This is a genomic window from Mycobacterium sp. P2_H7 (assembly GCF_056403275.1).
Genome location: NZ_JBFUFU010000009.1, coordinates 345086 through 574772 on the forward strand (window position 1 = coordinate 345086; position 229687 = coordinate 574772).

Sequence of the window (229687 nt, forward strand, 5' to 3'; positions counted from 1 at the left end):
CATGCGGCCATGCCTCAGTGCAGCGTCATGGACGTCACCGCTGACCAGATCGAGTCGGTCGGGCTGCGGGTAGCCGACGATGACGGTGGCGGGCGCGGTGGCATCCCAGTTCAGGGCGGCGGCCTGGGACTGCAGCGCCGGGCCGGCGTCCCCGCGGACCACCGCGTCCACGATGTTGGCTTCCATCCGGCTGTCCCAGGCGCCGCGCGCCTCGGCCTGGTCGGCGTAGGCGGTCGCGGCCGCGAAGGCCAGGTCGCGGCTGTAGCGCAGGATGCCCGTGGTCAGGGCGGTCAGCTGTTCGTCGGTGCGGGCCAGCAGGGGCACTACTTCCTCGAAGAACTCCATGGTGACGCGCACCATCTCGACGGATTGCCGCAGTGCCACGCGCCGGCGCAGGTCCTGGGGTACGACGTCGAAGGCCTGTGCGGTGTAGCTGACGTCGCTGCTGGGATCGCGCATCCACTCGACGAAGTTGATGACCGCGGTCTGCACCACCAGCTGGACGCTGGCGCGCTGGGAGGCTTCCAGATCCGAGAATCCCGGCAGCCGCTGTTCGAGCGCGTGCACGGCCTCGGTGGCCAGCCGCCCCGAATACTGCTTGAGCCGGCGTAGTGCCGACTCCGGCACGTTCTGCAGCACGTCGAGCGTCGACGCGGGCGGAATGGTCCGTTTGTCGGGCATGAATAAAATCTACGCCCCAGGTTTGTGGGATTTGTGGAGCGTCAGCCGTAATGAGTGGCCAGGGCTTCGAGCACCGCGACCACCACCGACTCCGCGTCGGTGTTGAAGTACCGCCGCGCCGCCGGGCGGGTGTCGGAGAACCCGAATCCGTCGGTGCCCAGCGTGACGTAGGTGCCGGGCACCCACGGCCGGATCTGCTCGGGCACGGCGCGCATCCAGTCCGAGAAGGCCACCACCGGTCCGGCGGAATCGGCCAGCACCTTGGTGACGTAGGCGGTCGGTGCGGGCTGGTCCGGGTGGCGGAGCCGTTGCTTCTCAACCGCGACACCATCGCGGTTGAGCTCGCCCCAGCTGGTCACCGACCAGACGTCGGCGGCCACGTCCCACAACTCGGCGAGCATGTCGGCGGCCTTGACCGCTTCGGGCATCGACACACCGGAGGCCAGGATCTGCGCGGTGCTGCTGCGCTTCTCCGGGGCGGCCCGGAACCGGTACATCCCGCGCAGCACACCTTCGGGATCGAAGTTCTCCGGTTCGGCGGGGTGCAGGTAGGGCTCGTTGTAGATGGTGATGTAGAAGAAGACGTTCTCCGGGTTCTCCCCGTACATCCGCTTCAGGCCACTCTCGACGATGTGCGCGATCTCGTAGGCGAACGCCGGGTCGTAGGTGACCGCTGCCGGGTTGGTCGAGGCGAGCAGCAACGAGTGCCCGTCGGCATGCTGCAGTCCCTCACCGGTCAGCGTCGTGCGCCCGGCGGTGGCGCCGAGCACGAAACCGCGGGCCATCTGGTCGGCCGCCGCCCAGAAACCGTCGCCGGTGCGCTGGAACCCGAACATCGAATAGAAGATGTAGATCGGGATCATCGGCTCGTTGTGCGTGGCATAGGACGTGGCGACCGCGGTGAACGACGCGGTGGAGCCGGCCTCGTTGATGCCCTCGTGCAGAATCTGGCCGATCTCGGATTCCTTGTAGGCCAGCATCAGCTCGGAGTCCACCGCGGTGTAGAGCTGCCCGTTGCGGTTGTAGATCTTCAGGCTCGGGAACCAGGAGTCCATCCCGAACGTGCGTGCCTCATCCGGGATGATCGGCACGATCCGCGGCCCGATGTTCTTGTCCCGCAACAGTTCCTTGAACGTGCGGACGGTGGCCATGGTGGTGGCCACCGGCTGCTTGCCGGACCCCTTCTTGAGCGCCTTGTAGGTATCGGTGCCCGGCAGCTGCAGTGCCTTGCTCTTGGTGCGGCGTTCGGGCAGGAACCCGCCGAGGGTCCGGCGCCGGTCCAGCAGGTACCGGATTTCGGGCGAATTCGGCCCCGGGTGGTAGTAGGGCGGCAGGTAGGGGTTCTCTTCGAGCTCGGCATCGGTGACCGGGACCCGGGTGACATCCCGGAAGTCCTTGAGGTCTTGTAGCGCAAGCTTTTTCATCTGGTGCGTGGCGTTGCGGCCCTCGAAGTGATGCCCCAGCGTGTAGCCCTTGATGGTCTTGGCCAGGATGATCGTCGGCTGGCCCTTGTGCTCCATCGCGGCGCGGTAGGCGGCATACACCTTGCGGTAGTCATGACCGCCGCGCTTGAGGTTCCAGATCTCGTTGTCGGTCATCGGTTCCACCAGCGCCTTGGTGCGCGGGTCGCGGCCGAAGAAGTGATCACGCACATAGGCGCCGTCGTTGGCCTTGTAGGTCTGGTAGTCACCGTCGGGCGTGGTGTTCATCAGGTTCACCAGGGCGCCGTCGCGATCGGCGTGCAGCAGGGCATCCCATTCGCGGCCCCACACCACCTTGATGACGTTCCAGCCGGCGCCGCGGAAGAACGACTCCAGCTCCTGGATGATCTTGCCGTTGCCACGGACCGGGCCGTCGAGGCGCTGCAGGTTGCAGTTGACCACGAAGGTCAGGTTGTCCAGCGCTTCGTTGGCGGCCACCTGGATCAGGCCGCGGCTTTCCGGCTCGTCCATCTCGCCGTCGCCGAGGTACGCCCACACGTGCTGATCGGAGGTGTCCTTGATGCCCCGGTCGTGCAGGTAGTGGTTGTAGCGCGCCTGGTAGATGGCGTTCATCGGGCCCAGGCCCATCGACACCGTCGGGAACTCCCAGAAGTCCGGCATCAGCCGGGGGTGCGGGTAGGACGGCAGGCCGCCACCCGGATGGCTGTGCTCCTGGCGGAAGCCGTCCAACTGGTTGGCTGTCAGGCGGCCTTCGAGGAAGGCGCGGGCGTAGACGCCGGGGGAGGCGTGGCCCTGGATGAACACCTGGTCGCCACCGCCGGGATGGGCCTTGCCCCGGAAGAAGTGGTTGAAGCCGACCTCGTACAGCGCCGCCGACGACGCATACGTCGAAATGTGGCCGCCCACACCGACTCCCGGCCGCTGGGCCCGGTGCACCATGATGGCTGCATTCCAGCGGATCCAGGCCCGGTAGCGCCGTTCGACATCCTCGTCACCGGGGAACCAGGGCTCCAGTTCGGTGGGGATGGTGTTGACGTAGTCGGTGGAGGTCAGTGCGGGAATCGAGACGCGCTTCTCGCGGGACCGTTCCAGCAGGCGCAACATCAGGTAGCGCGCGCGGGCGGAACCGTGCCGTTCGAGCATGGCGTCGAACGATTCGAGCCATTCGGTGGTCTCATCAGGATCGATGTCAGGTAGATAGGAGGCGACTCCTTCCCGGATCACTCGGACCCGGTCGGGTTCGCCTGCGTTACCGGAGTTTTGGGCCAGGTCTTGGCGCGCGAACTCGGTGGTCAACTGGAGCTCCTCGGTTGGCGGTGCTTGGCAGTGCTGGGTTGCTTGTGGCCTCACTATCGTGCCTCTATCGTGCCGCAGATCACCGGGCAGGGTGGCCTACCGCTCGGTAACCAAATGATCCGGCGATCGGTGGTCCGAACCGGTAACGTCTGGCAACAATGCTCAAAAGTTGGCGGGGGTCCTCGGTGCTGGTCCGACTGCGAATCGGCGCCCTGGTGGTGGGTTGTTCGGCCGTGCTGGCAATGATCGCCGTCGGGTGCACCAGCGTGACCGAGGGAAGCGCCTCGGTGGACAAGGCCGATGCGCCCGTCTACCGGGCCTCGGTGTCGGCGTCGGCGGCCGAATCGGCCGAGAGTTCGAGCTCGAAGGAATCCGAGCGGCAGGAGTCGGTCACCACCGGTGCGATTCACGCCTCGTGTGAGGCGCTCAGCTCCAGCAGCGTGGACGCCATCTCCGCGGTGAACGACTACGTGGGCGCCTACAACGAGAACGGTGACGTCAGCGGCGCCGCGCGCCCGGCCATCGAGGCGCTCAACCACAGCGCCGACACGGTGGAGCGAAGTCTTTCCGACCCGCTGGCGCCCGATCTGCGTGGCGCTTTGATGGAGTGGGTGACCGCGGCGCGGGCGGTGGCGTCGGCGATCGCGGGCGATGTGGGGCCCGATGCATTCAACGACGGGGTCGGCCGGCTCAACGACGCAAAGGACGCCGCATTGAACATGTGCGACGCGGCATATCGATAAACCTTGCCCTCAAGTCTCGGTTGGGGACCCCCGGCGTGCGAATATAGGCCGAGCGCACTCAATACAGGCTTGAAGGAGGACAGACGGTGGTCGCGGGGACGGACTCTGACCCGAATTACGCCCGAAAGTTGGGCATCGAGAAGAATCAGGTCGTCCAGGAGTTGGGGTGGGACGAAGACACGGACGACGACATCCGGGTCGATATCGAGGACGCCGCCGGTGGCGAGCTTCTCGATGAGGATGCCGACGAGGTGGTCGACGTCGTGTTGCTGTGGTGGCGCGACGACGACGGGGACCTGGTGGATCGTCTGATGGACGCCATCACGCCGCTGGCTGAGGACGGCGTCATCTGGGTGGTCACGCCGAAGACGGGCAAGCCTGGCCACGTGCAGCCCGCCGAGATCGCCGAGTCGGCGCCGACCGCCGGGTTGATGCAGACGTCGTCGGCGAACCTGGGTGACTGGATCGCCAGCCGGCTGGTGCAGCCGAAGTCCAAGGCGAAGAGCAGATAGCTCGGTTGTGAGTCGATGCTGACGGTCGGCACCCCGGCACCCGACTTCACGCTCAAGAACCAGCACGGTCAGCCGGTGACGCTGTCCGGCCTGCGTGGCCGCAATGTGCTGCTGGTGTTCTTCCCGCTCGCCTTCACCCCGACCTGCGCCGGCGAGTTGGGCGAGATCCAAGATCATCCCGAGGTGTACGACACTGCCGATACCGTCACCCTGGCGGTCTCGGTGGGCCCGCCGCCGACGCACAAGGTGTGGGCAGCCCAGAGCGGTTTCACGTTCGGTCTGCTGGCCGATTTCTGGCCGCACGGGTTCGTTGCGGAGCAGTACGGGGTCTTCAACACCGAATCGGGTTTCGCCAACCGTGGCACCTTCGCGATCGACCGGGAGGGGATCGTCCGGTTCGCCGAATGCAAGCAGCCCGGTGAGGTGCGCGATGCGGCCGTGTGGCGTGACGCCCTGGGCGCTTTACGGATTTAGTACTCGACATTGCGGGCGTGTAGCGTGCCTGCGACGGGGCGCGTAGCTCAGTGGTAGAGCTCTGGTTTTACACACCAGCGGTCGGCGGTTCGATACCGTCCGCGCCCACCCTTGAATCCCTGGTGAGGTAGGGACCTCCCACGGGGATCATTCGCCTTTCACATACGTGACGACCGGTGTCCCATTCCTGGCGAATTCCCATGAGCCGCGTCGGCGCGTGCTTAAGATGCCACCAGCCGACCGATTGGTCGCCGTTCCCAAGAGGAAGTGAGGCGGTCATGCGTTCTGTGCGGCGCTATCTGATCTTGGGCATGGTGACTGCGGCAGCCCCGTTCACGGCGGTCGTCGCGGCACCTGTGGCCCTGGCCGACTGTACGTACAACAACGGAGTCACCATCTGCGCGCAGGGTGACGCCCGCGGGGCGGACGGGGTGCCGAGGCAGGCGACGGCGGGCGTGCCGTACCCGTGTGAGTACGACTATTACTGCGGCGACGACGACTGGGATATCGACGTCGACTGGAACCCGGGCAGGCCGGGCATCGGGGGCCCGGGCGGACCGGGTGGTCCCGGCGGACCGATCATCGGCGGTGGCCGCGGCGGCGGTCGCGGTCGCTGAGCAGCGTTGAGCAGCATGGTGAGCAGCCACCCCGTGACCCCGTCAAACCTCGAAAAAGGAGCCCCTATGTCGCACTCCACACTCTCCGTCCGTCGCGTGGTCGCGGCGGCGCTCGGCGCCGGAGCCCTTTCCGGCGCAATGCTTTTCGGCGGCGCCGCCCTCGCGAGCGCCGACCCGGACGCGCCTGTTCCGCCGCCGTGCTCGGCCGCCGAATTGGCGCGGGTGATGTCGGGCATCAGCTTCGACACCTCGAATTACCTGATCGCCCACCCCGACGTGAACGATTTCTTCACCGGCCTCAAAGGCCAGCCGAAAGCCGACATCGGACGCCAGGTCGAGACGTACTACGCCGCGAACCCGACCGTGGAGCAGGAGCTCAAGGGTCTGCGCCAACCGGCGATCGATTTCCGTGCGCGCTGCGGACTGCCGCTCAACCCGACACCCTGACACGCACCGTCGATCTCCGAGTGCGTGAGGGCGGCGTCATGGTGTCGAGGCCGTAGCGATCGGCAGCGCGCGGTCGACAATTGTGGTGTCGACCAGCTCGGCAAAGGTGGGCGCACGACGAACCATATTCTCGTCCTGCAGGATTCGCGTCCATCGTTCGGTCGCTGCCGGGTCGATGCGCACGGTGTCCCAGGTCAGCGAGCCCAGCATCCGCGCGCAGGCCCGACGCAGGGGTCCTGCCGGCGTCGCGGGCCAACGCTGCGTCAGCAATGGGTCCAGGTCGGCCAGTTCGATCGACTTCATCAGTTGCATGGATTCCTGCAGACTTGAGGCGAAGGCAACCAGCTGATCGGACAGCTCGTCGAAACGGTCTGTGCGGCAGTAGTACACGCTGTTGGGCCCCAACCCGCCGGTCTGGGTGTACTCCCGAGCGATGAAACCGGAGCCGCGCTCGGCGACGATCTCCGCATTCACCAGGTCCAGGACGATCGCGTCCCCCACACCGGCTTCGAAGAGTTCGACGTACATCGAGCTGGACAGGTCGCGCAAGAACGTGATCGATTCGGGGTCGACCCCGGCTTCCCGGATGAGGCCGGCAGTGAACGCATACGGTGCGCTGCCGCCGATTCCCGGCGCCAGGACGGTCTTGCCGATCAGATCGGACCATTCGAAGTCCGGGTCCGGGGCCCGGGTCACCAGCGCCTTCGGGAACTGGTGATTCACCTGGGCGAAGACCGTGAGTCGGCGCGGAGTACCCCAATACATGGCCGGTACCCACAGCCCGCCGAGGGCGACATCGGCGGCGCCGCTGTCCAGATCGTCCAGCACTCCGGTCCAGGGATCGCGGGCGGTGGCGGTGACCGTCAAGCCGCGTTCGCCGAACAGGCCAAGACTGTCTGCATAGTACTGGGGCAGGTAGTTGGCGGCATCAGCGGTGGCAGAGATGTTGAGGTTCAACATGTTCGGGCTCCTTGTTTGTTGAGGATCAGGCTGCGGCGGCGAGCGCCGCGGGCGTCTCGGTAACCGCTTCCAGCGGCTTACCGAAGGTTTCCGGCCCGAAGCGCGCGGCGACGACCAGCAGGACGTACATGACGGCGATCATGATGAAGACCCCCGCGACACCGGCTCGGTCGAAGAAGAACAGCGCGGCAAAGGGCATGACGGCGCCCGCCACGTTGCCGATCCCGTTGACCACCGATGTTCCCATCGCGCGCACAGAGGTGGGGAACAGTTCCGGCGACCAGACCGAGAGCATGGTGTTGAGCATCATCGTGAAGAACTGGAAGATCATGCCCAGCACGAGAATCAGCGCGGTGGAGTTGGCGAACGACGCGAAGCAGATGGCCGAGATGCAGCCGAGGACGGCGGCGACACTCACGGTCAGTCGTCGCGGTGCCTTGCCGGCCAGATAGGAGGCAGCGCAGGCGCCGAACAACGAACCGATGTTCATGATCATGGTGAATGCCAACGAATCGGACAGCGAGTAGCCGCGGGAGACCAACAAGATCGGCATCAGGAACAGCAGTGTGACCTGGGCGCCGAACGACATCCACGACGCGGCGCCGATCGCGGCGGTGCGCTTGAGGTTCTGGCCCTTGAACACTTCGGCGTAGCTGGACTTGACCTTCGCGGGAATGTCTGCGGCAGTGACGAATTCGCGGGTGGGACCGGGCTTGCGCAGTCCGCTGATCCGTCCGGCCGACAGCCGGGTGAGGCTTTCGTTGGCTTCGTCGACGCGGCCCTTGGAGAGCAGGAAGCGTGGTGACTCCGGAAGGTAGCGGCGGAAGAAGACGACGAGCACGGCGGGGACGGCGAGGATCACGTATGTCCACCGCCATGAGGTGTCATTGCCGCCGAGCATTCCGTTCAGCGGACCCAGAACGAGCCAGAAGAATCCGAAGGACGCGATATTGCCGACGCCGCCCGAGGAGATGTTCAGGGTGGCCAGCAGCGAACCGCGATGGCGGGTGGCGACGATCTCCGCGAGAATGGCCAGACCGACGGTGAATTCGCCGCCCAGTCCGATGCCGACGATGAACCGGCTGGCCAGCAGCATCTCGTAGTTGACGGCGGCGGCGCTGATGAGGCCTCCGAGGGTGTAGACCAACAGGTTCAGGCTCAACGCGGCACGGCGACCCCAGCGGTCGGCGATGTAACCGCCGATGATGCGCCCGGCCAGGCCACCGAGCACGGTGGCGGTGTTGATCATGGTCAGTTCGGCATTTCCGATCCCGAAGGATTCTTTGAGTAGGGGACCCATCGCCCCGGTCGAGTTCTGCTCCAGCGAATCGAAGAACAATCCGGCCATCAGCAGGAGGATCAGAGCGGCTTGCACGCGGCCGAAGCCGATGCGGTCCAGTGCGGCGGTCAGACCCGGCGACGCGGCGTCGTCCGCCGTCGAGTGAGGGTCGTCGATCAGGGTGGTATCAGGGGGGATGGCAACTGTCGGGCGGATGAGGGACATGGCGTGCTCCAGGTGTGATCGGTGAAATCATGCTGGAACAATTTGTATACGAAATCTGTTACGTCACGATTTCTCACCAGGAGTTTTACGTTACGAATACGATAACTCAGCTTAGATTGTAAAACAATCTGAGCTGCAGTCAGGCTTCGCCGAATTTTTCGGTGAAGTACTGTTCGTCGCGTCGCAGGTGCTCGTCCATGAGGTATCCCGCCTGGACCACCGACCCATTGAGGATCGCCACCGCGAGCACCCGATGGTCGCTGATCGATACGTTCGGGTTGTGGCCCAGGCCCCACTGCACCCGGCGATTCACGCCCGCCAGCATCTCTTCCAGCTGCCGGTTGCCTGAAGCTGCGGCGACCAATTCGTGGAACGCACGCGCGGGTGCGCATTCGACGTCGACGTGGTCCTCGGCAGCGGCCGCCAACTGCTCGGCGACGGCGCCGCCCCGATTCTGGGCGGCCAGTTGCGCGGCCAGAATTTCCAGCCCGCGCCGGATTTGCAGCAGCTCCCTGCTGTCCTGGACCAACGTCTCCGACACCGTCGCCCCCTTATAGCGGACGATCGTGACGAAGCCCTCGGACTGAAGTCGGTTCAGCGCCTCACGGACGGGAATCCGGGACACCCCATACTGTTTGGCGATCGACTCTTCGACCAGGCGTTCGCCCGGGGACAGCCGACCGGCCAAGATGTCCTCGCGCAGGGCATGGGCAACCGAATCGCCGGTGGACTCCACCTGGGGCGGTGCGCTCATGGGCATGAACCTACCGCGCCCGTGCTCGTCACATTGTTGACCGATGTCTATACGCCGGCGACCGCCTCGACCACAGCCGAGCAAAACGCCGGCAGATCGTCGGGCGACCTGCTGGAGATCAGATTGCCGTCGACGACGACCTCTTGATCGACCACGGTGGCGCCGGCATTGCGCAAATCGGTACGCAGGCTCGGATACGACGTCAGGGTGCGGCCCTTCGCCACACCCGCGTCGACGAGAGTCCAGGGAGCGTGGCAGATCACGGCGACCGGTTTACCGGATTCGACGAAGTCGCGGACGAAGGCCACCGCGGCGTCGTCATTGCGCAGCTTGTCGGCGTTCACCGTGCCGCCGGGAATCAACAGCGCGTCGAAATCGTCGACGTTTGCCACCGCGACGAGGCTGTCGACGGGCGCGTCACCGGCGGGCGTCAGATCATGATCGCGGAGGTCGATCGAACCGTCCTGCAACGACAGCAGTTCGGTCGACGCACCCGCGCCGCGTACCGCCTCCCGCGGTTCCTCCAGCTCACGGCGTTCGACTCCGTCGGTCGCAAGGATCGCCACCCTCTTGCCCTGCAGTCTGCTCACGGCTTCGTCCAGATTCTGCTGGGTCTGCTCGGCGTCGTCCGCGAGCTCCGCGACGGTCTCGTCGCCTTCCTCGGCACGCATGATGGTCTCCGTTCGTCGCTGTACTCACCGGCGGATGCCCGACAGGTGGAGCGGCCAAACGTGACGTGGGTGGCGGTTTACCCCGGCGGCGCGAAGAACTCCAACGCGATGCCGTCGGGGTCACGAAAGCTCAGCCCCGACCCGTAGTGGGCGTCCACCACGCCGCCGTGCGCGATACCCAGCTCATCCAGACGAGTAGCCCAGGTCTCCAGGTCTGCCCGTGAGTCGCAGCCGAAGCCGACGTGGTCCAGGCCCGCACGGAATTCGGTGAACTGACCGGATTCGATCCCGCGGTCGTGCTGATGGATGCCGAAAAGCGTGCCGCCTTCCAACGCCCACACCAGGTGCCGGAATCCGGCATCGGTGTTCTCGTCGAGCACGGGGTCGAACCCGATGAGCGCGCGGTACCAGGGCCCGCTCACGCCGATGTCACTCACCGTGACCGCCACATGGTTCAGTGCCCCAAATGACATGACATCCCCTTTCAGATCACACGTATGCCCAAGCGGGCCCGCGTCCGCATGTCCCACAGGTAGAGCTGGTAGCCGAACTGCCAGAGCTCCCGCGGCACGACACGGTCGGCGAACCGAAGCCCCATCAGCAGCAGCGCGAACCGGCGCTGGTCGTCCGGACTCCAATCCAGGTTCATCATCGTCCGAAATCTGGACGAAAGGAATCCCTTGGTGGCGAACAGGATCGACGGCCCCGCCAGTTGCCGCAGCGGCTTCGGGAGGAACGCCACCGACGCCACGCCATACAGGTGCTCCCGCACGGGTTCGTCGATACGCAGATCGTCGAGGGTGAGCTTCCAGTATTCGTCGAACGCCGCACGGTCGGCCGGCCACATCTCTTCGCGCACTTGCAGGGTGGTGCCCAGGGTGCGGGCGTCCTGGTAGATCGCGTCGGCCGATTCGTCATCGAGTGGCCCGTACAGATACTCGTGCTGATCGATGTAATAGCGGTACAGGCAGGCGGCCACCCAGAGCTGCAGCGTCGGATCGAAAGCGTTGTAGCGCACCGGACTTGACGGCCGGGACCGGACCTGGGCGTGCGCGCGGTCCACCTCGGCCCGGATCAGGGCGCGGTCGGCGTCCGAGCCGCAGGTGGCCGCGGCCAGATAGGTGCCCGTGGTGCGGGCACGCTTGAACGGATGCAGGTACACATTGCCGCTGTCGACCGGACTCTCCAGCACCCCGTAACCCACTCCAGGCAACGACAGCTGCATGATGACGTTGGCGGCGGGCGCCAGCGCTGCTGCCGGATTGAGCAGGTCGATGACGCGTCGCGGATGGCGCGGTGGTCCCAGCCTCATGTATCCGAGTAGAGCACCTTGTGAGACGCTGCCCGTCGTGTTTGAACACACTGCCCGTGCTGCCGGGCTGGCGACCGGCTATCTCGCCGACCTGCGCTGGGCGGATCCGCGCCGCGGACACCCGGTCGCGGCCTTCGGAACCGCCGCGGCCGCCCTGGAGAAGCGCAGCTACGCCGACCGCAGGTCCGCCGGGGTGCTGCACACCGCCGCGCTGCTCGGCGCCCTCGGCGCGCTGGGTGTCGCCGCTGAACGCGCCGCGGCCCGGCGCGGGCCGCTGTGCACCTTTGCGGTCACCGCGGTGAGCACCTGGGCGGTGCTCGGTGGCACGTCGCTGGCCCGGACCGGCGCGCAGATGGCCGACCGACTCGACGCCGACGACCTCGACGGGGCCCGGGCCCTGCTGCCGTCGTTGTGTGGCCGGGATCCGTCCGCGCTGGACCCCGACGGACTCGCGCGTGCCGCGTTGGAATCGGTCGCGGAGAACACCTCCGACGCCCAGGTGGCGCCGATCCTGTGGGGCGCTGTGGCGGGCGTGCCCGGCCTGCTGGTGTATCGGGGTGCCAACACCCTCGACGCGATGATCGGCCACCACTCGCCGCGCTACGAGCGGTTCGGCTGGGCCGCAGCGCGTTTCGATGACGTGGTGAATTACGTCGGGGCGCGCGCGACGGGACTGTGCGCGGTCGTGGTGTCCGGCGCACCGGCCGGGGCGTGGCGGGCGTGGCGGCGTGACGCCGCACGCCACCCCAGCCCGAATGCGGGCGTGGCCGAGGCATCCTTCGCGGGCGCACTCGGCGTCAGTCTGGGTGGGCCCACCCAATACGCCCACCGTCTCGAGATGCGCCCCACACTGGGCGACGGTCCGTCACCCAGAGCGGCCGACCTGCGCCGCGGAGTGCGGCTGTCGCGCGCCGTGCAGACGCTGGCCACCGTGGCGGCCGTCAGCGTCGCCGCCCGTACCGGTCGGCGAGCTTCTCCTCGGCGGTCTGCGGCGTGATGTCCGCCTCTTCGGCCGCCGCGGCGGCCTTTTCTCGACGGCGGGCCTTCACCTCGGCGACGATGAAATAACCCAGCCCGATCGGGGCGATGATGCCGAACGCGATCCATTGGATGCCATAGGACAGGAACGGCCCGGAATCCAGATGAGGCAGGGGGATGACCCCGAGTCCGCCGGGTTGCTTGTCCACCAGTTGCAGGTAGGAGCCGGCCAGCGGGGTCCCGGTCACCTGCGAGACCTGGCCCGGGTTGATCGAATACACCTGCTGCGCACCGTCGGCGCGGAACGGCTCCTTGCCGGTCAGGACGGGCTCGGCGTCGCGCAGCCGAGCCTCGATGGTCACCGTGCCCGACGGCGGGGCGGCGAACGCCGGCAGCGCGGTGCCCTGCTCGGGCTTGACGTAACCACGGTCCACCAGCACCGTCGGCCCGTGATCCACGGCGAACGGGGTCAGCACCTCGTAGGCGGGATCGCCGTCGGCCGACCGCAGCCGGGCCACCACCTGCGCCTCGGGTAGATAGTGCCCGGTGGCGCTCACGCGGTGCCACTGCTGATCCGGTGCCGACGAATCCTGGTGCGGCAGAACATTGGTCAGCGGCACGGGGTCAGCCGACAGGGAGCTGGAGATCTGCGAGTTCTCCCGTGATGTCTTGGTGTTCTTGCCCAACTGCCAGGGGGCCAGCACCGTGAAACACAGCCAGGCGAACGCCAGCACGACGACGAACAGCGCCAGCCACTGGGGCCGGAACAGGAACGTCCACCGCTTCATCGTGATGCCAGCTGCTTGTCGACCCACTCGTGCAGCCCGGGCAGCGAGACATCGATGACGTCGAACACGTCTTGAAAGTCGGTGAGGGAGCCGTAGTAAGGATCCTCGACATCGAGGGCGAAAGCGCCCGACCGCGGATCGAAGGATCGCATCATCCTTAGCCGCTCGGGCGGCACACCCATCTCCTTGAGGAACCGGGCGTGGTTGCGGCCCATGGCGATCACCATGTCGGCGGCCAGATGATGGTCGTCGATCTGCGCGGCGTGATGGGTGGTCGGGTAACCGTGCCGGCGCAGAACCTCATTGGTGCGGTGGTCGGCGGGCTCACCCGAATGCCAGCCCCCGGTGCCGGCGCTCGACACCCGCACCACGTCGGCCAGGCCGCGCTCGGAGATCTGACGGGCGAACATCTTCTCTGCCATCGGCGACCGGCAGATGTTGCCCGAGCAGACGAAGGTCACGTGGAGGTCAGACACCCAGCACCTCCCGCAGATCGGCGATGGTGTCGACCTTGTGCAGCGGTGACGGCGCGTCGGGGCCGTCGAAATCGGTGGCGCCGTAGCCCCAGCCGACGACGACCGTGCTGATGCCGTGCTCGCCGGCGCCCTCCACGTCGTGGGAGCGGTCACCGATCATCAGGATCCGTTCGGGCAGCGGAGCCAGCTGCGCCAGGGCGTGCGCGACGACGTCCGATTTGGCGGCCCGGGTGCCATCCGAACTGGCACCGGCGATCACCTCGAAATACCCGTCCAGGCCGAAGTGGGCCAGGATGCGCTGCGCGGTGGTCTCGGCCTTCGACGTGGCGACGGCCAGCCGCACACCCGCGGCGCGCAGATCCTCCAGCAGCGCCGGTATCCCGTCGAACAGGCTGTTCATCGACCAGCCGCGGGTGGTGTAGTCGGCGCGGTAGGCGGTGATCGCGTCCTCGACACGATCGCCGAGCCCCATCGCGCGCAGTGTGTGGTGCATTGGCGGCCCGACGATCCGCCCCGCCAGGTCGCCCTCGGGGACCTGCACGCCCACGGTGTCCAAGGCGTGCCGGAAGCTGGCGACGATGCCCACCGCGGAATCGGTGAGGGTTCCGTCGAGGTCGAAGAGCACCAGCTGCGGGAGGCGTGTCACGAACACATTCTCTCCGATGTACCTGTGCCGCCGAGCGGCGCACTACTGTCGTGCTGTGGTTCACACGGTTCGGCAGGCGGCGCGCTATCACGGCGATCAGGCCGTCACGCCCGGCATGCTGGACTTCGCGGTCAACGTGCGTGCCGCGGGCCCGCCGTCGTGGCTGGTGGACCGGCTGAGCGCACGGCTGGGTGATCTGGGCCACTACCCCTGCGCGGCAGACACCGAGCGGGCGGTGCGCGCCGTCGCCGAGCGGCACGGCCGGGCGGTCGACGAGGTCGCGCTGCTGGCGGGGGGCGCCGAGGGATTCGCGCTGCTGCCCAACCTGGCGCCGGTGCTCGCGGCGCTCATCGCCCCGTCGTTCACCGAACCCGAGGCCGCACTGAGCGCCGCGAACATTCCGATCGCCCACGTCGTGCTGCCGCCACCCTTCACGTTGGCCGACGCCGCGGTGCCCGACGAGGCCGACCTGGTGGTCGTCGGCAACCCGACCAACCCCACCTCCGTGCTGCACACGCGCGAGCAGATCCTCGCGCTGCGGCGGCCGGGTCGCATCGTGGTGGTGGACGAGGCCTTCGCCGACGCCGTACCGGGGGAGCCGGAATCGGTGGCGGCGCTGACACTGCCCGACGTGGTCGTGCTGCGCAGCCTGACCAAGACATGGTCGCTGGCTGGGCTGCGCATCGGCTACGCACTGGGGGCGCCCGACGTGCTGGAGCGGCTCACCGCGCGGCGTGCACACTGGCCGCTGGGCACCCTGCAACTGGAAGCGGTGACCGCCTGCTGCGCGCCGGAGGCGGTGGCCGAGGCCGAGGCAGGCGCCCGTCGGCTGGCGGTGCTGCGCGCCGAGATGGTGGCCGGGCTTCAGGGAGCGGGCTTCGACGTGGTCGACGGCCGTGCGCCGTTCGTGCTGCTGCGTGTCGCCGACGCCGAATTGGCCCGTAAACAACTGGACAGCATGGGGATTGCGGTGCGCCGCTGCGACACCTTCGTCGGCCTGGACGGCGAGTATCTGCGCGCGGCGGTACGCCCCGAATGGCCGTTGCTGGTGGAGGGCCTGCGTTGACCGTACGACTGGCCGATGTGATCGAGGTGCTCGACGCCGCGTATCCGCCTGCACTGGCCCATGATTGGGACTCGGTGGGGCTGGTGTGTGGCGACCCGTCCGAGCCGGTGTCCTCGGTGACCGTCGCAGTGGACGCCACCGCCGCGGTGGTGGACGAGGTGCCCGACGGCGGTCTGCTGCTGGCGCACCACCCACTGCTGCTGCGCGGGGTGGACACGGTGGCGGCGAGTACCGCCAAGGGAGCGTTGATCCACCGGCTGATCCGTTCGGGGCGGTCGCTGTTCACCGCGCACACCAACGCCGACGCGGCGCTGCCCGGGGTGTCCGACGCCCTTGCCGAGGCGCTGGGTCTGGTGGTGCAGGACGTGCTGGCCCCGGCGGAGTCCCGCGCCGATCTGGACAAGTGGGTCGTCTTCGTTCCCGTCGAAGATGCTGAGCGGGTGCGGGTTTCGCTGTTCGCCGCCGGTGCCGGCCAGATCGGCGACTACTCGTGCTGCAGTTGGAGCGCCGGCGGGACTGGGCAGTTCCTTCCGCTGGAAGGTGCCGATCCGGCCGTCGGCCGCGTCGGCACCGTGGAACATGTGGCCGAGGACCGCATCGAGGTGATCGCGCCCGCCGGGTTACGCCCGGCGGTGTTGGCGGCACTGCGCGCGTCGCACCCGTACGAAGAACCCGCTTTCGATGTGTTCGCGCTGGCGCCTCTGCCGTCGGGAGTGGGCATCGGCCGGATCTGCGCCCTGCCCGAACCGGAATCGTTGTCGGCGTTCGTATCCCGGGTGCGCGACCGGCTCCCGGCGACCTCGTGGGGCGTACGGGCTGCCGGCGACCCCGAATCGCTGGTCTCACGGGTGGCGGTCTGCGGGGGAGCGGGGGATTCGCTGCTGGACACTGTCGCCCGGACGAATGCGCAGGTGTACGTCACCGCCGATCTGCGGCATCACCCCGCCGACGAACATCGACGAAAGTTCGGCACCGCCCTGGTGGACGTGGCGCACTGGGCCAGTGAATACCCCTGGTGCAGCCAGGCGGCCGCCCTGCTCACGAGCCGTTTCGGCCCCGAGCTTCCGGTGCGCGTGAGCACGGTGCGCACCGACCCATGGAATATCGAAGAAGGACATCATTGATGAAAGCTGCACTCACCCAACAGCGTTCGCTGCTGACGCTGGTCGAGCTCGATGCCGAGCTGGGGCGGGTCGAGCACCGGGCCCGCAACCTCGCCGAGCAGCAGCGCTTCGACGATGCGCAGGCCGAGCACCGGGCCGCCAATGATCAGCTGGCCGTCCTCGAGATCACCCTGGAGGATCTGGAGGGTCAGGTCACCAAGCTGGACAGCGAGATCGACGGCGTCCGGCAGCGTGAGGACAAGGACAAGGCGCTGCTGGACAGCGGCGAGGTGAACCCCAAGCAGCTCGCCGAACTGCAGCATGAGCTGGAGACCCTGCAGCGCAGACAGTCTGCTCTGGAGGACGCGCAGCTGGAGGTCATGGAGCGCCGGGAAGCGTTGCAGGCCCAGCAGTCCGAGGAGCTGGCCCGCATCGATGCGCTCCACAATGAGATGTCCGCTGCGCAGCTGGCCCGGGATGAGGCGCTGGTCGTCATCGACCAGGCGCGCCACGTCGGTGGCCTGCGCCGCACTGAGCTGACGTCCGGTCTGGACGCCGCCCTGGTGGCGCTCTACGAAAAGCAACGGGCCAACGGTGGACCGGGCGCGGGACTGTTGCAGGGCAAGCGATGTGGGGCCTGTCGCATCGAGATCGACCGCGGCGAGATGGCCCGGATCTCGGCCGCCGATGAGGACGAGGTGCTGCGCTGCCCTGAGTGCGGCGCCATCCTGTTGCGGTTGCGGCCGTGAAGGTCGTCGTCGAGGCCGACGGTGGTTCGCGGGGTAATCCGGGACCGGCGGGCTACGGGGCGGTGGTCTTCAGCGCGGACCGGTCCGCAGTGCTGGCCGAACGCCGCAAGTCCATCGGCACGGCCACCAACAACGTCGCCGAATATCGCGGACTGATCGCGGGTTTGGAGGCGGCCGCTGAGGTCGGCGCCACCGACGTGGCCGTTTCGATGGACTCCAAACTCGTGGTGGAGCAGATGTCGGGCCGCTGGCGGGTCAAGCATCCGGACCTACTGGAACTGCACCGTGAAGCCGGGCAGGTGGCCCGGCAGTTCGGCGCCGTCAGCTATCAATGGATTCCGCGGGAACGCAATTCGCACGCGGACCGGCTCGCCAACGAGGCCATGGACGCCGCGCAGGAGCCGGTGTCCGACAAGGCGGCGGCGCCCGGCTGGACCGGTGCGCGGGGTGAACCCACCCGGCTGCTGCTGCTGCGTCACGGCCAGACCGAGCTTTCGGTGGACCGGCGCTATTCGGGCCGCGGCAATCCGCCGCTGACCGAACTCGGCCGCGCCCAGGCCGAGGCGGCGGCCCGCTACCTCGGCGAGCAGGGCGGTGTCTCCGCCGTCATCGCGTCACCGCTGCAACGCGCCCGGGAGACGGCGGCCGCCGCCGCGAAAGCCCTGGGCCTGGACGTCAGCGTCGACGACGACCTCATCGAGACCGACTTCGGGGCGTGGGAAGGTCTGACGTTCGGCGAAGCGGTGCAACGGGATCCGGAACGGCACGGGCAGTGGCTGCGCGATACCAGCATCACACCCCCGGACGGCGAGAGTTTCGACGCCGTCGCGCAGCGGGTGCGCCGGGCTCGCGACCGGATTGTCGCCGAACACAGCGGGTCCACGGTGTTGGTGGTGTCACACGTGACGCCGATCAAAACGCTGCTGCGCCTTGCCCTGGACGCCGGCGCCGGCATCCTCTACCGACTGCACCTGGACCTGGCGTCGCTGAGCATCGCGGAGTTCTATCCGGACGGGCTGGCTTCGGTGCGATTGGTCAACCAGACGGCCTACCTGTAACTAGCTGTGCAGGTGCATCCGTTCGCCGTGCACGTCGAAGATCATGATCGCTTCGACCGGGCCGTCGACGGTGCCGAACCAGTGCGGCGTCCATGTCGAGAACTCCACGGCCTCACCGGGTTCGATGGTGAAGTCCCGCTCGCCGAGGATCAGCCGGAGCTTGCCGGACAGCACGTACATCCAGTCTTGGCCCTCGTGTGTGGGTAGTTCGGCGGGCGGTTTGTTGCGCCGTGCGCTGACCCGCACCTTGTAGGTGTGCCTACCGCCGGTGGGGCCATTGCGGGTCAGCGGCCAGTACGTCACACCGTGGCGGGTCTGCGAACCGCCGCGCACCCGGGGGTCCTCGGACTCGGGTTCCCGGAGCAATTCGTCGGTGCTGACGGCCAAGGCCGAGGCCAGCCGAGGCAGGTGATCCAGCGCCAGTCGGCGCTTTCCCGACTCCAGCCTGCTCAACGTCGACACGTCGATGGCGGCGCGGGCGGCCACATCCTGCAGGGTCAGCCCCTGCTGGATCCGCAGTTCCCGCAGTCGTCTGCGGACGGTCTCGTCCACCGAGTTTGCCTGCATGGCAAATCAGCTTGGCATTCTCGGCGGCCGTCGGCAAGCTCGAGGGCATGGACATCACATGGGACTGCATCATCGTCGGCGGCGGGGCCGCAGGTCTGAGCGCCGCCCTGGTACTGGGGCGGGCATGCCGTCGCACCCTCGTTCTGGATGCCGGCGCACAGAGCAATCTGGCCGCGCACGGCATCGGCGGGCTGCTGGGCCACGACGGCCGCCCACCGGCGGAGCTCTACGAGATGGGACGGACAGAGCTGGGTGCCTACCCCAGTGTCGAGGTGCGGTCGGCAACGGTGGTGACCGCTCGCCGTGAGGGCGACAATTTCGTGCTGACCACGGCCGACGGGCACCGCGTCGTGACCCGGCGGGTGCTGCTGGCGGCCGGTATGCACTACGAGATGCCGGAGATCCCCGGCATTGCCGAGCTTTGGGGACGGTCGGTCTTCCACTGCCCGTTCTGCCACGGCTGGGAGGTTCGCGATCAGCCTCTCGCGGTGCTGGCGCAGGGCGACCGCGCGGCACACATCGCGCTGTTGCTCCGGGGCTGGAGCGATGACATCGTCGTACTGTCGAACGGACCTGCCGGCCTGGATACCCACCAGCTCGACCTGCTGGCGGGTGCCGGTGTCACGGTGGATGAGCGCCCTGTTGCCGAATTACGCTCCCAGGACGGTGAATTGGCGGCGGTGGTGTTCGCCGACGGCGGGCAGTTGGCGCGTCGCGGGCTGCTGGCCTCGGTCGGGTTGCGGCAGCGCGGCGACCTGGTGGCGCAACTCGGGCTCGCACTCGCGCCGCCGTCACCGGTGGCCGTCGACGCGGTGGCCGTGGATCCCATGTACCGCACCTCGGTACCCGGGGTGTTCGCGGCCGGCGATGTGTGTCCCGGCATGCCTCAGGTGGCGGCAGCGGTGGCCGCGGGATCGATGGCGGGTGCCGCGGTGATGCAGAGCCTGATGTCCGACGACGTCGGGCTGCCCGGTCCGCCGTGGCCGGTGTTCGAGTCGACCGCAGCGCAGCACTGGGACCGGCACTACGGTGAGCGCGAACGGATCTGGAGTGGGCGGGTGAACAAGCACCTGGCCGATACCGCCGGGGCGCTATCTCCGGGGCGCGCTCTGGACCTGGGGTGCGGCGAAGGCGGCGACGCGATCTGGCTGGCCCGTAACGGCTGGCAGGTGGTCGCCACCGACATCTCCGGTGTCGCGCTGCAACGGGCCGTCGAGGACGCCGGTGAAGTGCGTGAGCGCATCGATTTTCAGCGGCACGACTTTGCCGAGAGCTTCCCGGCCGGCGAGTTCGATCTGGTGTCCGCACAGTTTCTGCACTCGATGGTGCCGCTGGACCGCACCGCGGTGCTGCGCCGTGCGGTCGGTGCCGTCGCCCCCGGTGGGCGACTGGTGATCGTCGACCACGGTGCCGCCCCGCCCTGGTCCAAGCACAAGGACTACCCGTTCCCCACGGTGGACGAGGTGCTGGCTTCGCTCGAGCTCGGCGACGGCTGGGACCGCCTTCGTGCCGAACCGGTCGAGCGGGACGCGACCGGCCCGGACGGGGAACACGGCCATCTGATCGACAATGTGATGGTGCTGCAGCGCCGTTCGTAGATACCCTCAGGCGTGTTCGGCGAACTGTTCCGTGTCCTCGACCTGGCCGGTGTCTTCACCAACGCCATCCTGGGCGGCATGGTGGCCCGCGACAAGCGTTTGGACCCAGTGGGTTTCGCGGCGCTGGCGCTGGTGTCGGGGCTCGGTGGCGGGATCATCCGCGACACGCTGCTCCAGCACGGGCCGCCGGTGGCGCTCACCGATTCGCGGTATGCCGTCACGGCGATCGCGGGGGCGGTGGTCGCCTTCCTGCTTCCGGTGCGCGGTCGGCTGTGGAGTGTGTCGTTCCTGTTGATCGATGCCCTCGCGTTGGGCTGCTGGGCGACGGTGGGCACGCAGAAGACACTGTCGTTGGGGCTGGGTGGTTTGGCGGCGCTGCTGCTCGGCACCATCACCGCCGTGGGCGGGGGCGCGTTGCGCGACCTGTTCGTGCAACGGATCCCCGAGATATTCGGCCGCAACACTTTGCACGCGACCTGCGCGGTGGTGGCCAGCGGTGTGGTGATCGCATTCTGGTACGCCGGACTGCCGACCGCGGGGGCGTTGGCCGGCACCGGGGTGGGTGCCGCGATGTGCCTGCTGGCGCGTTGGCGGGGTTGGCAGCTGGGCGAGGGGTTGGCTTGGGATTATGCGGTGACGCGGCCGCCCGGACGGCGGTTGCCGCGGATGTCGGTGCGGGTCGTACGGAGACGCGGGGACGTGTCGTAGGGATGATTTAGAATCGAACACATATTCGAATCGTCCCGATATCTCGACTCCGCCCGGCAGGAGCTGCGGGCGGAGCGTGCGGCGACGGCGCGGCGGTTGATCGCGCTGGGACATTACGCGACCGATCGGATGGCTGAGCTGGGAAACAGCCGCCAGGACTGGGTGGTCGACGACTGGGAACTGGTCGCGGTGGAGGTGGGTACCGATCTGGGGATCGGCCGGCACCGGGCGTCGACGGAGATGGTGCACGGGCAGACCCTGATCGAGCGGTTGCCACGGCTGGCCGAGGTGTTTCTGGCCGGCAATCTGGACTACGGACATTTCACGGCCATCACATCGCGCACGGCTCTGATCACCGACCCCGACCTGCTCGCGATCGTCGATGAGCGGGTGGCTGCCAGGGCGCCGGGATGGTCGGCGCGCTCGCGGGACAAGGTCGCCCAGTTGGTGGACTGGCTGGTGCTGGAAATCGACCCGGACGCGATTCGGGTCGCCAAGCAGCGCCGCGCCCAGCGTCATATCGGCATCGGGCCCGCCGGCGACGGGATGGCCGAGATCTACGGGATTGTCGATGCGGAGGACGGGGCGGTGGTCGACAAACGCCTCGATGAACTGGCGGCGACGGTCTGCCGGGACGACCCGCGCCCCCACGCCGCTCGGCGGTCGGATGCGATGCGGGCCATGGCCGACGGGGCCACCAAGCTCGCCTGCCTGTGCGGGTCGGCCGACTGCCCCGCCGGTGCGGCCGAGGCCCCTGCGGGCACCATCGTCATCCATGTGCTGGCCGAGCAGGCCACCCTCGACGGAGACAGTGAGACACCGGGATTGCTGCCCGGATACGGCGCGATCCCGGCCGAGCAGGTGCGTGAGATGGCGCCGCGGGCGAAGTGCCGGCCGCTGCCGCTGCCTCAGGAGTTGATCTCGGAGTCGGTCTACCGCCCCTCGGTGCGGCTGGCCGACTTCGTCCGCGCCCGTGATCTGACCTGCCGCTGGTATGGCTGCAATGCACCCGCCGAGCGCTGCGATATCGACCACACGACGCCATGGCCTTACGGGCCGACCCACCCGACGAACAACAAACTATATTGCCGCACAAATCATTTGGTGAAGACCTTCTGCCCGGACTGGGTCGACACCCAGGCGGCCGACGGCCGAGTCATCCTCATCTCACCGTCCGGCCGGATCTACACCACCAAACCCGACGGGGCGCTGTTCTTCCCCCAATTGGCGTCACCCACCGGTGAACTCGCACCCACCCAGGCGCCGCCCCTGACGGCGGCGCGCGGCACGGCCATGCCGACCCGCACCCGACGTCGCGCCCGTGACCGGGCTTACCGCATTGCGCACGAACGCGCCCTCAATCGCGCACGCGCCGAAGCGAATCCGCCGCCGTTCTAGCCGGCGAACGCACTCATGTCGGCCACCTGGGTCAGTCGCACACTGTTGCCCGACGGGTCGCGGAACCCGCAGTCGATCCCGTAGGGCTGCTGGTGCGGTTCCTCGGTGAACTCGACTCCGCGGGCCTTGAGCTCCTCATAACTCGCCTGGCAGTCCTCGGTGGTGAGAAAAACGGTGCCGGCAAAGCCTTTGGCGGTCAGTTCGCGAACCTGTTGCTGGGTCGCGGAATCCATCACGGGCGGCCCGGGGACTGCCATCAGCACGATCGACACGTCGTCCTGGCCGGGCGGCCCGACGGTGAGCCACCGGAACGCATGTTCCAGATCGGGTAGTGAAACATCCTGTCGCACTTCGAAGCCGACCTTCTCGGTCCAGTATGCGAGGGCGACTTCCTGGTCATGTACCCACAGGTGGGCGCTTGCAATTTTGATCATGCCCCGACGCTACGAGGCGGCACCGGTATCCGTCTTCTCCGTTTGTGCTGTCTTTCGGGTATCGCGTTTGAGGATGCAGCTCGGCACCCGGGCGTAGATGCTGGCCGGCGGCAGCGCGGCCCGGTAGGCGGCCGGTGGCTTGCCGTAGACGCGAGCGAAGTTTGTGGTGAAGGAGCCGACACTGGTCAGTCCGACCATGGCGCAGATATCGGCCACCGACCGGTCCGTGTAGCGCAGCAGCGAGGCGGCCCGCTCCAGGCGCCGGGTCTGCAGATAGGCACGTGGCGATTCACCGAACGTCCGGGTGAACATCCGGCTGAAGTGCGCCCGGGACAGGCCGGCGGCCGCCGCCAGATCGTCGACCGTCAGCGGATCGGAGTACCGCGCGTCGGCCAGGTCTTTGGCCCGCAACAAATAGCGGGCTGGAGGTACCTGCGCCATGTTGCTAAGGTAGCGCGCGCGGACGAGTTGGCCGGGCGACCGCGGAGAAATTCGAGGAAAGTCCGGACTTCACAGAGCAGGGTGATTGCTAACGGCAATCCGAGGAAACTCGCGGGAAAGTGCCACAGAAAACAGACCGCCGGAGACGGTAAGGGTGAAACGGTGCGGTAAGAGCGCACCAGCACCCCGGGTGACCGGGGTGGCTAGGCAAACCCCACCCGAAGCAAGGCCAAGAAGGCCGCGACCTGGTCGCGGCTGCGCAAGCGTTCGAGGGCTGCTCGCCCGAGCTTGCGGGTAGGCCGCTTGAGGCACCCGGCGACGGTGTGTCCAGATGGATGGTCGCCACCTCACCATGTGAGGGACAGAATCCGGCTTAGAGGCCAGCTCGTCCGCCCTCGCCCTGCGCCCGGTTACCTTCCGATGGCCTTGCGCAGCGACTTCAGCGCGGCCCCGATCTCCTCTTCTGCGTAGAGGGCGATCTCGGCCTCGATCTGGAACAGCAGGCCGTAGGTGAAGGTGTCTTCACCTGCCGCGTGTGCCGCGTCGGCCTGGGTCAGCAGATGCGCGCGGCTGACGGTGCTGTCCTGGTGGTCGCCGAGCAGTGTCTGGATGGACTTGGCACTCTCGGCCACCGCGGCATCTCCGTGAGCGGACGCGGTGTAGCGGAGTTGCTTGGCGCGCTTGCGGATTCGGTGCAGCGCCTCATCGGTGCCGGCAATCTTGGCGGCCTTCGCGGCCTTGGCCACCTTGCGGTAGGCGCCCTCGACGGTCACCTGGGATGCTTCGCCCTCGGCGCCGGCGGCGGGCGCGGCCACCACGTTCTCCAGTGCGTCGAGCAGCCGGAAGTACCGCTCCGAGCGCATCGCGGTCACCGACCGGCGCCAGCCGGCCTTGTACTTGGCCTTCGCCCCGTCGACCAGTCGCTCCCGCACCGGGCCGCGGACCAGGTGGTCGGGTAGGTCGGCGAGTGACTTCTCGTACTTCTCGGCGAGCACCTCGGCGTCGCGGGCGGTGCCCAGCACCGCGGCCAGTTGCTTGAGCTCCTCAAGAACCCACGCGTTGTCGGTGCCCGACTCCTCGGCCAGCAGGCTGCGGATCTTGCGGGTGGTGACCCGCATCTGGTGCACCGAATCCCACACGTCGGCGCGCACCGCGCGGTCCCACTCGAGCAACGCGTCGACGTTCTCGGCCACGGCGCGGTGCACCGGGTCGGTCGGGGCCGGCGCCTTCTCGGGCGCCGACACGTCGAGCACCCGGGCCAGCTTCGAGCCATGCCCGGCGGGTGCCGCGCCGGCGTCCAGCAGACGATTGGACAGCCGCTCCAGTACCTCGGTGGGGCCGTCGCCGACCAGTTCCAGTTCCCATTCCCGCCAGGTCTGCGGCTCGCTGTCTGGGCGCAGCGCCGAGGCGGTCACACTGTCGTCGCAGAACTCCGCGACCGCGGTTCCTTCGGCACCGAACAGCAGCGACACCGAGCGCTGCGTCGAGATGCGGGCCACTGCCCCCAGGGGGCGATCGCGCACGATCGCCGCGACGACATCACGGATCTCGTCGGGCAGGGCATCCTCCAGAGGGGCCCGCACCTCGGTGCGGGTGTCCTGGCCGGCGGGCAGCTTGATGTGCCAGCCGGCGTCCGTGCCCCCGGTGCGACGGCGCAGGGTGATCTTGCGCGTGGCGAGGTCGTAGTCCGGGGTGTCGTAGTAGACGGCCTCCAGCACCTGGGTGGGTGAATGCTGCACCCGCGTCACGACGGCCAGCCCTTCGAATGAGGGTGACACCGTGGTTTCGAGCACGTCGAACTTGCGCTCCACCTCGGTGTGGCGGGAGGTCTTGGACTTGGCGGCAGGCATTTTCACCTTCGGTCGGGCGTGAGTCTGAACAGGGTGCCACATCGAGGTGAATAAATGTCTCAGCCCGCCCGGCGAAACTCCCCGGCGAGATCCCAGGCATGCCGTTCGGCCGCGAAGGCCGTCGCCTGCTGGGCGCGGAACTCGGCGATCGAGTCGGCGTGCACGGCCAGGAAATCACGGTACCCGGCGAGATCGAACTGCCCATCGGTGATCTGCACCTGCCCGCGGCCGGCTGCCATGTCTGCCCGCAGATCCAGCAGCTCGTCCGCGCTGACGGGGTAGAAGCTGATCCGGTCGAAGTAGCGGAGCAGCCAGGGCGTGCCCGGTTCGAAGACCGCCGAGTCGGACGGATGCCGGTGATTCCACACCTGCGTGGTGCGCCCGACGAACTGGTAGCCGCCCGGGCCCTCCATGCCGTAGATGCACATATACGCGCCGCCGATGCCGACGGCGTTCTCCGGGGTCCACGTGCGGGCCGGGTTGTACTTCGTGGTGACCAGGCGGTGCCGGGGATCCAGGGGAGTGGCCACCGGTGCACCCAGGTACACGTCACCGAGGCCCAGCACCAGGTAGTCGGCGTCGAAGACGGTGTCGTAGACCTGCTCGACATCGGCCAGGCCGTTCACCCGCCGGATGAACTCGATGTTCCACGGGCACCAGGGCGCGTCGGCGCGGACGCCGTTCATGTAGCGCTCGATGGCCTCCCGGGTGGACGGGTCGTCCCAGGACAGCGGGAGTCGCACGGTGCGGCTGGGCACCACGAGTTCCGTCGTCGCGGGCAGGCTTTCGTCGGCGCGGGCGACCAGGTCCACCACCTCGGCCATGGCCAGTGCCGCCGGGTCGAACTGCACCTGCAGGGAGCGCACCCCGGGCGTGAGCTCGGTGATGCCCGCGATCTGCCGTGCCACGAGGTGTTCGTAGAGGACGTGCACCCGCGCCCGCAGCGCGAGATCGAGCACCATGTCGCCGTATTCGACGAGCACCCCACCATCGCCGGCGCGGCGCATGGTCACCTTGGTGCCGTCGGCGGCGGTGAATCGGCCGAGCACACCGTCGTCGCCGTCGCCGCCCGTGGACACCACCAGTGGCAGCGACGCGCGCCGGTCGATGTCGATGGTGCGCAGGGACGGCGCCCGATCGGCGCGCACCGGGACGAACCGCACGGTGTCACCGGGCGCCAGTTGGCCGAGCTTCCAGCGGTCACCGCCGACCACGGTGACGGGGCAGACGAATCCGCCGAGGCTCGGTCCGTCAGGTCCCAGCAGAATCGGGGTGTCGCCGGTGAAGTCGAGCGCGCCGACGCAGTAGGCGTTGTCGTGGATGTTGGACGGATGCAGACCCGCCTCACCGCCGTCGGTACGGGCCCAGTGCGGTTTGGGTCCTTCCAGTCGCACGCCGGTGCGGTCGGAGTTGAAGTGCACCGTGTAGTCGGTGCCGACGATGGTGTCGATGTCCTCGCGGGTGAAGAACTCCGGTGCGCCGTGCGGCCCCTCGGTGACCGCGAGCTGCCAGTGGTGCCCGATGCTGGGCTGTTCCTCGATGGCGGCCCGGGCATCGCGACCGGGCCAATCCTGGTGCGGACCGGGATCGGTTCCGGCCGCCAGGGTATCGTGTTCGCGCAGTGGCCTGCCGTCATGGCCGCCGAAGGTCCCCAACGTGAACGTGGCTGTGCTGCCCAGGTATTCGGGCTCCGTCAGGCCGCCAGCGATCAATATGTAGCAGCGCATCCCGGGGCCGGAGAGCATGCCGACGTCGAGTACCCCACCGGCGGGCACGGTGACCGACTGCCACTGTGCCACGGGCACGCCGTCCAGCGTCACCGGCACCGGTGCGCCCGTCACACAGACCCGTCCGCCGTCGGGGAAGCGCAGCGCGGGGCCGCCGCGGGTGCACTCCAGACCGGCGGCGCCCTCGTCGTTGCCGAGCACCCGGTTGCCGATCCGGAAGGACAGATCATCCATGGGACCCGACGGCGGAACGCCGATGTGCCAGTATCCGACTCGGCCCGGCCAGTCCTGCACGGTGGTGAGCATGCCGGGGCGCAGCACCTCGATCATGACAACACCATCTGGACCGGCGTCGGGTTGAAGCCGTTGCACGGGTTGTTGATCTGCGGGCAGTTGGACACCAGCACCAGGGTGTCGATCTCGGCGCGCAGCGTCAGTGTCTTCCCGGGAGCAGACAAGCCGTCGACGATGCCGAGGGTGCCGTCGTCGTCCACGGGGACGTTCATGTAGAAGTTGACGTTGGAGACGATGTCGCGCTTACCCATTCCCCACCTGGTGGCCTCGGCGAGGAAGTTCTCCGCGCAGGCGTGCTGGTGCACGGTGTGGTGCCCGTAGCGCAGCGTGTTGGATTCCTTCGAGCACGCGCCGGCGATGGTGTCGTGGTTGCCGACCTCGTCCTCGATGAGCGTCATCAGCGCGGTGCCGTCGGACGCGCGCAGCACCGAGCCGGTGGACAGGAAGATATTGCGTTGTGCGGCAACGGTTGTCTGCGCGTTGTAGCGCAGCGCCGGGTCGGGCCGGCCCGCGGTGACACCGTAGAACAGGGTGTCCACCGCCTGGTTGCCGAACAGGTCGATGATCTGAAGTGTCTTGCCGGCGGGCACGATGGCCGACCAGGGTGCGCAGGCTGCGACCTCGAACGTCGTCATCAGATGAACTCCTTGGTGTTCTGTGCTGCGGCCCAGGCGCTTTCGGTGTTGAACAGGGCGCGCAGGTATTCGGGGTCGGTGCTGAGCGGGGTGCGCAGTTCGTCATCGGCCCGCCAGGCCAGCACGTCGAGGTCGGTGATCCCGGGATCGGGGTCCAGTGGATGCGCCGTGTTGACCAGGACCACGACGACGGGCAGGTGGATCAGCAGGTCGACGGAGCCGCCGGGGCCGGCGCTGCCGGTGAAGTGCAGGCCGCCGTCGGCGTGCACGCGCGCGCCCTTGAAGAACGACACCGAGGGCGCCACGTCGCGGATGTCCAACCCGTGTTTGTGCACACCGAGCAGCATCTGGGCCTGCCCGGCCGGGGTGAGGCCGCACAAGGTGTCGTGGTGCGCGGAGGTGTCGGCGGCGACGGTGGCCAGCACCCGGCCCTGGTCGGACAGCAGGGGATGGCCGGCGCCCAGGTAGGCCTGCCACGGCACCTTCACCGTGTCGGCGACGTTGAGGCGCTCCCATGGGGCGTCGGCCCGGAACAGCAACAGGTGCGCGCAGGCGCCGCCGCCCGGATCGGCCAGCCGCAGCCGGGTGCCCCGGCCCAGCACCTTGGTGGCGTAGGAACCACTCGGGACGACCTCGGCCCAGCGCACGTCGGTCACGCCGGGGGGAGCCGTCGGCACCCGGAACTGCGCCTCCGCGGCCTGTGCCCGGGCGTGCGACCGCGCCCCCTCTGTCGAACTGGTACCTGCCATGTCCGGCCTCCTTAACTGTCACTTGAAAGTTTTAATTGCCCGCATTTTCTGCTGGTGACGGACCTGTTACGGGTGCGTGACTTATTTCTATCAAATGATAGGAAATATGGCACCTCGAACGGCGGATGCCACAATGGCCCCATGAGCAGCGATGGCCGGGGACGTCCGAGGCTCGAAAAACCTCGCCGCCCGGGGCGTACCCCGCGGGATGAGATTCTCGATGCCGCCGCCGAACTGTTCACCGAACACGGGTACGCCAACACCTCGACCCGGCGGATCGCCGATGCCGTGGGCATGCGCCAGGCGTCGCTGTACCACCACTTCGCCACCAAGGACGACATCCTGGATGCGCTGCTGGCAGGCACGGTGGAGGCACCTCTGCAGCTGGCCGCCGAGTTGGCTGCCGAGGGCGGCCCGGTGGTGCAGCAGCTCTATACGTTGATCGTGTCCGACGTCGCCCAGCTGTGCCGGGGCGCCTGGAACCTGGGCGCCCTGTACCTGCTCCCCGAACTGCGGGTGGACAGGTTCGCGCAGTTCCGCCGCAGGCGCGCCGAGCTGCGTGAACGCTACCGGGCGCTGGCGGCGGCCGTGATCGCCGACTGCGGCGGACCGGCCGATGCCGTCGATCTGCCCTTCCGGCTGGTGGAGTCGGCGATCAACCGCCGTTCCGACGACGGCGCCTGCCCGCCCGAGCAGCCGTGGATCAGCGCCGACGGCGCGCTGCGGGCGCTGGGTTGGGGTGGTGACTTCGCGACGGTGCGGACCGCCGCCGAAACCCGACTCGCGTTACACACCGCCGCGGTGACGTAATACCGTGTGCCCCATGACCGAATTCGAAACGCTGAAGTTCACTCAGTCGGGGCCCGTCACCAGCATCGTGCTGAACCGACCGGACGCGGCCAACGGCATGAACGACGCGATGACCCGCGACCTGGCCGTCGCGGCCGCGTTGTGTGACACCGAGGCGACGAAGGTGGTCACCCTGACCGGTGCGGGGCGGTTCTTCTGCGCCGGCGGTGATCTCAAGTCGATGGCCGCCGCCCCCGATCCCGGCGTCTTCGTCAAGGGCATAGCCAACGATCTGCACCGGGCGATGTCGACGTTCGCCCGGATGGATGCGGTGCTGATCACCGCGGTCAACGGCACGGCGGCCGGTGCCGGCTTCTCCTTGGGTGTGTCCGGTGATCTGGTGCTGGCCGGTGAGTCGGCGGCGTTCACGATGGCCTACACCAAGGCCGGGCTGAGCCCCGACGGTGGCGCGTCCTACGTGCTGCCGCGCCTGGTCGGCCTGCGTCGCGCGCAGGACCTGATGATCACCAACCGGGTGCTCAAGGCTCCCGAAGCGCTGGCCTGGGGCCTGGTCACCGAGGTGGTCGCCGACGCAGCGCTACCCGAGCGGCTCGAGCAGTTGGCCGGTCAGATCGCCGCCGGTGCCCGCGGCTCCAACTCCTCGGTCAAGAAGCTGCTGCTGAGCACCTACGCCAACGGGTACGAGGCGCAGTTGGAGCACGAGGCACGCCATATCGCCGGCAATGCCTCCTCTCCCGACGGGAAAGAAGGCATCGCGGCGTTCCTGGGCAAGCGGGCGCCCGACTTCAGCTAGTAGGAGTGTTCCTCGGCCGGGAACACTCCGCTGGCCACCTCGTCGGCGTATTGCGTTGCAGCGCTGCGCAATACGTCGCCGACCTGGGCGAACTTCTTGACGAATTTGGCGGTCTTGCCCGACGTCATCCCGGCCATGTCCTGCCACACCAGCACCTGCGCGTCGCAGTTGACGCCCGCGCCGATCCCGACGGTGGGGATGGTCAGCTTGCCGGTGATCTGGGTGGCCAGTTCGGCGGGCACCATCTCCAGCACCACCGCGACCGCACCGGCCTCGGCCACCGCGATGGCGTCGTGGATGGTCTGGTCACCGGCGTCGCCGCGACCCTGGACGCGGTAGCCGCCCAGGCTGTTCACGCTCTGCGGGGTGAAACCGATGTGGGCGACGACCGGGATGCCGGCCGCCGTCAACGTCGCGATCTGCTCGGCGACACGTTCGCCGCCTTCGAGCTTGACCGCGTGGGCGCCGGTCTCCTTCATGAAGCGGGTCGCGGTCGCCAGAGCCTGGGCGGGGCTGGACTCGTAACTGCCGAACGGCAGGTCGGCGATCACCAGGGCATGCGTCGCACCGCGGACGACGGCGCTGACCAGGGGGATGAGTTCATCGACGGTGACGCGGACCGTCGTGTCGTAGCCGTAGACGACGTTGGCGGCCGAGTCGCCGACCAGCAGGACCGGAATGCCGGCGTCGTCGAAGATGCGGGCGGTGGAGAAGTCGTAGGCGGTGAGCATTGCCCACTTGTGGCCTTCGTTCTTCCACTTCTGCAGGTGATGGGTGCGGACCTTTACGGGGGTATTGGTGGCACCATAAACGGACTGCTCAGACATCTTTGTCCCTCGGTGTGTGGTTGTCGGGTTGATCCTCGAGGCCGTTGCTCGGTCCCCGGGTCTTCTGACAGCGACAAGTCTGCCACTCCTGACCTCGAAGTTGAACGTCAGGTTAAGTGGATTTCCTCACACCGCCGCGGTGACATGGACCTAACATCGGCGTCATGCAACGGCGTGCGCTTCAAAGACTCAGTGGACTGGACGCCAGCTTCCTCTATCTCGAAACCGCGGCCCAGCCCTTGCACGTCTGCTCGATCCTGGAGTTGGACACCGCCACGGTGCCCGGCGGCTACACCTTCGACCGGCTGCGCGACGAGCTGGCGATGCGGATCAAGGCGATGCCGGAGTTCCGCGAGAAGCTCGCAGACAGCAGGTTCAACCCCGATCACCCGGTCTGGGTGGAGGACAACGATTTCGACGTCCAGCGGCACCTGCACCGGATCGGGCTGCCCTCGCCCGGTGGGCGTGCCGAGCTGGCCGAGATCTGCGGGCACATCGCATCGCTGCCGCTGGACCGCACGCGGCCGCTGTGGGAGATGTGGGTCATCGAGAACGTCGCGGGCACCGACGCGCACGCCGGCGGCAAGCTGGCTCTGATGACAAAGGTGCACCACGCCGCCGTCGACGGCGTCACCGGCGCCAACCTGATGTCCACGTTGTGCAGCACCGAACCCGACGCCCCGCCGCCGGACCCGGTCGACGGGGCGGGCAACGCGACCGAACTGGAGATCGCCGTCAACGGCGCCATCAAGTTCGCCACCCGGCCGCTGAAGCTGGTCAACATGCTGCCCTCCACGGTGGCGACGGTCATCGACACCGCGCGCCGGGCCACCAAGGGGCTGACCATGGCGGCGCCCTTCGCCGCACCCAAGACCCCCTTCAACGCGAATGTGACCGGCCACCGCAACATCTCGTTCGCCGAACTCGAGCTGAGCGACATCAAGACGGTGCGCGCCCATTTCGGGGTGAAGGTCAACGACGTGGTGATGGCGCTGGTGTCCGGGGTGCTGCGCCGCTACCTGCTGGACCGCGACGAACTGCCGGAATCCTCGCTGGTGGCGATGATCCCGGTTTCGGTGCACGACAAATCCGACCGGCCCGGCCGCAACCAGGTGTCGGGCATGTTCTCGTCGCTGCACACCAACATCGAAGATCCAGTGGAACGGCTGATGGCCATCTCGTCGGCCAATTCTCTTGCCAAGCAACACAGTTCGGCGATCGGAGCGACATTGCTCCAGGACTGGTCGCAGTTCGCCGCGCCGGCCGTGTTCGGTATCGCGATGCGGGTGTACGCGCGCAGCAACCTGTCGGCAGCGGCGCCCGTGCACAACCTCGTGGTGTCCAACGTGCCCGGCCCGCAGATACCGCTGTATCTCCTCGGCTGTGAGGTCAAGGCCATGTACCCGCTGGGGCCGATCTTCCACGGGTCGGGACTGAACATCACCGTGATGTCGCTGAACGGCAAGCTCGACGTCGGCATCATCTCCTGCCCCGAACTGCTGCCCGACCTGTGGGACATGGCCGACGACTTCGCCATCGAACTCGCCGAGCTGGTCGACGCCACCAGCCGTGTCTAGGTAGCCTCACCAGCCTCGATGCGGACGCATGGCAGCATGGTCAGCCATGAAGCTCACGCGCGGCGTTCTCGCGGCCGCCATGGTGCTGCTCCTCATCGCAGGATGCAGCAATGTCGTCGACGGTCGAGCCGTCATCTCCGCTCCACGGCCCGGCAGCCCGGTGCAGTGGTCGCCGTGCAAGGCGTCATCGGGTGAGTCGCGGATACCGTCCGGTGCAGAATGCGGCTACCTCTCGGTACCGGTCGATTACGCCAAGCCCGACGGTGAGGTCGCACAGCTGGCGATGATCCGCTTCAAAGCGACCGGCGAGAAGATCGGGACGCTGTTCATCAACCCCGGCGGCCCGGGTGAATCCGGCGTCGAATCCGCGGTGTCGCTGGTGGGCACCATGCCCGATTCGGTGCGTCAGCGGTTCGATCTCGTCGGCTTCGACCCGCGCGGGGTCGGGTCCTCCAAGCCCGCACTGTGGTGCAACTCCGACGACGACAACGACCGGCTGCGCGCCGACCCGCAGGTGGACTACACCCCGGAGGGCGTCGCGCACATCGAGTCCGAGACCAAGGACTTCGTCGCGCGCTGCCAGCAGAAGATGGGCGACGAGTTCCTGGAGAACATCGGAACCGTCAGTGTGGCAAAAGATCTCGACGCGATGCGGCAAGCCGTCGGCGACGACAAGCTGACCTACCTCGGCTACTCCTACGGCACCCGGATCGGGGCCACCTACGCCGAGCTGTTCGGTGACAAGGTGCGCGCCATGATCCTCGACGGCGCCGTGGACCCCAACGCCGATCCGGTGGAAGCCGACATTCGCCAGGCCAAGGCTTTCCAGACGGCGTTCAACAACTACGCCGCCGACTGCGCGACCAACGCGGACTGCCCGCTGGGCACCGACCCGGCCAAGGCCGTCGACGTGTACCAGTCACTGGTCGAGCCGCTGGTGAACAAGCCCGCGCCGACCAAGGATCCGCGCGGTCTGAGCTACAGCGACGCGATCGTCGGCACCATCCTGCCGCTGTACTCGCCGAACCTGTGGCGCCACCTCACCCAGGGCCTGAGTGAACTGACCAAGGGTCACGGCGACACCATGCTGGCGCTGGCCGACCTGTACATGGGCCGCGACGGGGAAGGGCGCTATAACAACTCGACCGATGTCCGGGTCGCGGTGAACTGTGTCGACGAGCCGCCCATCACCGACCGCGCCACCGTCGTCGACGAGGATCGGCGTGCCCGCGAGGTCGCCCCGTTCATGAGTTACGGCGAATTCACGGGGAACGCACCGATGGGCACGTGCGCGTTCTGGCCGGTGCCGCCGACGTCGACGCCACACCAGCTGAAGGTCGCGGGCCTGCCCCCGACTCTGGTGGTGTCCACCACCAACGACCCGGCGACGCCGTATCAGGCCGGGGTGGATCTGGCCAAGCAGCTCGGAGGCACGTTGCTGACGTTCGAGGGCACGCAGCACACCGTGGTGTTCCAGGGCAACAGCTGTGTGGACGGGATCGCCGCGAAATACCTCGTGGATGTGGTGGTGCCGCCGGAAGGCAGCCGCTGCTAGGTGGTGCGCGGGGGGCTTCGCTTTGGTAACGGCCCCGTCACCGTCTGATTGCTGATCACCCCCCGTGGGGATGCTCCGGGCGAACCCGTCCGTCGGCTGTGCAACCATGAGCGCCATGTGGCTGGCGGGCAGGATTTTCGCAGTGCTGCTGGCCCTCCCGATCGTGGCCGGCGTGCTGTGCGCACCCGCGTCGGCTGCGCCCGCGTCGCTCTATGGGCAGCCCGCCGTGTGGGGGAGTTGTGAGCGCTTCCTCGGAAGCAGTCCCGCCATCGCACGTAACCTGCCGACGGCGCAGTGCACCGACGTGGCGGTGCCCGTGGACTGGAACAATGTCGCCAATCCCCAAGGCGCACAAGCACAATTGGCCGTGATCCGGGTGCCCGCCAGCGGTCAGCGGATCGGCACCCTGATGGTCAACCCCGGCGGGCCGGGTGCGTCGGCGGTGGACACCGTCGCCGGCATGGCCGCCGCGCTGAACGGTTCGCCGATCCGGCAGGGCTTCGATCTGGTCGGCTTCGACCCACGGGGCGTCGGCTATTCGACGCCGAAGGTGAGCTGCCGCACCGACGAGCAATTCGACGCATACCGGCGGGAGTCGTTGACCGACTACAGCCCTGCCGGGGTCGCCCATGCCGAGGACGTCTACCGGACGTTGGGCCAGTCCTGCCTCGACCGGATGGGGCCGCAGTTCCTGGCCAACATCGGGACCGCGTCGGCGGCCAGGGACATGGATGTCGTGCGGGCCGCGCTCGGTGACGAGCAGATCAACTATCTCGGCTTCTCCTACGGCACCGAATTGGGCGCCGCCTACGCCGACCGTTATCCGGAACGGGTCCGCGCGATGGTGCTCGACGGGGCCGTCGACCCCGGTTCGGATCCGGTCGACGAGAACATCAGCCAACTCGCCGGCTTCCAGGAGGCGTTCGGCGTCTACGCCGCCGACTGCGCCCGTTCGGCGGACTGCCCGCTGGGCACCGATCCCGCGCAGTTCTCCAGCCGCTACCACCAGCTCGTCGACCCGTTGGTGCAGCGTCCCGGCGGCACCTCGGATCCCCGCGGACTGGGCTACGCCGACGCCATCACCGGTACCGCGAACGCGCTGTACACCAAGCGGTACTGGCCGTACCTGACCAGCGGGCTGCTCGGCCTGGCCCGCGGCACCGACGCCGGCGACCTGCTGATGCTGGCCGACGACTACTGGCACCGTGACGAGAACGGGCACTACGGCAACCAGCAGGATGCGTTCGCCGCGATCCGCTGCGTGGACGCGCCGTATCCGACCGATCCGGCGGTGTGGGCGCAGGCCGACCAGCGCGCCCGGGCGGCGGCGCCGTTCATGGCGTACGGCGCGTTCACCGGCTATGCGCCGCGCGATGTCTGCGCGCTGTGGCCCGTACCGTCGACCACGGTTCCGCACGACGCTGCCGCGCTGCCCGCGGGCAAGGCGGTGGTGGTGTCCACCACGCGTGACCCGGCGACGCCATATCAGGCCGGTGTCGACCTCGCCCGCGAGCTGGACGCCTCGCTGATCACCTTCGACGGCACGCAGCACACCGTCGTCTTCAACGGTGACGCCTGCGTGGACACTGCGGTGGTGAACTTCCTGACCGGGTTGACGCCGCCGCCCGCCGGCTTGCACTGCTGACGGTCGGCGTTCAATTCTTCTGGTAGGCAACCATTTCGCGGGAGAGCCGCTCCCGCAGCCGTGGGTTCCGGCTGCACGCGTCGGCGAACACCGTCAGCAGCAGCCAGCTGCTCAGGGCGCTGCCCAGCACCAAGGCGAACGCCGCCCAATCGCCGCCGACCAGCTCACGCGACGCCGTCTGGCGAGACCACAGCCGCCAGTAGATCATCAGGTTGACCGTGAGCCCGACGCCATAGGACAGCGCGAAGGAGAACGCGAACGGCAGCCAGGTGCCGTCGTGCAGGCGCTCCGAAAGAGGTTCGCGGCGTAGCGGATACACCACCGACAGCACGTTGGCGGCCCCCAGCCAGATGAAGACCATGGTGAGCAACTGGTCGACCATCGCCACGAAATGGCCGTCACCGGCGATGGCCAGCACCGCGATGACGGGTAGACCCGCGCCGAGCACCGCCGCCGCGATCGCCAGGTTCTTGGTGACCAGCACCCGCCACACCGGTTCGCCCTGGATGAGCGCGCGTCGCACCCGTTCGGCCTCGAAGCACAAGGCGTTGGTGCACACCACGCTGCCGACCACGGCGGCGAACAGGTAGAGGGTCAGCCGGCCCGCGTCATACCGAGTCAGACCGGTCAGGTGGTAGAACGCCACCAGGCTGAGGCTGACGCCCAGGGTCACCACGATCCGCAGCAGCACGGCGCGGGGTCCGGGGGGGCACCTCGCCCGCGACCCGTCGCACGCCGCCCGACATCGACGGCCGCATCCGCGGGACCCGGCCGGGGCCCACCTGGTGTGCCCGGGCCACCGCCAGGACGGCGTCGGCCACCGCCGCCCTGGCCCGCCGCACGGCGTGCACGACTTCCGCCGGGGCGGCCGCGAGGTCGGTGTCACCCGGTTCTGCCAGCACGCGCAGGGTGGACTGCGCTTTGGTGGCTTCCAGGTGCAGGGCGGTGTCGTCGCCCCATTCCGCGGCCGATGCCGCGGCGACGGCGCCGGCGAGCGCGTCGCCGAGCGTGCGCAACTCCTGCACGGCAGCCAGCGGTAGCGTGATGCCGTCCTGGTTCGGCGCGGTGCTCATGACAACACTGAATCACGGCGCGGGCCGGAAGCCGATTCGCCCGTGTAACACAGATTTAACAGCCGCTGCTTAGGCTTCGGTCATGGACCGCCAGAAGGAATTTGTGCTGCGCACGCTGGAGGAACGCGACATCCGGTTCGTGCGGCTCTGGTTCACCGACGTCCTCGGATACCTCAAGTCGGTGGCGATCGCGCCCGCCGAGCTGGAAGGTGCGTTCGAAGAGGGCATCGGCTTCGACGGCTCGTCGATCGAAGGGTTCGCCCGGGTCTACGAGTCCGACACCGTGGCGCGTCCCGATCCGTCCACGTTCCAGGTCCTGCCGTGGACCACCAGCGGTGGCCAGCACCACTCGGCGCGGATGTTCTGCGACATCACGATGCCCGACGGTTCGCCGTCCTGGGCGGACTCGCGGCACGTGCTGCGCCGTCAGCTCGCGAAGGCCAGTGACCTGGGCTTCTCCTGCTACGTGCACCCCGAGATCGAATTCTTCCTGCTCAAGCCCGGTGAGGATGACGGCTCGGTGCCGATCCCGGCAGACAACGGCGGGTACTTCGACCAGGCCGTGCACGATGCCGCCCCCAACTTCCGCCGGCACGCCATCGACGCGCTGGAGCAGATGGGTATCTCGGTGGAGTTCAGCCACCATGAGGGCGCGCCCGGCCAGCAGGAAATCGATCTGCGCTACGCCGACGCGCTGTCCATGGCCGACAACGTGATGACCTTCCGCTACGTGGTCAAGGAGGTCGCGCTGGCCGACGGGGTGCGGGCGTCGTTCATGCCGAAGCCGTTCAGCGAATACCCGGGCTCGGCCATGCACACGCACATGAGCCTGTTCGAAGGCGACACCAACGCCTTCCACAGCCCTGACGATCCGCTTCAGCTGTCGGACGTCGCCAAGTCCTTCATCGCCGGCATCCTGGAGCACGCCAGCGAGATCAGCGCCGTCACCAACCAGTGGGTGAACTCCTACAAGCGGCTGGTGCACGGCGGCGAGGCGCCGACGGCGGCATCCTGGGGCGCGTCCAACCGGTCCGCCCTGGTGCGGGTGCCGATGTACACCCCGCGTAAGGCGTCCAGCCGGCGCATCGAGGTCCGTAGCCCCGATTCGGCGTGCAACCCGTACCTGGCCTTCGCGGTGCTGCTGGCCGCCGGCCTGCGCGGTATCGAGAAGGGCTACACGCTGGGGCCGCAGGCCGAGGACAACGTGTGGAGTCTCACCCCGGAGGAACGCCGCGCCATGGGTTACAAGGAGCTGCCCGGCAGCCTCGGCGTGGCGCTGGCCGAGATGGAAACCTCGGAGCTGGTCGCGGAAGCGTTGGGGGAGCACGTGTTCGACTACTTCCTGCGCAACAAGCGCACCGAGTGGGAGAACTACCGCAGCACCGTCACCCCGTTCGAGTTGAAGAACTACCTCTCGCTGTAGCTTGGTGGGGTGCCAAAACCCGTCACCCAGCGACCCAAGCTGCCCGGCGTCGGACGGCTCGGGCTCGTCGAGGCACCCGCGCGAGCCGGGCTGGACCGGTTGGGCTGGAACACCGACGATCACGTCGAACTGCTGTGGGCGCTGTCGCGTGCCCCCGACGCCGATGCCGCGCTGCGCACCATGGTGCGCCTGGCCGATGAACTCGGCGACGGTTGGGATGAACTGAATCGCGCGCTGGTCAAGGACAAGGCGCTGCGCGGCCGGTTGTTCTCGGTGATCGGCGGATCGGTGGCGCTCGGCGATCACCTTGTCGCGCGGCCCCAGTCCTGGCACCTGCTGGCCGGTCGGGCGGCCCTGCCCGACGCCGCGCAGTTGCGCAGGGAATTCGTCGCGGTGGCCGAAAGCTCCACGGACACAAGATCTGTGCAGGCGTCACTGCGCTGCCTCTACCGGGATCGGTTGCTGGTGCTCGCGGCACTCGATCTGGCGCCGACCGTCGAGAACGAACCGGTGCTGGAGTTCAGCACCATCGGTGCACACCTGTCGGATCTGGCCGACGGCGCGCTGAGCGCCGCCCTGGCCGTCGCCAACCGCCTGGTCTGCGGGGAGGAGACGCCGCCGCGGCTCGCCATCATCGCGATGGGCAAATGTGGTGCGCGCGAACTGAATTACGTCAGCGACGTGGACGTCATCTTCGTGGGCGAGGAGGCAGACGCGGTCACCACCCGGGTGGCCGGGGAGCTGATGCGGTTCGCCAGCGACACCTTCTTCGAGGTGGACGCCGCCCTGCGCCCCGAAGGTAAACGCGGGCAATTGGTGCGCACCCTGGAGTCGCACGTCGCCTACTACGAGCGGTGGGCGAAAACCTGGGAGTTCCAGGCGCTGCTGAAGGCGCGCGCCGCCGTCGGTGATGCCGAGCTGGGGGCGCAGTACATCGACGCGCTGATGCCGATGGTCTGGACAGCCTGCGAGCGTGAGGATTTCGTCGCCGACGTGCAGGCGATGCGACGCCGGGTGGAAGAGCTGGTGCCCGCCGGGGTGCGTTCGCGGGAGCTCAAGCTCGGCACCGGCGGCCTGCGCGATGTCGAATTCGCGGTGCAGCTGCTGCAGTTGGTGCACGGCCGCACCGACGAGTCGTTGCACGTGGCGTCCACCGTCGACGCGCTCGCCGCCCTGGGGTCCGGCGGCTATGTGGGGCGCGACGACGCCGCCAATATGACTGCCTCGTATGAGTTTCTACGATTGCTGGAACACCGGCTGCAACTGCAGCGGCTCAAGCGCACCCACATGCTGCCCGAGGACAACGATGAGGAGGCGATGCGCTGGTTGGCGCGCGCCGCGCACATCCGTCCGGACGGCCGCCACGATTCCGCCGGGGTGCTGCGTGACGAACTGAAGCGTCAGAGCATGCGGGTGTCCCGCCTACACGCCAAGCTGTTCTACCAGCCGCTGCTGGAAACCGTTGGGAAGCAAGGCTTCGACGGCATGAGCACCGAGGCGGCCGAACGCCAGCTGGCGGCGCTCGGCTACGACGGGCCGCAGAGCGCACTGACCCATCTTGCGGCGCTCACCAGTGAGAACGGCCGTCGGGGTCAGGTGCAGAAGGTGCTGCTGCCGACGCTGCTGGACTGGCTCTCGGACACTCCCGACCCGGATGCGGGTCTGCTGTCCTACCGCCGGATCAGCGAGGAACTGGGCGATCTGCGGTGGTACCTGTCCACCCTGCGTGACGAGGGCGCGGTGGCCAAACGGCTGATGCGGGTGCTCGGCACGTCGGCCTATGTACCGGATCTGCTGATGCGTGCACCCGAGGTGATCCAGCTCTACGCCGACGGCCCACAGGGACCCAAGCTGCTGGAGGGCGACCCGGACGTGGCGGCGCGCGCCCTGATCGCGTCGGCGGCGCGGCACGCTGATCCGGCGCGGGCCATCGCCGCCGCGCGCACCCTGCGCCGCCGCGAGTTGGCCAGGGTCGCCTCGGCGGATCTGCTCGGCATGCTCCCGGTGACCGAGGTGTGCGATGCACTCAGCTCGATCTGGGTGGCGGTGCTGCAGTGCGCCCTGGATACGGTGATCCGGGACCGGTCACCCGCGGAGGGGCCGAAGGCCCGGATTGCAGTGATCGGGATGGGCCGGCTCGGCGGCGGCGAACTCGGCTACGGGTCCGATGCCGACGTGATGTTCGTGTGCGAACCGATGGGCGATGTCGAGGAGTCCGCGGCGGTCCGCTGGGCGGTGGGTGTCGCAGAGCAGGTGCGCACGCTGCTGGGGACGCCGAGTTCGGATCCTCCGCTGGAGGTCGACGCCGGGCTGCGCCCCGAGGGCCGCAATGGCTCACTGGTGCGGACACTTTCGTCCTACGAGGCCTACTACGCCCAGTGGGCGCAGCCGTGGGAGGTCCAGGCCCTGCTGCGAGCCAACAAGGTAGCCGGTGACGCCGACCTGGGTGAGCGCTTCCTGCAGATGATCGACAAGACCCGGTATCCGCAAGGCGGCATCTCACCGGAGACGGTGCAGGAGATCCGGCGGATCAAGGCCAGGGTGGATGCCGAACGGCTGCCGCGCGGTGCCGACCCGAACACGCACACCAAACTGGGCCGCGGCGGGCTGGCCGACGTCGAATGGACCGTGCAGCTGCTGCAGTTGCGCTTCGCCGACAAGATTCCGGCGCTGCACAACACCTCAACTCTGCAGACGCTCAACGCGATCGGGGCCGCCGAGCTGATCGCCGAGGGTGATGTAGACCAGCTGCGCCAGGCGTGGCTGACGGCGACCCGGGCGCGCAACGCGCTGGTGTTGGTGCGCGGCAAGCCCACCGACCAGTTGCCCGGGCCGGGCCGCCAGCTCAACGCCGTCGCCTCGGCGGCAGGTTGGGAGAACGGCGACGGCGGTGAGTTCCTGGACAACTACCTTCGCGTGACTCGGCGGGCGAAAGCCGTGGTGCACAAGGTGTTCGGAGGTTAAACGCTCTTCACGCCCACCGCGTCGAAGGCGGTCCTGATCGCGGCGATCTGCTTGGCGGTGAAACCGTTGGCGCGGGCACTGGTGAGAATCGCGAACCGGGCGTCGATGTAGGACGCCGTCGACGGCAGGCTGTAGAGCGACTCGTAGTACACCTGGGCCCACTGCTCGCCGGAGATCTCGTTCTTGGTGGCGTCCATCATCTTGTACGCGGCGAAGGACATGATCCCGCTGTTGCTGTGCACGTAGTCGAAGTCGTCGGTGTCGTTGTCATTGCACCCGCACGGATCGATGTAGCGCTGCGGGTAGCTCTCCCGCTGGCTGTAGTCCGACGGGTCCTCCATGCTGCGGTACGGATTGCCCGCTGCATCCTCGGCGAAAAGCCATCTGCCGCTTCCCATTTTGTTCTCGATGAGGGCGCCCATGATGTCGGCGTACGCCTCGTTCAGGGCTCCCGAATCACCGAGGTACGCCAGGCCGTTGACGTACTGGATGACGGCGTGGGTGTACTCGTGGCCGACCAGATCCAGTGCCGCCTGGGTGCTGCCGGAATCACCGAAGACCAGTTCCCGACCGGTCCAGGCGGCGTTGCGCCACCCGGCCGCCGAGGAGCCGCTGGGGTTGTAGTCGATGCTCAGGACCACGGCAGCGCCGTTGTCGTCGAACGAATCCCGGCCCAGGATCGTCGTGTAGTAGTCGTACACCCGCGTCATGTTGGACTGGGCGGAGACGGCGGCGGTGCCCCAACTCTTGGAGTAGGTGACCGTGCTGCCGGGGATGCTGGGCTGGCCCGACCACCCGGTACTGACGTACGTGGTCAGGTAGGTGGTGATGTTCCGGGTCGGGTCGACCAGGACGAGTTGGGTGCCGGTGTTGCTCGCCCCGACAGTTCGGGTCTTGCCCTGCAGGTCGGTGCCGGAGGAGCGGATCGGCGCCAAAGCCTGCTGGGCACTGGAGAAGTCGGAGAAGATGGTGCCGGCCTTGGCGCCGTTGGCGTAGATGTAATAGGTCGCGCCGACCGAGGGGTACGGGCTGGTGGGGTCCGACGAGGTCACCACGCGCCACGCCAGGGTCGCCGGGTTCCAGCGGGCCCCGGTGGCCAGATTGATGCTGACGTCCTGGTCATAGATGACCAGATCGGTGTCGAAGATCAGCGTCGCCAGGAAGGCGTTCTTTGTCGCCTCGGTGGGACTGCCACCGAAGTCACTCAGCGCGTCCGCTCCTGCGATCGCCTCTGCTTTGGCCGCGGTCCCGACACTGGGGGTGGGGGTGGTGTTCACACTCGTGATGGCGGCGTCGTAGTTGCTCACCAGACCGGTCACGCGGCCGGCACTGTCGGTGGACAGCACCACCTCGCTACCGACCACCGGGACACCGTTGACGGTCTGGCTCAGCCGGTAGAACACGCTGCCGGAATACCCGACCGAGGACACCGTGATCCTGGTCGAATCGGCGAACCCGCTTGGTGCGCCAAGCAGTCCGGCCATCTTGTTGAGTACCGTGGCCGCCGTCGCGGCGTTGGTCACGGTGCTGACGGTGAAGGTGCCCGAGATGTCGCGGACCTTGCTTGACGACGTAAGGGTGACGTCGACGTCGCCGGTGGTGGCGAGGGTCTGCAGCTCCGACAGCGTGAGTGTGCCGTCGCTGTCGGGATGTAGCGCCGTGATGGGCACGGTCACGTCGATCGGAATGCCGTCCTGACCGTCCGAGACATTGACGGTGAACGTGAGGCTGTCGGCGCCGGGCGTGAACCAGGCGTGGTAGCGCGCGGTGGTGCTGGGGGTGTAGGTGTAGGCGCCGGCAGTGGTGACGACGACGCCGGAAACGGGCGAGGCCAAGGCGTAACTCAACGTGCTCGCATCGGTGGCGCTGACCTGACCCGTCACCACGCCGGTCGTGGCGTTGACGGTGGTCGAGTAAGTCGGGTTCACCGGCAGGGTGTTACCCGCAGCGGAGGCAACGACATTCACGTTCACGGTGACCGTTCGGCTGCCTCCGTGTCCGTCGCTGATGGTGACCGTGAACGCGTCCGTGCTCGCGCCCGTGGCGCGGGCCAGTGCGGTCGGCGTATAGCTGAACGAGCCGTCGGTGTTGACCACGACCGTGCCCTTGGCTGCGGCGGTGGCCGTGTAAGTCAACGTGTCGTTGTCTGCGTCGGTGGTGGTGATCTGGCCCGTCACCCGTGCGGTGCTGCTGTTGGTCACCGGGGTGCTGACCGTGGCGGCGGTGGGGACGGTGTTGAACGGACTGATGTTCAGCGTCACCGAAACCGGTGTGACCGAACCGTGCCCGTCGTCGACGGTGACGGTGAAGGTCTCCGTCGACGACCCGCCGGCAGCGGCAGCGTGGCGGGCAGTGACGGTGGGGGTGTAGGTGTACTTGCCGTCTCCGCCGACGACCAACGTGCCCGTCAGGGTGGAGGTGGTGCCGTCGTAGTAGACCTTGTCTTTGTCTCCGTCGGTGCCCTTGACTGACCCGGTGATGACGCCCGTCGACGAATTTGGGTTGCCCTTGGTCGTTGTGATGGTCGGCGCCTTGTTCGCCGGTACCACTGTGACGGTGATGGTCTGCGACACGATGCCGCGCCTGCCGTCACTGACGGTGAACGTGAACGTGTCGGTGAGGTCGGTGGTCAGCGCGGTGTCCGCGGCCGCGAGGTGCCTGGCCGCGGCGGTGGGGGTGTAGGTGAAGGTGCCGTCGACGGCGAACGTCACCTTGCCCTTCGTCGGCGCGGTCAACACCGTGACCGTCTGCGGGTCGTCGTCGGCGTCGGTGACCCCGGTCGAGCCGCTGACCACGCCGGTCAGGGTGCTGGAGGTGGTGACCGGAAGGCCCACAACGGGTTTCACATTGGTGGGGACCAGCGACACCACACGCATGGCGGCGCCACCCGCGGTGTACAGCTGCATGCCGTCCGGGCTGGCGGCGATGGCGTTCACGGTGTCGCCGGTCGCCAGCGTCATCAGCAGAGCGCTGGTCGCGGTGTTGTACACCTGCAGGTCGCCACTCTGGGTGGTGACCATCAGGAGCGAACCGTCTTTGTTGACGGTCGCTGCCTGCACGGCCGACGTGGTGCTGAACTCGCCCAGGCCGGCGAACTTGCTGGTATCCAGCACCTTGACCGTGGTGCCGTCGGTGACGACGTACAGCTTCTTGCCGTCCTTGCTCGCAGCGACGGCCGTCGGTGAAGTGCCGGTGATCGTAATGACTTTGGTAGAGCCCGACGAGACCGTGTAGGCCACGACCCCGGCCGGCGTCGTGGCGTAGACCCGCTTGCCGTCGGGGCTGACGATCACGGAGGTGGCGCCCACCGCGGATACCCATCCGGTGATCTTGATGGTCGATGTGCTGACCTTCGCCAATTTGCCGGTGGCGTTGCCGACATACAGGGTGCCGCCGGATGGGGAGATGACCATGCTGGTGGGCGCGATGGTGAGTGCGACGGTGCGGGTGACGGTGTTGGTGGCACCGTCGATGACGGTGATCGTGTTGCTTGTGCCGTCCGCGACGTAGACGACCTTGCCGTCCGGTTTCACCGCCACCGCAATGGGATTGGTGCCCACCGTCATGGTTTTGACGACGGTGCCGTCGAGGGTGTTGACCACGGTGAGTGTGCCGGCGCTGCTGTTGGTGAGGTAGGCGCGGGCGTCGGTTGCGGCGATGGCGGTGGCTTGACCGGTGCTCACCGGGCTCAGCAGGTGCACCGGCGTCGGGTCGATCGGCACCGCCACGGTGCTCAATACCTTGGCGGTCTTGCCGTCGGACGCCGACACGATGAACGTAGCATCGGGTTCGGTGGTGACACCTGCCGAAACACGTTGTGCTGCAGTCGGTGTATAGGTGAAGGTGCCGGTTTTGCCGACTGTCACGGTACCCAAGGTCGGGCCGGTCACCAGGGCATAGGTCACTACCTTGCCCTCGGGGTCGCTCGCGGTCAGCTGGCCGGACACCGCACCCGTGGTCGGGTCGGGATCGCCTAGGGTCGGCGCGACGAATACCGGCTGTTGGTTGGGTACGGCCGTGGTGGCTGTCGCCAGACTCAGGCTGGTGAACGTCTGGGCTTCTACCGCAACGGTTTCGGTGTCCTCGGCCTGACCGATCTCACGCCGGGTGGCCGCGGCCATGATCCAGGCCAGGGGAGAGGCGACCGAGTTGACAGTGCCGAGGATGCGGGCCACGAACTGGTTGAGTGCCGAGGCGATCGCCGCCCCGGTGCGAGCCAGCGTGACGGCGGGCGTCGGCGCGGGGGTGCGTACGGTGGCGGTGGCGGTGGCCGCGGTGAGGGTGGTGAGGGCGGTCCCGCTCACTGCGGACGCCGTGGGCAAGGCACGCGCGATGGATACCGAGGTGGGCGTATCGGTGTCGGCGGTTGGGGCTGTCTGCTTCGAGGGCTCAGCGGTGCTCTTCGTGGCCGACGTGCCTGCCGTCGCGGAGGTGCTGTGCTTGCGGTCGTTCTTGCGGGGCTTCTTCGGCGTCGTTGTTTTTACCGAGGATGTCGTCTGAGTGGCCGCGGTGCTCGGCGTGACGGCGGTGGCGGTGCTGCTCACTGGTGCGGTCGGCTGAGCGTCAGCCTCGGTATCGGCCTTCATGTCGGTGGCGGCCGACGCCTCCTTCTCACCTGACGGCGCGGCCGTGCTGCTGCTGTCGGGTTCGGCCCATGCGACGGCGGGCGCGGTCGCCACGGCGCTGCCGATACCCAGCGCGACGGCGAGGGCACCGACCCGGCCCACGTACCTGGCACTGCACGTCTCGTTCATTTGCTGACGCCTCCGTCTGGCCGTGCACGCTGCGATCACGCTGAGACTAGTCTGTGGACGCTGCGCAGGCTGCCAGTACGCCGGGTTGGTGAGCCCGAGGGCTGCGCCGATGCTGCGGCACGAGTTTGCTTGCGCGGAGCGAGCCGGACTGACTGCTCGTCATCCCGCAGCGTATGTGTGGTGCAGAGGGGCGGCACGAGTAGTTCGGTACTCGGGCGGAGCTGACGTCGGCCTGGTCGCGGCGTTTGTTAGGCAGGCTGATAGAACCTGTGGATGAGCGTTCCGTTCGAAGTGATCAGTGCCGATGAGCATGACCGGCTGCAAGAGTTGTACGGTCCGCTGACCGCGGCGGTGCGCAAACTCGTCGACGCCAGCATTCGCACCGGCGTAGACGGCGCGACCATCCGGGAAGCCCAAGCCGCGATCGAGGCGGTCACCGCCACGCTGGAGACCAGGCAGCACGAGGGCCCCCGCACCCTGCGGCACGCGGTCACGGGCCGCCCTGTGGCGTGGGCCGACCCCGCGATCGGGTTACGGAACGCGATCGCTCCACCCCTGGACATCCACCACACCGAGGACGGCCGGTGCTGGACGGAGTTCACCCTCGGCGCCCCTTACGAGGGCCCGCCCGGCCGGGTGCACGGCGGAATCTGTGCGCTGGTGCTCGATCACATCCTCGGCGAGGCGGCCAGTGAGGGCTTGGTGAAGCCGCGGTTCACCGGCACGCTGACGCTGAAGTATCTGCGCGGCACGCCCCTGGGCCCGCTGCGCGCCGAAGCCTGGGTAGACCGCACCGAGGGTGTCAAAGCCTTTGTGCGAGGCCAGATTCTCGATGCCGAGGGCGTCACCGTCGAAGCCGACGGCATCTTCGTCATGCCGGCCTGGGCGCGGGAAGCCGGCTGAGGGTCAGCTGGTGCGCTTGCCCAGGGCGGTGTCGGCCGCGAGTGAGCCACCGCCGGTGAAGATCAGCAGGAAGAATCCGAAGCAGAGCAGCAACGCGGGCTCACCCTTGTTGACGATCGGCCAGAAGTCCGTCGGTGCGTGCTGGGAGAAGTACGCGAACGCCATCACGCCGGAGGCCAGGAAGGCTGCCGGCCGCGTGAACAGCCCGACGAGCAGCAGCAAGCCGGTGATGAGTTCGAGAACTCCGCCGTACCAGTACGGCCAGGCGCCCACGGGTGCCTGCATGTCAGCGGGCCAGCCGAAGAGATGCGCGGTGGCGTGGGTGAGCAGCACCAGCGCGAAGATGATGCGGACGATCGACAGCACGATCGGCGCGTAGGAGTTCAGCTTGGTTTCGAGAGCGTTCGAGGCCATGCGCACCATAATAGGACTACAGTCCGCTTTTGTCGGGCTCGGGTGTGCGACTGCGGAACGCGTCCAGCGAGTAGCGGCCGCCGCCGGTGAACACGAACAGAAAGAACACGAAGCAGAAGGCGATGGCGGGGAGGCCGCCGTTACCGCCGTACTGCGGGTCGACGATGGGCCACAACCCGAGCGGCTGGTGCTGCCAGAAGTAGGCGACCGCCATCGCACCGGACGAGATGAAGGCCGCGATCCGGGTGAACAGGCCCGTCATGATGAGCAGGCCGCCGACGAATTCGATGAGTCCGGCGTACCAGGCCGGCCAGCTCCCGGTCGGGATGCCCATCGCGATGGGCCAGTCGAAGAGCTTGGACGTGCCGAACAGTGCGAACAGAAATCCGAAGACGACGCGCACCAGGCTCAGCACGGCAGGTGACAGCGCATCCAAGCGAGTGTTCAGGTTCCCCATAGCTTCCGACCGTACTGAAGCGTGGTGACAAGCCGCTTACAGGGAGGCGACGGTGTTCAGGTTGATGACCGAGATGGAGCCACTGGAGTTGACGACATAGAGCCGGGTGCCGTCCGGGGTGATGGCTGAGCCGACCGGTCCGATTCCCACCTCGATATTGGTGACGGCATTCGTGACGAGGTTGATCACCGACACGGTGCCGGGGTGCAGGTCGCCGGGGGACAGCCCGCTGAAGTTGGTGACGTAGGCGTGCGTCCCGTCGGCGCTCAGGTGCAGATCGATCGGCGTGGTGCCGACGGGAATCTGTCGGACGACGGCATTGGTGGCCGTGTCGATGACCTGGACCACGTTGCTGAATTGGGCGGTGACGTAGGCAAGGGTGCCGGCGCTGTTGAATTTGATGATGGTGGGATACGAGCCTGTGGGAATGGTGGTGACGAGTTCCCTGGTGGTGGTGTCGATCACCGAGATGCTGGCGGCGAACTGGTTGCTGATGTAGAGGTGCGGAGCGTTCGGGAGCAGCGCCACCTGGGTGGGGTTGCCCCCCATGGGAATCGCGTCGATGAGCGAGTTGGTGGTGGTGTCGATGATGGCGACGAACTGCCCACCGCCCCCGGCGACATAGCCGACGCCGCCCGGTCCGAAGGCGAAGCCCAACGGGTGGCCGCCGACAGGAATGTCGGCGGTGACGGTGTCGGTGGCGGGGTCGATCACCGACACCGTGCCACTGCCTTGATTGCTGACATAGATCTTGCCGTTGGGTGCGAGCGCCGCGATGGTCGGCTGATCGCCGATGCCGTCCGTGATGGTTGTGACGACGGTGTTGGTGGTGGTGTCGATCACCGAGACGCTGGCCGAGCCCTGATTGGTCACGTACGCGCGGGTGCCCGACGCGTTGAATGCAATCCACTGCGGTGAATCAGACTGCTGCGCAGGGATTGTCGTGGTGACGGTGGTCGGCGTGGGGATGGCGACGGGCACCGTGACGGTGATGCTGCTGCCGTCGTTCAGGGGCACCGCTCCGCCCGTGATCGCATGGAGGAAGGCGTTCACCAACTGCGCGCCGCCGTGGATGTGGCTGGCGGCGTTGGTTTCGCGGACTGTCACCGTGAAGCTGTCGGTGCCACCGCTGGCCGCCAGTGCCGCCGACGGCGTGTAGACGTAGGTGCCGTTGGGGTGGACGACGACGCTGCTGCCGACCTTCGTCGGACCCGTCTTGAGGCTGACGGCAAGCGGATCGTCGTCGGGATCGGACGCGCCGACGTTCCCCGTCAGTATGCCCGGGGTGGACTGGACGGGATCCTGTCGTGGGGATGCGGTGGGGCTGGAGTTGAAGTAGGTCGTCTTGATCCGGCGGGCGATCGCGGCCAGCGGATTCGGCTGCGTGACGGGGCCTGCCGTCGCGGGTGTGGCGGTGGCCGCGTGGCGCGACGTCTTCTGCACCGACGCTGATGTCGTTGTCGACGCTGGGGTCCCATTCGGCTCGGCGTCGTTGTCCCTGTCCGCATTGCGTTGCGTGGCCGACGGTTTGGTCTTCGGTGCCGACGAAGCCCGGGTATGCGTGGGGGACGTCGATCTCGTGTGTGCGCCCGGATCGGGGGCGCTGTCCGCGCCGCTGCTCGCCGGCGCGTCCGGCGCGGATTCGTCAGCGTGGGCAACGCCGGCACCACTTGCCATGGCTGCACCGAGGCCGAGCGTCAGTGCGCCGGCTCCGAGCCATCGGTAGGACACTCGTCCGGATGCCGCTCGTCGCGAACGATGACGACCCGCCATGTTTGCCTCCCATGACTCCGCTGCGGAAGTGCTGCGCACTCGCTGTCGGAGTTATAGCAAGTAATTGACAGCGACGTCAGGCTGTTGGGGCGCAGACCAAGAATGTTCATCCGAACAACGGACGTCACTACGCAGAAGCGCCCCGGGTCTGAAGACCCGTAGTACAGCGAGAACTCGTACGGGTGCGGACGGATCTGCACCGGCAGGATCTCGTTCTCCCGCTTGTAGGAGATGTAGGTCTCGATCAGGTCCTCGGTGAACACGCCGCCCTCGGTGAGGTAGTCGTGATCCTGCTCGAGCTTGTCGATCACCGCAGCCAGCGAGGTGGGCGCCTGCGGGATGTTGGCCGCCTCGTCCGGCGGCAGCTCGTAGAGGTCCTTGTCGACCGGGGCCTGCGGCTCGATCTTCTTCTTGATGCCGTCGATGCCGGCCATCAGCATTGCCGCGAACGCCAGGTACGGGTTGCCCGAGCTGTCCGGGCAACGGAACTCGAGGCGCTTGGCCTTCGGGTTGTTGCCGGTGATCGGGATGCGGACGCAGGCCGAGCGGTTGCGCTGGCTGTACACCAGATTGATCGGCGCCTCGTAGCCCGGCACCAGACGCTTGTACGAGTTCGTCGTCGGGTTGGTGAAGGCCAGCAGCGACGGGGCGTGGTGCAGGATGCCGCCGATGTAGTGGCGGGCGATGTCGGACAGGCCCGCGTAGCCGGACTCGTCGTGGAACAGCGGCTTGCCGTCCTTCCACAGCGACTGGTGCGCGTGCATGCCGGAACCGTTGTCACCGAACAGCGGCTTGGGCATGAAGGTGACGGTCTTGCCGTTCTTCCATGCGGTGTTCTTGATGATGTACTTGAACAGCAGCACGTCATCGGCCGCTGCCAGCAGCGTGTCGAACTTGTAGTTGATCTCGGCCTGGCCGGCGGTGCCGACCTCGTGGTGGCCGCGCTCCAGGATGAATCCGGCGTTCTGCAGATTGGTGGCCATCTCGTCGCGCAGATCCACGTAGTGGTCATACGGCGCGACGGGGAAGTAGCCACCCTTGGGGCGGACCTTGTAGCCCAGGTTCGGGCTGCCGTCAGCCTCGTAGGGCTCGCCGGTGTTCCACCAGCCCGACTCGGAGTCGACCTCGTAGGAGGTGCCGTTGATCCGCGAGTCGAAGGTCACCGAGTCGAAGATGTAGAACTCGGCCTCGGCACCGAAGTACGCGGTGTCGGCGATGCCGGTGCTGGCCAGGTAGTTCTCCGCCTTGCGGGCAACGTTGCGCGGATCGCGCGAGTAGGCCTCGCGGGTGAACGGGTCATGCACGAAGAACTGCAGGTTCAACGTCTTTGCTTTGCGGAACGGATCGATGCGCGCGGTGTTGGGATCCGGCAGCAGCATCATGTCGGACTCATGGATCGACTGGAAACCGCGGACCGACGAACCGTCGAACGCCAAGCCATCCTCGAACACGCTCTCGTCGAAGGCCGCAGCCGGGATCGAGAAGTGCTGGACGACACCAGGCAGATCGCAGAAACGGATGTCGACGTATTCGACGTTCTCGTCCTTGATCAGCTTGAAAAGGTCGTCCGATGTCTTTTCTGACACTGAATACTCTCCTTTGACTCGTTACCCGCCGGTGACGCTAGGGAGTTGATGTTGCACCCCGGTCAACCATATGTTGCGCCGAAGTTACGCAATCGACCGCGCTCTATGCTTGGGCACATGGCTCGCGAAATCGCGTCCTGGTTGTCAGGTCCGCAGCCAGATTATGAAACCGGCGACTACCCGGGACAACGACTCGGGATGCCGGAACACGGCCCAGGGTCCATCGCCCGGTTCGGCAGGCGCACCTTCGCGTTACTGATCGACTGGCTGATCGGGTACGGCCTGGCGGCCCTGGCGATGACGTTCGGTTGGGTCTCGATGACAACCCTGTCCACCGTCGTCTTGGCGGTGTGGTTGGTGCTGGGCGTGGTGTCGGTGCGGTTGTTCGGTTTCACCCCAGGTCAATTCGTGATGGGACTGATGGTGGTGCCCGCCGACAACCGGGTGCACGTCGGTCTGGGGCGCGCCGTGATCCGCGGCCTGCTCATCGCTTTCGTGGTGCCGCCGCTGTTCACCGATGCCGACCTGCGCGGCCTGCATGACCGGGCGAGCGCCACTGCGGTGATTCGCCGCTGACTTCCGTCGGCGCGAACGTGGGTTACCGCTCGAAGAAGCGCGCGGATCTCGCACACGAGTTCACGTTCGCGCGGCTGCGAGCAGCGCCGTCCGGACGCGCTCGACGATCACGCCCTCGTGGTAGCGCAGCAGATCAGCACTGACCCGGACGATGCGCCAGCCGAGCCGCTCGAGTTCGGCTTGCCGATTGATGTCACTGTCACGTACGCGGGGATCCGTCCAATGTTGTGCGCCGTCGTACTCGACGCCGACCTTCCAGGCGGGCCACCCCATGTCGATACGGCCGACGAAATCGAGACCGTCGAACACCTCGATCTGGGTGTGCGTCGGCCGCAATCCGGCGTCTGTCAGCACCAGCCTCGTCACCGACTCCTGCGGCGACTCGGCGCCAGGGTCGGACAGTTCGACCATCGCACGGAGGCCGATGATTCCGCGTGCACCGCGGTGCCGGTCGGCGAGTGCGGTGATGTCGACGGGTTTGAGCCCGGTCGCCTGCATCAGCGCATCCAGCCGGATCACCGCCGTCGTTCGGCCGGGCCGACGTCCGAGGTCGTACGCCGTCCGCGCAGGCGATGTGACGGCAATGTCGCCGACCCTGCAGACGTCGTCGTCCGCCAGCGCGTCGCTGTGTAGGACGATCCCCGGGGTCTTGTGGCGACTGGAATGGTTGAGTTCGGCGGGCAGTCGCGCGTCGATCCACTTGGATCCGTGCAGGGCGGCGGCGGACATCCCGGCAAGGGTCGCGCGCCGACCCGACCACAGCCACGCGCCGACCGCCTTGTCGACCGGCGTCGGCTCGTACCCCTTTGGTACATAGACGTTGCGGAACAGCTGGTCATGATGCGTCGCGAGCTGATAGCGGTTGACCGCGCCGGCAGCGACGGCCTCGGTACCGAGGAAAGGCCACTCCATGCTCTGGTCTGACGCAGAGGAGGATCAACCGGTTCCACCCGGCGTCGAAAGTGAACTTGAGCTCGAAACCCGCGCCAGAATTAGCGCGGTAATGCACGTTCGCGCAGAGGGTGTGTGAGCTACCGGCGGCGCACCGAGCGCTGCATCCCCTTCATCTTGCCTGCGTTGGGCAGCGGGCCCTTGGGCATGGCGGCGGGGCCGATCTTGCTGCCGAGCGCGACGAGCTTGGACTCCAGCGAGTCCATCTGCTTGGTGGTGATGTTGGCGGGCAGCTTCATCAGGTGCCGCTCCAGCTTGGACAGCGGAACCTCGCCCTCGCCGTTGCCCACCACGATGTCGTAGATCGGCACTTCGCCGACGAGTCGGGCGGTGCGCTTCTTCTCCTGCGCCAGCAGCGGCTTGACCCGGGTGGGCGAACCCTCACCCACGAAGATGACGCCGGGACGGCCGATCACCCGGTGCACGGCGTCGAAGCTGCCGGTCGCCGCCACCCCGGGGGTGACCCGCCACTTGCCGCGCATGTTGTCCAGCGCCCAGGCCGCCGCACCGGTCTGGCCGTCGGCCTTGCGATACACGGACTTCTGCGCGCGGCGCCCGAAGATGATGAATGCGACCAGGGCGCCGAGCACGATGCCCAGCGGGATCAGCATGTAGGCGGTGAACCCGCCGGCGAACAGGCCCAGCGCCACCGCGGCCGCGACGATCAGCACGAAAGCGCCGATCATGTACGGGAGCAGTCGCTTGTCCTCTTTGCGCTGCATGTTGAACGCCTGCCAAAGCTGACTGCGGCGCTGCTTGGATGCAGCCTTGCGGACAGCCTTGGCCTCGGCCTTCGCGGCCTTGTCGGCGGCGGGGTTACGTGATTTCGCCATTGGCCAAGGATACGGCTCAGGAAACGGGCGGGCGCACGCGCGCCGCCTGCTGGTACAACCGGCCCGCCCGGTACGACGATCGGACCAGCGGACCGGCCAGCACACCGGCGAAGCCGAGGCCCTCCGCGAAGGCCGACAGGTCGACGAATTCGTCGGGATGCACCCAGCGCTCGACGGGGTGGTGACGCGGCGACGGCCGCAGGTACTGGGTGATGGTGACGATGTCGCAGCCCGCGCTGTGCAGGTCGGACAGTGCCTCGCGCACCTCGTCGATGGTCTCGCCCATCCCCAGGATCAGGTTGGACTTGGTCACCAGCCCGAAGTCGCGGGCCGCGGTGATGACGTCCAGGCTGCGCTGGTAGCGGAACGCCGGGCGGATCCGCTTGAAGATGCGCGGCACCGTTTCGACGTTGTGCGCGAACACTTCTGGACGCGACTCGAAGACCTCTTCGAGCAGTGCAGGGACGGCGTTGAAGTCCGGCGCCAGCAGTTCGACACCGGTGTTCGGGTTCAGCGCGTGGATCTGGCGGACGGTCTCGGCGTACAGCCACGCCCCGCCGTCGGGCAGGTCGTCGCGCGCCACCCCGGTGACCGTCGAGTACCGCAGGCCCATCGCCTGCACGCTCTCGGCGACCCGGCGCGGCTCGTCCCGGTCGAGTTCGGCGGGCTTGCCGGTGTCGATCTGGCAGAAGTCGCAACGACGGGTGCACTGCTCGCCGCCGATGAGGAAGGTGGCCTCGCGGTCTTCCCAGCACTCGTAGATGTTGGGGCAGCCGGCTTCTTCACAGACCGTGTGCAATCCCTCACGGCGCACCAGGCTCTTCAGCTCGGTGTACTCCGGGCCGGTACGCAGCTTGGTCTTGATCCACGGCGGTTTGCGCTCGATCGGCGTCTCGGCGTTGCGGACTTCCAACCTCAGCAGTTTGCGACCTTCGGGGACCACGCTCACCGGGTCGATGCTACTCGGATGCGCCCATCCAACGCGTCGCTCACGGCGTCGCCGACGGCGGCGGTGACATCATTCACAGCGACCCGACGGCCCAGTTCGGCGGTCAGCGACGTGACCCCGGCATCGGCGATGCCGCACGGGATGATGCCGCCGAAGGCGCCCAGGTCGCAGTCGCAGTTCAAGGCGAACCCGTGCAGGGTCACCCCGCGGGCCACCCGGATACCGATGGCGCCGACCTTGCGCGCCGGCTCGCCGGGCACCCAGACGCCGGAGCGGCCGTCCACCCGGCCCGCCTGGACGCCGAGCCCGGTGCACACCGCGATGAGTGCTTCCTCAAGGCGCCGAACGAAATTCACCACATCGAGCGGTTCGGTCAGCCCGATGATCGGATAGCCGACCAGTTGTCCCGGGCCGTGCCAGGTGATCTTGCCGCCGCGGTCGGTGTCCACCACGGGGGTGCCGTCCGCGGGACGCTCTTCGGGCAGCGTGCGCTTGCCCGCGGTGTACACCGGCGGATGTTCCAGCAGCAGCAGGGTGTCGGGGCCGCCGGCGACGCGGGCGTCGGCGATCTCGCGCTGCAGCGCCCAGGCGTCGGCGTAGTCGACGGTGCCCAGCAGCCGGACCTCGAGGGGTTCGGCGGACGCCCGGATGGAGGCCATGAAGCCACGCTACCCGGCGGTGGCGGAGCTGGTGGCGTAGGTCAACGCCTCCCCGACGGTTTTGTGGTGGAACACGAAACCCGCGCGTTCCAGTGCCGCCGGAATGGCGCGCTGTCCGAAAAGCAACCCCTCGTCGGCGAACTCGCCGAGTGCCGCGCGTAATGCGAAGCCCGGCACGATCATCGGCGTCGGCCGGTTGAGTGCACGGCCCAGCGCGGCCGTGAAAGCGCCGTTGGTCACCGGTGCGGGGCCGGTGAGGTTGACCGGACCGGTGACGCCGTCGTCGGCGATCGCGAACAACAGCGCACGCACCGTGTCTTCCAGGCTGATCCACGGAAAGTACTGGCGGCCGTTACCGAGTCGGGCGCCCAACCCCAGCGCGAACAAGGGCCGCAGCCGGCCGAGGGCCCCGCCGGAAGACGCCAACACCACGCCGGTGCGGGCCAGCACCACCCGGGCGCCGCCGTCGACCGCGGCGTGGGCGGCCGCTTCCCAATCCGCGCACAACTGAGCCAGGAACCCGCGTCCCTGCGGTGCGGTCTCGTCGGCCACCTGGTTGCGGGTGTCGCCGTAATAGCCGACCGCACTCGCGTTGAGCAATACGGGGACCTGCGCGTCGGCGACCGCACCGGCGAGCACCTCGGTGGGGCCGATGCGGCTGTCGCGAAGGCTCTGCTTGAACGAACCCGACCAGCGTTGGGCGCCGACGCCGACACCGCACAGATTCACCACCGCGTCGACGCCGGTGAGCGCGTCGACGTCGAAATCACCGGTGCCGGGGTTCCAGAACAACTCGTCGGCGTTGCCCGGTGCGCGCCGCACGATTCGGATGACCCGGTGGTCGGTGGCGCGCAATGCGGTGACCAGCGCGGCTCCGATCAGTCCCGATGACCCGGCGATGGCGATGGTGCCGGGTTTCAGCGGTGGCACCTACAGCCCCAGGTCGGCCTCGAATGCACCTTCTTCGAGGCGTCGCTTGACGGTGGTGAGGAAGCGGCCTGCATCGGCACCGTCGACCAGACGGTGGTCGTAGGTGAGCGGGAGGTACGCGACCGACCGGACACCGATCGACTCGTTGCCGTTCTCGTCGACCACCACGCGCGGGCGCTTGACGATGGCCCCGGTGCCCAGCATGGCCGCCTGCGGCGGTACCAGGATCGGGGTGTCGAACAGCGCGCCCTGGCTCCCGATGTTGGTGATCGTGAACGTGCCGCCGGACAGCTCGTCGGGCTTGAGGTTGCCCGAGCGCGCCCGGGCCGCGATGTCGGCGATGGCGCGGGCCAGCCCGGCCAGCGACAGGTCACCGGCGTTGTGCACGACGGGGGAGAGCAGACCCTGTTCGGTGTCGACCGCGAAGCCGAGGTGCTCGGCGTCGTAGTAGGTGATCTCCTTGCTGTCCTCGTTGTAGCTCGCGTTGACGTTCGGATGCGCCTTGAGGGCGTCGACGACGGCGACGGCGAAGAACGGCAGGAACGTCAGGTTCACGCCCTCGCGCTCGGCGAAGCTCTGCTTGGCCTTGGCCCGCAGTGCCACGATCTTGGTCAGGTCGACCTCGTGGGTCTGCGTCAGCTGGGCCGTGGTCTGCAGGCTCTCGCGGGTCTTCTTCGCGGTGATCTGCCGGATCCGGTTGGCCTTCTGCGTGGTGCCGCGCAGATGCGCGAGCGCCGGAGCTGGTGTCGCGGCAGCGGGCTTGGCCGGGGCCGCCGACGCGGCGGCAGGGGCCTGAGCTGCCGGGGCCTGCGGTGCTTTTGCAGCCTCCGCGGCGGCAAGCACATCCTGCTTGCGGATCCGGCCGCCGACACCGGTGCCGGTGATGGCGCCGAGGTCGACACCGTTCTCCGCGGCCAGCTTTCGGACCAACGGGGTGACGTACGGGCCACCGTCGCCGGCGGGCTCCGACGCGGGCTCGGCCTTGGCCGCCGGCGCAGGTTCGGCCTTGGGTTCGGGCTTCGGTTCCGGCTTGGGCTCGGGTTTGGCTTCCTGCTTGGGCTCGGGAGCCGGCTCGGCCTTCGGCTCCGGCTTGGGTTCCGGTGCGGCCGCGGGCGCGGATCCCTCGGCGCCGATCTTGGCCAGCTCGCCGCCGACGGCCACCACGTCGTCCTCTTCGGCGGTGATCGCCACCAGCACACCGGCCACCGGGGACGGGATCTCGGTGTCGACCTTGTCGGTGGAGACCTCGACCAGCGGCTCGTCCACGGCGACGTTGTCGCCGACCTTCTTCAGCCACCGGGTCACGGTGCCCTCGGTGACGCTCTCACCGAGCTCGGGCATGTTCACGGAGGTGGACTCGCCACCGCTGCTCGCGGCGGGCTTCGCGGGCTCGGGCTCCGGTTCGGGCTTCGACTCCTCGGCGGCCGGCTCGGGCTCGGGCTCCGGCTCGGGCTGAGCCTCCTCGGCGGGCGCCGCTGTCGGCTCCTCGGCCGCAGGCTCACCGGCAGACTCGCCGGCCTCGCCGATCAGCGCGAGATCGCCACCGACCTCGACGACGTCGTCCTCGGCGGCGATGATCTTGGTCAGCACACCGGAAACCGGGGCCGGGATCTCGGTGTCGACCTTGTCGGTGGACACCTCAAGCAGCGGCTCGTCGACCTCGACGGTGTCGCCCTCTTGCTTGAGCCACCGCGTGACGGTCCCTTCGGTCACGCTCTCACCGAGTGCGGGCATCTGGACGGAGATGGCCATGGGTTTTGACTCCTCGAGCAGTCGTCGTCACGGGTGGAATGCGATGCAGAACCCATCCTGTCATGTCCGCTCGGTGCGGTCGTCGCAGACGTCGGTACTCGTCGTTCTGGCACCATCGAAGGTGACAAAGACAGGAGTTTCGCCAGTTGGCACTATTCGATAAGTGGCGGCGCTCGGGTGGTTCCCGCGGCGCCGACGTGGAGTATCTGCGGCAGTGGGTGGCCGGCCACCACGGTGTCGAGGCGTTCGTCGAGCCGAAGACCACGGTCACCGAGGTCACCGTGGTGCTGGTTGACGCCGACGGGGAGTGGACCAGGCGCCGCACCGGCGGTGACGCGGGCGCCCGCAAGCTGAGCAAGCAACTCGACATCCCTGTCTACGACGTGCAAAAGGTGGGATATCCACAACGCATGCGCGACTATGACGCACGACGGCGTATCGAACGTCAACGTGCGCTGCGCAGCGAACTCGAGGAGTGAAGCGCCCATGACGCAGCGTCGCGTGCACAGTGCCGACGGCACGGCCCTCGCGGTCTACGAGGACGGTAACCCGGACGGTCCCACCGTCGTCCTGGTGCACGGTTGGCCGGACTCCCATGTGCTCTGGGACGGTGTCGTGCCGCTGCTGGCCGACCGGTTCCGCATCATCCGCTACGACAACCGCGGCGTCGGTGGATCGGATGTGCCGCAAGCTGTCTCGGCCTACACGATGGCCCGTTACGCCGACGATTTCGCTGCCGTCACCGCGGCCGTCAGCCCCGGTGCGCCGGTTCATGTGCTGGCCCACGACTGGGGTTCGATCGGGATGTGGGAGTACCTGGCCCGCCCTGAGGCGGGTGCGCGGGTCGCGTCGTTCACCTCGGTGTCCGGGCCGAGCGCGGACCACGTCAACCGGTTCGCGATGACCAGCCTGAAGCGGCCCTACCGGCCGAAGCCGTTCTTCCAGGCGCTCGACGGGATGGCCCGGCTCGCCTACATGGGCGCCTTCTCCACGCCGGTGCTCGGAGCGGCCTGGGTCCGGCTCGCGTTCGGCCGCGGCTTCATGCGCCGCCAGCTTCTGCGCGACGGGATCGCGCGTGAGTCGATCCACCACTCGGACACCTTCGTGCGCGACGCCGTCAGCAGTATGAAGGTGTACCCCGCCAACTACTTTCGCAGTTTGGCCGGCGGCCGGACCGACCATTACGTCGGGATTCCGGTGCAGCTGATCGTCAATGCCGACGATCCGTTCATCCGGCCCTACGTCTTCGACGCCATCGCCGAGTGGGTGCCCCAGTTGTGGCGACGCGACCTGAAGGCCGGGCACTGGGCGCCGATGTCGCATCCGCACGTGCTGGCCAGGGCGGTCGGCGAATTCGTCGACCACCTCGACGGAGCGCCTGCCGCGCGGGATCTGGCCCGGGCGCGCGTCGGTGGCCGGCCGGCGCCGTTCGCGCACACCCTGGTGTCGGTCACGGGTGCCGGTAGCGGAATCGGGCGCGCGACCGCTCAGGAGTTCGCTTCGCAGGGCGCCGAAGTCGTCGTCAGCGACATCGATCACGCCGCCGCCAAGGAGACCGCCGAGTTGATCGCGGGCCGGGGTGGGGTGGCGTACGCGTATCACCTGGACGTCGCCGACGCCGAGGCGGTGGCGCGATTCGCCGACGCGGTGTGCGCCGAGCACGGTGTCCCCGACATCCTGGTGAACAACGCCGGTGTCGGGCACGGCGGCAACTTCCTGGACACTCCTGCCGCGCAGTACGACTGGGTGATGGACATCAACCTCGGCGGAGTCGTCAACTGCTGCAGGGCTTTTGCGGCACCTATGGTGGCCCGCGGCACCGGCGGCCACGTGGTGAACGTCGCCTCGATGGCGGCGTACACCCCGGCAGGCGCCATGAACGCCTATGCCACCAGCAAGGCCGCGGTGTTCATGTTCTCCGACTGCCTGCGCGCCGAATTGGACTCCGCCGGAATCGGTGTCACGACGCTGTGCCCGGGTGTGATCGACACCAACATCGTCGACCACACCCGCTTCGACGTGCCCGCGGCCAAGCAAGGTGAACTCGCCGCCAAGCAGGTCCAGATCAAGAAGGCTTTCGCCGCGCGGCGCTATGGCCCGGACAAGGTGGCCCGGGCCATTGTCTCTGCGGTGCAGAACAACCAGGCGATCCGCCCGGTGACCACCGAGGCGCATCTGGCCTACGGATTGTCCCGGGTGGTGCCGGGCGTGCTGCGCCGCGCGGCGCGCAGCGACCTGCTCTAGCCGGGCCTCCGGCGGAGCCGGAAATTCAGCCTGCCTCCGGCGGAGCCGGAAATTCAGCCGTGGGCTGCGATGTCTTCCAGCACCGCGAACATGGTGCGGGTCGGCACCCCGGTGCCGCCCTTGGGCGTGTAACCCCACGGGCCGCCGGTGTTGTACGCCGGAGCCGCGATGTCGATGTGCGCCCATTCCACGTCATCGGCCACGAACTCGCGCAGATACACCCCGGCCACCAGCATGCCGGCGTACCGCGACGAGCTGACGTTGGCCAGGTCGGCCACCGTCGACTTGAGATCGTCCTTGAGCTCCTCGGGCAACGGCATGGCCCAGGCGTTCTCGCCGACCGACGCCGACAGCGTGGCCACCCGGTCGCGGAACTCTTCGCTGCCCATCACGCCGGGGGTGCGCGCGCCCAGCGCGACCGTCTGCGCACCGGTCAGGGTGGACGTCTCGATCAGGTAGTCCGGCTTGTCCTCGCAGGCCCGCACGATGCCGTCGGCCAGGATGAGCCGGCCCTCGGCGTCGGTGTTGAGCACCTCGACGGTGATGCCGCCGTACTGGGTCAGCACGTCGCCGGGGCGGATGGCCGTCGAGGACGGCATGTTCTCGGCCATCGGCACCGTGGCGATGACGTCGATCGGCAGGTTCTGCCGCGCGGCCAGCACGACCGTCGCGATGACGGCAGCCGCACCGCCCATGTCGGAGGTCATGTGGTGCATTCCCGCGGCCGGCTTGATCGAGATGCCGCCGGTGTCGAAGGTGATGCCCTTGCCGACGAGCGCCACCTTCTTACCTTTACGGCCCGCACCCTTGTGCGTCAGACGGACCAGCCGCGGCAGCCGCGATGAGCCCTGGCCCACGCCGACGATGCCGCCGTAGCCCGACTTGGCCAGTGCCTTGTCGTCGAGAATCTCGACGGTCAGGCCGGCTTCCTCACCCAAAGCCTTTGCCCGCTTGGCGAATTCGGCGGGGAAGAGATGACTCGGCGGGGTGTTGACGAAATCCCGGGCGGTGGCGACGGCGGTCGCGATGTCGACGGCACGGTCGGCCGACTTCTTGGTGGCCGCCTTCGTGTCGGCCGCCAGCGCGACGATCTTGGTCAGGCCCTTGTCCTTGGGCGCGGTCTTCTCGCTGCGGAACTCGGTGAAGCGGTAGGCGCCCAGGATCAGGCCTTCGATGACCGCCTCGAGGTCCAGCGCGGTCAGGGTGGTGACGACGGATGCCACCTTGTCCAGTCCACGTGCCGCACTGCCGGCCGCCCGGCGCAGGGTGTCGGCGGGCCACTCGTCGCGCTGCTCGCCGAGCCCGACCGTCAGCACGCTGGCCACCGGGAGATCCGCGATGACGAGACGGTGCAGCTGGCCTTCGCCGCCGGTGCCGCCGAGCGCGGCGACGCCGGACTCGATGGCCGCGACCGCGSCCGCGTCGAGGTGGTCACCGAGCACCGCAGGTCCGTTCTCGCCGGACACCACGCCGACGATGAGGACCGCGTCGCCGGTACCCCGACGGGGCAGGGACGAGCTGACGGTGACGGAGGGGGTCTGGTATCCGGATGCGCTGCTCACGTTGTTCACCCTAGAGACACTGCAGCGGATGTGCCGTGACCGGTGCGTCGAACCCCTTCAAGGTGTAGGACCGCGGGGGCTCGAAATCCCACCCCGGCAACTGGTCGTGCAGCGCCGAGGACACCAGGATCTGGCCCCGGTCGGCGATGGCCACCAAGCGGGCCGCAAGATTCACCGGGTTGCCGAAATAGTCACCGCTGATGGCCAGCACCTCGCCGTAGCTCAGCCCGGCGCGCACGTGCAGGCCCGCGGCGTGGGCTTTGGCATTGTCGACCAGGGCCACCGCTGCCTCGATCGACTGTTCCGGTGTGGAGCTCACCCACATGACCGCGTCGCCGATGAACTTCACCACCCGTCCGCCCGCGGCGTGCACGACGTCGGATGCGGTGGCCCCGAAGTCGTTGAGCAGATCGGTCAGTTCGGATGCGCTCAGGAGCTGCGTCAGCGCGGTGAACCCGGACAGGTCGGCAAAACCGATGCCGCACACCACCGTCGGCGATCCGTCGCGCACGACGTGTTCGAAGTAGGTGCGGGCGCTCATCAGGTGCTGACGGTGCACCGCATCGATGGCCGCCCCGATGCGCGGCAGGTAGGACACCGCGTCGCGGTAGGCGCGCGCAGTGGCGAATTCGTCGTGGGTGATCTCGATCTGGACATCCGGCGACGACGCCCGCATCATCGACGACTCGGCCTCGGCGAGGCGGGCCATACCCGCCCCGATCACCCGGAGCAATCCCGTCGCGGCGACGTCGCCGACCACCATCCGCATCTCCGCCCAGGTGCGCAGCGCTTCCACGTCGGCCTGGCTCAGGGATTTGGTGGCGCAGTCGGTGACGGTCAGGCCCATGGCCGCCCACGCGTGCTCCGCATCGGCGAGCGACACCCCGATCTCGGCGGCGGCGTCGGCCAGGCAGTACAGCGGCGGGCCGGACCATTGCAGGACGTCGCCGGCCAAACCGAACAGCCGGCCGCGGGACTCGGCCTCGACCATCTCCGCGGCGGTGAAGCCGAGCCCGTCGAGATATTCGATGAGTGGGGCGCGCTTGCGGGCGTCGGGGATTCCCGCCGCCTCGAGCGCGTCCAAATCGACCACGGAGCAAGTGTGCCAGCGCTGTCCCCTCTAGGGTGGGGGATTGTGAGTGACACCGTCTTGCAGGGCCCGTTGGAGGACCGCCACCGCGCGCTGGGGGCCAGTTTCGCCGAGTTCGGTGGCTGGCTGATGCCGGTGTCCTACGCGGGCACCGTCGCCGAGCACACCGCCACCCGCAATGCCGTCGGACTGTTCGACGTCAGCCACCTCGGTAAGGCCAAGGTGGCGGGTCCGGGTGCGGCCGCCTACGTCAACAGCGCGCTCACCAACGACCTCAACCGCATCGGGCCCGGCAAGGCGCAATACACGTTGTGCTGCAACGAGTCCGGCGGGGTGATCGACGATCTGATCGCCTACTACGTCTCCGACGACGAGATCTTCCTGGTGCCGAATGCGGCCAATACGGCCGCCGTGGTCGCCGAACTGGTGCGCCACGCCCCGGCCGGTCTGACCATCACCGACGAGCACCGCTCCTATGCGGTGCTTGCCGTGCAGGGACCGAAGGCCGCCGAGGTGCTCGGCGGGCTGGGCCTGCCGACCGACATGGATTACATGGGGTACGCGGACGCCTCGTTGGAGGGTGTGCCCGTACGGGTGTGCCGGACCGGCTACACCGGTGAGCAGGGCTACGAGCTGCTGCCCGAGTGGGACCGCGCCGGTGTGGTGTGGGATGCGCTGCTGGAGGCGGTGCGCGCCGCCGGTGGTGAGCCGGCCGGCCTGGGCGCGCGGGACACCCTGCGCACCGAGATGGGCTATCCGCTGCACGGCCACGAGTTGTCGCTGGACATCTCGCCGGTGCAGGCCCGCGCCGGCTGGGCCGTCGGGTGGAAGAAGGACGCGTTCTGGGGTCGCGACGCGCTGCTGGCCGAGAAGCAGGCCGGCCCGCGCCGGACGTTGCGCGGGCTCAAGGCGCTGGGCCGCGGTGTGCTGCGCGCGGACTTGACCGTTCTGAACGGTGATGCCGCGGTGGGCATCACCACCTCGGGAACGTTCTCGCCGAGTCTGAAGGTCGGTATCGCGCTGGCGCTGATCGACACCGCGGCCGGGATCGCCGACGGGCAGACGGTGACCGTCGACGTCCGTGGCCGGGCGCTGGAGTGCGAAGTGGTCGCGCCGCCGTTCGTGCAGGCGAAAACCCGTTAGCCACTGGTTATACAATCGGTCCATGACAGACGGTCCCCTCGAGTTCACGCTTGCCCGCAACACATCACCGGCAAGCGACGAGGTACGAGCCGCCATCCTGGCCGATCCCGGTTTCGGGCGGTACCACACCGATCACATGGTCTCCATCGACTACAACGCGGTCGACGGCTGGCACCACGCCGAGGTGCTGCCGTACGGTCCGCTGCAGCTGGACCCGTCGGCCATCGTGCTGCACTACGCGCAGGAGATCTTCGAAGGTCTCAAGGCCTACCGCTGGGACGACGGTTCGGTGGTGTCGTTCCGGCCGGAGTCCAACGCGGCCCGGTTGCAGGGCTCCGCGCGCCGGCTGGCGATCCCCGAGCTGCCGACCGAGACGTTCCTGGAGTCGCTGCGCCAGCTGATCGCCGTCGACGGCCAGTGGGTGCCGGCGGCCGGTGGCGAGGAATCGCTGTACCTGCGGCCGTTCGTGATCGCCACCGAGCCCGGGCTGGGGGTGCGGCCCGCCAACGAGTACCGCTACCTGGTCATCGGGTCACCGGCCGGCGCGTACTTCAAGGGCGGGATCAAGCCCGTCAGCGTGTGGCTGTCGCATGAGTACGTGCGGGCCTCGCCGGGCGGCACCGGCGCCGCGAAGTTCGGTGGCAACTACGCCGCGTCGCTGCTGGCGCAGGCGCAGGCCGCCGAGCAGGGCTGCGATCAGGTGGTGTGGCTGGACGCCATCGAACGGCGCTACGTCGAAGAGATGGGCGGGATGAACCTGTTCTTCGTGTTCGGCAGTGGCGGCACGGCGCGGCTGGTCACCCCGGAGCTGTCCGGTTCCCTGCTGCCGGGCATCACCCGGGATTCGTTGCTGCAGTTGGCCACTGACGCGGGTTACGCCATCGAGGAACGCAAGATCGATGTCGACGAGTGGCAGAAGAAGGCCACCGCCGGCGAGATCACCGAGGTGTTCGCCTGCGGCACCGCCGCCGTCATCACGCCGGTGTCGCACGTCAAGCACCGCGACGGGGAGTTCACCATCGCCGACGGTCAGCCCGGTGAGGTGACCATGGCCTTGCGAGACACCCTGACCGGGATCCAGCGCGGCACGTTCGCCGACAAGCATGGCTGGATGGCCAAGCTCGGTTAAGCCACCGAGGTGGCGGAGCTGCGCGGGTCGATCAGGATCTTGGCGTGCCTCTCCGGGTCGCTCAATGCGTCGAAAGCCGTTGCCACACCGTCGAGTCCGACGGTGCCGGTGATCAGCGGTGCGGCATCGAGCTTGCCGTCGGCCAGCAGGTGCAGGGTGTCACGGAACTCCAGCGGCGTGTAGCCGAACACGAACCGCAGGTCGATCTCCTTGCCGATGGCCATCGATGGGCGCAGCTTGTCCTCGCCCATGCACAGGCCGACGACCACCACCCGGGTGCCCAGCGGGGCGGCGGCGATCACCCCGTCGATCATGCCCGGGACGCCCACGCATTCGAACACGATGGGGCGCTTGGGATCTGCGGCGCCCAGCGAGTCGACCAACCGGTACAGGTGGACCCAACCCGGGACCTTGCGGAGCTTCTCCATGGACCCGACGGCGAGTTCGAACAGGGCCGGCGCCTCGGTGATGGTGCCCTTGGTTATCGCCGCCTCGTACGGCGAGTCGACCGCGGGGTCGACGACGACGTCGGCGCCGCAGCGTTGGGCCAGGGCCCGGCGGCCGGGGGAGAAGTCGCTGGCCACGATGGTCTTCACACCGCGGGCCTTGAGGTGGCAGATGACCGCGAGGCCCAGCGGTCCGCAGCCGACGACCACCGCGGTGTCGCGCCGGGAGATATCGCTGCGCCGCACCGCGTGCAGGGCGACGGCCATGGGCTCGGTGAGCGCGGCGACGTCCATGGACAGGCCGTTGGGGATGGCGAATGTCATCGAGGCCTCGGCCAGCGCCTGCTCGGCGTACCCGCCGGGGGCCAGCGGCGACAGTCCCGTCATGTGCACGCCGCCGCGGGCGCGCAACATCGGGAACACCGCCACCGGGGTGCCGACCTTGAACTGTGTGGCCGCACCCTTCCCCCGTTCGGCGATCTCACCGCAGAACTCGTGGCCGAGGACGACGGTCGCGGAGCTGTGTACGAAGTCGTGGTAACCGATCTCGCCCAGGACGGCGTGCAGGTCGTCGGCGTGCAGCCGGGCATGCAGGTCCGAGCCGCAGATCCCGGCGCGGGCGACGTCGATGACGAGCTGGCCCTTGGCCGGTCGCGGCGCGGGCAGATCGACGACATCGAGGGCGCCGGCGTGACAGGTCACGGCGCGCATGGTGCTGGCGGTCATCCCTGCATTATGCGGTACCGCCGGTTCCGGCTTGTCGTGCGGTCAGGTGCCGCAGAAGGTCTGGAAGCACGACGCGAACTCCGCCGGTGCGGGTTCGGCGTAACGCTGCAGGCCGGGCCGCTCGGTGAAGGGCTCGCCGACGGCGGCGGCGAGCGCGCGGACCGGGTCCAGGTCGCCTGAGGTGGCCGCCGCGAGCGCCTCCTCCACCAGATGGTTGCGCGGGATGTAGAGCGGGTTGACCCGATCCATCGCGGCGGTATCCGGGCCGAGCGCCTGCCACCGGCGGGCCCAGTCGCCGAAGCCGTCGGGCACCGTGCCGCCGCTCAAGGCCCGGAAGAACGAGGTGAAGTCGGGGCGGTGCTGCTCCAGCAGCGCCAGCAGATCGTCGATGAGTTGCGGATCCGCTTGCGCTACGCCGAGTTTGGCGCTCATCCGGGCGTGGAAGGCCTGCCGGTAACCGTCCTTGAACGACTCCAGGGCGGCCGTGGCCGTTGCGATCGCGGTGTCGGTGTCCGGATCGATCAGCGGCAGCAGGGTTTCGGCGAAGCGGGCCAGATTCCAGGCCGCAACCGCGGGCTGATTCCCGTAGGCGTAGCGGCCCCAGCTGTCGATCGAGCTGAACACCGTCGTGGGGTCGTAGGACTCCATGAACGCGCAGGGCCCGTAGTCGATGGTCTCGCCGGAAATGGTCATGTTGTCGGTATTCATCACGCCGTGGATGAATCCCACGGACATCCAGCGCGCGATGAGCGACGCCTGCACGGCCATCACGGACTCGAGCAGCGCCAGATAGCGGTTCGGCGCGGCGGCCGCCTGCGGGTGGTGGCGCTCGATGGCGTAGTCGGCCAAGCGGCGCACTAGGTCTCCGTCCCCGGTCAGCGCCGCGAACTGGAAGCTGCCGACTCGCAGATGGCTGTCRGCCACCCGGGCCAGCACCGCACCCGGCAGCGGCGTCTCCCGCTGCACCGTCACGCCGGTGGCCACCACCGCCAGCGCGCGGGTGGTCGGAACACCGAGGGCGTTCATCGCCTCGCTGATCACGTACTCGCGCAGCATGGGACCCACCGCGGCCAGCCCGTCGCCGCCGCGCGCGAACGGAGTCCGGCCCGACCCCTTGAGGTGTAGATCGCGGCCGTCGGTGAGTTCGCCGAGCAGCAATGCGCGCCCGTCGCCGAGGCGCGGCACCAGGTTGCCGAACTGGTGGCCCGCATAGGCCTGCGCCACCGGCGCGGCACCGTCGGGCAGTGCCGTTCCGGTCAGGAATCCGAGTCCGGGGGCGCTGCGCAGCCAGTCGGGTTCGAGCCCGAGTTCGGTGGCGAGCGGTTCGTTGAGCAGCAGCAGCGCCGGCGCGGTGGCGGCTTGGGCCTGCCAGGCGATCGACATTTCCGGCAGCGTGCGGGCGAAGTGGTCACCCAGCGCAATCATGGTCTCGACAGTACTCAGTGCGCGGCCAGGCCCAGCGTCACCAGCGTCGTCGTCAGTTCGCACGCCGCGCCCAGCACGTCCCCGGTGATGCCGCCGAACCGGCGCACGCAGTGCGCCACCAGTGCCACTGCGAGAGCCAGCGCTGCGATCACCACCACGGGTCCCTGCCACGGTCGCACCGCGGCGGGAATCGCGGCGGCCGCCAGCGCGACCGCCCACCCCGCCGCCACCCACCACGGCTGGGATCCGGCCACCAGGGCACCCAGGGTGCTGCCCTCGGCCGCGGGCACCCCGCGCCGGCAGGTCAGCACGATGGCCACCCTGCCCGCGGTCACGGCGACCACCACGCCGGCGGCGCTCAGCTCGCCGAAAGTCAAGCCCTGCAACAGGATCACGACCACCACGGCCGCCACCCCGAACGGGCCGGCCGTACCGCCGCGCATCACCGTGAGCGCGCGTTCGGGCGGGCCGTAGCAGCCGAGGCCGTCGACGGTGTCGGACAATCCGTCGATGTGCAGGCCACGGGTGCACAACAGCAGGACCGCCACGGCGAGCAGTCCCGCCAGCGCGCCCGGCCCGTACAGCTGGGATGCGCCCCACACCGTCAGCGCGGCCAGGCCGCCGAGCGCTGCGCCCACCACAGGCAGTGCGGTCAGGGCGCCCCGGCCGAACGGGTGTCTCACCCGCAGCGGCAGCACCGTCGCGAAGGCGAAAGCCGAACCGAGCGAACCGATCACGTCACGCGCCAGAAACCTGAGCTTCGTCGAAGGTGGCCATCGAGGCCAGTGTGGCCACCGCGGCCCGCACGACCGGCAGCGCCACCGCGGCACCGGTGCCCTCGCCCAGGCGCATCCCGAGGTCGACGATCGGTGTCAGCGCGAGATGGTCCAGCGCCAGTGTGTGGGCCGGCTCGGTGGAGCGGTGCCCGGCCTGCCACCAGGCCCGGGCGCCGGGGGCCAGCATCTCCGCGATCACGGCGGCGGCGGTGACCACCACCCCGTCGAGCAGCACCGGGGTGCGACGCACCGCGGCCTGGGCCAGGAAACCTGCCATCGCCGCGAGGTCGGCGCCGCCGCAGATCCGTAGCAGCGCCTCCGGATCCGTCGTGGCGGCGCGGGCGCGGTACAACGCGTCCCGGATGGCCGAGACCTTGCGGGCCCAGCCGGCGTCGTCGACACCGGTGCCGCGGCCGGCCACCGTGACCGGTTCGGACCGGGTCGCAGCGGCGATCAAAGTGGTTGCGGGCGTGGTGTTCCCGATGCCCATGTCGCCGGCGATGAGCAGGTCCGCCCCACCGTCGACCTCCTCGTCGGCGATGGCGCGCCCCGCCGCGATCGCCGCGGTGACCTCGTCGGGGGTCAGGGCGTCCTCGACGGCGATGTTGCCGCTGCTGCGACGCACCTTGTGCGCACCGATCGCCGGGCTCAGGGGTTCGGCGTCGACGGCGATATCGACCACGCGCACGCCGGCGCCTGCGAGGGTCGCCAGCACGTTGATGGCGGCGCCGCCGGCGTCGAAGTTGGCGACCATCTGCGGCGTCACCTCGGGCGGGAAAGCCGAGACACCAGAGGCCGTCACCCCGTGGTCACCCGCGAACACCACCACCCGGGCGCGTTCGAACTGCCGCGGCGGGCAGACGCCCTGGCAGGACGCCACCCACACCGATAATTCCTCCAGCCGGCCCAGGGCGCCCGGCGGCTTGGTCAGCGTGTTCTGCCGGGCCAGGGCCGCCTGCAGCGCCGCCGAGTCGGGCGGGACGATCCCGGGGAACGCACTCACGTGATCTCCTTCACCACTAAGGGTTGCCCGGCGATCACCAGCACCACCCGGTCGCAGAGCGCCGCCAATCGTTGGTTGAGCGTGCCCAGTTCGTCGGCGAACAGTCGCCCGCCCGCGGTTGCGGGCACGACGGTGAGCCCCACCTCGGGGCTCACCAGGGTCAGCTTTCCATCGAATCCTGTGACCGCCGCGCAGAGTTCGTCGACGTCGGCGCGTACCGACCCGCCCGTCCACGCCTCGAGGCGGTCCATCGCCGCCGTCAGCCAGCCGCCGATATCGTCGACGAGCGTTGCGGTCTGCGGGTCGGCGCGCAATTCGCTTGCCACATCGGCGGTTTCGACGGTCGACCAATGCGCGGGGCGCCGGCTGCGGTGCGCGTCTACGCGGCGCGACCAGTCCGGATCGTCGATATCGGTGCGACCGGTGGCCACGTAGCGGACCGCATCGCCGGCGATATCGGTCTCGGCCCAGCGCGACTTACCCGAACGGATCCCGCCGAGGACGAGTACCCGCACGTGCTCAGACGTCGTCGCCGCGATTGACCAAGGGCCGCGGTGCCCGCATCCGGCGCAGCTGGGAGGCGCGGCTGGCCGCATAGAAGCCGAGCTTCAGGCCGCTTTCGGTGTTGGACGGGAACTTCTCGTCGACCATCCGGTTCACCCGGCGGCCCACCAGGACACCGTCGATGGCCATGATGACCAGCAGCACCGGCATGCCGAAGGACACGTACTTCTGCACGGCCACGGCGGGCACCGCCAGCGTGATGAGCACCAGGCCCAGGGCCACCGGCATGAACAGGCCGAGCAGGTTGCGCCGGGAGTCCACGATGTCGCGGGCATAGCGCCGGACCGGGCCCTTGTCGCGCGGCAGGAGGTAGGCGTCGTCGCCGGCCATCATCCGTTCGCGGCGGTCGGCCATATCGGCGCGCCGGGACACCTTCTCGGCCTTGCGCTCGTCCTTGGACAGCTTCGGCTTGGACGCGGCGAGTTCCTTGCGCCGCTTGCGGGCTTCGGAGGTGGTCAGCGGGGCGGGGGCGACGGGCCCGCGTTTACGGGCCGCCTCGCTGCGCTTGGGGGTGGGCCGGCCCTTCCCGGCAGTCGGCCCGGTCTCCGACAGCTTTGCAGCGTCGGCGGCGACGTCCTCCGGTTGCGGATTGTCCTTCTTACGGCCCAGCAGATTCACGCTCACAGGGTACTTCCGAACGGGATTTCCTCGGCGAGCGGCTCCGGATCGGACGCCCTACGCTGGGCGGATGCATGTGCTGGTGGCTCCGGACTGCTTCGGTGACAGCCTCACCGCGGTGGCGGCGGCCGAGGCCGTCGCGGCGGGCTGGGTTCGCGCGCGGGACAGCGACACCTTCACCTTGGCGCCCCAGTCCGACGGCGGACCCGGGTTCGTGGACGTGCTGGCCAGTCGTCTGGGCGGGTTGCAGTATGCCCAGGTCAGCGGGCCGCTGGACGAACAGGTGACCGCGGAATGGGTGTTGCACGACGACACCGCATACATCGAATGCGCGCAGGCGTGCGGGCTGACCCTGCTGGGCGGTCCGCCGACGGTGCAGACCGCCCTCGCGGCGCACAGCAGGGGAGTGGGTGAGCTGGTCGCGGCGGCGCTGGACGCGGGTGCCCGCCGGATTGCGGTCGGGCTGGGCGGCAGCTGCTGCACCGACGGCGGGCGTGGACTGGTGGACGCGCTGGGTGGCCTGGCTGCGGCCCGGGCCCGGCTGGCGGACATCGAACTGATCGCCGCGAGTGACGTCGAGCACCCGCTACTGGGCCCGACGGGCGCCGCGACGGTGTTCGGCCCGCAGAAAGGTGCCGACCCGGCGACCGTGACGGTGCTGGAAGCCCGGCTGACGGAGTGGGCCGGTGAGCTGGGCGCCGGCATCGCCGACCAACCAGGCGCGGGTGCGGCCGGGGGCCTCGGCGCGGCGCTGCTGGCACTCGGGGGCCGCCGGGAATCGGGTGCGGCGGTCATCGCCGAGCACACCGGGCTGGCAGGCGATATCGCCGACGCCGACCTGATCATCACCGGTGAGGGCAAGTTCGACGATCAGTCGCTGCGAGGCAAGGTGGTCAGCGCCCTGGCCGCCGGTGCCCGCCGCCGTGGCACGCCGGTGCTGGTACTTGCTGGTCAGGTCACACTTGAGCCGTCGGTGTTGGTCTCGCAGGGGATTGCCGCTGCGTATTCGATCACCGAGTTCGCCGGATCGGTGGAGCTGGCCATCGCCGACGCCGCCAACCAGCTGACCGGGCTGGCCGAGCGCACCGCACTGCACTGGTCTGAGACTCGGGAATAGTGCCCGGACAAGGTACCGTTGAAGACATCGCGAATGCACTACCGCCTCAGGAGACGCAATGACTGTTCAGGACGACACCACCACCGAAACCCACGGTGCGGTGCTGACCGATGCCGCCGCCGTCAAGGCCAAGGCTCTGCTCGACCAGGAGGGCCGCGATGACCTGGCGCTGCGTATCGCCGTGCAGCCGGGTGGCTGCGCCGGCCTGCGCTACAACCTGTTCTTCGACGACCGCAGCCTCGACGGTGACCTGACCAGCGATTTCGGTGGCGTGGCACTGACGGTCGACCGGATGAGCGCGCCGTACATCCAGGGCGCCACCATCGACTTCGTCGACACCATCGAGAAGCAGGGCTTCACCATCGACAACCCCAACGCCACCGGCTCGTGCGCCTGCGGCGACTCGTTCAACTGAGCTAGTCGGCGCGCTGCACATAGCTGCAGACCAGGATCTTGCCGTCCTGCGACAAGACCTGGGCCACTGCCTGGCGTTCGCCGCCGGGATCCACGGGCATCCGCCCGGACAGGGCCGGTGTGCCCTTCATGGTGAACAGCACCTGCGCTTGCGTCGGTGACAGAAAGACGATCTTGTCGATCGATGTCACCTCGACGCTCTTGTACTGCCTGCGGAACGCGTCGCCGCTCATATCCGCCAGGGCCAGATCCGAATCGTGGCTTTTCACCGCGTCGTAGAGACCGCACAGCGTATGCCGGGCGATGGTCTGTTCGTCGCCGTCGGCCAGCGCGGTGAGGAATTCCTGAATGGCCGGCTGAGCGGTGGCCGCGGTGATCTGCTTATCCGTCGGCTCCGGGCGCTTGGCGAACGCCACGACGACGCCGATCACGGTCGCAATCACCGCGATGACGGCGACGATCGCCACGACAAGTGGCCACCGCCTGCGCTGCGGATACTGCACCGGCGGCGGAAGCGTGCCAGGGTAGGAACCGGAGACCTGGTGCGGTGGAAATCCCTGAGGAGGAAAGGACATCGGATACGTTTCGGTGTCTAGGCTTGGACTCGCCGGTCGGCGATGACCGTCGATGGGGCTCTCAGGCAGGCTAGCGCACCGGGGCAGATGCCCTGCGGTCCTCTCGTCGTGCACCCGTATCCTCGGAAGATTCGTTAATGAAATGAAGGGCGACCACTCGTGACCATTGCGGTGACCGGTTCGATTGCGACCGACCATCTGATGAAGTTTCCCGGCAAGTTCTCCGAGCAGCTGCTGCCCGAACATCTGCAGAAGGTGTCGTTGAGCTTCCTGGTCGACGATCTGGTCATCCACCGGGGCGGTGTCGCAGGCAACATGGCCTTCGCCATCGGCGTCCTCGGCGGGAAGGCGGCCCTGGTGGGTGCGGCCGGCTCGGACTTCTCCGACTACCGGAAGTGGCTCGACGACCACGGCGTCAACACCGACAACGTGTTGATCTCCGATCAGGCCTACACCGCCCGCTTCGTCTGCACCACCGACGTCGACATGGCCCAGATCGCCTCGTTCTACCCGGGTGCCATGTCCGAGGCCCGCAACATCAAGCTGGCTGATGTCGTATCACGCACGGGCACACCGGAATTGGTGATCATCGGCGCCAACGACCCGGACGCCATGTTCGCCCACACGCAGGAGTGCCGCAGCCTCGGGCTGGCGTTCGCCGCCGACCCGTCCCAGCAGCTGGCCCGCCTCGACGGTGAGCAGATCCGCGCTCTCATCGACGGCGCCGCCTACCTGTTCACCAACGACTACGAGTGGGACCTGCTGCTGCAGAAGTCCGGTCTGAGCGAAGCCCAGGTGATGGGCCAGATCGGCCTGCGCGTCACCACACTGGGCGCCAAGGGCGTGGATCTGGTGTCCTCCGACGGCACCTTCGTGCACGTCGACGTCGTGCCCGAGACCCATCAGGCCGACCCGACGGGTATCGGTGACGCGTTCCGTGCCGGCTTCCTGACCGGCCGCTCCGCCGGTCTGAGCCTGGAGCGCTCGGCGCAGCTGGCCTCGCTGGTGGCCGTGCTGGTGCTGGAAGCCACCGGTCCGCAGGAATGGACCTGGGACAAGGACGCCGGCATCGCGCGGATCGCGGACGCCTACGGCGCCGACGCGGCCGCGGAGATTGCCGCCGCTCTCTGACGCTAGAGCTGCACGGGGTAGGTCGGCTCGCCGATCTGCGGGGTCACGCTGCCCTCGATGAAGATGGCGTGCCACAGCATGAAGATCAGCACGGTCCACAACCGTCGGCTGTGATCGGCCTCCCCGGCGCGGTGCTCGTCGAGCATGGTCCGCACCGCGGCGAGGTCGATCAGGTCGCCGGTCTGCGAGGCGGCCACCATCGCGTACGACCAGTCCAGCAGTTCACCGGCGCGCAGCCAGTGCCGGATCGGCACCGGAAAGCCCAGCTTCGCCCGGTGCAGCACGTGCGCGGGCACGATCGGTTCCAGTGCGCGACGCAGCGCGTACTTCGTGGTGGTCCGGGTGATCTTCTGCTCATAGGGCAGCCGGGACGCCACCGCGAACACCTCGGGGTCCAGGAACGGCACCCGCAGCTCCAGTGAGTTGGCCATCGTCATCTTGTCGGCCTTGACCAGGATGTCGCCGCGCAACCAGGTGAACAGGTCGATGTGCTGCATGCGCGCCACCGGATCCCAGCCCGCCGATGCCTCGTACAGCGCAGCCGTCACGTCGGTGTGGGTCCAGTTCGGGTTGAACTTGGGCAGCACCGCACGCAGCTGGTCATCGGAGAAGCTGCGCGCATTGCCGTAGTACCGCTCTTCGAGCGTCAGCGACCCGCGGTGCAGCAGGCTCTTGCCGCGCATGCCTTCGGGCAGCGGCCGCGACGCCTTGCCCAGGGAGCGGCGGACCGGCCGGGGGAGATAGTCGAAAGCCTTGAGCGACAACGGTTCCCGGTAGATCGTGTAGCCGCCGAACAGCTCGTCGGCGCCCTCGCCGCTCAAGACGACCTTGACGTGCTTGCGGGCCTCGCGGGCGATGAAGAACAACGGCACCAGCGCCGGGTCGGCCACCGGTTCGTCGAGGTACCAGACGATCTCGGGCAGCGCCGCGACGAACTCCTCCTGGCTGACGACCTTGGCGACGTGCCGCGCACCGATCGCCTCGGCGGAGGCGACGGCCACGTCGACCTCGGAGAAGCCCTCCCGCTCGAAACCGGTGGTGAAGGTGATCAGCCGCGGGTTGTGGCGCATCGCGAGCGCCGCGATGGCCGTCGAGTCGATCCCGCCGGACAGGAACGCGCCCACCGTGACGTCGGCGCGCATGTGCTTGGCGACCGAATCCTCCAGCACCGCGGTGATCTCGTCGTAGCGCGCCTGCTCGGCGTCGGGGGTGAACGGCACCGCGGCGAACCGGGGGACGAAGTACCGGGTGATCTCCGGCGCCGAGCCCGGGCGGATCCGGGCGTAACTGCCCGATTCCAGTCGCCGCACCCCGCGCTGCAACGTCTCCGGTTCGGGGACGTACTGCAACACCGTGTAGTGCTGCACGGCGCGTTCGTCGATGGTGAGGTCCAGGCCGGCGGAGGTGGCCAGGTCGACGAGACACTTCTTCTCGCTGCCCACCACCGTGCCGCCGGGTCCGGTGGCCATGTACAGCGGTTTGATCCCGAACGGGTCGCGGGCGCAGAGCAGCTCGCGGGTCTGGGTGTCCCACAGCGCGAAGGCGAACATGCCGCGCAACCGGGTCAGGACGTCGGTGCCCCAGTAGTGGTAGCCGGCGACGATCGCCTCGCCGTCACCGTCGGTGTGGAACACGGCGCCGTGGGCGGCGGCCAGTTCCTCCCGTAACTCCAGGTAGTTGTAGATCTCGCCGTTGAACACCAGCGCGTAGCGCTCCGGGGCCTCCGGCGGTCCCCAGCGCAGCGGCTGGTGGCTGTGGGCGATGTCGATGATGGAGAGCCGGTTGAAGCCCAGCACCACGTCATCGTCGGCCCAGGTGCCCGGTTCGTCGGGACCTCGGTGCCGCATCAGATGCGACGCTCCGGACACCCCGTCGACCAGGGCCGCGGAGGTCTCAACGGACGGGTCAGTCAGGTAGGCCAGCAGTCCGCACACGGGCCCCAGTATGCCGAATAACCTGGGGTTAACCTTCATCCAGCGCGACTTGGCAGGTCGCTTCGCGGGTTCGCCCACCCGTGGTCTACGCTGCGTAGTACATACAGAGCCGACCGGCCGTTCGACGGTCCACCGACTTCTATAGGAGGCGCCAACGTGACCGCTCGCGGGTACAAGTTGGTGGCGTTGTCAGTGGTGTTGGGGGGGATGACAATCCTGCTCAGCGGATGCAGCTGGCAGGAGGTGTTCGGCCTCGGCTGGCCCACCGGAATCACGCCTGAAGGAAAGCTCAACCGCGACCTGTGGGTCTGGTCGGTGATCGCGTCGTTCGTCGTGGGTGCCATCGTCTGGGCGCTCATCTTCTGGGCCAGCGCGTTCCACCGTAAGAAGAAGACCGACACGGAGTTGCCGCGTCAGTTCGGCTACAACATGCCGCTGGAACTGGTGCTGACCGTGGTGCCGTTCCTCATCATCTCGGTGCTCTTCTACTTCACCGTCGTGGTGCAGGAGAAGATGCTGCACAAGGATCCCAACCCCGAGGTCGTCATCGACGTCACCGCCTTCCAGTGGAACTGGAAGTTCGGTTACCAGAAGATCGCCTTCGGCGACGGCACGCTGAGCTATGACGGCGCCGACCCGGAGAAGAAGGCCGCGATGACGTCCAAGCCCGAGGGCGTGGACGAGCACGGTGAGGAGCGGGTCGGCCCCATCCGCGGGTTCAACCCCGAGGACCGCACCTACCTGAACTTCGACAAGGTCGAGACCCTCGGGTCGTCCACCGAGATCCCGATCCTGGTGCTGCCCAAGGGCAAGCGCATCGAATTCCAGATCGCCTCGGCCGACGTGATCCACGGCTTCTGGGTGCCGGAGTTCCTCTTCAAGCGCGACGTCATGCCCAATCCCAAGGAGAACAACTCCGACAACGTCTTCCAGGTCAGTGAGATCCAGGAGACCGGGGCGTTCGTCGGGCGTTGTACCGAGATGTGCGGCACGTACCACTCGATGATGAACTTCGAGGTGCGCGTCGTGGAGCCCAACGACTTCAAGGCCTACCTGCAGCAGCGACAGGCCGGTAAGACGAATGCCGAAGCGCTGCAGGCGATCAACCAGGATCCGCTGGCGGTCACCACCCATCCGTTCGACACGCGGCGCGGCGAACAGGTCGGCGTGCCTCCCGCCCAGGCGAGCAAGTAAGGACAACTCATGCATATCGAAGCGCGGTTGTTCGAGTTCCTGACGGCGTTCTTCGCCTTGGCCGCGGTGGTCTACGGCGTGCTGACCGCCCTGTTCGCCAACGGCGGCATCGAATGGGCCGGCACGGTGGCCCTGGTGCTCACCACCGGCCTGACCTTGATCACCGGGACCTTCTTCCGGTTCGTCGCCCGCCGTCTGGACACCCGGCCGGAGGACTACGAGGACGCCGAGATCAGCGACGGCGCCGGCGAGCTGGGCTTCTTCAGCCCGCACAGCTGGTGGCCCGTCCTGATCGCGCTGTCCTTCTCGACGGCCGCCGTCGGCGCTGCGCTGTGGCTGCCGTGGCTGATCGTCGCCGGTATCTGCTTCGTGCTGTTCACCGCCGGTGGCCTGGTCTTCGAGTACTACCTCGGCCCCGAGAAGCACTGACCCCTCGCGCAGGTCACAACCGTGCGTCAGTTCCCTGACGTGCCGCGTTGCCTGATCCGCTGGACCGCTCGGTTGGGTAGTGTTGCCGAGGCAGCAATCGAGACGGATAGGCCGAGGGTTAGTTTGAGATGAGCGGGCCTTCAGGACCGGAGAAGCCCGGTGCGGGCGACGTGCCGGCGCCCAGCACCGGCGAGACCGAGATCCATTCGCGGGCATACTCCGCGCCGGAATCCGAGCAGTTCGTCAGCTCCCCGTACGTCCCGCCGGATCCGGCGATGTACGACTACGACAGCTACGAATCCGCGTCCGATGATGGGCCCGACAGTCCGCCGCGCTGGCCGTGGGTGGTCGGCGTCGTCGCGATCGTCGCCGCCGTCGCCTTGGTCGCGTCCGTAGCTGTCCTGGTGACACGCACCGACAACGCCAACCTCGCCACCCCGGCGACGACGACCACAAAGTCGGCGCCGCCGGTGCAGGACGAGATCACCACGACGACGCCTCCGCCGCCGAGCCCGGAGCCTCCGCCGCCGACGCAGGAACCGCCGCCGCCACCACCGGAGACGGTCACGGTGACGCAGGAGCCTCCGCCGCCGCCTCCTCCGCCACCCCCGGCGCCCACCGAGGCGCCGGCGCCGGCCACCACCACGGCACCTCCGCCGCCCCCGACGAGCACTGCGCCCGCCGGACCACGCCAGGTCACCTACTCGGTCACCGGCACCAAGGCACCAGGAGACATCATCACCGTCACCTACATCGACGCGTCCGGGCGCAGTCGCACCCAGCGCAATGTCTACATCCCGTGGTCGCTGACCGTCACGCCCATCTCGCAGTCCGAAGTCGGATCCGTGCAGGCCTCCAGCCTGTTCCTGGTGAGCCGGCTGAACTGCTCGATCACGACCAGCGACGGCACGGTGTTGTCCTCCAACACCGGCAACGCCGCGCAGACGAGCTGCTGATGAGCGACGACAAGACACTCTCCGGACCCGAGAACCTGGACCGCATCCTGCTCGGGGTGTGCGCCGGGATCTGGCTGCTGGCCCTGGGGGCCGGGGTGGCGGCCACGGTTGCGCTGGTGGATTTGAGCAACGGACGCGGCTCGGTACGTGCCGAACTGTCCGGCACCGATACGCCCTGGGTGCTCTACACCGTGATCGGCGTGTCGGCGGTGGTGATCGCCGCGGCCATCCCGCTGCTGATCCGGGCCCGCCGGGACAACAGTCATCGTCCGCTGCGCGGTGCGCTGGGGGGCAACACGGGATCGGCGGCCGACGACATCGCGGCCGTCGCCCGTCCGGTCGGCCGGCGTCCCGCGGTGACGTCCTCCGAGTCGGATGGCAGGCGGCCCGCGCTGCCCGCGATCGTCGACCAGGTCTACGTGCGCTGCACCACCGCCATCGGCTGTGCGGTGGGAGCCGGGGTGCTGGCCGTCGGCATCGCTACGTATCTGATGGCGACCGGCAGTGAGACCGGAGCCTGGGCCGCCTACATCGTCGGCGGGCTCATCACTGCCGGCATGGTCGCGCTGCCCTGGTTCTATCTGCGTGAGCTGCACGCGGTGACGGGGACCGCGTAGTCCCCGCTTCTTCGGCGGTAGGGCGTCGCTGAGGGTCTGGTTCCCGTTGATTCGGCGGCTGTGGTGCCCTGAGCGACGAGTGAATGCGCGAGGGTGCATCCAGAGCGTCGCTGAGGGTGAAAGCACTCTCTGAGTGCACGCTGGCGGTCTGGTTCCCGTTGATTCGGCGGTGAGGGCGCGAAAGTGCGAGTGGGCGACGCCGTGAGCGACGAGTGAATGCGCCCCGCACTCAACCCGCGGGGTAGGGGAGTGGCACCAAAGCAGAAGGGCCCGTCCAGCTTTCGCTGAGCGGGCCCTTCTGGTGTGAACTTCTAGTGGTGACCGTTGGATCCGTTGGACCCGTTGGTGCTGGTGCCCTGACGCTCGCGCAGGGCGGTCAGTGCCCGGTGCTCGGAGGCGTGTGCCGCCTCGGTGAGCGCGTCGTGCTCCTCGACTGGATCGGCCAGCAGGAAGCTGCCCGAGCCCGGCGAACCGGCGGAGCCCAACTTGTTCATCTTCTTGGGCAGCGCCGCACCCTGGTATTCCAGCGGAATCGGGTGGCCATGGTCGTCGACCGGGCCGAGCGGCTGGTGCAGCTCGATGTAGGCACCGTGCGGCAGGCGCTTGAGGATGCCCGTCTCGATACCGTGCTCGAGCACCGCGCGGTCGCTGCGCTGCAGACCGATCGCCCAGCGGTACGCGATGTAGTAGACGATCGCGGGCAGCACCACCATGCCGATACGGCCGATCCACGTCGTCGCGTTCAGCGAGATGTGGAACTTCAGCGCGATGATGTCGTTCATGGCGGCCAGCGTCAGCAGCATGTAGAACGAGATCGCCATCGCGCCGATGGCCGTGCGGACCGGTGCGTCACGCGGACGCTGCAGCAGGTTGTGGTGGGCGTCGTCCCCGGTGAACTTCTTCTCCAGGAACGGCCATGCGATGAGCAGACCGAAGATCAGGCCCATCAGGATGGCGACACCGAACACCGCAGGGATGGTGTGTCCGAACGGGTAGAACTCCCAGGGCGGCCAGATACGGGCCAGGCCCTCGGTCCACATCATGTAGAAGTCGGGCTGGCTGCCGGCCGACACCTGAGATGGTTTGTACGGGCCGAGCTGCCAGATCGGGTTGATCTGCAGGAGACCACCCATCAACCCGAGCATGCCGGTGATGATGGCGAAGAACGCGCCGGACTTCACCGCGAAGACCGGCATGACGCGCACGCCGACGACGTTGTTCTCGGTGCGGCCGGGGCCGGGGAACTGGGTGTGCTTCTGGAACCAGAGGATCATCATGTGCGCCGCGATGAGCGCCAGGATGATCGCCGGGATCAGCAGGATGTGCAGGCCGTACATCCGCGGGATGATGATGTGGCCGGGGAAGTCACCGCCGAACAGTGCCCAGTGCATCCAGGTGCCGACCACCGGGATGCCCAGGGTGATGGAGCTCAGCGCGGCGCGCAGGCCGATGCCGGACAGCAGGTCGTCGGGCAGCGAGTAGCCGAAGTAACCCTCGAACATCGCCAGGATCAGCAGCAGCGAGCCGATGACCCAGTTGGCCTCACGCGGACGACGGAACGCGCCCGTGAAGAAGATGCGGGCCATGTGCACCATGATCGACGCCGCGAAGAGCAGAGCCGCCCAGTGGTGGACCTGGCGGACGAACAGGCCGCCACGCACCTCGAAGCTGATCTCCAGCGCCGACTCGTAGGCCCGCGACATCTGGACACCGCGCAGCGGCTGGTACACGCCGTTGTAGGTGACCTCGGCCATCGACGGATCGAAGAACAGGGTCAGCCACACACCGGTGATCAGCAGGATGATGAAGCTGTACAGCGCGATCTCACCGAGCAGGAACGACCAGTGGGTGGGGAACACCTTGTTCAGCTGGCGGCGGGTCGCAGCCGAGGGATGGAACCGCGAGTCAATCGCGTCGCCCTGGTGGGCGGCGAGCTTGGCAAGGTCAGGGCTCATGATTTGCGCTCCCAGAATGCCGGTCCGACAGGTTCGATGAAGTCACCGTTGGCGACGAGATAGCCGTCTTTATCGATGGTAACCGGCAGCTGCGCCAGGGCCCGGGCTGCCGGACCGAAGATCGGCCGCGCGAAGTGCAGCGCGTCGAACTGCGACTGATGGCACGGGCACAGGATGCGGTAGGTCTGCTGCTCGTACAGCGACGAGGGGCAGCCCAGATGCGAGCACACCTTGGTGAACGCGAACAGTTCGCCGAAGTTGAAGCTCTCCTGGCCCTGACGCTTAACCACCTTGTGCATGTCATTGGGCTTGATGCGGATGAGCATCACCGGGTTGCGCACGCCCAGGGCGATCTCGCCGAGCTTCTCGTGCGATTCGACCGTGGTGCCGTCACCGTCGGATTCCCGCCACGGGAACACCGTCTCCATACCGCCGGCGTCGAGGTCCTCCGGGCGCATCTTGACGAACGGCGACTCGCCGGGCAGGCCCGTCGCGCGGGCCATGAAGATGGTCTCGCCGGCGAACCGGGGCGTCCAGCCCGAGGTCCACAGCACGGCCTTCTTGCCCTCGGCCGTCTGCACGACCGGCTTCCACGGGTTCTTGATCAGACCGCCGGCGAAGGCGACCAGCGTGCCCAGGCCGAACGCGCCGAGGCCGATGCCCAGGGACAGGCCGACCAGCTTGCGCCGCTTGATCGTCGAGGTCTCCAGAGCATCACCGAGGTTGGCGGCGATGGTCTTGCGGTGCAGTTCCGGGGAGGAGCCGTCATGGCGGTCCTGGATGGTGATCTCTTCCGGAATGAACTTCTTCTGGTAGAGCACCGCCCCGACGCCGATGGCCAGGATGGACAGCCCGAAGGTCAGGCCGTACAGCGGAGTGGCCATCGAGTAGGCCCACTCACCCTCGGACCCGTAGGGCTGGTACTCCCAGGGCCAGAACAGGAAGATCAGCAGCAGAGCGAGGCCGGCCACGCCGCCGAACAGCAGCCAGTACGAGACGGTGCGCGAGGCACGCTTCTCGGCCTTGGTGCCCTCGATGGGCCAGCGCGGCTCCTTATAGACGATCTCGACGCCGTCGAGCTTGCCGCCGAGTTCCAGCAGCTCCTCGCGCGACATCTCGGCCAGCTGGGCGTCCGTCGGGGTATCAGGGGTGTTGGCGCTCATGCGCGGGCTCCGATCCACATCGCGACACCGATCGCGGCCACCATCCCGATGATCCAGACCGCCATGCCTTCGGGCGCGGGCCCGAAGCCGCCGAGGCCGTAACCGCCGGGGCTGGGCGTCGCCGCCGATTCCCGCACGTAGCTGACGATGTCGGTCTTCTCCTCGACGGAGAGCTGGCGATCGGAGAACTTCGGCATGTTCTGCGGGCCGGTGAGCATCGCGGTGAACACCTGCGCCGGAACCTTGGACGCCTCACCGAGATCGGGGGCGTACTTACCGGAGGACAGCGCGCCACCCTTGCCGGTGAAGTTGTGGCAGGACGCGCAGTTCAGCCGGAACAGGTCGCCACCGCGGGCGACGTCACCACCCAGCAGCGACTCGTCGGCGATGTGTCCGTTGGCGTCACGCGGGACGATGGGTCCGCCGCCGTTGGCCTGGACGAAGGCGCCGAGTGCGTCGATCTGGTGCTCGTCGAACACCGGGTCCTTGCGGGGGGCCTGGGCCTCGCCGCGCATCGCCGGCATGCGGCCGGTGGACACCTGGAAGTAGACGGCCGCCTCGCCCGCGCCGATGAGGCTCGGACCGCGGTCGGGAACACCCTGCAGGTTGGCTCCGTGGCAGCTGACGCACGACGTGTCGAACAGCTGCTTGCCGGTGCGCAGCAGCGCCGACTGCGACTCGTCCGCGACCGCCACCTGTGGGGTGGGCGTCAGCGTGGCCGCGACGGCGCCCGCGGCACCCAGGCCGATCAGCAGCAACACCGCCGCTGACAGGCGCCGGTGCAACCGACGGCGAGACTTGGTGGTCATCGAACCCCTTCTCATCGACTGGATCACCGGGATCAACGGACGAAATAGATGACGGCGAACAACGCGATCCACACGATGTCGACGAAGTGCCAGTAGTACGAGACGACGATCGCGGCGGTGGCCTGCGCCGGCGTGAACTTGCTCATGCGCGTTCGCGCGAGAAGGAAGATGAAGGCGACCAGACCGCCGATGACGTGCAGTCCGTGGAAGCCCGTCGCGAGGTAGAAGACCGAGCCGTAGGCGCTGCCGGGGATCGTCGTGCCGTGCTCGACGAGGTGGACGTACTCGTAGGCCTGTCCGCCGACGAAGAACGCACCCATGAAGAACGTGATCACGTACCACCGGCGCAGGCCGAAGACGTCACCGCGCTCGGCCGCGAACACGCCCATCTGGCAGGTGAACGATGAGGCGATCAGCACGGCGGTCACGGGCACGGCCAGCCACAGGTTCAGCTCTGTGGGATGCGGCGGCCAGTCGCCATGTGCCTGGGCTCGCGCGGTGAAATACATCGCGAACAGACCAGCGAAGAACATCAGCTCACTGGACAGCCAGACGATGGTGCCGACACTGACCATGTTCGGCCTGTTCAGCGAATGCACGCGAGATGTGATCGCGGTTCCGGAGGTCCCTACAGCGCTCGTCACAGGTGCAAGTATGACGCTTTGTAGTTGATTAACTCCACCCGGGTTCCGAATTGGTCTCCATCGTGTCGCACTCCGGCCGGGTCCGCCTCGTAACGCCCTCGTGAGCGGGCCGCCGGAGCGTCTGCGACCGGGCGATAGCATCACCTGGTGCCTTCCGCTGAACCCCAACTCGACGCACCCACCTGGCCTCAGATCCTGGGTCGGCTGACGACAAATCAGGATCTGCTCCGGGGGCAGGCGGCCTGGGCGATGGACCAGATCATGACCGGCGCCGCGACGCCCGCGCAGATCTCCGGTTTCGCCGTCTCGATGAAGATGAAGCGCCCGAACTCCGCCGAGGTCCGCGAACTGGCCGACTCCATGCTCAAGCACGCCCGTCGGCTGCCGTCGGACGCGGTCGGTGTCGACGCCGTCGACATCGTGGGTACCGGGGGCGACGGTTCGAACACGGTGAACCTCTCCACGATGGCCTCGATCGTCGTCGCCGCGGCCGGTGTGCCGGTGATCAAGCACGGCAACCGGGCCGCCTCCTCTTTATCTGGGGGTGCCGACACGCTCGAGGCCCTCGGAGTGCGCATCGACCTCGGGCCCGAGGACGTCGCCCGCAGCCTGAGTGAGGTCGGTATCGGCTTCGCGTTCGCCCCGCAGTTCCACCCGTCCTACCGGCACGCGTCGGTGGTGCGCCGCGAGATCGGCGTGCCGACGGTGTTCAATCTGCTTGGGCCGCTGACCAATCCGGCCTCGCCGCGGGCCGGTCTGATCGGCTGCGCATGGGGCGAACTGGCCGAGGTGATGGCGGGCGTGTTCGCCGCGCGGGGATCCAGCGTCCTGGTGGTGCACGGCGACGACGGTCTCGACGAATTGACCACCACGACGACCAGCACCATCTGGCGCGTCCAGGCCGGCACGGTGGAGCGGCTCACGCTCGACCCTGCCGCCTTCGGTTTCAAACGCGCCGATCTAAGCGAACTCGTGGGCGGCGACGCCGAGGCCAACGCCGCGTCGGTGCGCTCGGTGCTGGGTGGGGCGCACGGGCCGGTGCGGGATGCGGTCGTACTCAACGCTGCCGGCGCGATGGTGGCGCACGCCGGCCTCGCGGGTGACGCCCAGTGGGTACCGGCGTGGGAGACCGGCCTGCGCCGTGCCGCCGAGGCGATCGATTCCGGCGCAGCCGAGCAGCTGTTGACCAAATGGGTTCGGTTCACCCAGAAAGCGTGACCGGCGCGGCTTTTCGCACGGGCCGGGCGATGCCGAAACGGTCGTCGTCGAGCTCGTCAGAGATATCCTGCCGGGCGGCCAGTCGCGCCGACCGGGCGGTGGCCGCCCAGCCCGCCCACCGGGCGGCGGAGCCGACGGCACTCGAGTAGCCGCCTTCGGCCCGCACGATCCGTACGCCCGGGCCTGCCAGCCAGCGCACGATGAGCGCCGTCTCCTCGACCAGGGCTCCGCCCAGCGGGGCCGATTCCGGCAGGATCGTCTGTGCCGCAGCGCAAATGGCGTCCACGACGGGCATCGGCGGGACCCCGCGGCGCGCACACCCGGCCGACGCCAGCTGCCCGTGCCGGATGACCGCCAGCTCCCAGCCGCCCCGTCCGTCGGGACGGGCGGCGACCAGTTCCTCGACGGCGGCCAGCGCCTGCAGCCGCTGGCCCCGGCACACCACGTCCACCGCGTCCGCGGTGTGGTCGCGCAGCCGGGCGGCGCTCTCGTACCGGTGGTGTTCGGCCAGCGCCTCGATCTGGGCGAGCACGGTGCCGAACGCCGAACTGTCGGTGCCCTCGATGAGGGCGGCGGCCGATCGGGGCGCCGGCGCGTAGGCGGCGGCGTCGGCCCCGCGCGGTGCCGGACAGGGCGCCAGCTCGTGGTCGACGCAGGTGTGGCGGGCGGTTCGGGACAGCCGTGCGGTGCAGCTGCGCACCCCGGTCCCACGGGCCAGGATCTCCGCGGTGGCGACGGCGTCGCCGCGGGCGGTGAACGGGCCCAGCGCGCGGGCGCTGCGCGGGGCGCGGACCACCGAGAACCGCGGGAACGCCTCGTCGGTGAGCACGATCCACCACCACCGGCGGGGGAACTTGGAGCGCCGGTTGTAGGGCGGTGCGTGCGCGGCCAGCAGGCGCAGTTCACGCACTCCGGCTTCCAGTTCATGCGCGCATTCGACGTGGTCGACGCGGGTGGCCAGCGCCACCATCTCCTTCATCCGGGTGCGCGGGTCCGCGCCCGTGAAGTACTGACTGACCCGGCGGTGCAGGTCCACCGCGGTGCCGATGTAGAGCACCTCCTCGCCGGGACCGCGGAACAGGTACACCCCGGGCCGGCCTGGGATGCCGGTGGCCAGGTGGCGCTTGCGGCGCTGGGGCGCGGTCTTGTCGGGCAGATACGCGCGCAGTTCCGGGTAGGTGCGCACGCCCTGGTTCCCGACCCGGGAGATGAGGCCGTGCAGCACGTCGACGGTGGCGCGGGCGTCGTCGAGTGCCCGGTGGGTCGGGGTGGTGCTCGCGCCGAAGAGTTCGGCCATGGCCGAGAGCCGAACGCTGGGCGCCTCGTCGCGGGACAGCACCCGCCGGGCCAGCCGCACCGTGCACAGCACCGCTGGGCGCGGCCAGGTGAGCCCCAGGCGTTCCGCTGCGGCCCGCAGGAACCCGATGTCGAAGCCGGCGTTGTGGGCCACCAGGACCGCGCCCCGGGAGAACTCCAGGAAGGCGGGCAGCACGCTGTCGATCCGCGGGGCGTCGTGGACCATCGCCGAGGTGATCCCGGTGAGCTGGACGATCTGCGGTGGGATGGCCCGGCCAGGGTCGACCAGGGTGGCCAGCTCGCCGAGCACCACGCCGCCGCGCACCTTGACCGCGCCGATCTCGGTGATGCAGTCGTGGTTGTCGCCGGAGGCCCGGCCACCGGTGGTCTCCAGGTCGACGACGACGAAGGTGGTGTCGGCCAGTGCGACGTCAGCGAGTGGCTCGACGTCGGCGAAGCTCAGCTGCGACACACGGGTGACGGTAACCGGTGGATCCGACAGTGGTGGGACCTGTCGGTACCCCTCGTTACGGTGCGGGCACTGCAGAAAAAGTCGTACCTGACCCGAAAGAGATGAGAGGGCATGCCGTGAAGCCTGTAGAGCAGCCAGCCGAAGACACCGGAACCTCCTGGCTTGATCCGGGTCCTGACCCCGGGGCCGGCAGCGGCTCCGTCGTGATCGACTGCGACGACTGCGCGGTACGTGGTCCCGGGTGTCAGGACTGTGTGGTCAGCGTCCTGCTCGGAGTTCCTGAGACTTTGCTGGACGACGAACGTCGGGCGCTGGAAGTGCTGGCGGAGGCCGGTATGGCGCCGCGGCTGAGGTTGGTCCCGATCCGGCGCGCAGAGAACAGGGATGGTAGAACAGGTGTGGCGTGATGACACGCACACTCTGCGGAGGCAAAAATTCATCCCAATTGGCTGTTAAATTTGCGTCTCCTGTTGGACAAGCTCGATGCCGTTTCGTAACCTGTCTGAGACCTAATTGAGTTCGAGGCGGCTCGTAAGCAGTTTAAGGACGCAAAACCTTGAGGCCTGATCGCACACACCGACCCAAGCGTGGCGTCCAACGACCCCTGGTCGGTGCGTTGGCGGGTCTCACCGTCCTGGGTAGCCTTCTCGCCGGAAGTGTGCACGCCGACCCGGCTGCGGACCAGCTGGCAAAGCTCAACGAACTTTCTCGGCAGGCCGAAGCCACCACCGAAGCCATGCATGCCGCCCAGCTCGATCTCGACAACAAGCTGGCAGCGCAGCGCGCAGCGGAGACCAAGCACACCTCCGACCTCGCAACCGTCGATTCGGCGAAGACTCAACTGGCAACCTTCCAGACCTCCGTCAACAGGGTTGCTGCAGCCCAGTACATGGGTGGTCGTACCGACGGCCTGGACGCCATGCTCACCGCCGGCTCGCCGCAGGGTCTGATCGACCAGCTCGCCGTCCAGCGGGTGATGGCGACCGAGATGTCGGCGCAGATGCAGAACTTCCGGACCACCAACCTGCAGGCCGCACAGGCCGAAATCGCGTCGGCCCAGTCGGCCGCGGACGCCAAGACGGCCACCGAACAGGCCGCGGCGGTGCGCGCCGATCTGCAATCCAAGCAAAGCAAGCTGCAGATCCAGATCGCCGTCGTCAAGTCCCAGTACCAGGTGCTGACTCCCGCTCAGCGCGAAGCGCTGGCCGCCATCCCGCCCGCTCCCGCCGCACCGGCACCGGCCGACGTGCCGCCGCCTGCGGCGTTGCCGGGACAGGACCCGGGCGTCCTCGCCGCACCGCCGGCCGGCATCCCGCCCGGCGACATGGCCCCGCCGCCGGACGGTGCCGCGCCCGGCATCGGCGGCAACAGCGAGGGGATGGCCGCCGTTCAGGCCGCGCTGACCCGAATCGGTTCGCCGTACTCCTGGGGTGCCGAAGGCCCCGGCGCGTTCGACTGCTCCGGCCTGGTCAAGTGGGCCTTCCAGCAGGCCGGTGTGGCGCTGCCGCACTCCAGCTACGCACAGGCCGCCGGTGGTCAGCCGGTGTCGACCGATCAGATGCAGCCCGGCGACGTCATCTCCTATTACTCCGATGCCTCGCACGTCGGCATCTACATCGGCGACGGCATGATGGTGCACGCATCGACCTTCGGTGTGCCGGTCCGCGTCGCCCCGGTCAACAACGCGCCGATCTACAACGTTCGCCGTTACTGACCTACCCAGGCTGGCCTCTGCCCTTGTGGCCGCGGCCCTGTTGGCCGGTTGTCACCAGAACAGCGCCCCGTCGGCGCCGGCCACCTCGTCGGTGACATCGAGCGCGGCGGACACCCAGCCGATGACGCTGCCCGACGGCCGCACCGCTCACCTGCGAGGTCTCGGCGGCACCCACACCCAGCCGCTGCTGGACCGGATCGCCGGTGAACTCGACGGGGCGACGGCGGCGGTCACCGCATTCTGGGGGCCGGACTGGCCGCGGGACATCGTCGTGATCGCCACGGAGACCGACGAGCAGTTCCGGGTACTGGGCTTCGACGGACCCGACATCGCCGCCGCGACCACTGCCGACGGCATCGTGTTCGCGCCCGGCGCGGCCGCGATGAGCCCCGAAGCCCTGCGAATCGTGGTGCGGCACGAACTTTTTCACTACGCCGCGCGGGCGGTCACCGCTGCCGACGCCCCCCGGTGGCTCGCCGAAGGAGTGGCCGACTACGTGGGCCGCCCGCCGGAACCGCTACCCGGTCCCGCCGCGGCGGCCACGCTGGCGCGGCTGCCCACCGACGCCGACCTGAATGCGGTCGGGCCGCAGCGTTCGGCGGCCTACGACCGGGCCTGGTGGTTCAGCCGCTACGTCGCCACCCGGTATGGGCCCGGCGCGCTCGCCGCGCTGTACCGGCGGGCCAGCGAGCCCGGTCATCCCGATATCGCAGTGGCCGTGAAGGACACCCTCGGCGCCGGCCTGGACGAGGTGGTGGCCGGCTGGCGCGACTGGATGAGCGGATAGCCTGTTCGCGATGACTCGGGTTCTGCTGGTTACCAACGATTTTCCGCCGCGCAGCGGCGGCATCCAGTCCTACCTGGAGGCCTTCGTCGGCCAGCTGCTGCAGTCCGGCGGCCATGAGCTGACCGTGTACGCACCGAAGTGGAAGGGTGCGCCCGAATACGACGCGGCGGCCGACTACGAGGTGGTGCGCCATCCGACCACGCTGATGTTGCCCGAGCCGACGGTGGCCAACCGGATGCGTGCCTTGATCGCCGAGCACGGTATCGAGACCGTCTGGTTCGGTGCGGCCGCACCGCTGGCGCTGCTGGCCCCACTGGCCCGGGCCGCCGGTGCCGACCGGGTGATGGCCAGCACACACGGCCACGAGGTGGGCTGGTCGATGCTGCCAGTGGCGCGAAATGCCTTGCGGCGCATCGGTAACGACACCGATATCGTCACCTACGTCAGCAATTACACCCGAGGCAGGTTCGCGTCCGCCTTCGGTCCGAACGCTCGCCTGGAGCGGCTCTCGCCCGGTGTCGACGTGGACCGATTCGTGCCCGATCCCGTTGTCCGCGCCGAACTGCGGACCCGGCACGGGCTGGGGGAGCGACCCGTCGTGGTGTGCCTGTCGCGGCTGGTGCCGCGCAAAGGCCAAGACATGTTGATCCGTGCGCTACCCGCGATCAGGGCGGCGGTGCCCGGCACCGCCCTCGTCGTGGTCGGTGGCGGACCGTACCGGGACACCTTGCACAAGCTGGCCCGCGAGGCCGGGGTCGCCGAGCATGTGGTGTTCACCGGAGGGGTTCCAGGTACCGAACTGCCCGCCTATCACGCGATGGCCGACGTGTTCGCCATGCCGTGTCGCACCAGGGGAGCCGGTCTGGACGTCGAGGGTCTGGGCATCGTGTACCTGGAGGCCTCGGCGTGCGGGGTGCCGGTGGTGGCCGGCCGATCAGGCGGCGCACCCGAGACGGTGCGCGACGGCGAGACCGGCGTGGTGGTCGACGGCACCGACGTCGCGGCGATCGCGGCCGCCGTCAGCGGCATCCTGGCCGACCCGGACGCCGCCGCGGCGATGGGGACGGCCGGACGGCAGTGGGCCGTGCAGAACTGGCAGTGGAGCGCCCAGGGGGCGCGGCTGCAGCGACTGCTGGACGGCTAGGAGTACAGGGCGTCGATGTCGGCGGCGAACTTCTCCGCGACCACCTTGCGCTTGACCTTCAGCGTGGGCGTGAGTTCGCCGGTGTCCTCGGTGAAGTCGACCGGCAGGATCCGGAACTTGCGGATCGATTCGGCATGCGACACCACCTGATTGGCCTCTTTTACGGCGAGATCGATCTCGGCGGTGAGGTCCGGGTCGTCGACCAGGTCGCCGACCGACGCGGCCGCATCCTTGCCGTTGCGCTGCTTCCAGCCGGGGAATGCCTCCGGGTCGATGGTGATCAGTGCAGCGATGAAGGGCTGCTGGTCGCCGACCACCAGCGCCTGACTGATCAGCGGGTGCGACCGCAGCCGGTCCTCCAGGACCGCGGGGGCGACGTTCTTCCCGCCCGCGGTGACGATGATCTCCTTCTTGCGGCCGACGATGGTCAGGAACCCGTTCTCGTCGATCGCGCCGAGGTCGCCGGTGTGGAACCAACCGTCGGTGAAGGCGTCCTTGGTGGCGTCGTCGTTCTGCCAGTAGCCGCCGAACACGACGCCGCCCTTGACCAACAGTTCGTCGTCATCGGCGAGGCGCATGCTGTTGCCCGGCAACAACTTTCCGACCGAGCCGACCTTGAGCGCGCCGACCTGGTTGACAGTGATCGCCGCGCTGGTCTCGGTGAGGCCGTAGCCCTCGTAGATGGTCAGGCCGACACCGCGGTAGAAGTGGCCGAGCCGCGCACCCAGGGGGGCGCCGCCGGAGATCGCGGCCAGGCAGTCGCCGCCGAGAGCGGCCCGCAGCTTGCCGAAGACCAGCCGGTCGAACAGCGCGTGCTTGACCTTGAGCAGCAGACCGGCGCCGGCTCCCCCTTTTTGGTCCAATGCCCTGCTGTACTCGATCGCGGTGGCGGCGGCGAGCTCGAAGATCCGGCCCTTGCCGCCGTCGCGGGCGTTCTGCTCGGCGGTGTTGTACACCTTCTCGAACACGCGCGGCACCGACACCACCAGCGTCGGCTTGAACACCCCGAACGTCGGGACGAGGTTCTTGATGTCGCTGGTGAAACCGAGGGTGACCTTGTTGGTGAAGGCCGCGACGGTGATCGCCCGGGCCAGCACGTGGGCCAGCGGCAGGAACACCAGCATCCGCTCGCCCTTGGCCAGCAGGTCGGGGAAGCTGGACTTGGCGCCGTGGATCTCCGAGAGCAGGTTGGCGTGCGTCAACTGGCAGCCCTTGGGCAGCCCGGTGGTGCCCGAGGTGTAGATCAGGGTGGCCGGGTCCGAGGATTTGATACCGGCCAGCCGCGCCTCGAGTTGGCCCGCGTCGACGGTCTTGCCCGCCGCCGCCAGCTCGTCGAGGGCGGGCGTTCCGGTGCCCTCGATACGCAGCACCTTGCGCACGTGCGGTACCTGCTCGCGCAGCTGTTCCACCCGGTCGGCGTGGGCGTCGGTCTCGGCGACCACCAGCACCGCCGACGAGTCGTCGAGCACGTGCCGGATCTGCTCGGCCGAGCTCGTCTCGTAGATGGGCACCGTCACCCCGCCGACCGACAAGATGGCGAAGTCGATCAGCGGCCACTCGTAGCGCGTAGCCGACAGGATGGCCACCCGATCACCGGGCTGGACGCCTTCGGCGATCAAACCCAAAGCGGTGGAACGGATCTGCTCGGCGACCTGAGCGGCGGTGACGTCGGTCCAGCGGCCGTCGAGCTGGCGCTGCAGGATCGGGTGGCCGGGATCTTGACGCTCGTGGGCGTATACGGCGTCGACGACGGTGTCGGACTCACCGATCTGGAACGTTGCGGCAACGCTGTACTCACGCATGCGCGACAGCCTAGTCGCCCGCCTCGGACCGGCGGTACCGCGTGTGTGATGCTGGTCAGCCATGAACAGCGTCCAGATCTCCGACGAGACCTTCGTGTGCGCCGATCCGGCGGATGTCGGACGGGCCGTGGCCGACGCGGCGAACTGGCGGCGGTGGTGGCCGGATCTGCGCCTGAACGTGGTCGAGGACCGCGGCCCGGCCGGGGTGCGCTGGACCGTCGCCGGAGCGCTGACCGGCACCATGGAGGTCTGGTTGGAGACCATGATGGACGGCGTCATCCTGCACTACTTCCTGCATGCCGAACCGGCGGGTGCGGCCGGCGGCACGGATCTGGCCAAGCTCAACCACGCCCGCCGGGTCGCAGGCAAACGGATGGCCTTCGAGGTCAAGGCCCGTTTGGAGGAGCACCGGCCGGTCGGGGTGTCACGACTGGCCCGATAGCGAGCACCCCGTTTGGCGGTGCGGGTAGATTTCTCGACGTGGCTGAGAAGACGGCGCAGACGATTTACATCGATGCCGATCCCTCGACGGTGATGGACGTGATCGCCGATATCGGCTCGTACCCGGAGTGGGTGGCCGAGTACAAGGAAGCCGAAGTGCTCGACGCCGACGGGGCCGGGAATCCCAAGACGGCTCGGCTGGTACTGGACGCGGCGGTGCTCAAGGACACCATGGTGCTGTCCTACCAGTGGCCTGCCGACCGCAAATCGGTGACCTGGACGTTGGTGTCGAGTTCACTGCTGCGCGGCCTGAAGGGCGCATACAAGTTGTCGCCCAAGGGTTCTGGGACCGATGTGACCTATGAGCTGTCCGTGGACCTGCTGATCCCGATGATCGGCCTGCTCAAACGCAAAGCCGAACGCCGGCTCACCGACACCGCGCTCAAGGACCTCAAGAAGCGAGTCGAGGTGCAGTGAGCTGAATGGCGAGCAAGCGCCCGTGCCCGCTCGGATCAGCCTGTTCGTCGGCAAGGGTGGGGTAGGCAAGTCCACGTTGGCCACCGCCACCGCCGTGCGTGACGCGCGCGGCGGACAGCGGGTGCTGATCGTGTCGACCGACCAGGCGCATTCCACCGGCGACGTGCTGGGCGCGGCGGTCGTCCCGACGGGCGAGCGGAAGCCCACCCGGGTCCTCGCCGACCTGGATGTCGGGGTGGCGGATTCCTCCGGCGGCTTCCTCGACGCCCTTGCCCTGGACACCCTGGCCCTGCTGGAGAACCGCTGGCGCGAGATAGCCGGCCTGCTCGCCGATCGGTTTCCCGAGTCGGATCTGGGAAATGTTGCTCCCGAAGAACTTTCGGCCCTGCCGGGAATTCAGGAAGTCCTCGGCCTGCATGAGGTGGGGGAGCTGGCGGACTCGGGTGTCTGGGACCACGTGGTGGTCGACTGCGCCTCCACCGCCGACGCGTTGCGCATGCTCACCTTGCCCGCGACCTTCGGGCTCTATCTGGAACGGATGTGGCCTCGGCACCGGCGACTGTCCCTGCCAACCGGTGACGCGGTGTCGGCCGGGGTGATCACCCTGCTGGAGCGGGTCGCGGTGGGCACCGAGGAGCTGTCGGCACTGCTGGCGGACGTCGAGCGGGTCAGCGCGCACCTGGTGCTCACCCCGGAGCGGGTGGTGGCCGCCGAGGCGATCCGCACCATCGGGTCACTGGCCCTGATGGGCGTGCGGGTGGCCGAACTGCTGGTCAATCAGATTTTGGTGCAGGACGATTCATTCGAGTACCGGAACCTGCCCGAGCACCCGGCCTTCGACTGGTACACCGAGCGGATCGCCGACCAGCGCGCCGTGCTCGACGAATTGGACGCTGCCATCGGCGATGTGCAGCTGGTGCTGGTGCCGCACCTGGCCGGGGAGCCGATCGGGCCCAAGGCGCTCGGTGAACTGCTGGACAGTGCCCGGCGACGGGACGGCTCGCCACCGCCGGGGCCGCTGCGGCCGGTGGTCGACCGTGAGTCGGGAACAGGGCTCGAAGCGGTCTACCGGATGCGGCTAGAGTTGGCCCAAGTGGATCCGGGCTCGTTGACGCTCGGGCGAGTCCACGACGATCTGATCATCGGTTCAGGCGGTATGCGCCGCCGGGTCCGGTTGGCATCAGTCCTGCGGCGCTGCATCGTCATCGACGCACAACTGCGCGGCAGCGAGCTCACCGTGCGATTCCGCCCTGATCGAAAGGTGTGGCCGGCGTGACCAGGGAGCACCCCGATCTGGCTCCTGAACTTCGGCAGCTCGCGCAGGCCGTCTTGGACCGGCTCGACCCCGCTGTCCGGATGGCCGCTGCGCGCGCCGCGGCAGCCGGGGCAGGTCCCGGACAGTGCCAGCAGGTGTGGTGCCCGGTATGCGCGCTGGCGGCCCTGGTGTCCGGCGAGCAGCATCCGTTGCTGTCGGTGATCGCCGAGCACAGCGTCGCCCTGCTCACCATCGTCCGGAGCATGGTCACCGAGCCCGGCTCCGAACCCGGGCCGGCGCCGACCCCGCCGGACGACCCGTCCGGCCCGCCGGCGCCCGACGGCGCCCCGGCCCCGTCGGGTCGTTACGAACACATCCCGGTCAGTCTCGAAGACTGACGATTCTCACAGGCTTCGATGTGGTCCCCGCAACATTGCGTGGGTAAAGTTGTCGCGGAACGCTGTCGCAGCGTCCGGCGCAGGAGGGTCCATGTTTTTCTGGTTCTACAAGCACATTCTGATGGGCCCCTTGTTGCGTTTGCTCGGCCGACCGAAAGTGCAAGGGCTGGAATACGTTCCGGACTCGGGAGCCGTGCTCCTGGCCAGCAACCACCTCGCAGTAGCGGATAGCTTCTATCTGCCGCTGGTGGTCCGGCGCCGCATCACCTTCCTGGCCAAGGCCGAGTACTTCACCGGCACCGGCCTGAAGGGCAAGCTGACCAAGTTCTTCTACTCGTCCACCGGCCAGGTGCCCATCGACCGCACCGACGCCGATTCCGCCGCCGCCGCGTTGACCACCGCCCAGCGCATCCTGTCCGAGGGCAAGCTGCTCGGCATGTACCCCGAGGGCACCCGATCGCCCGACGGCCGCCTGTACAAGGGCAAGACCGGGTTGGCCCGGGTCGCCCTGGAGAGCGGTATCCCGGTGATTCCGGTGGCGATGATCGGAACCGACACCGTCAACCCCCCGGGCAGCAAGAGGTGGCACTTCGGCCGCGTCGAGGTCCGTTTCGGCAAGCCGATGGACTTCAGCCGGTTCGAGGGGTTGGCGGGTAACCGGTTCATCGAACGCGCCGTCATCGACGAGGTGATGTACGAACTGATGCGCCTGTCCGGCCAGGAGTACGTCGACCTGTACGCCGCCGACATCAAAGAGGGCAAGACCCCGCCGCCGGCCGCCAAGGCCGGTTAAGTCAGACCGTTGGTCGCCGCGATCTTGGGATCGGCGCCGACCGCCGGGTCCGGACGCTCCGCCAGGCGTGGCGCCACCACGCCGGCCACGGTGATCACGGCCAGCGCCCACCACAGGTACGAGGCGCCGAGCAGGCGTCGCCACAGTGAGGCCGCCGTCTCATGGTGCTCGGGCATCAACACGATCGGTGTCCACACCATCAGCGCCAGGCCCACCACACCGACCACCAGCAGACCCACCGAACGCCGGCGGAATCCGATCACTCCCACCACGAGCGTCGCGGGCAACACCCACACCCAGTGGTGCGACCACGACACCGGCGACACCGCCAGCCCGAACAATGCCACGCAGATCAACGCCAGGACAGGCTGATCGGCCCGCAGCACCCGGCGCGCGGCCCACACCGTGAGGCCCAGCACCGCGACGCACGCCGTCGCCCACAGCACGAAACGCGCCTCTTCGCCGATGCCCAGCCGGGCCAACGTGCCCGAGATGTTCTGGTTCGTGTTCAGCGTCGCGTTGCCGATGCGGTCGGTGTCATGCAGCGTCTCGGTCCAGTACGTCCACGAGTCCCGCCACGCCAGGACGAAGCCCACCGCGGTGGCTGCGCACGTCGATGCCGCCGTCACCAGCACCGCGCGCACATCGCGCCGCAACACGAAATAGAGCAGGAACACCGCAGGTGTCAGTTTCACGGCGATGGCCACACCGAGCAGCAGTCCGCGCGGCCACGGCGTCTTGCGCGGGACACAGTCCGCGATCACCAACGTCATCAGCACCACGTTGATCTGGCCGAAGGCGAAGTTCGCGCGGATCGGCTCCAGGTAGACCACGGCGGGGGCCACCAGTGCCGCGGCCAACCACACCCGGGCCTGCCAGCCGGGACCCACCTCAAGGCGGGTCAGCACGATCGTCATGGACACCACCAGCAGGACCAGGGTGGTCACGGTGATGGCGGCGCTGGCTGCCGGCAGGGTGAGCCAGGCGAACGGGGCGAAGACGATCGCGGCCAGCGGCGGATAGGTGAACGGCAGATCGAGGCCTGCCTCCGTCTTGAACTTGGTGCTGTCGGCATACAGCGGGGTGCCGTCCAGCCAGGCCCGCCCGCCCATCCGGTAGACATCGATGTCGATGCGGTACGGCGCATGGCCCAGCAGGTGCCAGCCTGCCCAGATCAGCCCGGCCAGAGTGAGCAGCTGGAACAGTCGCCATGCGACGGTCGTGCCCAGACCCGCCTTGCCGGGTGTGTGCGGACGGGGTGGCTGAGTGGTCATTTCGCCGACCAGCCTATCGGGGTGGTTCGGCACGCCGGACGGCACAGGAGGACTGGTGGCACGTTCTGGTCGCAGGTCGGCGTATGTTCTCGACCGTGCATCTGCGCATCCAGCTCGACTTCATCACCGGCGATCGCCTGCCGTTGTTGTGCTGCCTGATCGCATTCATCCTCACGTTCTTCCTGACCCGCCTCATCGTCCGTTACATCCGCAGCCACCCCGGCGGCGACGCGCCGCGCAAATGGTGGCAACCGCGCAACCTGTCGGTAGGGGGCGGTGTGCACCTGCACCATGCGGTGATCGGCGTGATTCTGGTGATGGTCTCCGGGGTGTCCATGGTGACCCTCGCGGTAAACGGCGGTGTGCCCGAATTCACGGTGGCTGCGGTGTTCTTCGGGATCGGTGCGGCGCTGGTGCTCGACGAGTTCGCGCTGATCCTGCACCTGCAGGACGTGTACTGGGCCGAGGACGGCCGGACGTCGGTGGACGCGGTGTTCGTCGCGATCGCGGTCGCCGGGCTGCTGGTGCTCGGCTTCAATCCGCTGTCGTTCTTCGATATCAGCATCTGGCGCGCCGACGACACGTGGCAGGCGCGCGCGGCCGTCATCGGCGTCGCCGTGCTGACGCTGGCGCTGGCCGTGGTGGTGCTGTTGAAGGGCAAGGTGTGGACCGGCCTGGTGGGCATGTTCATCACGCCGCTGCTGTTCGTCGGCGCCATCCGGTTGTCGCGGCCGCACGCCCCGTGGGCGCGCTGGCGGTACACCACCCGGCCGCGCAGGATGCACAAGGCGCTGGAACGGGAACGCCGGCTGCGCCGGCCGGTGGTGCAGGCCAAACTGTGGGTTCAGCATGTGGTCGCGGGCGAACCGCATTTCCCCGACGACGCCATGGTCGACCAGGAACTGGACCGCGAGATCCACGCCGCTCCGGCTCCTGCCGAGCCGCTCGCAACCAAGGGAGCTCGCTGACATGCGCTACTTCTACGACACCGAGTTCATCGACAACGGCCGCACCATCGAGCTCATCTCGATCGGGGTGGTGGCCGAGGACGGTCGCGAGTACTACGCGATATCAACCGAATTCGATCCGGAACGGGCCGGCAGCTGGGTGCGCAAGAATGTGCTGCCCAAGCTGCCGTCGCCGTCGTCCAAGCTGTGGCGTTCGCGCAGGCAGATCCGGGCCGAGCTCGAAGATTTCTTCGACATCGACGGTGACGAGACCATCGAGCTGTGGGCCTGGGTGGGCGCCTACGACCACGTCGTGCTGTGTCAGCTGTGGGGACCGATGACCGATCTGCCGCCGGCCATGCCCCGGTTCACCCGGGAGCTGCGCCAGTTCTGGGAGGCGCACGGCAGCCCGCGGATGCCACCGCGCCCCAGCGACTCCCACGACGCGCTGGTCGACGCTCGTCACAATCTGCGCCGCTATCAGCTGATGAACGACGACGGGGACTGGGCGGCACGAGCCTGAGCTGCGGGTATGGCCGGTAAATTCGCCGCGGCGGCGCGGTTACCATAGAGCGGTGAACTGGACCGTCGACGTACCCATCGACCAGCTTCCGGAGCTGCCGGCCCTGCCCGAGGACCTGCGCCGAAAGCTGGATGCCGCTCTCGCCAAACCCGCGCTGCAGCAGCCCAGCTGGGACGCCGGCCAGGCCAAGGCGATGCGGACGGTGCTGGAGAGCGTGCCGCCCATCACCGTGCCGACCGAGATCGAGAAGCTCAAGGTGCAACTGGCCGCCGTCGCGCGCGGTGAGGCCTTCCTGCTGCAGGGTGGCGACTGCGCCGAGACGTTCGTCGACAACACCGAGCCGCACATCCGGGCCAACATCCGCACCCTGCTGCAGATGGCGGTGGTGTTGACCTATGGCGCCAGCATGCCGGTGGTGAAGGTCGCCCGGATCGCCGGCCAGTACGCCAAGCCGCGTTCCTCGGACACCGACGCGCTGGGGCTGAAGTCCTACCGCGGCGACATGGTCAACGGCTTCGCCCCGGACGCCTCGGTGCGCGATCACGACGCGTCGCGCCTGGTGCGGGCCTACGCGAACGCGAGTGCCGCGATGAACCTGGTGCGCGCGCTCACCTCGTCGGGCATGGCCTCGCTGCAGAAGGTGCACGACTGGAACCGCGAATTCGTGCGCACCTCGCCCGCGGGGGCGCGGTATGAGGCGCTGGCCGGCGAGATCGACCGCGGGCTGCGTTTCATGAGCGCCTGCGGTGTCGACGACCGCAACCTGCAGACCGCCGAGATCTTCGCCAGCCACGAGGCGCTGGTGCTCGACTACGAACGCGCCCTGCTGCGGTTGTCCAACGAATTCGACGAGCCGCGGTTGTACGACCTGTCCGCGCATTACGTGTGGATCGGCGAGCGCACCCGGCAGCTCGACGGCGCGCACATCGCGTTCGTGGAGACCATCGCCAACCCGATCGGCATCAAGATCGGCCCCACCACGTCGCCGGAGCTGGCCGTCGAATACGTCGAGAAGCTGGATCCCAAGAACGAAGCGGGCCGGCTCACCCTCGTCAGCCGGATGGGCAACCAGAAGGTGCGCGACGCGCTACCCCCGATCATCGAGAAGGTGCAGGCGTCGGGGCATCAGGTGATCTGGCAGTGCGACCCCATGCACGGCAACACCCACGAATCGTCGACCGGCTATAAGACGCGGCACTTCGATCGCATCGTCGACGAGGTGCAGGGCTTCTTCGAGGTGCACCACGCGCTGGGCACCCACCCGGGCGGGATCCACGTCGAGATCACCGGTGAGAACGTCACCGAATGTCTCGGTGGCGCCCAGGACATCTCCGACGACGATCTGGCCGGCCGGTACGAGACGGCGTGCGACCCGCGGCTGAACACCCAGCAGTCGCTGGAATTGGCGTTCCTGGTCGCCGAAATGCTGCGCGGCTAGCTAGTCCAGCAGTCCGGGCAGGTTGCTGCCGAGCGTCCAGGCGCCGGCCGCGACCAACCCGGTCAGGGTGAGCAGCACCAGCATCCAGATCAGTGTCGTGCGCCGGGCCCGCTGCCGGGCCCACGCGAAGTCGTCGAGGTCGATACCGGCGAACTGTGTTGGCACCGGCGAATATTCGGGCTCGGTGTCGGACTCTTCCAGGGCGCTGTTCAGGTCGTCGGCGAAATCGGCGCCGTATTCACGCGTCGGGTTGGGCCGGGCGTTCGGGACCGGCCGGACCGCCTCGGTGCGCACCCGGGAGTGGTATTCGGTCGCGGCCCGGTGCTGGGCGGACTGCTGCGGAGCAGGCACCCGGAACGGCGGCAGCCGCAACTCGTCGACCACACCGGCCAGCGCGTCGGCCAACTCACCCGCGTCGGCGTAGCGCGCCGCCGGATCGCGGTCGGTGGCGCGCAGCACCAGTTCGTCGAACTGCCGGGGCACCCCGGCGATCCCGATGCTCGGCGGCGGCACATCATGATCCATCCGCTGATATGCCACCGACAACGCGGTGTCACCGGTGAACGGGGCGGCGCCGGTGAGCAATTCGTACGCCAGGATGCCGACCGCGTACACATCGCTGCGCGGGGTGGAGTCGCCGGTGCCGACCTGCTCGGGGGAGAGGTAGGCCGCCGTGCCCAGAATCACACTGGTCGAGGTGATTCCGGCTTCGGCGACTGCCCGGACCAATCCGAAATCGGCGATCTTCACTTCGCCGGCATCGGAGATCAGGATGTTCTCCGGTTTGATGTCGCGGTGCACCAGCCCGGCGGCATGCGCCACCGCCAGCCCGCGGCACACCGGCGTGAGCACCGCGGCCACCGCGTGCGGGGGCATCGGCCCGCGCTCGCTCAGCAGTTCGCGCAGCGTGCCGCCCTCGACGAGCTCCATCACCAGGAAAGGCGCCTCCCGGCTCGACCCTCCACCGCCCTGGTCGTAGACCGCGACCAGCGCAGGGTCCTTGAGCCGGGCGACGGCTTTGGCCTCGCGCTCGAACCGGGTCAGGAACTGTTGATCCCCGGAATAGCGGGAGTCCATCACCTTCAGCGCGACCGGACGATCCAGCCGGACGTCCAGGCCGCGGTACACGGTGGACATCCCGCCGGAGGCGATCGGGGCGTCCACCCGGTAGCGCCGGTCCAGCACGGTGCCGACGAGCGGGTCGGCGCGCTGGTAGGTGTCCATCGAACACATGGTACGAGAGTGGCTCTGACCCTTAGACTCTGTGCGGTGAGCAGTATTCCGGCGGCCGACGATGTCTTGGACCCCGACGAGTCCGTGTATGACCTGGCCGCGGTGTCGGCCCTCCTCGGTATCACGGTGACCAAGGTTCATCAGCAGCTGCGCGACGGCCATCTGGTCGGCGTGCGGCGCAAGGGTGCGGTGGTGGTACCGAAGATCTTCTTCGACGACACCGGGCACGTCGTGAAGACGCTGCAGGGGTTGCTCGTGGTGCTGCACGACGGCGGGTACCACGAGACGGAGATCGTGCGGTGGCTGTTCACCCCTGATCCGTCGCTGACGATCAGCCGCGACGGCAGCACCGACCGGCAGACCAACGCACGCCCGGTGGATGCGCTCCATTCACATCAGGCCCGCGAGGTCATCCGGCGGGCTCAGGCGATGGCGTACTAGGTTCGGCTGCCTCCGGCGCCCTGGCCAGGTAGCGCCATGCGCCGAACGCGCACGCCGTGGCCAGCGCGACGTGGATCCACGAGTACATGCCGTGTGAGCCATCGGGTTTGAAGATCACCATGATCCACGTCGAGAACCCCGCGATGAGCGCGATCGCAGCCCGGGACTGGGCCAGTGCCGAGAGCACCGCCAACGGCCAGGTGTAGTACCAGGGCAGCGCGGCGGGCACGAACAGCACGACCACCAGCATCGCCAGGGTGATACCGGTCAGCGCCTCTCGGTCGTCATGACGGAACCGCCACCACAACAGCGGCAACGAGATCGCGATGACGGCGACGCCCATGATCCGGGTGATGTCCAGCACGGCGTAGAAGTTGACCGGGATGAACAGTCCGCCAACGGTGTTGATGATGTTCGCGGTGGCCGTCGGCACGGTCAGCCAATTGATGATCTTCACCGACCCGGCCAGCGCGGTCAGCCAGCCCAGGCCGACACCGGCGAGCCAGGACAGCACGGCGAACACGGCCACGAAGATCGCGGCCGAGGCCGCCGTCGCCACCGCGAACGCCGGCACGGGACGGTACCCGCGGGTGTCGCGCAGTTTCCGCATCCACACCCACACCATGAACGGCAACGCGATGCCGGCGGTGGCCTTGACCGCCACGGCGATCGCGATCAGGCTCACCCCCCACATAGGGCGGCCACCGAAGGTCAACGCGATGGCGGCCATCATCAGCCCGACCATCAGCATCTCGTTGTGCACGCCGCCCATCAGATGGATGATCACCAGCGGGTTCAGCACGCAGATCCACAGCGCGACCGCACCGTTGGCGCCGACGTGGCGCGCCACCCGCGGCGCGGCCCAGATGAGCAGGGCCAGCCCGGGCAGCATGCAGAGCCGCAGCAGCATGGTGCCCTCGACCACGTGGTTGCCGACGATCATCGTCACGAATTTCGCGACCAGGATGAAGGCCGGCCCGTATGGCGCGGTGGTGGTGGTCCAGATGGGGGAGACGTTGTCCAGCAACGAGTTCGGATTGTCGATGGGGCCCACGACGTAGGGGTCGAAGCCGTCGCGCAGCAGCGCGCCCTGGGCCAGGTACGAATACGTGTCGCGGCTGAACACCGGCACGCTCAACAACAGCGGCGTCAACCAGAACCCGGTGGTGGCCAGCATCGTGTACTCGGTCACACCCCCCGGTCGCTGCGCTCCAGCCCGCCGTCCACCTGTCCGGTCGACCACCCGCCGGCCCAACCCCAGCCACGCGACCAGCATCAGCGCGACACCGCCCCACAGCAGCACCGACGACAGCACCAGGCCATGCCCGAACCGCAGCCAGGACAGGTGCAGCGACTCCAGCAGCGGGTCGTGCAGTCGCGTGCTGCCGGCCCCCAGGCCACCCGCGGTGATCATCACCGCGCCGAGGAAGCCCAGCCGGGCGGGGCCGGCCTCGGGCGACGCCGCGAACAACAGCAGCCGTGCCATCTGCCTGCGCAGGGCGCTTGTCGGCCCGCCGTGGGTGGGGCCGATCGCCGTCGGGGTGGTCATGCTCCTAGGCGGACCGGTTGGAAGCCAGCCCCGCGAGTTCGGCGAGGCCGATCTTGGCGTGCTGATCGATCGGAGCGGAACTCAGCGCGCCGAGTGCCCGCCGGTTCAGGGTGTCGATGCGGTTCTCGACGGCCGCCAGCGCGCCGACGGACTCGATGACCTGGCACAGGTCGCGTACCTGGGCCTCGGACAGATCGGTGCCGATGGAGGTCCGCAGCAGTTTGGCCGCCACCGGGTCGGAATTCTCGGCCAGCTCGACCGCTTCGGCCAACAGCACGGTGCGTTTGCCCGAGCGCAGGTCGTCACCGGAGGGCTTGCCGGTGACGGCCGGGTCACCGAACACGCCGAGGACGTCGTCGCGCAGCTGGAAGGCGATGCCCAGATCGGTGCCGATCTGATGGAAGATCGCCTGCACATCGGGCCGGTCGGCCGCGGCGGCGGCGCCGAGCTGCAGCGGGCGTGACACGGTGTAGGACGCGGTCTTGTAGGTGTTCACGGTCATCGCCGAGGCCACCGAGTCGGCACCGCTGGATTCGGCGACGATGTCCAGGTATTGGCCGCCCAGCACTTCGGTGCGGATGTCCGCCCACACCTTGTGCACGCGCACATGCGCTTCGGCGGGCAGGTCGGCGGTGGCGACGATGTCGTCGGCCCAGACCAGCGAGAGGTCACCGGCCAAAATGGCCGCCGAGAGACCGAACTGTGCGCTGGAACCGTGCCAGGCGCGGTCGCGGTGCAGGTCGGTGAAGAAGCGGTGCACCGTGGGCAGGCCGCGCCGGGTTGCCGACGCGTCGATGACGTCGTCATGGATGAGCGCGCACGCATGCAGCAGTTCCAGCGCCGAGAAGAGGCGCAGCGCTTTCACGTCGTCGACGTCGGGGTCGCGGTCCGGGCCGGCCCCGGCCCGCCACCCCCAATAGGCGAACAGGGGTCGGATGCGCTTCCCGCCACGCAGCACGAATTCCTCGAGTGCGGCGGTCAGTTCGGCGTACTCGGAGCCGATGTAGGCACTGTCGCGGCGGCGGTCGGACAGGTAGCTCCGCAACTGGTCGACGACGGCGTTGGCCAGTTGCACGGCTGATGGTGCCGCTGTTTCCACGGTCAGCGGGCGCCCCTTTCTTCCTGCCCCGAATTGGCCCCGACGGTTCTCAGCCTAGAGCTTCGGTACGAATTTGTAGTAGCCAGCACGGCCGAGCCGGGCAGCTGGTTCAGCTGGGGTCGCCGACCTTCGGGGACTGGTCACGGGCCGCCCAGGCGACCGCGCCGATGATCCCGGCCACGATGAACGACCCGACGGTGAGCCAGATGGCGGCTCCGGTGAAGGAGCGCGCACTCGGGTCGGTGTAGCGCGCCTGAGCGTTCATGGTGGTCACGACGCCGGGCTTGAGCTTCCATTCGACGACATCGCTGGAGACCTGGTCGCCGTTCGTCGAGGTGACCTCGCCGGGGAACGACACGCTCATCGACACGTCGGCCTCGGGGTCGCTGAGCGTGGTCAGGTCGACCCGGCCCTCCAGGATCACCAGCTCCCCGGCGCGCCGCAGGGAGATGTCGACCCCGGCCGCGTCGCGATTCATGTTGGCCAGCTGCGGGAGCTCGGCGAAGGTGAGATCGGAGAACACCGCCTGCGAACCGACGTAATCGCCGCGGTCGTACTGCGAAATGGCCACCTTGTTGCTGAAGGGCAGCGTGTTGAGCAGCTGCGGGCCCTTGTCATCGGAGTTGCGGGCCTTGGCCGACGCGACGATCTGGCCGGACACCCGGTCGTCGGGGGAGACGGTGATCGACGTCCGCACCCGGACGCAGCCGACGGCCAGCGGAGTCAGGATCAGCAGCAGCAGGACCAGGGCCCGGAAGCGCCTCGACCTCATCGGGTTCGTCATGGCGAGCTGGTGCAGCACCCGGTCATCGTGCCAGACCGGGACCGTCGAGGGGCAGCGACCGGCCCAGGATCGCGAAGGCGCGAGGGTCGCCGGCGAAGTGGTAGTCGCGGATCACGTCGGTGAAACCCAACCGTCGGTACAGCCGCCAGGCCCGGTTGGACTCGCCGTTGATCTCGGGCGTGGAGAGCAGGACGTGGGTTTCGCTGCGGTCGGCCAACAGCCGGCGGGCCAGCGCCTCGCCGAGACCGCGGCCCTGCGCGCGTGGGTCGATGTGCAGTTCGGTGAGCTCGAAATAGCTGTTCATCAGGGCGTTGACGTGGGCGGCCTCGACGCCGACGCGCCGCAGGCCCTGCAGCACCTGCTGCTGCCACCACTGATCGGGTGCGCCGCAGTAGCCGTAGGCGATGCCGACGAGGGTGCCGGACTCCAGGTCGGAAGTGCCGGGTTCGGCTGCTGAGTCGATAACCGCTGACTCGTTAACCGCTGACTCGATGACTGCTGACTCGATGACTGCGACGCCCTTCCACCCCGGCCGGCGGCTGTGCTCCAGCCACATCGAGGCGCGCTGGCTCTCGGTGCCGCGCGGGTAGCGCATCGCGTCGACGTAGACGGACAGGGCCTCGTCGAGTCGCCGCTGCATGGCGGCAGGCGACAGGTCCACCAGATACGTCGCCAACGGGTGCCCTTCGAGGTATGCGTGCGTTCTAACGCCTCCATTATCTGATGCGGGTCCGCCGGGGCGGCGTTCCGGGGCAGGGTTGCGGTGGTGGCCGCGGGGTTTCCGTGCCGGACGTCATACAATCGTCGGTCAAGTAGGTGGTACGGGTCGAATCGACCTCGTATCATGGTTATTAAGCGTCCGTACTCGCGGGCGTCATCGACTTTGAAGACACTGGCCGCGGCTGCAACGACGCTGCATCGATCCTGAGGAGGGACGGATGCCACTCTCCGATCATGAGCAGCGCATGCTCGACCAGATCGAGAGCGCGCTGTATGCGGAGGACCCCAAATTCGCGTCCAGCGTGCGGGGCGGCACACTTCGTGCACCGTCCACCCGCCGTCGGCTACAGGGTGCGGCGCTGTTCGTGATCGGTCTGGCCCTGCTGGTGTCGGGGGTGGCGTTCAAGGCCACCATGATCGGCAGCTTCCCCGTTCTGTCGGTCATCGGCTTCGTGTTGATGTTCGGTGGCGTGGTGTTCGCGGTCACCGGACCTCGGGTGGCAGGCCGGCCGGACAAGTCGGCTCCCTCCGGCGGTTCGGCCAGGGGGAAGCGCGGTAAGAGCGGCGGCGGTTCGTTCACCAGCCGGATGGAGGATCGCTTCCGGCGTCGTTTCGACGAATGACCGGTTCCGGCTCCGGGGCAGTTCCGTAAGGAACTGCCCCTTTTTTGTGCGTGGGTACGCCCGGCGTGTCGGCACCGACGGTCGTGGGCAGGGCGGAAGGCGTCCGTGCTCCCCACTTTCCCCCACCTCGGCGTACATCCTGCTGAGCGCGGCTGAACTGCGCCTTTCTTCCCTCTGGTGGCGCTTCCTGACGTGACTCCAGGCCCTTCGGGGCGATCGAAAGGGGTCGCAGTGGGGCAGGACGCCAATTCACTGGCAGCAAATGGCGCCAGGTGGGGGATTGTGGGGTAAAGTGGCTGACAACGGAGCGGCCTGGGGCTCCGGGGTGGTGGGAGGTGACGGGATGTTTCTCGGTACCTACACGCCCAAGCTCGATGACAAGGGGCGACTGACGTTGCCCGCCAAGTTCCGCGACGCACTGGCAGGGGGGTTGATGGTCACCAAGAGCCAAGACCACAGCCTTGCCGTGTACCCGCGGGCCGAGTTCGAAACGATGATCACCGAGAAGTACGAGAAGGCTCAGCGCGGCAATCCGGAGGCCCGCGCCTACCTTCGAAACCTCGCGGCGGCCACCGATGAACAGCATCCCGACGCGCAAGGCCGCATCACCCTGTCGGTCGACCACCGGCGCTACGCGAGCTTGAGCAAGGAATGCGTGGTGATCGGCAACATCAAGTTCCTGGAGATCTGGGATGCCCAGGCCTGGCAGGAATACCAGAACACCCACGAAGAGAACTTCTCAGCGGCTTCCGATGAAGCTCTTCACGACCTCATCTGATCTTGCCCGTGCAGCGTGGCCTCTGCCCGAACCGGCCCTGGCGTACTTCCCCGACGCCAGGTCCGTCACTTCGGTCAGAGACCTCGCGCCACGGGCTCACCATCTCCAGCGCCGGAGGGTCCAGGTGTCCGACAACCGCATGCCTGATGACAGCGCCGCTCACGGCCACATCCCCGTTCTGATCGACCGCTGCGTCGAACTGCTCGCCCCCGCATTGACCCGCCGGCACGCCGACGGCCGTGGCGCCATCCTGGTGGACGCAACGCTCGGCGCGGGCGGGCATTCCGAGCGGTTCCTCACCGATTTCCCGGGACTGCGCGTGGTTGGACTGGATCGCGACCCGAACGCGCTGGCCATCGCCACCAGCCGCCTCGAGCGCTTCGGTGACCGGATGACATTCGTCCGGACCCGCTACGACGGCTACTGGGACGACCGCGCCGAAGCGGAGGTCGACGCGGTGCTGTTCGATCTCGGCGTCTCGTCGATGCAGCTGGACCGGGCCGACCGTGGCTTTTCCTACGCGCAGGACGCCCCGCTGGACATGCGGATGGATCCTGACGCGCCGCTCACCGCCGCCGACATCCTCAACACCTACGACGAGAAGGCGATCGCGCGCGTGCTGCGCGAGTACGGCGAGGAGAAGTTCGCCGGCCGCATCGCCGGCCGGGTCGTGCGCCGCCGCGAGAAGGAACCGCTGCGCACGACGGGCGAACTCGTCGAGCTTTTGTACGAGGCGATCCCTGCCGCCACCCGGCGCACCGGCGGTCACCCGGCCAAACGCACGTTTCAGGCGCTGCGGGTCGCCGTCAACGCCGAACTCGAGTCGCTCAGCGCCGCCATACCCGCGGCGATGGACGCGCTCTCCGGCGGCGGCCGGATCGCGGTGATGGCCTACCAGTCTCTGGAGGATCGGATCGTCAAGCGGCTGTTCGCCACTGCGATCCAGTCCCGAACCCCTCCCGGTCTGCCCGTCGAACTCCCCGGCTACGAAGCCGAGTTCGTCACGCTGACCCGCGGCGCCGAGCAGGCCGACGCCGAGGAGATCGAACGTAACCCGCGCAGCGCATCGGTGCGCTTGCGCGGTCTGGAAAAGGTTGCCGGAAAGGATGACTCATGAAGGTCAAGCGATCCGAACCGGTGCGCAGCGCCGAGGAGCGCCGGCGCGGCAACCCGAAGAAGAAGGCGCAGGCCGCCAAGCGGCAGCCCGAACCGCAGGCCCGCCGGCGCAGCCCGCGCCGCCCGGCCGCCGAGCCGCGCACCCATCGGCCGCAGCGGTCGGCGCCGCAGACCAGTCCCATCCCACGGTCGGCACCCGCGCCGACCATGGCCAAGAGTGCCAAGCAGGCCAAGGCGCGAGCCAAGGCCCGGAAGGCCAAGGCCCCCAAGATTGTTCGGATCCCGCTGCGCGAACGGCTGATCACCCGGCTGGCCTCGATCGAGTTGAATCCGCGGGCCATGGTGTCCCGGGTGCCGTTCGTGGTGCTGGTGATCGGCGCACTGGGCGTCGGTCTCGGCATGACGTTGTGGCTGTCCACCGACGCCGCCGAACGGTCGTACCAGCTGGGTCATGCCCGCCAGCTGAATCAGGCTCTGCTGCAACAGAAGGAAGCCCTGGAGCGCGATGTCCTGGAGGCGCAGGCCGCCCCGGCGCTGGCCGAGGCCGCGCGCAACCTGGGCATGATCCCGTCCCGCGACACCGCCCACCTGGTGCAGGACCCGACCGGGAACTGGATGGTGGTGGGTACGCCGAAGCCTGCCGAGGGTGTTCCGCCGCCACCGCTGAACACCCCGCTGCCCGACGACAACCCGGTGACTTCAGGGCCTGCCCCGGCCCGTCCCGCGCCGGCCGCCCCGCCCGGACCGCGGGTGGTGGACCCACGTGAGGTCGTCGTACGGATTCCCGGCAATACGCCTGTGGCACCAGTGCTCCCGCTCGCGGGCGTACCAGCCGCGAGCCTCCCGCCGGTGACCCTCCCGCCTGTTGTCATCCCGCCCGCAGCCGTACTTCCGGTGCCGGCTGCGCCCGCACCGGAGGCCGTGCCGGTTGACGGGGCCCCGCACCTGGCCACTCCGGCGCTTCCGGCACAGCCCGGCCCGGTCGGCGGCGTCGAGCAGCCGTCGACCGCCGCGCCCCTGGGCGCACCGGCATGATCGGCCGCAAGAAGAAGCCCGCGCAGCCTGTCCGGCGACGCACTCCCGCAACATCCACCCAGGAACATTCGGCCACCGAACGGCGCGTCCGGCAACCCATGAAACCCGGCGGCGAGACCGGTTTGCGCAGTTCGTCTTTCGTGTTCCGGCACCGGCTCGGCAATGTCGTCATCTTCCTGGTGCTGGTGGTCGCCGCAGCGCAGCTGTTCAATCTGCAGATCTCCAACGCCGCCGGCCTGCGCGCCGAAGCGCTCGGCCAGCTGAAAGTCACCGATGTGCAGAAGGCGGTGCGCGGCAGCATCGTCGACCGCAACTTCGACAAGCTGGCGTTCACCATCGAAGCCCGCGCGCTGACCTTCCAGCCGGTCAAGGTGCGAAAGATGTTGGAGGAGGCCAAGGCGGCCGACCCGGACGCGCCCGACCCCGATCAGCGGCTGCGCGCCATCGCGACCGAGGTGGCCACCCGGCTGAACAACAAGCCCGACTCGTCGACCCTGCTCAAGAAGCTCAGCGGCAAGGACTCGTTCGTCTACCTGGCCCGCGCGGTGGACCCGGCCGTCGCCGATGCGATCACCACGAAGTTCCGTGAGGTCGGCACCGAACGCCAGGACATCCGCCAGTACCCGGGCGGCTCACTGGCCGCCAACATCGTCGGTGGCATCGACTGGGACGGACACGGCCTGCTCGGGCTGGAAGACTCCTATGACGCCAAGCTGGCCGGCAACGACGGATCGGTCACCTACGACCGCGGCTCCGACGGTGTGATGATCCCGGGCTCCATGCGCAACCGTCACGACGCCGTCAACGGCTCCTCGGTGCAGCTCACACTCGACGACGACATCCAGTTCTACGTCCAGCAGCAGGTGGAGCAGGCCAAGGAAGCGTCCGGGGCGAGCAATGTCTCGGCTGTGGTGCTGGACGCGAAAACCGGTGAAGTGCTGGCGATGTCGAACGACAACACGTTCGACCCCAGCCAGGACCTGGGCCGCCAGGGCGACCGCCAGATGGGCAACACCTCGGTGTCCTCACCGTTCGAGCCCGGATCGGTCAACAAGATCGTCACCGCCGCCACCGCGATCGAACTGGGTCTGACCAACCCCGATGAGGTGCTGCAGGTTCCGGGCTCCATCGACATGGGCGGTGTCACCGTCCGCGACGCGTGGCCGCACGGCGTGATGCCCTACACCGCGACGGGGGTGTTCGGAAAGTCGTCCAACGTCGGCACCCTGATGCTCGCCCAGCGGGTCGGGCCCGAACGCTTCTACGACATGCTGGGCAAGTTCGGCCTGGGGCAGCGCTCCAACGTCGGCCTGCCCGGTGAGAGCTCCGGTCTGGTGCCGCCCATCGATCAGTGGTCGGGCAGCTCGTTCGCGAACCTGCCCATCGGCCAGGGTCTTTCGATGACGCTGCTGCAGATGACCGGCATGTACCAGGCGGTGGCCAACGACGGGGTGCGGATCCCGCCGCGGATCATCAAGTCGGTCATCGCCGCCGACGGCAGCCGGGCCGACGAGCCGAAACCCGAAGGCATCCGGGTGGTCTCGCCGCAGACCGCGCAGACCGTGCGCAACATGCTGCGCGCCGTCGTGCAGAAGGATCCGCGCGGCATCCAGCAGGGCACCGGTTCGGCGGCCGCGGTCGACGGATACCAGATCGCGGGCAAGACGGGCACCGCCCAGCAGATCAACCCGGCGTGCGGCTGTTACTACGACGACCACTACTGGATCACCTTCGCCGGCATGGCGCCGTCGGACGACCCGCGCTACGTCGTCGGCATCATGGCCGACAACCCGCATCGCACGGCCGACGGCCTGCCGGGCACCACGATGGCCCCGCTGTTCCACCACATCGCCGCCTGGCTGCTGCAACGGGAGAACGTGCCGCTGTCCCCGGACCCGGGACCGCCGCTGGTCCTGCAGGCCGACTGAGCCCGATCACGCCGACCGTCGGCCACCAACCCGCCCGGTACTGTGGCAAGGCCATGAATCTGCGTCCCTCGCATCCCACGGGCGAACTGCTCGGACCGTTGGCCGCGCGTATCGGTGCCGTCGGTGTGCATGCCCCCGACCTCCGTGTCACCGGTGTCACGCTCCGCAGCCAGGACGTCGTCGCCGGTGATCTGTTCGCCGCGCTGCCCGGTTCCCGCATGCACGGCGCCCGGTTCGCCGCCGACGCGATCGACGCCGGTGCGGTGGCCGTCATCACCGACCCGGACGGGGCGGCACAGCTGCCGCCGGACCTGGCCGCCGAGGTGCTCGTCCACCCGCAGCCGCGAGCGGTGCTCGGTGAGCTGGCCGCCGCCGCCTACGGCGATCCGTCCCGCAAGCTGCGCATCATCGGGGTCACCGGGACGTCCGGCAAGACCACCACCACCTACCTGGTGGAGGCCGGGCTGCGCGCCGCCGGCCGGGTCGCGGGTTTGATCGGGACCGTCGGGATCCGGATCGACGGTCACGACCAGCCGAGCTCGCTCACCACGCCGGAGGCTCCCGACCTGCAGGCCCTGTTCGCCGTGATGGTCGAGCAGGGGGTGGACACCGTGGTGATGGAGGTGTCCAGCCACGCGCTGGCGCAGGGCCGCGTCGACGGTCTGGCATTCGAGGCGGGTGGGTTCACCAACCTGTCGCGCGATCATCTGGATTTCCATCCCACGATGGCCGACTACCTGGACGCCAAGGCCAGACTGTTCGAGCCGGCGTCGCCGACGCACGCCGCTCACGCGGTGGTCTGCGTCGACGACGACTGGGGCCGCCAGATCGCCGCGCGCTCCGCCGACCCGGTGCGGGTCAGCACGAACGGCGCCGACGCCGACTGGCGCATCGAAGAGGTGCACACCGTCGGGCGCAGCGCCCAGGAGTTCGTCGCCGTCGATCCGTCCGGCGTGCATCACCGGCTGCGGATCGGGCTGCCCGGCGGCTACAACGTGGCCAACGCGCTGCTGGCGCTCGCCCTGCTCGACGTCGTCGGAGTGTCCCCGGAGCAGAGTGCCCCCGGACTGCGGGAGGCCGCGGTGCCGGGACGACTGGAGGCCATCGACCGCGGGCAGGACTTCCTGGCGCTCGTGGACTACGCGCACAAGCCGGGGGCGCTGGAAGCGGTGCTGAACACCCTGAAAGGGTCCGGCAGGCTGGCCGTGGTGTTCGGGGCCGGTGGCAACCGGGATGCGGGCAAGCGGGAACCGATGGGCCGGGTGGCCGCGGAGCTGGCCGACCTCGTCGTCGTCACCGACGACAATCCGCGTGACGAGGACCCCGCCACTGTGCGGGCCGCCATCCTGGCGGGCGCGGCCGGACTACCCGCGGAGGTCGTCGAGATCGGCGACCGACGGGCGGCCATCGACTACGCGGTTGCCTGGGCCGGCCCGGGGGACACGGTGCTGATCGCGGGCAAGGGCCACGAATCGGGGCAGACCGCCAACGGCAGCACCCGGCCCTTTGATGACCGCGAGGAGTTGGCCGCCGCGCTCGAACTGTTGAGGCGGCACGCATGATCACCCTGACCGTGGCGCAGATCGCCGACATCGTCGGCGGTGAGCTGTCCGGCATCACCCGCGCCGACGCCGAAGCCACCGACGTGACCGGCACCGTGGAGTTCGACTCGCGCAACGTCACCCCCGGCGGACTGTTCCTCGCGCTGCCGGGAGCCAAGACCGACGGCCACGACTTCGCCGCGACCGCGGCCGCCGCGGGTGCCGTCGCGGTACTGGCGGCCCGTCCGGTCGGGGTGCCCGCGATCGTCGTTCCGGCCGCCGAGGATCTCGACAGTGCGTCGGGTGCCCTCGAATACGACACCGACGGCTCGGGCGCGGCGGTGCTCGCCGCCCTGGCGCGGCTCGCGGCCGCGGTGGCGGCCGAGCTGACGGCCGGCGGGCTGCGGATCATCGGGGTCACCGGATCGTCGGGCAAGACGTCGACCAAGGATCTGCTGGCCGCGGTGCTGGCGCCGCTGGGTGAGGTCATCGCCCCGCCCGGTTCGTTCAACAACGAGCTCGGGCATCCGTGGACGGTGCTGCGCGCCACCACCGACACCGACTTCCTCATCCTGGAGATGTCGGCCCGCCATCCCGGCAACATCGCGGCGCTGGCGGCGATCGCGCCCCCGTCGATCGGCGTGGTGCTCAACGTCGGCACCGCACACCTGGGCGAGTTCGGCTCTCGTGAGGTCATCGCTGCGACGAAATCTGAGCTGCCGCAATCAGTTCCGTCGTCCGGCGTGGTCATCTTGAACGCCGACGACCCGGCCGTGGCCGCGATGGCGGACACGACCGCCGCGCGGGTGGTGCGGGTGTCCCGGGCGGCCGGCGGCGATATCTGGGCCGGGCCCGTCGCCCTCGACGAGGTGGCCCGGCCGCGGTTCACCCTGCACGCCGGCAGCCACGAGGTCGAGGTGGCCCTGGCGGTACACGGCGAACACCAGGTGTCCAACGCGCTGTCCGCGGCCGCGGTGGCGATCGAATGCGGGGCGAGCCTGACCCAGGTGGCGGACGCCCTGGCGGACGCCGTCCCCGTGTCGGCGCGACGGATGCAGGTGAGCACCCGGGCCGACGGCGTCACGGTGATCAACGACGCGTATAACGCCAACCCGGACTCGATGGCCGCGGGACTCAAGGCGCTGGCGTGGATGGCCAGATCCGGGAATTCGCGGCGGCGTAGCTGGGCCGTGCTCGGCGAGATGGCCGAGCTCGGTGCGGACGCGATAACCGAACACGATCGCATCGGACGGCTCGTCGTGCGCTTAGATGTCTCTCGTCTGATTGTTGTCGGAGCCGGGAGGGCGATGAGCGCGATGCACCAGGGGGCGGTGATGGAAGGGTCGTGGGGCAGTGAGTCCGTGCTCGTCCCCGACGCCGACGCCGCGCTGGCGTTGCTGCGCGCCGAACTGGCCGACGGTGACGTCGTGCTGGTGAAGGCCTCCAACTCGGCCGGGCTGGGAGCGCTCGCCGATGCTGTGGCTGCCGGTGGGCAGAGGCCCGAAGCATGAAGCAGATCCTGATCGCGGTGGCCATCGCGCTGGCGGTGTCGATCGTGCTGACCCCGGCACTGATCCGGCTGTTCACCCGGCGGGGCTTCGGCCACGAGATCCGCGAGGACGGCCCGGCCAGCCACCAGAAGAAGCGCGGCACGCCGTCGATGGGCGGGGTGGCCATCGTCGCGGGCATCTGGGCGGGCTACCTGGGCACCCATCTGGTCGGCTTGGCGTTCGACGGCGAAGGGCCGTCGGCGTCCGGGCTGCTGGTGCTCGGACTGGCCACCGCACTCGGCGTGGTCGGATTCATCGACGACTCGATCAAGATCCGCCGTTCGCGCAATCTGGGGTTGAACAAGACGGCCAAGACGGTCGGGCAGTTGAGCGCCGCGATCCTGTTCGGCGCTCTGGTGCTGCAGTTCCGCAATGGCGACGGGCTGACGCCGGGTAGTGCCGGGCTGTCCTACGTCCGCGAGATCGCCACGGTGACGCTGCCCCCGCTGCTGTTCGTGGTCTTCGTGGTGGTCGTCGTCAGCGCCTGGTCGAACGCGGTGAACCTGACCGACGGTCTGGACGGGCTGGCCGCTGGCGCCATGGCCATGGTCAGCGCCGCGTACGTGCTGATCACCTTCTGGCAGTACCGCAACGCCTGCGCGACCAGCCCCGGCCTGGGCTGCTACAACGTGCGCGATCCGCTGGATCTGGCGCTGGTGGCCGCGGCGACAGCCGGCGCCTGCATCGGGTTCCTGTGGTGGAATGCGGCGCCGGCGAAGATCTTCATGGGTGACACGGGTTCGCTGGCGCTCGGTGGCATCATCGCCGGTCTGTCCGTGACGAGCCGCACCGAGATGTTGGCGGTGGTGCTGGGTGCGCTGTTCGTGGCCGAGGTGACCTCGGTGGTGGTGCAGATCCTGGCATTCCGCACGACGGGTCGCCGGGTGTTCCGGATGGCGCCGTTCCATCACCATTTCGAATTGGTGGGCTGGGCGGAAACCACCGTGATCATCCGGTTCTGGCTACTGACCGCGATCGCGTGCGGGTTGGGCGTGGCGCTGTTCTACAGCGAATGGCTTACGGCCGTCGGCGCGTAGGCGCCGCGAGACRGCAACGTCGGCGCCTGACCGCTTCCTGATCGTTATCGCGACACGCCCCGGATGTCCCGACGCTCAGTGGTGGGACGGGGGAGGATTCTGGGGTGCAAGGGACTAATGGGGCAGGTGTGACACCTGTGGCTCTTGTGAATCGTCGGGGGATGGCTTGCTGACCGCCGTGCGGTCACGGCTACGGCGTTCCAGCAAAGCCGAAGACAGCGCGACTCCGGAATCGGAAGACACCGCGAAATCCGCGAAGGCAGTGCAGGTCAAGGGCGAGCCCCGAACCCGGTTCGGGGTGTGGCTGGGCCGGCCGATGACGTCCTTCCACCTCATCATCGCGGTCACCAGCCTGCTCATCACGCTCGGTCTGATCATGGTGCTGTCGGCGTCCGGCGTGCACTCCTACGACGAAGGTGGTTCGCCCTGGACCATCTTCGGCAAGCAGGTGCTGTGGACCGCGGTCGGTCTGGTGGCGTTCTACATCGCGCTGCGGACCAGGATCTCGCTCATGCGCCGGCTCGCGCTGCCCGCGTTCGCCTTCACCATCGTCCTTCTGGTGCTGGTCCTCATTCCCGGAATCGGCACCTACTCCAACGGTTCTCGTGGCTGGTTCGTCGTCGCCGGCTTCTCGATGCAGCCGTCGGAACTGGCCAAGATCGCGTTCGCCATCTGGGGTGCGCACCTGCTGGCGGCACGGCGCATGGAGCACGCGTCGCTGCGCGAGATGCTGGTGCCGCTGGTGCCCGCCGCGCTGCTGGCCCTCACCCTCATCGTGATCCAGCCCGACCTCGGCCAGACCGTGTCGATGGCGATCATCCTCCTCGGCCTGCTCTGGTACGCCGGGCTGCCGCTGAGGGTCTTCGTCTCCTCGCTGGGCGCGGCGATGGTGGCCGCCGCCATCCTGGCCGTCTCGCGCGGCTACCGGTCCGACCGGGTGGAATCCTGGCTCAACCCGAACTCCGATGCCATGGGCTCGGGCTATCAGGCCCGGCAGGCGCGCTACGCGCTGGCCAACGGCGGGGTGTTCGGTGACGGGCTGGGCCAGGGCACGGCCAAGTGGAACTATCTGCCCAACGCGCACAACGACTTCATCTTCGCGATCATCGGTGAGGAGCTCGGCTATATCGGTGCCGCGGGTCTGCTGTGCCTGTTCGGGCTGTTCGCCTACACCGGCATGCGGATCGCCCGCCGCTCCGCCGACCCGTTCCTGCGTCTGCTGACGGCCACCGTGACGCTGTGGGTGCTCGGCCAGGCGTTCATCAACGTGGGTTATGTCATCGGGCTGCTGCCCGTCACCGGGCTGCAGCTACCGCTCATCTCGGCGGGCGGTACCTCAACGGCGACAACGCTTTTCGTCCTCGGCGTGATCACGAACGCGGCGCGGCACGAGCCGGAGGCGGTGGCCGCGCTGCGGGCCGGCCGCGATGATCGGGTCAACCGCGTCCTGCGCTTGCCGCTGCCCGAGCCCTACGTGCCGCCGCGCATCGAGGTCGCGCGGGATCGCATGCGGGCCAAGAATGACAAGCCGGGTCGGACGCCCCAGAAGGCGATCGCGAAAGCTTCCGCCAAGGCGCCCGCCAAAGCGGCGGTCAAGGCCAAGAACACCGCGGGACGTAAAACGGACCCTCCGGCTGACCGGTCCCGACGGCGCGCAGGGCATCATGGAAGCGGCCAAAGCTCCGGCCAGTCGGCTCGCGTCGGCCGCGGGGCGACCGGCGAACAGCGTCAGCAGGGCCGTCGGGCCCGCGAACTGGAAGGTCAGCGTTACGGGTGAGCAGTTCGGGGATATCGGTCGTTCTTGCCGGTGGCGGGACGGCAGGACACGTGGAACCCGCGATGGCCGTGGCCGATGCCCTGATCGAACTGGACCCGGACGTCCGGATCACCGCCCTGGGTACCGCCCGCGGTCTGGAGACCCGGCTGGTGCCCGAGCGCGGCTACGACCTGCGGCTCATCACCCCGGTGCCGCTGCCCCGTAAACCATCGGGGGATCTGGCCCGGTTGCCGTTCCGGGTGCGCAACGCCATCAGGGAGACCCGCGCGGTATTCGACGAGACGGCGGCCGACGTCGTCATCGGGTTCGGCGGGTATGTGGCGTTGCCTGCCTATCTGGCCGCCCGGCCGGGGCTGCGCAGGGCCCGGGTGCCGGTGGTGATCCACGAGGCCAATGCGCGTGCCGGCCTGGCGAACCGGGTGGGGGCCCGATCGGCCCGGCGGGTGCTCTCCGCGGTACCCGATCCCGGCCTGCGTGACGTCGAGGTGGTCGGGGTACCGGTGCGGGCCAGCATCACCGCGCTGGATCGCGCCGCGTTGCGAACGCAGGCCCGCGCGGCCTTCGGGTTCGACGACGACGCCGTCGTGTTGCTGGTGTTCGGCGGTTCCCAGGGCGCCCAGTCGATCAACCGGGCCGTTGCCGCCGCAGCCAAAGACCTTGTTGGCAAGGGTGTTTCGGTGCTGCACGCGCACGGCCCGAAGAACACCCTGGACCTGCCCGAACTCACCGGGTCCGGCCGGTACGTCGCGGTCCCGTATCTGGACCGGATGGACCTGGCCTATGCCGCAGCCGATCTGGCCATCTGCCGGTCTGGTGCGATGACGGTGGCCGAGGTCACCGCCGTCGGACTGCCCGCCGTCTACGTCCCGCTGCCCATCGGCAACGGCGAGCAGCGCCTCAACGCACTGCCGGTGGTGTCCGCGGGCGGTGGACTGCTGATCGACGACGCCGAACTGTCCGGCGGTTTCATCGCCGAGCGGGTGGTCCCGCTGCTCACCGACACCGAAAGCCTGGGGCTGATGACGGCCGCGGCCGCCCTGGCCGGGCATCGTGATGCCGCCCGCGCCGTGGCCGAGGTGGCTCTGGACGTCGCCCGCCAGGGCCGCGCACAGCGAAAGTCCGCGCGGTGATCGGGTTACCGCCCGAGCTCGCGCGAGTGCACATGGTCGGAATCGGTGGCGCGGGCATGTCGGGTATCGCCCGCATCCTGCTGGACCGCGGCGGGCAGGTTTCCGGCTCGGATGCCAAGGAATCGCGTGGGGTCGCCGCACTGCGGGCCCGCGGTGCGCAGATCCGGATCGGTCACGACGCGTCGGCGCTGGACATGCTCGAGGGCGGCCCGACCGCGGTGGTCACCACCCACGCGGCCATTCCCAAGACCAACCCCGAACTGGTCGAAGCCCGCCGCCGCGGCATTCCGGTGATCCTGCGCCCGGTGGTGCTGGCCAAACTGATGGCCGGAGACCTGACGCTCATGGTCACGGGTACGGCCGGCAAGACCACCACGACGTCGATGTTGATCGTCGCGCTGCAGCACAGCGGGTTCGACCCGTCCTTCGCGGTCGGCGGCGACCTGGGCGCCGCGGGCACCAACGCGCACCACGGCAGCGGCGCCTACTTCGTGGCGGAGGCCGACGAGAGCGACGGCTCGCTGGTGCAGTATCGGCCCGACATCGCGGTGGTGACCAACGTCGAGGCCGACCATCTGGATTTCTTCGGCAGCGAGCAGGCCTACATCGACGTGTTCGACGCGTTCATGGAGCGCCTCACGCCGGGCGGTGCCCTGGTGGTCTGCGCCGACGACCCCGGCGCCGAGGCGCTCGCCGAACGCACTGAGGCACTGGGCATTCGGGTGTTGCGGTACGGCAGCGCCGGGCGCCCCGATCTGGCCGGTGCGCTACTGGACTGGGAGCAGCACGGCACCAGCGCCATCGCCACGGTGCAGTTGGCGGGGGAGACCCGACCGCGCACCATGCGGCTCGCCGTCCCCGGCCGGCACATGGCGCTCAACGCGCTGGCTGCGCTGTTGGCGGCGATCCAGGCCGGCGCGGCGCCGGACGTCGTGCTCGAGGCCCTGGCCGCGTTCGAAGGGGTTCGGCGCCGCTTCGAGTTGGTGGGCCAATCGGCGGGTATCCGGGTCTTCGACGACTACGCGCATCACCCGACCAAGGTCGCGGCCGCGTTGTCCGCGCTGCGCACGCTGGCCGACGAATCGACGGGCAGGGCCATCGTGGTCTTCCAGCCCCATCTGTATACGCGGACCGAGACTTTCGCACGGGAGTTCGGTGTCGCGCTGAGCGCCGCGGACGAGGTGTTCGTACTCGACGTGTACGCCGCCCGCGAGCAGCCGATCCCTGGGGTGAGCGGGCGCAGCATCGTCGAGCACGTCAGCTCACCGGTGCACTACGTACCGGATTTCTCCGCCGTCGCCGAGCGGGTGGCGGCGGTGGCGCGACCGGGTGACGTGGTCGTCACCATGGGCGCGGGGGACGTCACCCTGTTGGGCCGGGAGATCCTCGTCGCAGTGCAGCGCCGGCCGGTGTGGTGATGACCGAACCCCAAGGCCCCGCCGAATCCGCCGAGCCCGCCGAGGTCCCGGAGCCGGTCGACAGCCCGGAGGCCGGCGAAAATGCCGAAACCGCAGAGGATTTCGAAGGCCCGCGCCGGCGTGCGCGGCGCGAACGGGAAGAACGCCGGGCCGCGCAGGCACGGGCCACGGCGATCGAGGACGCGCGCCGGGAGGCCAAGCGCAAGGTGTCCGGCCGGCCCGAGCCACAACAGGCGGCTACGCCGCGCAGGGTCATCCGGGGCCTGAAACTGCTGATGTGGTCCGCGCTGGTGTCGGTGGTGGCGGTGGCGCTGGGCCTGGTGCTGTACTTCACGCCCGTCATGTCGGTGCGGGAGACCGTCATCACGGGCCTCAGCGTGCTGACCGAGGACGAGATCACCACGGCGGCGGCGGTGGTTCCCGACACGCCGCTGTTGCAGGTCGACACCGACTCGGTCGCCGAGCGGGTGGCCACGCTGCGCCGGGTGGCCAGCGCGCGGGTGCAGCGGGAGTACCCGTCGACCCTGCGGATCACCGTCGTGGAACGGGTACCGCTGGTGGTGAASGACTTTCCCGACGGTCCCCACATGTATGACAGGGACGGCGTCGACTTCGTCACCGGCCCGCCGCCGCCGGGGCTGCCCTACCTGGATGCCGACACTCCCGGCCCGAAGGACCCCGCGACCAAGGCGGCGCTGCAGGTGCTCACCTCGCTGCCGCCGGAGGTGGCCGGTCAGGTCAGCCGGATCGCCGCACCGTCGGTCGCGGCGATCACGCTGACCCTCATCGACGGCCGGGTCGTGGTGTGGGGCACCAATGACCGCACCGACGAGAAGGCGGCCAAACTCGCGGCGCTGCTGACGCAACCGGGCCGCACCTATGACGTGTCCAGCCCGGATCTACCGACTGTGAAATAGATCCGGACGCGTACGAGAAAAACCCGTGCGACACCCCGGCGCGCCTGACGCGCGATATGGCGTCGCCGCCCTACCGTTCTGTTTGCGCGGAACTACTTGACATAACTCTAAACCTATGGTTGAGGGTTTCGCCTCAAGGACACGATCATTCTGGGAGGAAGGCACCCCATGACCCCCCCGCACAACTACCTCGCGGTCATCAAGGTGGTCGGCATCGGCGGCGGCGGCGTGAATGCCGTCAACCGGATGATCGAACACGGACTCAAGGGCGTCGAGTTCATCGCCATCAACACCGACGCACAGGCGTTGTTGATGAGCGATGCCGACGTCAAGCTCGACGTCGGCCGCGACTCCACCCGAGGGTTGGGCGCGGGCGCGGACCCGGAGGTGGGCCGCAAGGCCGCCGAAGACGCCAAGGATGACATCGAGGAGCTGCTGCGCGGCGCCGACATGGTGTTCGTCACCGCCGGCGAGGGCGGTGGCACGGGCACCGGTGGTGCGCCGGTCGTCGCGTCCATCGCGCGCAAGCTCGGTGCACTGACCGTCGGTGTGGTCACCCGGCCGTTCTCCTTCGAGGGCAAGCGCCGGTCCAATCAGGCCGAGAACGGCATCCAGGCGCTGCGCGAGAGCTGCGACACCCTGATCGTCATCCCCAACGACCGGCTGCTGCAGATGGGCGACGCCGCCGTCTCGCTGATGGACGCCTTCCGCAGCGCCGACGAGGTGCTGCTCAACGGCGTGCAGGGCATCACCGACCTGATCACCACCCCCGGTCTGATCAACGTCGACTTCGCCGACGTGAAGGGCGTGATGAGCGGCGCGGGCACCGCGTTGATGGGCATCGGCTCGGCACGCGGCGACGGACGTGCGCTCAAGGCCGCCGAGATCGCGATCAACTCGCCGCTTCTGGAAGCCTCGATGGAAGGCGCGCAGGGCGTGCTGCTGTCGGTGGCCGGTGGCAGTGACCTCGGCCTGTTCGAGATCAACGAGGCCGCCTCGCTGGTGCAGGAAGCCGCCCACGCGGACGCCAACATCATCTTCGGCACGGTCATCGACGATTCGCTCGGCGACGAGGTGCGGGTCACCGTCATCGCGGCGGGCTTCGACAGCGTGACGCCGAGCCGTAAGCCGGTGACGGGGCAGGGCGCTCAGACCGTCGCACCCGCGGCGGCGGGCAATGTGCGCTCGACGGTGTTCGAGCCGGCCGACGCGGTCAGCGTTCCGGCGGGTCACACCAACGGGGCCACGGTGCGCATCGGCGGACCCGGTGACGGCGGCATCTCCGACGATGACGTCGACGTGCCGCCCTTCATGCGCCACTAGACGCCGTGCCCGTCCGGGTTCGACGCGTGACGACCACCCGCAGGGGCGGCGTCTCGCGGCCGCCCTACGACAGTTTCAACCTCGGCGACCACGTCGGCGACGACCCGGTGGCGGTGTCGGCCAACCGAAAACGCTTGGCCGACACCATCGGTGCCGACGGCGTGGTGTGGATGAACCAGGTGCACTCCGACCATGTCGTGGTGGTCGAGGCCGATCCGGGTGCCACCGTCGATGACACCGATGCCCTGGTGACCGTCGCCCCGCGGCTGGCGCTGGCAGTGGTGTCCGCAGACTGTGTGCCGGTTCTGCTGGCCGACGCGCGGGCTGGGGTGATCGGCGCCGCCCACGCCGGCCGCGTGGGGGCGCAACTGGGCATCGTGGCGCGCACCGTGGAGACCATGGTCGGTGTCGGGGCCCACATCGCCGATATCTCGGTGCTGCTGGGCCCGGCGGTCAGCGGACGCCGGTACGAGGTGCCCGCGACCATGGCCGACGAGGTCGAGGCCACCCTGCCCGGCAGCCGCACCACCACCGCCAAGGGCACCCCGGGCCTGGACATCCGGGCCGGAATCGCCCGGCAATTGACGACATTGGGGATCACCACCATCGATATCGACCCGCGCTGCACCGTCGAGGACCGCGCGTTGTTCAGTCACCGCCGTGGCGCACCGACCGGACGCCTGGCGTCGTTGGTGTGGATGGAATGACGGACCACACGCACCGCGACGCGGAGTTGGCAGGATCACTGGCCGCGGTCCGGGCACGGCTGGCTGCCGCCGCCGACGCGGCCGGTCGCGACGTCCGGGATATCGACCTGCTGCCGATCACCAAGTTCTTCCCGGCCTCCGATGTGATCCTGCTGCGGCGCTTGGGCTGCACCGAATTCGGTGAATCCCGCGAGCAGGAGGCCTCCGAGAAGGCGGCCACTGTCGCGGCCGCCTTCCCCGACGAGCCTGCCGGAGCCATCCGTTGGCACATGGTCGGCAGCATCCAGCGCAATAAGGCACGCGCGGTGGCACGCTGGGCGTATGCCGCCCACTCGGTGGACAGTGCACGGTTGATCTCCGCACTCGGTGGGGCGGCGGAGGAGGAGATCGCCGCGGGCGGGCGCACCGAGCCGTTGCGGATCTATCTGCAGATCAGTCTGGACGGTGATCCGACGCGCGGCGGAGTGCCCGTCGACCAGCCGGCGCAGATCCTCGATCTGTGCTCCGCCGCCCATGCCATCGACGCGCTGGAATTCGTTGGCCTGATGGGGATTCCCCCGTTGGGCTGGGACGCCGACGAGGCGTTCGGCCTGCTGGGCGCCGAACGGGACCGGGTGCAGGGGGCGTTCGGCCACCGGCTGGGGCTCTCGGCAGGGATGTCCGGCGATATCGAAGTAGCTGTGCGACACGGATCCACGTGTGTGCGTGTCGGTACCGCGTTGATGGGGCAACGGCCGCTAACGTCACCCTGAGTAGTCACTCCAGTCACATCTTCATCACAGACCACACGGATATCAGCAGCAGAAGGGGCAGGCGATGAGCACACTGCACAAGGTGAAGGCCTACTTCGGTATGGCGCCGCTGGACGAGTACGAGGACGACTACTACGACGACGAGCGTCCGTCGCGTACCTACGCCCGCCGGGGCGCCGAGGAGCGTTTCGAAGAGGACGGTTACGGCCGCGAGCCGCGTGCCTTCGACGAGCGCAGTCCTCGTGAGTACGACCGCGAGATGGAAATGGCGCCGGGCGGATACCGCGGGGGATATGAGTCACCGCGATTCGAAGGCCGGTTGCGTGCGCCGCGCGAGTTCGATCGCCCCGCCCCCCGCTTCGCCACCGCACCGACCCGTGGCGCACTGGCCATGGAGCCGCGCCGGATGGCCGAACTGTTCGAGGCGGGCAGCCCGCTGGCCAAGATCACCACGCTGCGCCCGAAGGACTACAGCGAGGCCCGCACCATCGGTGAGCGGTTCCGCGACGGCACCCCGGTCATCATGGACCTGGTGTCGATGGACAACGCCGACGCCAAGCGCCTGGTCGACTTCGCCGCCGGTCTGGCCTTCGCGTTGCGCGGGTCCTTCGACAAGGTGGCCACCAAGGTGTTCCTGCTCTCGCCGGCCGACGTGGATGTCAGTGCCGAGGAGCGGCGCCGCATCGCCGAAGCGGGTTTCTACTCCTACCAGTAGCTGGTCAGCCCCCTGCCGGTGGTTCTGGCAGGGGGTACACCGGTGACGTTGGGTAGGCTGAATCCCGAGGGACTGGCTGGTCCCACCGGTTCGCAATCTGGTTTTCCGCCGTAGTGAGGTCGGCTTCAAGTTGGCGCTGTTCTTCGAAATCCTGGGTTTCGCACTGTTCGTGTTCTGGCTCCTGTTGATCGCGCGAGTGGTCGTGGAGTTCATCCGGTCGTTCAGCCGGGACTGGCACCCCACGGGGGTGACCGTCGTGATCCTCGAGCTGATCCTGTCCGTCACCGACCCGCCGGTGAAGCTGCTCCGACGACTGATTCCGCAGCTGACGATCGGCGCTGTCCGCTTCGACCTGTCGATCATGGTGCTGCTGCTGGTGGCGTTCATCGGCATGCAGCTGGCCTTCGGGGCAGCCGCCGGATCGGCCGCCTGAGCCCTTTCGGCGGCTCCGAATGTCGCCTCCGACCAGCGCAGAAGATTGAAATTCGCTCTTAATTATGAGCCTCCTCTGCAACCGCCGGGTCTGCTGTGACAGGATGGACGCCAGTTACTCGTACTCACGCTTTACACTTTGAAACCGGTTGACGGTCCAGACTTCAAGGGGGCAGGCGATGCCGCTCACACCAGCCGACGTTCACAACGTCGCTTTCAGTAAGCCGCCCATCGGTAAACGCGGCTACAACGAGGACGAGGTAGATGCCTTCCTCGACTTGGTGGAAAACGAACTCACCAGGCTCATCGAGGAGAACGCCGATCTTCGGCAGCGGGTATCCGAGCTCGATCAGGAGCTGGCCGGCGCACGCTCCGGTGGTGCGCAGCCAACCCAGACGATCCCGGCCTACCAGCCCGAGCCCGAGCCGGAGCCCGTGGTCCAGCCGGTGTACGAGGCACCGCAGCCCGTGGTCCAGGCGCCTGTCGCCCCCGCGGCCCCGGTTTCCGAAGATCACCACGTCAGGGCCGCCAAGGTGCTCAGCCTGGCCCAGGACACGGCCGACCGGCTCACCGGATCCGCGAAGGCGGAGTCCGAGAAGCTGCTCTCCGATGCGCGGGCCCAGGCCGACGCTCTGGTCAGCGAGGCCCGGCACACCGCGGAGACCACGGTCACCGATGCCCGGCAGCGTGCCGACGCCCTGCTGACCGACGCCCAGACGCGGTCGGAGACGCAGCTGCGGCAGGCACAGGAGAAGGCCGACGCCCTGCAGGCCGACGCCGAGCGCAAGCACTCCGAGATCATGGGGACCATCAACCAGCAGCGCACGGTGCTCGAAGGCCGTCTCGAGCAGCTGCGCACCTTCGAGCGCGAGTACCGCACCCGCTTGAAGACCTACCTCGAATCGCAGCTCGAAGAGCTGGGGCAGCGCGGGTCGGCCGCACCGGTGGATTCCGGCGCGACCAACGATTCGGGCGGCTTCAACCAGTTCAATCGGGGAAACAACTGACCGGCCCCTCAGCCGGTTAAGTTCGATCAATGCTGATCATTGCGCTCGTCCTCGCCGTCATAGGCCTGGCCTCGTTGGTGGCCGCGGTCGTCACCAGCAATGAGATCATCGCCTGGGTGTGTATCGGCGCCAGCGTCATCGGTGTCCTGCTCCTCATCGTCGATGCGCTGCGGGACCGGTCACGACGGGACGCGCACGACCAGGACGACCAGGACGAGCCGATCGACGAGGTTGACGAGCCGGAAACGGTTGTCGTGCAGGACTATCCGGACGAACCGGCCGACGAGGAGATCGCGGCCGAGGAGACCTCGGCCGCGGAGGCGGAACCCGACGTCGAACCGGAACTGGTCCCGGACCCCGACGCCGAGCACACGATCGAGACCGAGCACAAGAACTAGGGCGGGGTCGCCAGCAGGCGCCGGACTTCGTCGTCATCCGTCTGCCGGAAGTCGTCGTACACCTGCCCGACCGCGCTGAAGTCGGCCGGTGTGCAGCAGCAGAACACCGCGTCGGCCTCGGTGCGCAGCGCCCGGCACGTCGATGCCGAACCGACCGGGACCGCCACCACCACCGCGGTGGGTGCGCCCGTCCGGACGGCGCGCACGGCGGCGAACATGCTCGCTCCGGTGGCCAGGCCGTCATCGACCAGGATCACGGTGCGGCCCTCGGTCGCCGGCGGCGGACGGTCGCCACGGTAAGCCCGCTCCCGCCGGTGCAATTCGGCGGTCTCCACGCGTATCGTTTCCTGAAGTTGATCCTCGCCGATCCCCAAGTTGTCCATCAGGTTCCGGTTGAGCACCAGACCCCCACCGGCGGCCAGTGCCCCCATGGCCAGTTCCGTCCAGTCCGGGACACCGAGCTTGCGTACCAGGAAGGTGTCCAGCGATGCGTTCAGATACGCGGCCACCTCCCACGCCACCGGCACTCCGCCGCGCGCCAGGCCAAGCACCAACAGATCGGTCCGGCCGCGATAGGACGCAAGTTGCCCGGCCAGGACGCGGCCGGCATCTCGGCGGTCGGCGAAGGTGCTCCGGCGAAGAACTTTTCTCATGGCATGGACTCGTGATCAGGGACACTTCGAGCGTACGACGGCTCACTGTCGGGTACCCGCACTCCGGAGGTGGCTAATCGCTCATGGGCATCGAATACGACAGTGTGGTAGACCATCCGCTGGACGACGTGTTTGCCTGGCACGCCCGCGCCGGCGCGATGCGGCGGCTGGTGCCACCGTGGCAACCGATGACGGTGGTCGCCGAGACGGGATCCCTGGCCGCGGGGCGGGCGGTCCTGGGCCTGCCGGGCGGGCTGCGCTGGGTGGCCCAGCACGACGCCGCAGCGTATGACCCGCCGCACCGCTTCGTCGACGCGCTGGACACCGAAGGCCCGCGGTCCTGGCCGGTCCGGGCGATCGGGCAGTGGCGGCACACCCACGAGTTCGACGCCGTAGGTCCCGGTGCGACCAGGGTGTCCGACCGGGTCGAGACGATCGTGCCCGCCGCGGCACTGCGGCCGATGTTCGTCTACCGGCACACGCAGCTCGCCGACGACTTGGCTGCCCACCGCGACGCCGCCGCCGCGGGACGTCTGACCGTCGCCATCACCGGGTCCAGCGGTCTGGTGGGTGCGGCGCTGGCCGCGTTCCTCAGTTCCGGTGGTCACCGGGTGGTCCTGCTGGTGCGCCGCGAGCCGGCCGGACCCTATGAGCGCCAATGGAATCCGGCCGACCCGCACCCCGACCTGCTGAGCGGCGTGGACGCCGTGGTCCACCTGGCCGGTGCCTCCATCGCGGGGCGCTTCACCGAAGGTCACCGCGCAGCGATCCGGGACAGCCGGATCGAACCGACCCGGGCGCTGGCCGAGCTTGCCGCGCGAACTGCCAACGGTCCCAAGACTTTCGTCAGCGCGTCGGCGATCGGCTTCTACGGATATGACCGCGGCGACACCGAGTTGGACGAAACCAGCAGCCGCGGTGACGGTTTCCTGGCCGACGTCGTCGCCGACTGGGAGGCCGCCACCGCACCCGCCGCGGCGGCCGGACTGCGGGTGGTCAATGTCCGCACCGGGGTGGTGCAGTCGTCGGCCGGCGGCACGCTGCGACTTCTGCGGCCGCTGTTCGCCGCAGGCCTGGGCGGTCGGCTCGGCAGTGGGGCGCAGTGGCTGTCCTGGATCGGTCTCGACGATCTGTTGGACGTCTACTACCGCGCTCTCTACGACGACCGGCTGACCGGACCGATCAATGCGGTGGCGCCCGCACCGGTCACCAACGCCGAGTACACCGCCGCGCTGGGGCACGTGCTGCACCGGCCGACGCTGTTGCCGGTGCCGTCCTTCGGCCCCCGGCTACTGCTGGGGGAGCAGGGCGTGCGTGAACTCGCCGAGGCCAACCAGCGGGTGTTGCCCGCCGCACTGCACGGCGTGGGGCACCGTTTCCGTCGGCCGGGTATCGAGCCGGCGCTGGCTCACGAACTGGGGCACGGCTGACGTGCCACGTGGGTGAGGAAGCCGCGCACCAGGCCCCGAACGCGTTCGGCTGCATCGTCTTTCAATTCCGCTGTCCGGGACAGGATGTCGTCGTGATCGAGGCCGTGCCCGATGACCTCGCCGTCGCGGTCGTCGGCCAGCCACCGGGACAGCAGCCGGTGGTCGATCTCGGGATGGAACTGCAGCGCCAGCGCACGGCCGAGCACGAATGCCTGTGACGCACGGGCCGTGCGGGCCACCTCGACGGCCCCCGGCGGCAGCGTCCACCGGTCGAAGTGCCACTCGAACCAGGGGCCGCCGGGCACCAGGTCGGGCCGGTCGGTGCTGACATCGGTCCAGCCGATCTCGGCGACGGGCGCCCGGGCGACCGTCCCGCCGAAGGCCTGCGCAATCAGCTGACCGCCGAAGCACACCCCGAGCACAGCCACCCCGGCCTCGGCGGCGTCGTGCAGCAGCGCGGTCTCCGCGCCCACCCACGTGCGCCGCAGCGCGTCGTCGTACACCGGCCAGCGGGCCCCCAGCGGGACGAGCACGTCGTAGTCGGCGGCCGACGGGAAGACGACATCCCGGGCGGGGTCGTCGACCCGCTCGGCAGGCACCACCTCGAAGGTGTGCACGTCGAAACCGTGCTCGGTGAACGCCTCGCCGAGTAGGGCCTCGGACGCGAGGTGTTCGTTGTAGAGGAACAGAACCTTGGGTGCCACGCACGCCATTATTTCGCGGGCGGCACGGGCGGCGCATCTTCGGGTGCGAGCTCGGCGCCGATCTTGCGGAACAGAGGTTCGGCTTCATTGCGATTGTCGCCCTGGTCATCGAAGGCGGCCTGGGCGAAGGTGACCGCGACGGCAATGGCGATCTTGCGCGCCGGCAGGTAGGCCTGCACGGCGGCGTACCCGGCGAACATCGGATTCTGCACCAGCCACTTGCCGGAAATCACGATGCCCAGCCCGTAGGTGTAGCCGTCGGTCATCTCGGCGCAGGTGGTGCAGCCGGGCTGCGTGTGGGTGGTGCCGCGCAGCCCGGTGGACACCATCTTTCGGTAGGAATCCGCGGACAGCAGCCGGCCCGACCCGATCCCGGCTGCGCTCGCCTCCAGGTCGTAGATGTTCGTGGTCTGGATCGCGCCGCGCGTGATGGTCCACGACGGGTCCCAGAACGTCGTCTCCTCGTAGAACGGGATGTTCGCCGGGATCTTCAGCGCGGCCCGGCGCTCGGAGCTGAACGCGTGCAGCACGGGCGCCGGGATGGCCGCTGTCTCGGCGTTGGCGGTATTGGTCAAGCCCAGCGGGCGAAGCACCTTGTCGGACAACAACGTCGCCATGTCGGTGCCGGTGGCCTTCTCCAGGGCCAGCCCGAGCAGCACGTAGTTGGTGTGAGCGTAATTCCAGTTGGTGCCCGGTTCGTACAGCAGCGGCTTGTGCACCGCGAAATCGAGCAGCTCCTGGGTTGTCCAGTGCCGGAACGGGTTCGCGTACAACGCGTCGTTCATGGCGGTGTTGCCGATGACGTAGTCCACGTAGCCCGAGGTCATCTGCGCCAGCTGGCCCAGGGTCACCCGATCGGAGTGCGGGGTGTCGGGTAGCCACGTGGACAGCTTGTCGTCGAGGGCGACCTTCTTCTCGTCGACGAGAATCAGCAGCAGTGTCGACACGTACGAGATGGCCACCGCGCCATTGCGGAAGTGCATGGCGGGGGTGGCCGGAACACCGGTCATCGACTCGCCGACGGCCTGGGTGAGCACTTCCTTGCCGTCGATGGTGACCCGCACGATCGCCGACCTCAGATGGGCCTGGGTCACCGTGTCACGGACGATGCGCATGATCGCGTCGGCCTCCGCGGTGACGGGGCTCGGAGTGGAGGTCCGGGTGGCCGGCGCACAGCCCGCCAGCATGAGCGCCAGCATCAGCACCAGGCCCCGCCGCAACACCGCCATGCGGTGGATCCTAGCGATTGTCAGGCAGCGTCGAACTCGATCGGCAACCGTGCGGGCCCGGCGATTCCGGTGAGCGGACGCCACGGCACCGGACCGGTGGTGTGCGCGTTCGGCATGGTTTGGGTGATGACGGTAAGGGCCTCTGCCAGTTCGATTCTGGCCAGGTGGGCACCCAGGCAGTAGTGCACGCCGCCCCCGAAGGTCAGCATGGCGGCCGGGCCCTCCCTGGTGATGTCGAGGCGCTCGGGATCGGGGTAGGCCGCGGGATCACGGTTGGCGGCTGCGGTATTGGCGACGACGAAGGTGCCGGCCGGGATGGTGTAGCCGGCCAGGTCGACGTCCTGGACTGCTTCCCGGATGGCGGCGAAAACCACGGGGGAGTGCCGCATCAGTTCTTCGACGGCCTGCGGGGCCAGTTCGGGGTGTGCCGCGAGAAGCGCCCACTGTGAGGGGTTTTCGCAGAGCGTCTGCACGGCGGCGGCCAACTGGTTGCGGGTGGTGTCGGTGCCGGCGATCAGCAGGCCGCCGGCCAGCATGAGCAGTTCGTCGTGGCTGAGCCGGTCGCCGTCGCATTCGGCGCGGATCAGGTCGGAGAGCAGATCGTCGGTCAGGTCATCGGTGCGCCCGCGGACCATCGTGTCGACGTAGTCGTCGAGTTCGTTCCACGCCCGCTCGACCACCGGCGCGTCATCGGCGAGGTTCCAGCTGAACATCTTGAAGATGTCATCGGCCCAGGAGGAGAACAGATTCCAGTCCTCGCGGGGTGCGCCCAGTAGCGCACAGATGATCGGGATCGGGTACTGGCGGGCGATGTCGGCGACCATGTCGCAGCGGCCGTCCTCGACATGGCCGACCAGTTCGCCCACCACGTCGCTGCATGTGATGCGTAGTCGGTCGGCCGCGCGCGGGGTGAACGCCCGGGCCACCAGGCGGCGCAGCCGATGATGGGCCGGTCCGTTGAGGCTCAGCAGGTTGGTGACGGCGCGCTCCCAGAGCGGGCCGGAGGTGATGCCCTGCGCCGACAGGAAAAGGCCTTCGGGCACGGCGAACCGATCGTCCCGCAGGACGGCGCGGACCAGCTCGTAGTCCAGGATTTCGGGGCCGTGCGGACCGATGGCGATGGGGGCACGGTCATGGGCATCGCGGATCGCGGCGTGTGCGGTGGCGCCGTCGGGCAGTTTCTCGTAATCCAACGCCGGTAGATCAGCATCTAAGACGTTCATGCCTCCAGCGTCGCGCCGTCCAGATGGGCCGGACTGCGTACCGGCATACCCGAATTTCTATCCGGCCTCGCGGTAACGGCGTTCGGGGCGGCCTGCGCCGTACTGCAGACGCAGTTCCAGCAGACCCGTGCCGAGGTAATGCTCCAGGTAGCGGCGGGCGCTCACCCGGGAGATGCCGACCAGGTCGGCGCATTCCGCGGCGGACACCTCCCCGGCCGTGTGGATGGCGTCGAGCACCAGCTGCCCGGTTTCGGTGCCCAGGCCCTTGGGCAGCACCGCCGCGGTGGCGGCCGTGGTGCCGCTGAACAGGGCGTCGATCATCGACTGGTCGGCGCCGCCGTCGGCGGCCAGCGCGTCGGCCCGCGCCGCGAAGGTGCCCAGTTTGGCGCGCAGCTGGTCGAACTCGAAGGGTTTGATCAGGTAGTCGGCCGCGCCACCGTCCAGCGCGCCGCGCACGGTGTCCAGCTCACGTGCCGCGGTGATCATGATGACGCCCACGCGGTCGCCGGCGGCGCGCAGCTGCTGCAGCACCGCGAGTCCGGACATGTCGGGCAGGTACACATCCAGCAGGATCAGCGCGGGCCGCAGTTCGGCCGCGGCGGCCAGCGCTTCCGCGCCGGTGCGGGCCACACCCACCGCCCGGAATCCATCGATCCGTTCGACGAAACGCCGGTGGATGTCGGCCACCATGAAATCGTCGTCGACGATCAGCACGTCACGCATGGGCCAGCCGCACCACGAAAGACGCACCGCCGTCGGGTCCGTCGGTGACCTCGACGTGGCCGCCGTGCTGTGTGGTGACCAGCCGGACCAGGGCCAGGCCGATACCGCGGCCGCCGGGGACGTCGGGTTTCGAGGTGACCCCCCGCGCGAACAGTGACTCCCGCAGATGCGGTGGCACACCGGGTCCCGAGTCTGTGACGGTGAGGGTCAGTCCGTCGGCGTCGTCCACGGCGACGCTCACCTCGGCGCGCGATGCGCCGACCGACGCGTCGACCGCGTTGTCGATCAGGTTGCCCAGCAGGGTGATCACGTCGGTGGCCAGTGCCGGAGCCAGCGGCCGCAACCGGCTGTCCGGGTCCAGCGTCAGGGTGACACCGTTCTCCGCGGCCAGCGATGTCTTGGCGATCAGCAGCGCGGCCACCGCCGGGTCGGAAACACGCCGTGTGACAGCATCATTGAGCTCGGCGCGGCGTCGGGTCAAGGTGCCCACCAGGTCGTGGACCGCGTCGTACTCGCCGAGCTGCACCAGCCCCGAGATGGTGTGCAACTGGTTGGCGAATTCGTGGGTCTGGGCGCGCAGCGTATCGGTGACGCTGCGGTGTGAGGACAGCTGTGCCTGCAGCGCAGCCAATTCGGTGCTGTCGCGCATGGTGGTGACGGTACCGATGTGCTGACCCTGGCTGCTGGCCGCGCGCCGGTTCAGGGCCAGCACATGCCTGCCGGTCGCGATGATCACGTCGTGTCCTTCCTCGCCGGACTTCAGGAAGTCGGCGACGGCGCCGCCCAGGCCGAGGTCGTCGACCCGGCGGCCGACGGCACCGGCGTCCAGGCCCAGCAGTTCCTGGGCGCTGTCGTTGAGCACCGTCACCTCACCGTCCGGATTCACCGCCACCACGCCCTCACGGATGCTGTGCAGCAACGCTTCCCGATGATCGGCCAGGCTCGCGATCTCGGTGATCTCCAGCCCGCGGGTGTGCCGTTTGATCCGGCGCGACAGCAGCCACGACGCCGCCAGCCCCAACACCGCGCCAAGCCCCAGATACAGCAGCAGCCGTTCGCCGGCACCGCCGAGCAGTTCCCACACCGTGGGGTAGCGCTCGCTGACCGAGACGATCGCCAGCGCCACACCGTCGGGCGCCAGGATCGGGACCTGCCCGATCAGGCTGCGGACGTCGTCGATGTCGCCGTCGCCGAACCAGGCCCGGCCCTCGTCGGCGCGGCTGGCCGACATATCGACGCGCTTGCCCACCCGGCCCGGATCCGAGGACACCCGCACCAGACCGTCGGGGTCCAGGATCTCGGCCAGCCCGGCGCCGGACAGGGCTACGGCGCGATCGACCTCCGGGGCCAGGACCTGCCGGACGAACGGATCGGCCCAACCGTGGTCGACGCGGTCCCGCACGATCGGGGTGGACGCCACGTTCTCCGCGACGGCGATCATCCGCTGGCCGCGGACGTCGCGGAATTCCCGGGTGGACTGCGCGACCGAGACCGCGGCCACCGCGATCAGCACGACCGCCACCACGAGCAGCTGGAACATCAGGAACTGGCCGGCCAGGCTGCGCCCGTGCAGGTGCCCCCGCGTGAACTTAACGACCACAACTTCCTTTGCGAACTCATGCGTGACCCACATCACTGTGCGGGTCCAGTATTGCTGAACATCACAGCGACGATGGGGGATGACCGTGCGTTCCAAGACGGGACTGGCCGTGCTGCTGGTGGTGGCGCTGCTGCTGACCGCATGCGGGGTGACCCGCGGCGAACAGGCCAACGGCCTGCACCGGCTGCGGATGATGGTGCCCAACAGCCCGGGCGGCGGGTATGACCTGACCGCCCGCACCGCGGTGAAGATCATGGAAGACACCGACATCACCGGGCGCGTCGAGGTGTTCAACGTCATCGGCGCCGGCGGCACCGTCGCCATGGCTCGCCTGATGAACGAAAAGGGCAACGGCGACCTCATGATGATGATGGGCCTCGGGGTCGTCGGCGCGGTGTACACCAACGGATCCTCGGCGCGCGCGTCGAACGCGACAGCGTTGGCCAAGATGGTCGAGGAGCAGGAAGGCATTCTGGTTCCGGCGAACTCGCCGTTCAAGACCGTGCAGGACATGGTCGCCGCGTGGAAGGCCGATCCCGCGAAGGTGACCATCGGTGGCGGATCCTCACCTGGCGGACCCGACCATCTGTTCCCGATGGAGACCGCTCGCGCGGTCGGGGTGGACCCTCGCAAGGTCAACTTCATCACTTACGACGGCGGCGGGGATCTGCTCACCGCACTGCTGGGCAAGAAGGTCGCCGTGGGCACCTCGGGGCTCGGCGAGTACGTCGATCAGATTGAGGCGGGCCAGGTTCGGGTGCTGGCGGTATCCGGGACGGAACGCGTAGAGGGGATCGATGCCCCGACGCTGACAGAGGCCGGCATCAACCTGACCTTCACCAACTGGCGCGGTGTCCTGGCACCACCGGGCATATCCGACGAGGCGAGGCAGGCGCTGGTCAAGGTGCTCGAACAGCTGCACGCCACCGACGCATGGAAGGAGGCCCTGGTGCGCAACGGATGGAGTGACGCGTTCCTGACCGGGGAGAAGTTCGAGCAGTTCCTGACGGATCAGGACCAGCGCGTGTCCTCGACGCTGACCGAACTGGGGTTGTTGTGAGTGCGCCCGAATCCGGTACCGGCCGGGTGGACAAGGCCCAGTATCTGGTGGTCGCGGTGCTCGTCGCCGTGGGTGGATTTCTGATCTACGACGCTCTCACCCTGCCCGGCGGCTACGCGCAGGTAGATCCGGTGGGGCCCAAGTTCTTTCCGATGGTGATCGGCGTCGTGTTGCTGGTGCTGGCGATCGTCCTGGGTATCGCGATACCGCGCGGCTCTGTCGGCGAGGCCGACGCGGGGGAGGACATCGACCCCGATATGCCGAGTGACTGGCGCACCGTCGGGCTTCTGGTGGCGCTGTTCGTGGCCACCATCGTGCTGGTCAAACCGCTGGGCTGGGTGATCACCGCCGGGCTGATGTTCGCCGGCGCGGCCACCGTGCTCGGCAGCAAGCACTACATCCGCAATCTGGTGATCGGCGGAGTGCTGTCCGTCGGCAGCTTCTACGCGTTCTACTCCGGGCTCGGAATCCCGCTGCCCGCAGGCATTCTGGACGGGATTCTGTAAATGGACAACTTCAATTGGCTCATGCAGGGGTTCGCCGAGGCGGCCACTCCGATGAATCTCCTGTATGCGGTGATCGGTGTGCTGTTGGGCACCGCAGTGGGTGTGCTGCCCGGTATCGGACCAGCCATGACGGTGGCCCTGCTGCTGCCGATCACCTACAACGTCAGTCCCAGTGCGGCGTTCATCATGTTTGCCGGCATCTTCTACGGCGGTATGTACGGCGGTTCGACCACCTCGATCCTGCTCAACACTCCCGGTGAATCCTCCTCGGTGATCACGGCCATCGAGGGCAACAAGATGGCCAAGGCCGGTCGCGCCGCGCAAGCGTTGGCCACCGCGGCCATCGGGTCGTTCGTCGCAGGCACCATCGGTACGATGCTTCTGGTGCTGTTCGCGCCCGCCGTGTCGCGGTTCGCGGTAACCCTCGGTGCGCCTTCATATCTGGCGATCATGCTGTTCGCCTTGGTGGCTGTGACCGCAGTGCTGGGCAGCTCGAAGCTGCGCGGTGCCATCTCACTTTTCCTGGGGCTGGCGATCGGCGTCGTCGGCATCGATTTCATGACCGGCCAGCCGCGGGCCACCTTCGGGTTGCCGTTGCTGTCCGACGGCATCGACATCGTGGTGATCGCCGTGGCGATCTTCGCCCTCGGTGAGGCGTTGTGGGTGGCTGCACATCTGCGCCGCCGGCCCGCCGACGTCATCCCGGTGGGCAGGCCCTGGATGAGCCGCGCCGATTGGAAACGGTCATGGAAGCCGTGGCTGCGCGGGACGGCGTACGGCTTCCCTTTCGGTGCACTGCCTGCCGGCGGTGCCGAATTGCCGACGTTCCTGAGCTACATCACCGAGAAGAAGCTGTCCAAGCATCCCGAGGAGTTCGGCAAGGGTGCCATCGAAGGTGTCGCCGGGCCGGAGGCGGCCAACAACGCCTCCGCCGCGGGCACTCTCGTGCCGATGTTGTCGTTGGGCCTACCCACCAACGCGACTGCCGCGGTGATGCTGACGGCGTTCGTGTCCTACGGGATTCAACCGGGTCCGACACTGTTCGACAAGGAACCGCTGCTGATCTGGACGCTGGTGGCCAGCCTGTTCATCGGTAACTTCTTGCTGCTGGTGCTGAACCTGCCGCTGGCGCCCTTGTGGGCCAAGCTGCTGCGTACCCCGCGTCCCTACCTGTATGCGGGCATCCTGTTCTTCGCCACCCTCGGTGCGTTCGCCGTGAACGTGCAGCCGCTCGACCTTGCTCTGCTGCTGGTGTTCGGTCTGCTCGGGTTGATGATGCGCCGGTTCGGTCTGCCGGTCCTGCCTTTGATCATCGGGGTGATCCTGGGACCGCGCATCGAGCGTCAGCTTCGCCAGAGCCTGCAACTCGGCGGCGGGGACTGGGGGAGTCTGTTCACCGAGCCGGTCGCAATCGTCACCTATGTCGTGATGATCGTGCTGTTGCTCGCGCCGCTGGTGCTGCGGCTGATGCATCGCAGCGAGGAGACGCTGCTGATTGTCGAAGACGATGCCGATCAGCAGGAGAAGGCTCTGAAGGAAGGCTCGGCGTCATGAGCACCGACGAGCGCTTGCGCGAGGAGAAGAAATGATCACCGACGAGCGCTTGCGCGAGGAGAAGAAATGATCGTCGTCGGCTACACCGAGGATCGGTTCGGCAGCGCTGCATTGGAACACGCGATTGCAGAGGCCCGACTGCGTAATACGGCGCTGCGGGTGATCAACTCCACCAAGGGCGACGCGCTCGCCGACCCGCAGTTCGCGCAGTCCGCAGAACTGGAAAGCCTGCATGATCGCCTCTCCGCTGCGGGGGTCACCTATGAGCTCGTACAGCCTGTCGGCGTCGACCCGGCGGAGGAACTGCTGGGTGCGATGGACAGCCCCGACGCCGAACTGCTCGTGATCGGCATCAAGCACCGCAGCCCCGTCGGCAAACTGCTGCTCGGTAGTGTGTCGCAGCAGTTGCTGCTGGAGTGCCTGAAGCCGGTTTTGGCCGTCAAACCGCCGCAATGAGCGCCTACATCCGCGTCAATTAGCGGTTTGGCTCACGGGTGCGCCGGGGTATCCGCCGGTCATGGTGGACACCCGTGGCGCGGCAGTCAAGGCACGCAACAACGATTGGTTCGAGCGCATCGCGCGCGGAGGCTTTGCGGCCAGCGGGGTGCTGCACCTGCTGTTGGCGTGGATCGTGCTCATGTTGGCCTTCGGTCAAGGCGGCAGCGCAGACCAATCCGGCGCGCTCGCAGCGCTTTCCGCGCAGACCGGCGGATCGGTCATGTTGTGGGTGGCGAGCGTCGGGTTGTTCGCTTTGGGGCTGTGGCATCTCGTGGAGGCCGTGGTCGAGTCCGAACTCAAGGACCGGGCCAAGGCTGCCGCCGTCGGCATCGTCAACTTCGCGTTGGCCTTCTCCGCCGCGAAGTTCGCCATGGGCAGCGGCCAGTCGAGCGGGCAACAGAACGCGGGACTGAGCGCGCAACTGATGCAGTCCGGCTGGGGGAGCGCGCTGCTGGTCATCGTGGCGCTGGTCGTCATCGGCGTCGGCGGCTACCACGTGTACAAGGGCGCCACGAAGCGCTTCCTGAAGGACCTGGACGACACCGGCGGTAGCGTCGTCACCCCGATGGGCATGGTCGGCTACATCGCGAAGGGTCTGGCCCTTGCAGGTGCGGGCGTGCTGGTGATCATTGCCACCATCACGTCAGATCCGTCGAAGGCGTCCGGCATCGATGCCGCGGTGAAGACCTTGGGCTCCGCGCCCTTCGGCAAGGTATTCCTGGTGCTGGCCGCCATGGGCATCGCGGCGTACGGCGCGTACAGCTTTGTGCGAAGTCGTCACGGCGACATGTGAACACCGCCGACGGCTGATCATGCCGCGGCTCCCGGTGGTGTTTCCGGGCGCTTTGTCCTGGCTTGGTTCTTGTCACCCATGATCTGTTCGGGGTGGTGATAGATGTTGGTGCGGGCTTGGCCGGTGTCCAAGGCTGTTGGTGGGATCCATTCGACGGTCCCGTCGGGGTGGATGACGGTTTTCCAGCCTTTTTCGGTGACGTAGCGGTTGTGCGGGCCGCAGGCGGGCACCATGTGTTCGATATCGGTGCGCCCACCTTTGGCGAAGTCTTGTTTTGCGTGGTGGGCCTGGCAACCGTAGGCGGGGACCCGGCAGCCGGGGAACGTGCACCCCCGATGCTTGTAGGTCAACACCAGGCGCTGATCGGGGCTCGCGCAGCGGCGGGTCCGCCCGAAATGCAGGGGTCGGCCGGTCACGTCGTCGAACACCGTCAAACACCACCAGGCGTGCGAGGCCATCCGGATCACATCCCGCATCGGGACCCGCGACCCGCCCGCGGTGACTGCCTGCCCGGTCACCGCTGCGAACTCGGCCACCCTCGCCCCGAGCACCACCGTCACCGGCAACCCGTTGTGTTGGCCCAGCTCCCCGGAGGCCAGGGCGTTGCGGGCGATCGTTATGAGCGCGTCGTGCTGGCGCTGGCCCCGCGTGCGGGTATCCGTGTCGATTGCTTCCTGCGACGGGGTGCCTCTGGTGCACGGGTTCTCATCCTCGGGGTTGCACATCCCGGGGGCGGCCAGCTTGCCGAACACCGGTTCCAGATACGCCCGCCCCTCCGGGGTCAGGGTCCCGTGGAAATCGCTGTTGCCGTCCTCGTCTTGGGGACCCAGGACAAACGTGCGCCGCTCCTCACGGCGCGCCGCGGCCTCGTCATCATTGGGTTCGGGCCCGTCCGGGTCGAGAACCTCCAGTAGGTGTTTGGCCAACGCACGCAGCGTGCCCGGATCGTGCACCGCCGCGAAACCGGCCAGGCGGGCCTCGGCATCGGCGCGGGTCGGCTCATCCACCCCCACCGGCAACTTGCGCATCGTCTTGAGAATGATCCGGACATGCTCACCGGTGATGTCCCCGCGGGCTTGGGCGGACGAGGTCGCTGGATACAGCGGCTCCAGCGGCTCACCGGTCACGCTGCGCCGCGGGGCGAGCACCTCACCGTCGGCCAGTCGCCGGCCTGCTTCGGCTTCCGAGAGCCGTAACCGGATGCCCAAGGCGTCGCGCCAGGTGCGGGCCCCCAGATCAGCCGGGCCCGCTTGGGTTTTGATCGCGGCCATCACCCGATGCTGGATAGCCGGGATCTGCCGGAACACCCGCTCCAACGCTGTCTGCACATCCAACAATTCAGTGACAGTGGCGTCGTCGAACCCAGCGGTGGACAGTTCGTCCATCACCGCGACCAGATCAACGACACCTTCCACCCTTCGAACACTAGTACGAACAACCGACAAGAACCGCAGTTATCCACAGCCCCCCGAAACCATCAACAGATCACGAAATAGGCCTTGACAGAACCGAATTCACGGTTTGCGGCCGAAGTGCCGGAGGCGCGTCGGATCTGATCTGCTGTGTGCCCTCGACGGGACGCCGATCTCTGGCATCCTGAACCCATGACCGATCAGCCGCCCTACGGTGTCGACCCGGGCAGCATCCCGCCGCCTCCGCCCGGGGGACCGCAGTACCCGCCGCAGTACCCGCCCCCGGCCTACCCGGGCGCCTATTACGACCCGATGGCGCCCTACGGCAGGCACCCGCTGACCGGCGAGCCGTTCTCGGACAAGTCCAAGGTGGTCGCCGGCCTGCTGCAGCTCCTCGGGCTGTTCGGCCTGGTGGGCATCGGACGCATGTATCTGGGGTACACCGGCCTGGGCATCGCCCAACTGCTGGTCGGGCTCGTCACCTGCGGTCTCGGTGCGGTCATCTGGGGCATCATCGACGCCATCATGTTGCTCACCGACAAGGTCCGCGACCCGCAGGGCCGCCCCCTGCGTGATGGAACTTAAGACCGCGCACTACGGCGTCCTCGGCACCGGCGCGGTGCTGGCGGGCAGCCTTGCCTATATCGGCCTCGCGGACCCGCACCGGCCGGGATTCCTGTTTCCGGGCTGCCCGTTCAAGATGCTGACGGGCTTCGACTGCCCGGCGTGCGGCGGCCTGCGGATGACCCATGACATGCTCACCGGCAATGTCGGCGCCGCGGTGGTCGACAACATCTTTCTGCTCGTCGGTTTACCAGTGTTGTTCACGTGGCTGGTGGTGCGGTGGCGGCGCGGTCAGAAGCTGATGCCGACCGCGGCCACCGTGACCGTCATCGCCGCAGTGGCCCTCTGGACCGTGGTGCGTAACTGGCCGGGGTTCCCGCTGGTCCCTACGTTTATCAGTGGGTAGACACGTGTCTGCGCTGATACACTGACCTTTCGGGCCGACGCAGTCCCTCGACATCATTTCGAATACTGCGGAGGTAACCCCGTTGCTGTTCTCGGCACTTCCCAAAGCACAAGGCCTCTACGACCCGGACAATGAGTCCGATTCCTGCGGCGTCGCCATGATCGCCGACATCCAGGGACGTCGGACCCACGGCATCGTCGCGGACGGCCTCACCGCTTTGGAGCATCTCGAACACCGCGGCGCCGCCGGGGCCGAACCCAACAGTGGTGACGGCGCAGGCATCCTGCTGCAGCTGCCGGTCGAACTGCTCACCGCGGTGGTCGATTTCGCGTTGCCCGCACCGAATGCGAACGGGGAGAACACCTTCGCCGCCGGGATCTGCTTCCTGCCGCAGGATCCGATCCAGCGATCGGCCGCCCGCGAGCACATCGAGGCCTTGGCCGCCGAGGAAGGCCTCGATGTGCTCGGCTGGCGCGAGGTGCCGGTCGACCCGGCCGGCGCCGAGGTCGGTTCAACGGCGGTCAGTTGCATGCCCTACATGGCGCAGTTGTTCGTAACGGCTCCGGAGCGTGCGGGCAGCCGGATCGGCGGCCTGGATCTGGATCGGCGGGTCTATCCGCTGCGTAAACGGGCCGAGGATGCGGAAGTCTATTTCCCGTCGCTGTCCAGCCGCACCATCGCCTACAAGGGCATGCTCACGACAATGCAACTGCCGCAGTTCTTTCCGGACCTGCGCGACGAGCGCTGTCGAAGTGCCATCGCCATCGTGCACAGCCGTTTCTCCACCAACACCTTCCCGTCGTGGCCACTGGCGCACCCGTTCCGCTTCGTCGCCCACAACGGTGAGATCAACACCGTGCGCGGCAACCGCAACCGGATGCACGCCCGCGAGGCCAAGCTGGACAGCGCCCTCATTCCCGGTGACCTGAGCCGGCTTTCGCCCATCTGCTCCCGCGACGGGTCGGACTCCGCCTCGTTCGACCAGGTGCTGGAACTGCTGCACCTGGGCGGGCGCAGCCTGCCGCATGCCGTGCTGATGATGATCCCGGAGGCATGGGAGAACAACACCACGATGAGCCCGCAGCGGCGGGCCTTCTGGCAATTCCACGCATCATTGATGGAGCCCTGGGACGGGCCGGCGTGCGTCACCTTCACCGACGGCACGGTCGTCGGTGCGGTGCTGGACCGCAACGGATTGCGGCCCGGACGGTGGTGGCGCACCATGGACGACCGCATCATCCTGGCCAGCGAGAGCGGCGTGCTCGACATTCCCAGCGGCGAGGTCGTCGCCAAGGGCCGCTTGGAGCCCGGCAAGATGTTCCTCATCGACACGGCCGCCGGCCGCATCGTGTCCGACGACGAGATCAAGGACCAACTGGCCTCGTCCGAGGCGTACGACGAATGGCTGCACGCCGGTCTGCTCGACCTCGCCACACTGCCGGATCGTGCTCGCGTGCAGCCGAACCACGAGTCCGTGGTGCGCCGGCAGGTGTCCTTCGGGTACACCGAGGAAGAGCTGCGCATCCTGCTCACCCCGATGGCCGCTTCCGGTGGCGAACCGCTCGGCTCGATGGGCACCGACACCCCGACGGCGGTTCTCTCGCAACGGTCCCGGTTGCTCTACGACTACTTCGTCGAACTCTTCGCCCAGGTGACCAACCCGCCCCTGGATGCCATCCGCGAGGCGGTGGTCACCTCGATGGGACGGGTCATGGGCCCCGAACAGAACCTGCTGGAGCCGACCGCGGCCTCGGTGCGCCAGATCATGTTGGCCTGGCCGGTGCTCGACAACGACGAGCTCAGCAAGATCGTGCACATCAACGACGACGGTGAGCAGCCCGGCCTGCGCACCGCGGTGCTGCGGGCCCTCTACGACGTCGAACGCGGTGGCGAAGGCCTGGCCGAGGCGCTGGAGGACCTGCGGGCCCGGGCCTGTGAGGCCATCGCGAAAGGTGCCCGCACACTGGTCATCTCGGATCGCGACTCCGATCACACCAAGGCGCCCATCCCGTCCCTGCTGGCGGTTTCGGCGGTGCACCACCATCTGGTCCGCACCAAGGAACGCACCAGCGTCGCCCTGGTGGTGGAAAGCGGTGACGCCCGCGAAGTGCACCACATCGCCATGCTCATCGGCTTCGGCGCCGCGGCGGTCAACCCCTACCTGGCCTTTGAATCCATCGAGGACCTGATCCGCGAGGGCGAGCTGACCGGCATCGAGCCGGGCACCGCGGTGCGCAACTACCTCAAGGCGCTGGGCAAGGGCGTCATGAAGGTGATGAGCAAGATGGGCATCTCGACCGTCGCGTCCTACACCGGTGCGCAGGCGTTCGAGGCCATCGGCATCAACCGCGACATCATCGACGAGTACTTCGCGGGCACCCCCAGCCAGCTCGGTGGGGTCGGCCTGGACGTGCTCGCCGAGGAGGTCAAGCTGCGGCACCGCCGGGCCTACCCGGAGAACCCCACCGAGCGGGTGCACCGCCGGCTCGAGGTGGGTGGCGAATACGCCTTCCGCCGGGAAGGAGAGCTGCACCTGTTCACCCCGGAAGTGGTGTTCCTGCTGCAGCATTCGACCCGCACCGCCCGCCGCGACATCTTCGCCCAGTACTCCGACGAAGTGAACCGGCTCAACCGCGAGGGCGGTGCGCTGCGCGGGTTGTTCGAGTTCAAGCAGGGCGTCCGGCCGCCGGTCGCGCTGGAGGACGTCGAACCCGTCGACTCGATCGTGGCCCGGTTCAACACCGGGGCGATGAGCTACGGCTCGATCTCCGCCGAGGCGCACGAGACCATGGCCATCGCCATGAACAGCATCGGCGGGCGGTCCAACAGTGGCGAGGGAGGTGAAGACGTCGACCGGCTGTACGACCCGAAGCGGCGCAGTGCCGTCAAGCAGGTGGCGTCGGGCCGGTTCGGTGTCACCAGCGACTACCTGGTGAACGCCACCGACATCCAGATCAAGATGGCTCAGGGAGCCAAACCCGGTGAGGGCGGGCAGCTTCCGGGCTACAAGGTGTACCCGAACGTCGCCAAGACCCGGCACTCCACGCCGGGCGTGGGTCTCATCTCGCCGCCGCCGCACCACGACATCTACTCGATCGAGGATCTGGCGCAGCTGATCCACGACCTGAAGAACGCCAACGACCAGGCCCGCATCCACGTGAAGCTGGTCAGTTCGGTCGGCGTCGGCACCGTCGCCGCCGGCGTCTCCAAGGCGCACGCCGACGTCGTGCTCATCTCCGGCTATGACGGCGGCACCGGCGCGGCGCCGTTGACCAGCCTCAAGCATGCGGGCGCACCGTGGGAGATCGGCCTGGCCGACACCCAGCAGACGTTGGTGCTCAACGGTTTACGCGACCGCATCACCGTGCAGTGCGACGGTGGTATGCGGACCGCGCGCGACGTCATGGTGGCGGCTCTGCTCGGGGCCGAGGAATACGGGTTCGCGACGGCGCCGCTGGTGGTCGCGGGCTGCATCATGATGCGGGTGTGTCACCTAGACACCTGCCCGGTGGGGGTGGCCACGCAGAACCCCGAACTGCGGGCCCGCTTCAATGGCAAGCCGGAATTCGTGGAGAACTTCTTCCGCTTCATCGCCGAGGACATCCGGTCCTACCTCGCCGAACTCGGATTCCACAGCCTCGACGAGGCGATCGGCCGGGTCGAGGTCCTCGACACCGCGCAGGGCGTCGCGCACTGGAAGAGCGAAGGGCTGGACCTCAGCCCCATCTTCGCCCAGCCGACCGATGCGCACGGCGCCAAGCTGACGCAGCGCCGCCGGTTGCGGGATCAGGACCACGGATTGGATCAGGCGCTCGACCGGACCTTGATCCAGTTGGCCGAGGGAGCGCTGGAGGATGCCCACCCGGTTCGGCTGGAACTGCCGGTGCGCAACGTCAACCGCACCGTCGGCACCCTGCTCGGCGCCGAGGTCACGCGGCGCTACGGCGCCACCGGCCTGCCCGACGACACCATCCACGTCACCCTGACCGGGTCGGCGGGACAGTCGATCGGCGCGTTCCTGCCACCGGGGATCACCCTGGAGCTCGTCGGCGACGCCAACGACTATGTGGGTAAGGGCCTTTCCGGTGGGCGGGTGATCGTCCGGCCGCCCGACGACGTGCTGTTCCTGCCCGAGGACAACGTCATCGCCGGTAACACCCTGGTGTTCGGCGCCACCTCGGGTGAGGTGTTCCTGCGCGGCCGGGCCGGGGAACGGTTCTGCGCCCGCAACTCCGGTGCGCTGGCCGTCGTGGAGGGCGTCGGTGACCACGCCTGCGAGTACATGACCGGCGGCCGCGTGGTGGTGCTGGGCGACACCGGCCGCAACATGGCGGCGGGGATGTCCGGCGGCATCGCCTTCGTGCTGGGCCTGGACCCGGCGAAGGTGAACACCGAGATGGTCGAACTGCAGGGCCTCGAACCCGAGGATCTGGTGTGGCTGCACGACGTCGTCGCGCGGCACGCCCAGTTCACCGACAGCACCGTGGCCCGGTCGCTGCTCTCGGACTGGCCCCGCCGCAGCGCCCAGTTCACCAAGGTCATGCCGACCGACTACCAGCGGGTCCTGCAGGCCACCCGGATGGCGAAAGCCGAAGGGCGCGACGTGGACACCGCGATCATGGAGGCTAGCCGTGGCTGATCCCACCGGATTCCTGAAGGTCACCAAGGTGGAGGCGGCCAAGCGCGCCGTCGACGAACGCGTCGGGGACTGGCACGAGGTCTACGAATCACAGGAACCGCACCAGCGCACCGCCGAGGTCTCCCAGCAGGCACGGCGCTGTATGGACTGCGGTATCCCGTTCTGCCACTCCGGAACTGCGGGTTGTCCACTGGGCAACCTCATCCCGGAATGGAACGACCTGGTGCGCCGTGGCCGATGGGATGCCGCCAGTGACCGGCTGCACGCCACCAACAACTTCCCGGAGTTCACCGGCCGGTTGTGTCCGGCGCCGTGCGAGGCGGCCTGCGTGCTGTCCATCGCCGACGAACAGACCGGCGGCAGCGTCACCATCAAGCGCATCGAGCAGACCATCGTCGACCAGGCGTGGCTGGCGGGCACCGTGGAACCGCAGCCCTCGGCCATCTCCACCGGCAAGAGTGTCGCCGTGGTCGGGTCGGGACCCGCGGGTCTTGCTGCGGCACAACAACTCACCCGGGCCGGGCACCACGTCACCGTCTACGAGCGCGACGACCGCATCGGTGGCCTCATGCGCTACGGCATCCCCGAGTACAAGCTGGAGAAGGCGACGCTCAATCAGCGGCTGAGCCAGATGCAGGCCGAGGGAACGCGTTTCGTCACCGACTGTGAGGTGGGCGTCGACCTCACGATCGAGCGGCTGCGCGAACAGTACGACGCCGTGGTGCTGGCGGTGGGGGCATTGCGTGCCCGCGACAACGACGTCGAGGGCCGTCACCTCAACGGTGTGCACCTGGCGATGGAGCACCTGGTGCCGGCCAACAAGGAATGCGAGGGCGATGGCGCCTCGGAGCTGTCCGCGGCGGGCAAGCATGTGGTGATCATCGGTGGCGGTGACACCGGAGCGGACTGCCTGGGCACTGCGCACCGGCAGGGCGCGGTCTCGGTCACCCAACTCGACTACAACCCGGAACCGCCCGGACTGCGTGACGAGAGCCTGAGCCCGTGGCCCACGTGGCCGTTGGTGCTGCGGACTTCGCCCGCGCACGCCGAGGGCGGCGCGCGACGGTTCGAAGTCGCCGTCCAGCGCTTCGTGGACGACGGTCGCGGCAACGTCCGCGCGATGGAGATCGCCGAGGTCAAGGTCGAACGCGACGCCAACGGGCGCCGGGTCATCACCCCGGTCGGCGAGCCGCTGGAGATCCCATGCGATCTCGCGCTGCTGGCGATCGGCTTCGAGGGCGTCGAGCACATGGCCCTACTGGGCGGGCTGGACCTGGCGCTGACCAGGCGCGGCACCGTCTCGTGTGGCTCGGACTGGCAGACCGATGCGCCAGGGGTGTTCGTCTGCGGTGACGCCCATCGCGGCGCCTCGCTGGTCGTGTGGGCGATCGCGGAGGGGCGCAGCGCGGCGCACGCCGTCGACGCGTTCCTGATGGGGGAGTCGGATCTGCCCGCGCCGGTGCGGCCGGGAACCCTGCCACTGGCCGTTGTGTGAGGACGTCGCGGCCTGTCTGAATAGCCGTCTGAATCGATCATGACTATGCTCACGTGACGTGAATAGACGCGGAAAAATCGTCTGTACCCTCGGCCCGGCGACCGGCACCGAGGAGATGGTGAAGGCTCTGGTCGAAGCAGGGATGGACGTCGCACGGCTGAACTTCAGCCACGGCAGCCACTCCGACCACGAAGAGAACTACCGGAACGTCCGGGCGGCTTCCGATGCCGCCGGGCGGGCGGTCGGCATCCTCGCCGACCTGCAGGGACCCAAGATCCGGCTGGGCCGGTTCGCCACCGGCGCCACGCTGTGGCAGGCCGGTGAGACGATCCGCATCACCGTCGACGACTTCATGGGCACCCACGACCGGGTGTCCACCACCTACAAACAGCTGGCTTTGGACGCCTCTCCCGGCGACCGGCTCCTGGTCGACGACGGCAACGTCGGTCTCATCGTCGAGCACATCGACGGCAACGACGTGGTGTGCACCGTCACCGAGGGCGGCCGCGTCAGCAACAACAAGGGACTGTCCCTGCCCGGCATGAATGTCTCGGTGCCCGCGCTGTCCGAAAAGGACATCGCCGACCTGGAGTTCGCGCTCGAGCTCGGTGTCGACCTGGTGGCGCTGTCCTTCGTGCGGTCCCCGGCCGATATCGAGCTGGTGCACGAGGTGATGGACCGGGTCGGGCGCCGGGTCCCCGTCATCGCCAAACTGGAGAAGCCCGAGGCCGTCGACAACCTCGAAGCGATCGTGCTGGCCTTCGACGCGATCATGGTCGCCCGCGGTGACCTGGGCGTCGAGCTGCCGCTCGAAGAGGTTCCGCTGGTACAGAAGCGGGCCATCCAGATGGCAAGGGAGAACGCCAAACCCGTCATCGTCGCCACCCAGATGCTGGAGTCGATGATCGACCACTCGCGTCCCACCCGGGCCGAGGCGTCCGACGTGGCCAACGCCGTGCTCGACGGCGCCGACGCCGTGATGCTCTCGGGTGAGACCTCGGTGGGCAAGTACCCGCTGGAGACGGTCCGCACCATGGCACGCATCGTCGCCGCGGTCGAGGACAACTCCACCGCGGTGCCGCAGCTCACCCACACCCCGCGCACCAAGCGCGGCGTCATCTCGTACGCCGCCCGCGACATCGGTGAGCGCCTGGACGCGAAGGCGCTGGTCGCCTTCACCCAGTCCGGGGACACCGTGCGCCGGCTGGCCCGGCTGCACACCCCGCTGCCGCTGCTGGCGTTCACCCCGCTGCCCGAGGTGCGCAGCCAGTTGGCGCTGACCTGGGGCACCGAGACGTTCATCGTGCCGCACATGCTGACCACCGACGACATGATCAAGCAGGTCGACGAGTCGCTGCTGGGGCTGGGCCGCTACAAGCGGGGCGACCTGGTGGTCATCGTCGCAGGCGCTCCTCCGGGCACAGTAGGCTCGACCAACCTGATCCATGTGCACCGGATCGGCGAGGACGACCACGCGTAAGGGGGACTCTTGTCGGCAGACCATCTTCAGGAACTGCTGACGGTCCTTGATCTCACCAGGGTGGGCGAGGATGCGTTCACCGGAACGCATCCGAGCCTCAACCCGGTCCGCACGTTCGGCGGCCAGATGATGGCGCAGGCGTTCGTGGCGGCCTGCCGGACCGTGCCGGAGAACCTGCCGCCGACCACCCTCTCGATGCACTTCATCGCGGGCGGTGATCCGACGAAAGACCTGGAGTTCCAGGTGGTTCGGTTGCGCGACGAGCGCCGCTTCGCCAACCGCCGGGTGGACGTGACCCAGGACGGGGTGCTGCTGGGCTGCGCGCTGGTCTCACATCTGGCCGGCGGGCGCAGCCTGGAGCACGACGCGCCTTTCCCCGACGTGCCCCATCCGGAGACGCTGCCCACCATCGACGAACTGCTGGTCGGCTACGAGGAAAAGGTGCCGCTGTTCGTCGCGGCGCTCAAGCCCATCCAATGGCGGTACACCAACGACCCCGCGTGGGTGATGCGCGACAAGGGCGGCCGCCTCGACCACAACCGGGTGTGGCTCACCGCCGACGGGCCCATGCCCGATGATCCGGTGCTGCACGCGGCGGCGCTGGTGTACTCCTCGGACACAACGGTGCTGGACCCGATCATCACCCGGCATGGTCTGTCCTGGGGTTACGACCGGATCTTCGCGGTGACCATGAACCACACGGTGTGGTTCCACCGGCCGGTGCGGTTCGACGAGTGGGTGCTGTATTCGACGGCGTCCCCGGTGGCGGCCGACTCCCGCGCGCTGAGCAACGGGCATTTCTTCGGCGCGGACGGTCAGATCGTGGCGACCGTCGTGCAGGAAGGCATCATCAAGTATTTCCCGCCTCGTTAAGGGGTGGGGGCGATGGTGACGCCGTAGTCGGATTCGATCTTGCCGCGCATGGTGCTCTCGCACTGCACCTGGGCGGTCCTGTCATTGCCGGCCTTCGTCATGCAGTCGACGTAGTCACCGATGCCGAGCTGGGAGAAGAAGCTGATCCAGACCGGGATGAACACCAGCCCCAGCACGATTGCCAACGCGCCCAGCACGATTCCGGAGATCGCCAGGCCGCCGTTGGTGGCCTCGCCCCGTTTGACCCGGCCGCGTGCCGCGAACCCGATGATGAGGGCGACCAGGCCCAGGACGATGCCGCCGGCGACGGTCCACGAGAACAGCAGACCCAGCACGGCCAGGACGAGTGCGGTGACACCGAGTCCGTTGCGCGGGGCGCTCGGCGGCGGAGGCGGATAACCGGCGTAGGGCTGCGGCGGTGGCGGTGGGTACTGCCCCGGATATTGGCCGCCATACGGCTCATAGGAGCTCATGATTGGTGAGGGTACTCGCCGGGCGGCAGCCGCACCGCAGGACAACCGATGCCGTCGGGCAGGTGATGGGTGGCCACGACGACGGTGCGCTCGCGACCGAACAGTGCACCGGGGGTGAGCAGCCCGCGCAGCAGCCGGTCGCTGTCGGCCTCGTCGAGATGCTCGGTCGGCTCGTCGAGCAGCACGACGGGGAACTCGGAGATCAGTGCACGGGCCAGCAGCAGGCGGCGGCGCTGACCGGCGGACACGGCCGCCGCGCCGCCGGTCAGGATGGTGCCCAGGCCGTCGGGCAGCTGATCGAGCCAGTCGCGCAGCCCCACCCGGTCCAGCGCCGAGAGCAGTGCGTCATCGGTCGCGTCGCCGCGGGCCACCAAGAGATTGTCGCGCACCGTGGTGTCGAACAGGTGGGCGTCCTCGGCGAAAAAGGCTGCGGTCAGCGGACTCTCAGGATATCGACCGGCGATTCCCATCAGCATGGTCGTTTTCCCGCATCCGCTCGGACCGAGCACGGCCAGTCGGTTGCCGGGTGTCAGCGCCACGTCGGGCACCTCCGGGCGAGGCCGGCCGTCCGGGGTGGGCGCAAGGATGTCGCCGATCCGCCCCGCGGCGAGCCGGGCCCGCACCAGGGCCACCGCTGCGGCCGGCAATACGGTGGTCGCCTCGAAGGCCGACAACGGAACCAGCATCAGAATGGCGAGGGTGGTGGGCGCGGTGACGGGCGCCAGCGTGATGCCGATGACGGCGGCGGCCAGTACTGCCGCGCCGACGGCCGCAGTGGATGCCGCGGCGGCCAGCGCGGTGGGCGCCGCCGAGCGGTCCAGTTCGCGGCCCCAATCACGTTGGCGGCGCTCCGCTTCGGCGATCACCTCGGGAAGCCGGCCGCTGACTCGCAGTTCCGCGGCGTGTTCCAGGGCGAGCATGGTGGCGGTGTCGCGAGCGCCGTGCGCCAGCGTGGCCAGCCGTTCCGCGGCGGACGACGCCCGCCCGGCCAGCCGCGGCGCCAGCACACCGGCCACCAGCAGACACGCGGCCAGCACCGCTGCGGCAGCCGGTGCGAGCAGCCCGATGATCGTGATGGCGGCCGCCGACAGCAGCACCGCCACACAGATCGGCAGCACCGCCCGCACCAGCGCGTCGGTGAGCTCGTCGACCGAACTGCCGACCCGCGCCACCACGTCGCCGCTGTGCAACCGCACCGCGGTCTCCGGGGGGAGTCCGGTCAGCCGGCGGTACAGTCCCGCGCGCGCCTGGCCTGCCGCCCGCAGCGCGGTGTCGTGAATGGCCAGTCGTTCGCAGTAGCCGAACACCCCGCGGGAAATGCCCAGTGCGCGAACGGCGACCACCGCGACAGAGAGGTCCAATACCGGCGGCATCTGCCAGGCCCGGGTGATCAGCCACGCAGACACCGTCGCCAGCGCCAGGGCGCTGCCCAGGGCGAGGGTGCCGAACAGGATGGCCAACAGCAAGCGCGGCCACCGCGGACGCAGCAGGTCGAGGACGTCACGAAGGGACATGCAGGGCACCTTCCACCGCGACGATGTGGTCGGCCGCGGCCAGCACCGGTGCGCGGTGCCCGATCACGATCACCGTGGCGCCCTCGCGGGCCCGTGCCGAAAGGGCCTCCAGGACGCGGCGTTCGGTGTCCGCATCAAGGTGGGCCGTCGGCTCGTCGAGCAGCAGCACCTGCGCGGCCGAACCCAGCGCGCGGGCCAGGCCCAGCCGCTGGCGTTGTCCCAGGGACAGCCCCACCCCGCCGCGCCCGATCACGGTGTCCACGCCCTCGGGCAGCCTCGCCAGCACCTCGTCGAAACCCGCTGCACGGCAAGCATGGTCGACGTCGGGCAGGGGACCGAACAGTTCGAGGTTGGCCCGCACGGTGCCGGGGATCAGGACCGGGCGCTGCGGCAACCACGACACTTGCGGCCACCACGTCTGCAGGTCGGCCTCGGCGATGTCGACGTCACCGGCGAGTACCCGGCCCGACGAGGCCGCCGTCAGGCCCAGGATCGCCTCGAAGGTGGTTGATTTCCCGCAGCCGTTGGGGCCGGTGAACACCGTCACCTCACCGGCAACGGCGGTGGCGGTCAACCGGTCCGGTGCCGGTCCGTCGCGCCCGACGACGCTGAGCTCCTCCAGTCGGATGGTGTCCCCCCGCGCAGTGCGGTGCCCCGGGGCGCGTGGGGGCGCCGACTCCTGCAGTCGCATCGCCGCGTCGGCGGCGGTCTTGCCGTCCTGCGCGGCATGGAACTGCACTCCGACCCGGCGCAACGGCCAGAACACCTCGGGTGCGAGCAGCAGTGCGGTCAGTCCGGCGGCAAGCGTCATCTCGCCGAACACCAGCCGCAATCCGACGCTGACGGCCACCAGCGCCACGCCCAGGGTCGCGAGCAGTTCCAGGACGGCGGCGGACAGGAAGGCGATGCGCAGCGTGGCCATCGCCGAACGGCGATGCGCGGCAGCCAGTTCGGCGATGCGATGGGCGGGACCGGCGGCCCGGCCCAGGGCGCGCAGGGTCGGGATCCCGGCGACCAGATCCAGCAGCCGGGACTGCAGCGTCGTCATGGCCGCGAGTGCGGCCGCGGAGCGGTCCGCGGTCAGTTTGCCGATGAGGATCATGAACAGCGGAACGAGCGGAAGCGCGATCGCGACAATGATCGCGGCCTGCAGATCGGTTGCGGCGATGACGATCACGGTCATCGGCGTGAGGATCCCGGCCAGTACGACGGCGGGTAGATATCCGGTGAAGTACGGACGCAACCCGTCCAACCCGCGGGTCAGGATCACCGCGGTCTCATCGCGGACCGCGAGGAGGTCGTGGGGGGAGCGGGCGGTCACCGAGCGCAGCACCCCGGCGCCGAGTTCGCCGATCACCGCCGTCGCGGCGCGCTGACTGAGCCTGGCCTGTAGCCAGGACCCGATGGTGCGAACGGTCCACAGCCCCAACAGGATCAGCAACTGCCCGGACCAGTGCGCGGCGGTGCGCGTGGCCGGATCGGTGATCACCCCGGCGACCAGATGGGCAAGCACCCAGGCCGACGCGATCGTGGCGACGCTGATCAGCATGCCGTACACCGCGGATGCGATCAGGTAGCGCCGAACCGACGGGGGGAAGTTGCGTGTCACGACAGGCGCGGTGACAGTCCCGCGGGGTCAGGGATCCGGTCGGCCGAGATGCGCTGCCGGAAAACCCAATAGGTCCACGCCTGGTAGGCGATCACCAGCGGAGTCACCAGCACCGCCGCCCAGCTCATGATTCTCAACGTGTACGGGGTGGAGGACGCGTTGTAAATCGTCAGACTCCACGCCGGGTCCAGTGTCGACGGAATGAGATTGGGGTACAGGCAGCCGAACAGCAGCGCCACCACCGCCGCGATCACCGACGCGGTGGCCGCGAACGCCCAGCCGTCGCCACCGCGGCTCAACACCAGCATGACCGCGCCCAGCTGCATGACGACGGCGAAGCCCAGCACCAGCCAGGTCCAGTCCTTGCCGTAGGCGAGCTGCGTCCACAGCCCGAAGCCGGCGACGACGACGGTCACCGGCAGGGCCAGTCGCGTGCTGAACTTGACCGCGTCGTCACGCACGGCGCCTTCGGTTTTCAATGCCACGAACACCGCCCCGTGGAACAGGAACAGGCCGCAGGTCGCCAGCCCTCCGAGCAGGGTGTAGGGGTTGAGCACATCGCTGATCGAGAGATGGATCTGATGCTCGGCGTCCACGGGCAGGCCGCGCAGCAGGATGGCGAACGCGACACCCCAGAGCACGGCGGGCACCCAACTTCCGACGGCGATGCCGATATCGGCCCACCGCCGCCAGTTCGGATCGTTGATCTTGCCGCGCCATTCGATGGCGCAGATGCGCATGATCATGGAGACCAGGATGGCCAGCAGCGGCAGGTACAGGCCGGAGAACATGGTGGCGTACATGCCGGGGAACGCCGCGAACATCGCGCCGCCCGCGGTGATCAGCCAGACCTCGTTGCCGTCCCACACCGGGCCGATGGTGTTGAGCACCGCTCGGCGGTGCTTCTCCTTGTCGCCGGTGCTCGTGCGGCCGAAGACCGCCATCAGCATCCCGACGCCGAAGTCGAAACCTTCCAGTACCAGGAAGCCGACGAACAGTACGGCCAGGATGATGAACCAGAACGTCTGGATGTCCACGGCACACCTCCTAGTAGGCGAATGACAGCGGCGCGACGTCGTCCTCGCCGGGTGGTGGGGGTGGGATGGGTTCACTGTCGTGTTCCAGCGGTCCTTCGACGACGTAGCGCCGGATCAGGAAGAACCAGATGACTGCCAGCACCGCGTAGAGCGCGGTGAACACGATCAATGACAGCCAGACCATGCCCGCCGAGTTGTGTGACACCCCTTGCTGCACGGTGAATCGCACCATCTGGTCGCCGGTGGGATTGGGTGCGACCACCCAGGGTTGGCGGCCCATCTCGGTAAACACCCAGCCCGCGCTGTTGGCCAGGAACGGGGTGGGCAGGGTGAGCAGTGCGAACCATGCGAACCAGCGTTGTTGCGGTATTCGGCCACCCCTGGTCAGCCAGAGCGCGGTGAGTGCGAAAAGCATTGGCACCGCCATGAATCCGATCATCGCCCGGAACGACCAATAGGTGACGAACAGGTTCGGCCGGTAATCGCCGGGGCCGAACTTCTCCTGATAGCTCGCCTGCAGATCCTTGACACCCTCGAGCGTGACGCCGGTGAACTTGCCTTCGGCCAGGAACGGCAGCACGTAGGGCACTTCGATCAGGTGGGTGACGCTGTCGCAGTTGTTGTGCGTCCCGACCGTCAGGATGGAGAACTTGGGGTCGAGTTCGGTGTGGCACAACGATTCCGCGGAGGCCATCTTCATCGGCTGTTGCTGGAACATCAGCTTGCCCTGGGCGTCGCCGGTGAAGAACAGCCCGGCGGCCGAGATGAACGCGATGAGGCAGCCCAGGATGGTGGCCGGGCGATACATGGAGCGGGCTTCGTCGGAGTCGGGGTTGCGCACCATCCACCACGCGCACACTCCGGCCACGAAGGTGCCCGCCACCAGGAAGGCGCCGGCGACCGCGTGCGGGAAGGCCGTCCACGCGGTGTTGTTGGTGAAGAGTTCGGTGATGCTGGTCAATTCGGCGCGGCCGGTCTCGGGGTTGTAGTGCGCCCCGACGGGATGCTGCATGAACGAGTTGGCCGCGATGATGAAGAACGCCGAGGCGTTCACGGCGATGGCGACGATCCAGATGCAGGCCAGGTGGACCAGTCGGGGCAGTCGTGTCCAGCCGAAGATCCACAACCCCAGGAAGGTCGACTCGAAGAAGAAGGCCACCAGGCCTTCCATGGCCAGCGGAGCCCCGAACACGTCGCCGACGAAGCGGGAGTACTCACTCCAGTTCATCCCGAACTGGAATTCCTGGACGATGCCGGTCGCCACGCCCAGCGCGAAGTTGATCAGGAACAGTTTCCCGAAGAACCGGGTGAGCCGGTACCAGGCGTTGTTGCCGGTGATGACCCACACGGTCTGCATCACCGCGATGAGCGGGGCGAGGCCGATCGTGAGCGGTACGAAGATGAAGTGATAGACGGTGGTGATTCCGAATTGCCACCGCGACACGTCCAGCGCGTCCATGTGCACCAACTCCCCGGGCTGCGGGTCTCTCTACGACTCTGTAGAACTACGACACAGTGTAGTAGGTGATTGTCGGCATGCCCAGAGAACGTGGCGCAGACAACTCATGCGACGGGCTGGGCCGGCGGGGTCAGGGTTTCGGTCAGCTTCTTGGAGGTGGACCGGATGCCGAAGGCACTGACGACCTCCATCGCGCCGATCACCACGAGCCAGATGCCGGTCACCAGAGCCAGCGTCGCGATCGACTCGAACGGGGACGCGAGGACGACGATGCCGGCGATGAGGCTGATGACGCCGACGAAGATGTTCCAGCCGCGGCCGGGCAGGGTGGGATCGCTGATCGCGGACACCGCGGTGGCCACTCCGCGGAAGACAAAGCCGATGCCGATCCAGATGGCCAGCAGCAGTACGGCGTCAAAGAGGTGGCGGAAGGACAACACCGCAAGGATCACCGAGGCCGCACCACTGATGAACAGCAGGATCCGTCCGCCCGCCGACACGTGCAGGCTGAACGCGAAGATGACCTGCGCGATACCGGTGATCAGCAGGTAGGCGCCGAAGAAGCTGGCAGCGACGACAATCGAGATCTTCGGCCAGGCGAGAACCGTGGCACCGAGGGCCACCGCGAGAACCCCGGAGACCAGGGTGGATTTCCATAGGTGAGGCAGCAGGCTGGGAGGAGCGACAGTTGTCATAGCGGCAGTCTCCCACAGCGTCAAATACCGCTGGACGATTACGGCACACCGTGATCGGAAGGTCGTTAATCTTCGGTTACCGGCACTGCGCGCTGGGGCCACTGTGGTTAACGTCTTCGCCTTGGGGCAATAGTTGGCCAGACGTCGATGGTGGATGAGCCCGATCAGGAAAGAGGAATCGTGTCAGTTGGATGTAAGAGTCGCCGGACCAAGGTCTGGCGCGTTGCGGCAGTGTTCGTCGCGACCGGCGCGCTGGCCCTGTCGGGTTGCGCGAAGAACGAGGACAGCGCCGCGCCGTCCACCACGACGACGGCCGCCTCGGCGTCGAAGGTCGAGACCATCGCCAATACCGTGCCCGAGGCCATCAAGTCGTCCGGCAAGCTCGTGGTGGGCGTGAACATTCCTTACGCCCCCAACGAGTTCAAGGACGAGACCGGCAAGATCGTCGGCTTCGACGTCGACCTGGTCAACGCGGTCGCCGCCACGCTGGGCCTGCAGGCCGAGTACCGCGAGTCCGATTTCGCGAAGATCATCCCGTCGGTGCAGGGCGACACCTTCAACATCGGGATGTCCTCGTTCACCGACACCAAAGAGCGTGAAGAAGCAGTCGATTTCGTCACCTACTTCTCGGCGGGCATCCAGTGGGCGCAGCCCAAGGGCGGGTCGATCGACCCGAGCAATGCGTGCGGCAAGAAGGTGGCCGTCCAGGCGACCACCACCGAGGAGACCGAAGAACTGCCCGCCAAGAGCAAGGCGTGCACCGATGCCGGTAAGCCGGCCATCGAGATCCTCAAGTTCGACAGCCAGGACGCCGCGACCAACGCCGTGGTGCTCGGCCAGGCCGACGCCATGTCGGCGGACTCGCCGGTGACGCTGTACGCCATCAAGCAGAGCAACGGCAAGCTGGAAACCGCAGGGGAGACCTTCGAATCCGCGCCCTACGGCTGGCCGGTGAAGAAGGGCTCGCCGCTGGCGCAGTCACTGGTGCAGGCGCTGCAGCACCTGATCGACAACGGCACGTACAAGCAGATCGCGTCCAACTGGGGCGTCGAGGCAGGCATGATCGACAAGCCGGTGATCAACGGAGCGATCAGCTGACGAACACCGACGTTCCAGCGGCTCCGTCGCCGATCGACGCGGTGCCCCTACGCCACCCGTGGCGGTGGGTGGGGGCGGCCGCGATCATCGTGGCGACCGGACTGTTCCTCTACGGTGCGGCCACCAACGATGCCTACCGCTGGTCGGTCTACCGCAAGTACCTGTTCGACGAGCGTTTGCTGGAAGGCGCGTGGAACACCTTGCAGCTCACCATCTATGCGATGGTGTTGGCGATCCTGTTGGGCATTCTCCTCGCGGTGATGAGGCTGTCGCCGAATCCGGTGTTCCGGTGGGTTGCCTGGGTTTTCCTCTGGGTGTTCCGCGGCACCCCGGTGTATGTGCAGTTGGTGTTCTGGGGCCTGTTCCCGACCATCTACAAGAACCTGCAGCTGGGTGTCCCGTTCGGCCCGACGTTCTTCACCTTCAACCTCCAGGCGTTGTCCATCCCGTTCCTGCTGGCGGTCATCGGCCTCGGTCTCAACGAGGGCGCCTACATGGCCGAAATCATCCGCGCCGGAATCTCATCGGTGCCCGAGGGGCAGTCCGAGGCGTCGACGGCGCTGGGCATGTCCTGGGGCATGACCATGCGGCGCACCGTGTTGCCACAGGCCATGCGGGTGATCATCCCGCCGACCGGCAACGAGGTCATCAGCATGCTGAAGACCACCTCGCTGGTGACGGCCGTGCCGTATTCCTATGACCTGTACGGCATCGCGGTCCGCGATATCGGCGGCCGGATCTTCGAACCGGTGCCGATGCTGATGGTCGCGGCCAGCTGGTATCTGCTGGTCACCAGCGTGCTGATGGTCGGCCAGTACTACCTGGAGCGGCACTTCTCGCGGGGCGCGTCGCGCAAACTGACCACCAAACAGCTTGAGGCACTGGCCAAAGCACAAGCCGGAACGGGTGGAATGTGACCGTACAAGACGCAACGTCGGCCGGACCCATGGTCAAGGCCGAACAGGTGTGCAAGAGTTTCGGCGCCCTGCACGTGCTCAAGGGCATCACCCTGGAGATCGGCAGGGGCGAGGTGCTGGTGCTGGTGGGGCCGTCCGGTTCGGGAAAGTCGACGTTCCTGCGCTGCATCAACCATCTGGAGCAGGTCAACGCCGGACGTCTGCACGTCGACGGTGAACTCGTCGGCTATCACGAGCGGGGCGGCAAGCTGCATGAGATGAGCCCCAAGGACGCCGCCAGGCAGCGCCGCGACATCGGCATGGTGTTCCAGCATTTCAATCTGTTCCCGCATCGCACCGCGCTGGAGAACATCATCGAGGCACCCATCCACGTCAAGGGTGTCAAGCGCGACGCCGCGGTGGCACGGGCCAAGGATCTGCTGGCGCAGGTCGGACTGGCCGACAAGGCCGAGGCGTACCCGGCTCAGCTTTCCGGGGGCCAGCAGCAGCGTGTCGCGATCGCACGGGCACTGGCGATGAGCCCCAAGCTGATGCTGTTCGACGAGCCCACGTCCGCACTCGACCCGGAACTGGTCGGGGAGGTGCTGGGCGTGATGAAGAACCTCGCGCGCGAAGGGATGACCATGGTGGTCGTCACCCACGAAATGGGTTTCGCCCGTGAGGTCGCCGACAAGGTGGTGTTCATGGACGCCGGTGTCGTGGTGGAAAGCGGTGCTCCGCGTGAGGTTTTGACCAATCCTCAGCACGAGCGCACGAAGGCCTTTCTGTCCAAGGTGATGTAACCGCGGTGCGCAGCTTGGCCGACCCGGCCGCGCCGCTGTGGCGGGCCGCGCAGGTGTTCAGGCTGCTCAGCTGGGTGTACGCCCTGGTGTTCCAGCTGTCGAAGAACGCCGAGTTGGACCGCCCAGTGCTCGCCTGGGTGCTCTTCGGGGTGCTGACCGTCTGGAATGTGGTGTGCGGGGTCGCATATCTGCGCGGGTTCGGCAGGCGCCGGGCCTGGGTGCTTGCCGAGGTGGCGGTGATGGTGGCGCTGATGGCCACCACCGCACTGGTCGCGTCGGCGGAGTGGACGTCGGCCAACCAGGCCTGGCCGACGACGTTGTGGGCCACCAATGCCGTTGTCTCCGCGGCGATTCTGGCCGGGCCGGTGGCGGGCATGGCCGCCGGCCTGATCGTGATGGGCACCGCGGCGGCACTCAAGGGGACCATCGCGGTGGACTTGGTGCGCACCCCGACCATCCTCATCGAACTGGCGGTCGGGCTGGCCGTCGGGATGGCGGCCACCACCGCGCGGCGGGCGCACGCCGAGCTGGAACAGGCGATCCGGCTCAGCGCGGCGCTGGCCGAACGGGAACGGCTGTCCCGGCAGGTGCACGACGGCGTCATGCAGGTGCTCGCGCTGGTGTCCCGGCGTGGCCGCGAGATCGGCGGCGAGACAACAGAATTGGCGGACGCCGCCGGCGAGCAGGAGCGTGCGCTGCGGCGGTTGCTCAGCGCTGCAGCGGGTGTGACCGACGGTGGAATAGGTGATTCCGTCACCGACCTCGGCGGCCTGTTGCGCCGATACGAGTCCGACCGGGTGGCGGTGAGCCTGCCCGCCACGGCGGTGTACCTCGACGCCCGGGTGGCCGATGAGGTGTTGGCCGCCACCGTCAACGTGCTGACCAACGTCGAGCGGCACGCCGGTCCGGGCGCGCGCGCCTATGTGCTGGTGGAGGATCTCGGCGAATCGGTCGTGGTGAGCGTCCGCGATGACGGTCCCGGCATCCCGGCCGGCAGGCTGACCCAAGCGGAGAATGAAGGGCGCGTCGGCGTGTCGAAATCCATCAGGGGCCGGATGCACGCACTGGGCGGCGAGGCCGTCCTGACGACGTCGGAGGGCGGGGGAACGGAATGGGAGCTGACGGTGCCCCGGGAACGGACGCCGTGATCACGGTGATGGTGGTCGACGACCATCCGATCTGGCGAGACGCGGTGGCCCGCGATCTGGCCGACGACGGATTCGAGGTGGTGGCGACCGCGGACGGGGTCGGGTCGGCCCGGCGCCGGGCGGGCGCGGTCACCCCCGATGTGGTGGTGATGGACATGCGCCTGTCCGACGGCACCGGTGCCCAGGCCACCGTCGAGGTGCTGGCCGTCTCGCCCGCGTCACGCGTCCTGGTGCTCTCCGCGTCCGACGAGCGCGATGACGTCCTGGAGGCGGTGAAGGCCGGTGCCACCGGCTATCTGGTCAAGAGTGCCTCCAAAGCAGAACTGGGGGAGGCGGTCCGGGCCACCGCTGCGGGCCGCGCGGTCTTCACACCCGGGCTGGCGGGTCTGGTGCTTGGGGAGTACCGGCGGATCGCGCAGAGCCCGCACGACGGTCCGGCCGGGCCCAGCCTGACCGACCGGGAGACCGAGATCCTTCGTCATGTCGCAAAAGGGTTGACCGCCAGGCAGATTGGTGAGCGGCTGTCGCTGAGCCACCGCACGGTGGAGAACCACGTGCAGGCCACATTTCGCAAGTTGCAGGTCGCCAACCGGGTCGAGCTGGCGCGCTACGCGATCGAACACGGTCTGGATCGCGACCCCGAAGTCGAGTAGTCCTACTCATCCGCTGCGGTGCCGGTCCGCGCGACGATGGCGGGCATGACCGAACCCCAGCAGGTCGCCGTCCGTCTCTCGGCCGAATTCGCCGCGATCGCCGGCCAGTTGACCCGTGCCTCCGCCGAGCTGCATGAACTGGGCCTGCGGCTCAACGGGCCGTCCGCGCACGCCGCGGCCCCGCAACCGGTGTACTGGCCCTATCCTCCGCAGCCCTACCCGATGGCTGCCCCCGCACCCGCCGCTGTGCCACCGCCGAAGCAGCAGAGCCCGCCGTCGAATTGGATCGGCAAGGCTTTGGCCGCCGCCGGGGTCGCCGTGACGTTGATCGGCGTCGTGCTGCTGGTGGTGCTCGCCGCGCAGGCCGGCCTGCTCGCGCCGCCGGTCCGGGTGGCCGCCGGTGCGGTGCTCGCGGCAGCCCTGCTCGGCTGCGCCCTGTGGCTGAGGTCGCGGCCCGGCGGCAGCGTCGGGTCGATTGCCCTGGCCGCCACCGGCATGGCCACCGCGTACCTCGATGTCCTCGCCGTCACCACGGTCTACCAGTGGTTGCCCGCGCCCGTCGGGCTGGTGCTGTCCGCGGTGATCGGTGGCGGCGGCTTGATGCTGGCGCGACACTGGGACACCGAGCAGTTGGCGCTCCTGGTCCTGGTGCCGCTGATCGTGCTGGCCCCGATCGTCGCGGGTGGCATCACGCTGTTGCTGGTGGGCTTCATGCTGGCGCTCTCGGCGGCGACGCTGCCGGTGCAACTCGGCCGGGACTGGGTATGGATGTCTGTTGCTCGCACGGTGGCCGGCAGTGCCCCGGTGCTGCTCGCACTGGTGGGCATCGCATTCGGCTCGGGCCGTGACGCGTGGCTGGCCGGTGCCTGCGCCATCGCCGCGGTGCTCTCGCTCGGATCGGCCCTGATGGTGTTGCCGCACAGCGGACATCGCGTCGGTGTCGCGCTGGTGGCTGCCATGGGCGCGCTGCCCGTGCTGGCGGTGGGCACGGCCACGACAGATGCGGTCGCCGCCGTGCTGGCCGCGGCACTGTCGGCCGTGGTGCTGGCGATCGTCATGGTCGCCGAACGGATTCCCGGGGTGACGACGCCGGTGCGGCAGGTGTGGACGGCGTTGTCGGCCGTGGCCGCTCTGGTGGCCGTGGGCGTCGGCTTCTCGGCGCCGGTCGCCGGACCGGTGCTGTTGGCGATGGCCGTGCTGGCGGCGGTCGCAGGGCGGCACAGTGTGGCCGCGCAGTGGTCGGCGGTGCTGTTCGGCGGATTCGGTGGGCTCCATCTGCTGGCGATGGCCGGGCCGGGCACCTTGACGTCTGGCACGGTGCTGACGGTGCCGGACGCTGTTTCGGTGCTTCTTTCCTGCACGCTGCTGGGCGCGTACGCCGTCGCGCAGTGCTGGTCGGCCCGTTCCCGGCTCGACAGCGATCTCGCGCGGCTGCTGCTCGGTGTGGCGGCGACCGTCCTGGTGTACGCGGTCACCGCGTTCACGGTGACCGCCGGAGTGCTGATCGCGGGTCCTGCCGGCGGCTTCCTGGCCGGGCAGATGGCGGCGACGATCTGCTGGATTGCGATGGCCGCGGCGTTGTTCGGCTACGCCGCGCGCCGGCCCCGCACGGATCGCTCCTTACCGATCGGCGCCGGGATGGCGCTGGTCGCCGCCGCGGTGACCAAGCTCTTCGTCTTCGATCTGGGCACGCTCGACGGCATGTTCCGGGTGGCTGCGTTCATCGTGGTCGGGCTGGTGCTGCTCGGCATGGGTGCGGGCTATGCGCGACTGTTGAGCCAGCAGGACCAGCAGCGGAACTGATGGCCTCTTTCTGGAATCATTCCAGAAAGACTGTCGTTGCCTCTTGCATGACTACTTCTACGCGCCGTACCGAAACCGACGTCAACGGATTCCAGGCTTCTGCCGAGCTGAGCGCTCATCTGCAGCATGTTCTGGTCGACATGATCGAACTGCATCTGCAGGCCAAACAGGCCCACTGGAATGTCGTCGGCACGAACTTTCGCGATCTCCACCTACAACTGGATGAGCTCGTCGACTTCGCCCGCGGGGCCAGTGACACGATCGCCGAACGTCTGCGGGCTCTGGACGCGGTGGCTGACGGCCGTTCCGACACCGTCGCTGCCACGACCACCCTGCCGGCATTCCCGGCCTATGAACGCAGTACCGCCGAGGTGGTGGACCTGGTCGCGACCCGGATCTATGCGGCGGTTCAGATGCTGCGCGACGTGCACGACGCCGTCGATCGGGAGGATCCGACCACCGCGGACATCCTGCACCAACTGATTGACGGGCTGGAAAAGCTCGCGTGGCTGATCAAGTCGGAGAACCGCAAGGTGTGACGCTTGCGCCGTCGATCGCGCGGGATATCTCAATATTGCACTGAGTGTCGTTAGCCGATCGGTGGTCGATTCCCGTTGTTCGGGCCGATCGCGGGTAGAGCCCCGTCCGGCGCTGGCAATCATGTTCGGCGGACTACCCACGCCCGCCGGTCGCTGAATCCGCGCCGCGCCGGCGCCTGCTGGGCACCATCCCGGCGTCGGGAGTGCGGATCCACGGAGGGGCTGTGACCGGCGGATGGGGTGAGAGTTAACGGAGGCGGCCTTGCGGAGGTGTGACCCCTCTCACATGTCAGGATTCGGCCCTGTGAGGTCGAACTTCGAGGGGGATGGGCAAATCTTGTCCACGCCGATGCGAAGGCGGATGTCCGCCGAACGGGCGACCGGAAATAAGAATTTGCCACGGCAGCATGTCCGGTCGTCGATTGAGTTCGTGAAGCGCACGGATCCGAGGTTCTGAACGGAAAACCCTGCTCCCGCTGTGATTTTGCTGTGATGTGAGTCACAAGTCCGTGATGTGTCACGTTGACTGCGGTGCGTGCGAGGCTTTGCCATAAGTCGACTAATGCGAATTCGCTAAGTTTCGAATGATTCGGCGGAGAATTTGCCCAAGTTGGTTAACTCGGAATGTGAAAAAAGCGTCAATAATTACTTCTGAGTAATTCCGAAAAAAACTGGCGCAACCGTCAATTTTCGAGCAACATCCTCCTCCTGACCTCGAATCACACTGCATCCGAACAGGAGTCACCATGGGTACGCCCGTACAGAAACCGATCAAAAGGGTTGCCTCGCGATGCGTAATAGCCGTGACTGCAACCGCGCTAATAGCCGGAGTGCCGGGGCAATTGTCCTTGCCAGCCCACCCGCATATCTCGTACGACATCGTCAACACCGCCGCGATCGAAGACCAGGCTTCGACGGTGGGAATCGCCGAGTCCTACCTCTATTACGAAGTGGCCAATGCCGCTACTGCCGCGCAAAGACAAACCATCATCAATCAGGCGCTCGACGCGTTGCAGTCGCTGGGCGTCAGCGATGTCCGGATCGCGATCCCCTGGAACACCGTCGAGACGGCGGACGGCAAGTTCAACTGGACCGTGCCGGACATGATCGTGGCCGAGGCGGAGAAGCGCGGTATGGGCATCCTCGCCTCGATCAGCCACGCACCGTCCTGGGCGGGCGGCGGCATCGGCAGCGCGCACCCCAGCACCGATCAGGCCGCCGCGCTCGCCACGTTCGCGTCCCAGTTCGCCGACTTCACCTCGGCGGTCGCCACCCGGTACTCGACCGGTCCGTTCGCGGGCGCCATCTCGTCGTACGAGATCTGGAACGAGCCCAACGGTGTACTCGAGTGGAACCCCTCGGACCCTGCGGCGTACACGGCGCTTCTGAAGGCGGCATACACCGCCATCAAGGCCGTGAACACCAACATCTCCGTCATCGGTGGCGTGGTGGGGGCCGGCTGGGGTATCCCCGGCCTGTCGGTTGATCCCGTGGGCTTCGTGGCGGGAATGTATGCCGCCGGCGCGAAGGGCTTCTTCGACGCGCTGTCGTTCCATCCGTACAGCCAGAGCCTGCCGTTCAGTTCCGGGGTCGGGGCCAACTTGCCCGGCGGCCTGTCGGCCGTCCAGCAGGTGAAGGCCATCCGCGATCTGATGGCGGTCAACGACGACGCGGGCCTGAAGATCTGGATCAGCGAATACGGCTACGCAACGGCGAACAGTTCCGATGCAGAGCAGTTGAAGCAGGCTCAGTTCATCGCGGATCTGGTCAACTACTGGCAGACCTTCCAGGGCGGCGGCCCGATCTTCCTCTACACCGCCCACGACACGTACCCGAACAGTTCGGTGGCCGAATACAACTTCGGGTTGTTCACCTACAACTGGGTGGCCAAGTACGCAGCCAACATCGTCAAGCAACTGGTGGCCAATCCGTCGGCAGTCATCAATTTCCCGACCACGCTGCCGGGACCGGTGGGCGCAGTGCTCAGTGCGTTGGCCCAGCAGGTCGCCGCGGCGGTCAACTCGATGGTCAACGCCGTCGCCGGGGTGGTCATGTCCCCGGTCAAGGCCGCCGTCACCGTCGCGAACTCGATCGCCAACGCCCTTGCCGCGCTGAAGAAGGCGCTGACGAAGACACCGAAAGCCGCAGTGGCCAAGTCGACCGCGGGCGCAGCGGCACTGAGCGTTGCCGTCTCGAAGGAGTCGGTCGAAGCGACGACGGCGGAGGCCGTGACCAACACGGGCACCACGATCACCACCAAAGCCACTGCCGCCGAGGCGGTCACCGGAGAGCCTGCCGCCGAGGCGCCGTCCATCTCGAAGGCGGATGCCCCGACGGAGCCGGAAGTGGTGACCGTTCCCGAGCCCGTCACGGAGCCCGAGCCCGTCACTGCGCCCGAGACGGTCGCCGAATCGGCAACCGCGACGGCACCGGAACCCGTCAAGACGGTGGCGGTCGGCACGACCGCCACCGAGGGCCAGTCCGCCACCGAGCAGTCCGCCACCGAGCAGTCCGCCACCGAGGACAAGCCGGCCGCCACGAACGGTTCGGGAGTGGATCGCCCGCGCAAGACGTGGCGTCACGGCAAGGTCCGCGGCACCAAGGACGACACCACCGGCTCGAGCAGTGCTACCGGTGCTGCGGACGGCGCAACTGCTTCCGGCCCGCGGGGGCACAAGCCGAAGCCGCGGGCGACCGCGGGTGTCGGGGCCTCCGAAGCGTCGTCACCGAAGGACTCGGACAACGGGAGCGGCGGGACCGCTGACTGAGACGAGGGGAATGCGAAGGGCCGCGAGCGATCGCGGCCCTTCGTATATCTCGAATCACGTTGTCACCGCCCGGCTTAGCGCAACAGGACGCCGCGGCCGCCTGTCGTCAGGTCTCCGGGCGTCGGTTTTGCGGGCATCGCCGACAGCAACCGGATCGGTGTCCTCCCACATTGCAAGATCAGGGGCCGGATCACCCGATTCTCCGCTGCTGTGGGCAAACATAGCCCGGCACCGCCGAACGATCTGGAGGCCAGGGCTCAAAGAAGCCGTGGATAAGTTTGCCAAAATTGCACATCGGCGTAGAAAACTGGCGCGGTCGCCGCTGCCTGCTGCCGATCCTTCCATCCGCAAGCGGCCCGTGTACCTGGGAAAATAGAGCATTTTGCCTGCTGAGACCGCTCTCAGGAAAGTCGCATGAGTGGCGGTGACGCTTTGCCATAACTCAGTTTATGAGAATGCAAACCACTATTTTCCGAGCGGTCAATTAGTTGCCAAAATCAGCTGCTCCGGGCTAAGTATTTCGGCCCAAATATTACCCTTGGGTAAGTTATGCAAATTGCCGTCAGCTCAGTTAATTTTCTTGCACTCTCAAGCACGAAACTGTGGTCAGAGGTACAGAAGAGTAGAGATGAGGCGGTTGCGATGTGGGGACACGTTCCTGGGTCGACACGCGGAGTGATGAAGCGTGCAGTAATCGGGTTGACCACCACGGCCATGATCGCCGCGGCCGGAAGCCATTTCGTCATGCCGGATGTGAAGCGGGTCGCGTCGTACGAAATTCTCAACGTCGCGGCCATTGATGAGGCTCCGTCGACGGTCGGCATCTCCGAGGGCGGGGACTTCTTCCACGACATCAACGACCAACTTCTCAAGCCGAACATCACCGCAGCAGAAATTGCCGCGATCCGTGCGGAGGTCGATCAGCGGCTCCAGTCGATGAAGGACATCGGCGTCACCAACGTGCGGGTGCTGGTGCCGTGGGCGAACATCGAACTGAAGGACCCCGATCTTCCTGGCGCCACCAGGAATTGGGCAGCAATGGACATGATCGTCAACGCCGCCAATGCCAAAGGTATGGGCATTCTCGGGGTACTGAACTCGACGCCGACGTGGGCCACGGAATCGTCGCCGGTCAACGGTCAGCCGAAGGACGTCAACGACTTTGCCGCCTTCGCCAAACAGGTCGCCTTGCGCTACGGCGACAAGATCAGCGCCTACGAAGTCTGGAACGAGCCGAACGCCTTCATTTTCTGGAATCCGGTGGACCCGGTCGACTACACCAAGATGTTGAAGGCTGCCTATACGAGCATCAAACAAGCGGCCGCGCAGCTCAATATCGACATCACCGTGATTGGCGGGGTGGTCGGTGCCGGGACGACGTTGGGCAACTGGACCATGAACCCCGTCGACTTCGTCAAGGCGATGTATAACGCCGGCGCGAATGGTTACTTCGACGCGCTGTCCTTCCATCCGTACGACTACTTCTCAATGTTCGGCTCCGGCAACTTCGCGGCCTCGCAGGTTCAAGCCCTGCGGGATCTGATGAATTCCTACCTCGCGCCGGGCCAGGAACAACTGAAGATGTGGATCAGTGAGTACGGTCTCCCGACCAATGTGGTGACAACCGCTGCCCAGCAGGCCTACATCGAGGACTTCATCAAAACCTGGCAGAACATCGCGGGGGCCGGGCCCATCTTCCTGTACACGCTGCTGGACAGTGCGGGAAAAACCGAGGACCTCCTCAACAATGAGGCGCATTTCGGGCTGTATTACGAGGACGGCACACCGAAACCCATAGCGCTCATCCTCAAGGAACTGATCAAGTCGTTGAAGCCGACGACGCCGACGACTCCGGCCAACCCCATCACTGCGGTGTTGACGGCGCTCGGACAGCTGATCGGCCAGATCTTCAGCTTCGTGCCGACGGTGATCAACACGATCGTGACGTCGGTGGTCGCCGCGATCACCCAGCTGTTCAGTGGGCTTGGCGGGCAGACCGCCGCCGCAACGGCTTTGAGTGCGGCCCGGACGAGCGTGGTCGACGGGGTCACCGCAGAGGATGCCGAGTCGGCGGCGAAGACCGGCGACGAGGTATCCGCGGAGAGCGAAGAGAAGGCCAAGGCCGGCGAATCCGAGGATGCGGAAGCGACGTCGACGGAGGCGGTCAAAGATGAGGCGACCACCGTCGAGGAAGTCGCCACGACCGAAGAGACGGTGACCGAAGAGACCGTGACCGAGGAGACCGCAACGGAGGAGGTTGAGACGGAGGAGACCGTAAAGACCCCCGCCGCAGAAGAATCCGCGACCGAGACGCCCGCCGCGGAGGAGACCGCGACGCCGACGGAGCCGGCGGAAGCCACGACGGATCCGGCCACCGGGGCCGGCACCGACACCACCGGCACAACGACGCCGGAGGCGACCACCAAGCCCGAGGCACCCGTCAAGGACGAGCCTGCCAAGGATGGGCCCGCCAAGGACGAGCCGTCCAAGCCTGAGTCCACCAAGCCTGAGTCCACCAAGCCGGAGTCGACCAAGCCCGAGTCCACGAAGCCGGAGTCCACGAAGCCGGACTCGACCAAGGGTGATTCGACCGGGGCATCGGCCGCGAACGGCGCCGGGGATGACGGCACCGGCACCAAGGCGACCCGCTCGGGCGGGAAGTCGGGCCATTCGGAGCACGGGACCAAGCCGAAGTCCGGGGACAAGCCGAGCGCCGGTGACAAGCCGCGCCACGGTGGGGCCGGTACCCCGTCGGCGACGTCGTCGCAGCGGGAGAGCGCCACAGCCAAAGCCGGCGCGTCGACACCGTCGGGAGCCGGCGGGTCCGAGTAGAAACCGAGGGGAAATGGAGGGCCGCGATGGTGCGGTCCTTCATTTTTCATGTCTGTATTGAGTGCCCTCGGTGAGATTCGAACTCACACTGCACGGGTTTTGAATCCGTTTCCTCTGCCAGTTGGGATACGAGGGCCAGCACTGGTGCGGACTCCCACCTTAGAGGATCGGCACGGGGCCTCCCGCACCTGCCCGACGCGCCCAGGTAACCCCGAGGTCGCTGATCGGCCGCACTCACGGAAGAATGGCCGCCATGACCGAAGCTTCCGCCCCGCGCCGTGTCCTCATCGCCGAGGACGAAGCACTGATCCGACTCGATCTGGCCGAGATGCTGAACGAGGAAGGTTATGAGGTCGTGGGCCAGGCCGGTGACGGCCAGGAGGCGGTGGATCTCGCCGAGAGCCTCAAACCTGATCTGGTGATCATGGATGTGAAGATGCCCCGCCGCGACGGGATCGATGCGGCATCGGAGATCGCTGCCAAGCGAATTGCGCCCATTGTCATCCTCACCGCCTTCTCGCAGCGTGAACTGGTCGAGCGGGCCCGCGACGCGGGCGCGATGGCCTATTTGGTCAAGCCGTTCTCCATCACCGATCTGATTCCGGCCATCGAGGTCGCCGTCAGCCGCTTCGGTGAGATTGCGGCGCTGGAACACGAGGTGGCCAACCTGACCGACCGGCTCGAGACACGCAAGCTCGTCGAGCGGGCAAAGGGTTTGCTGCAGGCAAACCAAGGAATGACGGAACCCGAAGCGTTCAAATGGATTCAGCGCGCGGCGATGGATCGGCGCACCACCATGAAGCGGGTGGCCGAGGTCGTACTGGAGACTCTGGACCCGCCTGCCGAAGAATCGCCGTCTGCCTGACCCACGCGGACGGCCCGGGTTAACACTGCGTTTCCGGTCCTGCGCTATCACCTGCTCGCGATACCGACGCGCCGTGGCCAATCGTTCAACATCACGCAACGCGGCGACCGTTTGGCTAGTGTCTACCCGAAGCATCAGCGAGCGGCCGACCTGCGACTCATCGCCGATGCCGTCGGAATCCATGACCCGGAGGTGAAGCGTGCGCAGTCGCGTGGCACGGAATGCATTTGCGCTCGGTGGCGCTGGACTGCTGGTACTCGGTATTGCCGGGTGTAACCAGTCCACTCCCGAACAGAGCACGTCGAAAGCCGACCTGAAGATCGTCGAACAGGTCCAGATCGACGAAAACGGCGCGGAGGTCAAGGCCGCCACGGGCGCCACCCCGGCGGATCCTGCGGGCGACGGCAAGGCCACCTGCCCGCCCGTCTCCATCGCGATGGCCGGGGCGCTCAACGGTCCCGACGCGGCGCTGGGTATCAACATCAAGAACGGCGTGCAGCTGGCGATCGACAAGCACAACGCTGCCAATCCGGGCTGCCAGGTGCAGCTCAAGCCGTTCGACACCGAAGGCGACCCGCAGAAGGCGACGGCCATCGCCCCGCAGATCGTCGACGACCAGTACACGATCGGCCTGGTCGGCCCGGCGTTCTCCGGCGAGACCAAGGCCACCGGCACCGTGTTCGACCAGGCCGGCCTCGTCGCCACCACGGCCTCGGCCACCAACCCGACGCTCAGCCAGAACGGGTGGAAGACCTTCTTCCGCGGGCTGGCCAACGACGCCGTGCAGGGCCCGTCGGTCGCCAACTACCTGAAGAACGCGTTGGGGTTCAAGAAGGTGTGCGTCATCGACGACAGCACCGACTACGGCCTCGGTCTGGCCACCGCGGTGCGCGAGACCCTGGGGCCCGTTGCGGACCCGGGCTGCAACATCTCGGTGAAGAAGGGCGACAAGGACTTCTCCGCCGCGGTGACGCAGGTCAAGGGCATCAGCCCGGACGCCATCTTCTACGGCGGCTATTACTCCGAGGCGGCGCCGCTGGTGCAGCAGCTGCGCGACGGCGGCTACACCGGGGTGTTCTCTTCGGCCGACGGCACGAAGGACATCGAGTTCGTCAAGCAGGCCGGCGAGGCTTCCAAGGACGCCATCCTGGCCTGCCCGTGCGGCCCAGCCACCGGCACGTTCGCCGAGGATTACAAGAAGAAGTTCAACGCCGACGCGGGCACGTACAGCGCGGAGGGCTACGACCTGGGCACCATTCTGCTCAAGGGCATCGACTCGGGTGCCATCACCCGGCCGGCGCTGCTGGACTTCGTGAAGACGTACAACGGTCAGGGCATCGCCCGCAACTACCAGTGGACAGACAAGGGTGAGCTCACCACCAACCTGATCTGGATCTTCAAGGTCCAGTAGGGAACTCACCAAAAGAACGCGTCCGGGACCCCGGTTCCGGACGCGTTCTTGTTCCAGACAACTTTTCGACCAGGAGCCCGCCACCGGATGACCCCCGATTGCATCGGTCAATACGTCTGCACCGCAGCCAATATCAACTTCAACGTCGACAACCTGGTGAACGGGTTCGGCCAGTTGACGATTGACGGTCTGGCGTGGGGGGCGATCTACGCACTGGTCGCGGTCGGCTACACCCTGGTGTTCGGTGTGCTGCGGTTGATCAACTTCGCTCACTCCGAGATCTTCATGCTCGGCATGTTCGGCGCCTATTTCGCGCTCGACATCATCCTCGGTTTCACCCCCAGCGGCACGCCCTACAACAAGGGCATCCTGTTGACGGTGCTGTACCTCGCGATCGCGATGGTGGTCGCCATGGTCGTGTCGGGCTCGGCCGCGGTCGGACTGGAGGTGGTGGCGTACCGGCCGCTGCGCAAGCGCAATGCGCGGCCGCTGACCTTCCTGATCACCGCCATCGGCATGTCGTTCGTGCTGCAGGAGTTCGTCCACTTCGTGCTGCCCAAGCTGATCAAGGGTTACGGCGGCAGTAACGCCCAACAGCCGATCATCTTGGTACAACCCAAGACTCAGTTCACGATCTTCGGCGCCACGGTGTCCAACGTGACCATCGTGATCGTGGTGTCCGCACTGGTGCTGGCGTTGTTGACCGATATCGCGATCAACCGCACCAAGTTCGGTCGCGGCATCCGTGCCGTCGCACAGGATCCGACGACGGCCACGCTGATGGGTGTGTCCAGGGAGCGGGTCATCATGACCACGTTCCTCATCGGCGGCTTGCTCGCCGGCGCCGCCGCGTTGCTGTACACGATGAAACTGCCGCAGGGCATCATCTACTCGGGTGGATTCCTGCTGGGTATCAAGGCTTTCTCGGCCGCGGTGCTCGGCGGTATCGGCAACCTGCGCGGCGCCCTGCTCGGTGGCCTCATCCTCGGCATCATGGAGAACTACGGCCAGGCGCTGTTCGGCACGCAGTGGCGCGACGTGGTGGCGTTCGTGCTGCTGGTGCTGGTGCTGCTGATCCGCCCGACCGGCATACTCGGTGAGAGCCTGGGGAAGGCGCGAGCATGAGCCATCAAGAGACAACCGGTTGGCGCCGCAACGTCCTGGCGCCAGGAGATGGCCTGCGCCGATGGTGGTCCGAGCTCGGCCGGCCGGCGAAATGGATCTTCGGGGCGCTGCTGTTCCTGATCGTCGGGCTCCTGCCGCTCTACACCCCCGGCTTCCTGGACACCCCGGGCATCAGTTTCGGCGGCACCATGGCGCAGTTCGCGATGATCGCCATCATCGCGATCGGCCTGAATGTCGTGGTGGGGCAGGCCGGTCTGCTCGACCTCGGCTATGTGGGTTTCTATGCCGTCGGCGCCTACACCGTTGCGCTGCTCACCAGCCCGGACAGCCCGTGGAACCAGGTCGGTGCGGAAGGCTTCTTGAGCAAGGATTGGGCGTGGCTGGCCTGCGTGCCGATCGCCATGGCCGTCACAGCGCTGGCCGGCCTCATCCTGGGCACCCCGACGCTCCGGCTGCGCGGCGACTATCTGGCCATCGTCACCCTCGGCTTCGGCGAGATCATCCGGTTGCTCGCCGACAACCTCACCGACGTCACCAACGGCCCGCGCGGACTCAACGAGATCGCCTACCCGAGGCTGGGGGAGAGTGAACATCTGCCCAATGGTGTGTTCTCCAGCGGTAATTCGACGGGCGACGCCAACTACGGCACCTGGTGGTTCTGGCTCGGTCTGGTGCTCATCATCATCGTCCTGCTGCTCGTCGGAAACCTGGAACGCAGCCGGGTCGGGCGCGCGTGGGTGGCCATCCGCGAGGACGAAGACGCCGCCGAGGTGATGGGCGTCAACACGTTCAAGTTCAAGCTGTGGGCATTCGTGATCGGCGCGGCCATCGGTGGGCTCTCCGGAGCGCTGTACGCCGGGCAGGTCCAGTACGTCGCGCCGCCGACGTTCAACATCATCAACTCGATGCTGTTCCTCTGCGCCGTCGTGCTCGGTGGCCAGGGCAACAAACTGGGCGTGGTGTTCGGCGCGTTCATCATCGTGTACCTGCCCAACCGCTTGCTCGGCGTGCACTTCCTCGGGATCAACCTGGGCGACCTGAAATATCTGTTCTTCGGTCTGGCGCTGGTGGTCCTGATGATCTTCCGGCCGCAGGGCCTTTTCCCGGTGCGTCAGCAGTTGCTGAGCTACGGCAAGGCCGCGCGCGGTCTGCTCCGCAAGGCCGACGATTCGAAGGCGGCAGCGTGACCAGCCCCGAGATCGACGCGGAAATCGACGAGGAGAAGGCCGCGCTGCACCGTGACGTGAACGCGGCCGAGGGTGAGAAGCTCTTGGAGACAAAGGATCTCACCGTCAAGTTCGGCGGCCTGACCGCGCTGGACTCGGTGTCCTTCGACATCAAGCGTGGCGAGATCCTCGGTCTGATCGGTCCCAACGGGGCGGGCAAGACCACCTGTTTCAATGCGATCACCGGTGTCTACCGGCCCAGTTCGGGCAGCGTCACGTTCGACGGCGCCCCGCTGGGCAAGATCAAACGGCACGAGATCACCCGCCGCGGCATCGCCCGCACCTTCCAGAACATCCGGCTCTGGGGTGAGATGACCGCCCTGGAGAATGTGGTGGTGGGTACCGACGCTCGGCACAAGACGTCGGTACCCGGCGCGCTGGTGCGCACCCCGCGGCATCGGCGCGAAGAAAAGGACGCCATCGAGCGGGCCGCGGCGCTGCTGCAGTTCGTCGGGATCGCCCACCGCGGCGAGGAGAAGGCCAAGAACCTGCCCTACGGCGACCAGCGCCGACTCGAGATCGCCCGCGCTCTGGCCACCGAACCCAAGTTGCTGTGCCTGGATGAACCGGCGGCCGGCTTCAACCCCAGCGAGAAGGCCGCACTCATCGACCTGATCCGGGCCATCCGCGACGACGGCTACACCGTGCTGCTCATCGAACACGACATGCGCCTGGTCATGGGGGTCACCGATCGCATCGTGGTGCTCGAGTTCGGCCGCAAGATCGCCGACGGCTTGCCGGCGCAGATCCGCGAGGATCCCAAAGTCATTGCCGCCTATCTGGGAGTGCCCGATGACGAGCTCTGAGCCCACGGAACCCGATCCGCGCCCGATTCTGCTCGAGGTGCGCGACGCCGTCGTGCACTACGGCAGAATCCAAGCGCTGCACGGTGTTTCACTCGTCGTCCGGGAGGGGGAACTGGTCACGCTGTTGGGCTCCAACGGCGCGGGTAAGACCACGATGATGCGGGCCATCTCCGGGCTGCGTCCCCTGAGTTCCGGGTCGGTGTGGTTCGACGGCCAGGACATCTCCAAGGTCAAGGCGCACCAGCGGGTCACCCAGGGTCTCATCCAGGCGCCGGAGGGCCGCGGCGTGTTTCCCGGCATGACCGTCGTCGAGAACCTTGAAATGGGTTGCTACGGGCGCAAGTTCGATTCCAAGCATGATCACGACGAGCGCCTGGACTGGGTGATGACGACCTTCCCGCGCCTCGCCGAACGGCGCAGCCAGGTCGGTGGCACCCTGTCCGGCGGCGAACAGCAGATGCTGGCGATCGGCCGCGCGCTGATGGCCAGGCCGAAGGTGCTTCTGCTCGACGAGCCGTCGATGGGTCTGGCGCCGATGATCATCTCGCAGATCTTCCGGATCGTCTCCGAAATCAACAGTCAGGGCACGACGGTGCTGTTGGTCGAGCAGAACGCGCAGCAGGCGCTGAGCCGCTCCGACCGGGCCTACATCCTGGAGACCGGGGCCGTGACGCGTACCGGTGACGCTCGTGACCTGTTGAAGGATGACAGCATCCGGGCCGCGTACCTCGGGGTGGCCTGACCGCACAGGGTGGGAAAAGAAAACTCACATCTTCCCACAGCTTCCTCATGGCTTGCACTGAATTCCAACCGCGAGAATAGGTTTCGGTTGGGACTTAGTGAATGGAGCTCGAGATCCAATGAACAGGTGCATCAATTTGGTGGCGAGTTCGGCTGTTTTGGCTGGTCTCGCTGCTGGGGCGCTCGGCGCCGGTGCCGGAGTGGCGACCGCGGCACCGCAGTGCCCGCCGGGCGCACAGAACTGCCAGGGTGGCGGCCCCGGTGGTCAGGGCGGACGGGGCCCGCAGGACAACGGTCCCGGCGGCCGTGGCGACAACGGCCCGGGCAACAACGGTCCAGGTGGGCGCGACAACGGACCCGGCAACAACGGTCCTGGGAACAACGGCCCGGGTGGCCACGACAACAACGGCCCCGGCAACAACGGTCCTGGTGGCCACGACAACAACGGCCCCGGCAACCGCGGGCCCGGCGGTGACCAGCATGACGGCACCCCCGGCTGGCATCCCGACCGACCGCCGGCGCTCCCGCCCGGTGTGTTCGATCGGCCCGCGCCGCGTGATGGCGATCCGGCCTGGGGTTGGGGTCCCGGTCAGGGCAACGTCCCGAACTGGGCGCACTCTCGTCCCGGCGCGCCGTGGTGGGCGCCGTTCGCGCGGGTGTATTGGTCGGATGTGCGCAACTCGTGGGGCTTCTGGTGGGGTCCTTTCTGGTTCCCCGCTTACTGATTGAGCGCTGAACGTGAGCTCGTGTGCGTGAATCCGCAAGGATGTGGCGCGCGAGCTCACGTTCGTGCCGAAATGCGGGTTTACACTCCCGATCGTGAGTGATCGCATCTCGGTCGTGATCGCCGAGGATTCCCTACTGGTCCGTGACAGTGTCACGCGCTCGTTGTCCACCGTTCCCGAGGTCGACGTCGTCGGCGTCGCCGCGGACTACGACACCGCCGCCGAACTCGTCGCCTCGCACCGCCCGACGATTCTGATGACCGATGTGCGCATGCCACCCACCGCCACCGATGAGGGGATCCGGTTGGCGCGGTCGTTGCGCACGACGCACCCGGATGTCGGGGTGATCGTGCTGTCCAACTACGCGGAACCCGGGTATGCGGCGGGTCTGCTGGAAGGCGGCACCGCGCGGCGCGGCTATCTGCTCAAAGAGCGGGTGGCGCATTTCGACGAACTCGGTGAGGCCGTCCGGCAGGTCGCCGCCGGTGGGACGGTGCTGGACCCACTGGTGGTCGAAGCGCTGCTCGCACAGCCCCGTTCGGCCACCACGTTGAGCCGGCTCACGCCCCGCGAACGCGAGGTCCTCAGCGAACTGGCGACAGGGTTCAGCAACCGCATCGTCGCCCAACGTCTGGTGCTGTCCCAGCGCGCCGTGGAAAAGCACATCAACGCGATCTTCGCCAAGCTCGAATTGACCGTCGACGACGGGGTTGACCGGCGGGTCAAGGCCGTCCTGATGTTCCTCGACGACCGCGGGACGGGCTGAGCGTGCACGCCGCGAAATCCGAAAGTAGTGGTGTGTACACCCTCGTGCCGAGCAAATCCGCCGGGCACGATGGCGTGGTGGCTGGAGAGCAGGTTCGTGTCTGGGTCGTAGACGACCAAGCCAGCTTCCGTCGTGCCACCGCTGCGACGTTGGCGGCAATGGACGATTTCGTGATGGCCGGTGAATGCGAAACGGGCGAGACCGCCGTCGAGCAGATGCGCAGCGGCGACGGCGATATCGTCTTGATGGACATCCACATGCCCGGCATCGGCGGTATCGAGGCCACCCGGCAGATCTGTTCGACGCGAACAGATCTGATGGTTGTGTTGATGTCGACCTACGACGTCGAAGATCTTCCCGCCGCGGCCGCGGACTGCGGCGCCGCCTCCTATCTGCACAAGGAGCGGCTGAGTCCGGACCTGCTGAGGCGGATATGGCGAGCCGCCGGCTGAGCCTCGGATCCGCGACGCTTTCGGTGCCGCGGTGGGAGGCGCCGAGGATTCTCATCAACGGCATCACCCGGACCCAGTCGCCCCTCGACCGGGATCTGGTCCTGCGCTTTCAGGACGAACGCTTTCAGGTTTTTCTCGTCGGCCACTTCGCCATGTGGTTCGGCGCCGGTGTGTTGATCCCGGCCGTCCAATACATCTGGATGCAGCGGTCGTTCTGGTTCCTGGTGCTCGGCGGCATCTCGGTCCTGCATTCCGTCGCGATCGTCGTCGCCATCTGGCTGGCCCATCGCAAGCGGTATGAGCAAGCCATCGCCGTGGTCTGCGTGGGCAACTGGATCGGTGTTCTGGTGGTCGTCTACGTGTCCCCACCGACGCTGTCGGTGATGGCGGTCACCGCGATGCTGCCCGCCGCCTTCGCCGAGCCGTACCTGCGATGGAAAACCGGGTTGGCCTACGCCGGAATGACCGGCGTCTGCATGATCGTGGCCGGCATGCTGGCCCGCTTCATTCCGCCCAACGACGCCGTGCGGCACGCCACGCAGTGGGTGGAGACCTCGTTCGTCGTTGTCGGACTGGGTATCACGGGGCTGAATCTGATGGCGATCGTGTGGCACAACGCGGCGGCGCTGCGGACGTCGCAGGCGCATCTGGCCGAACGGGCGGTGGAGCTCGCGGCATCGCGCACCCGCCTCAGCACCGCAGCCGACGAAGAGCGCCGCCGTATCGAACGGGATCTGCATGACGGCGCCCAACAGCATCTGGTTGCGCTGTCCGTTCTGATCCAGTTGGCGCGCACCGCCGATCAGGACCGCTATCAACCGCTGCTGACCGAAGCTGCCGAATTGGTGGACACCGCCATCGGCGAGATCCGCAGGCTTGCCCATGGGATCTATCCGCCCCTGCTGCTCAGTGGAGGGCTCACCGAGGCGCTGCCCACGCTGGCATCACGCGCCGCCGTGCCCGTGCGCCTGGATCTGCAGGGCATCGGCCGCTATCAGTCCGCCGCCGAGGGCGCGCTGTACTACTGCTGCAGCGAGGCGTTGCAGAACGCGGCCAAACATGGCGGGCCGGACACCACGGTGGCCATCATCGGTCGCGCCGACGGGGACACGCTGACGCTCGAGATCGCCGATACCGGGCCTGGATTCGACCGGACCACCGCCGGCATGGGACTGACCAACATGGCGGACCGGCTTTCGGCGATCGGTGGGCAACTGGTGATCGACACCGGGCTCGGTCGTGGCACCCGCATCATCGCCACGGTCGACATCCGGGACCCCCGCTAGGGGTGTACACACCACCGCCGATCGTGTTGCGCGCACGGTAGCCCTGGCGGTTCCGACGCAGCAGGATGGCACTACAGCTTCGAAAACAATTGGCTCGCACAAGGTTCTGACCACGGGGGTTCGAATGTCGAGTACCGCTTTACCTACCGGCACGGTGACGTTGTTGATGGCCGACATGGAGGGGTCCACCCGGTCCTGGGAAATCCAGCCCGATGCGATGGCGGCGGCCGTGTCCGCCATGGACCGCGCGCTTGCGGAACTCGTCGATACCCATCGCGGGGTGTGCCCGACCGCGCAGGGTGAAGGCGACAGCTTCGTCGTCGCCTTCACCCGCGCCAGCGATGCGGTTGCCTGCGCGCTCGCGCTGCAGCAGGCCGTGCTCGCACCCATCCGTCTGCGAATCGGCCTGCACACCGGCGAGATTCAGTTGCGTGACACGGGCAACTACATGGGGCCGACGATCAACCGGACCGCCCGGCTACGCGATATCGCGGTGGGCGGCCAGACGCTGATGTCGGGGACGACGTCCGATCTAGCGGGCGACGTGCTGCCCGACGACGCGTGGCTCATCGACCTGGGTCGCCACCCGTTGCGTGATCTACCTCGTCCGGAGCGGGTGACCCAACTGTGCCACCCCAGTCTTTCCACCGACATCCCGCCGCTACGCGTCGACCGAGACCACTCCTTGCAGTGGCGCCCAGTCCAACTCACGTCCTTCGTGGGTCGGGCCCGTGAGCTCGCGGAGATCGCCAAGGTGCTGGAGGGTTGCCGGTTGCTCACCCTCGCCGGAGCCGGTGGCGTCGGCAAGACGCGCCTGGCGCTCGAGGCAGCCGAGCGCACGGCCGATCAATACCGCGACGGAATCCGGTGCGTGGATCTCGCACCGGTGACCGACCCGGACCTGGTGGCGCATGCCGTCGCTCAAGCGCTCGGCGTGTCCGATCCGCGGGGGCGCCGTGCCACCGCGGATATGGTGACGCGCAACATCGGTGACCGTAGCCTGCTCCTGGTCGTGGACAACTGTGAGCACCTGCTGGACGCCGGCGCCGCCCTCGTCGGGAGCGTGTTGCGGTCCTGCCCGAACGTCACCGTGCTGGCGACCAGCAGGGAGCAGTTGGCGGTGGGCGGTGAACAGGTGTGGCGGGTGCCGTCCATGTCACTGGACGACGACGCCATCGAGTTGTTCGCCGATCGCGCGCAGCGTGCCCTCGCCGACTTCAGCCTCGACACCCATGGCGCCGTGGCGGTGCGGGAGATCTGCCGCCGACTCGACGGCATGCCGCTGGCGATCGAGCTGGCCGCCTCGCGGGTGCGCGCCCTCACGCTGGACGAGATCATCGACGGCCTGGATGACCGGTTCCGCCTCCTGACGGGTGGTGCCCGGACGGTGGCGCGCCGCCAGCAGACCCTGAAGGCCTGCATCGATTGGTCCTACACCCTGCTCAGCGAGCACGAAAAAGCCGTCCTGCGAAGGCTTTCCGTCGTGCCCGGCGGCGGGTTCGACGTGCATACCGCCCGGATGGTGGCGGCCGGTGGGGACGTGGCGGCCTTCCAGGTGATCGACCTGCTCATGTCGCTCGTGGACAAGTCGCTGCTCGCGGCCGAAACCCGTTGTGGGCGAACGCGGTACCGCCTCTCGGAGACGATGCGCGACTACGCCCGCGAGCGGCGCGCCGAGAAGGGCGAGCCGGACTCGGTGCCAGTGTCGCCGGTCAGGTGCTAACGCGCGACGATCACCGACGAGCCGTGTCCGAACAGCCCCTGGTTGGCGGTCACGCCGACCGTGGCGCCATCGACCTGCCGGCCCATCGCCTGGCCCTTGAGCTGCCAGGTCAGCTCGCACACCTGCGCGATGGCCTGTGCCGGGATGGCTTCGCCGAACGACGCCAATCCGCCGGAGGCGTTGACCGGCACCCGGCCGCCGAGGGCGGTGGCGCCGCTGCGCAGCAGCGCCTCGGCTTCACCCTTGGCGCACAGGCCGAGGTGTTCGTACCAATCCAGTTCCAGCGCGGTGGACAGGTCGTACACCTCGGCCAGGCTGACATCTTCCGGGCCGATTCCCGCCTCGGCGTAGGCGGCGTCGAGGATCTGGTCCTTGAACACCCGCTCCGGCGCGGCCACCACGGCCGTCGAGTCGGTGGCGATGTCCGGAAGTTCGGGCAGATGCTGGGGGTAGCGCGGCGTCACCGTGCTGATCGCGCGGACCGACGGGACACCCTCAAGGGAGCCGAGATGCTTCTCCGCGAACGACTTGCTGGCCACGATCAGTGCGGCCGCGCCGTCGGAGGTGGCGCAGATGTCCAGCAGGCGCAGGGGATCGGCGACCACAGGGCTGGCGAGCACGTCCTCGACGGTGGCTTCCTTGCGGAAGCGGGCGTTCGGGTTACCCAGGCCGTGCTTGGCATTCTTGACCTTGACCTGGGCGAAATCCTCCAGGGTGGCGCCGTAGAGGTCCATCCGGCGCCGTGCCAGCAGGGCGAAGTACACCGGATTGGATGCGCCGATCAGGTGGAACCGCTGCCAGTCCGGGTCGTTCTTGCGCTCGCCCCCGACCGGAGCGAACGCACCCTTGGGGGTGGTGTCGGCGCCGATGACCAGCGCCACATCGCAGAACCCGGCCAGGATGTGCGCGCGGGCGCTCTGCAGCGCCTGCGAACCACTGGCGCAGGCGGCGTAGCTCGACGAGACCGGCACCCCGTTCCAGCCCAGTTTCTGGGCGAACGTCGAGCCGGCGATGAAACCGGGATAGCCGTTGCGGATGGTGTCCGCGCCGGCGACCAGCTGAATCTGACGCCAATCCAAACCGGCTTCGGCCAGCGCGGCTCGTGCCGCCACGACGCCGTATTCGGTGAAATCGCGGCCCCATTTGCCCCACGGGTGCATTCCCGCGCCGAGGATGTAGACGGGTTCACTCATTTCGCGATCCTCCAGGCGTGCGTGATCCGCTCGACGCCCTCGGCGTCGGTGAACAGCGGCATGGTGGTCAGTTCCATCTCCATGCCGACCTTCAGGTCGGCGGCCAGGGTGCCCTCGACCACCTTGCCCAGCACGATCAGGCCCTCGTCGGCCAGTTCCACCGCGGCAATCGCGAACGGCTCGAACGGATCTGAGGCCGGGTACGGCGCGGGCGGGGCGTAGCGGTTCTCGGTGTAGCTCCACACCGTGCCGCGCCGTGACAGCGGAACCTGCTCGAGCACGTCGCTGTCGCACGCCGGGTTGGGGCAGTTGTTGGCCCGCGGCGGGAACACGTAGGTGGCGCACTGCGGGCACTTGGCCCCGATCAGATGGGCGGCGCCGGCGTCGTCGGTGGCGAACCACCCTTCGACCGCGGGCTGCGAGGATGCTGCTGGCACGAGCGTCAGCGTACCCAGAACGGGCACAAAACTGAAACGTGTTGCAGTTTGGCGGTCAGGGTCCGGGTCAGGTGACCGGAACGACCGGACCGACTGCCACGGGCACGGTGGCACTGCCCCGAGCCCTGTTGAACGGACTGTACGGCGGCCATTCGTTGAAGGGGTCGTTGATCAGAGCTCTCACCAGGTTGCCGAGTGTTGCGTCGACGATCAGGTCCCGGATCTGCTCGGGGCCGTGGAAGTGGGCGGCGGCGTTGGTCTCGACCGCGGTGAAAACAATGCGGTACGTGAAGTTCGGTGTGGTCAGCGCAAACTCTGACGGGGTGTAGGTATAGGTGTAGGTGCCGTCGCCATGATCGGTCAGTGCGGTAGTGCCGTAGGCCGACGACGCGGTGTACTCGATGGTCAGCGGGTCGCCGTCGATATCGGAGATGGCGAGCTGGCCGGTGTAGGTGCCGTCGGTGTTCTTGGTCGGGGTGGAAGAGGTGACCGTGGGGGCGGTGTTGTTGAACGTCTTTGTGATCCATGCCTGGATGCCGAGGACGAAGGAGTTCAGTGGATTCGTCGCGGCGGTGGACAGGCCCGCGGCCTTGGTGGTCGCCAACGTGGGAGGCGTCGGCCCCACCGGGATGTCGACTCGGAGTTTCGCGGTGCCCCACTCCTTCGAGGCGTAGGGCCTTAGGCCGAACAACGCCAAGACGACGGGCGGGGAGTCGGCGAAGAGGGACGCCCGCAGCTGTCCGAAGCCGTGGAAGTGGCTATCGTAATTCGTTTCCACGGTCTCGAAGAACAAACTCGCGACGTAGCCCGGTGTGGACAACGCATAGGCAGCAGGCGTGAACGTGAAGCTGCCGTCCGCGTTCAGCGTGTTGAGGCCGGCCGAGTTGACTTGCAACGGAACCGATATCGCGAGCGGATCCCCGTCGGGATCGCTGGCGCTGACCTGACCGGTCCAGGTGCCGTCAGCGTTGTGAGTGGGCTCAGAGACGGTGATCGTCGGCCGCTTGTTGAGGTACTTCTTCTGGTACGTCGCGAGGGCCCGCTGAAAGTGGTTCGCCAGCGTGGTGAGCGGATCGGTCGCGGTGGCCGGAGCGGCAGTCGCCCTCGCGGCCGGCAGGGCGGCCACTTTCGGCGCCGCGCTCACCCGGGAGTCCGTGGTCTGAACGGTCCGCGGTGCGCTGCCCGCTACGACGGCACGCTTAGGGATCGTGACGGCGTCGCCGTCATCTGAGCTGTCGGTTTCCGGCGATGCGGACGTTGCAGCCGAGGTTGCCTGGCGGTCGGTACCGCGCCGGGGCTTCTTCTTCGGCGCGGAGGTGGCCTTCGAGGTGGATGCCACCTTCGGCGTGGAGGTCGTGTCGCCCGCCGGCGTAGGTGCGGGCGATGTACTGATGCCCTTGGGGCCTGCGGCGGTATCGGCGGACTTCGTCGACGTATCCGAATCCACTTTCTGGTGCGTGCCGGCCGACGCCGACGTTCCCGATGACTCCTCGGTGCTTGCGCTGGCGACGCCGGCGCCGCCGGTCAACGCCGCGCCGACGCCCAATGTGATCGCACCGGCGCCGAGCCAGACGGTGACGGGAAGTGGGGTTGCTTTCGATCGATGCCGGCCGGCCATGGAGGCTCCTCGAGTCTATGAATTGACTGTGAAGATAATTACCAGGCGCAGCCCGGCCTTCCAAGGGATTTCGGGACCTCGATTCGTTGCCGCTTGCGGTCTCAACAAATGTCGTTTGTGGTGGCAACGAAACCCGCCGCCACGGTCGGCTGGCCCGGGGCCACCGAGACGTCGGTGGCGGAGCATAGGGTGAACGCCGTGAGTTCAACCGCGACGGAAACCAAGCCCACCTTGATGCTGCTGGACGGCAACTCACTCGCGTTCCGGGCGTTTTACGCACTGCCCGCCGAGAACTTCAAGACCCAGGGCGGGCTCACCACCAACGCCGTGTACGGGTTCACCGCCATGCTGATCAATCTGCTGCGCGACGAGAAGCCCAGTCACATCGCCGCCGCCTTCGATGTGTCTCGCCAGACGTTCCGCAAAGAGAAATACCCCGAGTACAAGGAGGGGCGGTCGGCGACCCCCGACGAGTTCCGGGGCCAGATCGACATCACCAAAGAGGTGCTCAACGCGCTGGGCATCACGGTGCTGGCCGAAGAGGGTTTCGAGGCCGACGACATCATCGCCACCCTGGCCACCCAGGCCGAAGACGCCGGCTACCGGGTGCTCGTGGTCACCGGTGACCGGGACTCCCTGCAGCTGGTCAGCGATGACGTCACCGTGCTGTATCCCGTCAAGGGCGTCAGCGAGCTGACCCGCTTCACCCCGGAGGCTGTCCAGACCAAGTACGGGCTCACGCCCACCCAGTACCCGGACTTCGCCGCGCTGCGGGGCGACCCGAGTGACAATCTGCCGGGCATCCCGGGGGTGGGGGAGAAGACCGCCACCAAGTGGATCGTCGAGCACGGCTCGCTGCAGACGCTGGTCGACAATGTCGATCAGGTCAAGGGCAAGGTCGGGGATGCGTTGCGGGCCAACCTGTCTCACGTCATCCTCAACCGCGAGCTGACGGAGCTGGTCAAGAACGTGCCGCTGCCGCAGACCCCGGACACGTTGCGGATGCTGCCGTGGGACCGTGACCACATCCACCGGCTGTTCGACGACCTGGAATTCCGGGTGCTTCGTGACCGGTTGTTCGACACCCTGGCCTCGGCCGATCCCGAGGTCGATCAGGGTTTCGAGGTGCGCGGCGGAGCCCTGGCTCCGGGTGAATTGGCGGCGTGGCTATCCGAGCACAGTCTGGGCAATCGTTTCGGGATCGCCGTGGTCGGTACCCATCTGGCGTTCGACGCGGACGCGACGGCACTGGCGATCGTGGCCAACGACGGCGACGGCCGTTACATCGACACCACCACCCTGCACCCCGACGACGAGACCGCCCTGGCGTCCTGGTTGGCCGACCCGGGCCCGCCCAAGGCCCTGCATGAAGCCAAGCTGGCCATGCACGACCTCGAGGGGCGCGGCTGGAAGCTGGCGGGCGTCACCTCCGATACCGCGCTGGCGGCCTACCTGGTGCGGCCGGGACAGCGTAGCTTCGCTCTCGATGACCTGTCGCTGCGCTACCTCAAGCGTGAGCTGCGCGCGGAAAATGTTGAACAGCAGCAGCTTTCATTGCTCGACGACAACGATGGCGTCGACGAACAGGCGGTCCAGGCGGTACTGCTGCGGGCCGGCGCCGTGATGGACCTTGCCGACGCCCTCGATGAGGAGTTGGCTCGCATCGACTCGTCGTCCCTGCTGGGCCGGATGGAACTGCCGGTGCAGCGGGTGCTGGCCGAGCTGGAACACACCGGCATCGCCGTGGACATCGCGCATCTACAGGAGCTGCAGAGCGAGTTCGGGGACCAGATCCGCGACGCCGCCGAGGCCGCCTACGCGGTCATCGGCAAGCAGATCAACCTCGGCTCACCCAAACAGCTGCAGGTGGTGCTGTTCGACGAGCTCGAGATGCCCAAGACCAAGAAGACCAAGACCGGCTACACCACCGACGCGGATGCCTTGCAGGGCCTTTTCGACAAGACGGGTCATCCGTTCCTGCAGCACATGCTGGCCCACCGGGACGCCACCCGCCTGAAGGTCACCGTCGACGGTCTGCTCAATTCGGTGGCCTCCGACGGCCGCATCCACACCACGTTCAACCAGACCATCGCGGCCACGGGACGGTTGTCCTCGACGGAACCCAACCTGCAGAACATCCCGATCCGCACCGAGGCGGGCCGCCGCATCCGCGACGGTTTTGTCGTCGGCCCCGGATACACCGACCTCATGACGGCCGACTACAGCCAGATCGAGATGCGGATCATGGCGCACCTGTCCCGCGACGCGGGTCTCATCGAGGCCTTCAACACGGGTGAGGACCTGCACTCGTTCGTGGCGTCGCGGGCATTCGACGTCCCCATCGACCAGATCGACGCCGAGATGCGCCGCCGCGTCAAGGCGATGTCCTACGGCCTGGCCTACGGGCTGAGCGCCTACGGGCTGTCCTCGCAGCTGAAGATCAGCACCGAAGAGGCCAAGACCCAGATGGAGCAGTACTTCGACCGGTTCGGCGGCATCCGCGACTACCTGCGCGACGTCGTCGATCAGGCCCGCAAAGATGGTTACACCTCAACGGTTTTGGGACGCCGGCGGTATCTGCCCGAACTGGACAGCAGCAACCGCAATGTCCGGGAGGCCGCCGAACGCGCCGCGCTCAACGCCCCGATCCAGGGCAGCGCCGCCGACATCATCAAGGTCGCGATGATCAACGTCGACCAGGCGATCAAGGCCACGGGCCTGCGTTCGCGGATGCTGCTGCAGGTGCACGACGAACTGCTGTTCGAAGTGGCCGACGGGGAACGGGAAACGCTGGAAGCGCTCGTCCGGGAGCATATGGGCGGCGCCTACCCGCTGGACGTCCCGCTGGAGGTCTCGGTCGGGTACGGGCGCAGCTGGGATGCCGCGGCGCACTGACGCCGTCGGGTAGCCGGGTGTTCACCGCGAATTCAAGGTCGCGGGCCGACACGGGTAGTGCGGTACTCGTGGCGTAAACCGTTGTCGCGGTTAGCGTCAGGTCATGGTCAACGAAGCCGGTAGCGCCGAGTTCGCCTTACCACCGGCTGCCCTGAGTCAGTGCACGCGGTAGTTGGCCAGCCAGCCCAGCGCCGGTGCCGAGGCCCGCGCGCCGTGCACCCAGTACGCCTCCTCGTTGAGCAGGGCCTGCACCCGCGCGTCGCCGAACCCACGATCGATCCGGTCCCGGACGAACGCGAGCTCCACCACCTGGGCGGAGAAGTCCCGCACGGCCTTCCCGTCGCGCTTGCCGCTGTGCCGGGTGACCTCCGCGATGGCCTGTTTACGGGTCCGCAGTGAGCCCAGCCAGCTCGCCTCGTTCGCGGTGATCAGGCCTGCGGACACCATTCCGGGCAGTTTCTCGGCGACCACCCGCTGCTCCCGGCGGCGACTGTGCACGCCCAGGACGATCGCCAGCGCGAAGATCGGCACCATCCAGAGCAGGTACACCGCGAAGTAGGTCTCGATACCCAGCAGGGAAGACCCGTTCCACAGCATGTGCATGACCACCGCGGCCGCGTACCCGAGGACGACGCACGCCACCTTGCCGAGGCTGGAGCGCTGTTTGAGCGCGAAGTACACGCCGATACCGGTGAACGTGGTGAACAACGAGTGGGCGAACGGGGCCATCACCAACCGCAGGGCGGCGGTCAGCAGCGAGCCGGCCACCGACTCCCCGTTGGCGATGTAGAGGATGTCCTCCAACCAGGCAAAACCCGCGCCGACCAGTCCCGCGTACACCAGGCAGTCGGTCAGCGAGTTCAGCTCGTTGCGCCGCCGCCCGGTCATCATGACCAGCAGGAACAGGCCTTTGGCGGCCTCTTCGATGAGCGGCGCCCGGATCGCGGTGGACTCGAAGCCCTCGGGCAGTCCGGCGATGGGCGCGAACGACGAGTCGAGCCACAACTCGAAGATCAGCGACACCACGATCGCCAGGGACGCGCCCCAGATGAAGGCCAGGTGCAGCAGTCGCGGGGGCTCGGGTTCCCAGCGGTCCAGCCACAGGTAACTGAGCACCACGACCGCGATGGCCAGGGTGGACAGCACGAAGCCGATCGCGGTGCCGACCGGGTTGGTCAGGGTCAGCAAGATGATCAACAGCCCGGTCACGGTGCCCAGGCCGATCAGCACGGCCAGCGGCGCGCCGACTTTTCGGGCCCGGCGGGGCCACGGCGGAATGTGCGGGTGAGGTGGCTGCGCGGCGGGGTGCACGACAGCAGGGTAGCCGGGTTTGTCCAGCGTGTACCCGGTCGAGTACTCTTTCTAGGTACCTGTGTGCCGCGTCGGTTCTGCGGAGTTACGGGTGCGACGCACAATCTCGGCGTTCGCGCCGGAAAACACTGACCTATTCCTACGATTAAACTTGTCCGGAGCAACCCACCACATGCCAAGTCCCTCCATCACCTCGCCGCAAGTAGCCATCAACGACATTGGCTCTGCCGAGGACTTCCTCGCCGCGATCGACAAGACCATCAAGTACTTCAACGATGGCGACATCGTCGAAGGGACCATCGTCAAGGTGGACCGCGACGAGGTTCTGCTCGACATCGGATACAAGACCGAAGGTGTCATTCCTTCTCGCGAACTTTCCATCAAGCACGACGTCGACCCCAATGAGGTCGTTTCCGTGGGCGATGAGGTCGAAGCCCTCGTTCTCACCAAGGAGGACAAGGAAGGCCGTCTGATCCTGTCCAAGAAGCGTGCTCAGTACGAGCGCGCCTGGGGCACCATCGAGGAGCTCAAGGAGAAGGACGAGGCCGTCAAGGGCACCGTCATCGAGGTCGTCAAGGGCGGCCTGATCCTCGACATCGGTCTGCGCGGCTTCCTGCCCGCCTCCCTGGTCGAGATGCGTCGTGTCCGCGATCTGCAGCCGTACATCGGCAAGGAGATCGAGGCCAAGATCATCGAGCTGGACAAGAACCGCAACAACGTGGTGCTGAGCCGCCGCGCCTGGCTGGAGCAGACCCAGTCCGAGGTGCGCAGCGAGTTCCTCAACCAGCTCACCAAGGGCGCCATCCGCAAGGGTGTCGTGTCCTCGATCGTCAACTTCGGCGCGTTCGTCGATCTCGGCGGCGTCGACGGCCTGGTGCACGTCTCCGAGCTGTCCTGGAAGCACATCGACCACCCGTCCGAGGTTGTCACCGTCGGCGACGAGGTCACCGTCGAGGTGCTCGACGTCGACATGGACCGCGAGCGGGTTTCGCTGTCGCTCAAGGCGACTCAGGAAGATCCGTGGCGCCACTTCGCCCGCACCCACGCCATCGGCCAGATCGTGCCCGGCAAGGTCACCAAGCTGGTGCCGTTCGGTGCGTTCGTCCGCGTCGAAGAGGGCATCGAGGGCCTGGTGCACATCTCGGAGCTGTCCGAGCGCCACGTCGAGGTCCCGGACCAGGTGGTCCAGGTCGGCGACGACGCGATGGTCAAGGTCATCGACATCGACCTGGAGCGTCGCCGGATCTCGCTGAGCCTCAAGCAGGCCAACGAGGACTACACCGAGGAGTTCGACCCCTCGAAGTACGGCATGGCCGACAGCTACGACGACGCGGGGAACTACATCTTCCCCGAGGGCTTCGACGCCGACACCAACGAGTGGCTCGAAGGCTTCGACAAGCAGCGCACCGAGTGGGAAGCCCGGTACGCCGAGGCCGAGCGCCGGCACAAGATGCACACCGCGCAGATGGAGAAGTTCGCCGCCGCCGAGGCCGAGGAAGCCGCTCGCCCGTCGACGTCGAGCAGCTCGTCCCGCTCGGAGGGTGAGTCCACCGGTGGCTCGCTGGCCAGCGATGCGCAGCTCGCCGCGCTCCGCGAGAAGCTCGCGGGCAACGCGTAACCAAAGACACTCTTCGCCGAGTGAAACCGCGCAGCACGTCCCCACGGACGTGCTGGAGCAAGCTGGTCGACGCGTTCGGGGACGCCATCCTGCAAGCGGACGGCGCGCTGAACCGGCCCGCGCTGGCGGCCGTCGCCTTCAGCGACGACGAGAAGCGTCAGACGTTGAACGGCATCGTGCATCCGCTGGTGGCCCACCGCCGATCGGAGCTCATCGAGGCGGCCGGCACCGATGCCATCATCGTCGAGGACATCCCGCTACTGGTGGAATCCCAGATGGCGCCGATGTTCCCCTTGGTGATCGTGGTGAACGCCGATCCCGACCTGCGCGTCAAACGGCTCATCGAGTACCGCAATTTCACCGAGGCCGACGCGCGCGCCCGGATCGCCGCACAGGCCACCGAGGAGCAGCGCCGGGCCGTCGCCGATGTGTGGCTGGACAACTCCGGGTCGTCGGGGGAGTTGGTCGAAAAGGCAAGGGAGCTATGGCATCAACGCATCCTGCCGTTCGCCCACAATCTCAGGGCCGGCACACCGGCGCACCGCGACTACGCCGTCGTTGGCTATGACACGACCTGGCCGGAGCAGGCGCAGCGCATCATCGCGCGGCTCAACACGGCGTGCGGGCATCGAGCGCTGCGGATCGACCACATCGGCTCCACCGCGGTGCCCGGGATGGACGGTAAGGACGTCATCGACATCCAGATCACCGTCGCACTGCCGGAACTGGCCGACGAACTGACCGGGCCGCTGCTGGCGGCCGGCTACCCACGGGTGCCGACGATCACTGCGGACACGCCGCACTCCGCTGATGCGGCGCTGTGGCACAAGCGCTTTCACGCGTCTGCCGACCCAGGCCGGCCCACGAACGTCAATATCCGGGTGAACGGCAGACCGAACCAGGAGTTCGCGCTGCTGTTCGTCGACTGGTTGAAGGCCAGCCCCGGGGTCCGGGCCGACTATCTGGCTGCCAAACGCGCCGCGCTGGCCACCGCTGACTACGCGCAGGCCAAGGAACCCTGGTTCCTGGACAACTACCGACGGGCGCAGGTGTGGGCCGACAGCACCGGCTGGCGGCCCTGAGACGCTACTCGGGCGGCGCCGGCACCGCCGCGTCGGCAGGCGGCGGGAGCGTGCCGGCGGCCGGCACCTCCAGCGGCGCACCACACTGCAGGGTGCCGTAGAACGGGTCGTCCTTCACCCGGAACACCCGCGGCGCGATGAACTGATCGGCCTGCGCCACGGTCTGGTCGTCGACCAGGATCTCGCAGTGCAGATTGGACCCGTACGGCCACTGGATGGACAGCTCCATGCCGGCCAGCTTCGGATCCGTCATCACCGTGTTGATCTCGAATGTCTGCCCCGGCAGCAGTGTCGGCTGCTCACTGTTGATGTTGTGGTCGTCGGCCTTGTAGGCCACGGTCGCCCCGCGCGACGTCCCGTCGGCCCTGGCCTTGTACGTGACGTTGTGCAGCAACTGACCGGCCTGATCCGGCGCCGGTGGGGGCGGGGCGGGCTCCGGGTCGGCGGCCGCGACGGCCGGGAGCAACTGCCCCGCGCACAGCAACAAGGCGGCCAGGGGCCCGGCCACTCCTGCGCGTCTGGTGACACTCATACCGCGAGACATTACGCCCGCCAGGTCAGCGGCATATCGCGACCGGTCAGCCACCGCCCCAGGTCGTAGTCGTGCCGGGCGAGTGCGTCCACCGTCGTCAGTGCCGTCCGGATGGCCTCCTCGGCGGCTTCGGCGCTGAGCAAGCCCGCGGTCACGGCGGCCACCAACTCGTCGATATCGGTCAGTCCGACGTCCGTACCGGTGCGGACCACCAAGTCCAGGTAGTGGTCCTCGGCCTCCCAGCGGTCCGCCCCGGCGGTGTACCGCCCGACGTCGAGATAGAAGTCCTGATCGCGCTCGTGGCCCGGGTTGAAATGGAACACCGTCGCCCGCAGCCCGAGGGCGGGCAGCAGCCAGGACTCCAGGTAGTGGAACTGTTCCCGGCCGGGAGCGGGCCGGGCCATGTAGAGGCCCCAGGGTTGCACCGTGTAGACGTCGACGTCGCGCACGATGCCCTTGGGGTCGGTGTTGGTGCGGGCCCGCAGGTCGAAGACCTCGTGTTTGGGCGGGTGGATGCCTGGCACGGCGTCACGGTAGCGCAGTGCGGCTCGGGCGGGAATGAACATGTCGGTGGCGACGCTTAACCTGGTGATCATGGCTTTCGCGACCGAACATCCCGTGCTGGCGCACTCGGAGTACCGACCTGCCGCCGACGCCGTGAATGGCATCGTGCGTGCCGGCGGTGAATTCGAGGTGGTCAGCGAGTATCAGCCCGCCGGTGACCAGCCGGCCGCCATCGAGGATCTCGAACGCCGGGTCCGGGCGGGGGAGCGGGACATCGTCCTGCTGGGCGCCACCGGTACCGGTAAGTCGGCGACCACGGCATGGCTCATCGAGCGGCTGCAGCGGCCCACCCTGGTGATGGCGCCGAACAAGACCCTGGCCGCCCAGCTGGCCAATGAGCTGCGGGAGATGTTGCCGCACAACGCCGTTGAATACTTCGTCTCGTATTACGACTACTACCAGCCGGAAGCGTACATCGCGCAGACCGACACCTACATCGAGAAGGACAGCTCGATCAACGACGATGTCGAGCGGCTGCGGCACTCGGCGACGTCGAGCCTGCTGTCCCGCCGCGACGTGGTCGTGGTCGCCTCGGTGTCCTGCATCTACGGCCTCGGCACGCCGCAGTCCTACCTGGACAGGTCAGTGGAACTCAAGGTCGGCGACGATGTGCCGCGGGATGGATTGTTGCGCCTGCTCGTCGATGTCCAGTACGACCGCAACGACATCTCGTTCACCCGCGGATCGTTCCGGGTGCGGGGCGACACTGTCGAGATCATCCCGTCCTATGAGGAACTCGCCATCCGCATCGAGTTCTTCGGTGACGAGGTCGAGGCGCTGTACTACCTGCACCCGCTCACGGGCGACGTGGTCCGTCAGGTCGAGTCGGTGCGGATCTTCCCCGCCACCCACTATGTGGCGGGTCCCGACCGGATGGCCGTGGCGATCTCCAGTATCGAAGCAGAACTGGAAGGCCGGTTGGCCGAACTGGAGGGTCAGGGCAAGCTGCTGGAGGCGCAGCGGCTGCGGATGCGGACCAATTACGACCTGGAGATGATGAAGCAGGTCGGCTTCTGTTCCGGCATCGAGAACTACTCGCGGCATATCGACGGCCGTGGCGCGGGAACGGCGCCGGCCACGCTCATCGACTACTTCCCGGAGGACTTCCTGCTCGTCATCGACGAGTCGCATGTCACGGTGCCGCAGATCGGCGGCATGTATGAGGGCGACATGTCGCGTAAGCGCAACCTGGTGGACTTCGGGTTCCGGTTGCCCTCGGCCGTCGACAACCGTCCGCTGACCTGGGAAGAGTTCGCCCAGCGCATCGGCCAGACGGTGTATCTGTCGGCGACGCCGGGCAACTACGAGATGGCGCAGGCCGGCGGCGAGTTCGTCGAGCAGGTGATCCGCCCGACGGGGCTGGTCGACCCGCAGGTGCAGGTCAAGCCGACCAAGGGGCAGATCGACGACCTGATCGGCGAGATCCGGCTGCGCACCGAACGCGATGAGCGGGTGCTGGTCACCACCCTCACCAAGAAGATGGCCGAGGATCTCACCGACTATCTGCTCGAAATGGGCATCCGGGTGCGCTACCTGCACTCCGAGGTGGACACCCTGCGCCGTGTCGAGCTGCTGCGTCAGCTGCGGCTGGGCGAGTACGACGTGCTCGTGGGCATCAACCTGCTGCGCGAGGGCCTGGACCTGCCCGAGGTGTCCCTGGTGGCCATCCTCGACGCCGACAAGGAAGGTTTCCTGCGGTCTCCGCGCAGCCTCATCCAGACCATCGGCCGCGCGGCGCGCAACGTGTCCGGTGAGGTGCACATGTATGCCGACAAGATCACCGACTCGATGCGAGAGGCGATCGACGAGACCGACCGCCGCCGGGCCAAACAGGTCGCCTACAACGAAGAGCACGGTATCGACCCGCAGCCGCTGCGCAAGAAGATCGCCGACATCCTCGACCAGGTGTACAAGGAAGCCGATGACACCGAGTCGGTGCAGATCGGCGGATCGGGCCGCAATGCCTCGCGGGGGCGCCGCGCCCAGGGCGAGCCGGGACGGGCGGTCAGCGCCGGCATCATCGAGGGTCGCGACACCGCGAACATGCCCCGTGCCGAGCTCGCCGACCTCATCAAGGACCTCACCGAGCAGATGATGACGGCGGCCCGGGATCTGCAGTTCGAGCTGGCCGGACGCATCCGCGATGAGATTCAGGACCTGAAGAAGGAACTGCGGGGAATGGACGCGGCCGGGCTGAAATGAGCCTTCCTTGACCTCAACTGCTGTTGAGCGTTTAGCGTTTCCGGCGTGACCGACACGCACGCCGATTCCGTGACCACCGGTAGTTGGCGGGAGTTGCTCGGCCCCAAACACCTTGGTGCGTCGACAGTTCTGGCCGGCGGCGTCGCGCTGTATGCGACCAACGAATTCCTCACCATCAGCCTGCTGCCCAGCGCGGTCGCCGAGATCGGTGGGCAACGGTTCTACGCGTGGGTGACGACGGTCTACCTGGTGGCCTCGGTGGTCGCCGCGACCACCGTCGGTGCGGTGCTCAGCCGGCTCGGGCCGCGCTGGGCGTATCTGGCCGGGTTCGCCGTCTTCGGCGCGGGCAGCCTGCTGTGCGCCGCCGCGCCCACCATGGAGTTGCTGTTGGTGGGCCGGACGGTGCAGGGTGCGGCCGGTGGCCTGCTGGCCGGCCTGGGCTACGCCGTCATCAATTCGGCTCTGCCGCAGGCATTGTGGGTTCGGGCTTCGGCTCTCGTCTCGGCGATGTGGGGCGTGGGGACGCTGCTCGGGCCTGCCGGCGGCGGGTTCTTCGCCCAGTTCGGTTCGTGGCGTTGGGCATTCGGCGTGCTGGTGATTCTGACGGTTGCCATGGCGGTGCTGGTGCCGCTGGCGCTGCCGGGGTGCGGGCGCGCAGCGACCAGACCGGAACCCGGCGCACTGCGGATTCCGATCTGGTCGCTGCTGCTGCTCGGCGGCGCCGCGTTGGCGATCAGCGTCGCCGGCATTCCGCGCAATGCCGTGCTCACCGCGGTGCTGCTGGCCGGCGGCATGGGCCTGATCGTCGCGTTCCTGGTGGTGGACCGCCGGATGGCCGGGGCGAGAACTCGGGCATCGGTGCTGCCGCCGACGGCGTTCCGGCCGGGCCCGTTGAAGTGGATCTACCTGACCCTCGGCCTGTTGATGGCGTCGACCATGGTCGACATGTACGTGCCGCTGTTCGGCCAGCGGCTGGCACACCTGGAACCACTGTTCGCCGGCTTCCTCGGCGTCACGCTGTCCGTCGGCTGGACCGCGGGGGAGATCGTCAGCGCGTCGGTCGACCGCAAGCGGCTGGTCACCCGGATCGTGGCCGTCGCGCCGCTGGTGATGGCGATCGGGCTGGGGTCGGCGGCGTTGAGTGTGCGGTCCGATGCGTCCGTTGCGGTGACCATCGGCTGGGCGGTGGCGCTGATGGTCACCGGCACCGGCATCGGGATGGCGTGGCCGCATCTGTCGGCGTGGGCGATGGGTGCGGTGGACGACTCCGCGGAAGGCGCGACGGCGGCCGCGGCCATCAACACGGTTCAGCTGATCTGTGGAGCCTTCGGCGCAGGCCTGGCCGGTGTCATCGTGAACGCCGAGTTGGGCGATGACGCGACGGCGGCGCGCTGGATGTTCGGGGTGTTCGCGGTGCTGGCGGCTCTCACCGCGGTGGCGTCATACCGCGCCACCCGCGCCGCGTCTCAGTCGGGATCTTCGTCGAGCTGACGGATCGACGTCACCCCGGGGATGCCGGCCAGCACCAGCGGCGCCTGGGTGACGCCGTTGCCCGCCAGGGTGAGGATCGCGCCCGACAGGTTCGCGGGCACCTCCAATGGTTCGGGACCGCGATCGGCGGCCAGCTCGGTCAGCTGCCAGCGGCGCCGGTCGCATGCGGCCAGCAGTTGGGTCATCACCCCGTGACCCTCCTCGTAGGTGATGTGCATCCGGATCGACCCGGCCAGCCGGGCGGCCAGCATGCGCGCCAGGGGCATGAACCCCACCATGATGAGGAAGTGGATGACGGTCACGGTGACCGCCAGTAGTAAAAGTCCCGCGCCCGCGGCCATTCCGATTGCGGCCGACTCCCACACCGCGGCGGCGGTGGTCAGGCCGTGCACCGCGCCGCGCCGGGTGATGATGATGCCGGCACCGAGAAATCCGATGCCCGAGACGATTTGGGCCGCCACCCGGGACGGGTCGACCATGACGGTCCCGGCGACCAGGACGTCGGAGAAGCCGTACTTGCTGATCAGCATGATCAGGGCGGCGGCGGTGCCGACGATGGTCTGGGTGCGCAGGCCCGCGGCCTTGCCCTGGATTTCGCGTTCCAGACCGATCAGCGCGGTCAACCCGAACGCGGCGAACAACTCGATGATCTGGCGGGCTCCCTGGCCGGGACCGCCGAACAGTGGGGGATCGGCCAGCCACTCAATCATGCGAACAACCTAAACCGCGGGGTGACCGCCGCGATGAGTTTCGGTGCCCGGGCGGGTCGGTACCTCAACACGACTCGAAGGAGGCTGACCTGATGTCATTCAGCACCGCCTATCCCGATGTGGCGTCGCGCGAGCAGTGGCTGGCGGCCCGCAAGAAACTGCTGGCGCGGGAACGCGAGGCCACCCATCTGCGCGACGCGGTCAACGCCGAACGCCGGCGGTTGCCGATGGTGAAGATGGACAAGGACTACCGCTTCGACGGACCGGACGGCGAGGTGGGACTGGTCGACCTCTTCGAGGGGCGTCAGCAGCTCTACATCCATCACTTCATGTGGCTCGACGACATCGACCAGGGCTGCCCCAGTTGCACGGCGGCCGCCGACCTGACCTTCACCGAATCCGACCGGGCGCTGCTGAACGCCAAAGGGGTGACGTTCGCCTGCGTGTCGCGGGCGCCGTACGCGAGCATCGCCCGCTATCGCGATGCGCACGGCTGGACGTTCCCGTGGTACTCCTCGCGTGATGGTGATTTCAGCTACGACCTGGGCGTCACGCTCGACCCGGAACGTGCTGCCGTGCACTACAACTACAAGTCGCTCGACGAATTGCGCGCCGACGGCTGGACGGATCGTGACCTGCGGGGCGACTGGCCGGGCACCAGTGTGTTCCTGCGCCGCGACGACGAGGTCTTCCACACCTACTCGGCGTACGCCCGGGGACTGGACCATTCGGCCGTCGGGTATCCGTTCCTGGATCTGACGCCGTTCGGCCGCCAAGAGCCTTGGGAGGACTCGCCGCCGGGCTGGCCGCAGACCGGTTTGGCAGCGGGCATGCCGCACGAATAGCGATCACGGCGAGTGCAACGGTTGGCACAGGTCAGCGGGGGTGGCAATGTTCATGGCGCTGCGGGTGTGGCTGAGTGGCTAGGCACCGGCCTGCAAAGCCGTTTACACGGGTTCGAATCCCGTCACTCGCTCCAGCGATCGCGCAGGTAGGTACCGTTTCGGCGGTGCCTACCTCGCGATGGGCGGGTTCTGCGCGCCGCGTCGGCAATTCGGCTCTAGCATCATCTCGTGCAGGTTCGGATTGCAGGGGCCACCGGGCGATGACGGAGTTCGTAAGCAAGCCACACAAGCGATTTGTCGAGCGGCCCGACGGATCGATGGTGATCGTGCGGTCCGCATATCGTCCCTGCGATTTCCAGTTTCCTGATCGGGAACTCGAGCACTTCGCCCACATTCGCAGCGAGAGCGGCACTTACGGGGGTTCCGAGGACATCCTCGACGTCTATGACGGTGTCCTGAGTTACTACCATCAGATCCGCCGTTTCGAGCGGGACGGCCTGAGGTGGATTCTGTTGCAGCATCCCGACGAGTACGCCGTCGAAGTGGAGCTCACCCGAGGCCGGCTCGGCGACATCCGGCCGTTGCCTCCCGCGGAGGCCTGGCTGCTGGCCCGCGAACTGGATCGCCGCGAGAACCGCCACCCCATCGAGGTGGAGATCGGTTCGGCTCCGGCCTGAAGGTCGTGCGCGGCGGGGAGACTCAGCGGCAGCAGTTGGGGTCCAGCACCGAGCACAGCGCGACAAGCGATTCGTGACGGGCGCGGTGGTACACCATCCCGCGCCGCTCGCCCCGAGTCCCTGACTCACATCCAACGAGGACGAGAAACCGATTTTTCTTTGTACTCACGGCGCCGGACGCTCACAAATGGCGCTGGGTTCCTTCCACCTCGCCGCGGGGAGCGCCGCGGACTTATCGGGCGGTCCTCAGACCGTTACTGCGGAGCGCGTTATGCACGCATTCCGATCTGGTCGCTCGAGACTGTCGTTATGGCGACGGTTACTCGCACTTTCGCGCCATAAGTGCAGCCTCGCGGTGCAGGAAATCAGATGCAGGGGCGGAAGAAGGCCAGCTTGACCGGCAGGCAGTTCTGGAACAGTTTCGGCATCTTGAGCTTGGGGACGCCGACCTTGGGCAGACCAGGAGACGGCAGGGCCTGCGCCACGTTCGCGGCCGCCGCCAGCGGACTCCTGAGGCCGGATGCGCTGACACCGCCGATCTGATTCAGCAGGTAGAACGTGCCGGCGATGTCGTTCACGCTGCCGGTGATGCTGTAAGGAATGTCGATGGCCAGGTTCGCCACGCTGTTGATGTCGTTGAGCGTTCCGGGCAAGCGTCGCACCGAGTCGATGGTCGAGTAGGAGTTGGCCCATTCCATGGGCGTCACCTTAGAGATGGCCGGCGGCTGCGCCTTGCGGAGGGCCTCGGAGAGCCCGCTGCTGCACAGCCCGCTCTCGGTGCGCACGGAACCCTTGTTGCAGGTCTCGGCGACGCAGTTGCCGTTGAAGTCGATCTTGCCCTCGCCACAGGCGGCGGAGCTGGGCGCGGCAGTGATGACGGAGACGGCGGCCAACGGCATGAAAGCGGCCAGCGTCGCCGCAGCGTATCGGCGCTTCGACTTCTGCACAGCGTGCCCCTCGTATCGGATCTAGCTAACGATTCAGTGAGAGTGTAGCCGAGCTATTGACCTGGTACCGCGCTCTCAGCGCAATGCCAGGTCAGCCGCCCGGGGTGGCGAACACGAAGAGCGCCATGAACGCGATGTTGATGAAGAAGGTGGCTTCGATCAGGCTCACCGTGATGAAGAACGGCGTGTACAACCGTGACTGCGCCTCGGGTTGGCGCGCGACACCGGCGATGAACTGGGCGCCGGCCACGCCGTCGCCGATACCGGCGCCGATCGCGCCGCCGGCGAGGACGATGCCACCGGCCAGTAGCGCGTGTCCCATCAGTTCTTCACTGGCCATCACGTGCCTCCTGACGTCGTAGTTCCAACTGGGTGGCGATGCGGTCGGCAGCGTTGGATGCGCCGTCCTCGTCGTGGATCAGCTGAGACAGTTCGCGCGCACGGCGCCGGTAGCTCGCATCTGTCGTCGCGGCGGTGATCGCCGCGGCGAGGTCGTCAGCGGTGACCGCGACCCTCCGCAGCGGAGCGGTGGCGACACCGAGTGTGTGGAGGCGGCGCGCCCAGAACGGTTGGTCCATGATTCCGGTGACGGGGATCGACGGCACACCGGCGCGCAGAGCCGCGGCCGCAGTGCCGGCGCCGCAGTGGTGGACGACCGCGGCCATCTGCGGGAAGAGCCAGGAGTGCGGCAGGTCGTCGACGGTGAGAATGTCGTCGCCGTCTCCGTGCAGACGGGCCCACCCGGATTGGACGACGCCGCGCACTCCTGCCGTGCGCAACGCGGACCCGACGAGTGCGGACAGACGTTCGCCGTCGGCGGTGGCGGTGCTTCCGAGCCCTACGTATACCGGCGGCGGTCCGGCGCGCAGGAAGTCGACGATGTACTGCGGTGGGCGCCATCCGGCAGGGTCGGCTGGCCACCAGTAACCGGTGACGTCGAGCCCGGGCCGCCAGTCGGAAGGGCGGGGCACCACGTGCCGGGAGAACCCGTAGAGCACCGGCCACGATTCGGCCCGGCGGCGTTGATAGGTACCTCGCGATTCGGCGGGCAGACCCAGATTCGCCCGGAGCCCGTCGATCAACGGGGTGTACACCCGCTCGCCGGTGTTACCCAACCGCCAGGCGGCGCGGTTTCCCCAGCGGCCGAAAGACCGTGCGGTCAGCGGTGGGGGAGCGAATTCGCTTGTCGCGCTGACAGGCTGGAGGAACACCCCCATACTCGGAATGCCGAGGGCCTCGGCGACGTGATAGCCCAGCAGGGAGCCTATCGGCCCTTCCAGCAGCAGGAGATCGGCGCCGGAGGCCGCGTGGGCGATGGCCTCTCCGACGCCGGTCAGGTCCTCGCGCATCTGGGCGAGTACCTGCTTGGTCGGACGCATGCGGGCACCGTCGACCACGGCTTGTCCGTAGGAGGATTCGCGGGTGGACCGCTCGGTGTCGTTGGGCAGCAAGGTGAATTGCAAGCCGGCGGCCGTGACCATCTGCTGATACGGCTGTTGGGCGGCGAGGGTGACCTCCGCGCCGAGTTGCTCCGCAAGCTTCAGGCCCAAGCCTGTCAGTGGTGCGACATCACCGCGGGTACCGAAGGCTGCCATCACGATGCGCGTCATCACGGCAACCTGGTGGCCAGATCGAAGGTGGTCGCCAACTGGTCGCCGTACCCGACGACGTCGTAGTGTGGGTCGCGGGCCAGCTCCCACACCGCGCCGTCGAGAGCGGCGCGCAGTGCGTTCTTCATGAACGTCGGCGAGAGACTCCGAAAAGCTTTACTGGCAACACCTTCGGCGAAGATCGCTTCCGGGTCCAGAGGGTTTTCGGTGCCTGGGTCGGCGACCTGATCGAGGCGAAGGCCGGCGGGGGACCGATAACCCGTCACGATCTCCAGCATGGCGAGGGCGCCCCCTCGGTTCTGGTCGATGAAGGCGATGTTCGAGCGGATATACGCAGCCAGCTGGTCTGCCGGGTTTTGCGCCGCCGTCAACGCCGGGATCATGTGGGCCGCCGCGGTATTGAAAACGTCGGTGACAACCGCCGCGATGATGTCGTCTTTGGTCTTGAAGTGGTACAGCACAACACTTTTCGCGATGCCGACATGATCGGCGATTTTTGCGACGGACGTCTGGGCGTAGCCGATTTCGGCGATGATCGTCGTGGCACCCGCGACGATCTGCTCGCGACGTGCCCGTTCGGTGAACGTCTTGTCCAATGTTGACCGCATGGTCAGATATTAGACCGATCGGTCAGGTCGGTGCAAGGGTGACCTCCTGGTTGATGGGTTTCTTGGCGCCGCCCCCCTACCATGTAGTCGGCAGTAGTACGCCGCGGCGCGACGAACGATGTCGAGTCGATGCGCTGACCGCACCACACGTTCAAGCGAAAGGCCGCAGGCCATGGCTGAATCAATGAGACCGCACTTCGAAGACGTCCAGGCGCACTACGACCTCTCCGATGACTTCTTCCGGCTCTTCCTGGATCCGTCGCAGATCTATAGCTGCGCCTATTTCGAGCGCGACGATATGACGCTCGCCGAGGCGCAAGCGGCCAAGGTCGACCTGTCGCTGGGCAAGCTCGGGCTCGAACCCGGTATGACGCTGCTCGACGTCGGCTGCGGCTGGGGCGCGGTACTCCGTCGGGCGGTGGAGAAGTACGACGTCAACGTCGTCGGGCTGACACTGTCCAAGAACCAGGCCGCGCACGTCCAGGCCGGCTTCGACACCTTGGACAGCCCGCGCAGCCGGCGGGTGCTACTGCAGGGGTGGGAGCAGTTCGATGAGCCGGTGGACCGGATCGTGTCAATCGGCGCGTTCGAGCATTTCGGTTTCGACCGCTACACCGACTTTTTCGCCAAGACCTACCAGCTCCTGCCGTCGGACGGGGTGATGATGCTGCACACCATCTGCGCCCTGCATCCCGACCGCGCGAAGGAACTGGGCATCCCGCTCACCTGGGCGATGGCCCGGTTCGCCAAGTTCATCCTCACCGAGATCTTCCCGGGCGGGCGGCTGCCATCGATCGAGAAGGTCGAGCAGCATGCGGAGGCCGCCGCCTATCGGGTCACCAAGGAGCAGTCGCTCCAGCCGCACTACGCCAAGACCCTCGACATCTGGGCCGCGAACCTCGAGGCGCGCCGGGACGAGGCGATCGCCATCCAGTCCGTGGAGGTCTACGACCGGTACATGAAGTACCTGACCGGATGTGCCGACCTGTTCCGCAACGGACAGATGGACGTCGTCCAGTTCACGTTGGAGAAGTAGGGCGGTCGCGGCTTACGCGCGCACCGGCGTAGGCGAACAGCAACGCGGTCCCTATCTCCGATAGTGCGGTCACCCACGAGAACCAGGTGACGTTGATGCGCGGCCCGCTGACAAAGCTGTCCTGGTAGGCGGGCCAGAAGCTCGGCAGCAGATGCGCGTAGGTGAACAGCAGCGCGCTGCCGACGCCGGTGAAGACGGCCCACGCGGGGGCCCGCGGGTGGCCGCGAAGCGTCATGGTGATGGCGACGATGACGAATACGCCCTGGACCATGCCGCCGGCCATGATGAACATCCGCGACGCCGACATCCCCCGGAGTAGATGGTCGACAACGTGGAGTCCCCACCCAAAGAGGAACGCCCACGCGGCAATACGAAGGACAGTCTCGGACTTGGCGACGGTCGGTGGCGCCATGGGAACCTCCATTGGCTGCATGAATATCGCTAGATAGATCACTCTATAAATCAAACCTAGGTTCGCATGAACCTGAGCGCAAGAGGGGCGCAGATATTGTACGATTCACGTATAGTACGAATTAAGTACTAAATGGGGAGACGCTGATGACCGATCGCTATCCGCCTCCGCCGTTCGGCGAGGTGATTCCCGGCTCGTTCGTCTACTTCGGGTGGAGCGTGGACCCGAAGCGGGTCGGACCGTTTGTGCGCAACAGCGCCGCACGGGATCGTGAACAGGTGCGGTTGCAGACGATCGCCGCCGGCTTGGCCCGATGCGCACATGTGTTGGCCGTGAACCTCTTTCGCGCGACCGTCATCGTCCCGGTCGAGGGTGTGCCATTACATGACTTGGTCATGCTGGTCAGGGTGCCCGACGGCGCCGCTGCCGCCGGCATTCTCGAGGACGAAAACCTGAGGGCCACGAAACCTCTGGTGGCCTTCACCGCACATAACGGCGCGCGATTCGGCCTCACCGAGGACGGATCGCCGCAACCGAACATCCTGCTCAACCATTTCACCGGCCCCGACGGTGACGGCGGTGCCCTCGACGCCTGGCGGGCGTTGTCCGCATGGTTCGCCGCGAAGACCGGAATCGACAACTCCACGTTGCTGGTGCCCGAGCCGTCCGCACCGTACGTGCTCGTCAACTACGCACGGATCCCCGGCCCGGTACCGGCATTCATGGCGCGCCAGCTGTTACGCCCCAGCTTCTATCGGTATGTGCGCACATTGCTTGCGCAACAACGACTCACGTCGTTGCCCATCTTCGCCCGCCCCGTCGACCTGGAGGGACCGTGATGGTGAGACGAGAACCCACGGATGCCGCCCGACTTCGCACCGCGCTACAGGACCTGCGTATAGCGCTGGCGCTGAGCACCCGCAAAGTGGCGGCGCTGGCCGGGTTGAAGGACTCGGATCTGGAGGTACTCGACGTCCTCACCCGGGGCGGCCCGCAGTCGCCCACGACGTTGGCGCGCCGGCTCTCGATGCAGCCGGCCACGATGACGGGAGTGCTGAGACGTCTGGAGGACGGGGGATGGGTCATCCGCCGCCACCATGAACACGACCGCCGCAGTGTCGAGATCGAATCCCTGGGATACGAACGCCTGACCGAGATCTACAGCGACGGCAGCCGGCGCCTCGACGCACTTCAGGCGAAGCTGACCACGTCCCAGATCGACACGGTACTGGCGTATCTCACCGACGCGCAGGCCGTCGTCACCGACGCAACGCAGGCCCTCGGGGAGAAGTCGTCGTGAACATCACGATCTTCGGAGCCAGCGGTCCGACCGGGCAACTGCTGACCCACCGAATGACATCCGACGGCCACGACGTCGTCGCGATGGTGCGCCGCCCCGCCGAATTTCCGCTGACGACAGACCGATTGCGGGTGGTCGGCGGAGACGCCACCTCGCCCGCGGACGCCGCTGCTGCGATCGAGGGAGCGGAGGCCGTCGTCTCGGTGCTGGGCGCGACGTTCACCCCCGAGCCGGTGACGGTGTATTCGGCTTCGGCGCAGGCGATCTGCGCCGCCATGACGCACACCGGCGCCCGCCGCTTGATCGTCACCAGTTCGGCTGTGCTGAGCGCCTGGACCGATCCTGACCTGAGTTGGCCCGAACGGACGATCGGCCGCCGGATCCTCGGGTACCTGGGCCGCACCCTGTATGTGGACATGGCCCGCATGGAGTCCATCGTCGCGGCCACCGACCTGGACTGGACGGTGATGCGCCCACTCGGATTGGCCAACATCGAGCCCCCGACCACCTACCGCGTAGCCGAGGACCACGTCGCCGGCCGCCAGACCGCGCGGCGCGACCTCGCGGCAGCGATCGCCGATCAACTCGTGTGCGACGACCACCACGGCAAGACGGTCGCGGTGGCCACCATCGACAAACATCGGAGCGTCGCGGCCACCATCTGGCGGGAAGGCATCAAGCCCAGGCTGGCCGGCCGCTGAGGGCGCTGGCGCGCTCCAAGATTATTCCAAGGGCGGCAAAGACGATTAGCGACATGACAACAGCACCTCAGCCCCCGTACAACGCCCCACAGTCGGCCTACCCGAGCGTAGACCCGCAGACCGGCGGCCCTCTCTCCGACAAGAGCAAAGTGACCGCAGGCCTCCTGGGTATCTTCCTGGGCAGTTTCGGGCTCGGCCGCTTCTACCTCGGATACACCAAACTCGCCGTCGCGCAGATCGCGGTCACCTGGCTGACGCTGGGCATCGGCGGCATCTGGCCGTTCGTCGACGGCATCATGATCCTGCTGGGCAAGGTGCCCGACGTGGAGGGTCGCACGCTGCGCGGTTGAGCCAGCCGAATCTGATCACTGCCCTCGCCGAGCACCGGCGAGGGCAGTGCTCGGCTACTCAGCCGGCGTCACATCCGTACCGGAGCCCTTGATCGCAGCCTTCGCGCGCTTTTCCGCGCGCACCGGCTTGCGGCCACGCACGTATCCGGTTGTCGAGATCGCCGCCGACACCAACGCGTTCTCACCGGTGGTGAATGGGTGGAACCCGACACCGGCGCCGCCGCGGCCCTTGACCGGGATGTCGGCGACTTCGGTGACCTTCCAGCCCTTTTCGGATATCGACAGGATCGCCTCGCCGTTCTCGCACGAGACGGGCAGAGCGCCCACCACCTCGTCGTCCTCGGCGCCCAGCTTCACCCCGGCCACGCCGTTGCCGGCCGCCCCCTGCGGGTTCACCGCCGCCGGGTCGATCCGCAGGATCTTGCCGCGCCGGGTGACCAGCGCCAAGTGGTAGCCCTCGGGCAGCACACCCGAGCGCAACAGCCCGGTGATGTCCGGGGCCACCGGGATGTCGCGAATCTTGTAGGGCAGACCGTTCCCGGTGGTGAATTTGATCCGCCCGTCGGTCCACACCGCCCAGCCCAGACCCGAGGTCAACAGCTCACCGTGGCTGTCGGAGAACACACCGCGGTCATCAAGGCGCCACGAGGCGTTGACTTTTCGTTCGCGGGCACCGTCCTCGTCGGTTCCGGACGTGGTCGGTGTGGCGTCGAAGTCCAGCACGGTGCGACGGTCGAACTCGGGGCCCTTGAACAGTTTGCTGGTCTCGACCAGCTCCTTGTCGATCACCACCCGGCGGGCGTCGGGGTTCTCGACCAATTCGGTGAGCTCGGCGAACTCGGCATCCAGCTTCTCGGCCTCGGCCTGCAGTTCGATCACGTCGAGCTTCGTCAGGCGCCGAAGCTGAAGTCCCAGAACGTAGTCGGCCTGTTCGGCGTCGATCGCGAACCGGTCCTGCAATCCTTGGCGGGCCTCGTCGACGGTGTCGGAGCCGCGAATGACCGCGACGGCAGCGTCGATGTCGAGGTGGATCAGCATCAGGCCGGACACCAGGTGGCGCCGGGCGGTGACCTTCTCCAGCCGATACTCGCTGCGCCGCAGCACCACCGAATCACGCAGGTGCAGGAATGCCGAGATGAGTTCGCGCACCGACCACCAGCGGGGCACCCGATCCTCGTCGAGTGCGACCAGGCTGGCGGCGAAGGTCGACTCCAGCGGGGTCAGGGCGAGCAGCTGATCGCGGATGGTCTCGGCGCTGTGGCCACGTTTGGCGGTGACCACGATCCGCAGCCCGTTGCGACGGTCGGTCAGGTCCGACATGTCCGCCACTCCGGACATCTCGCCGGACTCGACCAGGGCCCGGATCCTTTCCTGCACAGTGTTGCTCGCAACGCCGGGCGGTAGCTCGGTGACGATGACGTTCTTGCCGTCGACCGACACCTCGCCGCGTACGGTGAACAGACCGCGGCCGGTGGTGATGTATTCGCGTAGACCGTTCTCGCCGACCACCGTTGCGCCGCAACCCCAGTCGGGGCCGGGGATGAGTTTCATCAACCTGTCGTCGGTCATGTTCGGCGTCTTCAGCAATGCCCGGCAGGCGGCCATGATCTCGCGGGGGTTGTGCGCGGGCACCTTGGTGGCCCAGCCTTCGGCGATGCCGACGGCGCCGTTGCAGAGCAGCACCGGCCACTGGGCCGGCAGCACCGTCGGTTCGATCCACTCGCCATCGAAGGTCGAGACCATCGGCACCGCGTGGTCGGCCAGTTCGGCGGTCAGGGCCGCGCCGGGTGCTGACAACCGCATCTCGGTGTAGCGGTCGGCTGCCGGAATGTCACCCTGGATCCGCGGGAAAGCCCCCTGTCCGTCAATGACTTTCACGCGCTGGAATTCGGCGGCCATCAGCGCCGCGGCGCCGTACATCGAGGCGCCGCCGTGCGGGTGCAGGTTGCCGGTGACGGCCGAGCAGACCTTGGAGGACTTCTGCGGCTTGTTCCCCGGCAGCAGTCGGGAGTCGTACATCTGATACAGCAGACGGCGCTGGCCGGGCTTCAGTCCGTCGAACGCCGACGGGATGGCGCGGTCGCTGACGCTGTAGAGCGCGAATGTCAGCTGGTAGTGATTCCAGTAGTCGTCGGCGCTCTGGTCGAGCACCAGGTCAGGGTTCTGCTCGGGAACGTCCAGGGTGGCGGTCAATGTACTTCTTCCTACGTCAGGTCGAGAGCGGCGGTGTCGACGCGGGAGGCGACATCAGCCATCCACGTGCGCCGGCCCTCCGGTGGCCCGCCGAACAGGGTGTGGTGCAGCTTCGGATCGCCGTCATCGAGATGCACTCGAATCACGGTGCGCCGCTGCGGATCCAGCACGGTGTTCCAGAAGTCGTCGGCATCCATCTCGCCGAGACCCTTGTTGCGCTGCACCTCCACCTTGCGTTTGGAGGTGGCCTTCATCTGCGCCACGGCGGCGTCACGCTCGGATTCGTCCTGGCAGTAGATGCGTTCCTGGCCGTCCTTGACCACGAACAGCGGAGGCAAGGTCACATAGACCATTCCGGCCTTGACCAGTGGTCGGTAGAAGTCCAGGAACATCGAGATGAGGCTGGAGTTGATGTTGCCGCCGTCGGGGTCGGCGTCGGAGGCGAACAGGATCCGGTCGTAGCGGCAGGACTCCGGATCGCAGTTGTCCCGGACCCCGCAGCCCAGGATGCGTTCGATCGAGTCGAACTCGTCCTTGACCCTGGCCTTGCTCACCGTGTATCCGAAGACGTTGGGCGGCTTGCCTTTCAGCGGGAACGCTGCCTGGAAGGTGGCGTCGCGTGCCGCTTTGATGGTGCCCAGCGCGGAATCGCCCTCGCACAGGAACAGCTCGGCACCCGAGCCCCGGCCGGTCTCCCGGCTGGGCAGCAGCTTGGGGGGCAGCGACAGGTTGGTGCCCAGACCCTTGGCTTTCGACGCCGCGCGGGACCTGGCCTTGGCGCCTTCGGCACTGCGGCGGGCGCGGGCGGCCTCCAGAGCCAGCTGGGTCCAGCGCGTCACCGCGTCGCCATTGCCGGGGTTGGCCGCCCAGATGGTGACGCTGCGCGCCACATCTGGGGCCATCGCCACATTCAGCGAACGTGACGACACCGCGGTCTTGGCCTGCGAGTCCCACGCCACATCCGGCGCGCGGGTGTCTACGGCCAGGGCGCTCACCGCGACGAAATCCTGGGGTTCCGGGCCGTCTTCGCCTTTGGCCAGACCCAGGTCGCGGATCCGGGAAGCGCGGTCGGCCAGCGCTTCGGACAGGCCTTTCATCGCCGCCGTCAGGTGGGATCCGCCGCCCGGGGTCCGCACGGTGTTGCAGAACGCGGCGACGGTGGCGGGTTCGGCAGGCCCGGCAGTCAACGACCACCGAAACGGGGTCGGCCCGCGGCCGGTGGTGTACTCGCCGCGGCCCTCCACCACCGCGCGCACGGCCGGCACGGGGGTGCCCGCGGCGGTGCACATGAGGTCCAGCAGGGTGTCACTGCCCCATGGGCCGCTGAACGGTTCGAGCAATGCCGGCGGAACCTCGTCGCCGGGCCAGCCCTCGTCGACGACGGTCAGGTGCACGCCGGGCGACATCCGGGCCGCGGCGTGTGCCCGCAGCAGCACCTCGCCGACGTCGACGGTCGAATCCGGCACCACGGCCGGGTCGAACAGGATGCGCACGGTCGTTCCGTGCGCCTGTGGTTTGCGGTTGCCCGCGCCGCGCAGGTTCTGGGTGTCGGCGCGGGTGAACGGGGCGGCCGGATCGAAATCGTCGCCGTCGAAAGTTCCCGGGTAGCCGGCGCCGAAACTCTGCAGGTAGGTCTTGCCTGCCCGGCGGACGGTCACGTCGGTGCGGGCGGAGATGAACACCGCTGCCGCGGCGCCGATCCCGTTCAGCCCGGCTCCGGTGCTGGTGGCGTCGGAGTGCGCGGAGAACTTCCCGCCGGCCCGCGCCGTGCCCAGCGTCTTGACGATGCCGTTCTTGCCGGTGGCGGGGTCGGAGTCGACGGGCAGGCCGCGGCCGTCGTCCGCGACGCTGACCGATCCGTCGGCGTGCAGGGTGATGGTGACGGTCGACCCGCCGTGGCTGGGGTCGGCGACCTCTTCGATCGCGTTGTCCACCAGCTCACGCAACGCGGTGTTCAGTACGTCCAGGCCCAGATTGACCGCCGGCCGCAGGCGTGTGTGCTGGACATCGTCGAGCTCGGTGATGTCCGCGGCGTTGTAACTCACTGCTATTCCTTCCACCAGGGCTCATGCCGGAGCGTGCCCTCGCCGTGCCGGCCGCCCCTGTTCGGCGGGCGGCGTAAGCATTCTGCCCCGGGGAGGTGACATTGCCCCCAACGCCGCGGCCGAAGCGGCCGAAAAATTCGGTGATTGCGCCCACAGCGCGCCGGTGAGCTGGCGTTTTGGTGGTGGCCGCTACGTCACGGCACGGTCGGCCATCGGCGTGAGGACCTGCTCGGCGAACAACCGCAGCGCGGCGTCGTCGCGCACGTCGGGGTCGTGCGGCGGCATCGAGATGTAGGTGAAGAACAGCCTGGCGAACACGTCGGCGACCCATCGAGCCTGCTGGGACGGGGAATCGCCCTGAATGTAGTTGGCGATGAATGTCTTTCCCATGTCGATGAGGTCCGCGGCCTCGGGAACCGGCATCGGGTCCAGTTGGCCGGCCCGGCGCAGCATGGGGTGTTCGCGGGTGAAGGTCACCGCGGCGATGAAGGCCTCGGCCACGCCGTGCCGAGCGTCGGAGCTCGACTCGATCGCGTCGGCGACCGCGCCGAGAAAGCGTTGAGTCTCGCGGCTGATCAGGGCGTGGACCAAATCGTCGCGCCGGGGATAGCGCCGATAAGCGGTCATGCGCGACACACCGGCGCGGCGGACGACGTCCTCGATGGTGACGCGCCGCAGGCCCACGGCCGCGGCTTCGAGCACGGCGGCGTCGAGCAGACGTTCGGCAGTGCGGTCGGCGACCGGTGCGCTCGGGGCGCCGGTGACGGCGTCGCCGATGGCGTGCAGAAAGTGCGCGTCGATCATGTCGCGGATACCGGCGCCGGGTGGGCACGTTGCCTGGCGAGCCGGACGTAGTCGGGAGTGCCGAACGCCCAACGGATCCGGCGCGCATCGAGCTGGAGCGCCGGTTCGAGCAGCATGCGGGTGGCCGGAGACGGGTGGCCGAATCCGATCAGTTCGCGGGCCCACGGCGGCGCGTAGCTCATCCCGGCGTACATCGTGAATCGGTGCAGCGCTCGGTCCACCGGATCGGGCAGGCGCGGCAGGAACGGAGCGGTGAGCAGGAAGTCGACGAACTCACGGGTCTGCCCGTTCACCGACAGCGTGGGCCGCATGTGCGCGACGTAGTCGTCCAGTTCGGCGGTGCTGGTGGGCACCCATCCGGCGCCACTCATCCGCCCGATGACGGCTTGTTCGCTCAGATACCGGTCACGTTCTCGGGGTGTGAGTGCCCGGTGGGTGCGCTCGAAAGCGCGCATGATCATCCAGGGGATGCAGGTGTGCACCCAGCCCAGGAGGTCGGGATCGAGTGCGGCGTACGGGACGCCATCCGGGCGCGTGCCGGTGACGTGGGCGTGGATGTTCTTCACCCGGTCGATGAGACCTGTCGCGGCCTCGGTGTTGCCGAAAGTTGTTGTCAGGACGTAACCCAACGTGGTGCGGGCCCGCTGGAAGGGGTCCTGCTGATAGGTCGACAGGTCCTGTACGCCGGCCACCACCGACGGGTGCAGGATCTCCAGGACGATCGCGGCCGGACCGGCCTGTGAGACGGCCGCCAGGTCGGCGTTGATCTCCCAGGACACGCTGTCGGGGCCGAGGAGGCCGGGATCACCGGCAGGGCCGCCGTACACGCCGGGATCGGCATGGCGCCCCGATATCTTCTCGAACTCGTCGACGATGCGGCGTTTGAGCATGTCCATCCCGAACCTCCACGCGGTACGAATGTGACAAACAACTACCCATCTATACCATCCGGATGCGCCACGGAAAAGGGGCGACTCGGTAAGGAGCGCTAGCCGTGGTCGGGGTTCCAGGGCCGCCCGGACACGAGCTTCGCCTGCCAGCGGCCCGCGTCCCGCGTCTGCTCAACCGGGCGATCATGACGATCCTGACGCCGCTGACGGCGTGGGCCGAGCGCAACCTGCTTTTCCCGCAACCGAAGGCAGCAACGAGGACAGTCAGAGCTACGGCCACAGCCGCCGGCGCCGATGCGGCACCGGAATCAGCATCCGCGGTCCCGACGAAGAAGGTGGCCCGCCGCGCCGTTGCCGGTGCGAAGGGCACCCAGCCGATCGGTCGCCCGAAGTTGCAGGCTGTGAAACCTCAACCGCACGAACGTGTCACAGTGAAACCAGAGCCTTCGGCCGCTGCCGAAGAGCCCGACGCCCAAACCGGCGAATCGGTGAATGACGCAGATCGGCCGGCCGCCCCGAAGCCGCGCAAGACCGTACGTCATACCTTGCCCGCGCACTCGTCCGTCGAGAACGACGCGGCGACTGCAGCGGACACCGAAGTGCGGGCCGGTACGCACACCACCCGTCGGTCTGCCCCCAGCCACCGAGCGAACGATGCGGCCGACCAGGGCGCGTCCGAGGCAGCGGCCGCAACGCTCCAGGCCTCAGCAACGACGACCCTCGCTCACGCGGTCGAGGCGGCAGGTGTCTTGGTGAACGGCGCGCCGAAGTCGGCGATCGGGGTGAAACCATCCTTGCGGGCCCGCGCCGCCGCGCGGTGCGCGAGCAGGTAGAGCGCCGTGAACGCCACCTGATCGATGGGCAGGCTCGTCGCCAACCGGCTGTGGGCGAAGGACACCGCCACACCGCTGGCCGGGTCGGCCCAGCCGAACGAACCCCCGAGGCCGACATGCCCGAATCCGGGCAGGAATTGCCGCGGCACACTGTGGTAGCCGAGATGGAACCCCAGGGGGACATACACACTGCGGTCGATGGGGAAGGACCGTTCGGCTGTCAGTTCTTTCACGGTGTCGGCGGCAAGGAATCGATTGCCTTCGATCGTGCCGCCGTTGGCGATAGCGCCGTAGATGCGGGCGATGCCGCGGGCGGTGGCGACCGCGTTGGCTGACGGAATCTCGGCGTCGAGGAATCTCATGTCCTTCTGCATGGCGGCGCGCACGCCCTCGTAGTAGAGCGCGCCGAACAGTGCCGAGCGAGGATGTGCGGCGACGCGGCGGGCGACGGCATCGAAGATCCGGTTCTGCCGGGTGCTCGCCAGCGTCACGATCTGCGCCGCATGCGTGGGCGATCCGACCGGCGGACGGCCCAGGTGTATGCCGTCGGTGTTCAGCGGCTGCGCCAGCTCACTCCGGAACAACTCCCGCATGCCCTTACCGGTGACCGACCGGGCAAGTCCGGACAGGATCCAACCGTAGGTCAGCGCGTGGTAGGCGGATTTGCCCGCGGACAATCCAGGTGCAGCGGCCGCCAGTCGCTCTTCCATGGCGATGTGGTCGAGGACCTGCTCCGCGGTGACGCCGTTGAGCTGGGACAGCCCGGCACGGTGGTCCATGATGTCCCGCACGGTCAGGGCGGCTTTGCCGTTGGCGGCGAACGCCGGCCAGTATTCGGCGACCGGCGCTTCGTAGTCGATGAGGCCACGATCGTGCAGACGGTGAATCACCGTCGAGGCCATTCCCTTGGTTGCCGAGAACACCATCGCCCCGGTGTCAGCGGACCATGGTGTCGTCGTGGTCCGGCATTCCCAACCGGTCCACACGTCCACCAGTGGCTGGCCGTCGAGATAGACCGACAACGCGCCGCCACTTCGGGCCCGGCCCGGGAACAGTCTGGCGAAGGTCCGCACCAGGCGCCGGAAGTGGGGGTCATAGGCACCGTGTACCTGCGCCGCGGAATCTGCGGCGGTGCGGGAATCCAGTTGGCTGTCCATGTCGGCGAGAACCTGTCTCTTCGATGCGAGGGTGAATGATGTTGCACTGCTTGGTGATCAACAGGCGGATGCGTTGCTTTGAAGTACGCCCCTGTTGTGGGTCGGTGCAACGATTTCCGTGTTTGTTGACACTAGCACTGCAATGTGTACTATTACTCGCCAGTAGGCTCGACCGCAAGTCCACGATATTCGCGGAAGTCCTACTGCGACCTGATATTCCGGCTGCGCGCCAGATGTGCGCGGTCGCCGGATCCGCGCTGGCCGAAACAGTCGGCCGCCAGGCGAGACAGTTAACTTCGACGATGGGGGACCGATGCGTGCCATGATCCCGATCACCGTGGCGGCGCGGGCGTTCTCAGCGCAGGTGGCGCCCGTCGTATGGTGCTGAATCAGGAGGCACTGCCACACCCCGACGCGCCGCGCCCGAGCAGGGTCGTCTCGGCTGCGGTCAAAGAATATGTCCGTCAGCACCCCGTCGCCGCGATCGAAACGGCGGGCAGTCAGGTCATCCTCGGCATTCGGGTACTGCAGTACCTCGTCCAGGACCTGGTGCGCGGCCGCTTTCAGTGGCAGGAGTTCGTCCGCCAGGGCGCATTCATGGCCGGCGCCGCCGTCTTGCCGACACTGTTTGTCGCCATTCCGATCGGGGTCACGCTGTCGATCCAATTCGCCGTCATGGCCGGTCAGGTCGGTGCGACCTCACTGGCGGGTGCTGCCAGCGGCTTGGCTGTGATCCGCCAGGCGGCGTCGCTCGTCGCGGCAGTGCTGATGGCTTCCGCGGTGGGCTCGGCGATCACCGCCGATCTCGGGTCGCGGACCATGCGCGAAGAGATCGACGCGATGGAGGTGATGGGTGTCTCCGCCATCCGCAGGCTGGTGGTTCCGCGCACCGCAGCGGCGGTGTTGGTCGGGGTCGGACTGACCGGCACCACCGCGTTCGTCGGTTTCTTGGCCAGCTACCTGTTCAACGTCTACTTCCAGCACGGCGCCCCGGGCAGCTTCGTGGCCACCTTCGCGTCGTTTGCCACCGTCGGTGACCTGATCCTGGCGTTGCTCAAAGCGATCCTGTTCGGCCTGATCGTGGCAGTGGTCTCCTGCGACAAGGGATTACGCACCCGAGGCGGGCCCGCCGGTGTAGCCAACTCGGTCAACGCTGCGGTCGTCGAATCGATCCTCGTGCTCATGATCGTCAACGTCCTGATCAGTCAGATGTACGTCCTCCTGTTCCCGCGTACCGGGCTGTGAGCACGATGAACAAAGGATTGATCTGATGGCGGCGGTAGGGTATCGGCCGCCCGGGACCCGAGCGATCAGCGCCGTCGCCGGGAAATTCGCCACGACGATTCGTCGGCTCGGTCACCTGCTGTCCTTCTTCGTCGACGCGACTGCGGCCATCCCGCTGGTGCTGCGCCGGTACCGCAACGAGTACTTCCGACTGCTGTCCGACGTCACCTGGGGCAACGGCTCGATCGTCAGCGGTGGCGGGACCGCCGGCGTCGCCGCGGTCCTCGGCATCACCGCAGGCACGCTTGTCGGCATCGAGGCTTATGCCATGCTCAACATGCTGGGGCTCGGGCCGGCCACCGGGTTCGTGTCTTCGCTCGCGTCGACTCGCGAACTGGCGCCGTTCATGGCCTCCTTGGCCTTCGCCATGCAGGCCGGCTGCCGATTCACCGCACAGCTCGGCGCGATGCGCATCAACGAAGAGATCGACGCCCTCGACACGTTGGGCATCCCGTCGATCGCGTACCTGGTGACCACCCGACTGCTGGCATCTGCCACTGCCGTCCTGCCGCTATACGTCATGTGTCTGGCCTTGAGTTACTTCTCCTGCCAAATCGTGGTGCAGTTCTCGGGCGCGGGGTCAATGGGCGCCTACCTGCACTACTTCACGCTGATGCTCAGCGGCACCGACATCATCTACTCCATCCTCAAGGCGGTCATCTTCGTGTGGATCGCCTCGACCATCCAGTGTTACTACGGCTTTTACGCCTCCGGTGGCCCCGAAGGGGTCGGGATCGCTGCAGGGCATGCGATGCGTGCGGCCATCACTGTGGTGACGGTAGCCAACATGCTGATGACGTTGGCGCTGTGGGGCGTCGACACCGGCGCACGGTTCGGCGGGTAGACGATGGGCAACACCTTCGACCCGAATGGGCGCGGCTGGACCGACCGCAAGCTACTGATCGGCGGCCTGGTGGTGCTCGCCGTGGTGGGCGCGATCACCACAGGGCTGCTGGCCAAGTCCAAGGGCTATCTCGATGACCGGGTCACCGTGACCGCGCAGATGATGAACGTGGGCGACGGACTGCCCGAACGGGCAGATGTGAAGTTCCGCGGAGTTCTGGTCGGCGCCGTCACCAGTGTCGATCCCGGTGAGGGCGGCCGACCCAACGTCGTGCACATCGACCTCCAACCAGCAGCAGCCCAGAAGATACCGAGTACGGTCACCGCCCGCGTGGTCCCCAGCAACGTCTTTGCCGTCTCGTCGATCCAGCTCATCGACCGCGGCGCGGCCTCGCCACTGACACCCGGCTCCGTCGTCGCCGAGGACACCGAATTCCCCACCGCGTTGTTCCAGACCACCATCAACCGGGTGCGTGACCTGTCGGCCGCCACCGAGCGCCACCGCGGCGACCCGCCGGTCGGGGTACTCGAGTTGATCGCGGGCGCCACCAACGGCCGCGGGGACAGCTTGTTGGCGACCGGCGCACGGCTGCAACGCATCCTCACCCAGATGAACGACGTGATGGCCGGTGGCCCGGATGATCCGTCGACGATGTCGGCGGTGAGCGCGATGTCACGCGCTCTGAACACCGCCACGCCGGATCTGCTGGACTCCCTGGACAAAGCATTGGTCCCGATGCACACCATCGCTGAAAAGCAGTCCCAGATAAGAGAATTACTCTCAGGTGGGCTCGACACCGCAGGGCGAGCGTCGACAGCCATGGACAACCAGATGGATCGCCTCATCGGCATCACCACCCACTTGGAGCCTGTCGTGGGAGTGTTCGCGCAGAACAGCGACAAGCTGCTCCCGATCGCCACCCGGCTGACGAGGCTGACCGACAAAGGCTACGAGGAGGCGTGGAACCCTCAGCGCCAGACGTTCAACGCCAACATCATCGTGTCGTTCACCCCGTTATGGAACTACGTGCGGGCCGACTGCCCCCGCTACGGCCAACTGGCGGGCCCCAGCTGCACCACCGCCCCGGAAGTCCGGCAGAAATTCGACATCCCACAGGTGCTGCTACCCGGTAGCTACAAGCCGCCCCCGGACCTGACGCCCCCACCGGGTCTCCCGCTGCCCCCCGTCGATGCGAGTGCAGCGCTGAGCCCCGGCTCAGGTCCCGACAACGGCGGAGCCCCAGCAGCACCCGACGCCGGCCAGGATCCCTCCGCTCCGCAACCGCCACAGGGCGTTCCGGGTGCCGCACCGGCCTCCTACGGCGGCAACGTCGGCCCGGTAGGCAGCCCCGGCGAACGGCAACAACTCTCCGCGATCCTCGGCCAACCACCCACGTCGGCGCAGCAAGTGCTGCTCGGTCCGCTGGCCCGCGGTAGTGCTGTCACCGTCACCGAGAGCCCGGCACCGGCAGGTGGATCATGACCTTCAAATCTGCGCTCGTCGCGTTCAGCGCATTCCTGGTGGCCGCCGTCGCGGTGACCACCCTGGTATACGGCACGTTGCGCCGTGACACCGCGGGCCCGACCGATGCCTACTCGGCGGTGTTCAGCGATGTGACCGGCCTGCAGGAAGGCGACGATGTCCGCATCGCCGGCGTGCGTGTGGGTCGAGTGGATGCCATTGCCCTGCAGGACAACCGGGCCAGGGTGAGCTTCCGGGTCGAACGCGACCAGGTGCTCTACACCGACACCATCGCGTCGGTGACCTATCAGAACATCGTCGGACAGCGGTACATCGGGTTGTCCCGGCCGCCGTCGGACGGACACAACCAAAAGCTGTCGGCCAACAGCCAAATCCCCTTGGAGCACACCGAACCCTCCTTCGACATCGGTGCCCTGATCAACGGGTTCGAGCCGCTGTTCACGCTGCTCGATCCCGCACAGGCCAACAGGCTCTCCGATGCGCTGATCGAGGCTTTCCAAGGGGAATCCGGCGCGGTCACCCGACTGCTCGTGCAAACCGCGCAGCTGACCCAATCGTTCGTCGGTGACGACGAAGTACTCACCGGCCTCATCGATCACCTGCACACCCTGGTGAGCAGCTTGAATCGGCAGGATGCCAACCTCGATGCAGTCATCGGTGAGGCCAGACAGATGGTCGGCGACCTCGCCGCACGCCGAGACAACATCGTCTCCTCCCTGGGGTCGCTCACCAAGGTCGCCGGACGGCTGTCCGACGTCGGTGACGCCGCCTACCCGCAGTTCTCCGACATGCTGCACCGCGAACCCGGCGTGGCCCAGCACCTCGTCGACAACGAGGACCAGATGGCGTTCATGGGCGCGAATCTGCCGGCGTTGCTGAAGGGCCTGGCCCGGCTGTCCCAGGATGGGGCGTACGGCAACGGCTACGTATGCACCCTGAACGTGCTGGGCTTCTTCCCCGGCCTCAACAATCTGGTCCCGACGATCGTTCGCTACGCCTCGCCGGGCAATGTCGTCAAGAACACCCAGAAATGCAGGCCGGCATCATGAGCATGAAAACCGTTGCCCTGGCGCCGATCAAGAGACTGCGTGGTCGGCCGCTGGAGTCCTACAGTCCGTTCTGGGTCGGCCTCACCGCCATCGCACTGGTGGCCGTCGTGGCCGGGTCGCTACTGGCGGTGCGGGCCTCGGGCGTCGGATACCTGCGCTACACAGCCGAATTCGCCCAAGCCGCCCAATTGCGCTCCGGCGACAACGTGACCATCGCCGGTGTCCATGTCGGTGAGGTCGACGACGTGCAGCTGGCCGGCAACAAGATTCTCGTGGCGATGCGGGTCCGTGACAACGTGGACCTGGGTGATCAGACCCATGCCGCCATCAAGCTCACCACCCTGCTCGGGTCGCGATATGTGGAACTGCGACCCGCCGGTACCGGGCGCCTCGATCACCGGCGAATAGGTATGTCCTACACCGAAGTTCCCTACGACCTACAATCCCTGCTGGCCGACGCCACTACCACGGTGGAGGAACTCGACGTCAACCGTATGGTCACCGCCCTCGGCAGGCTGTCCGGCCAACTCGATGGATTGCCGGAGGCGCTCCCGCAGGCCATGAGCAATCTCAAGCAGCTTTCCGGGGTGATCGCTGACCGCCGCGGCCAGATCGGCGAGATGCTCCAAGGTGCGGCCACCATCACCAGCACCCTGCACCGCCAGCAGGCAGCCTTGGGCCAGCTGGTCTACCAGGGTCGGGACCTGCTCGGCGAGTTCGTCAGCCGGCGCGCGTCCTTCCACAAGATGATGGCGTCGGTGACCAGCCTGGTCGCCCTGATGGGCAAGATCGTCGGACCGGACCGGGCGGCTTTCGAATCGCTGCTGGCCAACCTGCAGAAGCTGACCGCGATGTTCAGCGATCACGACGACCTGTTCCGCAACCTGCTGCAGGTGATGCCGATCCCGCTGCGCAGCATCGCCAACGGTACCGGTAGCGCACCTGCCCTGGAGTTCAACTTCTCCGCCGGAATCATGATCGACGACTGGCTGTGCGCGATCAGCGGCCGCGCCAAACAGTTCAATCTCACGGAGTACTTCAAGGACTGCGCATGAGAAAAGGTCTCGCCCTCGGCGCCGTCGTCGTGGCTGTCCTCGCCGGCATCGGCTACCTCACCTTCGGTGACGCGGCCCGACACCGCCCGGTCACCATCACGGCGATGTTCGACGAAGCGTCGGGCCTCTATCCCGGCAACGCCGTCGAGATACTCGGCATGCCCGTGGGCACCGTCACCACGGTCACCCCGAAAGGCACCCACGTGGAAGTGGCCATGACCATCGACGGCGGCATCCCAGTGCCCCGCGACGTGATGGCTGCGACCATCTCCACCTCGATCCTGACCGACCGCCGCGTCGAGCTGTCCCCGCCGTATCAGGACGGGCCTCAACTGCGCAGCGGCGACCTCATCCCGCTGGACCGCACCCGGACCCCCGTCGGCTTCGACCGGGTCCTCGGCATGATCGACAAACTGACCTCGGCGATGCGCGGCGACGGCAAAGGCCAAGGACCGCTCGCCGACCTGATCACCATCGGGGCCACCGCAACCTCCGGTAACGGCAACAACATTCGTGCCGCGCTGGACGAGCTGTCCAAGGCGCTACGGATGACCTCCGACGGAGCCGCCACCAAGGATAACCTCACCGCCATCATCACCAGCGTGGACTCGCTGACCAAAGCCATGACCGACAACGACGCCACCATCCGCACGTTCGGCTCGCTCATCCACGGCACCAGCGATGTCCTGGCGGCCGAGAAGTTCGGCACCGGCACCACCGGCAGGCAGATCAACGATCTGCTCACCCAGGCCGCCGACCTGCTCGAGCGCAACCGTGACACCATCAAGGCGACGGTGGGCAACACCAACACCATGGTCGGCACCATGAACGACAAACAGCGCGAACTCGCCGAAACCTTCGACGTGCTGCCGCTGATGATCGACAACTTCTACAACGCCATCGACCCCGTCAACGGCGCACTGCGGGTGCACGCGCTGATCGACAAGATCCTGTTCGACAGCCAGTTCACCAAAGAGGTCTGCAACGTGATGGGGCTGCGCCAACTCGGCTGCAGCACCGGCATGCTGCAGGACTACGGGCCCGACTTCGGCCTGACCTACATGCTCGACTCGATGGCCCGGATGGGGCAGGGCCAGTGAGCGCCCACCGAGTTTCGTCCAAGGCGGTGACCGCCTTGCTGGGATCGGTGCTGCTCAGTGCTGGGTGTGCCGCACCTGGACTGGACAGCCTGCCGTTGCCCGCCCCCGCCTTGGGGGACCAATCCTTCACCGTCACAGCGCGGTTCGCCAATGCGCTCAACCTGCCTGCGAAAGCCAAGGTGCGCGTCGGTGGTGCCGATGTCGGCGAGGTGGAGTCCATGCGCGCCGAGGACTACACCGCCGTGGTCACTTTGCGGGTCCGTCAAGGAGTGCGCCTGCCCGTCGGTTCGAGCGCTGAGCTGCGCACTGCCACCCCGCTGGGCGATGTGTTCGTCGCGATCAAACCCCCGGCCGATCCGGGACCGCAAGTTCTCAAAGACGGCGACAGCCTGGGCCTGGAATCGACTGCGTCGGCATCGACGGTGGAGGACGTGCTCAGCTCAGCCGCGGTGCTCGTGAACGGCGGCGCGGTACGCAATCTGACCAAAGTGGTCAACGGATTCGGCAAGGCCGCCGGCGGCAACGGTGCGGTGCTCAAAGATATCGTCGACCAATCGAACCGGGCCCTGGCCACCCTCGGTAATCGTTCCGAGCAGATCCGTGGCGCACTCGACGACCTCTCGAAGTTGGCCGACACGCTCAACAGCCGACAACAGTCCCTCGATGACCTACTCGACGCTGCGCCGCCGGCACTCAGTGCCGTGGACACCGGGCAGGTGACCGCCTTGGTCGAGCAGATCGGCCGGATGTCCGACCAATTGGCCAAGCTACCGTCGGTACAGGGCACCGACACGCGCAGTGTGATCGCCGACCTCAATACCGTCTCGCGTGCCTTCAACGACGTGGTGCAGTCCCCGGATACTCGACTGGCGTCGATCAACCGATGGCTGCCCATCCTGATCAAGGAAACCTCCGGCACCGCCATCAGCGCCGATATCAGCGTCGCGAAGCTGGCTCTGGGCAACATGCCCGACATCGGCTACCTGGGCGACACGGCGTTTCACGGGCCGAAGCGGGCCGACTGGGACTATTTGGTCGGCAGTTTCAAGTACTCACTGCTGCGATTGCAGGAACGCGTCGTGGGGCAGAAGCCATGATCGACAAAATCGCCGCAGGACTGCTGCGCGCCGCCGGCTGGCTGCGGGGGCGCAAAATTGCGCTTGCCGCGGGATCGCTGGTGGTGATCCTGCTCGGCGCCAGTACCTACCTGGTGCTGGGAACCCTGCGGGTGGATCCGACCAAATCCATGATGCGCGTGCGAATTCCGCTCGTTGAGTCGGGCGGGCTGCTGCCCAATCAGGACGTCACCCTGCGCGGCGTGCCGATCGGGCGGGTGGAGTCGGTGGACCTGGCTGACGACGGGGTCAGCGCGGTCGCGCGCATCGATGAAGGGGTGCACATCCCGGTCGACAGCACGGTGCGGGTATCGGGTCTGTCTCCGGCCGGCGAGCAGTATCTGGATTTCCGCCCCGATCGTGACGGAGGGCCGTACCTGGAGGACGGTGCCACCATCGCGCGCGATCGCACCAGCACCCCGATCACTTTGGCGCAGTTGCTCTCCGACGCCGATGGTGCTCTGACCCAACTGGATCCGGCGAAGCTGGCCACCATCCGCCGGGAGATCGGGGTCAGCCGTGAGGGCCCCGGCAAGCTCGCGGCGATCCTCGACGGCGGGACGTTCCTGTTGTCCACGCTGGACGGGGTGCTGCCGGAGACGATGCGGCTGATGAAATCGACCCGTGTGTCGCTGTCCACCGTCGTCGATCTCACCCCCGGACTCACCGCCACCGGGCATCAGTTCGGCAGCGTCTTCACCGGGGTACGCACCATGGACGGCGGTTTCCGTCATCTGGTCGAGGCCACGCCGAAATCGTTGACCGCCGTCAACAACCTGTTCGACGACAACTCCGAGACCATGGTCCAGCTGTTGGGCAATCTGGCGACCGTCGCCCAGCTGTCCTACGTGCGCGTGCCCGCGCTGAATGCGTTGTTCCCGGGCCCGGAAGTGCGTGGGTCTCTCTTGGAGAACATGTCGAATATTCTGCGTGACGGTCACACCTGGGTGATCGCTGATCTGTACCCGCGCTACAACTGCGACTATGCGGGGCCGCGGGGTGCGCCGTCGGCCGCGGACTACCCCGAACCGCGCCTGCACTCCTACTGCGCCGATCCCGAACCTTCGGTGCTGGTGCGCGGCGCGCGCAACGCACCGCGGCCGGGCGGGGACGACACCGCAGGTCCTCCGCCGGGATCTGACCCGAACGCCACCACCGACCCGACACCCAAGGGGCGCTGGACCATTCCGACGCCCTATGGCGGTCCGCGGCTACCGATCGCCATCCCCGGCGACGTCCCGCTGCCCCCGGACGCGCCACCGCAGCCACCCGGGTGGCCGATCCCCGGCCCCAACGGCTGACACCGACCGACCCGCACGAGAGAGGCGACTACATGACGACCAAAGGCAACGCAGCCTTGTCCAACGGACGCAAGCCCAGCCGCGACGTTTTCGGCACCGCCACGGCGGAGTCGACCGCGGCCCACGTCGGCATCGGTACCCCCGAGGTCGGCGCCATGCCGGCAGCACCGCACGGCGAAGGGGCGCAGGTGCAGACACCCGAGGCCGAGCACGACGTAGAGGGTGGCGACGACGTAGAGGGTGGCACCGCCGAAAACGTTGCGACACAGAAACCGGAGCGTCGCCGGCTCCGCTGGGTCACCCGCGGCGCGGCGGCCCTCGCGATCGCCGCTGCTCTGGCGGGCGTAGGTTATGGCGGTTGGCTGATGTATCAGCAGCATCAGGATGGCGTCGCCGCGCGCGATGCGCAGCATTCGGCCGAAAAGTACGCCGCGGTGCTCACCAGCATCGACACCAACGCCATCGATCAGAACTTCGCCGACGTCCTCGACGGGTCCACCGGTGAATTCAAGGACATGTACAGCAAGTCCAGCACCCAGTTGCGCCAACTCCTGTTGGACAACAAGGCCGCCGCACACGGCACGGTGCTGGAATCGGCAGTCCAGTCCGTTACGCCGGACCGGGTGGTGGTGCTGCTGTTCGTCGATCAGTCGATCACCAACTCGCAGGTGCCCGACCCCCGCGTCGACCGCAGCCGGATCAAGATGACGATGGACAAGGTGGACGGGCGCTGGTTGGCCAGCAAGGTCGAGCTGCCGTGAAACCCGTTGTGGCACTGGTGGTGGCAGCGGGGCTGATCGCCACCGCGCCACCCGCCGGTGCTGCCGACGGCCAGTTCTGCGCGGCGCTGGCCGGGCACTGGGACGGTGCCGTCTGCACGGCATCGGTGACCTCAAATCGCAACGCGCAGATGGACATCGGACTCAGTCTGCCGGTTGCGCTGCTCGATGATCCGGTGATAGGCCCGGCAATACGGGCCTATCACCAGAAGCTGATGGAAGCCTGGCGGCACACCGGGACCACCATGGTGCGCGACAGCGTCGCGAGCACCGACTATCAGCTCTACCCAGGCCCGGGCACCGTGCAGTCGTTGGTGATCCACGAGGTCTGGCAGCCCAGCGGTGTGCAGGCGAACAACGCCTACCGGTCTTTCATCTTTGACACCGCGAGCGGCCACCGGCTGACCTTGGCCGATCTGTTCAAACCAGGTGTCGACCCGATGACGGCCATCCCACCCGCCGCGGCAGCCGTCCTGCCCGATGCACTCGACGCCGCACCACCTGCGCATCAGCCGGGAACCTTCCCGTTCACCGTCGACCAGTGGCAGCCCGGGCCGCAGGGCAGCGGCTACACCGGCGAATACCGAGCCTTCGGACTGTCCAAGGACCATCTGATCCTGTACATGCCGGATGCACCGATGGCACACCAGGATCCGGTTCCGCGGGACCGCTTCGTGTGGTCGATGGACGGCGGAACGGTGACCATCCAGATCCCGCTGAGCTCGCTGGCGGGTGCACTACGACCGGAGTACGGCGGTAGGTGACGACACCGATCAACTTTGCCTGTCGCGGTGCGTCTGTTCGTACGGTCCGAGTACAGTAGCGCCAAGTGTCGACGGGATCAGTCGAGCCGCCGGTCGGGGAGAACCAGGATCGTTACGACGTGCCAGCAACGAAGAAGCTGCAGAAGCGGGGACGCCCCGTAGGCGGTGGCCACGAACCCGAGCAGGCCAAAGAGGCCATGCTCGATGCGGCGGAACGGTTGATGAGCAAGGTCGGCTACCGGGCTGCGACCATGGAGGCGATTGCCAGGGAAGCCGGTTTCACCCGGACGATGATCTACCGCCATTTTCCGACGCGCAACGACCTGCTGGAGGCACTGCTCAAGCGCGGCACCATTCGGCAGATGGTCGCGATGCTCGCCCGGCTGGGACCCGACCCCGACCTGGCGACCCTCGTCGTCGAGGCCAACGTGATGGTGGCGACCGACCTCGCCCGCGATCCGCTGTTCGCGGTGTTCGCCGAGCAGACCGACACGGGCAATGTCGCTCAGCTTCTGGTCAATGCCCAGCAGTACATGGATTTTCTCGAGCCACTGTTCGACCAAATGGTGCAGGCGGACAACACCTTTCTCCGCAAGGGCATCGGTAGTAAGGATGCCGCCAAGTTCCTGGTCGGCACGGCGATGGCCTTCCTGGTCGGGCTCGTCCCGGGCGCGCAAGACCCCGACCAGGTGCGCCGCTATGTCACCGCGTTCATCTTGCCGGCGATCATGGCCAACCCGCCCAAGCCTGGACCGGTGTTCTCGGCGGTGTAGGGCGCGGTCGCCGGCAACGCGGTCAGCGCGACTCCCACTGGGCGATGCGACGCCCCATGTCGGTCGCCGGTTCCCGATTCAGAATCCATTCCTCAGAGATCGCCCGCCACGGCGCGCTGGCCTGCAGATCACCAAGGAGCGCACAGACATTCATTTCGGTGCGGCGCGAGAACAGATGTTCTCGGGGAACCCGCTGCTGATAGATCCATTCGCGGAAACTGGAACTCGGCAGCATGCCTTCGGATACCGAGAGCAGCGCGGACTCCGGCGTCACTGTGACCACGCCCGGGGCCAAATGCCAGGCGCCGATGGCGGCCAGGTAGCCCAGCGCCACCTCCTCTGGCATGGCCGATTCGTCCACGATGAACCCGCCGGATCGCAGCAGCGCATGGACTCTCGGCGCATCACTCGCCAGCACGGCGGCAAAGATGGCGCGTTCGAGGGTGATCTGCTCGGTATCCATCGTCACGTACAGCCCGAAGTCGACGAAACCCACGGTGCCGTCGTCGAGAGCGATGATGTTGCCCGGGTGCGGGTCCGCGCAGAATTGCCCGGCCGTGTACAGGCCGCCGCAGTAGAAGCGGTACAGCGCCTCACCCAACGTGTTGGCGGTCTCCGGGCTCACCGGACCGAGCTGGTCCAATGTTGTGCCTTCCAGGTACTCCGTTGTCAATACCTTTGCGGTACAGAGGTTCTCGATTGGCTCTGGAATGCGAAACGCCGGGTGTCCTACGTGGGCGCGGTACACCTGTCGGTGGTTGTCGAGTTCGCGCTCGTAGTCGAGCTCCAGATGGATCTGGTCACCGATCTCTGCCACCAATTCGGCGAGGCCGAGGTTCGGAAAGTCCCGGGCGCGGAGCCGGGAGAGCAGCGCGAGGTTTCTGAGATCCGCGGCCACCGCGGACTTCGCAGAAGGGTATTGCACCTTGACCGCCACCGTCCGGCCATCGGCGAGTGTGCCCCGATACACCTGTCCCAACGAAGCCGCGGCGATGGGTTCGGATTCGATGGACACCAACTGGTCCCGGCAGGCGCCCAGTTCGCGATCCAGCAGCTCGAACATGATGTCGTTGTCCGTCGGGGGTGCCTGCCGATACAGGGGCGCGAGCCGTTTGGTGAACTCGGCCCGCGCCTCTGCCGAACTCAATCCGAGATTGAGCAGCGAGATCGATTGCCCGAATTTCATCGCCGCGCCCTTCATGGACCCGAGTGCGGACACCAGATCATCGGCGAGCCTGAGCATCTCGCGATCCCGCGCGACCACCTTGCCCGCCTCGGACATGAACGGCTCGCGGAGGCGGCGCCACGCTACCCGGGAGAGTTGCGAAACCGCGACGCGACCGAGTCGTGCGCTGCGATTGAAGCGATCCCGCAACCGAGGCTCGTCAGAGGCCACTGGCCACCCGCTTCAACCGGGCCGGCGCTGTCGGTGAAATCGTCAACGCGGCCCGTCCTCCTCGTCGCTGGCTCGGCGGATGGTGGTCGCCGTCGGCGTACCCCACCGGTCTATGTCGTCAGCTTAGGTGACGGGCGGGCGATGCCAGGGCACGACGGTGCGCTGTCGACACCCTGATCGGGCGTACGCTGAACACCTAGCTGGCAATCGCCGCCCGAACCGGACGTCCATTCCCGCGGCGCAGGGGCGACCTAGCGTCTGCCGAGTCCACGCGATCGCCGTCCTCGATGTGATGTCGACCCCTCGCCGAGTCCGCCCCGAACTCGACATGAAACACCCGGGCCCGCGCCCTGTGGTCCGTGATCCTCTGGTCGCCGGGAGGGCACCAGTGGATCCAGAACTCGAAGCACCCCCCAAAATGGAAGGAATACGCCATGCCTGCTCCAGGCCGCGCTGAGCGCGACACGATCGAGACCATGCTTGACCGCAACCGTGAGGCGCTCATCGCCACCGTGCGGGGTCTGTCCGACGAGGATGCCCGCCGACGGCTGGTCCCCTCGCTGACGACGCCGATCTCGCTGATCAAACATGCGGCTGCGGCGGAAAGGATCTGGTTCCAACGGTTCTGGGGAACGTTGGACGCCTCCGAGTGCGACGGATACTCCGAGCGGGACGAGGGCACCTTCGCCGTGGCCGACGATGAGACGGTCGACGACGTGATCGCAGAGTTCGAGCGTGCCAGCGCACGCTCCCGGACCATCGCCTCCGGATTTTCACTCGACGACACGAAGCGAAACCCTCGCGAAGGCACGGTCAGCATGCGGTGGACCCTGCTGGCCATGATCGAGGAATTCGCCAGGCACGCCGGGCATGGGGACATCCTGCGTGAACAGATCGATCACCCCGCCACGTCGCCGCAAACGTCCTGAGGCGGCGCTAGGTCGACCAGACCAACTCCGGGGCGAGCTGTCCGAGCGTGACGCGGGCCCGGCGCTCGACGAACAGTGGGACGAACTCCCGGATGGGGATTCCCTCGAACAGCGCGTAGGCGTCCTGGACCGCCTTGGCGACGTCATCGGCGGGTATTTCGGTGTTGGTCACGACGAGCCGTTGGACGATTTCCTGAATCTGTATTGCTTCATCGGTGGCTCGCATGACGGATACTGTGAGGCAACTGTCAACAGCCGTCAAGTTCGAATTTCGCTCACCGACGGTCGGCGTGCAATGTGAGTTCTGAGCTGGGCAAACCATTCTTTCTCGAGCTTTGCCAGGTCGCGGCATTCGTGAGCAAAGACGCGGTATTCAGCGGGCCGGAGAAGGGTGTGTCAATTGCCGCAAAATGCCACCCCCCGGTGCGCGCACCTTAAAAAATGATGAGAAGATGCCCGTGTGACTGAAGATGCGGCGGTGAGCCAGGCGCGACAGCTACTCAAGGCGCTGTACGACCAGGTCTCCGACATCTCGCGCAAGCTCGAAATCGTCGACGCGCGAAACAGGCGCGCCCGGGCCCGCGGCAACTCGCGCGTGGACCCTCGGGCGGGCGACCTGCGGCGCGAACTCTACGAGGCGCACCGGCTGATCGACGGATTGCACCGTCGTTTCCCCGAAACCTCCCCGCATGCAAGGCCGTTCGTCGGCAGGCACGCCATGGCGGGTCAGTCCCGGCTGGCCGCCAGTACCGAGAGCAGCTCGTAGCCCCGGCGGGGGATTTCAGTCGATCTGGTTCAGCGGGTACATCCGCGCCCACGCGACCTGCATCCGTGCGCCGCCTGCCAAGTTGATCGGACGCTTTTCCGTCGCATCCAGCTGAAGGGCCAAATGCATTGCGCCGGGCGGGAAATGCGAAGTGTCGGTCGAGTTGAACACCGGATTGCCGTCGATGTAGTAGGTGATCTTCTGCGGTGTCCAGCTGACGGCATAGTGGTGCCACTGGGTTGCATCGACCTGCGAAAAGGCCCACTCGGTGCGGTTCTGCGCCGAATAGTGCAGGAAGTGGCCTATCCGCTGGCGGGTGGCGTCGTTGGTCATCTCGAAAAAGTCCAGCTCCCCGCCGACGGGGAAGTTCTCGGCGTCCGGCCACAGCAGCGCGACGGCCTGGTAGTCGGCGGCGCCTTGGGGCACCTTGATCCGGACCTCCCAGGAACCGTATTTCTGGCCGGGCATCCATGCCATGCCCCCGGTGTTGCCTGCAGGGTCGCCGGTGATGACCATGCCTTCGTTGCCGAACGAAATCGCAGCGGGTGTGCGCCGTCCGTACCCTGCGTGCCCGGGCGAGTTATACACGCCCCAGCCATTGGCCAGGCTTGCCGCACTGGTGAAGACGGTGGACCTCGACGGTGCGCCCCAACCGAGTCGCGCCGCGGCGGTGGCGGGCGAAGTCGGATTGGTCGGAGTCGTGGGATTGGTGGGTGTTGTCGGGTTCGTCGGGTTCGTGGGAGTCGTCGTGCGGCCGGCGATCGACACGGAGACGGCGGCCGTCGAGCCGAAGCCGGGAACCAGGAAACCCAGCGGGCCGTGCACATGGGGACCGTTCGACGGGAGATCGTCGGTGGCGGTAACCGTGAATGTGTCTCCCGATGAACCGAACCCGGATCCTGGCGTATAGACGAAGGCGCCGCTGGCGCTGACCGCGACGCTCCCGTGGGCGGGCTTGCTCGCGGTGTAGCCGAGCGTGTCGCCGTCGCCGTCTACGCCGCGTATCGCTCCCTTGATCGTCCCGTTGGCCTGTGTTGTCTGGCCTGGGACCACGGAGATGGTGGGGGTGAGGTTGAAGAACTTGCGCAGTATCCAGTGTCGTCGTGCCGGCGGGGCGGGTGCCGCCAAGGCGCTCGCCGTCGCGGGCTGAGCCGACGCGGTGATGGCCGCCTTTGGCTGTGGCGACGCAGCCGCGGCGGCGATGCCGCGCTTCCCGCTGTCCAATTTCGCTGTAGGCGCCGGAGTTTCGGTAGTCGCGGTCGGGTCTGAATTCTTGACTCGGGCGGCGGCCACGCGGGTGGATCCGGCTCGTGCCGACGGCTTCTCGATATCATCGGCTTTCTTCATGGATGTCACCGTCTCGGCCGCCGTTACGCGCTGTTTCGGCGTGGTCGCTGTGGTTTTTCCGGTTGCGGGAGCCGTCGACGACGCGGTCTTGGTTGCGGGCTGGTCGTCACTTTTGCTGGGCCCGGTGCCTTCGGCTTTGCTGCTCTCGCTATCGGCCTGTGCGACACCCGAACCGCTCACCGCGGCGATGCCGAGCCCGACGACGCCGGCCCCGAGCCATCCGTAGGGCACCGCGGCTCGCTGCCGGCGGACGCGATGCCGGCCACGCTTTCGTCCGGTCACCGGATTCTGATCGTCTGCGTCCGCCCGTGCACTCATGTCGTTTCCCCGGTGTGGTGTTTCTCGACTGATGGTTGGCCTTGTGCCGGCGGCCAAGGTCGGTGCGTCTCACAGGAAACCTACAGACGTCACCCATGAAATCAACTGCAGGACATTCGGTCGACGATTCCGGTGCGTGCCGAGCGGGAGCTGAGTGCGGAACGAAAAGTGGTGACGCAGAACATCATTCGTGAAATCGCCAGCCTGCGGTACTCGGCGGGAGTGCGAAGCAGCCTGCGGGAAGCCTTAATTGACGACCGCGGCCCCCCGTTGACGGACAGTGCGACGGGCCCGATTTCCTCGGCAAAGGCGGTGCAGCCGGTTGTTGCAAGGTCCGCGTCTGGTGGGCAAATCGCCGGCATTAGCGTGCGGTGGTGCGCTCGCGGCTGCTGCGGCGCCGATGCCCGCGCCAGGCCTCCACTTATTAGGAATCTGTGAGAACATGCGCCGCCATGCCCGATGGGAGTGTCGGTGCACTGCAATACGGTTCGCCCCCGCGCTCAAGGCTCCCACCGGGGCACCGTGACTACACTTCGCTGATGACCCGGATCGCGTGCTGTCAGATCGCGCCAGTGCTCGGCGCACCCGATGCCAACGGCGGCCTGATCGTCGAGCAGATCCGGACGGCCGTCGCGGACGGTGCCGACGTCATCATCCTGCCGGAACTCGCCACCTCCGGGTACATGTTCGGCGACGCGGACGAGGCCCGGTCGCTCGCGCTGACCGCCGCTGCCGAGCCGTTCACCGACTGGATGGCCGCGGCCGGCGACGCGATCGTGATCGGCGGATTCCCCGAGATCGGCCCGGACGGACTGCTGTACAACAGCGCGGTCATGCTGGACGGCAGCGGCGTACTCGGCTTCTATCGCAAGTCGCACCTGTGGGATCGGGAGAAGCTGATCTTCACCCCCGGTGCCGTCGCACCGCAGGTGCTCGCCACCCGCCACGGTGCCATCGCGGTGATGATCTGCTACGACGTGGAATTCCCGGAACTGACCCGGCCGGTGGCGTTGGCCGGTGCCGAACTCATAGCAGCACCGGTGAATTGGCCGTTGTTCCCGCGACCGGACGGAGAGCATGCCGGCGAAGTCATCAACGCCATGGCCACCGCTCGGGCCAGCAAGGTGGCCGTCGCCTGCTGTGACCGCACCGGGGTGGAACGCGGGCAACCGTGGACCGAGGGCAGCGTGGTCGTGTCGCCCGACGGTTGGGTACTCGACAGTGTCGGGCCCGGCTCGGGGATCGCCATCGCCGACGTCGACCTCACGGTCACTCACAACAAGTCCTTGACCGAGCACGTCGACCTGTTCGCCGACCGGCGCCCGGAGCTGTACTGACCCGTCAGCGGGTCGATTTCACGATCTGCGCGAAATTGAACTGCCAGCGCTCCACGATGTGGAAACCCATCCGTTCGGGCACCTGGTAGGCCGGTGCCCGGCGCAACCGCGGTCCGGGGTCGAGCGCTGCGCCGCTTTCCCGTTCGGGCACGGCCCGGTCGCGCTGGGAGACGGTCCACAACACGGTGCAGCGGCGGATCTGATCGGCCACGCCCCAGATGCCGAGATGGGCATCCCACAGCCGGTTTCGGTCGGCGGCGCGCATCCCGCGGCCTGGGTCGATCAGTGCGGCGTAGGCCGCGGGCCGGGCCGCGGTGAGCGGGCGGATCGGGCCCGGCAGCCAGGTCGTGGTGTTGTCCATGATCAGGCAGTCCCCGGGTGCGGCATGGGCGGTGACGACGTCGGCGACCTGGCTGAAATCCATCCCTTCCTTCGCGTACGGCCCACGCTGCACGAACAGGAAGTTCGGCGTCGCGGCGACGGCGAGGACGGCCACCACGGCGGTGGCGCGTTCCCGGGTGCGCACAAGACCCACGATGCACACGCCCAGCAGCAGGGCCATGGCGGGGGAGGTGTAGGTCAGATACCGCGGGTAGTAGAGGGGTTCGGCCACAGCCGAATACGCCAGCATGACGACAGTCGGCAGCACCATCCAGGCCAGGGTCAGCCGGATCAGGGCGCCCGCGCCGGGTTCGGTCGGCCGCAGCCGGCGAAACAGCAGGGGCAACAACAGGATCAGTGCGGCGCAGACCGCGAAGGCCACGCTCTGGTCGAAGTACTGCTTCCCGAGGATCTCGCCGATGGTGCCGGTCGACAGCGGCGAGATCCAGTGCACCTGCGCGATCTGGGTACGGCAGAAGAACAGGAACGGCGCGATCGCGACGATCGCCGCCGCAGTGGTGCCCACCCAGACCCGTGCGGGCCGGCGGGGTCCGAGGCTGACGATGTAGGCAGCGTGCACCAGCACCAGCAGCACCATGAACACGTTGAGCAGGGTGGCCAGCGCCACGCCCACGCCGTACCAGGCCCACAGGCCCGGCCGTCGCCGACGGGAGGCGGCCACCAACAGCACCGTCAACCACACCGCGACCGACGCGGTCAGCGCGTAGGACCGCGCCTCGATGCCGGCCCAGGTGATCCTGGGCAGGATCGCGAAC

At 67.7% G+C, this 229687-nt stretch carries 209 protein-coding genes, 3 tRNA genes, 1 other RNA gene and 3 pseudogenes (2 of these 216 cut by a window edge); 127 read left to right on the forward strand and 89 right to left on the reverse strand.

Features of this window, described 5'->3' with window-relative positions:
• A protein-coding gene (locus AC1DY7_RS13850) for a PucR family transcriptional regulator (RefSeq protein WP_477494251.1) crosses the window boundary here: on the reverse strand, positions 1–681 show its 5' portion. Its footprint begins 606 nt before the window's first position; 681 of the gene's 1287 nt are visible here — the first part of the coding sequence; the start codon lies at positions 679–681; its stop codon lies off the left edge, out of view.
• A 56-nt stretch (positions 682–737) separates the two neighbouring features.
• Positions 738–3419, reverse strand: a pseudogene (gene aceE, locus AC1DY7_RS13855) (pyruvate dehydrogenase (acetyl-transferring), homodimeric type); the annotation flags it as partial.
• Positions 3420–3577: 158 nt separating this feature from the next.
• On the opposite strand from aceE, the gene AC1DY7_RS13860 reads away from it, so the two are divergent.
• The 6 genes from AC1DY7_RS13860 to AC1DY7_RS13885 all read left to right on the forward strand — a co-directional run bounded on the left by AC1DY7_RS13860 (position 3578) and on the right by AC1DY7_RS13885 (position 6212).
• On the forward strand, positions 3578–4162 hold the full coding sequence (locus tag AC1DY7_RS13860) for a hypothetical protein (protein WP_477494252.1): 585 nt from the start codon (positions 3578–3580) through the stop codon (positions 4160–4162).
• Positions 4163–4248: 86 nt separating this feature from the next.
• Positions 4249–4674, forward strand: coding sequence for a DUF3052 domain-containing protein (locus AC1DY7_RS13865; RefSeq protein WP_477494253.1), 426 nt, complete (start codon positions 4249–4251; stop codon positions 4672–4674).
• Between the two features lie 15 nt (positions 4675–4689).
• A complete protein-coding gene (locus AC1DY7_RS13870; protein ID WP_477494254.1) occupies positions 4690–5148 on the forward strand; it encodes a peroxiredoxin in 459 nt (152 codons plus the stop codon).
• 36 nt (positions 5149–5184) lie between these two features.
• Positions 5185–5256, forward strand: a tRNA-Val gene (locus AC1DY7_RS13875).
• A gap of 170 nt (positions 5257–5426) precedes the next feature.
• Positions 5427–5765, forward strand: a complete 339-nt coding sequence (locus AC1DY7_RS13880; protein WP_477494255.1) for a hypothetical protein — start codon at positions 5427–5429, stop codon at positions 5763–5765.
• A gap of 66 nt (positions 5766–5831) precedes the next feature.
• A complete protein-coding gene (locus AC1DY7_RS13885) occupies positions 5832–6212 on the forward strand; it encodes a heme-binding protein (protein WP_477494256.1) in 381 nt (126 codons plus the stop codon).
• 36 nt (positions 6213–6248) lie between these two features.
• Here the strand turns inward: AC1DY7_RS13885 and AC1DY7_RS13890 are convergent, their stop codons facing one another.
• From AC1DY7_RS13890 to AC1DY7_RS13915, 6 genes are all read right to left on the reverse strand, one after another.
• On the reverse strand, positions 6249–7172 hold the full coding sequence (locus AC1DY7_RS13890; RefSeq protein WP_477494257.1) for an ABC transporter substrate-binding protein: 924 nt from the start codon (positions 7170–7172) through the stop codon (positions 6249–6251).
• Between the two features lie 25 nt (positions 7173–7197).
• Positions 7198–8676 carry an MFS transporter gene (locus tag AC1DY7_RS13895; RefSeq protein WP_477494258.1) on the reverse strand — a complete coding sequence of 493 codons (1479 nt, stop codon included), beginning with the start codon at positions 8674–8676 and terminating at the stop codon, positions 7198–7200.
• Between the two features lie 139 nt (positions 8677–8815).
• Complete coding sequence (locus AC1DY7_RS13900; RefSeq protein WP_477494259.1) at positions 8816–9430, reverse strand: GntR family transcriptional regulator; 615 nt, start codon at positions 9428–9430, stop codon at positions 8816–8818.
• Between the two features lie 47 nt (positions 9431–9477).
• A complete protein-coding gene (locus AC1DY7_RS13905) occupies positions 9478–10011 on the reverse strand; it encodes a type 1 glutamine amidotransferase domain-containing protein (RefSeq protein ID WP_477494518.1) in 534 nt (177 codons plus the stop codon).
• 167 nt (positions 10012–10178) lie between these two features.
• Positions 10179–10574 (reverse strand): VOC family protein, encoded by a 396-nt coding sequence (locus AC1DY7_RS13910; RefSeq protein ID WP_477494260.1) that lies wholly within the window; start codon positions 10572–10574, stop codon positions 10179–10181.
• Between the two features lie 11 nt (positions 10575–10585).
• Positions 10586–11413, reverse strand: a complete 828-nt coding sequence (locus AC1DY7_RS13915; protein ID WP_477494261.1) for an oxygenase MpaB family protein — start codon at positions 11411–11413, stop codon at positions 10586–10588.
• A gap of 37 nt (positions 11414–11450) precedes the next feature.
• Here AC1DY7_RS13915 and AC1DY7_RS13920 point away from each other — a divergent pair, with 37 nt between their 5' ends.
• Entirely contained in the window at positions 11451–12410 is a 960-nt protein-coding gene (locus AC1DY7_RS13920; protein ID WP_477494262.1) for a cobalamin biosynthesis protein, read from the forward strand.
• On the opposite strand, the gene AC1DY7_RS13925 is transcribed toward AC1DY7_RS13920, so the two are convergent.
• Genes AC1DY7_RS13925 through AC1DY7_RS13935 form a run of 3 tightly spaced genes read right to left on the reverse strand, consistent with a single transcriptional unit; the run spans position 12355 to position 14301 of the window.
• Positions 12355–13179: an SURF1 family cytochrome oxidase biogenesis protein gene (locus AC1DY7_RS13925; protein ID WP_477494263.1), complete on the reverse strand. Its 825-nt coding sequence runs from the start codon at positions 13177–13179 to the stop codon at positions 12355–12357. The two genes, AC1DY7_RS13920 and AC1DY7_RS13925, sit on opposite strands and share 56 nt — an antisense overlap.
• Positions 13176–13655: a low molecular weight protein-tyrosine-phosphatase gene (locus AC1DY7_RS13930; RefSeq protein WP_477494264.1), complete on the reverse strand. Its 480-nt coding sequence runs from the start codon at positions 13653–13655 to the stop codon at positions 13176–13178. The genes AC1DY7_RS13925 and AC1DY7_RS13930 overlap by 4 nt, the downstream gene beginning before the upstream one ends.
• Positions 13648–14301: an HAD-IA family hydrolase gene (locus AC1DY7_RS13935; protein WP_477494265.1), complete on the reverse strand. Its 654-nt coding sequence runs from the start codon at positions 14299–14301 to the stop codon at positions 13648–13650. Before AC1DY7_RS13935 ends, AC1DY7_RS13930 begins: the two co-directional genes overlap by 8 nt.
• A 115-nt stretch (positions 14302–14416) precedes the next feature.
• On the opposite strand from AC1DY7_RS13935, the gene cobC reads away from it, so the two are divergent.
• The 4 genes from cobC to AC1DY7_RS13955 are packed head-to-tail and all read left to right on the forward strand — an operon-like array spanning position 14417 to position 18277.
• Positions 14417–15367 (forward strand): Rv2231c family pyridoxal phosphate-dependent protein CobC, encoded by a 951-nt coding sequence (gene cobC, locus AC1DY7_RS13940; RefSeq protein ID WP_477494519.1) that lies wholly within the window; start codon positions 14417–14419, stop codon positions 15365–15367.
• Positions 15364–16491: a Nif3-like dinuclear metal center hexameric protein gene (locus tag AC1DY7_RS13945; protein ID WP_477494266.1), complete on the forward strand. Its 1128-nt coding sequence runs from the start codon at positions 15364–15366 to the stop codon at positions 16489–16491. The genes cobC and AC1DY7_RS13945 overlap by 4 nt, the downstream gene beginning before the upstream one ends.
• Entirely contained in the window at positions 16491–17219 is a 729-nt protein-coding gene (locus AC1DY7_RS13950; RefSeq protein WP_477494267.1) for a zinc ribbon domain-containing protein, read from the forward strand. Before AC1DY7_RS13945 ends, AC1DY7_RS13950 begins: the two co-directional genes overlap by 1 nt.
• Positions 17216–18277 carry a bifunctional RNase H/acid phosphatase gene (locus AC1DY7_RS13955; protein WP_477494268.1) on the forward strand — a complete coding sequence of 354 codons (1062 nt, stop codon included), beginning with the start codon at positions 17216–17218 and terminating at the stop codon, positions 18275–18277. The genes AC1DY7_RS13950 and AC1DY7_RS13955 overlap by 4 nt, the downstream gene beginning before the upstream one ends.
• Here the strand turns inward: AC1DY7_RS13955 and AC1DY7_RS13960 are convergent, their stop codons facing one another.
• Positions 18278–18844 carry a helix-turn-helix domain-containing protein gene (locus tag AC1DY7_RS13960; protein WP_477494269.1) on the reverse strand — a complete coding sequence of 189 codons (567 nt, stop codon included), beginning with the start codon at positions 18842–18844 and terminating at the stop codon, positions 18278–18280.
• Between the two features lie 47 nt (positions 18845–18891).
• Between AC1DY7_RS13960 and AC1DY7_RS13965 the strand changes: the two genes are divergently transcribed.
• The 3 genes from AC1DY7_RS13965 to AC1DY7_RS13975 all read left to right on the forward strand — a co-directional run bounded on the left by AC1DY7_RS13965 (position 18892) and on the right by AC1DY7_RS13975 (position 22548).
• On the forward strand, positions 18892–20442 hold the full coding sequence (locus tag AC1DY7_RS13965) for an FAD-dependent oxidoreductase (protein WP_477494270.1): 1551 nt from the start codon (positions 18892–18894) through the stop codon (positions 20440–20442).
• A 12-nt stretch (positions 20443–20454) separates the two neighbouring features.
• Positions 20455–21150: a trimeric intracellular cation channel family protein gene (locus tag AC1DY7_RS13970; protein ID WP_477494271.1), complete on the forward strand. Its 696-nt coding sequence runs from the start codon at positions 20455–20457 to the stop codon at positions 21148–21150.
• 63 nt (positions 21151–21213) lie between these two features.
• On the forward strand, positions 21214–22548 hold the full coding sequence (locus AC1DY7_RS13975; RefSeq protein ID WP_477494520.1) for a 13E12 repeat family protein: 1335 nt from the start codon (positions 21214–21216) through the stop codon (positions 22546–22548).
• Here the strand turns inward: AC1DY7_RS13975 and AC1DY7_RS13980 are convergent.
• Positions 22545–22982, reverse strand: coding sequence for a VOC family protein (locus tag AC1DY7_RS13980; protein ID WP_477494272.1), 438 nt, complete (start codon positions 22980–22982; stop codon positions 22545–22547). The genes AC1DY7_RS13975 and AC1DY7_RS13980 overlap by 4 nt on opposite strands.
• A 9-nt stretch (positions 22983–22991) precedes the next feature.
• Positions 22992–23423 (reverse strand): helix-turn-helix domain-containing protein, encoded by a 432-nt coding sequence (locus tag AC1DY7_RS13985; RefSeq protein ID WP_477494273.1) that lies wholly within the window; start codon positions 23421–23423, stop codon positions 22992–22994.
• Positions 23424–23446: 23 nt separating this feature from the next.
• On the opposite strand from AC1DY7_RS13985, the gene rnpB reads away from it, so the two are divergent.
• An RNA gene (gene rnpB / locus AC1DY7_RS13990) (RNase P RNA component class A) lies at positions 23447–23815 on the forward strand.
• A gap of 18 nt (positions 23816–23833) precedes the next feature.
• On the opposite strand, the gene AC1DY7_RS13995 is transcribed toward rnpB, so the two are convergent.
• The 4 genes from AC1DY7_RS13995 to AC1DY7_RS14010 are packed head-to-tail and all read right to left on the reverse strand — an operon-like array spanning position 23834 to position 28678.
• A complete protein-coding gene (locus tag AC1DY7_RS13995; RefSeq protein WP_477494274.1) occupies positions 23834–25273 on the reverse strand; it encodes a CYTH and CHAD domain-containing protein in 1440 nt (479 codons plus the stop codon).
• A 59-nt stretch (positions 25274–25332) separates the two neighbouring features.
• Complete coding sequence (locus tag AC1DY7_RS14000; protein WP_477494275.1) at positions 25333–27330, reverse strand: 5-oxoprolinase/urea amidolyase family protein; 1998 nt, start codon at positions 27328–27330, stop codon at positions 25333–25335.
• Positions 27327–27929 carry an urea amidolyase associated protein UAAP2 gene (locus tag AC1DY7_RS14005; RefSeq protein WP_477494276.1) on the reverse strand — a complete coding sequence of 201 codons (603 nt, stop codon included), beginning with the start codon at positions 27927–27929 and terminating at the stop codon, positions 27327–27329. Before AC1DY7_RS14005 ends, AC1DY7_RS14000 begins: the two co-directional genes overlap by 4 nt.
• Positions 27929–28678, reverse strand: coding sequence for a DUF1989 domain-containing protein (locus AC1DY7_RS14010; RefSeq protein ID WP_477494277.1), 750 nt, complete (start codon positions 28676–28678; stop codon positions 27929–27931). Before AC1DY7_RS14010 ends, AC1DY7_RS14005 begins: the two co-directional genes overlap by 1 nt.
• A gap of 141 nt (positions 28679–28819) precedes the next feature.
• On the opposite strand from AC1DY7_RS14010, the gene AC1DY7_RS14015 reads away from it, so the two are divergent.
• Entirely contained in the window at positions 28820–29488 is a 669-nt protein-coding gene (locus AC1DY7_RS14015; RefSeq protein WP_477494278.1) for a TetR/AcrR family transcriptional regulator, read from the forward strand.
• 13 nt (positions 29489–29501) lie between these two features.
• Positions 29502–30281: an enoyl-CoA hydratase/isomerase family protein gene (locus tag AC1DY7_RS14020; protein WP_477494279.1), complete on the forward strand. Its 780-nt coding sequence runs from the start codon at positions 29502–29504 to the stop codon at positions 30279–30281.
• Here AC1DY7_RS14020 and panB read toward each other — a convergent pair.
• The gene (gene panB / locus AC1DY7_RS14025) at positions 30278–31108 is read right to left on the reverse strand and encodes a 3-methyl-2-oxobutanoate hydroxymethyltransferase (RefSeq protein ID WP_477494280.1); all 831 of its coding nucleotides are present in this window, start codon (positions 31106–31108) and stop codon (positions 30278–30280) included. The two genes, AC1DY7_RS14020 and panB, sit on opposite strands and share 4 nt — an antisense overlap.
• 164 nt (positions 31109–31272) lie before the next feature.
• Between panB and AC1DY7_RS14030 the strand changes: the two genes are divergently transcribed.
• The 3 genes from AC1DY7_RS14030 (at position 31273) to AC1DY7_RS14040 (ending at position 35885) form a co-directional block, all read left to right on the forward strand.
• Positions 31273–32685, forward strand: a complete 1413-nt coding sequence (locus AC1DY7_RS14030; RefSeq protein WP_477494281.1) for a WS/DGAT/MGAT family O-acyltransferase — start codon at positions 31273–31275, stop codon at positions 32683–32685.
• Positions 32686–32731: 46 nt separating this feature from the next.
• Entirely contained in the window at positions 32732–34240 is a 1509-nt protein-coding gene (locus AC1DY7_RS14035) for an alpha/beta hydrolase (protein ID WP_477494282.1), read from the forward strand.
• Between the two features lie 106 nt (positions 34241–34346).
• Entirely contained in the window at positions 34347–35885 is a 1539-nt protein-coding gene (locus AC1DY7_RS14040; protein WP_477494283.1) for an alpha/beta hydrolase, read from the forward strand.
• A gap of 10 nt (positions 35886–35895) precedes the next feature.
• Here the strand turns inward: AC1DY7_RS14040 and AC1DY7_RS14045 are convergent, their stop codons facing one another.
• Positions 35896–36576: a hypothetical protein gene (locus AC1DY7_RS14045; RefSeq protein WP_477494284.1), complete on the reverse strand. Its 681-nt coding sequence runs from the start codon at positions 36574–36576 to the stop codon at positions 35896–35898.
• Positions 36494–36958: a hypothetical protein gene (locus tag AC1DY7_RS14050; RefSeq protein WP_477494285.1), complete on the reverse strand. Its 465-nt coding sequence runs from the start codon at positions 36956–36958 to the stop codon at positions 36494–36496. Before AC1DY7_RS14050 ends, AC1DY7_RS14045 begins: the two co-directional genes overlap by 83 nt.
• Before the next feature lie 82 nt (positions 36959–37040).
• Here AC1DY7_RS14050 and glnA (AC1DY7_RS14055) point away from each other — a divergent pair, with 82 nt between their 5' ends.
• Positions 37041–38381 carry a type I glutamate--ammonia ligase gene (glnA, locus tag AC1DY7_RS14055; protein ID WP_477494286.1) on the forward strand — a complete coding sequence of 447 codons (1341 nt, stop codon included), beginning with the start codon at positions 37041–37043 and terminating at the stop codon, positions 38379–38381.
• Positions 38382–38390: 9 nt separating this feature from the next.
• Positions 38391–41345: a bifunctional [glutamine synthetase] adenylyltransferase/[glutamine synthetase]-adenylyl-L-tyrosine phosphorylase gene (locus AC1DY7_RS14060; protein ID WP_477494287.1), complete on the forward strand. Its 2955-nt coding sequence runs from the start codon at positions 38391–38393 to the stop codon at positions 41343–41345.
• Here the strand turns inward: AC1DY7_RS14060 and AC1DY7_RS14065 are convergent.
• Positions 41342–46099 (reverse strand): M4 family metallopeptidase, encoded by a 4758-nt coding sequence (locus AC1DY7_RS14065; RefSeq protein WP_477494288.1) that lies wholly within the window; start codon positions 46097–46099, stop codon positions 41342–41344. The two genes, AC1DY7_RS14060 and AC1DY7_RS14065, sit on opposite strands and share 4 nt — an antisense overlap.
• 273 nt (positions 46100–46372) lie before the next feature.
• Between AC1DY7_RS14065 and AC1DY7_RS14070 the strand changes: the two genes are divergently transcribed.
• Positions 46373–47002, forward strand: coding sequence for a PaaI family thioesterase (locus AC1DY7_RS14070; protein WP_477494289.1), 630 nt, complete (start codon positions 46373–46375; stop codon positions 47000–47002).
• Positions 47003–47005: 3 nt separating this feature from the next.
• Here the strand turns inward: AC1DY7_RS14070 and AC1DY7_RS14075 are convergent, their stop codons facing one another.
• From AC1DY7_RS14075 to glnA (AC1DY7_RS14090), 4 genes and pseudogenes are all read right to left on the reverse strand, one after another.
• Positions 47006–47416, reverse strand: a complete 411-nt coding sequence (locus AC1DY7_RS14075; protein ID WP_477494290.1) for a DoxX family protein — start codon at positions 47414–47416, stop codon at positions 47006–47008.
• A 16-nt stretch (positions 47417–47432) separates the two neighbouring features.
• A complete protein-coding gene (locus AC1DY7_RS14080) occupies positions 47433–47873 on the reverse strand; it encodes a DoxX family protein (protein WP_477494291.1) in 441 nt (146 codons plus the stop codon).
• A gap of 36 nt (positions 47874–47909) precedes the next feature.
• The gene (locus tag AC1DY7_RS14085) at positions 47910–49550 is read right to left on the reverse strand and encodes a YVTN family beta-propeller repeat protein (RefSeq protein WP_477494292.1); all 1641 of its coding nucleotides are present in this window, start codon (positions 49548–49550) and stop codon (positions 47910–47912) included.
• A gap of 254 nt (positions 49551–49804) precedes the next feature.
• A pseudogene (gene glnA, locus AC1DY7_RS14090) lies at positions 49805–51232 on the reverse strand (type I glutamate--ammonia ligase); the annotation flags it as partial.
• Between the two features lie 117 nt (positions 51233–51349).
• Here glnA (AC1DY7_RS14090) and AC1DY7_RS14095 point away from each other — a divergent pair.
• Entirely contained in the window at positions 51350–51808 is a 459-nt protein-coding gene (locus AC1DY7_RS14095; RefSeq protein ID WP_477494293.1) for an RDD family protein, read from the forward strand.
• Positions 51809–51868: 60 nt separating this feature from the next.
• Here the strand turns inward: AC1DY7_RS14095 and AC1DY7_RS14100 are convergent, their stop codons facing one another.
• From AC1DY7_RS14100 to sucB, 6 genes are all read right to left on the reverse strand, one after another.
• Positions 51869–52720 (reverse strand): endonuclease domain-containing protein, encoded by an 852-nt coding sequence (locus tag AC1DY7_RS14100; RefSeq protein WP_477494294.1) that lies wholly within the window; start codon positions 52718–52720, stop codon positions 51869–51871.
• A gap of 119 nt (positions 52721–52839) precedes the next feature.
• Complete coding sequence (locus AC1DY7_RS14105) at positions 52840–53592, reverse strand: DUF4191 domain-containing protein (protein WP_477494295.1); 753 nt, start codon at positions 53590–53592, stop codon at positions 52840–52842.
• 16 nt (positions 53593–53608) lie between these two features.
• Positions 53609–54541 (reverse strand): lipoyl synthase, encoded by a 933-nt coding sequence (lipA, locus tag AC1DY7_RS14110; RefSeq protein ID WP_477494296.1) that lies wholly within the window; start codon positions 54539–54541, stop codon positions 53609–53611.
• On the reverse strand, positions 54538–55200 hold the full coding sequence (gene lipB, locus AC1DY7_RS14115; RefSeq protein ID WP_477494297.1) for a lipoyl(octanoyl) transferase LipB: 663 nt from the start codon (positions 55198–55200) through the stop codon (positions 54538–54540). The genes lipA and lipB overlap by 4 nt, the downstream gene beginning before the upstream one ends.
• 9 nt (positions 55201–55209) lie before the next feature.
• On the reverse strand, positions 55210–56130 hold the full coding sequence (locus tag AC1DY7_RS14120) for a TIGR01777 family oxidoreductase (RefSeq protein WP_477494298.1): 921 nt from the start codon (positions 56128–56130) through the stop codon (positions 55210–55212).
• Positions 56131–57882 carry a 2-oxoglutarate dehydrogenase, E2 component, dihydrolipoamide succinyltransferase gene (gene sucB / locus AC1DY7_RS14125; RefSeq protein ID WP_477494299.1) on the reverse strand — a complete coding sequence of 584 codons (1752 nt, stop codon included), beginning with the start codon at positions 57880–57882 and terminating at the stop codon, positions 56131–56133.
• Between the two features lie 146 nt (positions 57883–58028).
• Here sucB and AC1DY7_RS14130 point away from each other — a divergent pair, with 146 nt between their 5' ends.
• Together AC1DY7_RS14130 and AC1DY7_RS14135 are read left to right on the forward strand one after the other, a co-directional pair.
• Entirely contained in the window at positions 58029–58361 is a 333-nt protein-coding gene (locus AC1DY7_RS14130) for an oxidoreductase (protein WP_477494300.1), read from the forward strand.
• A 7-nt stretch (positions 58362–58368) separates the two neighbouring features.
• Positions 58369–60126 carry an SDR family oxidoreductase gene (locus AC1DY7_RS14135; protein ID WP_477494301.1) on the forward strand — a complete coding sequence of 586 codons (1758 nt, stop codon included), beginning with the start codon at positions 58369–58371 and terminating at the stop codon, positions 60124–60126.
• A 53-nt stretch (positions 60127–60179) separates the two neighbouring features.
• Here the strand turns inward: AC1DY7_RS14135 and AC1DY7_RS14140 are convergent, their stop codons facing one another.
• Together AC1DY7_RS14140 and AC1DY7_RS14145 are read right to left on the reverse strand one after the other, a co-directional pair.
• The gene (locus AC1DY7_RS14140; RefSeq protein ID WP_477494302.1) at positions 60180–61688 is read right to left on the reverse strand and encodes a leucyl aminopeptidase; all 1509 of its coding nucleotides are present in this window, start codon (positions 61686–61688) and stop codon (positions 60180–60182) included.
• Between the two features lie 10 nt (positions 61689–61698).
• Positions 61699–62781: an adenylate/guanylate cyclase domain-containing protein gene (locus AC1DY7_RS14145; RefSeq protein WP_477494303.1), complete on the reverse strand. Its 1083-nt coding sequence runs from the start codon at positions 62779–62781 to the stop codon at positions 61699–61701.
• A 42-nt stretch (positions 62782–62823) separates the two neighbouring features.
• Between AC1DY7_RS14145 and gcvT the strand changes: the two genes are divergently transcribed.
• Together gcvT and AC1DY7_RS14155 are read left to right on the forward strand one after the other, a co-directional pair.
• Positions 62824–63921 (forward strand): glycine cleavage system aminomethyltransferase GcvT, encoded by a 1098-nt coding sequence (gcvT, locus tag AC1DY7_RS14150; protein WP_477494304.1) that lies wholly within the window; start codon positions 62824–62826, stop codon positions 63919–63921.
• A 22-nt stretch (positions 63922–63943) separates the two neighbouring features.
• Positions 63944–65050, forward strand: coding sequence for a branched-chain amino acid aminotransferase (locus AC1DY7_RS14155; protein WP_477494305.1), 1107 nt, complete (start codon positions 63944–63946; stop codon positions 65048–65050).
• On the opposite strand, the gene AC1DY7_RS14160 is transcribed toward AC1DY7_RS14155, so the two are convergent.
• The 6 genes from AC1DY7_RS14160 to AC1DY7_RS14185 are packed head-to-tail and all read right to left on the reverse strand — an operon-like array spanning position 65047 to position 70608.
• Positions 65047–66207, reverse strand: coding sequence for a zinc-binding dehydrogenase (locus AC1DY7_RS14160; RefSeq protein ID WP_477494521.1), 1161 nt, complete (start codon positions 66205–66207; stop codon positions 65047–65049). The two genes, AC1DY7_RS14155 and AC1DY7_RS14160, sit on opposite strands and share 4 nt — an antisense overlap.
• 57 nt (positions 66208–66264) lie before the next feature.
• Entirely contained in the window at positions 66265–67647 is a 1383-nt protein-coding gene (locus AC1DY7_RS14165; protein ID WP_477494306.1) for a protein adenylyltransferase SelO, read from the reverse strand.
• A gap of 14 nt (positions 67648–67661) precedes the next feature.
• Positions 67662–68384, reverse strand: a complete 723-nt coding sequence (locus AC1DY7_RS14170; RefSeq protein ID WP_477494307.1) for an adenosylcobinamide-GDP ribazoletransferase — start codon at positions 68382–68384, stop codon at positions 67662–67664.
• A 1-nt stretch (position 68385) separates the two neighbouring features.
• Positions 68386–69426: a nicotinate-nucleotide--dimethylbenzimidazole phosphoribosyltransferase gene (gene cobT, locus AC1DY7_RS14175; RefSeq protein ID WP_477494308.1), complete on the reverse strand. Its 1041-nt coding sequence runs from the start codon at positions 69424–69426 to the stop codon at positions 68386–68388.
• Positions 69423–69941 (reverse strand): bifunctional adenosylcobinamide kinase/adenosylcobinamide-phosphate guanylyltransferase, encoded by a 519-nt coding sequence (locus AC1DY7_RS14180; protein ID WP_477494309.1) that lies wholly within the window; start codon positions 69939–69941, stop codon positions 69423–69425. The genes cobT and AC1DY7_RS14180 overlap by 4 nt, the downstream gene beginning before the upstream one ends.
• A 4-nt stretch (positions 69942–69945) precedes the next feature.
• On the reverse strand, positions 69946–70608 hold the full coding sequence (locus AC1DY7_RS14185; protein WP_477494310.1) for a DUF3043 domain-containing protein: 663 nt from the start codon (positions 70606–70608) through the stop codon (positions 69946–69948).
• Between the two features lie 70 nt (positions 70609–70678).
• On the opposite strand from AC1DY7_RS14185, the gene AC1DY7_RS14190 reads away from it, so the two are divergent.
• Both AC1DY7_RS14190 and AC1DY7_RS14195 read left to right on the forward strand, forming a co-directional pair.
• Complete coding sequence (locus AC1DY7_RS14190; protein WP_477494311.1) at positions 70679–71725, forward strand: glycerate kinase family protein; 1047 nt, start codon at positions 70679–70681, stop codon at positions 71723–71725.
• 58 nt (positions 71726–71783) lie between these two features.
• Positions 71784–72140 carry a HesB/IscA family protein gene (locus tag AC1DY7_RS14195; protein ID WP_477494312.1) on the forward strand — a complete coding sequence of 119 codons (357 nt, stop codon included), beginning with the start codon at positions 71784–71786 and terminating at the stop codon, positions 72138–72140.
• Between the two features lies 1 nt (position 72141).
• On the opposite strand, the gene AC1DY7_RS14200 is transcribed toward AC1DY7_RS14195, so the two are convergent.
• Positions 72142–72714 (reverse strand): Rv0361 family membrane protein, encoded by a 573-nt coding sequence (locus AC1DY7_RS14200; protein WP_477494313.1) that lies wholly within the window; start codon positions 72712–72714, stop codon positions 72142–72144.
• A 159-nt stretch (positions 72715–72873) separates the two neighbouring features.
• On the opposite strand from AC1DY7_RS14200, the gene AC1DY7_RS14205 reads away from it, so the two are divergent.
• Positions 72874–73845 (forward strand): carbohydrate kinase family protein, encoded by a 972-nt coding sequence (locus AC1DY7_RS14205; protein WP_477494314.1) that lies wholly within the window; start codon positions 72874–72876, stop codon positions 73843–73845.
• A 2-nt stretch (positions 73846–73847) separates the two neighbouring features.
• Here the strand turns inward: AC1DY7_RS14205 and asnB are convergent, their stop codons facing one another.
• The gene (gene asnB, locus AC1DY7_RS14210) at positions 73848–75779 is read right to left on the reverse strand and encodes an asparagine synthase (glutamine-hydrolyzing) (protein WP_477494315.1); all 1932 of its coding nucleotides are present in this window, start codon (positions 75777–75779) and stop codon (positions 73848–73850) included.
• Between the two features lie 90 nt (positions 75780–75869).
• On the opposite strand from asnB, the gene ctaC reads away from it, so the two are divergent.
• The 4 genes from ctaC to AC1DY7_RS14230 all read left to right on the forward strand — a co-directional run bounded on the left by ctaC (position 75870) and on the right by AC1DY7_RS14230 (position 78975).
• Positions 75870–76973 carry an aa3-type cytochrome oxidase subunit II gene (gene ctaC / locus AC1DY7_RS14215; protein ID WP_477494522.1) on the forward strand — a complete coding sequence of 368 codons (1104 nt, stop codon included), beginning with the start codon at positions 75870–75872 and terminating at the stop codon, positions 76971–76973.
• Positions 76974–76982: 9 nt separating this feature from the next.
• On the forward strand, positions 76983–77402 hold the full coding sequence (locus AC1DY7_RS14220; protein ID WP_477494316.1) for a cytochrome c oxidase subunit 4: 420 nt from the start codon (positions 76983–76985) through the stop codon (positions 77400–77402).
• Positions 77403–77530: 128 nt separating this feature from the next.
• Positions 77531–78358, forward strand: a complete 828-nt coding sequence (locus tag AC1DY7_RS14225) for an MmpS family transport accessory protein (RefSeq protein WP_477494317.1) — start codon at positions 77531–77533, stop codon at positions 78356–78358.
• The gene (locus tag AC1DY7_RS14230) at positions 78358–78975 is read left to right on the forward strand and encodes a DUF2561 family protein (RefSeq protein WP_477494318.1); all 618 of its coding nucleotides are present in this window, start codon (positions 78358–78360) and stop codon (positions 78973–78975) included. The genes AC1DY7_RS14225 and AC1DY7_RS14230 overlap by 1 nt, the downstream gene beginning before the upstream one ends.
• A gap of 311 nt (positions 78976–79286) precedes the next feature.
• Here AC1DY7_RS14230 and qcrB read toward each other — a convergent pair whose 3' ends face one another.
• The 4 genes from qcrB to ctaE are packed head-to-tail and all read right to left on the reverse strand — an operon-like array spanning position 79287 to position 83546.
• Positions 79287–80930: a cytochrome bc1 complex cytochrome b subunit gene (qcrB, locus tag AC1DY7_RS14235; RefSeq protein ID WP_477494319.1), complete on the reverse strand. Its 1644-nt coding sequence runs from the start codon at positions 80928–80930 to the stop codon at positions 79287–79289.
• Complete coding sequence (gene qcrA / locus AC1DY7_RS14240; protein ID WP_477494320.1) at positions 80927–82093, reverse strand: cytochrome bc1 complex Rieske iron-sulfur subunit; 1167 nt, start codon at positions 82091–82093, stop codon at positions 80927–80929. The genes qcrB and qcrA overlap by 4 nt, the downstream gene beginning before the upstream one ends.
• On the reverse strand, positions 82090–82917 hold the full coding sequence (gene qcrC / locus AC1DY7_RS14245) for a cytochrome bc1 complex diheme cytochrome c subunit (protein ID WP_477494321.1): 828 nt from the start codon (positions 82915–82917) through the stop codon (positions 82090–82092). The genes qcrA and qcrC overlap by 4 nt, the downstream gene beginning before the upstream one ends.
• 17 nt (positions 82918–82934) lie before the next feature.
• Positions 82935–83546, reverse strand: a complete 612-nt coding sequence (gene ctaE, locus AC1DY7_RS14250; RefSeq protein WP_477494322.1) for an aa3-type cytochrome oxidase subunit III — start codon at positions 83544–83546, stop codon at positions 82935–82937.
• A gap of 147 nt (positions 83547–83693) precedes the next feature.
• Between ctaE and trpD the strand changes: the two genes are divergently transcribed.
• A complete protein-coding gene (gene trpD, locus AC1DY7_RS14255; protein WP_477494323.1) occupies positions 83694–84764 on the forward strand; it encodes an anthranilate phosphoribosyltransferase in 1071 nt (356 codons plus the stop codon).
• On the opposite strand, the gene AC1DY7_RS14260 is transcribed toward trpD, so the two are convergent.
• A complete protein-coding gene (locus AC1DY7_RS14260) occupies positions 84748–86532 on the reverse strand; it encodes a DEDD exonuclease domain-containing protein (RefSeq protein WP_477494324.1) in 1785 nt (594 codons plus the stop codon). The genes trpD and AC1DY7_RS14260 overlap by 17 nt on opposite strands.
• 556 nt (positions 86533–87088) lie before the next feature.
• Between AC1DY7_RS14260 and ripC the strand changes: the two genes are divergently transcribed.
• The 3 genes from ripC to AC1DY7_RS14275 are packed head-to-tail and all read left to right on the forward strand — an operon-like array spanning position 87089 to position 90177.
• Positions 87089–88246 (forward strand): peptidoglycan hydrolase RipC, encoded by a 1158-nt coding sequence (gene ripC, locus AC1DY7_RS14265; RefSeq protein WP_477494325.1) that lies wholly within the window; start codon positions 87089–87091, stop codon positions 88244–88246.
• A 25-nt stretch (positions 88247–88271) separates the two neighbouring features.
• A complete protein-coding gene (locus AC1DY7_RS14270; protein WP_477494326.1) occupies positions 88272–89033 on the forward strand; it encodes a peptidase in 762 nt (253 codons plus the stop codon).
• A gap of 10 nt (positions 89034–89043) precedes the next feature.
• Positions 89044–90177, forward strand: coding sequence for a glycosyltransferase family 4 protein (locus AC1DY7_RS14275; RefSeq protein ID WP_477494327.1), 1134 nt, complete (start codon positions 89044–89046; stop codon positions 90175–90177).
• On the opposite strand, the gene AC1DY7_RS14280 is transcribed toward AC1DY7_RS14275, so the two are convergent.
• Positions 90174–91979, reverse strand: coding sequence for an AMP-dependent synthetase/ligase (locus tag AC1DY7_RS14280; protein WP_477494328.1), 1806 nt, complete (start codon positions 91977–91979; stop codon positions 90174–90176). The two genes, AC1DY7_RS14275 and AC1DY7_RS14280, sit on opposite strands and share 4 nt — an antisense overlap.
• A gap of 61 nt (positions 91980–92040) precedes the next feature.
• Between AC1DY7_RS14280 and AC1DY7_RS14285 the strand changes: the two genes are divergently transcribed.
• The 5 genes from AC1DY7_RS14285 to AC1DY7_RS14305 all read left to right on the forward strand — a co-directional run bounded on the left by AC1DY7_RS14285 (position 92041) and on the right by AC1DY7_RS14305 (position 95343).
• The gene (locus tag AC1DY7_RS14285; protein WP_477494329.1) at positions 92041–92421 is read left to right on the forward strand and encodes a polyketide cyclase / dehydrase and lipid transport; all 381 of its coding nucleotides are present in this window, start codon (positions 92041–92043) and stop codon (positions 92419–92421) included.
• Between the two features lie 38 nt (positions 92422–92459).
• Complete coding sequence (locus tag AC1DY7_RS14290; RefSeq protein WP_477494330.1) at positions 92460–92897, forward strand: SRPBCC family protein; 438 nt, start codon at positions 92460–92462, stop codon at positions 92895–92897.
• A 22-nt stretch (positions 92898–92919) separates the two neighbouring features.
• Positions 92920–94173: an ArsA family ATPase gene (locus tag AC1DY7_RS14295; RefSeq protein ID WP_477494331.1), complete on the forward strand. Its 1254-nt coding sequence runs from the start codon at positions 92920–92922 to the stop codon at positions 94171–94173.
• On the forward strand, positions 94170–94550 hold the full coding sequence (locus AC1DY7_RS14300; protein WP_477494332.1) for a hypothetical protein: 381 nt from the start codon (positions 94170–94172) through the stop codon (positions 94548–94550). The genes AC1DY7_RS14295 and AC1DY7_RS14300 overlap by 4 nt, the downstream gene beginning before the upstream one ends.
• Before the next feature lie 91 nt (positions 94551–94641).
• Positions 94642–95343, forward strand: a complete 702-nt coding sequence (locus AC1DY7_RS14305; protein WP_477494333.1) for a lysophospholipid acyltransferase family protein — start codon at positions 94642–94644, stop codon at positions 95341–95343.
• Here AC1DY7_RS14305 and AC1DY7_RS14310 read toward each other — a convergent pair.
• On the reverse strand, positions 95340–96617 hold the full coding sequence (locus AC1DY7_RS14310; protein WP_477494334.1) for a glycosyltransferase 87 family protein: 1278 nt from the start codon (positions 96615–96617) through the stop codon (positions 95340–95342). The two genes, AC1DY7_RS14305 and AC1DY7_RS14310, sit on opposite strands and share 4 nt — an antisense overlap.
• 83 nt (positions 96618–96700) lie before the next feature.
• Here AC1DY7_RS14310 and AC1DY7_RS14315 point away from each other — a divergent pair, with 83 nt between their 5' ends.
• From AC1DY7_RS14315 to AC1DY7_RS14325, 3 genes are read left to right on the forward strand one after another with little or no spacing between them, the layout of a single operon-like run.
• Positions 96701–97585 carry a hypothetical protein gene (locus AC1DY7_RS14315; RefSeq protein WP_477494335.1) on the forward strand — a complete coding sequence of 295 codons (885 nt, stop codon included), beginning with the start codon at positions 96701–96703 and terminating at the stop codon, positions 97583–97585.
• A 1-nt stretch (position 97586) separates the two neighbouring features.
• The gene (locus AC1DY7_RS14320) at positions 97587–98087 is read left to right on the forward strand and encodes a polyadenylate-specific 3'-exoribonuclease AS (RefSeq protein ID WP_477494336.1); all 501 of its coding nucleotides are present in this window, start codon (positions 97587–97589) and stop codon (positions 98085–98087) included.
• Between the two features lie 52 nt (positions 98088–98139).
• Positions 98140–99525 (forward strand): class II 3-deoxy-7-phosphoheptulonate synthase, encoded by a 1386-nt coding sequence (locus AC1DY7_RS14325; protein ID WP_477494337.1) that lies wholly within the window; start codon positions 98140–98142, stop codon positions 99523–99525.
• Here the strand turns inward: AC1DY7_RS14325 and AC1DY7_RS14330 are convergent, their stop codons facing one another.
• Positions 99526–100749 carry a protein kinase domain-containing protein gene (locus AC1DY7_RS14330; protein WP_477494338.1) on the reverse strand — a complete coding sequence of 408 codons (1224 nt, stop codon included), beginning with the start codon at positions 100747–100749 and terminating at the stop codon, positions 99526–99528.
• Positions 100750–100794: 45 nt separating this feature from the next.
• Between AC1DY7_RS14330 and AC1DY7_RS14335 the strand changes: the two genes are divergently transcribed.
• Complete coding sequence (locus AC1DY7_RS14335) at positions 100795–101199, forward strand: Rv2175c family DNA-binding protein (protein ID WP_477494339.1); 405 nt, start codon at positions 100795–100797, stop codon at positions 101197–101199.
• Here the strand turns inward: AC1DY7_RS14335 and AC1DY7_RS14340 are convergent.
• The 4 genes from AC1DY7_RS14340 to AC1DY7_RS14355 form a co-directional block, all read right to left on the reverse strand.
• Positions 101168–102685 (reverse strand): alpha-(1->6)-mannopyranosyltransferase A, encoded by a 1518-nt coding sequence (locus AC1DY7_RS14340; protein WP_477494523.1) that lies wholly within the window; start codon positions 102683–102685, stop codon positions 101168–101170. The two genes, AC1DY7_RS14335 and AC1DY7_RS14340, sit on opposite strands and share 32 nt — an antisense overlap.
• Before the next feature lie 67 nt (positions 102686–102752).
• Positions 102753–103847 carry a bifunctional (2E,6E)-farnesyl/geranyl diphosphate synthase gene (gene idsA2, locus AC1DY7_RS14345; protein ID WP_477494340.1) on the reverse strand — a complete coding sequence of 365 codons (1095 nt, stop codon included), beginning with the start codon at positions 103845–103847 and terminating at the stop codon, positions 102753–102755.
• A gap of 109 nt (positions 103848–103956) precedes the next feature.
• Positions 103957–104631 (reverse strand): LppM family (lipo)protein, encoded by a 675-nt coding sequence (locus tag AC1DY7_RS14350; RefSeq protein WP_477494524.1) that lies wholly within the window; start codon positions 104629–104631, stop codon positions 103957–103959.
• Between the two features lie 22 nt (positions 104632–104653).
• Positions 104654–105307, reverse strand: a complete 654-nt coding sequence (locus AC1DY7_RS14355) for a GNAT family N-acetyltransferase (RefSeq protein ID WP_477494341.1) — start codon at positions 105305–105307, stop codon at positions 104654–104656.
• 262 nt (positions 105308–105569) lie between these two features.
• On the opposite strand from AC1DY7_RS14355, the gene AC1DY7_RS14360 reads away from it, so the two are divergent.
• The 19 genes from AC1DY7_RS14360 (at position 105570) to AC1DY7_RS14450 (ending at position 125535) form a co-directional block, all read left to right on the forward strand.
• Entirely contained in the window at positions 105570–105974 is a 405-nt protein-coding gene (locus AC1DY7_RS14360) for a DUF3040 domain-containing protein (RefSeq protein WP_477494342.1), read from the forward strand.
• A gap of 343 nt (positions 105975–106317) precedes the next feature.
• A complete protein-coding gene (gene mraZ / locus AC1DY7_RS14365; protein ID WP_477494525.1) occupies positions 106318–106752 on the forward strand; it encodes a division/cell wall cluster transcriptional repressor MraZ in 435 nt (144 codons plus the stop codon).
• Positions 106727–107869, forward strand: a complete 1143-nt coding sequence (gene rsmH, locus AC1DY7_RS14370) for a 16S rRNA (cytosine(1402)-N(4))-methyltransferase RsmH (RefSeq protein WP_477494343.1) — start codon at positions 106727–106729, stop codon at positions 107867–107869. Before mraZ ends, rsmH begins: the two co-directional genes overlap by 26 nt.
• Positions 107866–108903, forward strand: a complete 1038-nt coding sequence (gene ftsL / locus AC1DY7_RS14375; protein ID WP_477494344.1) for a cell division protein FtsL — start codon at positions 107866–107868, stop codon at positions 108901–108903. The genes rsmH and ftsL overlap by 4 nt, the downstream gene beginning before the upstream one ends.
• Entirely contained in the window at positions 108900–110831 is a 1932-nt protein-coding gene (locus tag AC1DY7_RS14380) for a peptidoglycan D,D-transpeptidase FtsI family protein (RefSeq protein ID WP_477494345.1), read from the forward strand. The genes ftsL and AC1DY7_RS14380 overlap by 4 nt, the downstream gene beginning before the upstream one ends.
• 53 nt (positions 110832–110884) lie before the next feature.
• Positions 110885–112393 (forward strand): UDP-N-acetylmuramoyl-L-alanyl-D-glutamate--2,6-diaminopimelate ligase, encoded by a 1509-nt coding sequence (locus tag AC1DY7_RS14385; RefSeq protein ID WP_477494346.1) that lies wholly within the window; start codon positions 110885–110887, stop codon positions 112391–112393.
• A complete protein-coding gene (locus AC1DY7_RS14390) occupies positions 112390–113883 on the forward strand; it encodes a UDP-N-acetylmuramoyl-tripeptide--D-alanyl-D-alanine ligase (protein ID WP_477494347.1) in 1494 nt (497 codons plus the stop codon). The genes AC1DY7_RS14385 and AC1DY7_RS14390 overlap by 4 nt, the downstream gene beginning before the upstream one ends.
• Complete coding sequence (mraY, locus tag AC1DY7_RS14395) at positions 113880–114959, forward strand: phospho-N-acetylmuramoyl-pentapeptide-transferase (protein WP_477494348.1); 1080 nt, start codon at positions 113880–113882, stop codon at positions 114957–114959. Before AC1DY7_RS14390 ends, mraY begins: the two co-directional genes overlap by 4 nt.
• A 169-nt stretch (positions 114960–115128) precedes the next feature.
• Positions 115129–116736: a putative lipid II flippase FtsW gene (ftsW, locus tag AC1DY7_RS14400; protein ID WP_477494526.1), complete on the forward strand. Its 1608-nt coding sequence runs from the start codon at positions 115129–115131 to the stop codon at positions 116734–116736.
• Between the two features lie 62 nt (positions 116737–116798).
• Positions 116799–117866 (forward strand): undecaprenyldiphospho-muramoylpentapeptide beta-N-acetylglucosaminyltransferase, encoded by a 1068-nt coding sequence (gene murG / locus AC1DY7_RS14405; protein WP_477494527.1) that lies wholly within the window; start codon positions 116799–116801, stop codon positions 117864–117866.
• 32 nt (positions 117867–117898) lie between these two features.
• The gene (murC, locus tag AC1DY7_RS14410) at positions 117899–119284 is read left to right on the forward strand and encodes a UDP-N-acetylmuramate--L-alanine ligase (RefSeq protein WP_477494528.1); all 1386 of its coding nucleotides are present in this window, start codon (positions 117899–117901) and stop codon (positions 119282–119284) included.
• Positions 119284–120201, forward strand: a complete 918-nt coding sequence (locus AC1DY7_RS14415; RefSeq protein WP_477494349.1) for a cell division protein FtsQ/DivIB — start codon at positions 119284–119286, stop codon at positions 120199–120201. The genes murC and AC1DY7_RS14415 overlap by 1 nt, the downstream gene beginning before the upstream one ends.
• Positions 120202–120369: 168 nt before the next feature.
• Entirely contained in the window at positions 120370–121524 is a 1155-nt protein-coding gene (gene ftsZ, locus AC1DY7_RS14420) for a cell division protein FtsZ (protein WP_477494350.1), read from the forward strand.
• A gap of 5 nt (positions 121525–121529) precedes the next feature.
• Entirely contained in the window at positions 121530–122231 is a 702-nt protein-coding gene (pgeF, locus tag AC1DY7_RS14425; protein ID WP_477494351.1) for a peptidoglycan editing factor PgeF, read from the forward strand.
• Positions 122228–122983, forward strand: coding sequence for a YggS family pyridoxal phosphate-dependent enzyme (locus AC1DY7_RS14430; RefSeq protein ID WP_477494352.1), 756 nt, complete (start codon positions 122228–122230; stop codon positions 122981–122983). The genes pgeF and AC1DY7_RS14430 overlap by 4 nt, the downstream gene beginning before the upstream one ends.
• Positions 122984–123047: 64 nt before the next feature.
• Positions 123048–123698 carry a cell division protein SepF gene (locus AC1DY7_RS14435; RefSeq protein ID WP_477494353.1) on the forward strand — a complete coding sequence of 217 codons (651 nt, stop codon included), beginning with the start codon at positions 123048–123050 and terminating at the stop codon, positions 123696–123698.
• A gap of 130 nt (positions 123699–123828) precedes the next feature.
• Positions 123829–124131, forward strand: coding sequence for a YggT family protein (locus AC1DY7_RS14440; protein ID WP_477494354.1), 303 nt, complete (start codon positions 123829–123831; stop codon positions 124129–124131).
• A 178-nt stretch (positions 124132–124309) separates the two neighbouring features.
• On the forward strand, positions 124310–125137 hold the full coding sequence (gene wag31 / locus AC1DY7_RS14445; RefSeq protein ID WP_477494355.1) for a DivIVA-like cell division protein Wag31: 828 nt from the start codon (positions 124310–124312) through the stop codon (positions 125135–125137).
• A gap of 29 nt (positions 125138–125166) precedes the next feature.
• On the forward strand, positions 125167–125535 hold the full coding sequence (locus AC1DY7_RS14450; RefSeq protein ID WP_477494356.1) for a DUF308 domain-containing protein: 369 nt from the start codon (positions 125167–125169) through the stop codon (positions 125533–125535).
• Here the strand turns inward: AC1DY7_RS14450 and AC1DY7_RS14455 are convergent.
• The gene (locus AC1DY7_RS14455) at positions 125532–126188 is read right to left on the reverse strand and encodes a phosphoribosyltransferase (protein WP_477494357.1); all 657 of its coding nucleotides are present in this window, start codon (positions 126186–126188) and stop codon (positions 125532–125534) included. The genes AC1DY7_RS14450 and AC1DY7_RS14455 overlap by 4 nt on opposite strands.
• An 83-nt stretch (positions 126189–126271) precedes the next feature.
• Here AC1DY7_RS14455 and AC1DY7_RS14460 point away from each other — a divergent pair, with 83 nt between their 5' ends.
• A complete protein-coding gene (locus tag AC1DY7_RS14460) occupies positions 126272–127618 on the forward strand; it encodes a TIGR01777 family oxidoreductase (RefSeq protein WP_477494358.1) in 1347 nt (448 codons plus the stop codon).
• Here AC1DY7_RS14460 and AC1DY7_RS14465 read toward each other — a convergent pair.
• From AC1DY7_RS14465 to AC1DY7_RS14485, 5 genes are read right to left on the reverse strand one after another with little or no spacing between them, the layout of a single operon-like run.
• Positions 127597–128331 carry a type 1 glutamine amidotransferase gene (locus tag AC1DY7_RS14465; RefSeq protein ID WP_477494359.1) on the reverse strand — a complete coding sequence of 245 codons (735 nt, stop codon included), beginning with the start codon at positions 128329–128331 and terminating at the stop codon, positions 127597–127599. The genes AC1DY7_RS14460 and AC1DY7_RS14465 overlap by 22 nt on opposite strands.
• On the reverse strand, positions 128331–129551 hold the full coding sequence (locus AC1DY7_RS14470; protein ID WP_477494360.1) for a serine hydrolase domain-containing protein: 1221 nt from the start codon (positions 129549–129551) through the stop codon (positions 128331–128333). The genes AC1DY7_RS14465 and AC1DY7_RS14470 overlap by 1 nt, the downstream gene beginning before the upstream one ends.
• A 20-nt stretch (positions 129552–129571) precedes the next feature.
• Positions 129572–130774 carry a cytochrome P450 gene (locus AC1DY7_RS14475; protein WP_477494361.1) on the reverse strand — a complete coding sequence of 401 codons (1203 nt, stop codon included), beginning with the start codon at positions 130772–130774 and terminating at the stop codon, positions 129572–129574.
• Between the two features lie 57 nt (positions 130775–130831).
• Complete coding sequence (locus tag AC1DY7_RS14480) at positions 130832–131497, reverse strand: response regulator (RefSeq protein WP_477494362.1); 666 nt, start codon at positions 131495–131497, stop codon at positions 130832–130834.
• The gene (locus tag AC1DY7_RS14485; protein WP_477494529.1) at positions 131490–133037 is read right to left on the reverse strand and encodes a sensor histidine kinase; all 1548 of its coding nucleotides are present in this window, start codon (positions 133035–133037) and stop codon (positions 131490–131492) included. The genes AC1DY7_RS14480 and AC1DY7_RS14485 overlap by 8 nt, the downstream gene beginning before the upstream one ends.
• 139 nt (positions 133038–133176) lie before the next feature.
• Here AC1DY7_RS14485 and AC1DY7_RS14490 point away from each other — a divergent pair, with 139 nt between their 5' ends.
• The 5 genes from AC1DY7_RS14490 (at position 133177) to AC1DY7_RS14510 (ending at position 137508) form a co-directional block, all read left to right on the forward strand.
• Positions 133177–134157, forward strand: coding sequence for a Bug family tripartite tricarboxylate transporter substrate binding protein (locus AC1DY7_RS14490; protein WP_477494363.1), 981 nt, complete (start codon positions 133177–133179; stop codon positions 134155–134157).
• Positions 134154–134663, forward strand: coding sequence for a tripartite tricarboxylate transporter TctB family protein (locus AC1DY7_RS14495; protein ID WP_477494364.1), 510 nt, complete (start codon positions 134154–134156; stop codon positions 134661–134663). Before AC1DY7_RS14490 ends, AC1DY7_RS14495 begins: the two co-directional genes overlap by 4 nt.
• Positions 134664–136217: a tripartite tricarboxylate transporter permease gene (locus AC1DY7_RS14500; RefSeq protein ID WP_477494365.1), complete on the forward strand. Its 1554-nt coding sequence runs from the start codon at positions 134664–134666 to the stop codon at positions 136215–136217.
• A 66-nt stretch (positions 136218–136283) separates the two neighbouring features.
• Positions 136284–136673, forward strand: coding sequence for a universal stress protein (locus AC1DY7_RS14505; protein ID WP_477494366.1), 390 nt, complete (start codon positions 136284–136286; stop codon positions 136671–136673).
• A gap of 61 nt (positions 136674–136734) precedes the next feature.
• Entirely contained in the window at positions 136735–137508 is a 774-nt protein-coding gene (locus AC1DY7_RS14510; protein WP_477494367.1) for a DUF1206 domain-containing protein, read from the forward strand.
• Positions 137509–137525: 17 nt separating this feature from the next.
• Here AC1DY7_RS14510 and AC1DY7_RS14515 read toward each other — a convergent pair whose 3' ends face one another.
• On the reverse strand, positions 137526–138923 hold the full coding sequence (locus tag AC1DY7_RS14515; RefSeq protein ID WP_477494368.1) for an HNH endonuclease signature motif containing protein: 1398 nt from the start codon (positions 138921–138923) through the stop codon (positions 137526–137528).
• Between the two features lie 189 nt (positions 138924–139112).
• Here AC1DY7_RS14515 and AC1DY7_RS14520 point away from each other — a divergent pair, with 189 nt between their 5' ends.
• From AC1DY7_RS14520 to AC1DY7_RS14545, 6 genes are all read left to right on the forward strand, one after another.
• Positions 139113–139505, forward strand: a complete 393-nt coding sequence (locus AC1DY7_RS14520; RefSeq protein WP_477494369.1) for an NINE protein — start codon at positions 139113–139115, stop codon at positions 139503–139505.
• A complete protein-coding gene (locus AC1DY7_RS14525; RefSeq protein ID WP_477494370.1) occupies positions 139495–139890 on the forward strand; it encodes a DUF2752 domain-containing protein in 396 nt (131 codons plus the stop codon). Before AC1DY7_RS14520 ends, AC1DY7_RS14525 begins: the two co-directional genes overlap by 11 nt.
• 82 nt (positions 139891–139972) lie before the next feature.
• Positions 139973–144529 carry a glutamate synthase large subunit gene (gene gltB, locus AC1DY7_RS14530; RefSeq protein ID WP_477494371.1) on the forward strand — a complete coding sequence of 1519 codons (4557 nt, stop codon included), beginning with the start codon at positions 139973–139975 and terminating at the stop codon, positions 144527–144529.
• Positions 144522–146024, forward strand: coding sequence for a glutamate synthase subunit beta (locus tag AC1DY7_RS14535; RefSeq protein ID WP_477494372.1), 1503 nt, complete (start codon positions 144522–144524; stop codon positions 146022–146024). The genes gltB and AC1DY7_RS14535 overlap by 8 nt, the downstream gene beginning before the upstream one ends.
• Before the next feature lie 58 nt (positions 146025–146082).
• Positions 146083–147504 carry a pyruvate kinase gene (pyk, locus tag AC1DY7_RS14540; RefSeq protein WP_477494373.1) on the forward strand — a complete coding sequence of 474 codons (1422 nt, stop codon included), beginning with the start codon at positions 146083–146085 and terminating at the stop codon, positions 147502–147504.
• Positions 147505–147513: 9 nt separating this feature from the next.
• A complete protein-coding gene (locus AC1DY7_RS14545; RefSeq protein ID WP_477494374.1) occupies positions 147514–148377 on the forward strand; it encodes an acyl-CoA thioesterase domain-containing protein in 864 nt (287 codons plus the stop codon).
• Here AC1DY7_RS14545 and AC1DY7_RS14550 read toward each other — a convergent pair.
• The 6 genes from AC1DY7_RS14550 to AC1DY7_RS14575 form a co-directional block, all read right to left on the reverse strand.
• On the reverse strand, positions 148374–148850 hold the full coding sequence (locus AC1DY7_RS14550; RefSeq protein WP_477494375.1) for a DUF4190 domain-containing protein: 477 nt from the start codon (positions 148848–148850) through the stop codon (positions 148374–148376). The two genes, AC1DY7_RS14545 and AC1DY7_RS14550, sit on opposite strands and share 4 nt — an antisense overlap.
• Positions 148847–150364, reverse strand: a complete 1518-nt coding sequence (locus AC1DY7_RS14555; RefSeq protein WP_477494376.1) for an ATP-binding cassette domain-containing protein — start codon at positions 150362–150364, stop codon at positions 148847–148849. Before AC1DY7_RS14555 ends, AC1DY7_RS14550 begins: the two co-directional genes overlap by 4 nt.
• Complete coding sequence (gene cydD / locus AC1DY7_RS14560; protein ID WP_477494530.1) at positions 150351–151913, reverse strand: thiol reductant ABC exporter subunit CydD; 1563 nt, start codon at positions 151911–151913, stop codon at positions 150351–150353. Before cydD ends, AC1DY7_RS14555 begins: the two co-directional genes overlap by 14 nt.
• 56 nt (positions 151914–151969) lie before the next feature.
• Complete coding sequence (cydB, locus tag AC1DY7_RS14565) at positions 151970–153010, reverse strand: cytochrome d ubiquinol oxidase subunit II (RefSeq protein ID WP_477494377.1); 1041 nt, start codon at positions 153008–153010, stop codon at positions 151970–151972.
• Between the two features lie 10 nt (positions 153011–153020).
• Entirely contained in the window at positions 153021–154469 is a 1449-nt protein-coding gene (locus AC1DY7_RS14570; RefSeq protein ID WP_477494378.1) for a cytochrome ubiquinol oxidase subunit I, read from the reverse strand.
• 104 nt (positions 154470–154573) lie between these two features.
• On the reverse strand, positions 154574–155164 hold the full coding sequence (locus AC1DY7_RS14575) for an HdeD family acid-resistance protein (RefSeq protein WP_477494379.1): 591 nt from the start codon (positions 155162–155164) through the stop codon (positions 154574–154576).
• A 147-nt stretch (positions 155165–155311) separates the two neighbouring features.
• Here AC1DY7_RS14575 and AC1DY7_RS14580 point away from each other — a divergent pair, with 147 nt between their 5' ends.
• The 9 genes from AC1DY7_RS14580 to AC1DY7_RS14620 all read left to right on the forward strand — a co-directional run bounded on the left by AC1DY7_RS14580 (position 155312) and on the right by AC1DY7_RS14620 (position 167704).
• On the forward strand, positions 155312–156262 hold the full coding sequence (locus AC1DY7_RS14580; RefSeq protein WP_477494380.1) for an ABC transporter substrate-binding protein: 951 nt from the start codon (positions 155312–155314) through the stop codon (positions 156260–156262).
• On the forward strand, positions 156259–157179 hold the full coding sequence (locus AC1DY7_RS14585) for an amino acid ABC transporter permease (protein ID WP_477494531.1): 921 nt from the start codon (positions 156259–156261) through the stop codon (positions 157177–157179). Before AC1DY7_RS14580 ends, AC1DY7_RS14585 begins: the two co-directional genes overlap by 4 nt.
• 29 nt (positions 157180–157208) lie before the next feature.
• Positions 157209–157961 carry an amino acid ABC transporter ATP-binding protein gene (locus AC1DY7_RS14590; RefSeq protein WP_477494532.1) on the forward strand — a complete coding sequence of 251 codons (753 nt, stop codon included), beginning with the start codon at positions 157209–157211 and terminating at the stop codon, positions 157959–157961.
• Positions 157962–157966: 5 nt separating this feature from the next.
• Complete coding sequence (macS, locus tag AC1DY7_RS14595) at positions 157967–159109, forward strand: MacS family sensor histidine kinase (RefSeq protein WP_477494381.1); 1143 nt, start codon at positions 157967–157969, stop codon at positions 159107–159109.
• The gene (locus AC1DY7_RS14600; protein WP_477494382.1) at positions 159073–159762 is read left to right on the forward strand and encodes a response regulator; all 690 of its coding nucleotides are present in this window, start codon (positions 159073–159075) and stop codon (positions 159760–159762) included. The genes macS and AC1DY7_RS14600 overlap by 37 nt, the downstream gene beginning before the upstream one ends.
• Positions 159763–159807: 45 nt before the next feature.
• Positions 159808–161565, forward strand: a complete 1758-nt coding sequence (locus tag AC1DY7_RS14605; protein WP_477494383.1) for a DUF2339 domain-containing protein — start codon at positions 159808–159810, stop codon at positions 161563–161565.
• A gap of 47 nt (positions 161566–161612) precedes the next feature.
• Positions 161613–162104: a Dps family protein gene (locus AC1DY7_RS14610; protein ID WP_477494384.1), complete on the forward strand. Its 492-nt coding sequence runs from the start codon at positions 161613–161615 to the stop codon at positions 162102–162104.
• 842 nt (positions 162105–162946) lie between these two features.
• On the forward strand, positions 162947–164872 hold the full coding sequence (locus AC1DY7_RS14615; protein WP_477494385.1) for a cellulase family glycosylhydrolase: 1926 nt from the start codon (positions 162947–162949) through the stop codon (positions 164870–164872).
• Positions 164873–165550: 678 nt separating this feature from the next.
• Positions 165551–167704, forward strand: a complete 2154-nt coding sequence (locus AC1DY7_RS14620) for a cellulase family glycosylhydrolase (RefSeq protein WP_477494386.1) — start codon at positions 165551–165553, stop codon at positions 167702–167704.
• Between the two features lie 62 nt (positions 167705–167766).
• Here the strand turns inward: AC1DY7_RS14620 and AC1DY7_RS14625 are convergent.
• A tRNA-Leu gene (locus AC1DY7_RS14625) sits at positions 167767–167840 on the reverse strand.
• A 108-nt stretch (positions 167841–167948) separates the two neighbouring features.
• On the opposite strand from AC1DY7_RS14625, the gene AC1DY7_RS14630 reads away from it, so the two are divergent.
• From AC1DY7_RS14630 to AC1DY7_RS14680, 11 genes are all read left to right on the forward strand, one after another.
• Complete coding sequence (locus AC1DY7_RS14630) at positions 167949–168569, forward strand: ANTAR domain-containing response regulator (RefSeq protein WP_477494387.1); 621 nt, start codon at positions 167949–167951, stop codon at positions 168567–168569.
• A 199-nt stretch (positions 168570–168768) separates the two neighbouring features.
• Entirely contained in the window at positions 168769–169980 is a 1212-nt protein-coding gene (locus AC1DY7_RS14635) for a branched-chain amino acid ABC transporter substrate-binding protein (RefSeq protein WP_477494388.1), read from the forward strand.
• Between the two features lie 87 nt (positions 169981–170067).
• Positions 170068–171105, forward strand: coding sequence for a branched-chain amino acid ABC transporter permease (locus tag AC1DY7_RS14640; protein WP_477494389.1), 1038 nt, complete (start codon positions 170068–170070; stop codon positions 171103–171105).
• Complete coding sequence (locus tag AC1DY7_RS14645) at positions 171102–172292, forward strand: branched-chain amino acid ABC transporter permease (protein WP_477494390.1); 1191 nt, start codon at positions 171102–171104, stop codon at positions 172290–172292. The genes AC1DY7_RS14640 and AC1DY7_RS14645 overlap by 4 nt, the downstream gene beginning before the upstream one ends.
• 11 nt (positions 172293–172303) lie before the next feature.
• On the forward strand, positions 172304–173137 hold the full coding sequence (locus AC1DY7_RS14650; RefSeq protein WP_477494533.1) for an ABC transporter ATP-binding protein: 834 nt from the start codon (positions 172304–172306) through the stop codon (positions 173135–173137).
• Entirely contained in the window at positions 173124–173879 is a 756-nt protein-coding gene (locus tag AC1DY7_RS14655) for an ABC transporter ATP-binding protein (RefSeq protein ID WP_477494391.1), read from the forward strand. The genes AC1DY7_RS14650 and AC1DY7_RS14655 overlap by 14 nt, the downstream gene beginning before the upstream one ends.
• 199 nt (positions 173880–174078) lie before the next feature.
• Positions 174079–174603: a hypothetical protein gene (locus AC1DY7_RS14660; RefSeq protein WP_477494392.1), complete on the forward strand. Its 525-nt coding sequence runs from the start codon at positions 174079–174081 to the stop codon at positions 174601–174603.
• A 94-nt stretch (positions 174604–174697) separates the two neighbouring features.
• Positions 174698–175369 (forward strand): response regulator, encoded by a 672-nt coding sequence (locus AC1DY7_RS14665; RefSeq protein WP_477494393.1) that lies wholly within the window; start codon positions 174698–174700, stop codon positions 175367–175369.
• Positions 175370–175401: 32 nt separating this feature from the next.
• Entirely contained in the window at positions 175402–175821 is a 420-nt protein-coding gene (locus tag AC1DY7_RS14670; RefSeq protein ID WP_477494394.1) for a response regulator, read from the forward strand.
• A complete protein-coding gene (locus AC1DY7_RS14675; protein WP_477494395.1) occupies positions 175803–177107 on the forward strand; it encodes a sensor histidine kinase in 1305 nt (434 codons plus the stop codon). The genes AC1DY7_RS14670 and AC1DY7_RS14675 overlap by 19 nt, the downstream gene beginning before the upstream one ends.
• A gap of 124 nt (positions 177108–177231) precedes the next feature.
• A complete protein-coding gene (locus AC1DY7_RS14680) occupies positions 177232–178830 on the forward strand; it encodes an ATP-binding protein (RefSeq protein ID WP_477494396.1) in 1599 nt (532 codons plus the stop codon).
• Here AC1DY7_RS14680 and AC1DY7_RS14685 read toward each other — a convergent pair.
• The 3 genes from AC1DY7_RS14685 to AC1DY7_RS14695 form a co-directional block, all read right to left on the reverse strand.
• A complete protein-coding gene (locus AC1DY7_RS14685; protein ID WP_477494397.1) occupies positions 178827–180023 on the reverse strand; it encodes a lipid-transfer protein in 1197 nt (398 codons plus the stop codon). The two genes, AC1DY7_RS14680 and AC1DY7_RS14685, sit on opposite strands and share 4 nt — an antisense overlap.
• A complete protein-coding gene (locus tag AC1DY7_RS14690) occupies positions 180020–180460 on the reverse strand; it encodes a Zn-ribbon domain-containing OB-fold protein (protein ID WP_477494398.1) in 441 nt (146 codons plus the stop codon). Before AC1DY7_RS14690 ends, AC1DY7_RS14685 begins: the two co-directional genes overlap by 4 nt.
• A 67-nt stretch (positions 180461–180527) precedes the next feature.
• Positions 180528–182078, reverse strand: a complete 1551-nt coding sequence (locus AC1DY7_RS14695; protein WP_477494399.1) for an Ig-like domain-containing protein — start codon at positions 182076–182078, stop codon at positions 180528–180530.
• Between the two features lie 234 nt (positions 182079–182312).
• Here AC1DY7_RS14695 and polA point away from each other — a divergent pair, with 234 nt between their 5' ends.
• Complete coding sequence (gene polA / locus AC1DY7_RS14700) at positions 182313–184973, forward strand: DNA polymerase I (RefSeq protein ID WP_477494534.1); 2661 nt, start codon at positions 182313–182315, stop codon at positions 184971–184973.
• Between the two features lie 156 nt (positions 184974–185129).
• Here polA and AC1DY7_RS14705 read toward each other — a convergent pair whose 3' ends face one another.
• On the reverse strand, positions 185130–186284 hold the full coding sequence (locus AC1DY7_RS14705; RefSeq protein ID WP_477494400.1) for a PrsW family intramembrane metalloprotease: 1155 nt from the start codon (positions 186282–186284) through the stop codon (positions 185130–185132).
• 172 nt (positions 186285–186456) lie between these two features.
• On the opposite strand from AC1DY7_RS14705, the gene rpsA reads away from it, so the two are divergent.
• Both rpsA and coaE read left to right on the forward strand, forming a co-directional pair.
• Complete coding sequence (rpsA, locus tag AC1DY7_RS14710) at positions 186457–187902, forward strand: 30S ribosomal protein S1 (protein ID WP_477494401.1); 1446 nt, start codon at positions 186457–186459, stop codon at positions 187900–187902.
• Between the two features lie 20 nt (positions 187903–187922).
• The gene (gene coaE / locus AC1DY7_RS14715; RefSeq protein ID WP_477494402.1) at positions 187923–188984 is read left to right on the forward strand and encodes a dephospho-CoA kinase; all 1062 of its coding nucleotides are present in this window, start codon (positions 187923–187925) and stop codon (positions 188982–188984) included.
• Positions 188985–188988: 4 nt separating this feature from the next.
• Here coaE and AC1DY7_RS14720 read toward each other — a convergent pair whose 3' ends face one another.
• Positions 188989–189516, reverse strand: coding sequence for a hypothetical protein (locus AC1DY7_RS14720; protein ID WP_477494403.1), 528 nt, complete (start codon positions 189514–189516; stop codon positions 188989–188991).
• A gap of 11 nt (positions 189517–189527) precedes the next feature.
• Entirely contained in the window at positions 189528–190031 is a 504-nt protein-coding gene (locus AC1DY7_RS14725) for a ribonuclease FAU-1 family protein (protein ID WP_477494535.1), read from the reverse strand.
• Positions 190032–190110: 79 nt separating this feature from the next.
• Between AC1DY7_RS14725 and uvrB the strand changes: the two genes are divergently transcribed.
• The gene (uvrB, locus tag AC1DY7_RS14730; protein WP_477494404.1) at positions 190111–192282 is read left to right on the forward strand and encodes an excinuclease ABC subunit UvrB; all 2172 of its coding nucleotides are present in this window, start codon (positions 190111–190113) and stop codon (positions 192280–192282) included.
• 45 nt (positions 192283–192327) lie between these two features.
• On the forward strand, positions 192328–193773 hold the full coding sequence (locus tag AC1DY7_RS14735) for an MFS transporter (protein WP_477494405.1): 1446 nt from the start codon (positions 192328–192330) through the stop codon (positions 193771–193773).
• Here the strand turns inward: AC1DY7_RS14735 and AC1DY7_RS14740 are convergent.
• Complete coding sequence (locus AC1DY7_RS14740; RefSeq protein WP_477494406.1) at positions 193749–194483, reverse strand: MgtC/SapB family protein; 735 nt, start codon at positions 194481–194483, stop codon at positions 193749–193751. The two genes, AC1DY7_RS14735 and AC1DY7_RS14740, sit on opposite strands and share 25 nt — an antisense overlap.
• A gap of 92 nt (positions 194484–194575) precedes the next feature.
• Between AC1DY7_RS14740 and AC1DY7_RS14745 the strand changes: the two genes are divergently transcribed.
• From AC1DY7_RS14745 to AC1DY7_RS14760, 4 genes and pseudogenes are all read left to right on the forward strand, one after another.
• Positions 194576–195328, forward strand: a complete 753-nt coding sequence (locus AC1DY7_RS14745; RefSeq protein ID WP_477494407.1) for a DUF899 domain-containing protein — start codon at positions 194576–194578, stop codon at positions 195326–195328.
• Between the two features lie 60 nt (positions 195329–195388).
• Positions 195389–195462: transfer RNA gene (locus AC1DY7_RS14750), tRNA-Cys, on the forward strand.
• Positions 195463–195588: 126 nt separating this feature from the next.
• A complete protein-coding gene (locus AC1DY7_RS14755) occupies positions 195589–196005 on the forward strand; it encodes a hypothetical protein (RefSeq protein WP_477494408.1) in 417 nt (138 codons plus the stop codon).
• Between the two features lie 139 nt (positions 196006–196144).
• Positions 196145–196255: pseudogene (locus tag AC1DY7_RS14760) on the forward strand (arsenate reductase ArsC); the annotation flags it as partial.
• Positions 196256–196370: 115 nt separating this feature from the next.
• On the opposite strand, the gene AC1DY7_RS14765 reads toward AC1DY7_RS14760, so the two are convergent.
• From AC1DY7_RS14765 to AC1DY7_RS14780, 4 genes are all read right to left on the reverse strand, one after another.
• Positions 196371–196952, reverse strand: coding sequence for a hypothetical protein (locus tag AC1DY7_RS14765; protein WP_477494409.1), 582 nt, complete (start codon positions 196950–196952; stop codon positions 196371–196373).
• A 91-nt stretch (positions 196953–197043) separates the two neighbouring features.
• Positions 197044–197274: a F0F1 ATP synthase subunit C gene (locus AC1DY7_RS14770; RefSeq protein ID WP_477494536.1), complete on the reverse strand. Its 231-nt coding sequence runs from the start codon at positions 197272–197274 to the stop codon at positions 197044–197046.
• A gap of 7 nt (positions 197275–197281) precedes the next feature.
• Positions 197282–198562, reverse strand: a complete 1281-nt coding sequence (locus AC1DY7_RS14775) for a glycosyltransferase (RefSeq protein ID WP_477494410.1) — start codon at positions 198560–198562, stop codon at positions 197282–197284.
• Complete coding sequence (locus AC1DY7_RS14780; RefSeq protein WP_477494411.1) at positions 198562–199170, reverse strand: TetR/AcrR family transcriptional regulator; 609 nt, start codon at positions 199168–199170, stop codon at positions 198562–198564. The genes AC1DY7_RS14775 and AC1DY7_RS14780 overlap by 1 nt, the downstream gene beginning before the upstream one ends.
• A gap of 172 nt (positions 199171–199342) precedes the next feature.
• Between AC1DY7_RS14780 and AC1DY7_RS14785 the strand changes: the two genes are divergently transcribed.
• Positions 199343–200206 (forward strand): cyclopropane mycolic acid synthase family methyltransferase, encoded by an 864-nt coding sequence (locus AC1DY7_RS14785; RefSeq protein ID WP_477494412.1) that lies wholly within the window; start codon positions 199343–199345, stop codon positions 200204–200206.
• On the opposite strand, the gene AC1DY7_RS14790 is transcribed toward AC1DY7_RS14785, so the two are convergent.
• Entirely contained in the window at positions 200190–200618 is a 429-nt protein-coding gene (locus AC1DY7_RS14790) for a hypothetical protein (protein ID WP_477494413.1), read from the reverse strand. The genes AC1DY7_RS14785 and AC1DY7_RS14790 overlap by 17 nt on opposite strands.
• 146 nt (positions 200619–200764) lie before the next feature.
• Between AC1DY7_RS14790 and AC1DY7_RS14795 the strand changes: the two genes are divergently transcribed.
• The 4 genes from AC1DY7_RS14795 to AC1DY7_RS14810 are packed head-to-tail and all read left to right on the forward strand — an operon-like array spanning position 200765 to position 202969.
• Complete coding sequence (locus AC1DY7_RS14795; protein ID WP_477494414.1) at positions 200765–201457, forward strand: hypothetical protein; 693 nt, start codon at positions 200765–200767, stop codon at positions 201455–201457.
• Positions 201457–201918, forward strand: a complete 462-nt coding sequence (locus tag AC1DY7_RS14800; protein WP_477494415.1) for a MarR family winged helix-turn-helix transcriptional regulator — start codon at positions 201457–201459, stop codon at positions 201916–201918. The genes AC1DY7_RS14795 and AC1DY7_RS14800 overlap by 1 nt, the downstream gene beginning before the upstream one ends.
• On the forward strand, positions 201915–202619 hold the full coding sequence (locus AC1DY7_RS14805; RefSeq protein ID WP_477494416.1) for an NAD(P)-dependent oxidoreductase: 705 nt from the start codon (positions 201915–201917) through the stop codon (positions 202617–202619). The genes AC1DY7_RS14800 and AC1DY7_RS14805 overlap by 4 nt, the downstream gene beginning before the upstream one ends.
• 53 nt (positions 202620–202672) lie before the next feature.
• Positions 202673–202969: a TM2 domain-containing protein gene (locus tag AC1DY7_RS14810; protein ID WP_477494417.1), complete on the forward strand. Its 297-nt coding sequence runs from the start codon at positions 202673–202675 to the stop codon at positions 202967–202969.
• A gap of 54 nt (positions 202970–203023) precedes the next feature.
• Here the strand turns inward: AC1DY7_RS14810 and AC1DY7_RS14815 are convergent, their stop codons facing one another.
• From AC1DY7_RS14815 to AC1DY7_RS14835, 5 genes are all read right to left on the reverse strand, one after another.
• On the reverse strand, positions 203024–205162 hold the full coding sequence (locus AC1DY7_RS14815) for a DNA gyrase subunit A (protein ID WP_477494418.1): 2139 nt from the start codon (positions 205160–205162) through the stop codon (positions 203024–203026).
• An 11-nt stretch (positions 205163–205173) separates the two neighbouring features.
• The gene (locus AC1DY7_RS14820) at positions 205174–207207 is read right to left on the reverse strand and encodes a toprim domain-containing protein (protein ID WP_477494419.1); all 2034 of its coding nucleotides are present in this window, start codon (positions 207205–207207) and stop codon (positions 205174–205176) included.
• Positions 207208–207396: 189 nt separating this feature from the next.
• Complete coding sequence (locus tag AC1DY7_RS14825; protein ID WP_477494420.1) at positions 207397–208011, reverse strand: TetR/AcrR family transcriptional regulator; 615 nt, start codon at positions 208009–208011, stop codon at positions 207397–207399.
• The gene (locus AC1DY7_RS14830; RefSeq protein ID WP_477494421.1) at positions 208008–208907 is read right to left on the reverse strand and encodes an oxygenase MpaB family protein; all 900 of its coding nucleotides are present in this window, start codon (positions 208905–208907) and stop codon (positions 208008–208010) included. The genes AC1DY7_RS14825 and AC1DY7_RS14830 overlap by 4 nt, the downstream gene beginning before the upstream one ends.
• 718 nt (positions 208908–209625) lie before the next feature.
• On the reverse strand, positions 209626–210891 hold the full coding sequence (locus tag AC1DY7_RS14835) for a serine hydrolase domain-containing protein (protein ID WP_477494422.1): 1266 nt from the start codon (positions 210889–210891) through the stop codon (positions 209626–209628).
• Between the two features lie 378 nt (positions 210892–211269).
• On the opposite strand from AC1DY7_RS14835, the gene AC1DY7_RS14840 reads away from it, so the two are divergent.
• The 11 genes from AC1DY7_RS14840 (at position 211270) to AC1DY7_RS14890 (ending at position 222437) form a co-directional block, all read left to right on the forward strand.
• A complete protein-coding gene (locus AC1DY7_RS14840; RefSeq protein ID WP_477494423.1) occupies positions 211270–212136 on the forward strand; it encodes an MlaE family ABC transporter permease in 867 nt (288 codons plus the stop codon).
• 25 nt (positions 212137–212161) lie between these two features.
• Positions 212162–213019, forward strand: a complete 858-nt coding sequence (locus tag AC1DY7_RS14845) for an ABC transporter permease (protein ID WP_477494424.1) — start codon at positions 212162–212164, stop codon at positions 213017–213019.
• Between the two features lie 3 nt (positions 213020–213022).
• Positions 213023–214501, forward strand: coding sequence for an MlaD family protein (locus AC1DY7_RS14850; RefSeq protein ID WP_477494425.1), 1479 nt, complete (start codon positions 213023–213025; stop codon positions 214499–214501).
• Positions 214498–215550 carry an MCE family protein gene (locus AC1DY7_RS14855; protein WP_477494426.1) on the forward strand — a complete coding sequence of 351 codons (1053 nt, stop codon included), beginning with the start codon at positions 214498–214500 and terminating at the stop codon, positions 215548–215550. The genes AC1DY7_RS14850 and AC1DY7_RS14855 overlap by 4 nt, the downstream gene beginning before the upstream one ends.
• Entirely contained in the window at positions 215547–216605 is a 1059-nt protein-coding gene (locus AC1DY7_RS14860; RefSeq protein ID WP_477494427.1) for an MCE family protein, read from the forward strand. Before AC1DY7_RS14855 ends, AC1DY7_RS14860 begins: the two co-directional genes overlap by 4 nt.
• Entirely contained in the window at positions 216602–217705 is a 1104-nt protein-coding gene (locus tag AC1DY7_RS14865) for an MlaD family protein (protein ID WP_477494428.1), read from the forward strand. Before AC1DY7_RS14860 ends, AC1DY7_RS14865 begins: the two co-directional genes overlap by 4 nt.
• Complete coding sequence (locus tag AC1DY7_RS14870; RefSeq protein WP_477494429.1) at positions 217702–218802, forward strand: MCE family protein; 1101 nt, start codon at positions 217702–217704, stop codon at positions 218800–218802. Before AC1DY7_RS14865 ends, AC1DY7_RS14870 begins: the two co-directional genes overlap by 4 nt.
• Entirely contained in the window at positions 218799–220121 is a 1323-nt protein-coding gene (locus AC1DY7_RS14875) for an MlaD family protein (protein ID WP_477494430.1), read from the forward strand. Before AC1DY7_RS14870 ends, AC1DY7_RS14875 begins: the two co-directional genes overlap by 4 nt.
• Positions 220122–220153: 32 nt before the next feature.
• Complete coding sequence (locus AC1DY7_RS14880; RefSeq protein WP_477494431.1) at positions 220154–220882, forward strand: Mce protein; 729 nt, start codon at positions 220154–220156, stop codon at positions 220880–220882.
• Positions 220879–221664 (forward strand): hypothetical protein, encoded by a 786-nt coding sequence (locus AC1DY7_RS14885; protein ID WP_477494432.1) that lies wholly within the window; start codon positions 220879–220881, stop codon positions 221662–221664. The genes AC1DY7_RS14880 and AC1DY7_RS14885 overlap by 4 nt, the downstream gene beginning before the upstream one ends.
• 65 nt (positions 221665–221729) lie before the next feature.
• The gene (locus tag AC1DY7_RS14890) at positions 221730–222437 is read left to right on the forward strand and encodes a TetR/AcrR family transcriptional regulator (RefSeq protein ID WP_477494433.1); all 708 of its coding nucleotides are present in this window, start codon (positions 221730–221732) and stop codon (positions 222435–222437) included.
• 22 nt (positions 222438–222459) lie between these two features.
• Here the strand turns inward: AC1DY7_RS14890 and AC1DY7_RS14895 are convergent, their stop codons facing one another.
• Positions 222460–223719, reverse strand: coding sequence for an ABC1 kinase family protein (locus AC1DY7_RS14895; RefSeq protein ID WP_477494434.1), 1260 nt, complete (start codon positions 223717–223719; stop codon positions 222460–222462).
• A 548-nt stretch (positions 223720–224267) separates the two neighbouring features.
• On the opposite strand from AC1DY7_RS14895, the gene AC1DY7_RS14900 reads away from it, so the two are divergent.
• On the forward strand, positions 224268–224762 hold the full coding sequence (locus tag AC1DY7_RS14900; RefSeq protein ID WP_477494435.1) for a DinB family protein: 495 nt from the start codon (positions 224268–224270) through the stop codon (positions 224760–224762).
• A gap of 7 nt (positions 224763–224769) precedes the next feature.
• Here AC1DY7_RS14900 and AC1DY7_RS14905 read toward each other — a convergent pair whose 3' ends face one another.
• Positions 224770–224988, reverse strand: coding sequence for a three-helix bundle dimerization domain-containing protein (locus tag AC1DY7_RS14905; protein WP_477494436.1), 219 nt, complete (start codon positions 224986–224988; stop codon positions 224770–224772).
• Positions 224989–225222: 234 nt separating this feature from the next.
• Here AC1DY7_RS14905 and AC1DY7_RS14910 point away from each other — a divergent pair, with 234 nt between their 5' ends.
• Positions 225223–225528 carry a hypothetical protein gene (locus AC1DY7_RS14910; protein WP_477494437.1) on the forward strand — a complete coding sequence of 102 codons (306 nt, stop codon included), beginning with the start codon at positions 225223–225225 and terminating at the stop codon, positions 225526–225528.
• Between the two features lie 15 nt (positions 225529–225543).
• On the opposite strand, the gene AC1DY7_RS14915 is transcribed toward AC1DY7_RS14910, so the two are convergent.
• Positions 225544–227193 carry a family 16 glycosylhydrolase gene (locus tag AC1DY7_RS14915; RefSeq protein ID WP_477494438.1) on the reverse strand — a complete coding sequence of 550 codons (1650 nt, stop codon included), beginning with the start codon at positions 227191–227193 and terminating at the stop codon, positions 225544–225546.
• Positions 227194–227732: 539 nt separating this feature from the next.
• On the opposite strand from AC1DY7_RS14915, the gene AC1DY7_RS14920 reads away from it, so the two are divergent.
• Positions 227733–228530, forward strand: coding sequence for a nitrilase-related carbon-nitrogen hydrolase (locus AC1DY7_RS14920; RefSeq protein ID WP_477494439.1), 798 nt, complete (start codon positions 227733–227735; stop codon positions 228528–228530).
• Between the two features lie 4 nt (positions 228531–228534).
• Here the strand turns inward: AC1DY7_RS14920 and AC1DY7_RS14925 are convergent, their stop codons facing one another.
• Positions 228535–229687, reverse strand: partial view of a glycosyltransferase family 39 protein gene (locus AC1DY7_RS14925; protein WP_477494440.1) — the 3' portion only. Its footprint extends 305 nt past the window's final position; the window shows 1153 of its 1458 coding nt (coding positions 306–1458); the start codon falls outside the window, past its right edge; its stop codon occupies positions 228535–228537.

Bases quoted from the DNA above. Each gene is read 5' to 3' on its own strand.
- AC1DY7_RS13960 (WP_477494269.1), bottom strand. From the start codon at position 18,844: ATGCAGGCAAACTCGGTGGACGAGACCGTCCGCAGACGACTGCGGGAA.
- panB (WP_477494280.1), bottom strand. From the start codon at position 31,108: ATGTCTGAGCAGTCCGTTTATGGTGCCACCAATACCCCCGTAAAGGTC.
- uvrB (WP_477494404.1), top strand. From the start codon at position 190,111: ATGGCTTTCGCGACCGAACATCCCGTGCTGGCGCACTCGGAGTACCGA.
- AC1DY7_RS14875 (WP_477494430.1), top strand. From the start codon at position 218,799: ATGATCGACAAAATCGCCGCAGGACTGCTGCGCGCCGCCGGCTGGCTG.
- AC1DY7_RS14330 (WP_477494338.1), bottom strand. From the start codon at position 100,749: ATGGACACCTACCAGCGCGCCGACCCGCTCGTCGGCACCGTGCTGGAC.
- AC1DY7_RS14065 (WP_477494288.1), bottom strand. From the start codon at position 46,099: ATGAACGAGACGTGCAGTGCCAGGTACGTGGGCCGGGTCGGTGCCCTC.
- cobC (WP_477494519.1), top strand. From the start codon at position 14,417: ATGCTGGACTTCGCGGTCAACGTGCGTGCCGCGGGCCCGCCGTCGTGG.
- AC1DY7_RS14310 (WP_477494334.1), bottom strand. From the start codon at position 96,617: ATGACCACTCAGCCACCCCGTCCGCACACACCCGGCAAGGCGGGTCTG.
- AC1DY7_RS14195 (WP_477494312.1), top strand. From the start codon at position 71,784: ATGACTGTTCAGGACGACACCACCACCGAAACCCACGGTGCGGTGCTG.
- AC1DY7_RS14855 (WP_477494426.1), top strand. From the start codon at position 214,498: ATGACCTTCAAATCTGCGCTCGTCGCGTTCAGCGCATTCCTGGTGGCC.
- glnA (WP_477494286.1), top strand. From the start codon at position 37,041: ATGGACCGCCAGAAGGAATTTGTGCTGCGCACGCTGGAGGAACGCGAC.
- AC1DY7_RS14340 (WP_477494523.1), bottom strand. From the start codon at position 102,685: ATGGCACGGCTGCTGTTGTTCGCGGCGTCGCCCGAGGCCGGCCCCGCC.
- AC1DY7_RS14475 (WP_477494361.1), bottom strand. From the start codon at position 130,774: ATGAACGTCTTAGATGCTGATCTACCGGCGTTGGATTACGAGAAACTG.
- AC1DY7_RS14610 (WP_477494384.1), top strand. From the start codon at position 161,613: ATGACTACTTCTACGCGCCGTACCGAAACCGACGTCAACGGATTCCAG.
- AC1DY7_RS14085 (WP_477494292.1), bottom strand. From the start codon at position 49,550: ATGGCAAGTGGTGCCGGCGTTGCCCACGCTGACGAATCCGCGCCGGAC.
- AC1DY7_RS14880 (WP_477494431.1), top strand. From the start codon at position 220,154: ATGACGACCAAAGGCAACGCAGCCTTGTCCAACGGACGCAAGCCCAGC.
- AC1DY7_RS14850 (WP_477494425.1), top strand. From the start codon at position 213,023: ATGGGCAACACCTTCGACCCGAATGGGCGCGGCTGGACCGACCGCAAG.
- AC1DY7_RS14590 (WP_477494532.1), top strand. From the start codon at position 157,209: ATGGTCAAGGCCGAACAGGTGTGCAAGAGTTTCGGCGCCCTGCACGTG.
- qcrA (WP_477494320.1), bottom strand. From the start codon at position 82,093: ATGAGCGCCAACACCCCTGATACCCCGACGGACGCCCAGCTGGCCGAG.
- AC1DY7_RS14460 (WP_477494358.1), top strand. From the start codon at position 126,272: ATGGGCATCGAATACGACAGTGTGGTAGACCATCCGCTGGACGACGTG.
- AC1DY7_RS14105 (WP_477494295.1), bottom strand. From the start codon at position 53,592: ATGGCGAAATCACGTAACCCCGCCGCCGACAAGGCCGCGAAGGCCGAG.
- AC1DY7_RS14845 (WP_477494424.1), top strand. From the start codon at position 212,162: ATGGCGGCGGTAGGGTATCGGCCGCCCGGGACCCGAGCGATCAGCGCC.
- AC1DY7_RS14200 (WP_477494313.1), bottom strand. From the start codon at position 72,714: ATGTCCTTTCCTCCTCAGGGATTTCCACCGCACCAGGTCTCCGGTTCC.
- AC1DY7_RS14225 (WP_477494317.1), top strand. From the start codon at position 77,531: ATGAGCGGGCCTTCAGGACCGGAGAAGCCCGGTGCGGGCGACGTGCCG.
- AC1DY7_RS14685 (WP_477494397.1), bottom strand. From the start codon at position 180,023: ATGAGTGAACCCGTCTACATCCTCGGCGCGGGAATGCACCCGTGGGGC.
- ftsL (WP_477494344.1), top strand. From the start codon at position 107,866: ATGAAGGTCAAGCGATCCGAACCGGTGCGCAGCGCCGAGGAGCGCCGG.
- AC1DY7_RS14275 (WP_477494327.1), top strand. From the start codon at position 89,044: ATGACTCGGGTTCTGCTGGTTACCAACGATTTTCCGCCGCGCAGCGGC.
- AC1DY7_RS14080 (WP_477494291.1), bottom strand. From the start codon at position 47,873: ATGGGGAACCTGAACACTCGCTTGGATGCGCTGTCACCTGCCGTGCTG.
- AC1DY7_RS13870 (WP_477494254.1), top strand. From the start codon at position 4,690: ATGCTGACGGTCGGCACCCCGGCACCCGACTTCACGCTCAAGAACCAG.
- AC1DY7_RS14915 (WP_477494438.1), bottom strand. From the start codon at position 227,193: ATGAGTGCACGGGCGGACGCAGACGATCAGAATCCGGTGACCGGACGA.
- AC1DY7_RS14035 (WP_477494282.1), top strand. From the start codon at position 32,732: ATGAAGCTCACGCGCGGCGTTCTCGCGGCCGCCATGGTGCTGCTCCTC.
- AC1DY7_RS13950 (WP_477494267.1), top strand. From the start codon at position 16,491: ATGAAAGCTGCACTCACCCAACAGCGTTCGCTGCTGACGCTGGTCGAG.
- AC1DY7_RS13900 (WP_477494259.1), bottom strand. From the start codon at position 9,430: ATGAGCGCACCGCCCCAGGTGGAGTCCACCGGCGATTCGGTTGCCCAT.
- AC1DY7_RS14500 (WP_477494365.1), top strand. From the start codon at position 134,664: ATGGACAACTTCAATTGGCTCATGCAGGGGTTCGCCGAGGCGGCCACT.
- AC1DY7_RS14785 (WP_477494412.1), top strand. From the start codon at position 199,343: ATGGCTGAATCAATGAGACCGCACTTCGAAGACGTCCAGGCGCACTAC.
- AC1DY7_RS14810 (WP_477494417.1), top strand. From the start codon at position 202,673: ATGACAACAGCACCTCAGCCCCCGTACAACGCCCCACAGTCGGCCTAC.
- AC1DY7_RS14190 (WP_477494311.1), top strand. From the start codon at position 70,679: ATGCATGTGCTGGTGGCTCCGGACTGCTTCGGTGACAGCCTCACCGCG.
- AC1DY7_RS14555 (WP_477494376.1), bottom strand. From the start codon at position 150,364: ATGTCCCTTCGTGACGTCCTCGACCTGCTGCGTCCGCGGTGGCCGCGC.
- AC1DY7_RS14230 (WP_477494318.1), top strand. From the start codon at position 78,358: ATGAGCGACGACAAGACACTCTCCGGACCCGAGAACCTGGACCGCATC.
- AC1DY7_RS14350 (WP_477494524.1), bottom strand. From the start codon at position 104,631: ATGACGAACCCGATGAGGTCGAGGCGCTTCCGGGCCCTGGTCCTGCTG.
- AC1DY7_RS14745 (WP_477494407.1), top strand. From the start codon at position 194,576: ATGTCATTCAGCACCGCCTATCCCGATGTGGCGTCGCGCGAGCAGTGG.
- AC1DY7_RS14455 (WP_477494357.1), bottom strand. From the start codon at position 126,188: ATGAGAAAAGTTCTTCGCCGGAGCACCTTCGCCGACCGCCGAGATGCC.
- AC1DY7_RS14770 (WP_477494536.1), bottom strand. From the start codon at position 197,274: ATGGGACACGCGCTACTGGCCGGTGGCATCGTCCTCGCCGGCGGCGCG.
- polA (WP_477494534.1), top strand. From the start codon at position 182,313: ATGCTGCTGGACGGCAACTCACTCGCGTTCCGGGCGTTTTACGCACTG.
- qcrC (WP_477494321.1), bottom strand. From the start codon at position 82,917: ATGAGAAGGGGTTCGATGACCACCAAGTCTCGCCGTCGGTTGCACCGG.
- AC1DY7_RS14305 (WP_477494333.1), top strand. From the start codon at position 94,642: ATGTTTTTCTGGTTCTACAAGCACATTCTGATGGGCCCCTTGTTGCGT.
- AC1DY7_RS14605 (WP_477494383.1), top strand. From the start codon at position 159,808: ATGACCGAACCCCAGCAGGTCGCCGTCCGTCTCTCGGCCGAATTCGCC.
- AC1DY7_RS14800 (WP_477494415.1), top strand. From the start codon at position 201,457: ATGGTGAGACGAGAACCCACGGATGCCGCCCGACTTCGCACCGCGCTA.
- AC1DY7_RS13965 (WP_477494270.1), top strand. From the start codon at position 18,892: ATGGACATCACATGGGACTGCATCATCGTCGGCGGCGGGGCCGCAGGT.
- AC1DY7_RS14505 (WP_477494366.1), top strand. From the start codon at position 136,284: ATGATCGTCGTCGGCTACACCGAGGATCGGTTCGGCAGCGCTGCATTG.
- AC1DY7_RS14905 (WP_477494436.1), bottom strand. From the start codon at position 224,988: ATGCGAGCCACCGATGAAGCAATACAGATTCAGGAAATCGTCCAACGG.
- AC1DY7_RS14465 (WP_477494359.1), bottom strand. From the start codon at position 128,331: ATGGCGTGCGTGGCACCCAAGGTTCTGTTCCTCTACAACGAACACCTC.
- AC1DY7_RS14720 (WP_477494403.1), bottom strand. From the start codon at position 189,516: ATGAGTGTCACCAGACGCGCAGGAGTGGCCGGGCCCCTGGCCGCCTTG.
- AC1DY7_RS14095 (WP_477494293.1), top strand. From the start codon at position 51,350: ATGGCTCGCGAAATCGCGTCCTGGTTGTCAGGTCCGCAGCCAGATTAT.
- sucB (WP_477494299.1), bottom strand. From the start codon at position 57,882: ATGGCCATCTCCGTCCAGATGCCCGCACTCGGTGAGAGCGTGACCGAA.
- AC1DY7_RS14895 (WP_477494434.1), bottom strand. From the start codon at position 223,719: ATGTCCGAGGCGGGCAAGGTGGTCGCGCGGGATCGCGAGATGCTCAGG.
- AC1DY7_RS14580 (WP_477494380.1), top strand. From the start codon at position 155,312: ATGGTGGATGAGCCCGATCAGGAAAGAGGAATCGTGTCAGTTGGATGT.
- AC1DY7_RS14675 (WP_477494395.1), top strand. From the start codon at position 175,803: ATGGCGAGCCGCCGGCTGAGCCTCGGATCCGCGACGCTTTCGGTGCCG.
- AC1DY7_RS13915 (WP_477494261.1), bottom strand. From the start codon at position 11,413: ATGAGGCTGGGACCACCGCGCCATCCGCGACGCGTCATCGACCTGCTC.
- AC1DY7_RS14920 (WP_477494439.1), top strand. From the start codon at position 227,733: ATGACCCGGATCGCGTGCTGTCAGATCGCGCCAGTGCTCGGCGCACCC.
- AC1DY7_RS14155 (WP_477494305.1), top strand. From the start codon at position 63,944: ATGACAGACGGTCCCCTCGAGTTCACGCTTGCCCGCAACACATCACCG.
- AC1DY7_RS13880 (WP_477494255.1), top strand. From the start codon at position 5,427: ATGCGTTCTGTGCGGCGCTATCTGATCTTGGGCATGGTGACTGCGGCA.
- AC1DY7_RS14390 (WP_477494347.1), top strand. From the start codon at position 112,390: ATGATCACCCTGACCGTGGCGCAGATCGCCGACATCGTCGGCGGTGAG.
- AC1DY7_RS14575 (WP_477494379.1), bottom strand. From the start codon at position 155,164: ATGACAACTGTCGCTCCTCCCAGCCTGCTGCCTCACCTATGGAAATCC.
- AC1DY7_RS14490 (WP_477494363.1), top strand. From the start codon at position 133,177: ATGACCGTGCGTTCCAAGACGGGACTGGCCGTGCTGCTGGTGGTGGCG.
- AC1DY7_RS14840 (WP_477494423.1), top strand. From the start codon at position 211,270: ATGGTGCTGAATCAGGAGGCACTGCCACACCCCGACGCGCCGCGCCCG.
- AC1DY7_RS14830 (WP_477494421.1), bottom strand. From the start codon at position 208,907: ATGGACATGCTCAAACGCCGCATCGTCGACGAGTTCGAGAAGATATCG.
- cydD (WP_477494530.1), bottom strand. From the start codon at position 151,913: ATGCTGATCAGCGTCGCCACGATCGCGTCGGCCTGGGTGCTTGCCCAT.
- AC1DY7_RS14550 (WP_477494375.1), bottom strand. From the start codon at position 148,850: ATGAGCTCCTATGAGCCGTATGGCGGCCAATATCCGGGGCAGTACCCA.
- AC1DY7_RS13925 (WP_477494263.1), bottom strand. From the start codon at position 13,179: ATGAAGCGGTGGACGTTCCTGTTCCGGCCCCAGTGGCTGGCGCTGTTC.
- AC1DY7_RS14280 (WP_477494328.1), bottom strand. From the start codon at position 91,979: ATGCGTGAGTACAGCGTTGCCGCAACGTTCCAGATCGGTGAGTCCGAC.
- rpsA (WP_477494401.1), top strand. From the start codon at position 186,457: ATGCCAAGTCCCTCCATCACCTCGCCGCAAGTAGCCATCAACGACATT.
- AC1DY7_RS13885 (WP_477494256.1), top strand. From the start codon at position 5,832: ATGTCGCACTCCACACTCTCCGTCCGTCGCGTGGTCGCGGCGGCGCTC.
- AC1DY7_RS14320 (WP_477494336.1), top strand. From the start codon at position 97,587: ATGCGCTACTTCTACGACACCGAGTTCATCGACAACGGCCGCACCATC.
- AC1DY7_RS14380 (WP_477494345.1), top strand. From the start codon at position 108,900: ATGATCGGCCGCAAGAAGAAGCCCGCGCAGCCTGTCCGGCGACGCACT.
- AC1DY7_RS14040 (WP_477494283.1), top strand. From the start codon at position 34,347: ATGAGCGCCATGTGGCTGGCGGGCAGGATTTTCGCAGTGCTGCTGGCC.
- AC1DY7_RS14100 (WP_477494294.1), bottom strand. From the start codon at position 52,720: ATGGAGTGGCCTTTCCTCGGTACCGAGGCCGTCGCTGCCGGCGCGGTC.
- AC1DY7_RS13860 (WP_477494252.1), top strand. From the start codon at position 3,578: ATGCTCAAAAGTTGGCGGGGGTCCTCGGTGCTGGTCCGACTGCGAATC.
- AC1DY7_RS14620 (WP_477494386.1), top strand. From the start codon at position 165,551: ATGAAGCGTGCAGTAATCGGGTTGACCACCACGGCCATGATCGCCGCG.
- AC1DY7_RS14315 (WP_477494335.1), top strand. From the start codon at position 96,701: ATGTTCTCGACCGTGCATCTGCGCATCCAGCTCGACTTCATCACCGGC.
- AC1DY7_RS14450 (WP_477494356.1), top strand. From the start codon at position 125,167: ATGCTGATCATTGCGCTCGTCCTCGCCGTCATAGGCCTGGCCTCGTTG.
- AC1DY7_RS14640 (WP_477494389.1), top strand. From the start codon at position 170,068: ATGACCCCCGATTGCATCGGTCAATACGTCTGCACCGCAGCCAATATC.
- AC1DY7_RS14695 (WP_477494399.1), bottom strand. From the start codon at position 182,078: ATGGCCGGCCGGCATCGATCGAAAGCAACCCCACTTCCCGTCACCGTC.
- AC1DY7_RS14755 (WP_477494408.1), top strand. From the start codon at position 195,589: ATGACGGAGTTCGTAAGCAAGCCACACAAGCGATTTGTCGAGCGGCCC.
- mraZ (WP_477494525.1), top strand. From the start codon at position 106,318: ATGTTTCTCGGTACCTACACGCCCAAGCTCGATGACAAGGGGCGACTG.
- AC1DY7_RS14470 (WP_477494360.1), bottom strand. From the start codon at position 129,551: ATGGCGGTGTTGCGGCGGGGCCTGGTGCTGATGCTGGCGCTCATGCTG.
- murG (WP_477494527.1), top strand. From the start codon at position 116,799: ATGGCCGTGGCCGATGCCCTGATCGAACTGGACCCGGACGTCCGGATC.
- AC1DY7_RS14000 (WP_477494275.1), bottom strand. From the start codon at position 27,330: ATGATCGAGGTGCTGCGCCCCGGCATGCTCACCACCGTGCAGGACTGG.
- AC1DY7_RS14525 (WP_477494370.1), top strand. From the start codon at position 139,495: ATGGAACTTAAGACCGCGCACTACGGCGTCCTCGGCACCGGCGCGGTG.
- AC1DY7_RS14430 (WP_477494352.1), top strand. From the start codon at position 122,228: ATGACGGACCACACGCACCGCGACGCGGAGTTGGCAGGATCACTGGCC.
- AC1DY7_RS14385 (WP_477494346.1), top strand. From the start codon at position 110,885: ATGAATCTGCGTCCCTCGCATCCCACGGGCGAACTGCTCGGACCGTTG.
- AC1DY7_RS14005 (WP_477494276.1), bottom strand. From the start codon at position 27,929: ATGACGACGTTCGAGGTCGCAGCCTGCGCACCCTGGTCGGCCATCGTG.
- AC1DY7_RS14570 (WP_477494378.1), bottom strand. From the start codon at position 154,469: ATGGACGCGCTGGACGTGTCGCGGTGGCAATTCGGAATCACCACCGTC.
- AC1DY7_RS14825 (WP_477494420.1), bottom strand. From the start codon at position 208,011: ATGATCGACGCGCACTTTCTGCACGCCATCGGCGACGCCGTCACCGGC.
- AC1DY7_RS14435 (WP_477494353.1), top strand. From the start codon at position 123,048: ATGAGCACACTGCACAAGGTGAAGGCCTACTTCGGTATGGCGCCGCTG.
- AC1DY7_RS14050 (WP_477494285.1), bottom strand. From the start codon at position 36,958: ATGAGCACCGCGCCGAACCAGGACGGCATCACGCTACCGCTGGCTGCC.
- AC1DY7_RS14015 (WP_477494278.1), top strand. From the start codon at position 28,820: ATGAGCAGCGATGGCCGGGGACGTCCGAGGCTCGAAAAACCTCGCCGC.
- AC1DY7_RS14680 (WP_477494396.1), top strand. From the start codon at position 177,232: ATGTCGAGTACCGCTTTACCTACCGGCACGGTGACGTTGTTGATGGCC.
- mraY (WP_477494348.1), top strand. From the start codon at position 113,880: ATGAAGCAGATCCTGATCGCGGTGGCCATCGCGCTGGCGGTGTCGATC.
- AC1DY7_RS13910 (WP_477494260.1), bottom strand. From the start codon at position 10,574: ATGTCATTTGGGGCACTGAACCATGTGGCGGTCACGGTGAGTGACATC.
- AC1DY7_RS14520 (WP_477494369.1), top strand. From the start codon at position 139,113: ATGACCGATCAGCCGCCCTACGGTGTCGACCCGGGCAGCATCCCGCCG.
- AC1DY7_RS14070 (WP_477494289.1), top strand. From the start codon at position 46,373: ATGAGCGTTCCGTTCGAAGTGATCAGTGCCGATGAGCATGACCGGCTG.
- AC1DY7_RS14655 (WP_477494391.1), top strand. From the start codon at position 173,124: ATGACGAGCTCTGAGCCCACGGAACCCGATCCGCGCCCGATTCTGCTC.
- AC1DY7_RS14645 (WP_477494390.1), top strand. From the start codon at position 171,102: ATGAGCCATCAAGAGACAACCGGTTGGCGCCGCAACGTCCTGGCGCCA.
- AC1DY7_RS13980 (WP_477494272.1), bottom strand. From the start codon at position 22,982: ATGATCAAAATTGCAAGCGCCCACCTGTGGGTACATGACCAGGAAGTC.
- lipB (WP_477494297.1), bottom strand. From the start codon at position 55,200: ATGGCCTCCATCCGGGCGTCCGCCGAACCCCTCGAGGTCCGGCTGCTG.
- AC1DY7_RS14160 (WP_477494521.1), bottom strand. From the start codon at position 66,207: ATGCGCGCCGTGACCTGTCACGCCGGCGCCCTCGATGTCGTCGATCTG.
- AC1DY7_RS14360 (WP_477494342.1), top strand. From the start codon at position 105,570: ATGCCACTCTCCGATCATGAGCAGCGCATGCTCGACCAGATCGAGAGC.
- ftsZ (WP_477494350.1), top strand. From the start codon at position 120,370: ATGACCCCCCCGCACAACTACCTCGCGGTCATCAAGGTGGTCGGCATC.
- rsmH (WP_477494343.1), top strand. From the start codon at position 106,727: ATGAAGCTCTTCACGACCTCATCTGATCTTGCCCGTGCAGCGTGGCCT.
- AC1DY7_RS14135 (WP_477494301.1), top strand. From the start codon at position 58,369: ATGACGCAGCGTCGCGTGCACAGTGCCGACGGCACGGCCCTCGCGGTC.
- AC1DY7_RS14075 (WP_477494290.1), bottom strand. From the start codon at position 47,416: ATGGCCTCGAACGCTCTCGAAACCAAGCTGAACTCCTACGCGCCGATC.
- AC1DY7_RS14780 (WP_477494411.1), bottom strand. From the start codon at position 199,170: ATGCGGTCAACATTGGACAAGACGTTCACCGAACGGGCACGTCGCGAG.
- murC (WP_477494528.1), top strand. From the start codon at position 117,899: ATGGTCGGAATCGGTGGCGCGGGCATGTCGGGTATCGCCCGCATCCTG.
- AC1DY7_RS14485 (WP_477494529.1), bottom strand. From the start codon at position 133,037: ATGTTCCAGCTGCTCGTGGTGGCGGTCGTGCTGATCGCGGTGGCCGCG.
- AC1DY7_RS13890 (WP_477494257.1), bottom strand. From the start codon at position 7,172: ATGTTGAACCTCAACATCTCTGCCACCGCTGATGCCGCCAACTACCTG.
- AC1DY7_RS13985 (WP_477494273.1), bottom strand. From the start codon at position 23,423: ATGGCGCAGGTACCTCCAGCCCGCTATTTGTTGCGGGCCAAAGACCTG.
- AC1DY7_RS14030 (WP_477494281.1), top strand. From the start codon at position 31,273: ATGCAACGGCGTGCGCTTCAAAGACTCAGTGGACTGGACGCCAGCTTC.
- wag31 (WP_477494355.1), top strand. From the start codon at position 124,310: ATGCCGCTCACACCAGCCGACGTTCACAACGTCGCTTTCAGTAAGCCG.
- AC1DY7_RS14740 (WP_477494406.1), bottom strand. From the start codon at position 194,483: ATGATTGAGTGGCTGGCCGATCCCCCACTGTTCGGCGGTCCCGGCCAG.
- AC1DY7_RS14220 (WP_477494316.1), top strand. From the start codon at position 76,983: ATGCATATCGAAGCGCGGTTGTTCGAGTTCCTGACGGCGTTCTTCGCC.
- AC1DY7_RS14865 (WP_477494428.1), top strand. From the start codon at position 216,602: ATGAGAAAAGGTCTCGCCCTCGGCGCCGTCGTCGTGGCTGTCCTCGCC.
- AC1DY7_RS14510 (WP_477494367.1), top strand. From the start codon at position 136,735: ATGGTGGACACCCGTGGCGCGGCAGTCAAGGCACGCAACAACGATTGG.
- AC1DY7_RS14835 (WP_477494422.1), bottom strand. From the start codon at position 210,891: ATGGACAGCCAACTGGATTCCCGCACCGCCGCAGATTCCGCGGCGCAG.
- AC1DY7_RS14010 (WP_477494277.1), bottom strand. From the start codon at position 28,678: ATGGCAGGTACCAGTTCGACAGAGGGGGCGCGGTCGCACGCCCGGGCA.
- AC1DY7_RS14285 (WP_477494329.1), top strand. From the start codon at position 92,041: ATGAACAGCGTCCAGATCTCCGACGAGACCTTCGTGTGCGCCGATCCG.
- AC1DY7_RS14020 (WP_477494279.1), top strand. From the start codon at position 29,502: ATGACCGAATTCGAAACGCTGAAGTTCACTCAGTCGGGGCCCGTCACC.
- AC1DY7_RS13895 (WP_477494258.1), bottom strand. From the start codon at position 8,676: ATGTCCCTCATCCGCCCGACAGTTGCCATCCCCCCTGATACCACCCTG.
- AC1DY7_RS14860 (WP_477494427.1), top strand. From the start codon at position 215,547: ATGAGCATGAAAACCGTTGCCCTGGCGCCGATCAAGAGACTGCGTGGT.
- AC1DY7_RS14630 (WP_477494387.1), top strand. From the start codon at position 167,949: ATGGCCGCCATGACCGAAGCTTCCGCCCCGCGCCGTGTCCTCATCGCC.
- AC1DY7_RS14795 (WP_477494414.1), top strand. From the start codon at position 200,765: ATGACCGATCGCTATCCGCCTCCGCCGTTCGGCGAGGTGATTCCCGGC.
- AC1DY7_RS13995 (WP_477494274.1), bottom strand. From the start codon at position 25,273: ATGCCTGCCGCCAAGTCCAAGACCTCCCGCCACACCGAGGTGGAGCGC.
- AC1DY7_RS14900 (WP_477494435.1), top strand. From the start codon at position 224,268: ATGCCTGCTCCAGGCCGCGCTGAGCGCGACACGATCGAGACCATGCTT.
- AC1DY7_RS14480 (WP_477494362.1), bottom strand. From the start codon at position 131,497: ATGCGTGACGTGCTGATCGTCGACGACGATTTCATGGTGGCCGACATC.
- AC1DY7_RS14775 (WP_477494410.1), bottom strand. From the start codon at position 198,562: ATGACGCGCATCGTGATGGCAGCCTTCGGTACCCGCGGTGATGTCGCA.
- AC1DY7_RS14790 (WP_477494413.1), bottom strand. From the start codon at position 200,618: ATGGCGCCACCGACCGTCGCCAAGTCCGAGACTGTCCTTCGTATTGCC.
- qcrB (WP_477494319.1), bottom strand. From the start codon at position 80,930: ATGAGCCCTGACCTTGCCAAGCTCGCCGCCCACCAGGGCGACGCGATT.
- AC1DY7_RS14600 (WP_477494382.1), top strand. From the start codon at position 159,073: ATGGGAGCTGACGGTGCCCCGGGAACGGACGCCGTGATCACGGTGATG.